This is a genomic window from Sphingomonas yunnanensis (assembly GCF_019898765.1).
In the GTDB taxonomy this organism is placed as follows: Bacteria; Pseudomonadota; Alphaproteobacteria; order Sphingomonadales; family Sphingomonadaceae; genus Sphingomonas; species Sphingomonas yunnanensis.
This window is the reverse complement of record NZ_JAIOKB010000009.1, coordinates 1-165,819: the sequence shown is the minus strand read 5'-3', so window position 1 is coordinate 165,819 and position 165,819 is coordinate 1. Positions and strand designations below refer to the sequence as shown.

Here is a 165,819-nt window from a genome sequence, read left to right as displayed (position 1 = left end):
TTGGAGCAGAGGGCGCGATCACGATCACGCAACGGTTCCAGAAGGGGAGGGCCTCGCCCCCCCCCCCCCCCCGCTACCCCTGCGACAGCGCGTCGCGCAGCCGCGAGTCCTCCAGCGCCAACCCCGCGCCGACGGCGACGCACAGCAGCGGCGAGTCCGCCACCACCACCGGCAGCCCGGTCGCGGCGCTGAGCACCTCGTCGAGCCGGGTCAGCATCGCGCCGCCGCCCGTCATGACGATGCCCTGCTCGACCACGTCGGCGGCGAGCTCGGGCTTGATATGGCCGAGCGTGCGCAGCACCGCCTCGACGATCTGGCCGACCAGATCGGCGAGCGCGTCGGCGATCTCGCCCTCGGTGATGGTGATCTCCTTGGGGATGCCGTTGACCAGGTCGCGCCCCTTGACGCGCATCGGCCGGTCCGCGTCGTCGCCGGGGCGGCTGGCGGAGCCGATCGTCAGCTTGATTCGCTCGGCGGTGGCCTCGCCGATCATCAGATTGTGGCGGCGGCGGACGTGCGAGGCGATCGCGTCGTCCAGCTTGTCGCCGCCGACGCGGACCGAGCTGCTATAGGCCAGCCCGCTCAGCGACAGCACGGCGACCTCGGTGGTGCCCCCGCCGATGTCGACCACCATCGAGCCGGTCGGCGCGGTGATCGGCAGCCCGGCACCGAGCGCGGCGGCGAGCGCCTCCTCGATCAGCCGCACCTCGGAGGCGCCCGCGCTCAGCGCCGCCTGGCGGATCGCGCGGCGCTCGACCTGGGTCGAGCCGGTCGGGATCGAGATCACCATCGCGGGGCGGCGCTGGAGCCGGCCGCGCCCGCCGTGGACCTTGTCGATGAAGTGCTTGATCATCTGCTCGGCGACGTCGAGGTCGGCGATCACGCCGTCCCGCAGCGGGCGGATCGTGCGGATATGCTCGGGCGTCTTGCCCATCATCAGCTTGGCGTCGGAGCCGACCGCGAGCACGCGCGTGACGCCGTCGCGCTCCTCCACCGCGACGACCGAGGGCTCGTCGATGACGATGCCGCGCCCGGCGACATGGACCAACGTGTTGACCGTGCCGAGGTCGACCGCGAGGTCGTGCGAGCGAAGGCCGAGGATGGAAGGTAAGCGCACGGGCACCGTTCTCTCGATGATGTCGGCGGCGCGCTGCCAACAAAGGGGCTCAAGGGTCTGGCGCGGCTCGCGACTTTCACGTCGCCCGTCAATGCGCTTGCGATCAGCGGCGGGTGGCGGGCGGCAGGTGGCGGACGCCCCCCGCCGCGGCGCGTCAGCGGGTGGCGAGCCAGATCGTGTGCGGCGGCGCCTCGCCGTGTCCGTCGGGGTCGACGGTGGCGACGTCGACGGCGAAGCCGGCGGCGCGCAGGCGCGCGGTGAAGTCGGGATCCGCGAAGGCCGACCAGACCGCGAGCACGCCGCCGGTGCGGAGCGCGGTGCGCGCCGTGCGCAGGCCCCAGTCGCAGTAGAGCCGCTCGTTGGCGAGGTGGATCAGGCCCTCCGGGCCGTTGTCGACGTCGAGCAGGATCGCGTCGAAGCGCTCTTCCTGCTTCAGGATCACGTCGTGGACGTCGCCGACGATCAGCGAGACGCGCGGGTCGGCGAGCGACTCGCCGTGGATATGGCGCAGCGGCCCGGTCGCCCAGGCGACCACCTCGGGCACCAGCTCGGCGACGGTGATCGTCGCCCTGTCCGGCAGCGCGGCGCGCGCGGCGGCGAGCGTGAAGCCCATGCCCAGCCCACCGATCAGCACGCGCGGTGCGGCGCCGAGCCCGCGCAGCGCGAGCGTGGCGAGCGCCTGCTCGGAGCGTACCGCCCAGCTGCCCATCAGCTGCTCGTCGCCGAACAGGATCTCGTAATCCTGTTCGTGGCGCCGCAGGTGGAGCTGGCCGCCGTCGGGCAGCTCGGCGGTGTCGACGAGGATGCCCCAGGGGCCGTCCGCGCCGACGTCAGGCGTGCCGAGGGCCGCCTCGGCCACCGCCATCGAGCGGCTCAGGCCGTCTGCAGATTGACGGCCGAGACCTTACCGCGGCGGTCGGTCTCGAGCTCGTAGCTGACGCGCTGGTCCTTATCGAGCGTGCGCATGCCGGCGCGCTCGACCGCGCTGATGTGGACGAAGGCGTCGGTGCCGCCGTCCTCCGGCGCGATGAAGCCATAGCCCTTGTCGGCGTTGAAGAATTTGACGGTGCCGGTGATCATGGGGAGCGTCCTTCATCCCAGGTGACGGGGCTGCCACGGGAGCGGCACCCCGGCTTCGTTTAGCTTGAAAGGGATACGGGAGGCGAAGCGGCCCGAGATCCGTCGCATACGACGTCGCGCTACCGTGATAGGCCGGTGGCGAGGGGAAAGATAGGGACAATCGACGGGCGGCGCGTCAGCGAGCACTTGGCCGCGACGGACCGGCATCCATGCTGCCTCGCGGCTCAGCTCTCCGCCATGTTGCCGTCATCCCGGAATTGGGCCGGGATCTACCGCGCCGCGTACCTTTCAGGCGTTGCTCTCGCGGAGGAGTGGATCCCGGACCAAGTCCGGGATGACGGAAGGTGAGGAGCGTCGCCGACGATCCGGGCAGGAAGCCTGGAAGGCGATCGATGACCTTCCGGCTGATGGTCGATGTTCTCGAAGCCGCCGGGCCGACCCGCGATCGTCACGCCCGCTTCGCGCGCCCCGCCGCCACCGCGGCGTCGCTGGCGAGCCGGTCGGCGCGCTCGTTCCCGGGGTGGCCGGCGTGGCCTTTCACCCACTCCCACTCGACGCGGTGCGGCTCGGCCGCGGCGAGCAGCGCCTGCCACAGCTCGGCGTTCTTCACCGGCTTCTTGTCCGCGGTCTTCCAGCCGTTCTTGCGCCAGCCGTGGATCCATTTGGTCAACCCGTCCATGACGTAGCGGCTGTCGGTCATCAGCTTGACGCGGCACGGGCGGGTCAGCGCGTTGAGCCCCTCGATCGCGGCGGTCAGCTCCATGCGGTTGTTGGTGGTGACCGCGTCGCCGCCGGAGAGCTCCTTCTCGTGCGCGCCGCTGCGGATCACCACGCCCCAGCCCCCGGGCCCGGGATTGCCCTTGCAGGCGCCGTCGGTGAACATCTCGACGAGGGTGAGTTCGGTCATGGGAAACAGTCCGGATGGGCCTCGTACCAGGCGAGGCGGTGGAGATAGGCGAGCGGGTCCTTGCGCGTGACCAGTGCGTCGGCAGGGGTGTGCAGCCAGTCCCACGCGCGGCTGAGCAGGAATCGGACGCAGGCGCCGCGGGCGAGCAGCGGCAGCGCGGCGCGCTCGGCGGCGGAGAGCGGCGCGGCCGCGGCATAGCCGGCGAGCAGCGCTTCACCCACCGCGGTGTCGACCGGCGCTCCGGCGGCGTCGAACGCCCAGGCCGAGTGCATCACCGCCAGGTCATAGGCGCGCAGGTCGGTGCAGGCGAAGTAGAAGTCGATCAGGCCGGTGACCTCATCCCCCAGCATCAGCACGTTGTCGGGGAAGAGGTCGGCGTGGATCGCGCCGCTCGGCAGGTCGCTGGGCCAGTCGCGCTCGATCGCGTCGAGCGCGCGCGCGACGCGGTCGAACAGGCCGGGCTGGATCGTGTCCATGTCGCGCCCGCAGCGATCGAGCAGCGGGCGCCACGTCGCCACGCCCATCGAGTTGGCGCGGGTCGACGCGAAATCGCCGAGCGCTTCGTGCATCTTGCCCAGCGCCCGCGCGGCGGCGCGCGCCTGCGCCGGGCTGGGTTGCGAGACCGAGACGCCGGGAAGGAAGCGGATCAGGCAGGCGGGGCGCTCGGCGAGCCGCTGGATCGCGACGCCCTCGCGGTCGGCGATCGCGGGCGGCACGGGCAGGCCGCGCGCGGCGAGATGGTCGAGCAGCGCCAGGAAGAAGGGCAGGTCGTCGGCGGCGACTCGCTTCTCGTAGAGCGTGAGGATGAAGCGCGCGTCGGTGGTGTCGACGAGATAGTTGGAATTCTCAACGCCCTCGGCGATGCCCTTGGCCGATACCAGCGCGCCGACATCGTAGCGCGCGAGGAAGGCGGCGAGCGCCTCGGCGGATACCTGCGTGTAGACTGCCACCTGTCGCCCCCTCGCGGCGGCCGTCCGGGCGCCCGCGGCCGGTTCGTTCGCGGATGAGAGGAGGCGCGGTCAAGCCCGGGATGCGATTTAGAAGGCAATGCGCGCCACTCTCGTGCCGTCGTCCCGGCCCTGAGCCGGGATCCATCGTGCCGCACGTGCGGCAATCGGTGTGGCCGGGAAGGGGGCGACGAGCGCGCGCGCCGCGCCCGCTATGCGCCGTCACCCCGGACTTGTTCCGGGGCCCGCCCCCCCCGCGTCCTCATTGGCCGATGGAAGTGCGGCACGGTGGATCCCGGGACCAGGTCCGGGATGACGAACGGTGGGTGAGGTGCCGGGCGGAAGAAAGCCCAGCGCCTCCCTTACGCCGCCGCCGACTCCAGCCCGCGCGGCAGCTTGAAGGCGATCGTCTCGCGCGTGGTCTCTTCCTCGCGCTCGGTCACGTCGAAGCGGGTCGAGAGCCGGTCGACCAGCTCGCGCACCAGCAGCTCGGGCGCGGAGGCGCCGGCGGTGAGGCCCAGCGTGCCGACGCCGTCGAGGAACGCCCAGTCGAGGTCCGCGGCGCGCTGGATCAGCGCCGCGCGGATGCCCTGGCGCTCCGCCACCTCGACCAGCCGCAGCGAGTTGGACGAGTTGGGCGCGCCGATCACCAGCAGCGCGTCGCACGCCGCCGCGATCGCCTTCACCGCGGCCTGGCGGTTCGACGTGGCATAGCAGATGTCCTCGCCGTGCGGCGCCTGCACCAGCGGGAAGCGCGCGTGCAGCGCCGCTACCACCGCGGCGGTGTCGTCGACCGACAGCGTCGTCTGGGTGAGGAAGGCGAGGTTGGCGGGATCGGCGGGGGCGAGCGCGGCGACGTCCTCCACCGTCTCGATCAGCGTCATCGCCCCGGGGGGGACCTGGCCAAAGGTGCCGATCACCTCGGGGTGGCCGGCGTGGCCGATGAACAGGATGTGCCGCCCCGCCGCGACCAGCCGCTCGGCCTGGCGGTGGACCTTGGAGACGAGCGGGCAGGTGGCGTCGAGATAGTCCAGCCCGCGGTCCTGCGCCGCCGCGGGGACCGACTTGGGCACGCCGTGCGCGGAGAAGACCACCGGCGCGCCGTCGGGCACCTCGTCCAGCTCCTCGACGAAGATCGCGCCCTTGGCCTTGAGCGAGTCGACCACGAACTTGTTGTGGACGATCTCGTGGCGGACGTAGACGGGCGCGCCGTTCTTCTCGATCGCGAGCTCGACGATGCGGATCGCGCGGTCGACGCCGGCGCAGAAGCCGCGCGGCGCGGCGATCAGCAGCTCGAGCGGGCGGCGGGCGGGAGCGGGTTCGGCCATGCCCCCGCGTCTACGCCAATGCTTGCTCCGGCGATAGTCGGTTCCTATGCTGCGGGCGTGACCGGGGCCGTTCGCGCGGCCCCGTTGTCGCACGTGCTGATTGTCGGGATACCCCAGTGAATTCTCCCCCCGTGACTCCTCCCGGCGTGACTCTCCACCGCCCGCTCGCCGCATCGCTCGTCCTCCTGCTCGTGGCGGGCTGCGCGCGCACCGGCGAGATCGACGTCTCGCGCGGCGGCGCGGGCATCACCGCGGTGCGCTCGGTCTGCCCGACCGTGGCGGTCCCCGCGGGCACCGGCGACGTCACCTTGTTCGACCCGCCTGCCAGCCGCACCGCCAGCGCGATCGACACCGTGGCGACGATCAGCAACGTCCGCTCGACCTGCGACGACCAGGGCAGCGACGTGATCACGCGCGTCACCTTCGACGTGCGCGCGCGCCGCGTCCGCGCCGACTCGCCGCGCGACGTGACGCTGCCCTATTTCATCGCGATCACGCGCGGCGGCAGCTCGGTGGTGGCCAAACGGCTCGGCGAGGTCGCGCTCCACTTCGACGCGGGCCAGCCGGTCGCGACCGCCTCGGCCGAGGCGAGCAGCGCGGTGGCGCGCGCGGCCGCGACGCTCCCGGCCGAGGTGCGCGACCGGCTGACCAAGAAGCGCAAGGCGGGCGACGAGGACGCCGCGCTCGACCCGCTCGCCGACCCGCAGGTGCGCACCGCGGTGGCCTCGGCCAGCTTCGAGGCGCTGGTCGGCTTCCAGCTCACCCCCGACCAGCTGAAATATAACGCAACCCGTTGACGAGACTGCACTTTCGCCCGTTCTGCGACGGGCCGAGTCGGATCGGCGGCGAGCCGGTCACCTTTGAGCAACCATTATCGGCCTAAGTCTTTGGTCGAAGACGCCTTCGGTGGCGCAAGGAGTTGTTCGTGACCGTATTGACCCCGCTGCTGTCCTCCTCGTCGCTGCCGCTCTCGGCAGCGCCGACGACGCGCGCGGCGGTCGCGCCGGCGACCCCGCCGGTCCCGGCGACGGCGGAGGATCGCACCATCGCCGCGCGGGTCGACTCGCAGGTGGCTGGCGGCGCATTGAGCGCGAGCGCGGGCGCGTCGCTCAAGGACTTCTTCGGCGAGACCGGCGGGTCGGGCTCGACCGGCAGCCTGATGCGCCGCGCCGACGCGCAGCTCGACCAATTCGACCGCGTGCTCGACAAATTGCGCGCCAGCCTGGGCGGCGCCACCTACGGCAGCCCCGCGCCGGGGAGCAGCGGGATGGTGGTCGACCGGCTGGCGTGAGCCGGCGGGGGCCGGCCCCCTCTCCCATCATCCCCGCCTTCGCGGGGATGACGATCATGGGGAAACCAGCGCTTTGTCCCTGCCGGCCTCACCTCCCACTTCCCACCGGGGCTTTGCCCGCGCGCCGCCGCGCGCTACGGAACGAAGCGTGACCGACGCCGACCGCCTGATCTCGTCCACGCGCCGCGTCGAGGACGTCGACGCCGCGCTGCGCCCCAAGACGCTCGACGATTTCGTCGGGCAGAAGGCCGCGCGCGAGAATCTGCGCGTCTTCATCGACGCCGCGCGCGGCCGCGGCGACGCGCTCGACCATGTCCTGTTCTTCGGCCCGCCCGGCTTGGGCAAGACGACGCTGGCGCAGATCATCGCGCGCGAGATGGGGGTGGGCTTCCGCGCCACCTCGGGCCCGGTGATCGCCAAGTCGGGCGACCTCGCCGCGCTGCTGACCAACCTCGAGGACGGCGACGTGCTGTTCATCGACGAGATCCACCGGCTCCAGCCCGCGGTCGAGGAGGTGCTCTACCCCGCGATGGAGGACCGCGCGCTCGATCTGATGATCGGCGAGGGGCCGTCGGCGCGCTCGGTGCGGATCGACCTGCCGCGCTTCACGCTGGTGGGCGCGACCACGCGGCAGGGGCTGCTCACCACGCCGCTGCGCGACCGCTTCGGCATCCCGGTGCGGCTGCAATTCTACAGCGTGGAGGAGCTCACCCGCGTGGTGGCGCGCGCGGCGGGGCTGCTCGAGCTCGGCATCGCGCCCGACGGCGCCGCCGAGATCGCGCGGAGGGCGCGCGGCACGCCGCGGATCGCGGGGCGGCTGCTGCGCCGCGTGCGCGACTTCGCCAATGTCGCCGGGGCGGTGACGGTGGACGCGGGCGTGGCCGACCGCGCGCTCGACCGGCTCGAGGTCGACACGCTCGGGCTCGACGCGATGGACCGGCGCTATCTCACGATGATCGCCGACGTGTACCGCGGCGGCCCGGTCGGGGTGGAGACGCTCGCCGCCGGGCTGAGCGAGCCGCGCGACACGATCGAGGAGGTGATCGAGCCCTATCTGATCCAGCTCGGGCTGGTGGCGCGCACCGCGCGCGGGCGCGTGCTCAACGCCGGCGGGTGGAAGCATCTGGGGTTGAACCCGCCCGCCGGGAGCCAGGACGGGCTGTTCGATCAGTGAGTTGTAGATCCTCTTCGCGTGGCGGGGGGGCGCCCATGCGGCACAGCGATGGTCACGCTGTCTCCCCCGGGCGAGAGCCGGAGCGGGGTGTTCGATCCGATCGAGCTAAGATCCTCCCCGCTCGGCGGGGGGATCGGAGAGCGGCAGCGCTGTCCTACGCCCCGCACGCCCGGCTAGAGCGCGCGGGTGACCGCTGCCTCCATCCTTGCCTCACGCCGCTCGCACCCGCGACTCAACATTCGCCACCGAACGCGCCAGCGACTCAACATTCGCAACATTCGCGCCCGCCGCCGCCCCACCCCGAACCCGGTTGAGCCCGCCCCCGCCGCCGCCTACATTGCGCGGGTGACGCCCTCGCCCCCGATCGCCGAGCTGACCGACCGCGCGCGCGACATCTTCCGCCGCGTCGTCGACGGCTATCTCCACAGCGGCCAGCCGGTCGGCTCCAGGGCGCTGGCGCAGGCGGGGCTCAACCTCTCGCCCGCGTCGATCCGCAACGTGCTGGCGCAGCTCGAGGCCGCGGGGCTGCTCGCGGCGCCGCACACCTCGGCGGGGCGGATGCCGACCGAGCGTGGCCTGCGGCTGTTCGTCGACGGCATGATGCAGGCCCGCGCGCCGTCGCCGGAGGAGCGCGCGCAGATCGAGGCGCGCGCGGCCGCCGCCGGACCGGTCGAGGAAGCGCTCGCCGCCACCACCGCGGCGCTGTCGGGCCTGTCCGCCTGCGCCGGGCTGGTGATGGTGCCCAAGCGCGAGGCGGTGCTGCGCTCGATCGGCTTCGTCCCGCTCGGGCCGGCACAGGCGCTGGCGGTGCTGGTCGGCGAGGACGGCGCGGTGGAGAATCGCGTGATCGACCTGTCCGCCACGCTCGACCCGTCGGCGCTGGTCGAGGCGGGCAATTACATGACCGCGACGCTGGGCGGGCTGACGCTGGCGGAGGCGCGCCAGCGGCTCGAGCGCGAACTGGCGGACGGGCGCAGCGCGCTCGACGCCGCCGCGCGCGCCCTGGTCGAGCGCGGGCTGGCGGTGTGGAGCGAGGACGGCGCGCGCCGCCCGGTGCTGATCGTGCGCGGGCAGGGGCGACTGCTCGACGATGCCGTCGCCGCCGACCTGGAGCGCGTGCGCGGGCTGCTCGACGACCTCGAGGGCAAGCAGGAGATCGCCGCCCTGCTCGATTCGGCGCGCGCGGGCGACGCGACGCGGATCTTCATCGGCGCCGAGAACAAGCTGTTCGCCTTATCGGGATCCTCGGTGATCGCCAAACCGTTCCGCGGGCATGACGGTCGCGTGGTCGGCGTGGTCGGGGTGATCGGGCCGACGCGGTTGAACTATGCGCGGGTCGTGCCCATGGTGGATTTCACCGCCGCGACGCTCGCCCGCCTGCTCGGGTGAGGCGCGGGCACTCGTTCGAGACGCTTTAAATAGACAGGGACAGAATGAGCGACCAACCGACTTCCGCCGACGACCTGCGCGAGGCCACCGCCGAGGCCGCGCCCGAGGTGGCCGAGCACGATTCCCAGGCGCAGCGCATCGCCGAGCTGGAGGACCAGCTCGCCGCCGCGCGCCAGGAGACGCTGTACGCGCAGGCCGACGTCCAGAACGTGCGCCGCCGTGCCGAGAAGGACGCCGCCGACGCGCGCGCCTATGCCGCCACCAATTTCGCGCGCGACGTGCTGTCGGTGAACGACAATCTCGAGCGCGCGCTGGCCGCGATCCCGGCCGATCTGCGCGCCGACGACAAGTTCAAGGGGCTCGTCACCGGGCTGGAGGCGACCGGGCGCGAGCTGACCAATGTGTTCGCGCGCCACGGGCTGACCAAGATCGAGGCGTTGGGCCGGCCGCTCGACCCCAACCGCCACCAGGCGATGGTGGAGATGCCGAGCGACGCCGAGCCTGGCACGGTGGTGCAGGAGATGCAGTCGGGCTGGATGATCAAGGACCGGCTGCTGCGCCCCGCGCTGGTCGGGGTGGCGAAGAAGCCGGAGTGAGGTGGCGGGCTCGTCTCCCCCGCTGCGGTGGCGATCCTCCCGTCCTGTGAGCTGGATGCAGGCTCGCGCGGAGGACACGACGAGCCCCTCCACCGGCATCCCGGACTTGGTCCGGGATCCAGCCCTCCACTGGAGCAACGGGGGCAGGATATGCGGCCCGGTGAATCCCGGACCAAGTCCGGGATGACGGAGGGTGAGGGGCGCGACGAAGCGCATCTCGCCGGGCAGGCCGCATCGCGCGGCTCGTTCTCGACGCCCCGCCGCTTCGCCCCATGGACGCCGCCGCACCACCCGCTAAGGCTATTGGCATGAACGACAATCTCATTGCCGAGCGCGCCACCTTCGTGACCCATCTGGAGTGTTCGCTGACCGGCGAGCGCTACGCGGCGGACCAGCTTCACAATCTCTCACGCGCCGGGCGGCCCCTCCTCGTCCGCTACGACCTCGACGCGGTGCGCGCCGCGCTGCCGCGCGAGACGCTGGCGGCGCGCGCGACCGACCTCTGGCGCTGGCGCGAGCTGCTGCCGGTGCGGCACACGGCCAACGTCGTCAGCCTCGGCGAGATCGAGACGCCGCTGATCCCGATCGCGCGGAGCGGCGGCGCCCACGTCTGGGTCAAGGACGAGGGTCGCCTGCCGACCGGCAGCTTCAAGGCGCGCGGGCTGGTGATGGCGGTGGCGATGGCGAAGGAGCTGGGCGTCACCCGCATCGCGATGCCGACCAACGGCAACGCCGGTGCCGCGCTGGCGGCCTATGCCACGCGCGTGGGGATCGAGACGATCGTCTTCTGCCCCGAGGACACGCCCGAGGTGAACGTGCGCGAGATCGCGGCGCAGGGCGCGCGCGTGTGGCGCGTCAACGGGCTGATCGACGATTGCGGCGCGATCGTCGGCAAGGGGGCGGCCGAGGGACGCTGGTTCGATTTCTCGACGCTGAAGGAGCCCTATCGGATCGAGGGCAAGAAGACGATGGGACTGGAGCTCGCCGCGCAGCTCGGCTGGCGGCTGCCCCAGGCGATCTTCTACCCGACCGGCGGCGGCACCGGGCTGATCGGCATGTGGAAGGCGTTCGACGAGCTAGAGCGGCTCGGCTGGATCGGCAGCGAGCGCCCGCGCATGTACGCGGTGCAGGCCGCGGGCTGCGCGCCGATCGTCCGCGCCTTCGAGGCGGGCGAGGAACATGCCGAGCGCTGGGAGGACGCGCACACCGTCGCCGCCGGCATCCGCGTGCCGCGCGCGGTGGGCGATTTCCTCATCCTGCGCGCGGTGCGCGAGAGCGGCGGCAGGGCGCTGGCGGTCGGCGATCCCGCGATCCTCGCCGCGGTCGACGCCTGCGCGCGGCAGGACGGGCTGCTGCTCTGCCCCGAGGGCGGCGCGACGCTGGCGGCGTATCACCAGGCGCTGCGCGACGGCGAGGTCGACGAGGACGAGGAGGTGGTCCTGTTCAACTGCGCGACCGGGCTGAAATACCCGATGCCGCCGGCGGAGCAGCGGCTCGACCGCCACGGCGCGATCGACTTCGATCGGCTGTGAGCGCCGGCGGCGTTCGGGAGTCTGGGCGAAACTGGATCGTCGCGCACGGGTCAGTCAGCCGGTAGCCACGTCGGTCGCAGCGCGTCGCCGAGCGCCTCGACGCGGCGCAGCGCCACCATCAGTCCCAGGTTGGGGTAGAGCGCGCGCGCCTTGGCCTCGTCGGGGGCGAGCGGCGCCACTACCAGCCGGCGGTTGACCTTGCTGCGATGGTGCATCCGCGCGGTATTCTCCTGCCCGACATAGCAGCCCTTGGCGAAGCTCACCCCGCCCAGCTCGCGCGCGTTGGCCTCGAGCCACAAGGTCTCGCCGTCGCCCAGCTCGGCGCGGCCCTCAACCACGCCGAGCGACAGTCGGTGCGCGCGCCACGGTGCCGCCGCGTCCCCGTCGTCGGCGGGGGCGAGCCAGCGCCAGCCGAGCGCCGCCAGCCGCGGGTCGGGCACCGCCTCGGCGTCTGCGGGCCGTTCGGCCGCCCAGTGCACCGCGAGCGAGTCCTCGGGCGCGATCGTGATCGCGCGGCGCAGCCGGTACATCGTCAGCCGCCGCGCCAGCGCCTCGCGCGCGTCGCGCTCGACGTCGAGCAGCACGTCGGCGCCGTCGCTCCAGACGAGGAAGTCGAACAGCGCCTTGCCCTGCGGCGACAGCAGCCCCGCCCAGCACGGCAGCGCGCCCGCCATGTCGTTGGTGACGAGCCCCTGGAGAAAGCCGCGCGGGTCGTCGCCGGAGAGCCGCAGCAGCGCGCGGTCAGCGAGCGTGGTGGGCGGTCTGGTATCGCTCATGCCGGCAAGGTAGGGAGGCGGCGCACACGGTGAAAGACCCGGAAAGGACGGACGATGGCGAGCTACGATCTCCTGCTGAGCGGTGGGACCGTCCATACCCCGGGCGGACCGGTCAGGGCCGACGTCGGCGTGAACGAGGGCCGGATCGTCGCGATCGGCGCCAGCGGTGACGCGGGACGGCGGATCGACTGTACCGGGCTCGACATCCTGCCCGGCGTGATCGACAGCCAGGTGCATTTCCGCGAGCCGGGCCTGGAGCATAAGGAGGATCTCGCGAGCGGCAGCGAGGCCGCGGTGCGCGGCGGCGTGGTGGCGGTGTTCGAGATGCCCAACACCAAGCCCAACACCGACTCGGCCGAGGCGATCGCGGACAAACTGGCGCGCGCGCAGGGTCGGATGTGGTGCGACCACGCCTTCTACGTCGGCGCGACCAACCACAATGCGCGCGAGCTCGCCGAGCTGGAGCGACTGCCCGGCACCGCGGGAGTGAAGATCTTCATGGGCGCTTCCACCGGCGACCTGCTCGTCAGCGAGGATTCGCGCCTCGCCGAGGTGCTGGCGCACGGCGTCCGCCGCGTCGCGATCCACGCCGAGGACGAGGACCGCATGAACGCGCGCGCCGGCGAGCGCGTCGCGGGCGACCCATCCTCGCACCCGGTGTGGCGCGACGACGAGAGCGCGATGCTGGCGACGACGCGGATCCTCCGGCTGGCGCGCGCGGCGCGGCGGCGCATCCACGTGCTCCACGTCACGACGCCGGCCGAGCTCGAGCTGCTCGGGCGCAACAAGGACATCGCCAGCTGCGAGGTGACGCCGCAGCATCTCACGCTGGCGGGCGAGGAGGCGTATCCGCGGCTCGGCACGCTGGCGCAGATGAATCCGCCGATCCGATCGGGCGCGCACCGCGACGGGCTGTGGCATTGGCTCAACCAGGGCGTGCCCGACGTGATCGGCTCCGATCACGCGCCGCACACGCTGGAGGAGAAGGGCAAGGACTATCCCGCGAGCCCGAGCGGGATGCCGGGCGTGCAGACCTTGCTGCCGCTGCTGCTCGACCATGCCGCGCATGGTCGCCTCTCGCTGCAGCGCGTGATCGAGCTGACCAGCGCGGGCGCGCAGCGCATCTTCGGGCTGGTCGGCAAGGGCCGGATCGCGCGCGGCTATGACGCCGACTTCACCGTGGTGGACCTGCGCAAGCGCTGGACGATCGAGGACGAGTGGCTGGCGTCGCGGTCGGGCTGGTCGCCCTTCACGGGGATGGAGCTGACCGGCAAGCCGATCGGCACGATCATTCGCGGCGAGGTGGCGATGTGGGAGGACGAGCTCGGCGCCGCGCCGCAGGGTCAGCCGCTGCGCTTCGAGGCGACACAGTTCCCAGGGGCGCGGTGAGGCGCTGAGCCGCCGCGCGAGCGAGACGTCCGGCGGCGCGGCGCGCCGCCCCCGCCTTCCTGACCGGCGAAGATAGCGGTCTCTTTCCGCCCGACCCTCTTACGGCGATGCTATGATAATGCGTCGCACTGGAGAGAAGTCGGATGAGGCGAGGGCGGTCGGTGCTGCTGTCAGCGGCGGGGACGATGATGGTCGCGGCGCCGGCGCTGGCCCAGCAGGAGCAGGCGTCGGCGGACGCGTCGGTCGAGCGTGACATCGTCGTCTCGGGAGAGCGTGGCGCCGCCGCGGCGACCCATCTCGACGCGCCGATCGAGGACCTGCCGGTCGCGATCCAGACCGTGCCGGCCAAGCTCATCCAGGACCAGGGCTTCCTGCGGCTGAGCGAGGCGACCCGCAACATCTCGGGGGTGGTCCGCAAGGAAGCCTATCTGGGCGTGACCGACTCGTTCGGCATCCGCGGCTTCGACGCCGCGACCGGTCTCTTCAACGGCTTCCGCCACGATTTCTACGACACCACGGTCGATCTGGTGCACGTCGAGCGGATCGAGGTAATCAAGGGCCCCGCGTCGGTGTCGACCGGCTATCTCGAGCCAGGCGGCATCGTCAACGTGGTGACCAAGGCACCCGCGGCGCGCGCCGGCGGCGAGCTCGCGGTGAGCGGCGGCAGTTTCGGTAAGTCGCGGGTGCAGGCCGACATCAATCGGCCCATGTCGGACTCGGTCGGGCTGCGCCTCACCGGCGCCTACGAGCGCGGTGGCAATTTTCGCGACTGGGTCGACCCGCGGCGATGGACCGTCGGCGGCGCGCTCGCGTGGCGGCCCGCGCCGGGTACGCGGCTCGACCTGCGCGCTTATTACCAGCATATCGTCACCATGCCCGACCGCGGCTTCGACCCGGACTCGCTGGGCGAGATCCTGTTCCGGCTGCCGCGCGCGCGCTTCCTCGGCGAGCCGAGCGACCGCTACGGCGTGCGCGACAGCGACCTGTCGGCGCTGCTCGACCAGGATCTCGGTGGCGGCTGGTCGATGCGGACCGGGGTCGAGCGTCACGGCAACGCCGACCGCCGGGCGGCGACGCAGACGACGCGGCTTGAGGTCGATGGTCGCACCGTCGATCGCGAGTTCACGCTGGTGCGCTCGCCGGGCACTGATCTGAACGCCTTCGCCGAGATCCACGGCGACGTCGACCTCGCCGGACTGGAGCATCGTCTCGTCGTCGGCGTGGACGGCACACGGACAGCGGGATCGAACGACTTTCGCCGCTATGACGCGGTCGCGCCGATCGACATTCTCGCGCCCGTCTACGCCGGCGCCGCGGCGGGGCTGCCGCCGCGCCTGCGGCTGCGGCGCATGGTGACGAGCGATCGCGGCGGCTATGCCCAGGACCTCGTCTCGCTGACACCGCGATGGCAGACCTTGCTGAGCCTGCGCTACGACCGCTTCGCCGAGTGGCGCAACGACCGCCTGGCACGCGACGTGAAGCGTTTCCACCAGGGCCAGCTCACCCCGCGCCTGGGCGTGATCCACTCATTCTCGGATCGGCTGCGCGCCTATGCCAATTGCGCGCGAAGCTTCAACCCGCAGACCTCGACGCGCCTGCGCACCGGCGGCACGCCCGCGCCCGAGCAGGGCGAGCAATATGAGCTCGGCGTCCGTTACGCCGCACGCGACGACCGGCTCACCGCCTCGGCGGCGCTCTACCAGATCCGCAAGCGGAACGTCGCCACGCCCGATCCCGCCGACCCCGACTTCTCGATCCTCGCCGGCCAGGAGCGATCGCGCGGGATCGAAGGGGATCTGAGCGCGCGACCGCTGCGCCCGCTCCAGCTCGTCGCCAGCTACGCGCACACCGACGCGGTCGTCACGCGTGACCAGGCGATCCCGGTCGGCGACCATCTCCTCAACGTGCCGCGCGACCAGGCCAGCCTGTGGGCCCGCCTCGATCCGCCGTCGCTGCCCGTCGCGCTCGGCGGCGGAATCTTCTACGTCGGCGCGCGTGAGGCCTATCTGCCCAACACCTTCCGCGTCCCCGGCTATGCCAGGTTCGACGCCGCGCTCTACTATACGCTGAGCGAGCGGGTCGAGCTCACCGCCAACCTCCAGAACCTGGCCGACCGGCGCTATTATGACTCGCAGGACAGCTATATCTATCCGGGCGCGCCGCGGACGCTGCTGGCGACGCTGCGCTACCGTCACTGAAGCGCGTGGGGCGATCCGCTGCCGCGTCCTCGGTCATCGCGGCGCCGGCGTGCCGATCGTCGCCGTCCTGATCGTGGCCGGTGCGCCTGGGCGGTGCTCGCCTGTCCGACCGGCTGTACCCCCTGATCGCGCCGACCTTGACCATGGCGCTCACCGCTCACTCCACGGCGAAGCGGGGCTCGACCCGTTCATGTCGCCCGACCGCGCCGCCGCGGCCTGCCCGGACGCTGGTCACGTAGGCGCCGCTCGACGCCATAATGGGCCAACGGCGGGGTTCCTCATCGCGCCGCGCGCCGGCCGTCGAGCCAGGGCCGCGGACGCACTCTTGGCCGATATTCTCACGGCGCATCGGTGAGCAGCGCTGGAGCGACATCAGGCAGGGACCGCGTCGTCTGCCGCCGGTGCTGGGCCGGCCTCAGACCGGGGGCGCGCTGGGCCATCCCGGAGACATGATCGTCGCGGAACCCAGCACTTCCCTCGATGGCGCCGCGTCGGCGATCCGACGGGCGACATCGACCCGCGCCTCAGCTCAGCGTTGGATCAGAACGGCAGCCATTTCGCGGTCTCGCTGAACTTCATGTAGCCGACGTTGACGCCGGCGCGCCAGCCGACCCCGAGCCGCACCGGGATCAGTACGACATTGCCCCGGCGGAGATAGGTCGCCGCGAAGCCGCCGATGAAGTACAGCCGCCCCTCGGCGCCGGGAAACCGATTGAACAGGTCGTGCGTGTCGTAGAGGTTGTAGACGAGCACGAAGACCTTGTTGGCGTCGCCGCCGACGTCGAAGCCGACCGACGGACCGGTCCAATAGACGGGGCGCTGTCCCTCGACCTTGTGCGTCATGATCCCAGATCCATAGCGCAGCCCGACGACGAAGGCGCCAGAGGCCTCGCGGCCCGCGATATAGGCGTTCGGCTCGCCCTGGTCCTTGAGGATCTTCTCGATGATCTGCGCGAAGCCCTCGGCGCCCTTGCCGAACACGCCCTCGCCCGCGGCGATCAGGTCGTCGCGCTTGTAGGTCTCCGCCGCGTTGGTGGTGGCGTTGGCGCGCGCGTCGCCCTGCGGCGTCGGCGGGGTGGACGTCGCGGGCGGCGTCTCGGCCGGAGGCAGCGGTTCATCGTCGCGCTGGACCGGCTCGACCGGCTGCGGCGCGCGCGGCGTGCGCACCGCTGGCTGGCCGCCGACGTCCTGGTCGATCGCGGCGTTGGGATCGATCGTGCGCACCTGCGCGCCCGCCGCTTCGGGCGCCGCCAGCGCGAGCCCCGCCACCATCATCGCGCCCCGCACACCGCGCCCTATCGTCCGCATCGTCACTGTCCCCACACCGGTGCGCCAGCATAGCGACAGCGCTGCTGTCCGGGCAATGAACACCGCGACGACCCGACTCCGTGACGCGGCGCACCGAATTGCCGCAGGCCCATTGATCAGGTCGATGACGCTCGCTATAGCCGCGCCTCACGCCGGCCCGGAGACGTGGGTGAGTGGCTGAAACCAACGCTTTGCTAAAGCGTCATACGGGAAACCGTATCGAGGGTTCGAATCCCTCCGTCTCCGCCAAGGCTGCTGTGAAAATCGGCCGGAAAGCTGGTGTTTCGACTGCGGCTGTCGCTTCGTTCCCACGTTTGTTCCCACACTCCGATGCGGTTGCGGGCGATCAGCGATGAACCGCCACGAACGCTGAACTGAGGGGCCGAGCCTCCGATGTCGCAAGCCCTTTGTGTGCGTCATGGACGCTTTTGTATCCGATCTCGCCCACGTGCTTCGGTAATATCTTCATCAATGACGCGCTACGCGCTTCACTGACAAGACTGCCAAAAGGCTACTCCCCCCCCCCGGGGGGCGGGACGTGGTGAGGCGGAAGCCGCCGTCGCTTAGAGCGGTTCCATCCTGATGTAGTCGCGCCCCCCGGGTCAAATATGAGAGTACCCGTCCCACACGGATTGAGGGTGTCATCTACGAAGGTGATCCGCGGCCATCGAACTCGGCCCAAATCACGCCGGTACGCCGGTGTCCCGCGCAACGGCCGCGAAAGCTGCCCGGCTGTTTCGGTCCGCGGTTCGGCCTTTATGGCCGTTTGTGGGGGGGGGCGGGAATTAAGGCCTGGACCGCTGAGTTACCGCCTAATCGTTTCCGACTGGCGGCGGCGAGAATCGGATTTCTCCGCCGCGCAGGAATAGTGTTCAATCGCGGGCTTGGGGCGGCGAGCTGCCCGCCTGCTCCGAGCAGACGGTAGTAGAAGATCGGCTGTTCGTTCAGCGGGCAGGGAAGGGGGGCTCGATTGCCGGCGGGGTGGATAGCTGCCTGTCCGCTTTCGGGCGGACGGCCGGGGGAGCCGGCCGTTCGTTCATCGGGCAGGGGAGGGGGCTCGCGCGCCTGCCGGGGGTGATAGCTGCATATCCGCTTTCAGGCGCAGGCCCGTACAAACCGGGTGTTCGTTTAGGTGGCAGGGATGAGGGCTTGATCGTTTACCTCGGATGGAAACCGGGAACCTGACCGTTTTCGGCTGTTACGAAGCCTTAGCGGACGCTCGTCCAGCTTGAGCGCACCGCCAGCTTCGAACCCTAATTTCGGTCGTCCGCCCGACAGACGGTTGATCCTAAAAGCCGTCGTCCGCTCAGCAGTGCTAGGCGAGCCGCTGACGGAAAAACGCCTCTGTTTGCTTCAGGAGAATCCGTCATAGTCGGCGAGCGACGGCATCGAACCGTTCGATTGCGGCGCGCAGATCAAGGGCGATTGAGTTGGCGATCTCGGCCGGGGCCGCGAGCGATGCCTCGTTGGCGCTCGCGACCTGCTCGCGTAGCCATGAGAGATCGAGGTTAGTTTTATCTCGTTCGAGCAGGTTTTGATGCGAATAGGCGCGCCAGCGGTCGGACGTGCCCTCGGTCGCCCGGCGGCGTCGCGCCGCTTCGCTCCCGTCGGCGTAATGGTCGACGAACTCGTCGAAGTCGCTGCGCTGGATCGGCCGCTGGCGAAGCGTAAAATGCTTTGCTGTACGCAGGTCGTAGACCCAAAGCGCCTCATCGGGCGTCGAGGGACGCTTGTCGAAGAACAGCACGTTGGCCTTGACGCCCTGAGCGTAGAAGATCCCGGGCGGAAGGCGAAGGAGAGTGTGCACGTGGCAAGTCTTTAGGAGTCGGCGACGCACGGCCTCGCCCGCCCCGGCTTCAAAGAGTACATTGTCCGGCACCACGATCGCGCAGCGCCCGCCGTCCTCAAGCATCGCGACGGCATGCTGCAGGAAGTTCAGCTGCTTGTTTGATGTCGCGACGGCCAAGTCCGGGCGATTTTGTACGCCGGCGGGGGCAGATGAGTCCTCCTCTTCGCTTCCACGCGCCGTCCCCTTGGTGCCAAAAGGCGGGTTGGTGAGGATGACGCTGAAGCGTCGGCCCGGAGCCTCAGCGAGTGCATCGACGCCGACGCGGATGGGTGGCGGATCTGCGTCAACTCCGTGGAGGAAAAGGTTCATGATGCATAGCCGTGCGGTGTTGGGAACCAACTCCGAGCCGTGCGCGAAGTCCGTTCGGAGATGCGCGAGCGCTGTCTCGTCGAGTGCTCGCGCCTGTGCTTTCGCAACTTCGAGTGCGGCTAAAAGGAAGCCGCCAGTTCCTGCGGCCGGATCGCAGACGGTGTCCTTAACGGTGGGCCGTATGCAGTCGACGATCGCCGAGATCAGCCCGCGCGGCGTGAAATATTGTCCCGCCCCTTTGGGCGACTCCGAGGCTGTACGCGCGAGCAGCCCCTCGTAGATGTCGCCCTTTACATCGGCTGCAAGCGCACTCCAGTTTTCGCTGCCGATCAAGTCGACGATCAGCCGTCGCAAGGTGCGCGGATTTTCAATTTCCGGGCGCGGCTTGCGAAAGATGGCGCCAAGCATTCCGGGTTGCTGGCTCAACCGCTCAAGAACGCGCTCGTAATGCTCGATGAGGTCGGGACCGGTCCGCTCGATGAGGCTGGCCCAGCCCCACTGATGCGGGATTAGGGGCGCGCGCATGGGGTCCGCGGCGGCGATCTCGTCGACCATCTTTAGGAACAGGAGGAAGGTGATCTGCTCAATGTAGGCGAGGTAAGAGATTCCTTCGTCGCGCAAAACATGCGCATAGGACCAGGCGCGATCGACGATCTGTTTTGTATCGGACATGATTCAGCTGCCAGAGGCGTCTAATTGAGAGGGTAGAGTGGACGGGATCGGTGCATAGATATCGTTAAGCAAGCCTTTCTCCCCAACCATCTGCTTCGCGGCCGCCGAAAATTCAGCGGCGTCATCCACAAACTCCATGATCTCTCCGATATATTTCTGGAACTTCGCCCCGTCACCCGTCATCCTCGCTTCCATCGCCCGGTCGCACGCGATGCCGACATCACGCATCAAGTCGGCTCGTTTGGCATTCCAGGTTCCTTCGTTCAGATGATAAAAATTGATCGTCTGCTCGGCGCGCTCGTGCAACCAGGCATTTGCCTGATCGGCTTTGGGGTAACGCGGGACAGGACGGCCGCTGTTGGTATCAAAGCATATGAGCCTGAAATCCGAGGAGCTCGCTGGGTCGAGGAGCACCGGCTCCTCGTCGCCTTCCGCCGGTTCCGAGGTGGCGCGCGTCGCCTCGATGCGAAGCGGGAAGTAGCAGCCCTTTCCGGCCACGTGCTCGGTTGAATAATCCCTACGTCGGCGATTGACCAACGGGTGAGCAAGACGAAAGTTCGTCCAGTCGAAGGCGCGCCACCAGTAGCCGCCATGAGGTGGCTCGGATTTCCAAACCTTCTTCTTGGGTCGGAAGTGCTCAACCTCGCCGACGTCCGCCTCAATGATAACCTCCGAATACCAGCACTTCTGGCTGCCGACCTTCCAGAGGTCATGGCGAAGCGCAGTCCACAGATCATCATTAGCAGAAATGTAATCGGCACGCTCCTGCTCGGTCATGCCGGCCAGCGCTGTTTTCGCGGCTTGCAGCGAGTCTAGCTTGCTCTGCAGAGTAATCCGTCGCAACTCGCTTTTCCTGATCGGTCTCATGCGATTTTATTCGCTTCGAGGATCTTCTTCGATATCTCCTTGGCGATCTCGGCGCGCATCTCCCAGGTAGCTGGTGTCGGCGCCGGCTTGGCCAACTCGGGATTGTCGATTTGCGCCTGGGTCATGGCGCGGATATACTCTAGGTAGAGCGGATCGCGCGCGGCCTTCGAGAAGTCCAGCCGACCGAGCTCCTCGTCGAGCGCAGCCAACTCGTTGTTCTCGGCTGGAGTCCGGTCAGACATAAAGCCGAGTTCGCGCTTCCTGTCGATCTTGACAAGCGTTTCGCGATCGATGCCGGAGCGAAGTCCGAAGAACTCGCTTGTCAGGATTGCTTGAAAGCCCATGCCCCTCGGCGGCGACAAGGGATGCTGGCTAATAACTGCGCCATCTGCCCCTCGGCTAAGAATCACCACCTCATCTTCCTCGAGCCCAGCGAACGTCAGCGGGCTGTGCGTCGTCATGAGGATCTGGCTTTGCGGCGGCTCGACCCCGTATCGACGTAGGTTCTCGAGATAGTCGAGGCACCATGCTGGATTGAGGTGGGTGTCCGGCTCGTCGAGCAGGAATAGACTCTCATTTTGTGCGGTGAAGCGCATCAGCCCGATAATCGTTAGCAGCTGCTGCTCGCCCTCGCTCAGCTCGCGGAAGGTGATGCTGCCGTCACAGCCCTCCACCTTGACTCTGATCCGGACATCGCCCCCATCGGGTGCGATCACATCGCTAAAGATGGTGCTCTCGAGGCGGGCGAAAAACTCCTTGGGCTCAAGCCCATCCGCGAGGCTGCGCAGCGCCGCCTCGCTCGGTACATAGCAGTAGCGCATATCGAAGTTCCGCTCTTGCCCAATCGAGACGCGACGCTTTGATTTGCCGGTCATCGGCGCGAGCGAATGCGTGAACAGCGCGGTAAGGAACGGTGCGACCTTGCCGCCCGCACCCCAGAAGCGCTCGTCGTCGCCCGCATTGGCACTCGGCGCCTTCTTCCCGCGCCGCCAGTAGGGCTCGTGGAGCGAAAAAAGCACCGATTCTAAGCCGGTAATCTGAAATTCTTCGCGCAGAAACTTCTTGGCCGGCTCGTCGTTTGCCGCAAAGAACGACAGCAGCGCGAACTGGCTGTGATGTGGCCGGGCGAGGAATAGCGGGCGAAGCGGCGCCTCCTCACCCGTTATCTGTTCTCGGTAGTAAATCTCCTCGTGGCGACCGAACAGTTCGGCAAATCGCGACGACGTACCGGAGTAATAACCAAACACGTAGAGCGGGATGACACGATCAGGATTTGACCCAGCGCCTTGCGCGCGATTACGCCCATAGAAGTCATTTTGCTTTATGGACTTGTAAGGCCTGTTCTTGGCCGCGATTTCAGGACTGACTGCGGGAGTCAGATAATAGAACCGCCTGTATCTGACGTGCGCCTCGCTGGCTTCCTCAGCAGCCGCCTCTGACCTGATTTTAACGTAAAAACCGTTGCAATGGTACTCGATCTCGTAGCCAAAGGTGGCCTCCTCCTCAAGGTCGAGCTGCCGAAAGATCCGCGCCAAGGCTTCAAGAAGATTGGATTTGCCAACACCGTTCCGGCCAACGACGACCTGTCGTGAGCTGGTTGCGTCAAAGTCCACCTCGAACCTCTGGAGGTTTTTGAAGGACTCGACGTATAGCCTGTCAACGCGCATCGAACTTAAACCTCTTTTAAGCGTACCAATATTTCGCTTACTCGCGGCCACTGCAGCACTGCCGCATCATCTGGCCGGACTTCCTCGATTTGGCCGACGAGCATGTTGAGCTTGGTGTAGAATTCATCAACTTGCTCGGCTCCATAGCCTGCAATCGCAAACAGCCGCTCGGGCGTCAGGCCATCCGGATAATCCCTTAGGATATTTTCAAGTGCGATCGGCATGTTTGCGTCCTTGCTTCGCCGTGAAGTTGCGGGTAGAGCTGCGAGCTCCTTCGTCGCCTCGGCCGCAAGCTTCAGCTGAATAGCCTGAAGCTCAGCCTCAATCGCGCTCGATTTGTCCGTTGATGGTACTAGCCTGCCCGAAAAGGCCTGCTTCCATACCGAACGCCGTAGCTGTTCGGCGCGGTCGAATACTCGTTCGATGGTTGAGCGCGATTGCGAGATCGCTGCGAGCTGATCGGCAACCTCGCTCGCAATCATCTTCTGTTCGTCGGCGGGCGGCACCGGGATCTCGATGGCGCTCAGACGCGATGCTCCCAAGTGATTGATTCCGACGCCGGCTGACAGCTCAGCGAAAATTCCGTTAAAGTAGCAGTGCTGGAGCGCCGCAAGCGCGAACTCTGGGTCAATGGCGGTCGGCCGAAGCCGGATAATTGTGTTTTGGAAGCAGCACAGGGGGAGCTGATTTCGCCAGATAGCCGGCTTACCGACCTGCGCTGCGCTGCCCGATGCCTCGGCGATGATGATGTCGCCGGCCTGTAGGCGGTAGAGCTCCCGCTGTCGGGTTGGAAAATCCATCGTGAGGACGTCCTCCAGCTGAAGGCCATCCTCGGTGATGTTGGCGGCGCGCAGATAGGGAGTTGCAAATCTGCCTGCCCGGTTGGACGGACCCTTTGACTGGCCTAAACGCACATCGCAGAGCTCATCGATGCGGCTCCGCCGCCACGCGTCGGGAAGGCGGGGCGTTGGAACAACCTCGCTGGGTTCTTGAGCCTCGAAGAGCGAAGCCTGAGCGCTGGCCTCTGACGCTGACGAACGAGGGGCAAATCTGTCGCTCAAGTTGGCGCTTGCCGTTGATCGCCGGTAACCTGCCGTCAGCTCGCCCGTCATTGCGGTTCGCAGAACTGCGGCGCGCAGTTGGGGCAGGTCGGCTCGGGCCTTGCGGAGGCGTTCGATACCTGTATCGAGGTTAAACATGGCTACCTTGAGTGCCGAGACGATCCGTGTCTGCTCTTCAAGCGGGGGCAGCGGGACGGCGAGGGCGCGCAGCTGCGCGGCCGATATGCTCGGAAACGTCGACCCGCTAGCGGCCCCGAGCAAGGCAGCGCTTCGCGACCAAATGAAATGGTTGATATAGGGCTGGAGGTCGAACGCTCTGATGCTTGCGACGCCTCGGCCGATCGCGGCGGCAAAACACGCCAGATTGGTTCGCCCGGTCGTCGATCCGCGAACGCAAATCAGCAGGTCGCCGGGTTGGCAGACGCGTGTGTACTCTTCGGTGAATTGACGCGTGGTCGGCGCATCTAGCGGCCCGGGCCCAAATTCGGTCGGTCCGTTGATAAGGGGCAGGCCACGGCCGCGGCTGTTGTACGCGGTCCCAGGCGGGCTGTTGCCCATCGTGATTTCGGCGATGCTGCCAAGGTCAGCCCACACCCAGCCCGCAGGAAGCGAATAGAGGTCGGCCGATCGGCTCTCGTCATGGTCAGGAGCACGTTCCGCTATCATCCTGCGCTATATCCAGATTCCGCTCGATTTTCGACGTGCTTACACGGCTGCCTGTATGCGTGATACGGCCCCAGCGCGAGGGCTGTTTTAGATTCGGCAAGAGACGGCAATGTCGTCGCTATTCGCCTTGTCCAGAGGCGTTGGCGAATGAGGGCCGATCGGCAGCAATCGATACCACTATGCCCGCTTTTGCGGTTGTATGTCCGCAAGCTGCCAGTCGGCCCACGGCTCCACCTCCCGCCGCGCGTGAACCGCCGACCCGTTTCGTGCAACGCTCAAGCTGCAGTCGTTGTCCGCGGTGAGGTTTATACTCGTCGCGACGGCGACGAAGCAAGGCGACGCTGACGATAAATCCGCGGGACGCTATCGCATCCTGATGTCCACATACAGGTTCCTCAATGCCGAGCGCTATGCCGTGTTCACGGTCCATACCGAGCGGTGCTGGCTTCGCGTGGGGGGGGCGGGCTCATGGGCTGGCCTATCCGCTGTGCGGCCGGCTGCTGGGCCAAGGCGTCGGTGCGATCCGGCTGCGCGAGTACTCGACGGGCGTCGCGCGCGAGCGGGCGACCGGCCGCCGCCCGGCTTTGCCGTGTCGAGCCCGCACTGTCGTGGGAGACCCTCGCGCGCTTCGCCATTCGCCTCAACGTGGCGAGCGTGCTTGGCGACGTGCGGCGGAAGGCTGGGCAGGACCAAGGCTCGCGCATTTCGCTTCGGCAATGACAGGCAGCTAATAGCATTGCCGGTCCGCCGAAGGCTGCCTGAACCGACGACCAATATCCGGAAGAGAATGAGTTACCGGGAACGTCCGCGAATCGGTCGCACTAGATGCTCCGCGTCAGGCCTAGGGAGAGATCGACTTATCATCTGGTTGGGAGGCCGCTAGCGACGACCGAACATCCCAGACATCGAGTGCTATGTCGGCGAACCATAGCTGTCGCCGGTCGATCGCCTCTGAGTTCCAGACCGGCGCCGGGTCAAGCCGCTTCATCGCGCGGGTGATGCGGTCGTTCGCTCCGACCTTCAAGCGCGTCGCTTGGCACCGTGACAGCAGGAATTTTGAGGACGGGTATACACCACACTTCTGTGAATACGGCGCATTGCTCGCGACGACGTTGACGCTTTTCTCTAGTAGCATCAGGTTGCCTAGGCACTGAATGTAATTCTGATCTCGGGCATTCTTCCCGAATTCCGCGGCTGCGGCCGGCGTCGAGCCCTGTGCTAGGATGTGTTCGACCTCGTTGCTCGATAAAAGGTATGTGGAAAGCGCCTCGTGAGCCGCTCGGCCGTATGCCTGGATGTCAACGTACTGGACGATCTTGGCCAAGAGATATTTCATCCGAAACTGCCGTACGTCGGAGGTCGTCAACTCCTGCAGCGCTTCAACGAAGTCGTCACCGTGCGCGCGCTTCTCTGCGACTACAAAAGCCTGTTCGAAGGCTGAAAAGTCGGCTTCGGTCCTGACGCTACGCAGCACCCGCGCGGCAGCCGTGACCGAGCGTTCGTAGTCTTTGGCCGGCACGCCAGCGAATAGCCACACGCACATCACTTGCTCAATGCCATCGCACAGCCTGGTGAAGAGCGGCGCCGATAGGTGGCGGCCGGCGAGCAGCAAAACGTAGTGTTGCTTGATCGCGCTGCCACCGAGCGCACGAGTATTTAGCAGTCCATGTTCGTTAGTGCCGCGGGGACTCTCACCCTTCGAGAAGCGTGCATAGGCCTGAGCGCCCGCCTTCAGCGTGGCCACAAAGCCGAGCGGATCCGCCGAATGGTTGGTCTGCGCAGCAGACTTCGTTAGCCAGTCGTAGATGTCCTCCTCGCGCAGTTTGGCGTCTTTAACCTCATAGTTCGCGAGGATGAAGTAGCGGAGGAAGCGCAGTGGCTTTTCCGACGCATCAAACAACTCCTGAGTGAGATCTTTCCAATCGGTCTTCAGTTTGGCAAAATCACCGGGCTGAGCTTTCATAAAAAGCAGGTTTTTAAGCAAGTCCATGCCATCAAGCCCCGACCCGCGATCATTGATAGTCTCGAAGATTTTTAGCGCGCGGCTAACGCTCGGTGTTTGAATCCTGATAAGCTTTACCTTGGTGGCGAAGTAGCCGTAGAATCGCTGAAGCAGCGCAACGTCGCTACCGAACCTATTGCGCAAGAAGTCGCGAATTGTATCGTAGGCGTTGGCCAGATTTCGGGTTGATCGCGTTGCAATCATGCTGCTTGGCTGCCGGGCTTCGCCGTAATCACTCAGGGCATCGCAAGCGTCCTCGTATTGCAGATCGAGGCGCATCATGTGCTTAATTTCCCCGCGCCAGTCCATGCTGCTTGAGGAGATCTGGTCCTTTAACGTCGGAGGGACGGCTGCCCCGGCCGTCACAAAAGCATCACGCAGCGCGCAGAGCGTCAGGAAGCTAGTTGTGGTGCGCTGTTGCCCGTCGATCAGATCAAAATAACCGTCCTTTGGCTCCCACACAACGATCGTGCCGATGAAATACTCTTCAGCATGCTCAGAGGTGGCGGCTTCGAACTCGCTGTATATGTCCTGCAGGAATTGATCGACCTGCTCCCCGCCTTCTCCGTTTGGACCTTTCTCACCCCAAACATACTCTCGCTGGTAATCGGGGACGCGATAGAACGATTGGAAGACCTTCGCTAAGCTAAGGTCTTCTGAATCAATCGTCTTTGACATGGCGTGGGCCTCCCGGGTGTTGGTGCAGTGTCTAAACGAATAATCAATCAGAGGCTAGCCGACGCGACAAGGCTCGCATTTCACCTCGGCCGCTCGCCTGGCCACAGCTACAGGATGCCTAAAGCCTTCCTTCGACCACGCTAGCGTCATGATCAAGTGACATGAACTAGATCGCTGAGCCTACTCTGCGACCGGCGGGGTCTGTCGCCTGGCACTCCTGACAGCGAACCATGAATGAACAGCGAAGTTGGGTACCCGAGAACAATTGGCGAACGTCGGGGAAGGGGCCGCCTGGGCAAAGGGGCGGGTCAGCTGCCGACCAAAGCTGGCCGTTCAGATCAGCCGCCATAGATATCCGCGGTGCGGCCGAACCTGCCGGAGGGAACCCGGAAGCAGGCCGTTAGCAAGGTAACCGTTCGGTGAAGATCTGCTGTTCGAGTGCTCGATGACGCTGACCGGCGCTAATCCGTTCAGCACCCGCGCCGCATGGATGTGAAGCTTTCGGTCGTGAGAAGGGCGGCGGAATTCTATACAGCTACTGCGGCTGAACGATGGACGTGCCCGGAGCGCAGGAGGACTAATCCTCATCGACCTGCGGCGAAGGGGCGGGCTCCCGCTTCATTAGCTCAAGGCGGCCGATCCGAAGGATGGGTGCCTTTGAGTCGCTGAGCGGCTTTTGTCGGGTGCGCCAACGAATAGGCCAGCGTCCCGGCTTTCCAAGTTCCTTGGGCGGATCGAGCGTCAGGCTCGCGCGCGCGCGTCGAACGACCTCCTTCTCCTCCGCGCGACGGCGTTTCCGGTACCAGGCTGCAAACCAACTGAACGGACGTCCCCAAGGTGTCGCGTGCATTTCACGCTTCGTAACTTCCCATTCGCGCTTCAAGATTCGCTGCGACACGTGGAGGAAGTTGGCGATTGCAGCGTTGGTCACTGCAAAATTTTTCGCTTTAGCGCTCTCTTCGGCCACCTTTCCCATCAATGTCGTGAGTTCGTCATAATCCGGATCGTCCTTGTCCATGCGGAGAACGATCACGGACAGACTTTCTTTCAGCGCACCATCCGTCGCCGGCGTTCCGTCATTTTCAGCTGCCAACCGAGTGAACCTAGCAAGCTCTTCCCTCAGCTTGTCGATCCACGCCTGACGATAGTCAGCATGCTTGATTTGCTGAGTCGTCCGCGTCGTGAGCCAACCGTTGCGCCACGCCACGAACCCGCCGAACACAGCTCCCACGAGTGCCAAGCATGCGGCAACGAAGGCGTAGTGAGCAGAGGTCTCAGCTGCTCGCCTCGTGGCAGCAGCGGTCTGCTCGGACGCCTTGATGGCGCCCTGCTGCGTGACCAGCGCGGCACGGAGCGCAGCGTCCGACACCGGCGGCGGCGCGGAAGCCTGCGTAACCCTCACGGCCGGATTGACGCCCGGCGTGATCGTGACCTTCTTCTCAATGGCAGGCGCGGGCGCGACGACGGCAGGCGGCTGCGGTGGTATGTTAGCTGGCAATGATATTTCCCCCAACGGCACGCTGCGTTCGGGTAATCGTCACGTCAAGGCTTAGCCGCCTCGCTCGTGACGGGCGGAGGCGCACCCGTCGCAGGGTGACGCGCACCGTGGTCGTAGTCGTGACCTGCGCCACCGGGCCGCCCTCCCGAGGCGCAACCGCGTCGAACGAAGCAAACTCGAGCGAGCCGTGCAGCCGGCCGAACGGCTCGCCGATGGCGACCGAGATGATCAATCCTCCTGGTAGCCCAGTCTCTGCAGCAGTGCGACTAATTCACCGCGTTGAGGGTCCACGTTCTGAAAAGCAGCTTCTCGGGGCCTTTCCCCCCGCATCGGATCGAAATTTTCTGAGAAGCATGTGCCGCGGTAGGGGGCGCGTCACTAGTCGACACTTGAGCGGACGCGCCAGGCCGGTGCATAGCGGAACGATGGCAGACCATTCGATTAAAATTTTCGATCTTCCCGAAGAAGAGCCAACGCCGAAGACTGTATTTGGCTGGGAGCGCTGGATCGCGGAGCGCCTGGATGACACCGAGAACGGCTATCGTTCGAAGCCTGACCTGCTTAAGCACGATGCCAATGCGGAGAAGTCGATTGCACGCGACTATGCCAATCGCGAGCTCCTCGAAATGGTGCAGAACGCCGCGGATGCCGCAGCGGAGCAGGGCGGCAAAGGTCGCGTCCGAATCGAGATCCGTCCGGAGGGTTTCTGCGTCGCCAATACCGGCATGCCATTTCGAGCAGGCGGTGTGCGTTCTTTAATGACGGCGCATGTGAGCGATAAACCCGAGCGCGGCGCGGCATTAATCGGAGCCAAGGGCCTGGGTTTCCGGGCACTACTCAACTGGTCCTCGGAGCCCTTCGTCACGAGCGGGGCGCTGGAGATCGGCTTCTCGCGCGCCCATGCAGCAGCCCAGGTCGCCAAGCTGGCACAGGCAGACGCGCGCATCCAGAAGCTGATCGAGCGCAGCCGTCGCACGCCGGTTCCCATTCTGCCGTTTCCCGCAAGCGGCAGCATGCTCGAGGCGATCGCGGATCCGGCGCTTCAGCAGCTGGTGGCGCGCGCCCGTGCCTTGCGCGCGTATGGCTATGACACCGTTGTCGCTGCACCATTTGAAGACGAGAAGGCGCATCAGCGAGCACTCAAGCAGCTCGCCGAGTTTGCGCCCGACTTCTTACTCTTCGTCGAAGCGATTGAAGAAATCATCCTCGACGATGGCGAGGGAGCACCTCGTTGCTGGGGCAAGCAGCCTAAGGGAGGCGATCGCTTTACGTTGAAGGTTGCGAGAGGCGAGACCGCAAGCGAGCAGGATTGGCGCGCCCTGCGGGCGACGGGAACCTTGCCGGATGCCGAAGAGCCTGGCGGACTGCGCCGGTACGAGCTGGCCATCGCCGTCCGTTGTAGCGAACCGACTCCGCCAGGCACTCTGCATTGCTATTTCCCGACGGATATTCCGTTGCCCTTCCCGGCGCTGTTCCATGCCACGCTCGAGCTAGACTCGAGCCGCAAGACGCTGAACGCGACTTCCGACGTGAATGCGGGCGTGTTGGCGGCGCTATCGGCCTTCTATGCGGATACGCTCGTAGCATTTCGCGACGATCCCGAGGTTCCGCGCTCGCTTACGTTGCTTGCCCGTGCGGGCCTGTTCCCTGATTCCCTCAAACCGTTCGAGACGCAAGTCTATGCCACCGCCCGCGCCCGCCCACTAATACCGACCAACGCGGGTATTTTTGCGACCGCGGAAGAAACCAAGGTCGAGCCTTTTGCCTATTCAACCTATCTGCCGAAGCGCTTCTTCCCTGCGCTGGCGCGCAGCAGAAGTGAGGCGGATCGCGACGTGATCGAGCGCCTTTCGGTCGAGCTCCTGAAGCCGGATGACATGCTCGCGGTACTCCGCGGCGCTGAAATGACTATCGACGAGCGTGCCAGCGCGATCGTGGGCATCGCCAAGGCCGTCAGCGGAGACCTTCACGATCGCTCACTACTGTTGGACACCGAAGGCAAGCCGCTCACGCAGAACAACACGTCGTTCCCGCCGCCGGCGTCGGGAACGCCGCCGGTCCTCCCTTGGTGGGCAAAAGCGAAGTTCCTCCATCCCGAGTTGTGGAACAAGATTAGCGTCGGTTTGGGCGGCGTCATGCGCGACCGCTTTGACAAGCTTCAAGGTTTCGGGGTCAACGAATTTAGCGCTTCCGGCGTAATCGCATCGCTGCGGCGCGAGGCCAACAAGGTAATCCGGCAGCAGCCTGAGCGCGCTGATGCTGTGAAACGCGAACTGCTCGAAGCGTTGTTCGGTCTTCGCCAGACCGCCGTTGCACGCGAGGCGGTATTTCCGGCGGGTGTGACCGAGGTAATTAGTGCCGACGGCGCCTGGCGCGACGCAAGTGATGTCCATCTCTCGGCACCGTACGGCGATACGGGATTCATTGTTTCGGGGCTTTATCAGGCACAGTCAAACTACCTCGTAGCTGGACCGGAATCTTACTCCTTCTCGTCGGATGTAACGGCGCTCCGCGAGTTTTTCCGGTGGATCGGGGTCCATGGCTGGCCTAAGGGCGTCGAGGAGCCGGTCCCGTCGATGTATCGCCCGCTACTAATCGAAGCGCTGCCTGACGTTTTCGATGTCGCCGACGGCAATCACCGAAGTGTGCTGACCAAGGCCGAACTCGTTTGGGGATCGACCTATTTGGCCAAGTTCGACACGGTCGCTGGGCTGACAGGGATTCTGGCCAACGCGCCGAGCGCGGCAATCCTAACTTGGCTCGCCTACGACCCACGTTTTGACATGCTCACTTCGAAGCCTTTCGCGACCCGGCTCACCGGGCGAACGGGCCGGGCGTTCTGGAAGCCTTATGCGGGCCAGCTGCCGGACCTAGTCCGGCACATGATCGCGACGCAACCGTGGCTTACGGTGGCGGACGGCAAGAAGGCTGCACCTTGCGAAGCAATGATTTCGCCTGGGCCACTCGCCACGTTATTCGAAACTCCGGCTAGACCCAGCGCCGCCGAAGAGACGCAGTTCGGATTGTCAAAGGTCATTTGGGCCCGCGGCCTTATTCATGCACAGGTCCCGGACAAATTATCGGATCTTGCCGAACCGCGAATTTATGGGCTTCTTTCAGGCCTCGAGAAGCGTCAGGCAAGCTCCGATGTCGTCCGGCGGTTGTACGGCCAGATCCTGCAGATTGACGATTTCGATTCGTCACGTGGCGGCGACGCGGGGGTTCGCTTCCGCGCCAACGGGACGGTGCAGGCCCGCAAGGGTGGTGCGATCGCTTGGGAGAAGGTCGGGGATGTTCTCTATCTCGACCGCGATAATTTCCCCGCGGCAGCGCGCGAGCATCTTGCGCTGCTCGACCTCCCGACCCGCAGGGGTGCGGTCGAGATCGCAGCGCGCTTTGGGGTGCGGCCGTTAAGCAAGCAGAACTTTAGCCTAACGGTTACGCGCGTAGTGCCGGAAGAAGGTGGCATCGCCGGCCATCTCCATACCCGCCTCCAAGACAGCTTGCGGTTCATCAAGACTCTGCGCCTGGCGAATTCCACTGACACCGGCAAGCTCGCGCGCTTGGACGGGTTAAAACTAGAGATCGTCAAGGAAGCGGTATTGGCATTCAGCCTGGGCGACGCTGTCTATGACGGGGAACTCGAGCCAGGCAAACATCTGCTCGATAGCGATCGCCTGCTGATCCGTATCGATCCGCAAGAGCATGAGGACGAAATCGTCATGCGGGCGCTGACTGCCATCAGCGACGGGCTGGCGGAATTTTTCGAGCTGCAGAATGGCGATGATTTCGAAAAGCTACTGCTGGCGACTAACAACAGCCTGCGGATGCTGCAGTTGCGCCGACTGCTAGCCAACCAGACCTCCGACGAGATCGACGCGCTACTGGCTGCGATCGAAACCGAGATCGCGGTTGCCGAGAAGCCCTATACGGTGGACGCGGCCACCCTGGCTCTGGCATTAAGGCCACCGGCACCGTTGGCGCTGCCTACTTTAGCGCCATCGCCCGCCCCACCGTTGCACGTCGTACCGGCGGTCCGGGTGCAAGCCGGGACGTCAGCACCGGCGCAACAAGCGGCGCCTGTGATCCCGCCAAGTTCACCCACTGCACCTCCCGCGCCGCCGCCAAAGGCCACTGCGGTCACGGTAGTCGATCTCGAGCCGGGAGTCGGCCCGGGGGGCGGAGGCGGCGGCGGCGGGAGTTTACGGATTGGCGGCTTCCCGGCGGCGGCCTCGGGCCGGCAGGATGTCGCCGCGCCGAACGATGCCGAAGAATGGGCAATGCTCTTCGAAGTGAGCCAAGGCCGCTTTCCCCTTCGCATTTCTCGGTTGCAAGGAGAAGGCGGCTATGGCTGCGATTGCCTGAGCTTTGAGAGCGACGCCGATCGCTCGGCCTTCAAAGGCGCGCCTGAGGCGTATGTCGACAAAATTCTGCGCTTTATCGAGGTGAAGTCGGGTGCGGTACGATTGACGCGCACTGAGCATATCTCGGCGCGGCGCAATCGCGACCGCTACTTCATCTACCAGATACAATTCGACGCGCAAGGACGCCTCACAGCGCATCTCGACATCGTCGCGGATCCACTCAGCCATCGGGCTGCCCTGGTGCGCGAATGCGAGATTCGGATCGAACAGATTGCAACCCGCCGACGACACAAACTCAGTGCGGTTGCTTCGTGACAAACCTGAAGTGCGCTGAACGAGAACAAAGGCGGATCGCGGGCGCGATCATATCGATCCAGCGCGAGCACCTTCCAAGATACATTAACGAACGTTCGAGGCTCGGGAGTGGTCGGAGCTGGCTGAACGTCCGGAATGTGATCACTCGGCAGGGGGGGCAGAGGCCCTACGGGCCGCTGCGACGCCGCGATTAGGGCCGGCTAGCCTAAGCCTAATAATCAACAGGTGGAGTGCAGGAGCGCGCCGACCGCCTTGTTGCCCGCGAGCGTGTTGTAGAGGTCTACGGCGGCTCGCGTCTCAAGGACGTGCACTGCGATGGCAACGTCCGCGAGCAGGCCGAGCGTCTTAGGCATCGTCTGAAGTCGCAGGTGCATGCCTCTGCTGAGGATCACGACCTCACAGCCGATGTCGATGAGCTCTCTCACGTCGATTGGCTGGATTCCGGGTTCATGCCGTGTGCCGGTCTCGCTCCAGTCCCATTCGCGTCCGCCGCCTGGGTAGAGCTTGAGGTCGCGTGCGGGAGGAAGCCCCTCGGCCTCTATAACTCCCCACGCCAAGCGATTTACCTTAGGAGACGGTTCACGAGACATGGCACCCCTTAACACTAGAAGCGATGAGAGCGGGTCTGCCTTTTGTACCAGCATCATAGAGCGTAGGCACGTCCAGCGATCCGCCTTGACCGCGGTAAGACGCGATATGGCAGGTACTGCTCGATGAAGCGTGGCCCGCCGCAACCTGCAGTTGACGACTTGTGGTTCAGAGGAGCGAGGGTCAAACAGCCGCTGCAATCGACATTCAGCCTGCGGATCACGTGAACGAAGGGCAGGTAATTGGGCGTGGTTAGGGCCCTCTAAGCGAATGCTTTTGGGTCAAAACCGGAATGGTCGTGTCGAAGCGACAAACCGGCGTAAGTGTGCTGTCCATCGAGCTCTGCTCATCTGCAGCTAGGGTTCGCAGAGATCGTGGATCAGTTCGACGAGGTAGCGCACGTCTTCGGGTATCTCCTCAGCCCGCATGGCCTTGGCGATGTCGATCGGACGAATACCGAGTTTCGCTTTGACGGAGTTAGCGTGCTCTTGAGTGATTTCCTTGCCGCGAGCGTCGACCATTGCATCGGCTACTTCCTGCGAAGCGAAGTCGGCAGGCACCGCAAGGGCGTGGTCGGCCATCAATTGGACGACCTCGGCCTCGGGTCGGCCGCTCGCCCGCGCAATCGCGGGCGGCCACAGCAGGTAATTCTCAATGTGGCGCCGCCGCCAAATTTTGAGGTGCAGGTTCGGATCGACGTTGTTCTGCGACCGATCAGATAGGGTGGCCTTGTCTATCTGGCCGATCGCCATGTCGTCGCGGTCGCGCAGGCTAACCGCGACCAGGTCTGGTATCTCCGCCTTCAGCTGGAGGAAGAGGTGCTTGCGCTCGGTCGCGCCACCGGTCCACGGCCAGACCACTATCCTCTTCGGCCATTCGACGCCAAGCTGCTTCGCCCAGGCTTGCAGCATCCTAGCGTCGCTCAATGCCTCCACGACCAGCATGCGCTTCGACTTACGCAGGGGATCTAGCTTGGGCGCGTATTCGCTGCCGAGGCCGATGAAGAGGCTGACCTTCCGCTCGTCCTGCTCGAGGTATTTGGCCGATGTGCCTTTAAACTCCATGATCTGCGTGTGCTCGGCGGCGCGCAGAATCTCGGTGCTGTGGGTAGCGAGCAGCACCTGTTTGCCGGACGCAGCTACGATCTCGTCGAGCGCCTCGATGAGCTGGGCCTGAAGCGACGGGTGCAGGTGCGAGTCCGGCTCATCGAGGAGCAGGGTGCAGGTGCTCGGGCTTAGCGCGAGCGCGTAAACACTAAGCCACTGGAGGAACCCGCTGCCCTCCGCCATGAGGTCGCGCGCATTGAAGTTGGCAAAGCGCTTGAAGGTGGTGCCGTCGAGCTTCCCCTTGGCGCAGTTGACCCTGATGTAGCTGTGGAACAGGTCGTTAAAGGGTTCGACGGTGAGCTGCATGCCGAAGATGCGGCCCATCGTTGCCTGGAGAATCTCCCACGGATCCTCCTCGCGCAGCCGCCTCAGGTCGGAAGACTTGATCTTGGTGCGGCCTTCCTTGAGCCGAGCGCGGGCCGCGAGGTTGGCCTCGTTCATGTCGAGCAACAGGTTTCGGATGACGCCACCGGCGAGGCCTCGGCCGATCAGTCCGCGCCGCTCGGCGCCCGACATCTTGTTCTCGCGTTGCGCGATGCCGGCAAATGGCGGCAGGTAGGCGACTGCCGGCAGGGTGTCGTCGTCCGCTAGGTTCGAATCCGCCGCTTTTAAGAATAGGCGGTCATTTGTGAGCGCGAGCGACAAGCGCAGGTGCTTCGCGACGCCACCGCTCCTCCAGCCGCACTCGATGGAGAGCGAGTAGCCGTCCTGCCCTGGAATCTGGCTCTTTAAGTTGTTCCACAGGTGCTTGAGGCTGGCGACCGCGATTGGCGAGAACTCGTCGTCCGAGAGGCCCAGACCCTGTCCGCCGTACCCGGCGTTGAGGCTCTCGCGGCCGCGCTCGTTCTCAAGCACGAGGCGACAAAACTCCCAAACGGCAATCGCCTGCAGCAGTGTGGACTTGCCGGAGTTATTGCCCCCTGCGAGGAATGAGATCCCGTCTGGGTGCAATGCGAACGAAGAATTTGTGAACCGTTTGAAACGGGTGAGCTTGACGCTCTCAATCATCCCTCCGCGCCCCCTGCGACCTTCGACCAACCGTCGGCGCCGGTGTGTCGCGCGTCAACACGAATTACCATCCCGATCGGTGCGTTCCGGCAATGTCGGTCACGGCGCCGGATTTCGTTACCGACGCCGGACAATCGTAATCATCATCTAATTTTCGCGTCTCGATGCCCCAGGCGGCCAGTCAGCTAATGGCCCACTCCTAGTCGCCTTGCAGAAGCTGAACCCACGTCCGGTTTAGGGCCGCGGTCAAGCCGCAGTGTATGTCGCATTGTGGGTCACGCACCAAGCGAGGAAGGAGCCGCAAAGACCTAATGGCGGTTCTCCGTTGGTATGTTTTGGGATTGCCCTAAGTCTATCTTGAAAGGCAGACGTGTTAATACTCTTGCTTTGTCGTTGCCACAGCAGCTAGAGGTGTCGCACCTCGTTGCCCATGAGCGATGATATTATTTCCAATTCGGCTTACGGCGTAACGAGTCCATCGACTAAGCTGACGCCGTGTGTCAGCATTGGTCGAACTCGAAGTAGGCTGTCGGCTCACGACGTCATAGCCGCGTCGACATGTAGCGGGGGCTGCATATGGATCGTGGTGATTTCCTCATGTCAGCGTCCGTGACGGCACTGCCGCGACTCTCGCATGGTGCGTCCGGGCAGGCGGCTAAGCCACCTGCAGCGAAGCGAGTGGACGCCGTAGACACGCGCTTGGGTTACACGCTGCGCGATCCCCATCGATGGATGGAGGACTGGAAGGGGTTCGGACTGGGATCCTTGGATGCGCACCCAGCGCGCACACGCCGGCGCGCGCTCGATGAAATGCCCGGACACGACGCTCTGCTGCGTCGCATCGGCGTGCTGACCGGCGAACTGCCGATCGCCTTGCGGATCCACCGTGCGGGCACCGCCACAATCGTGGTATTTCGACCGAGCGGCGCCAGTGTTCCCAGACTCTACGTCGTCGATCGTGCTCGCGCCGAGAAGAGACTCTTCGTCGATCCTGAGACGGCAGCGGTGGTCGGCGACGCGCAGTGGGCGGACTTCTTGGTTTTCACCCTAGCACAACGGCAACTTTGGCCCATTCACAAGAGCCGCCGAACTCAAGCGCTAATGTGCAGGATGCATTAAGTATCGCTGAAATGTTCTCGGGGAGGTGAGGATGGGGTACAATCAGTACAATATACGCAAGCCCTTTCATGCCATATCTTTAACCAGTGATAATATAATAAAGTCTATACACCCAGGCGGCGGGCTTGACTGCAGCGATCCTTTAGACGCAGTTCCCTCGCAGCTAGACCCATTTTACGACGAGGCGGCGCAAAATTCTCTGAATCTCGAAGGAGAGCTAATAGGTAACGTTGATATACTGAAGTCCTCAACATCCTTTATTGAAACTAAAGATTATCGCTCGATGGCCGATGCCCTTCGAGTAAACATGCGCTTAAGCTATGGCTTTGCTAGTGCGAGTGCCGCTTATAGTCAAACGAAGGAAAAGGTAGAGCAAGGAAAGATTGTGCTGGCTGTTATCAGTAGCACGGTGACCGGACCTGGTCTGCCCGAAAAGGATCTGCATTGGAAAGGGCTCGAGCTTTCAGAGCTCGAGAAGATTGACAAAATTCCTGATCGCCTGGCTAGGCAGGATAACTTCGTGCAGCAATTTGGTTCGCACTATGTGTCTGCCGTAGAGCTTGGATACCGCCTGGCGATTTCCGGAGAGTATCAGTCGCTTGATGAGACCGCCAGGATGAAATTCTCGGCGGCCTTCAAGGCGAGCTTCACTGGAGGAGGTGGCGCAGCAAGCATTAGTGCTGAACACGAGGAAATCCTAAGGTCTGAAAGAACGTCGATAAGAAGTGAGCTCATGTGCGGGGATGTAATCCCCGATCGGCCACTGCTCACGACGACATATGACGAGGTTATGAGCTTGCTTCGCGCTCTACGAGAAGGAGAGATTGTTCTGAAGCGGGGCCCGGTCCGGGCGTTGGTTCGCAGCTATTATGCTAGCCTTATTGAGCATCCAGCGTCCCGAGACAGCCTAGCCCCAAGTCAACAAGCTACGTTGCTTGCGCCCTACGGTGTCCCAAGCGGAACGGTAATTGCATGGTTCCCGCCCCCCGAGGCAATTGTCGACGAAGACGGCGTTCGGCGCCTCCTGATACCTGATGGATGGGCTTTAGCGGACGGAAGCAACGGCACGCCAAATCTTTCGGATCGCTTCATTCGAGGAACAATCGATTTCACCGCTATAGGAGCGCATGGCGGCGCGACATCGCACAGCCACAAGGGATGGACGCAGGCTCCCGAAGGGGCTCAACTGCGAGCGGGTGGTGGAGACCAGCCGTTTGCTCGCCGGGATACAGTCTACCAGCTACAGATTGAGGAGGCCGATCACGCCCCGCCTTTCGTCTTGATGATATACCTAGTGAAAACCTGACATGGTTTTATATAAAAGACAATGAGGCCTCTGAAGCTGCGATCGGTAAAAGGCGCTCCAAAATCGCTTATTCTTAAAGAGCATCCGAACAAAGAGCCCTCAATCCTGTTCTTATAACCGGATCTATCCCTGCGGTCGCTCGTTTTTTCGGGCTGAAGAAGTCGTTTTAGCAAACGTAGCGGATCTTCGTTGTTCCTACTAAGGAGAGTTTGCATGCCCGCTTATCTTTATAGAGTGCCGGGCCCCATCATTGCCTTTGATCAAGGCAGGGCGAGTCTCTGTTGGCTGGCCGCTTCAGCAGTGATGTTTTCTTGGAAATCGACTGGGCCCGTCCGCTTGGCGGAAGCCGCGGACAGGCTGGGCCCGGAATTTATTGCTAAGTACGGTACGGGATCCGCGCTCGGCTATGCTGATCTGGCTTTATGGGCGAGTCGTGGAGGGTTTGTGCGTGAGCCACAGCAATGCCTTGACGCAGGTGGGTGGAACCAACTCCTACGCAGCCATGGTCCTCTAATTACAATAATAGACGGCAACAACTCGGGATCAATCAACCATGCTGTCGTAGTTGTTGGAATTGAAGGCGATGGCGGAGCTGATACAACGATAATTAGCATAGTCAATGGCCAGGGTGGCCTGATAGAATCTCGTTCATTAAGCGGCTTCGTAGAGGTCTTCGAGTTAGACGCCGGACAAAACGAGCTGTTTAGTGTTCTGCATCTTTAGTGATCAAGCCGCTATCAGCAGACATTCCTCCTCAACACCGTGACGTAAAAAGCCTTACATCTAACCACCTTGAGCGTTAAAGCTAGCGCGTCTCGCAAAATCTCAGCTTTCGTATCCGACTTAGGGGCAACGCTTATGGAAGACGCGGGCAAGTTGCTTGAGGGCATTGCCAGTTTGGGCTGGATTGGGCTAATCGCAGTGATTGTCTATGTTTGGCGCAGCGAACTCCGTACGGTGCTTGCTGCGGCGGCTGACCGAGCTAGGGCAGGGACCGGGTTCGAGCTCGGACCATTTAAGTTCGCTTCATTGGACGTGGTTGGTTTCGTCGGACAGCCTGTCGAGGAGAGGCAAGCTGGAAAAACTACGATCACGAGTGATCCAGAGCGGCAGAAGGAAATTCTTCAACAGCAGAAGGACTGCCACTTCGCGTTCCTAACCCACTACGTTTATCCGAGACGGTCAGCGCTGGATTCGTATGGGGTGGCATTATACCTCACGGGGCACTTCAACGCGCTTGAGCACGTCGATCGCGTCGAACACTTCCTCGGCGTAGGTTGGGATGACGCAGTCTTCGAGTCGACGGATCGATCAAAGCAGTTTGCCGTAAAGGTCGGTGCGGTTGGCTCCTTTTTAGCCATGGCGAGGATACATTTCTACGACGGCCGGCAAACCACCTTAAGTCGCTTCATCGAGCTCAAACCTCTGCAATAAGAAAGTTCCCGCTGGATCGAATCAGGGTGCGGTGAGGATGGTACGACAGGTCGGTTAAGCCGAGATGAGCGCCGATGCTCCTTCCGAGGGCCGTCTATTAGCAATCGGATAGCTTGCGCCACTCTCGAGCGCTTTCAAGCAGACGGCGTTCTTACAGCCTCGTTGAGCGAGATCAGTCAATTAGTGTTCAGCGAGGTTCGACTCGACCTCCCGTCCTGGCTGCTATATAAACAGGACGGCGTCGTTGCCATTCCAAAGCACGACGGCGCATGACAGCAAATAGGAAGCTGCCGCTTACAAACGGAGCTCCTCATGTTCGTCGACCAGCGCTCCAGCACATCGCCGTACGCTCAATCGCCGGTGACCGTGGCGCAGGCGTTTGTCGAAGGCCGCGAATGCGGTGAGCGTTCGTCGGGCGTAACGCCGCGGTGCCCGTACGCCAGTGGCTCTCATGAACATGACGCCTGGCACAGAGGCTATCGGCTCGGCCGCGACCTGGTCTGACGCCTGTTAAGAGCGATCCGGCACCTTGGGTGGTGGCAGCTTTACAGCCTCGATGCCGTCCAATTGAGCGAGTAGGTCCTTGAAGCCATCCGTATCGTGCACGCGATAGCTCTGCCGAAAGCCTTGCCCCAGCACATTCAGATCATGCTGGGTCAGCAGCGCTACCGCCACAATACGCTCATCACTCACAGCGCACTAACGAGGTGGTCGCTTGTGAGTGCCGCCACGAACATGCCGATCGCTGACCCAAAATCGATCAGGATGGTAGTTCGGCTGGAATCCAACATCGACTAACGACTTGATATAGCCTGGTTTTGTCGCCGGAGGCAGGAGAGCCGGCGAGCGCCGATCGTTTTGACCGGACCTAACGAGAGGATCGATCATGCGTTGGACAACGATAGTAGCCGTCGCGGTAGCGGCGGGTCTTGCAACGAGCGCCACAGCACAGACGAGCGGAGATTCCGGCACTACTGGCGGCTCCGCCGGAACGACGACAGGCGGCACCGCCAGCGGCTCTAACACCGGCCAGGGCGGTAGCGGAGCTGGCGGTACCTCCGCTGGCATGTCGACGGGCAGCCAGGGGGGATGAGCGCTTCGTCGGGCTCACGTCGCTCTGGTCAGGGCTCCACCAGCTCGCGCGAAAAGAACCGGTCGAGCCGCACCGGCGCCGCCAATCAGCAGGGCAGTTCAACCAGCTCGCCACAACCGCGGTAGCGAGCGATCGGGCAAACGCCGGAGCGGCCGACTAGCCGCTTCGGCGATCGCCTTTGATCCCTTCTGCGGCCGCGTCGAGCTTCTCGCGGTCATTACCCACCCTGGCGATCAGCTCGCGGGCCTGCTCCTGGCTCAGCCCGTGCTTGGACGCGAAGTACTCGACCTCATACGGCTCGCTACCCGAAACCCGAGAGCGGTCCGGCTCACCGCGGTTCGTCTTGTCGTCAGCCATGGTACGCTCCTGATCGTTCGCCCCTGAAAACGATCAAAGCCTCGGCCGGGTTCAGCCGTCTCGAACGAGCCAGCTTGCTAAGCGGCTGCGTTGAAACGAGATTGCCGGTCGCATCCATGATCTCCAGCTTGCGTTTGTAACGCGGGAGGAACAATCATGAACGAAGATCCGAAGTTCTGCCGGCAACGCGCCGAGGTCGAGCGGCGCGCGGCTGCCGCCACTGATCTGGCACGGGTTCAGGAGCGCCACCTGCAATCGGCCGCGACGTGGGACCGAATGGCGGAGCGCGGCGAAGCCTTCCTGCGCTCGCGCGCGCAAAAGGCTGCGCTCGCAGAGTAAGTTGCTCGAGACGGCGGGGTGAGTGGCGCCCCGCCGATCTTGGGGGGGGGGAAGAGCAGCGAGGCGCCAATCGAACCGCGGCTATTGGGGTCGGCTACGGTCACTCGCACAACCGAGCGAGATCGGGCCGGTTCCCTAAGTTACTGTGATCAATCCTTTTCGACGAAGGTTGCGTGTGGAAGAAGCGCTGCTCGTTGGCGATCGGCTGATCGTGTCTGAGGAGGCCAGGATCCTCACTCTCGCTCTCTCCCCACAGGATCGAGATCCTCTCTGGAAAAGTGAGGAAAAGCGCGCGGTCCGATGTCGAAGGCACCCCCTTTCTCCCCAATCCCGCGTAAGGTGCGTGAGGTAGAAAAGGGCGGGTGGTACCCCAATCGGACCCCCAGGCGGCGGGGTGGGCAGCGACCATTGTTTCGGTCACTGCCCCGCCTTTCAGTGGATAGTCTGCTTCAGCGCCTTTGGATTGGGCGTGTACAGCACCTTCGGCATGCCTCCGGTCAGCTGCCGATCGGCAGACAGCCAGTCGTAGTCCGTCAGCATCTTGAGTGCGTGTTCGACGCCCTCCCGGTCCTTCAGCCCGGACCAGCAGTTGCGATACACGTCGCGTGCCGTGAACTGAGCGGGCAAATCGCCCTTTGTCACCCTGCGCATGATCCGAGCCGCTGTGTCAGTCTTGTCAGTGTCGATCGCACCATATGCACGCTCTGCATGAGAGGTGAGATACGTCATCCAAAGCTGCGCCATCTCCCAAGCCGCCCTTGTCACAGGGCCATAGCCCTCGCTTGCCAGGTGCCAGATCAACGCTAGGCGCGGTGCCAGCCCCCGGTACTTGGCAAAGTGCGATTGGAGGGCTGGAGAGAGGTCCGGATCACGGACCTTGGCCTCGAGCTTCTCACGCCATGCCTTGAAGGCAGCCTGAGCGTCCGCATCGAAGCGCAGGTACGGCACGACATCGAACGGATCTATCTGGCACTCGCGAGCTTCTGGTTCGAGACACTGAAGCGACTGGTAGCAGCGCATTGCCGCCTCACGAGCCTCTTGATCCCGCCTGCGATCGCAATCGACGAACTTCGATCCGCAGTCCGGCCAGGCTAGCAGCTGTAGGCGCTGGCACATGCCATCGTCGAAGCTCCTGATCGAGTTCTGTAGATAGGCGGCGAGCTTCGTGGGCTGCGTGGTCCCAAACACCGACAGGTTGACGCTCTCGATCCGAATGGTCCCGCGACCGATGCGGTCGAAGGTGTAAGCCTCCTGTCCACTCCACGCGGTCATCATGAACGCGCGACCAGTCGCCTTCTCATCCTGCTCGAGATCCTTGAACAGGGAGAGCAGCTCGTCCCGGTGATACATGAGCCCCATCGGGTTGGCGCGACACAGCTCACCCAGCTTCTCCGGCGTGGCATCATTGACGATGAAGCGCTTCTGCGCCGGCGGCTCAGGCGGGCCCAGCTCCCTACGCAGGTTCAGCGCGTCGAACTGAACCGCGCCGTCCTCAGGGTCCTTGAGCCGGGCCATGATCGATCCACGTGCCTGCTTCTCCTGTGCATCGAAGAACCATTGTGCGTTGTCATACTCCTCCTTCTCGCGTTCATAGTCCTTTGCTGCTGCAGCCTCGAAATGACGGAGCGGCGCGAACGCCTCCGCCACCGCAGGCGACTTCATGGCGCCGGGCGGCCCGACGATGGCTCCCCAAAGGTTGGCCACCTCCGTCCAGTCGGTGTTGACCTCCGGACGGATGCCGACGCGTTTGCCGATGAGGGAGCCAGCTGCGATCATCGCTGGAATACCGACGAAATCGAGCGGCACGTTCATGCGCGAGGCGATGTCCTCTCCCCACCGGCGCAAACCGGTGGGGAGCATCTCAGGATAGAAGGGTTCAACAGGCAGCAGTCGCGACGGCAGCGGCGCTGGGTCCGGCCACAGCGAAGCGATGTCCACTCTGACCGGCTCCGGTGGTGCGATAAGCGTGGTCATCACAATGGTGCCTTGAAGTTGGCCGCTGTGCGCAGCTCAGGCGGGAACGACAGGCCTAGGCAGGCACCTTCCTCATCAAAGGCGTCGCCATCATACCAGTAGCGCCAAGGTAGCTTATTGCCCTCTCCGTCTTCCTCCTCGAATTCCCAATGCATGAGGAACTCGTTCCAGTCTTTGAAATCTGCTGGAGGGAAATTCGTCTTCACCTCGTATCCTTCATTGCCATAGCGACGCACCGCCAGCTCCGAAGCCTTGCGTCCACTCTCGTCATTGTCTCCGGCAATAGTGACTTCGCTACAGCTGCTCGGTAGCGTGATGTTGGGCAGATTGCCTGCCCCGAGGGTGGCCCACACGGTTGCCTCTTCGTATAGCCTCGCAAGCGAAAGGCCGTCCTCCAGGCCCTCACACAGCCACACATCGGACGGCTCGCTGGTAGCGCCAGCGACCGACTGGAGCCTGATCGCACTACCAGCGATCACACCATAGCTGCGACGGCTACTCTCCTGCAGCTTGGCGCCTTCTTCGGTGAGGAAGGTGCACTGAACCGCGGTAATCTCACCGTCCACGCTGCGAGCAGCCGCCATCAGCACGGGATGCTTTTTGGCGGAGCCATCAATGGACAGATTGGAGGATCGAAGGTTCTCCTGGTCGGCGATGAAGGGAGAGGGGAAGCCGCGGCTCTCGAGATATTTCATCGCTGGAGTGTCCTCAATGGGGCGGGCGGCCGCCCACATCTCGCGCGCGATCCTGATGCGATCGTCGTCGCGTGGTTCGAATGTCAGAGGAGGCCGTGGGACATAGGTGCCCATCTCGAGCTTTCGCATAGCTTCGAAGAAGGTCAGGTTCTCGCTCCTCTGAACGAAGTTGATCACGTCCCCGGCGGCCTCGCAGCCGAAGCACCTAAACCAGCCCCAGTCTTCGCGGACTGAGAGGCTCGGCGTCTTGTCGTCATGGAAAGGGCAACGACCCTTGAACTCCTTGCCAACCTTCTTCAGTCGAACCGTCTCGCCGATCACCGCCACGATGGAGAAGCGCGCTTTGATCGCCGCAGCATACTCGTGAGCGTCCCAGTCGCTCTCGTACGTTCCATAGGACATCACGCGACACTCCGTTCAATGAAACTAATAATGCTGCTCGTGAGAACGAGCGTCTTCCCGCCCAGCCGAACTCTGGTGAGCGAATTGTCTTTGAGAAGCTGGAAAAGCTTGGTCCGTTTGATGCCGATAAAGCGGCAGGCATCATCCACGGACATGCTGATTGCATGCATGGTAATTTCCTGTTAACTAGTGTTTACTGTCAGGTAACTAGCCGCAATTGGCGTTGCTGCTGACGGGGACGCTTCTGCATCGCTCGGAGCGGAAGAAAAAGCCCCTAATTTTTCAAATAATTTTAAAAAAATGGGGGGTTTTTGGCGTGCGGGATCGCGCGGGTTGGGACCGCACGGTACCGGCTGCCGCCAAGTCGTATTCGAAGTAAGCGCTTCAGGCGATTGCCGCTCTCGCATGACTCGCGGTGACGTAGTGGCGGCTACTGAGGTAACCGCCTGCATCGATCGGAGTTGGCAGGCGCAAAGCCCTGTCGGGGAGCATGGGCCTGTCGCGTTGCTACAACGGGATCTATGTCATCACGGGACGTGGATGACTGAATGCTTTTCAGTCAGTCTGATTCGCCGCCAGAGTCGTGAGCAAGTGATTCGACCAGGCGAGCATCAGCCCACGACGCTTCTCGAGATAGTTGGTGCGGCGGTAAGCCGCCTCCACCTTGTTCTGAACAGCGTGAGCCAACGCCGCCTCCACGACGTCGCCGGCCACGTCCGTCTGCTCGGCCGCCCAATCGCGAAACGTGGAGCGGAAGCCATGCACGGTGATGTCACCAACAAAGCCGTCACGTAGCACCTTCGTCAGTGTCATGTCAGAGAGCTGCTTGTTGCTCCTGCCAGGGAACACGGTTTGATCAGGCGCGGTACCGTACATGCGCGCCATCGTGTCGAGAATCTCGATCGCTGCTGGCTGCAACGGCACGATGTGCGTCTTGCCAGCCTTCATCCGATCACCCGGGATTGTCCACAGCTGCTGCTCGAGGTCGATCTCTCGCCAGCATGTGCCGCGGACCTCACCTGAGCGAGCGGCAGTGAGGATCAAGAAGCGCAACGCGAGGCGACCAATCGACTCGGCTGAGCTGAGCTGCGCATACACAGCTGGCGCCTGCTCGTAAGGCAGCGCTGCGAAGTGGCTGTCCTTCTTCGGCTGCTTGGGGAGGCCCTTCGTGACCGAGCGGGTTGGCGCCTCCGCTTGCCGGTAGCCCTTGGCATACGCCCAATCCAACACAGTACCTATCCGTTGGCGCACCCGTCGGGCGGTCTCTGGCTTCGACAACCAGATCTTCGCAAGCAGGTCTCGTATCGCGGGGCCGTCGACCTCGTGGACGGGCACGTCGCCGATGAGGGGAAAGGCATACGCCTCAAGCGACGAGAGCCACTGCGCCTTGTGCTTGGCGTTCTTCCAACCTCCCTTATGCTCGCCATGAGCGATCGAAGCAGCCTCGCGGAAGGTCGGGATGGTGGGCGCCGCCGTGATGACGGCCCGCTTGGCCGCCACCGGGTCGATGCCGTTGCGAAACTGCTTGCGAATGTCGTCAGCCTTCTCGCGCGCCTCCGCCAGCGAGACGGTGTCGAAGGAGCCAAGGCCGATGTCGCGGCGCTTGCCGTTGACCTGGATGCGCAGCACCCACGACTTGGCACCGCTGTCCTTGATGAAGAGCGTCAGCCCGTTGCCGTCGCTGTGACGGCCGGGCGCACGCAGCGCCTTCGCCTTCAGCGCCGTCAGCTTCCCCATCACCCATCCATTCCCACATCCGTTCCCACTTTATGGCTCGGCTGTGCGCGATCGTCAACAGACGGCTATGAACGACATCAGGAAGAAAATGGCGGAAAAGCGTAGGTGTGCGCACGGTGGCGAGCTTTGGTGAACTCGAGTTATAAAGACTCCGTCTCCGCCAAATCGCCATTTTATCGTGCTTTAGCTCTAAAGCAGGCTATTTTGCCCACTTCGATGCCCACTTCTGGTTTGGTCGTTGGCGACCGATGCCGGACGTACGCGAACGGTGCGGCTCACGGGGGGCAGATACATCGGGGTCTGCCTGCGTTGTCGGAGCGCTACCTTGCGGAACAGTCTTGCAGATCGACGGGTCAGCGCGCGCGCGGTCATCGGGTGGGTGCGACAAGCCTCGCAAGCGGATGATGATCGGTAGGCGCAGGCGAGGGCACCCGCCGATACCTAGCTTGCCATTTCAGCGCCCGGCTCGGCTCTGACCAGCCGGCGATCGCGAGCGATCTTCGCCAGTAAGGTGCGGCTACACCCGCTCGCGTTCTATGATTTTCAGCCTGCTACGGCCGTCGCTCAGAGGTGGGAGATTGCGGCGCTGCAGCGTTATTCGCTGAACGGCCTCTATAAGGCACGGTTGCCTTCGCCTTGGCAGTGCCCTGGGCCTGGCGACGACGCAGATCCTCATAGCCCTTGCAAGGGATTGCGGGTGGACATCGAGCATCATGGCGTTGACCGCCGCGAACATGCGGGCAGTGAACTCTTCGGCTGGCGCCGTCAGGCTCCACGATGTCGGGAGGTCCAGTGCAACGATGCGGACCTGCTTGGCGTCGATCAAACCGCGCAGCCGCTGCCAGTCCGAGGAGGTGAGGCGAGACAGCCGGTCGACCTGCTCCACCAACAGCACGTCAACAGGCTCACAGTCGGCCAGCAGGCGGAACAGCTCAGGCCAATACAGCTTCGCCCCACTCTCATTTTCAACGTAGCGCGCCGCGATCTTGAAGCCTTGCTCCGCAGCGAAGGAATTCAGCGGACCGCGTGTGCGTGACGCGTCCCATTCAGAGGTGGAGGCGCGGAGGTAGGCTCGGATGAACGTGCTGCGATCTATAATACGTGGTGCTTATTGGTCCGGTCCTTTTTGCGTGGCCGGACGGCCTATAAAGCACCAGCCGTTTGCCGGTCTTCATAAGGTACACCTAAAAGGTACCTGCTGTCGTGGCACATCCGCCATCAGCATGGCGGCGTGTCATGCTGGCTCGTCAGTGGCACGTGGGCAAGCCGATGCCGCGTCTACCTGGCCGTTGCTGCACGCGGTCATGCTGCCTATGTTGCGGGTGCGTGATCCACGAGGCCGGCGGTATCAGTATGACCCTTCAAATCAACATAACGCCTAATGGGCGCATGAGCCTGCCGGCCGACGTTCGGAAGCGACTTGGTCTGAGTGGCGGTGGTGCGGTCTACCTCGATGAAACCGAATATGGTGTGGTTCTGCGGACGGCGAGCCAGGCCGTGGCACGTGCTCAGGCGCTGGCCAAGCAGTACACCGGCGGCAACCCCGACGCGTCCGTTGAGGCATTTCTTGCCCGCCGTCGGGAGGACAGTGGCGAATGAGCGTGGTGCTGGACGCGTCTGCGATCATTGCGATGCTGAAAGGTGAACGTGGAGCGGCGAAGGTGGCGGCGGAGATCGGCGGGGCGCGGGTGAGCAGCGTCAACTATGCCGAGGTGATCAGCCATTTCGTCCATGCCGGTATGCCCGAGCGCGAGGTGGATGCCATGCTTGATCCACTACCGCTGACGGTGGTGCCGGCCGAAAAGGCGCTAGCGCAGATCGCTGGTCGGCTGCGGGTGGCGACAGCCGAAGCGGGGCTCAGCCTTGGCGATCGCTTCTGCCTGGCACTCGCACGGCGCGACGGCTTGCCCGCGTGGACGAGTGACCAGAGCTGGAAGAAGATTGCCGATGCCGTCGGGGTGAAGGTTGTTGGGATCCGCTGATCGCGCGCGGTCGCGGGGTAGGGGAGCTGGCAGGACGCCTCGCTCGACACCCATGGTCCACAACGCCAGAAAGCTTCCATGCTACGCCTGGTCCACACAGCCGACTGGCAACTCGGCAAGCCTTACGGCCGCTTCGACAGCGACGTACGCGCTGCTCTCAGCGAGGCGCGGTTCGATGCGATCGACGCGATCGGTAAGGCGGCAGCCGAGCATGACGTTGCGCACGTACTGGTCGCCGGCGATGTGTTCGATACCGAGGGACCGGAAGACCGCGTGATCGTGCAGGCGGTGTCGCGAATGCAGCGCTACGCCTGTACCTGGTGGTTGCTGCCCGGCAATCACGACTTCGCTCGCAACAGCGGCTTGTGGGATCGCGTGCGCGCCAAAGGCGCCACCAATATCCGCATCCTCACCGAGCCGGTGCCGTGCGAGCTGGCGCCCGGGCAGTGGCTGCTACCGGCGCCGCTGACCCACCGGCATAATCTCGACGATCCGACCGGGTTGTTCGACACGATGGAGACGCCGGGCGCGAGCTTGCGCGTCGGCCTGGCGCACGGCTCGATCCGGGACTTCTCGTCCCGCGGGGAGGCGCAGAACCAGATCGCGCCCGACCGCGCCCAGCGCTCGAGCCTCGACTATCTTGCGCTTGGAGACTGGCACGGGACCCTCCGGGTCGACGTGCGCACCTGGTACTCGGGCACGCCGGAAACTGATCGCTTCCAGCGTGATGAGCCGGGCTATGCGCTGCTCGTGACGCTTGAGGGAACGGTAGAGCCGTCGGTGTCACCGATCCGCACTGGCAGGTTCCAGTGGCTGACGCGGTCGTGGACGGTCGTCGACGCGGAAGGCTTCGCCGCCGAATGCGACCGGCTGCTTGCACAAGTAGAGCCATCGGCGACCCTGTTGCAGCTCTACCTTTCCGGCATCGTCAGCCTTTCCGACAAGATCGCGATCCTGTCCCGCCTCGACAATGATCTTCGCCATCGCCTCCGCCATCTGGCGGTCACCGCCGACGATCTCGTCGGTCGACCCAGCGAACAGGATCTGGCGGACCTGCGGGTAGAAGGCATGATCGGCACGGCCGCGGCAAAGCTGATGACCTTGATTGAGGCGGGTGGCAGCGGCGGCGACACCGCCAGGCGGGCGCTCGAGCGCTTGTTCGTGGAACATCAGCGTGGGCAGGACGCGGCATGAGCCTCCGGATTCGACGCATCGCGCTTTCCATTTTCCGCAAATACCGCGATCCTTTCGTGCTCGACGGCCTGACCGATGGGCTCAACGTCATCATCGAGCCTAACGAGACCGGCAAGTCGACGCTGCTGGAAGCGATGCGTGCCGCTTTCTTCATCCGGCACAACACCGCCAACCGGCTCGCTCGTAGCTATGCGCCTTACGGTGAGGCCGTCGCCCCTCAGATTGACATCGGCTTCGAGGCAAAGGGTGAGGAGTGGGCGGTCAGCAAGCGCTTCCTGAAGAGTGCTTCGGTCGAGGTGCGCGGACCGAAGGGGCGCGCGCAGGGCGAGGACGCCGAGGCGCAGCTGCAAGCGCTGCTCGGTGCGCGTCGCGACACCAGCCAAGGCGGCGATGTGGCCGCGCACGGGGCGCTCGGCCTGCTTTGGGTTGGGCAGGGGCAGGCTCTCGAGGTGACAGCGCCGGGTGAGATCGTGCGCGACAGTGTGCGCGCGACCCTGGAAGCCGAGGTGGGCACGATCATGGGCGGGGCCGCCTACCAGCGTGTTCGCCCCCGCATCGACAGCCAGTTCGCGGAATACTGGACTAACAGCGGCCGCCCGACCGGTCGCCAGCTCGCCGCCCGCGACGAGCATGACGCCACGCAGCGCACCTCGAGCGAGGCGATGAGCCGGCTTGCCGCACTCGAGCAAGGCTTCTCCGAGCTCGAGGCCGCGCGAGCAAGGCTGAAGGTGCTCAACCGCGATCTTGCTGACACGACCGATGCCGACCAGCGTCGGGCGCTGGCAGGCCAGCTCGACGTGGCGCGGTCTGCAGCTCAGCTGCTCGAAACACGGCGCGCCGAGCAGCGCCGCCTTATCGACCGCGTCGGGGCCCTCGAGGACCTCGCGTCCCGCCTCGCAACCGTCCGTAAAGCTGTCGGCGACACGGCTACGGCGCTCAACAAGGCACGGGAAAGCCGATCCAGTCTGGTTGGGGAGTTGGCTGCCGCCCAGGAGCGGGCGGCGACAGCCCGTGACCTTCTGGTTAGTGCTCGTGACAATCGGCGAAACGCGCATGCTGCGCTTGGCGCTGCCCGGACACGCGCTGCCGAGCGCGAGCGCTGGGTTGCGATCGGCGAGGCACAACGGCGACATGCTGAGCTGGTTGTGCTGGAGGCCGAATACGACGCAACGCGGCAGCTCGCGACCGCAGTGATCCCGACCACCGTCATCAAGGCCCTCGAAGAACGCCAACGTGCCGTCGACAAGGCGCGGGCGGCCGTCGATGCCGGTGCCACGCGGCTCGAGATTGCCGGCGATGTCAGCGGTCTGACGATCGACGGAGCTGCGGCGGAGCGTGGAGACCAGATGCTGTCTCGCGAGACGCGCATCCGACTTGGCAATGCCGAACTGATCATCCGCCCTCCGCTCGGATTGCAAGGCGCCGAGACGGTACTCGCCAACGCGATCGATGATCTGAACGCGGGGCTGGCTGAGCACGGGGTGGAGAGTGTTGCTGCGGCTCGCGTTCGCAACGAGGCCGTGCGAGATGCGGTTGCCAACCTTCGTACGCTCGAGGCGCGCATCGGTGGGATTACGCCTGCCGTGCCGCTGCTCGCGATAGAGGCGGGTGCATCGGCCCTGAAGCTCTTCCTAGCCGGATTGCAGGGAGGCGCGGAAGGGGAGGTGAGTGACGAGAGTACAGACGTTGAGGCATTGACGGTCGCAGCGGGCGGGGCGGATACGGCGCTCGCAAGGGCGGAAGGTGTCGATGCGGTGGCCTCCGAGCAGTTGCGCGAGATGGACGCGCGAAATGCTCCGCTGATGGTGCAGGAGGCTGGCGCTGAGCGGGATGCGCTCAACGCTGCGGCACAGCTTGCCACCTTGGAAGCAAAGCCTGAACTGGCCTCGCTCGAAGACACTCTGCGCGCCGCACGCCAGCAGGAGGCGGCAGCGATGGTCAACCTGCAGGATGCTGAGCGCGCGGCGACCGCGCTCGACGTCGTAACGATCGAGCGGCAGATCGGACTGCTGGACAAGCGGGTCGAGGTCGCCCGGACGCAGCGTGCCGACCTCGAGAAGGCGATCGCCGGGCTCGAGGCGCGGATCGAGGCTGAAGGCGGCAAGGGGCTGGCCGACCGCGCCGCAGTCGCGCGTGAAGAGGCGGAGGCCGCAGCTGCCAACTTGGCACGTGTGACGCAGGCAGCCGAGACGCTGAAGCTGCTTCGCGACACGCTGGAGAGCGCATGCGCCGAGACATCACGGACGTTCGTCGGGCCGGTAGCGCGGCGTGCACGTCGGCACATCGAGCGGCTGTTGCCCGGCTCCGAGCCAAGCTTCGGTGACGATCTCGGCTTGGCGGCCATCGCGCGCGGCGGCCTTGGCGAGAATTGTGCAGATCTGTCTAAGGGTACTCAGGAGCAGCTGGCGGTCCTCACCCGGCTTGCTTTTGCCGACATGCTGCTCGAGCAGGGAGTGCCGGTGTCGCTGATCCTGGACGACCCGCTGGTCTACTCGGACGATTCGCGCCTCGATCTCATGACCGAGATCCTGACAGAGGCGGCCACGAGGATGCAGGTCATTTTGCTCACCTGCCGCGATCGCGCCTTCCGGCATCTTGGCAATCGGGTCAGCCTGACGAACGACTTGTAATGAAACGGACGACAGGGATCTTTTCGCGTCCGGGCAGCCGCCGCAACAACCGTATGTCGTCCCGCGATCGGCGGAGGAGGCGGGAGCCTACGTCGGGTGGATAGCAAGCCTGTCCGCGTTTGACCTCCCGCGCGGCAACCGCCTTGTGAGATCGAGGTCACGAATATCGATCGGCGCTTATAATGAAGGCGCCTAGGTCGTACGATCATCGCAAGATTGGTCGCATTGGGTTGTTACGCAGCCGAGGTGCGTCGATGCTGCGGTATGATCCAAGGAGGACGCTCCATGAAGTCGCTGCTCGCCCTGTCTATTGCGATTGCGCCACAGTCTGGGCTTGTGCAAGCGCCGGCGGAGCGAACGATCCAGGTGACTGGCACTGCCGCGGTACGGACGCCGCCCGACCTTGCGACGTTAGTAGCCTATCTGCGAGGCGAAGGGCCAACTCCCGACGCAGCGACGCGCGACATTGCGGTGAAGCAACGCGCAGTGACGGAGGGCGTCGCTGGCTATCTGGGCTTGGGGAGCGAGATTACCACTAGTGAGGTGGTTTTAATCGAGGCGCGTGGCCCGACATGCAGCGGCCAGAACAATTATGGTGCGCAGCCGCGGCTGAGCAGCGGGGACTGCGCAGTAGTAGGCTATATTGCTACGATGCAGATGCGCGTACGCACGCCCGCCGTGGAAAAGGCGGCGACTGCGGCTGCGCTCGCAGCACGCCTCGGTGCAAGCGACGCGCGCGTGCAAGGCTTCCTTCTGTCAGACCCTCAGGCAGCGCAGGCGCGCGCCAACGCAGCAGCCTTTGAAGATGCGCGCCGCCGAGCCGCAGCGCTCGCCAGCGGTGCCCGGGTGCGCCTGGGCGAAATCACAGCTGTACGCGACCAGGCCAGCTACGAACAGAATACAGCCGGTTCTTTGCAACGCGTAGGCGCTCCTCCGCCGCCTCCGCCCCCGCCCCCACCCGCGATGTCGCCTGTGACGCTTGACACACGGCCCGCTCCAATTGAAACCCGTGCACAGGTATACGTCACCTACGCAATTGCAGGTTGAGCCGCATTCACAACTACCCGGTTGATCAGCTCGCCCGCTCGCCCGCTCGCCCGCTCGCCCGCTCGCCCGCTCGCCCGCTCGCCCGCTCGCCCTGTGGCTGTAACTCTCGCGGGAGGATATCCATAGGATATCGATATCCTTCCGTCTTTTGCTTTTTGCAACGTTGTCAGAGGGCGGCTAGTCGCGCGGCGGAAGACGCTGCTGTTCTGAAAGGGTCGGGTGGATAGCTGCCCGTCCGCTATCGGGCGGTCGGCCGGAAAACCAGCCATTCGTTCAGGAGGCAGGGGAGGGGCCCGAGCGCCTGCCGAGGGTGGAAACCGGAATGGCCGCTTTGGAGAACGGCGGAGGCTTAACTGCCGCTCGTTCAGGTTGGGTGTCGCACGACTCCTGAGTTTCGAGCATCGCGTATGTCGCTGCTTTTGCGACATCGCCATGGCTGAAGGTAATGGCTAGCAGACGTCGGGCTTTGTGGAGCGAAACGTATAGACGGGCTCGTGCAACAGGCGCTGCGCTTCGGTGTGGGCGCCGTTTGAGTCTTAAGCTCCTCCTTCGGCAGTCCGATCGCGCGGCCCCGTCGCGAGAATCAGCGTGCCGGAAGGAAGCGGGCTCTCTCGGTGGGGCGGCGTGTACACGCTACGCTTGCGATGTGCGGGGACCGCTCGTCAGCGGTGCGGCGTGCCCCGTCTGGCCTCTTTAACGGCATGCCGCAGGAAGGCCCGGGCGTGATCGAGCGCTTCCTCGTTGCTCTTCACCGCTTCGACCTCGCCGTCGCTCCGCGGCGGCTTGAACGTCTTGTGTGTCGGCACAAGCGATCCGAACTCCTCCGCAGCGGCACCGTAGATATCGCGCGCCGCGTCGGTACACAGGAACGACGTTAGGCTGTCCGGTCGCTTCTTCTTCGCACCATCGGGCGACACCCAGAACATCGCCTGCGGTTCATCCTGACCCGACTTGAGGAAAGCGGAATATGCTGTGTCGAGTTGTGCCTTGTATTCAAAACCAAATAGATCGGCGCCGAGCGGTTCGGGAGCCCAGTATTTGGCCGTGGGCTTGGGCCGTAGCGCCTCGGCGGTTGAGAAGAACGCTGGCGCGGGTTGCGGCCGGCTTAGATTGTAAAGGAGGTTGCCGACGAGATACTGTCCGGGATCACTCTGCAGGTAGACGACTCGCAGGCAGCTCGCGAGCGTCATGACGCCGGAGCACTGAGCGCAGGACTCGAGACTTGTGTAGATCGTCACGCCGTTGAAGACGTTCGAATATGCGATGTCGGCAAGATCACCTTCCGCGAGCGTCTGCCAATGGTTGTAGGCTTGGTTGAGCGTGAAAATGCGGCGAATGAGTCGCGACTCAGCGTGTTCGGCCGAGCTGTTGTACAGCTCGTTGTGGTTGAACTCGAAGTCGATGATCTCGCCGTTCTCGTCGACCGCGATGCACGCGATATTGTGCCCGATGTACCGTTCGCTGGCGCGATCTCCGATGCGCTCTCCTTCATAGGAACCGTTTCTCTTTTTTTGCGAAGGGCGCGTGGGATAATCGCCTTCCGCCCCGAACTTGTTGCCGTTCCAATATGCCCTGACGAGCGCCATCGTCAGGAGAGAGTAGATGCGGTGCCGCTCGGCCTGATCTGTGGCCACGGCCGCGGTGTCGACCTTCGCCAGATCGCTTAGCGGCTTCGCCCAGTAATGGGCGAGGCCGTCGGTGGGCTTGATTCCTGGCGGAAGAGCGTCGGCCATGGTCGATCTCCTGATGTGTCGTCAGACGACGATAACCTTATAACTGGGCCGGCGATAGATGAAGCGCGCTTGGTCCAATTTGCGAATTGAACAAGCACCAGCTCGTATAAAGTCTAAAGTTGCATTGAATACGTAATTGACGGAAGTTTTTCCCGCGATGAGTCGCTTGAAGAGAGCGACCAGGGCGAACAGATGGGGAAGCGGCATGGGACTCAAGGCCGTCGGAATCTGTTTACCGCTTCTGCTTGCGACAGCGACAGCCGGTGCCTAGCAGACTGGCACTCCGGTCGTGCCGGCAGCGCTAGCGCCGACGATGCAGCGCGATGCGCACGAGCGGCTTACCGGTGTCCTCTGGTTTAAGACGGCTGCCGAGTACCGCGTGGATACAATCAGTAAATATGCGCAGGCGCAACGCATGCTTGATCGCGCGCGCGCGAGCTTTGGCCAACCCGCCCTGGATAAGTGCCGTTCGGGCCCTTCTTGTTCCCGTTGAACGCGTCCGCGACGATCGCGAACACTAGACGGCTGTAGATGCAGTGGCGCTCGGCCTGTTCGGCGGAGACGTCGTTGTTCTCGATTCGGGTAAGCTCCTCGACGGTCCTGCTCGTATAGTACGAAAGAGGATCCTGACCAGTGCTACTCGTCGGTTTCGGCATGCTCCATTCCAAATCTTCGCCTCTGCGAAGGAGTCGGCCAACAGGACGCAACGGGCTGTAATTGTAAATAATAAAATACGACGGCACCCGATTTACTTGCGATCATCGCTTGTGCATCCTCCAATCGCTGCAATAACAGTGGCAGCACGAAGGGGAGCGCTGCCTTGGGCGAGAATCGACCGAAGTGGATGGAAGCTGATCTTCGTCGCGCCAAAATCACTGGCGAAAAGGTTTTCGCGAGCGACTACCGCTCGGACGATCTCGGATGGGGCGAGGACTGCGCTCACGCCCTCGTCGTGCGCGCGACCTGCGTCACCAAGAAGTTCAAGCGCTTGGACCTGACGAAGCTAAGCGTGGAGAACCAGCCTTCAAAGGTGATCACCGAGGAAACGATCCGCCTCGCCAACTACGACACCTCGATCGGCGTCATGCCGCCCCCGAGGGGCGCGACTTGGACAGTAACCCGCCAGATCTGCCTCGCCGACACTGTCCCCGAATTCCTTAGCCAACCTCTCGCCATCCTGATCTACGACAACTTCCTGACCTTCCGACGGGCCGCGCAGGAGATCCGAGAGGACCGTGGCATCGTCGTGTACGAGGACGTGCGGCCCCAGACGCTTCCGGCGAACCCGACGCTGGACGAGATCCTCGACGATTGGCGCACGCTCGAGGTCGACACGTCCTTGGCGAGGCAGCATTACCTCTGGTCGGCGGCACCCTACCCGGCCTCCAGCCAGTATTCGAACGGGCCGCTCACGTTCAACGCCGGAGCCTGGTCACGGGCCGATCCGACGGACCCCGTCAAGGAGAGCGCGACGGCGACCGCGATCTACGCGGACCTCGCCCTGCTCAAACCGGATCAGCTCTGCGTGGAGACTACGACCTACACCCAGCAGGTGGATCCCGCGTTCCTCGAACCCGAGAGCGGGTTGGCGCGCTTCAAGGACGGCACGCTGACGATCTTGGCCGGAACGCAATCGGCGTCCGGCGAACGCCGCGCGCTCTCGGCGTTCGTGAAGCCTGGCTCGGACATAAAGAAGGTCGAGCTCTGGGGTGCCGACTTGGGTGGCGGCTTCGGCGGCCGCGACATGGCGCCGCACCTCTTCCAGCTGGCCTTCGCCGCCATCTTCGCCGGCAAGCCGGTACGATTAGCATACGACCGCTTCGAGCAGTTCCAGGCGGGACTGAAGCGACACGGCTCCGCCGTCCACAGCCTCGTCTCCGCCACCAAGGACGGTCTCCTCGACCGCGCGCTCATGCACATCGTGTTCGAAGGCGGGGCGGAGATCAACTTGAGCAATCCCGTCATGTCCCTGGGGTCGCTTCACGCGACCAGCTTCTACAAGTTCCGGCAGGCCAGCGTGAACGGGGTTGTGACGAGGCGCGCGGTCCCGGTCGTCGGGTCGATGCGCGGCTTCGGCATCCCCCAGGTGAACTTCAACATCGAAACGGCCGTCGACAAACTCGCCGTGCTCGGACTGAAGGACGATCCCGTCGCATTCAGACGCCGCAACATCCTCCGGCACGATCCCCTGCCCACCAGCGCAGACAACGTCTTGGCCGGAACACCACTCAAGTTCCATGTCGCAAACGCCGAGGTCTGCGATCTCGCCGCCCGGCATCCGCTGTGGACCGGTCGTGATGCGGCCCGCGCCAACGCCGCCAAAGGCGGCATCTACCGGGGAGTCGGGTTCGCAGGCTGCATGCAGGCCTACGGCACCTCCGCAGATCCGCAATACGCAGCGGTCCAACTCGAATTCGACGGCACCGTTACCGTGTGGAGCGAGACTGTCGACATGGGCCAGGGCGCGAGGCAGTCGCTGGCGTTCGTGATCGAAGCGGCCTTCCATACCCGGGCGCAGGTCCAGCTTGGCACCGCCGAACCGTTCGCTGCATTCTCGGCGCTGATGCTGCAGAACGTCCAGAACGTCCAGAACGTCCCGAAGAAATGGGGCGACCGGTCGTCGGCGAGCGCGTCCAAGACGGCCTTCTTCCACGTCCACGTGGTGCGCGAGGCGTTGGCCGCCCTGCTCAGGTTCCGCATACTCCCGGCACTGCGCTTGATCACTGGCTCGATGCTCGACGACGACGCGATCACCGCCGGCTGGGGCGAGAAAGGCTTCGTAGTCGGCGCGCGCACGGTCGCGCTCTCTGAGATCGCCCAGCATCTGGAGGCCTCGGGCCGCGAGAGGATGGTAATCGCCCACGGCTACTTCGCGAATGGCTGGTCGCAGGCGCGGTTCGTCGAGGGCACCGTCGAGCACCGGAGCTTCGCTGACGCGATCGGCTTCGCGCGCGACTTCCTCGCGACGCCAACGCTCGTCGATGTTTTCGATCGCGTCTTCCCCGATCCCGCCGGGCCTGGAAAGACGCCCGTGCCGCGATCCGGATACGCGGCCGGCGCCCATCTGATCGCGGTCGAGATCGATCCGACGGCCGGCGCCATCAGGGTGACCGACGCCGTCGCCTTCCTCGACGCCGGTGAGCCCATCATCGAGAACGTGCTGGACGGGCAGGTCGAAGGCGGCCTGCAGATGGGCATTGCGCATGCCTTGTTCGAAGATCTGCCGAGAGAGTCTGGACAGGACCGGTACGTCAACTTCGATCGGTACATCATGCCACGGGCCTCTGACGTCAGCGGGATCCGGCTCGAGCAGACGCGCATTCCCCTGCCGCCCGGCGGTGCGCTCAACGCCAACGACGCCTTCATCCGCCACAAGGGTGCGGGCGAAGTGACCATGACCACCGTTGCCGCCGCAATCTCCAACGCGGTCGCTCACGCGCTGGGGCACCATTCGGCGGATGCCTGGCCGAACCGCCTGCCGATCCGATATTCAGACCTCAAGATCGCGAGAGCGCCCGGTGCTTAGGAAGACTTCTGACATCAGCTTCACTGTCAACGGCAAGTCCGAGGTCGTCGCTGACGTTCCTGAGGACATGCACCTCGGCCACTATCTGCGAGAGGTCCTCGGCAAGACCGGCACCCGGATCGGCTGCAGTATTGGCGAATGCCGAGCCTGCACCGTCATGGTCCGGCACCGTCCCGGCGAGCCGCCCGTCACGAAGCAGTCCTGCATGATTGCCATGCGCCACGTGAACGGCTGGGAGGTAACGACGATCGAGGGCATCGCGCAAGAGACGCTCCTCCATCCGGTCCAGCAGGCGATCCTCGACGAGGACGCGATGCAGTGCGGCTACTGCGCCGCCGGCTTCGCCGTGGCGGGGGTGGTGGCCTACGAGCAGATGGCGGCGCTCCCCAACCAAGATCCCGAGACGGTGATCGAGGCCGTGGCGGGCCACAACCTCTGCCGGTGCACCGGCTACACCAGGTATCTTAAGGCCATCCGGCGCGCGATCGACGAGCGGGCGCCGGCTCCGGCGCTCGCCAACCTCGCGCTGAAGCTGACGGAGAAGCAGGCGGTCGAACAGTTCGACCTGCTGGGACTGCTCGAACCGAACGTTGAGAAGGGCGCGGTCCACAACCTGCGCGCCGACTTCAGCCTCGACGCGATCGAGACGCCGCTCGCCTTCAGCCTGGCGGCCAGCCCGGCGCCGGCGCGCGGCTACGTCCCGCTCTTCGCGAACCCGCTTCTTGAACTCACAAGGCTTCTGCGGGACGCGGCGGAGATCGAGCATTCGCTGCTCGTCCAATACCTCTACGCCGCCTTCTCGGTGAAGTGCCCGGAATATCTGTCCCTGGCCGGCTGGGCGAGCCACCGGTACGGCGGCCGCCCCCTGCACGTGCTAGGAGTCGCAATCGAGGAGATGACCCACCTCGACGTCGTGAACGGTCTCCTAGTGGAGCTGGGCGCCGCTCCCCATCTCGGACGGCAGCAGTTCCCGTACGAGCAGGACATCTACCCCTTCGCCTTCTCGCTTGAGGCCTTGAGCCTCGAGACGCTCGCCAAGTACGTCTACGTGGAAGCGCCGGCCGACCGGATCGCGCCCCAGCAGCAGGACCCGGCCGACCAAGCCTTCGTGGACCAGCTCTACGGCGTCCTGGGTACGGCGCGACCCAACCAAGTCGGCTCGCTCTACAGGAAGATCGAGGCGGTCATGGGAGAGCTCCGCAACCGCGAGCCCGACCTCATCGACTTCAACCTCTGGCTGAAAAAGCTGGAGGAGGTGAGGATCGAAGGTGAGGCCGAGCACTTCGAGCTCTTCAAGTCGATCTTCCTGGGAACGCATTCGGCGCTGCCGGGCTCGCAGGTCTGGGCACCGGGCAGCCCCCAATATCCGAGCTACGCGCTCCACGTCGAAACGGGTTTGCCGCCAGCCGGCGAGGACGTTAAAGACGAACTGCTGCCCGCGCTGCGCCACATCGGTAACCTCAACTACTGGGCCGTCTGCATGCTGCTCGACCAGTCCTACCGCCGACGAGGCCGCTACCATAACGCCTCGCGCCGGCACATGACGGGACCGCTGCGCAGCGTGGCGAGCGCCCTGGCGCTTCACGGAGAGGGAGTCCCGTTCGACGCCCTGCCGCAAGGCTATGCTCCGGGCCTGGACGACAGGCAGAACCTCGCGCTGACGTTGACGATGGTGCGCGAGATTACGCAGGCTGAGATCCGCTTCAGCCGCTTCCTGCCCCCAGACTATTCGAAACGCTGCGCACTTGAGACGGTCGCGGAGCTGCTCGTTACGCTGTAGCCCGAAACGCCGACGCGCACGTGGACGTGAACGTGGACGTGAACGTTTGCCTTTGAACCATCAAAAGGATGGCCCGATGCACGGGACCCAGCCCTACCCCGGACACATGGCGACGATCTCGCAGATACAGGCTCTGGCCGCCGAGTACCGGGGCGGGAATGATCGACAATCCAACGATTGACACGCTGCCCGAAGGGGAGATTCAGGACCGCGCCGACGCGTTCGCGCGGTGCTACACTCGGCTGCTTACCTTGCTCGACAAGTGTCAACACCGAGCCAGGCAGGCTGATCGAAAGCGGCGTCCAATGTTCGATCTGCGCCGACTCGCTCTCGAGTTGCCCGCCAACCCGATCGACATTGACCGCACCGCGAATACAAGACCATGCTTCGGATACCGGTCATGAGCGCTGCCGGCCCATTGATGCAAACACTCCAGCGTTGGTTCAACCACAGAATCTAGTTGAAATAGGGTTAACCTTGTATGAAGATGGCGGTGCTCAACGACTCGGGGATATATGACTATGTCGTCGGAAAACTCAGATACCCGCAAGGTTGATTTTGAGCTTAGCCCGGAGGAATTGCGGGCGATTGCGGCGGGTAAAAGCGTCGAAATTCCCAGCTCGGTGTTCTTCGGCAAAACCGCGTTCACGATCGAGAATGCGCCTATTCCGAAGAGTATCCATGACAAGGTTACCGTCAAGCTCGAGAAAAAACACGGCGACTAATCCCGGCGCGGGGGCGACCATGACGATAAGCACAACATCCACTGTTATCGGCGGAGCTTTGACCGACATAGGATGGGATGGCGGCGCCTATCTTGACGTGCTCAACGTAGCGCTCCGTGATGTCCGCCCAAGGTTTGAAACTGACCGGTTCCGCAGCACGTTCCGCGATCAAGCGATCGACCGTGACTGGTTCGCTTCGTTGTTGGCGTCGAACCTCTACATGGAGGGATATAGCGCGGGGCGGCTCAAACAGTATGCTGGCATTGTCGGCGACGGGCTATTGCAGCGAGATATCGCGCGTCATGCCCAAGACGAAGCGCGCCATTCCCGACAGTTTTACGATCTCATTTTCCTGGTGTTCCCGCATCTTGACGATCCGACGTTGCGCGCGGAAGCTGAGGCGAACGTCGTCGATCTCAACAAGATCACTGATTGTCCCGCCGGCTATCCGCCCCCTGAGGAGGAGGAATTGGTCAATTCTCTGATTCTTATGAATCTGTTCGAGATAAAGGCGCTCTACCTCGGGAATTACCTGAAGCCGTTCATTGCGGCTCATTCGCCTGTCGCTCAGGCGCCCGCGGCGCTCGCGATGATCGAGCGTATCGCCGGAGACGAATGCCACCATATCGCCTACACAGCCCGCCACCTCGATAGGTTTATTCACCAACGCGGGCCGACCGAGATTGCGTCACTGATGTCCGGCTTTCTCGATCAAATGAACCAGTTAGAGGAATACCACCTCTGAATTGAACATTAGCAAAGGACAGGATGAGAGATGGTCGGACTCTACTTTCGTCAATCATCCGGCCTAAATGACGGATACGGGCGCGACCTCACATCGGCTATTGTCGGATCGCAGCATTTCGGGCCGAGCGTGCTCGGCCGAGAATTCAGCAACACGTTAGGAATGTCGTTGGTTTTTCAGCGTAAGCACCTTTCAACGGTTCTTTTGAATTTCCCGTACCTCGCGCCGTTGCTCGAAATCGTCTTGTTCAACGCGTCTAATGCTTTTTATGTGAATCCGCTCGTCCTGAACAAGAAATCGAGCGTCAGCGAACATGTGGACTGCCGCTATGTTCCGGGCAACGGTGCCCGCATTCTACCCACCATCGTTAGCGTTTTTTACGCGGAGATCAACGCAGCTATGCGTGGTGGCGACCTTGTCTTCGTCACCGAGGACGGGGAGCTTTTTGTGCGCCCCAACGCCAACGAAATCCTCCACTTTGTCGGCAGCGCTCGGCATTATGTATCGAAAATCGCGAATGATTGTCGTCGTGTCAGTGTCGTGATCGAACAGTATAATCTTGACGACGCAACGCTGGCGGCATTCCCGGAATGCCATCTGGTGCAAGAGCAATCAAACGGCGCTGCTCCTACGAGAAACTAACCTGCACAGCCGACATATGAGGCGGCACCTCGGCCGCTTATACTTAGTGATTGTGGCTACTGAGCCGTCACGGCGGAATTGGCGCGAGCGCTCAGCAGTCCTGCGGCTGCTGAATGGCGTACTTTAGTTGTAAGTTGCCGAACTCAGCTTCCTGGAAATGAACCTCTGCCGAAATCGTACAAGCGAGGTGAGGGCGCATTGCCTCACCAACGGCGTCAATTTTCAGAACCGTCCCCGGCCGTGCTTCCCAAAACCGACACATAGCGACGGAGTTATGAGAGAGCGGCTGTGTCGCGTATGTTCTTAGTTTCGGACGTCGCGTATATCAGCTCTTCTGCGACAGCAAACGACGAAAGGTAGTAGATAGCGATCGCCTTTCCTGCTGCTTATAGGCGATCAATCACGCGGGCAGAGCGGGACTTCACATTTCATCTACAATGCGAAGCTGACGCCGATTTTCGCGAGAAGCTCATCAGCTAGGCCCGGCGCTGGTCTCACCACCCCGCGATCACCGCCTACTCCATGCCGACCTGTACGGCCAGGGCTCCCCGCGCCTCCGCCATCGCGCGAAGCCGGCCAACAGTCACCGCCATCGCCGCCATGGCCTCCATCAGCACCAGCTCCAGGAGCCCCTCCACGGCCGCCTCTGGCTTCATAAACATGATCGGCAGGCGGAGCCCCGATTGGAGAACCGTTCAAAAAGTACCAATCGAATAGAATTGAGCCGCCGTTCCCGCCGTTGCCGCCATCGCCACCATCGCCACCATTCCCGCCGCTTTGACCGTCGCAAAATCGTCCGCAGTTAGCGTGACCGCCGCGTCCGCCCTGCTGACCTACGGAGCCCCCTCCACCGTCGCCCCCATTCGCGCTGATCGTCAACTGCCCGAATTGGCGGAGACCTGCTTTGATAGTGACGTGTAGGGCTCGAAGGCCGTCACCACCATCGACCCCTCTCGCACCAGCGTTTCCGCGGTCGCAATCTGAAGCGGGGGCAGCCTGAGCTGGTTTCGGAAGATGACTATTATCACGTCCATTCTTTCCGGAGCAATCGATCAAACCGCCTTCGAAGATACCTTCGCCTGCTTGGATCACCATGTCGTGAGCGCACCGCAACGTAGAGCCTTTACCAAGCCTAAGCCGGTTGAAAAGAAAGTACGGATTAGCCGGGTTATTGAGTTCGTGTATCTGCCCAGGTGCCAGGATAAGGTCTGGATTAGGCATCCGTCGTCTCCCCTTAGCAGCTACTTGCGCCGGTTTTTTACAACCGAGGCAAACAAGCTCCGGCGCCGATATTAGTTATGCCTTTAGGATAGGAGCATTGCAAGTCGTGTTAAGTTATCTGCTAAATACTACATTGTGCCGTACGGTCGCGTGCTTCAATGCAATGGCCGATCAAAAAAGCATTGGCCGCCCTGCTTAGCTGTCGCATGCCGAGCCCCTGCAGATCGGCGGCTTTCTAAGTGCTCGCACGCCATTTCACGAAAATGTCAGATTCGGATTGCGCATATGTCGTCGCCGTGAGCGATCAATACCAGACCTGTCGCCAAAATGCTAAGATTTACGACAGCAGTTTGGGTGCGCGCTTTGCCTCGCAAGCGGGGTGTCGCAAAAGTTAATTGCACAATGCTAGCTTTATGATACAGTTTTGCGACATGCTGATCGGCTACGCCCGTGTGTCCACCGACGACCAGGACCTCCGGCTGCAACGCGCCGCGTTGAAGGAGGCTGGGTGCAGGCGGACGTTCAAGGAGAAGGTGTCGGGTGCGAAACGTGACCGGCCCGAATTAGCCAAAATGATCGAGCAGCTGCGCGACGATGACACGGTGGTGGTGACGCGGCTGGACCGCCTGGCACGGTCCACCCGTGATCTTCTCGACATCGCCGAGAGGCTGAAGGAGGCCGGCGCCGGCCTGCGCTCGCTGGCCGAACCCTGGGCGGATACGACTTCGCCAGCTGGTCGCATGGTGCTGACCGTGTTCGCCGGCATCGCCGAGTTCGAGCGCGAGCTGATCCACCAGCGCACCAGCAGCGGACGGGTCGCGGCTAAGGCGAGAGGGGTCCGCCTCGGCCGTCCACCCAAGCTCACCTCCGATCAGATCGCGCTCGGCGAACGGTTGGTGAGCGAGGGCACGTCGGTGCGCGAAGCCGCCAAGCTGCTCAAATGCCACCATGCCACGCTATATCGGGCGCTGACCGCTGCGGCATTAACTTCGTGATGCCGGTCACTCCCCAGCCGGACGTATCGCAGGGGGAGGCCTGATGCCGATCCGCACCGAGCACGTGTTCCTGTACCCGATCGACTGGCCCCAGCTCTCGCACCATGTCCGCTTCGTGCGGGCAGGGGGCGCTTGCGAGCATTGCGGGCGGCCTCATGGGCAGAGAGTATTCCATCTCCCGGACGGGATATGGTGGGACCGCAAGCGGCAGTGCTGGCGCAACGACCAAGGTCGACGCGTGCGACGGCCGACAGAGAACGTCCTGTTGCAAGGTGCCTGGACCCCGGTGGTGCTGGCCTGTGGGCACCTTAACCATAATCCCAGCGACAGCGCGCTTCACCAGCTGGCGGCACTGTGCCAGCGCTGCCACATGTTCAACGACGGCCCGGAGCATCGGCGCCGGCGCTGGATGAACGCGCACTATCGGCGGGCCCTCGGCGATCTGTTCTACGGTCCCCATCCCGTGCTGGGGGCCGGCTGGATCACGCCCACCCCGCTCAGCATGCTCGACGATCACCGCATCGAAACGCTCTCCCGTTGACGACCGTTTCACTTATTGCGTTTGCACGGCGGACTCACTAAATGGCTGTCGCCTTGAGGAGACGAAATATGGCTGCCGTGGCCTTCAACATCGACGAGGCCTACGAGCCCACCGCGCCCGAGATCGAGGCGGCCGGTAATGCTGCACGTGCGCTATCGCGGGTGGATTCCAGCCGCCCGATCCACCTAACTGTGGAAGGCGCGGGCGAGGAAGTCATCAGCCTGCCGTCCGGTGTCTTCAACAGCATCGTCAAGATGTTGGTCGAGATCGGCAACGGCCATGCCGTCACCGTCGTGCCGGTACAGGCAGAGCTCACCACCAGCCAAGCGGCCGACTTGCTCAACATGTCGCGTCCGCATCTCATCAAGCTCCTGGAGCGTGGCGATTTGCCATTCCGGATGGTAGGTACGCATCGTAAGCTGCTCGGCCGCGATGTACTGACCTACCGGAGCCGCATGGATGCAGCCCGGCATGATGCCTTGCAGGGGATGGCGGACCTGGATCAAGAAGCCGGCCTCTTTGACGATCACGCGACCCTCGATCGTCCCTGATGCTGGTCGGCCGCTACACCGTCCTACTCGATGCCAATGTCATGCACCCCGCCATCGTGCGGGGTGCGCTCTTGTGGTTCGCCGCCAGCCGGCTGTTCAGGCCGCTCTGGAGCGAGGCGATCCTGGCCGAGTGGGAGGAAAGCCTGCGGCGGCGCTTTCCCGATCTGGCAGCTGACCATTTTCAACGGCAGCGGGCCTACATGGACAGCTTTGGGGAGGCGTTGGTCGTAGGCTACGAGCCGCTGATGCCTGCCTTGGCGCTACCTGATCCCAAGGACGTCCATGTTCTGGCGGCAGCGATCCACGGCAGGGCCGACGCGATCGTCACCTACAACCTCAAGGATTTTCCGGTCGACGTAGCCGCTCGCCATGGGATCGAGGTGAAGCATCCTGATGACTTCATTGTCAACGTCATCGATCTCGATGCGGCCAAAGCGTTGACGGCGCTCGGCAACCAGCGCCGGCAGTTCCGCAACCCTGCCGTCACCGCCGAAGATTACCTCGATCGCTTTCGGAAGAGCGGCCTGGTCCAGGCTAGCCATCGTTTGGAACCGCTCGCAGAGCTGTTCTGATCGACGCGGTGGTATCTCGCCTATCTCTTCCGCAATCTGCACTTAGATCGCCTTAGAAGGAGCTTGTCATGTCACTCTCCGCAGATCGATCGAGCTTATCCCGGCTGAACAAAGAGATTGCCGACTTGCGCACAAAAGAGGCTGCGGAAGTCAGGAAGGCAGCTGAAGCGTCGAAAAAGGTAAATGCCGCAATGGACTCGGCTCGCCGCGCTAGCTCCATCAACATGGCTAAAACCTACACCAGCACTGCTGAGCGCGAAGCGCGACACGCGCAAACCGCGCAGGTCAATCAGAGTCGATATGCCGAGCAAGCTGCCTCAAAGATCAAGAGTGCAACCAGTCTTCAAGAGAGGATTTCTAAGGAAGAAGAACGTGAGCGCAAGAAGGCGCAAGACGCCGACGACAAACGGCGGCGTGATGAAGACGCTCGGCGCAGGTCTGACGAGCAGCGACAGCGACGGGTTGACCAAGCGACTGCTGCGGCAGGGCGTGCAATGCAAAGTCGTATTGCCGAGCTGGAGGAACAGGTAGCTGCCCAGCTTGAAGCCGCCGCATCGGCCACCCCCGCCTTCCGGCCGATTCTTCCGAAGGGATCGAGCGAGATTCACGATGTCTTCGTCTCTCATGCTTGGGAGGACAAGGCTGGCTTTGTTGACAACCTGGTTATCAAGATGAAGGCTGCTGGTCTTAAGGTTTGGTACGACACGGACGCTATTGAGTGGGGCGGTAGTATTCGCCAGGCAATCGATGCAGGTTTAGCTGGTTCCTACTTTGGCATCGCGGTGTTCTCCCCCGATTTCTTTGCCAAGCCTTGGACGAACTATGAACTAGATGGGCTGTTGGAACGAGCGGCCAGCGGGGAGGGTCGCCTACTTCCTATTTGGCACCGCCTTTCCAAAGATGATGTCTTGCGGCACGCTCCATCCCTAGCGAACCGCGCTGCGCTCAACACGAGCTTGTCATCTGCTGATGATATTGTGGCCGAGTTGGTCAAACTGCGAGACCGCTATCGAGCCGCCGCTGAGGAACACGAGAGCAGCGAGGGTCCGCTCAGCCAGTCGGAGTAGAAACTCTACTGGTCAGAACCGACCAGCTGCCACGCCTGTGGAACGGGCGAGCACGCGACACCATTGATCGATCGTAGGAGAAAGTGACGTGAAGCGGTTGGCCATCTTCCTCGACGGGACGTGGAATACCCTCGAAAATAATACCAACGTATGGCGCCTGAAGTCGCTATGCGACCCCAAGGCAACCGACCAGCTCGTATACTACGGCAAGGGAGTTGGGACGACGATGGGCGAGCGGGTGCGCGGCGGCGCAATCGGCTACGGCATCGATCGCGAGATTCTCGAAGCTTACGTGTGGCTGATTCAGGTCTTCGAGCCGGGCGACAGTATATTTATTTTCGGCTTCAGCCGTGGCGCCTACGCGGCTCGCAGCCTCTCCGGGCTGATCGCCAAGTGTGGCGTGCTCTCTCCCGGGGCACCGCTCTCGATTGAACAGCTGTTTGATCGTTACCGCCGCTCCTCAGAGAGGACGCTCGCCAAGTTGCTAGGTGCGTCCGCCGACGACCGCACGCTCGAGGAGCGCTGGATGACGCGCTACTGCGTCCCAACGCCGATCCGGTTTGTCGGCGTGTGGGACACGGTTGGATCGGTGGGCAACCCGCTGTCGCCGCTGGCGCGGCGCGTTCGGGCGTATCGCTACCTCGACACGCACCTACGCAAGCAGAACGAGTTTGCCTTTCACGCGCTGGCGCTCGACGAGCGCCGCCGCGCGTTTGAGCCGACGCTGTTTACCCGCACCGTCGATAACGATGCGGCGGCGACGCCAACACGTCCGCTCAACCAAGTTGAGCAGCGCTGGTTTGTCGGCGCTCACGCGAACGTCGGAGGGGGCTACGCAAGCGACGCGCTGGCGCAGGGGCCGCTAGTTTGGATTATGGAGAAGGCGCAAGCCGCGGGGCTCACAGTGCGACCTGGCTTCAAGCCCGAAATCGTCGAGCCAACGGCGCCGATTACGAACTCTTACGCTAATTTCGGCACGCGCTTAACGCGCGCATTCTTGAGGCCGTTCGACCGGATGGTAGGCGCCAATCCCCAGGTTGGCACGGAAAAGACGACTTCGCGCATCAATGAGACGATCGACGCGTCGGTGTTCGAACGATGGCGGGCGGACTCCACTTACAGGCCGGCCAGCCTGATGGAATGGGCGGCGCGACGTCGGGTCGACCCGGCAGCGATCAGCGGCAGCATCAGCGCCGGAAACGGAACGGAGAGGGTCTCCTGAAGGTGATCCTCCTGCCAGAACTGCGGCTGCCCTTACCTGCTCAAAAACTCCTACACCGTCCCCTCCCAGCCGGAGCACCGCAGCACCTTTGTAGGAGGTGGCCGGCTCCGGGCCGGACGCCTTTGGCTCAACTTGGAAGAGATAATAGAGCACAACCGCGCCTGACGGCTCGCGCGCCCATCGCGCGAGGAGCGTATGCGAGTTCGAATGCGGCGCTTCGACCGTCATATCGATCCCATCCGCGCCCTCGAATACGCGGGCGGTTGCAACCAGCCGCCCGTCGTCGCCGTCCCGCCACCAATCCACGATCATCGTCCAGCGGCCCGCAATCGATGGGAAGCCAACCTGGCTCTCGGAAATCACGCCACTTCCAGGGCGACGGCTCCGATCGTTGCTCTTAGTCACAGGTCCGGTTCCATCTCGGCACCCGACTGGAAGACTGCAACGCCATAAGTCGATGTTGCGACGCCTGTAGCAAGCACGCCCGGAACTGCGGAGCCGAGCAGGGCGGCAGCGTATCGCGCGCCCCCACCACGGACCCCTCCAAGAACAGCACTTTGCAGGATCGGGGCCGCAAGATACTGCGACAGCAATACAATGTGCAGGTCGGGCGAGAGGACGTGAAAGCCGTCATGGTAACGGCTGCCGGCACGAGATACCGCTGCCAACATGTCCAGCGCCGAGCCGTCGTCGCTCCGCGCACAATCGGTCCGCAATGACGCTATCGGAAGGACGCCGAGATCGGATGCGACAATGACTCCTACCCCAGCGAAGTCGGCGCCTCCGAGCTCACGGACACTCACGAGGAGAGCGCGCAGTCGAGCGATTAGCATCCCTCCACAGTCAAACCCTCTATAGCCCTATCCCCTTGATTCATGCCCTAGCCAGCAGAAACGCTGGCGGCCAAGCAGTGGGCGCACGAAGAATCGCGATAGCACCTAGGTATGCTACCCGGCACACTCCGATAAGGCTCTACCACTCCTGCCAAAATTTCCGAGCGGCATCGAGGTAGGTTTGAAGTTGCCCGGCGCGCCAGGTGACGGGTGAGGTCGCATGACAGAGGTAGTAAAGCTCGTTCGCACAAACTAGCTTTGTGCGGTCGCAGTTGATGATCCAGTTTAGCGCGTCAGCGACGGTGCTGTTGTAGCTGGTCCCGAAATTAGCGTTTGGCACATTGTAGAGCATCCCCTCCAAGAAATAGGATGGCGCCACCCCGGACTTGATATACCCCTTGTCGATCATGCTATTGCGCATGTTTTTCAGGATACGGACAACCGGCTTGAACCACTGGTTGGTGTTCTGGTGCTTCGTCGTAGCGTTCGCTGAGTGCTGCTTGGGAAAGTTGATGATCCTGGTGCCGTCTGGCGTCCAGAAACATATGCCGGTATGGAAGTTCTGATCAGCGAAGCTCTTAAATCGCATGTACCGACGCAGCTCCACGCATGGTAACACATCGCAGTCGCGCCGGTCGCCCGACCCTGGGATGAAGACGGCCTTCTTGCCAGGCGTCACTCCGGAGCCAAAGCGGTTGGTGAGGTGCTGAACCACCTCCTTCTTAAATTGGTCAAAGGTATAGGATGCAGGACTACGTGCGGCGTTGTAGGCCGCCTTTTCAGCCTCGTTCAGGTAGTCCAAGTCGGTGTAGAAGATCGAGTCCAGCATCATCACAACATCAACATCGCTGTCGGCGTAGATATTGGTATCGTTGCCGTATGAGCCTTGTAGGGAGATATCGAACGAGCGGGAGCTGTAGGGAGCGCCACTCTCCCGAAGCACGTTGCGTACCGTCTCATAAGTTGTCTTCGATTGCGTGATCGACCCCTGCTTTGCCCAGGTGTCGAGCTGTGCCTCCGGTATGCTCATGTCGTCAGTCCATAAGAAGAGTGCGGAGTTGGTCTTCGACAGCGGCAAATGACTCAACGCCACGCTGCCGGAGGCCGTTGAGCTTATTTAGATCGTGCTCGAACAGATCGGTTGCCATTTCCGGCTTCGTATATTCATTTGAAATGCGAACCGTAGGCACCTGGCGGTAGAGAATGGTCCGAAGCTGATCCATTGAGTTCGTATTAATCTCAAGCGTTTTCTGAAGGAGCTGGACGCTGAGTAGGTATTTCGCCCAATACATCTTGCTCCAGAACGCCGGCTTTGGTTCAGGGTAGACGCCTACGCCGATGCTCACGACGCGCAAGCACTCCAGCGGCAGTTTAAGTGCCTGGGTTGCGTCGGCGATGGCGTAGAGCGTGGGGTTGTTAGCGCAGTAGCCACCATCCACCAGCTCGATACTGTCCCCCGCCGCGGTTTCAACGAACTTGCGATCGAAGAATGGGAACGCCGAGCAGGACGCCTGCACCGCCTCTCGTATGGGAACCCCGAACCCGGGAACGAACGTGCCGATCCTTCCATACGCTTGGGCCACACTACCCTTGAAGATCATCGGGCGCTCGATCACCCATTTGGTCGTGACGATGCCCACTCCCGTCTTGACATCGGTGAACATGGCATCGCGAAACACCGTCTCCGCCAGCTCGGCAAGCGCCTTCGATTTATCTGACGGTGATTTGCGGCGCATGATGCGGGGGACATGCTCTTTGTAGAGCGCGTGGATCTCCTCCACCGAATAGCCGAGCGCGATCAACGCAGCGATGATGGCCCCGGTGCTGGTCCCAAATACCAAGTTGAAAGCTTCGTGGAGGGGCTTTCCCAACATCGCTTCTATTTCGCGGAGCACGCCCAGCGTATAAAAGCCTTTTGCTCCACCACCGTCGAGGGTCAGGATACGGTACTTTGCCGGTCTCTCTTCTTCTCCCTCGTCCATAATCCTGTCCGTCGGTTGCGGTCCTAGCGTACGCTAGCACAACCTCAACCGGACGGAAGAGTGGCACTCAAGAAATGATGCGATGCAATCTCGTCGGCCGCGTTCATGCGGAAGTCTGAAGTTTTTGAAAAACGGCTAAAAATTGCCGCCATTTCGCAGGTGCTACAACCGTTTGACACCCGCTAAGCAGCCGGCTTCCGCGACCCACGTAGAGGCTGTCGGGCGGCAACCGGCCCATTCGCTGCTTCGTCGTGCGCCCTGAATGGACGTCCGCTTTCGGGAAGCGATAGGTGGCCGTGAATGACCGATATTGGGTCCTCGGTACGAGAGGGAAGGGGGCTTCAACCGCCCACACTTGGACGGTAAGGCGAGCAATCTGTCTTGTCAAAAGCGGCGATTCGTTTAGCCGGACCATTCCCGTTTTCCCATTCGCAACGGCAATTTCGGGAAAGAGCAATCGGGAATAGATTTTGGGAAAGCCGATGCTCCGAAATGCCGTTCGGTGCGATCAGCAGTGTCGCCTTTCCACTACGGGTTCCCACTCGGGAATGAAGGGATGCGCTTGACCCTGTAGCAGCTACAGACCTTATGGGCCTTTCTCGCACAGCGTCGCGACGACCGCGCCGCGCATGTCGAGGATGGTGATTTGCGACACTGGAAGGGCGGCATCGGCTTGATGGCGGCGTCGCTTGGGTTCGCGAGCCTGACCCTGACGGCGACCGCCGCAGCATCGCAGGATCGACCTGCGACACCAGCGCAGCAAGCACCCACAGATGAAGCCGATGAAGGCGACGAGATCGTCGTTCAGGCAACGCGGACCGGGCGGCGCGTGCAGGACGAGCCAATCCGCGTCGAGGTGCTGAACCGCGAGGAGATCGAAGAGAAGATCGCGATGGTACCCGGCAACATCGCCATGCTGGTCAACGAGACGCCTGGCCTTCGCGTCCAGGTCACCTCACCGGCGCTGGGCGCAGCGAATGTCCGGGTGCAGGGATTGAAGGGCCGTTACACCCAAATCCTCGCCGACGGCCTCCCGCTCTACGGCGGGCAGACTCCTTCCATCGGCCTCCTACAGATACCGCCGACCGACCTGGGCCAGGTCGAGATCATCAAGGGCGCGGCGTCGGCGCTCTACGGCCCGTCCGCGCTGGGCGGCGTCGTCAACCTCGTGTCACGACGGCCATCGCCGGTGCAGCAAGGCGAGCTCCTTCTAAACGCGACGAGTCGGGGCGGCCAGGACGTGGCCGCCTATAACTCTGGTCCGCTGACCGACGCGCTCAGCTACTCGCTGATCGGCGGGTTCAACCGGCAGGACCGGCAGGACATAGATGGCGACGGTTGGGGCAACATACCCGGTTATGATCGCTGGACGATCCGGCCGCGGTTGTTCTGGGAGGGCGCGAGCGGCGCGAAGGCCTATCTAACTGCTGGCGCGCTCGCCGAGCAGCGTCGCGGCGGCACGCTGCCCGGGCGCGTGGTGCCGGACGGTTCGCCCTTCGTCCAGGATCAGCGCAGCCGGCGGTTCGACGCCGGCCTCAACGCGCAGGCACCGATCGAGGGCGTCGGTACGCTCTATCTGCGCGCGTCGGGCGTAACCCAGGCCCACCGGCACACCTTCGGAAAAGTGATCGAGAATGACCGCCACAACACCGTCCTGACCGAGGCATCGCTGGGCGGCGGCACCGGCGACACGACCTGGCTTGTCGGTGCCGCCTACCAGGTGGACAGCTATCGCTCGCGCACCTTCCCGGCTTTCGACTACACCTATCGAGTGCCGGCGCTGTTCGTGCAGGCCGAGCAGAAGCTGTCGGCCAACCTGACGCTTGCGGGCAGCGCGCGCCTCGACGACCATAGCGAATACGGCACGCGCGTCAGTCCGCGCGTGTCGGCGCTGTTCAGACCCGGCCCTTTCACCGTGCGCGCGTCGCTGGGTCGCGGCTTCTACGCGCCGACCCCGTTCATCGAGGAGGTGGAGGCGGCAGGGTTGTCGCGGATCGAGCCGCTACGGGGCTTGCGCGCCGAAACGGCTGACACCGCCTCGATTGACTTCGGCTACGCACGAGGGCCGATCGAGGCGAGCCTGACGCTGTTCGGGTCGAACATCGACCATGCCGTCCAGCTCCGCGATGTGAGCGCCACCCGTGCCGAGCTGGTCAACGCCGATGGCGTGACGCGCACGCGCGGGGCCGAGCTGCTGCTGCGCTATCGTTTGAACGCCGTCACCTTCACCGGAAGCTATGTCCGCACCGACGCGCGCGAACCGAACCCGGACGGCATCGGCCAGCGAGCCGTTCCCCTCACCCCGCGCAAAACCGCCGGGCTGACAGCGGTGTGGGAGAAGCACGATCGCGGCCGGGTCGGGCTGGAGGCCTATTACACCGGCCGCCAGAGCCTTGAGGACAACCCCTATCGAAGCCGGAGCCGTCCCTATGTCGAGCTGGGCGCGATGGGCGAACTGAAGCTGGGCAAGGTCAGCCTGTTCCTCAATGCCGAAAACCTGCTGAACTTCCGCCAGACCCGCTACGACCCGCTGCTGTTGCCCCGGCGCGCCCCGGATGGGGCGTGGACCGTCGATGCCTGGGGGCCGCTGGACGGCCGCACCATCAACGGCGGCGTCCGCTTTCGATTCGGCGCGGATTGAGCCAGCTCGACACGCGCCTTGCGGATGATCTGCCAGCCCCCGGAGACGCCGAGGCCGGCGAGGATCGCGGCGACCGTGATGTCCGGCCAAGCCGTGCCGGTGCCGAACACACCAAGCGCCGCAGCGACGACGGCGACGTTGCCGATCGCGTCGTTGCGCGAGCATATCCAGACCGACTGCTTGTTGGCGTCGCCGCCTCGATGCCTCCAAAGCAGCGTGGCGCAGACCATGTTGGCGATCAGCGCCGCCACGCCCACGACCCCCATCGTCTCCGCGACCGGCAGCGTGCCCGACGCCGCCATCCAGACGGTGTAGCCCAGCACCCATAAGCCGAGCAGGAGCAGGGAGACACCCTTCGCGAGCGCGGCACGCGCGCGCCAGCGCAGCGCCATCCCCGCGACGCCGAGGCTGATCGCGTAGTTCGCGGCGTCGCCAAGGAAGTCGAGCGCGTCCGCCTTGAGCGAGGCGGAATGCGCGGTCACGCCGGCGACAATCTCGACCCCGAACATGCCGGCGTTGATGGCAAGCGCGATCCACAGCACGCGCCGCCATGCGCGATCGTCGTCCCTGTCGGTTGAAGCGGCACAGCCGCCGCAGCATCCTTCTGCCATGTCGTCACCTCTTGAAGCCGAGCGCGACACCCCATCTAGTGTCTGTAGCAGCTACAGGGTCAAGGGCATGCCGCTGACGATCGGCGATCTGGGGAAAGCGACCAACACCAAGGTCGAAACGGTCCGCTATTATGAGCGCATTGGCCTGTTGCCGAAGCCCTCCCGCAGCACGGGCAACTACCGCACCTATGGCGCGACCGAACTGGGCCGTCTGTCCTTCATCCGGCGCGCGCGCGATCTTGGCTTCTCCCTCGATCAGGTGCGCGCGCTGCTGGGGCTGTCGGACGACGGGACGTGCGACTGCGCCGGCATCGACCGGATCGCAAACGAGCATCTACGCGAAGTGGATCGCAAGCTCGCCGACCTGACCGCGCTTCGCCGCGAGTTGAAGGCGGTGATCGATTCCTGCGATGGCGGCACCGTTGCCGAATGCCGGATCATCGAGGCGCTTGGGCCGACCATCGACGGCTGAACCTTCCCAGATTCGGGTTTTTGGGAACGGTTGGCCTTTCTCTTTTCTTGATCGTTTGCGGGAAGGCGGCAGCGCCACCCAGCGTCGGCTATTGCCCTCCTCATCCCGAAAGCTGCCGATCGGCAATCCGCCAATCCGGCCAGCCGAAGCGCTGAGCCAGGCGCTCGGGAGGCTTGAGCGGCGTGATGAACGAGCGGCCGAAGTTGAGAAGCGCGGAGGGGCGTCTGAGTGACCGATTGTGGGTTTCCGTGAGTACAGCGGCCTGGCGTGCTCACCTGGGGGATCGCGTCATCGATCACGTACGACCGGCAGCGCGAAAAAAGCGTCAGCTATATGCCAGCTATACGGTCTTTCCCGGAATCGATCTCGAATTGCTACGATCGATGCGCCTAATCGGCGACCCTTGAAGGCATCGTCACGTGATGGTGCCCCTTCAAGGGGTAACAAGAATGAAGTTCGTCTTCGCGGCCTCGCTCGCTGCCGTTCTCGGCATGCCGCTCGCCGCGCATGCGCAGTCGACGGTTGAAGACAAGACCGAGCCGACCGAGACTGCAGCTCCTGCGTCACCGATCACGGTCAGCGGCTCCGCCTCGATCGCGTCAGACTACCGTTTCCGCGGCGTGTCACAGTCCGATCAGGAAATGGCGGTGCAGGGCGGGATCACCGTCGCGCACGAGAGCGGCCTGTATGTCGGCACCTGGGCGTCGAACCTAGCGGGCTGGGGCACGTTCGGCGGTGCCAACATGGAGCTCGACCTGATCGGCGGCTACAAGGCGAAGCTGGCGGACAACGCCACGCTCGATGTCGGGCTGACTTGGTACATGTACCCCGGTGGGGCGGACAAGACTGACTTCGCCGAGCCCTATGTCAAGCTGAGCGGCACCGCCGGCCCGGCGACGCTGACCGCTGGCGCGGCCTATGCGCCGAAGCAGCAGGCGATCGGGCGCTGGTACCGCACCGGCGCCGACGCCGCGGCGGGCGTCTACACCGACCCCGGCGCCAAGGACGACAACCTTTACTTGTGGGGCGACGGTGCGCTGGCGCTCGCGGGCACGCCGCTCACCGCCAAGGCGCATGTCGGCCATAGCTGGGGGCAGGATGGCCTCGGCCCCAACGCCACCGCGGTAGCGCCGACCGGGGCGTACTGGGACTGGTCGCTCGGCGCGGACGCCACGTACAAGAACCTCACCTTCAACGTGAGCTACATCGACACCGATATTTCGGATCGAGAAGCGAGCTACCTTCGGCCGAGCTTCAGCAAGGGCCAGGACGGCACCGGCAATATTGCCGGCAGCACCGTCGTGGTCTCGCTGACGGCTGCCTTCTGACGCGGAGATGATGTGATGCAGGACCTGCTCTGGGTCGCGATCATGGTCGGGCTGGTGGCGCTGACGCTCGCCTATGTCCGCCTGTGCGACAACGCCTGAGGAGACGCGACATGACGCTCGACCTCTGGCTCGCCGCGCTCACTGCGCTTGGCCTCCTCGTCTACCTGGTGGCGGTGTTGATCCGCCCCGAACGCTTCTGAAGGAGGCGGTGAGATGACACTCCAGGGCTGGTTCCTGATCCTCTTGTTCGTCGGCATCCTGCTGGCGCTTACGAAGCCTGTAGGGCTATGGCTCCATGCGCTTTACGAGGGCCGCCGTACGCCGCTTCACCTAGTGCTTGGACCGGTCGAGCGTGGCTTCTACGCACTTTCCGGCATCGACCCCAACGAGGAGCAGGGTTGGCGCCGCTACGCCGTGCACATGCTGCTCTTCAACGTCGCGCTGATGCTGTTCACCTATGCCGTGCTGCGGCTGCAGGCGGTACTGCCGCTCAACCCGCAGGGGCTGGGGGCGGTGAGCGAGCATCTGGCGTTCAACACCGCAATCAGCTTCACCGCCAACACCAATTGGCAGAGCTACGGCGGTGAGAGCACCATGTCGAACCTCAGCCAGATGCTGGGGCTGACGATCCACAACTTTCTGTCGGCGGCGACGGGCATCGCGCTAGCCTTTGCCTTGTTCCGCGGCTTCGCCCGGCGCGAGACCAAGACGATCGGCAATTTCTGGGCCGACATGACGCGGATCACACTCTACCTGCTGCTGCCTATCTGCGTCATATATACAATCTTCTTGGTTGCCTCGGGTGTGCCGCAGACGCTCGCCGGAGTGGTCAACGTGCAGACGCTAGAGGGTGCGCGCCAGTCGATCCTGCTCGGGCCGGTGGCCAGCCAGGAAGCGATCAAGATGCTCGGCACCAATGGCGGCGGCTTCTTCAACGCCAATTCGGCGCATCCATTTGAGAACCCGACCGCGCTGACCAACCTGGTGCAGATGCTCTCGATCTTCCTGCTCGGCTTCGGTCTCACCTGGACCTTCGGCAAGGCGGTGGGCAACACGCGCCAGGGCTGGGCGATCCTGGCGGCGATGCTCGTTGTGTTTACCGCCGGAGTGACGGTTACCTACTGGCAGGAGGCCGCGGGCAACCCGGTGCTGCACCAGCTCGGTGTCGCGGGCGGCAACATGGAGGGCAAGGAGGTGCGCTTCGGCATCGCCGCCTCGGCGCTGTTCGCGGTCGTCACCACCGCGGCCTCGTGCGGGGCGGTCAACGCCATGCACGACAGCTTCACCGCGCTGGGCGGGATGATCCCGCTGTTCAACATGCAGCTCGGCGAGGTCGTCATCGGCGGGGTGGGCGCGGGGATCTACGGCTTCCTGCTGTTCGCGATCCTCGCGGTGTTCGTCGCCGGGCTGATGGTCGGGCGCACGCCCGAATATGTCGGCAAGAAGATCGAGAGCCGCGAGGTGAAGCTCACGGTGCTGGCGATCGCGGTGCTGCCGCTCGTTATCCTCGGCTTCACCGCGCTGTCGTCGGTACTGCAGCAGGGGCTGGCGGGGCCGCTCAACAAGGGGCCGCACGGCTTCTCGGAGATCCTCTACGCCTTCACCAGCGCGGTGGCGAACAACGGTTCCGCCTTCGCCGGGCTCACCGCGAACACGCCCTACTACAATGGGCTGCTCGGCGTCGCGATGTGGGTCGGCCGCTTCTTTATCATCGTGCCGATGCTCGCCATCGCGGGCAGCCTCGCCGCCAAGAAGTACACGCCGGAGAGCGCGGGCTCGTTCCCGACCACCGGCGGCCTGTGGGTCGGCCTGCTCGTCGGGATCATCCTGATCCTGGGCGGTCTCACCTTCCTGCCGAGCCTCGCGCTCGGTCCGATCGCCGATCATCTCGCGATGATCCGCGGCCAGCTGTTCTAACGGGGGCCAATATGGCGAAGACCCAGACCAAGAGCCTGTTCACGGCCGACCTCGTCGTGCCCGCAATCACGGCAAGCTTCCTCAAGCTCAATCCGAGAGAGCTGGTCCGCAACCCGGTCATGTTCGTGACCGCGTGCGTGGCGACGCTGCTGACGGTCACGATCAACATCGGCGGCGACGGGCTCACGCTCGCCTTCAAGGCGCAGCTGGTCGTGTGGCTGTGGCTGACGGTGCTGTTCGGCACCTTCGCCGAGGCGCTGGCGGAGGGGCGCGGCAAGGCGCAGGCGGCGAGCCTGCGTGCGACCAAAGCCGAGCTCAGCGCCAAGCGGCTGAGGGGCGACGGGCGAGCGTTCGACGAGGTGGCGGCGAGCCAGCTCCGCGTCGGCGATATCGTCCTGGTCGAGACGGGCGACCTGATCCCGTCCGACGGCGACGTCGTCGCGGGCGTCGCCTCGGTCAACGAGGCCGCGATCACGGGCGAGAGCGCGCCGGTGATCCGCGAGGCGGGCGGCGACCGCTCGGCGGTGACCGCGGGCACCCGCGTCATCTCCGACGAGATCCGCGTGAAGGTGACGGTGGAGCCGGGCAAGGGCTTCCTCGACCGCATGATCGCGCTGGTCGAGGGCGCCGAGCGGCAGAAGACCCCCAATGAGGTGGCGCTGACCGTGCTGCTCGTCGGGCTGACGATCATCTTCCTGATCGCGGTCGCGACGATCCCGGGCTTCGCCGCCTACACCGGCGGCAGCATCCCGGTGGCGATCCTCGCCGCGCTGCTGATCACGCTGATCCCGACCACGATCGCGGCGCTGCTCTCCGCGATCGGCATCGCGGGCATGGACCGGCTGGTGCGCTTCAACGTGCTCGCCAAGTCGGGCCGCGCGGTCGAGGCGGCGGGCGACATCGACGTGCTGCTGCTCGACAAGACCGGCACGATCACCATCGGCGATCGCCAGGCAAGCGAGTTCCGCTCGGTCGGCGGCGTGAGTGATGCCGAGCTCGCGGAAGCAGCGCTGCTCGCCAGCCTCGCCGACGAGACCCCCGAGGGCCGCTCGATCGTGGTGCTCGCGCGCGACAGGTTCGACTTGCAGCGGCCGATGCCGCAGGGTGCCGAGATCATCCCCTTCACCGCGCAGACGCGTGTCTCTGGCATCAAGACCGGTGACACGTTGATCCAGAAGGGTGCGGTCGACTCGATCCTCAAGGCGAATGCCGGAGCAGGCGAGACCGCCGCGGCGACCGAGCTGCGCCGCATCACCGATGAGATCTCGCGGGCGGGCGGTACACCGCTCGCCGTCGCCAAGAACGGTCGCCTGCTCGGTGCGATCTTCCTCAAGGACGTGGTCAAGGCCGGGATCCGTGAGCGCTTCGGCGAGCTGCGCACCATGGGCATCCGCACGGTGATGATCACCGGCGACAACCCGCTCACCGCCGCGGCGATCGCGGCCGAGGCCGGCGTCGACGACTTCCTCGCCCAGGCCACGCCCGAGGACAAGCTGGCGCTGATCCGCCAGGAGCAGACCGGCGGCAAGCTCGTGGCGATGTGCGGGGACGGCACCAACGACGCGCCCGCGCTGGCGCAGGCCGACGTCGGCGTGGCGATGAACACCGGCACGCAGGCGGCGCGCGAGGCGGGCAACATGGTCGACCTCGACAGCGATCCGACTAAGCTGATCGAGGTGGTCGGGCTCGGCAAGCAGCTGCTGATGACGCGCGGCGCGCTCACCACCTTCTCGGTGGCGAACGACGTGGCCAAATATTTCGCGATCATCCCGGCGATGTTCGTCGCGCTCTATCCCGGCCTCGGCGTGCTCAACGTGATGGGGCTGGCGACGCCGCAGTCGGCGATCCTCAGCGCGATCATCTTCAACGCGCTGATCATCCCGCTGCTGGTGCCGCTCGCGCTCAAGGGCGTGAAGTACAAGCCGATGGCGGCCGGGCCGCTGCTCGCGCGCAACCTCGCGGTCTATGGCCTCGGCGGCCTGCTCGCCCCGTTCGTCGGCATCAAGCTCATCGACCTGGTCGTCGGTGGCCTCGGCCTCGCCTAAGGAGATAGAAGATGGGCAAGGATTTCTCTTCCGCACTGCGCCCCGCAATCGTAATGACCGTCCTGTTCGCAGCCCTCCTTGGTATCGCCTATCCGCTCGCCATGACGGGCATCGGACAAGCGATCTTCCCGAGCCAGGCTAACGGCAGCCTGGTGCGTGACGCGCGCGGAACGGTGATTGGCTCGACGGTCGTTGGCCAGGCGTTTACGGGCGAGCGCTACTTCCAGACCCGGCCGTCGGCCGCCGGCAAGGGCTATGACGGCCTGTCCTCCTCTGGCTCCAACCTTGGCCCTGCTAGCCAAGCGCTCGTCGATCGCGTGAAGCCCGACGTCACAAAGCGGCGGGAGGAGGGCGTGTCAGGCCCGCTGCCGGCCGATCTGGTCACAGCAAGCGGTTCAGGCCTCGACCCTGATCTCTCGCCCGCCAACGCGCTTGCACAGGCGGCGCGTATCGCGCGGGTCCGCGGTCTGTCGGTCGAGCAGGTGCGAAACATCATCGCCAAGCAGACCGAAGCCTCGCCTCTCGGTGAGGAGCACGTGAACGTGCTCGCGCTCAACCAGGCGCTCGACAGACTGCCGCGTGCTGCGGCGCCGGACACGCCGACGCGCTGATGCCAGCCGGATCGGGCGAGCGACCGGATCCTGAAGCCCTTCTGCGCCAGGCGGCGCAGGAGGGCAGGGGACGCCTCAAGATCTTCCTCGGGGCCGCGCCCGGTGTCGGCAAGACATACGAGATGCTCTCGGAGGGAGCGGCGCGACGCCGCGACGGCGTGGACGTGGTCGTCGGCGTGGTCGAGACGCACGGTCGCGCCGAAACGGAAGCGCTCACGCGCGGACACGAGATCGTGGCGCGCCGCGATATCCCGTACGAGGGGCGAACGCTGCGCGAGATGGACCTCGATGCCATCCTCGCGCGCGCGCCGCGGCTAGTGCTCGTGGATGAGCTGGCGCACACGAACGCTCCGGGCAGTCGGCACCCAAAACGCTATCAGGACGTCCAGGAGCTGCTTGCCGCCGGCGTCGACGTCTATTCCACGATCAACATCCAGCACGTCGAGAGCCTCAACGACGTTGTCGCCAGCTTCACGCGCGTGCGCGTGCGCGAGACGGTTCCCGACAGTGTGCTCGAGATTGCAGAGATCGAAGTCGTCGACATTCCGCCGGACGAGCTGATCGAGCGGCTGAAGGCGGGCAAGGTCTACCTGCCGCAGGAAGCCACGCGGGCGCTGGGTCACTTCTTCTCCAAGTCCAATCTCTCCGCGCTGCGTGAGCTCGCACTGCGCCGCGCTGCGCAGGCGGTCGATGCCCGCATGCTCGAGGACGTGCGCGCGCTTGGCCTCGGCGGCACCTGGGCCGGCAGCGACCGCATCGTGGTCGCCATCAACGAACTGCCTGGCGCAGATCTGCTGGTCCGCGCTGCCAAGCGAGTCGCCGATGGTCTGCGCGGACCATGGACGGCAGTGTTCATCGAGACCCCGCGCGCAGCCCACTTCACCGACGATCAGCACCAGCGTGTCGCCGCCACCATGACGCTGGCAACACAGCTGGGGGGTGCTGTCGCGACCGTTCCTGCAAGCAACGTCGTGGAGGGCATTCAGAGCTTCCTCGTCGATGCGCGCGCCACGCAGCTTGTCATGGGCAAGTCACGGCGATCGAGATGGTTCGAGCTTAGACACGGCTCGGTAGTGGACCGCCTGATCCGCGACACCCCCGACGTTACCGTTCACGTCCTACCCGTGCCCGCGGGCGAACGGCCGCGTGAGCGCGGCCGGCGCCGACCGGCCAACTGGGGCACACCAACCGGCTACATCGTCACGTCCGCCATGGTCGCAGCGGTGACAGCGGCGGCCGGCGGTCTGAAGCACATCTTGGACCTCGGCAACGTCGCGCTGCTCTACCTTCTGCCGGTCATGGCCGCCGCCAGCCTCTTCGGGCTCCGCACCGGGCTCTTTGCCGGCGTGGCATCGACGCTCGCCTACAACTTCTTCTTCCTGCCGCCGGTTGGCACCTTGAGCATCAACAACCCCGAGAACCTCATCTCGGTGTTCGTGCTGCTCGGGATCGCGATCGCGACCAGCCAGCTGACCTCTCGGGTGCGCGCACAGGCGGATCTCGCCTCGGCCAGCGCACGGACGAACGCCACCCTTGCCGGCTTCCTGCGCCAGATCAGCAGCGTAAATGACCTCGACCTCGCCGCGCAGATGATCTGCGACGACGTTCATCGGCTACTATCGGTGCAGGTGGTCCTGCTCGTACCCTCGTCGCAGGGGCGCAACCTCGACGTCCTGGCTGCCAGCGACGCGAGCTACAGCTTGGAGACGATGGACCATGCCGCCGCGACCTGGGCGTTCGACAACGGTGCGCCGACGGGCAAGGGATCGGGTACGCTGGCAGCGTCGGAATGGCTGTTCCAGCCGCTTCGCGCCGGCGATCGCATCCTTGGCGTGATGGGGGTGAGCAGTGAACGTGCCGGCACGCCAGTTCGCGCCGACCAGCTACCACTGCTCAGCAGCCTCATCGATCAATCCGCCCTCGTGCTCGAGCGGCTGCGGCTTCAGGTGGAGATGCGCGATGTCGATGCAGTGCGCACGCGCGACCGGCTCCGCGCCGCTCTACTCTCTTCCGTGAGTCACGATCTGCGCACCCCGCTGACTGCGGTGATTGCCGCGGCAGCCCAGCTCCACCACGGCGCCACGCCCGAGCTCATCGGCACGATCGAGGCCGAGGCTGCGCGGCTGAACCGCTTCGTGGCCAACCTGCTCGACATGGCCCGCGTGGAGGCAGGGGCGCTGCGCCTGAAGGTCGAAGCGGTCGATCTGAGCGACGCGGTCACCAGCGCCGCGCATGACGCCCGCCGGGCGCTCGAGGGGCATCCGGTGCGGCTCGACGTGCCGCCCGACCTGCCGCTGGTGCGAGCGGACCCGCAGCTGCTGCACCACTGCCTGCTCAACCTGCTCGACAATGCCGGTCGCTACGGAGATCCCGGGAGCGAGATCGTGATCGTCGGCAAGAACCGATATGGCGAGATCCGCCTCGCCGTGCTCGACCACGGCCCCGGTCTACCGCCGGGCCGCGAGAGCGAGGTGTTCGAGACCTTTCGGCGGCTTGAGGGCTCGGACCGGGTCATTGGCGGGACGGGGCTCGGCCTCGCTATCGTGAAGGCGTTCGCCGAGGCGATGGGCATGATCGTCGAAGCCACCAATCGCGAGGACGGCGCCGGTGCTTCGTTCGCGCTCATCTTCCCACCCGCGCTGATCGTGCGCGACCTTCCCACCGAGGACCTGACCTGAGATGCCCGCCAAAGTGCTCGTCGTCGATGACGAGGTCGCGATCCGACGCCTGCTGCGGAGTACCTTGATCCGCGCCGGCTATGCTGTGGTCGAAGCGGAAGACGCACGCGGAGCGCTTCGCCAGGCAGCAGCCGAGCAGCCGAGCGCGGTACTCCTCGACCTCGGTCTGCCCGATCGTGATGGGCTTACCATCATCCCTCTCCTGCGAGCGCAGGGGGACGCCGTCGTGCTGGTCGTGTCGGCCCGCGATGCGACAGACGAGAAGGTCACGGCACTCGACCTCGGAGCCGACGATTACGTGACCAAGCCGTTCGATACGGACGAGCTGCTAGCGCGCCTAAGGGTTGCGCTGCGTCATCAGGGTCTCTCCGACGCCTCACCCAAGATCGTGCGTCGAGGGGATCTCTCGATCGATCTCGACCGAAGGATCGTCGAACGAGCGGGCGAGGAGGTTCACCTTACCCGCAAGGAGCATGACGTGCTCGGCGTCCTTACCCGCCATATCGGCCGTGTGGTCACGCACGAGCGACTGCTTGCGGCGTGCTGGGGCTCGGAGGAGGAGCCGCGTGTCGAATACCTCCGCATCGTCATTCGCAATCTGCGTCAGAAGCTCGAAGTGCCAGGAGCAGTGGGTAGCGTCATCTCGAACGAGCTCGGTGTCGGCTACCGCCTCAAGGGAGAAGCGTAGCGGGTCGGCCGCGCCACGGTTCGTCGCATCACTATGCCGCAGCTACGGTGATTCCGCTTTTCGATCTCGAATTGCTACGTCGTGCGGAATAGCTGGATCGCCACCTCAACGAGGATGGTGGCATGGTTCGGTGGCATCGATCGAGATCAGGTGACCTCGCGCTTCGCGCCGGTGGTCTGTCGCTATGTGCGCTCGCGTACATGGCGGTGGCGCGTCTGGCATCCATGCATGTGCCCCCGATGAAGGCAGGCCTGACCTCCTTCGTCCTCGCCGCTCTTGGCTTCGTGGCGGCGAGCGCAGGCGGCCTGCTGCTGACGCTGGGTCGGCGCCTGTTCGACGAGGTGGAGGTGAGCGCGCGGTGGCGACACCGCTCGCGCGTGAGCGTCTCTTCTCTGATGGAGCAACTCTCGATGAACAACATCAAGGAGCCCGCGCTTCTCGTCGTCGGACGTGATGCCGATGGCAGCTGGACCGTGCGCGAGAGCGCGGGCATGCTGCTCGGCCGCTTCGCCTCGGCTGAAGCGGCGCGGCGTTTCGCGCAGGCGGAGAGAGCTGGGCAGCCACAGGTTGCGATCGCATCGTCTGCGGGCGCAGTGCCCAGAATCGATGGCCGGCTTAGCCTGCGCATCGTCGACGCGAAGGCGGTGGCAGGTGCGTAAGTTTCCCGCTCGCCTGCTCGGCGTCCTGCTGCTTGCCGCCGCGACCGGCACGTCTCTACTCCACCGCGCCGTGTACGAGACGGTCGCGACGGGACCGGCACACCCGGCAGAATTCGCTCTGGGACTGGTCAGCTTCCTCCTGGCGACCGGCGGTATCCTGCTGCTGGTTCACGGGCGAAAGTTGCTCGAGCCCTCACCGCAAGCTCGCCCGGAACGAGCGACCTCGCTGCAGGAGCGTTTCACGCGCCCGATCTCGCCTGCCAGTCGTGCGTTCGACACGCGGCGCTCCGCTTCGCTGATGCAGGCTCGTCACGTCCTCGCGGTTGCCCGTGCCCGATCGGCGAAGGTGCGCCAGACGGCGACCCTCACTCACCGACACCGCTGAAGCGCTTCAGCTCGTGCCGGTCATCGCCGCGTATCTGTATCGCCATGGCCGGCGTGTTCGCGAGATCGCAATCGAGGAGCAGGTCAGCTGTCCGAGCGACCGCTCCGAGTTCGTCTGGATCGGGCTCAGCGACCCGTGTTCCGACGAGATCGAGACGTTGCAGCGGCTCTACGGCCTGCATCCGCTCGCGGTCGAGGACTCGCTCAAGGACGGCCAGCTGCCCAAAGTCGACGTCTATGGCGACCAGCTGTTCGTGATCGGTCGCACGGCCTACCTGTGTGACGGTCGCATCGTCTACGGCCAGACTGCCGCCTTCCTCGGGCACAGCCACATCATCACCGTTCGACAGGGCTCGACCCGCTCGCACCGGCCGCTGCGTGAGCACCTCGAGGCCGCGCCCGACCTGCTCGGCAAGGGCGGCGATTATGTCCTCCATGCGGTACTCGACTTCATCGTCGACGGCTATCTGCCACTAGTCACGGCGCTTGAGGAGGAGGTTGCGGCGATGGAGCAGCGTATGCTCGACACCTTCCTCGATCGCGCCGAGATCGCGCGCATCTTCGCGCTGCGCCGTGACCTCATGCGCTTTGATCGCATTCTGGTTCCGATGGAGGAGGTGGCACGCAAGCTCGCGAAGAACGAGCTGCCGTGCGTCGACACGGAGGCGCGGCACTATTTCCGCGACGTGCTCGACCACGTCCGCCGCGTCGAGGCGATGACGAGTGGGCTGCGCGAGCTGCTCACCTCGGTGTTTGAGTTCAGCAACCTGATCGAGCAGCAGCGCACCGGCGCGATTGCGCGCCAGCTTGCCGCCTGGGCCGCGATTTTGGCAGTGCCGACCGCCATCGCGGGGATCTACGGCATGAACTTCGAGCACATGCCCGAGCTACACAGCCGTTACGGCTACCCCGCCACCCTCGTGGTCATCCTCGCGATCTGCGCGGCGCTGTATTGGCGGTTCCGTCGCGCTCGCTGGTTGTGAGCCGCCCCAAAATGCGACGAGCCGTTGGCGTGATTATGCGGCCACTATGCCGATGCCGGGAATCGATCTCGAAAGACTATGGGAGGGCTCGTAGCTGAGATGGGCGGGCACGCGATGCTCGTTCATCGAAGGCATCAGTAGCGATCATGTCGTCTGAACCTCTTCCGGAGCCCGACGAACGCGGCCCGGTCATCTACGTCGGTCAGGACCATGCGGGCCACTGGCTCGTCCAGGACGGCGCAGGCAAGCTCGAGGGCCGCTTCACTTCGCGCGGTGCCGCACTGAGCTTCGCTCACGCCGAGCGCGAGATTTACCACGCCAGCCTCGAGATGGCGGTCAAGCCGCTGAAGCCCCTCATCCCGATCGGTCCGGTCCCTGCCAGCGAGCGCGCGCTCGTGCGCGCGGCCTGAAGGAGGTCATCATGACAGCGACAATGAAGAAGGCCGCTATGTCGGCCGACAATGGTGTGCGCGCAGCACGCGACTTCGCGGTACCGGGCTCGCGCACGGTGCACGCCGATCCGCGCTGGCTGCCGCTCGTCGCGGCGCTGGCGGACCTGCGGCAGCGGCACCGCTGCTCGGTCCGGATCGTCGATGCCGACTGCGGCAACGGCGCGCTGCTGATCGAGGCGGCGCGTGAGGCACGTGCGCTCGGCTTCACCGCCATCGAGGCGCGCGGCATCGACGGTTCGCCGGCGATGATCGCCCGTGCCCGCTCGGCCGCGGGCATGATGCGTGACGGTGCGATCGGCCTCACCTTCGACCAGGTCGACATGGCGCAGGCGCTCGCTCAGGAGGCGGTTTTCCCGGCCGACATCGTGCTGTGGCACGGCACCGCGCGCGACGATCATCGGGCCGGTCTCAGCGAGCTGCTGGCAGCCGCGGGTGACCGCGTCGTCGGCGATCCAGCCGCCGCGACGATCGGGGGTATGCTCGGGTGACCCATCGCGACCTCGCCTGGAAAGCCACCGGCTTCGCCCTGTTTGCCGGCGCCTGCGCCGCCTGCCTCATGCTGGACCGATCGCCGCTAATGGTGCCGCTTTTCATTGTCGCCCTGCTCGGGCTGCCGCTGATGGTGCACGGCAAGCGCGTGGCCCAGGTATTCCGCGCCGAGCGGCGCGGCCATTACCATACCGCAACCGCGGTCCATGCCGCACGCGTGCGTCGGCGTGGGCAGAACAGCGACGGCTTCGGGCTGTGAGCGACGGATCGACGATGAGCTTCTTTGCGTACAAGCAAGGTACCCTCCACGCCGAGGACGTGCCGCTGGCCGAGATTGCGGAAGCGGTCGGCACGCCGGTACACGTCTACTCGGCCGCCGCCCTCCGCCACGCAGCGGACGCGTTCCGAACGGCGCTGCGGCGGCTGCCTGCAGCCCGCTTCGCTTTCGCGGTCAAGGCTAATCCGAACAGCGCGGTGCTGCGCCTGCTCGCCGGGCGCGGCTTCGGTGCCGACATCGTCTCGGGTGGCGAGCTTCGCCGTGCGCTCGACGCAGGCATGGCGCCGGCCGGGATCGTCTTCTCGGGCGTCGGCAAGACCGACCGCGAGCTCAGCGACGCGCTCGACGCCAACATCGGCCAGTTTAACCTCGAGCTGGAGGAAGAGGGGCGGGTGCTCTCCCGCCTTGCGTACGGTCGCGGCCGGCGGGCGCCGGCCGTGCTGCGCGTCAACCCCGACGTCGACGCGGGCACCCATACAAAGATCTCGACCGGCCGCCGCGAGAACAAGTTCGGCGTGGGCATCGCGGATGCCGCCGACATCTACGATCGGCTGGGCCGGCTCGACGGGCTGCACCTGCATGGGTTGGCATTGCACATCGGCAGCCAGCTCAGCGATCTTGCTCCGCTCGAGGCGGCGTACAGTCGCATCGGCGAGCTCATCATTGAGCTTCGTGCACGTGGCCATGTCATTACCCGCGTCGACCTGGGTGGAGGGCTTGGCATCCCGTATCGCGAGGAGGATCATATCCCTTCGCTGGCCGACTATGCCGCCATGGTCGCCCGCGTTTCCGCGCAGTGGAACGTCGGGCTGACCTTCGAGCCTGGGAGGATTATCGCAGGGCTCGCCGGTGTGCTGATGACCCAAGTCATATGGGTGAAGCCGGGTACTGCGGCTCCGTTCGTGATCGTCGACGCAGCGATGAACGATCTGGCGCGGCCGGCTATGTACGGCGCCTACCACCGCTTCGCCGCCGTTCAGCCCTCCGGCGAGACAATGGTCGCCAACCTCGCTGGCCCCGTCTGCGAGACCGGCGACACCTTCGGCACAAACCAGGAGATCGACCGGGTTGCCCGCGGCGACCTGGCGGTCTTCCATGCCACCGGGGCCTATGGTGCCTCGATGGCCTCCAGCTACAACTGTCGCCCGCTGAGTGCGCAGGTGCTCGTTGACGGGGGCGCTTTCGAGGTTGTCGGAGAACGCGCCATGCCCGCCGAGCGTGCAGCCTGACCCGGTGTCAGCTCGCGGGAAGCATTGTCCCGCGCTTAGGGGCGAGTCCGGTATGAACAACTCGCCATGGGCGCGGAGCACCACCTGATCTGTGTTGAGACCGAAGCAAGCTCCTCGGCGTTGCGTGGGCCAAGGCGGGCGATCCGCGGATGAGGGGGAATGATGGACGTTCATCGACCGGATCAGCATGGCATCAAGCATCGGACGGGGATCGCTGCTGGGCTGACAGCGCTCGGCGTCGTCTACGGTGACATCGGAACCAGCCCGCTTTACGCCTTCAAGGTCGCAGTCACCGCCGCAGGCGGCGCTCCAGGCGTTGCAGCGATCGGCGTTGCCTCGCTCATCATCTGGTCGCTCGTGGTCGTGGTATCGATCAAGTATGCGATCCTGATCCTTCGTGCCGATAACGACGGCGAAGGGGGCGTTGTCGCCATGCTCGCGCTGCTCGGCGCTCGGCACGCCGAGCCGCGGACGAGGCAGGCGGCCCTTCTTGTACTCGGCCTTGTCGGCGCCGCGCTCCTCTACGGCGACGGTGTCATCACACCGGCCATCTCGGTGCTGAGCGCGGTGGAGGGACTGCAGGTGGATGCGCCGATGCTAGCCCCGGCCATCCTCCCCATCACGATCGTCATCCTCATCGGCTTGTTCCTGGTGCAGGCCCGAGGCACCGGGTTCATCGGACGTATTTTCGGGCCAGTCATGCTCGTCTGGTTTCTCGCGATCGCCCTCCTCGGCGTCGCGGCAGTGATCCGTCATCCGGCAGCGCTGCAGGCGCTCAATCCGGCGGAAGCGATCGGCTTCCTGCTACGATCGCCCATCCCGGTCAGCTTCGCAGTGCTCGGGGCGGTTTTCCTGGCCGTCACCGGAGGCGAGGCGATGTACGCGGACATGGGGCACTTTGGACGCTTCCCGATCCGCCTTGCCTGGTTCGCGGTCGCACTGCCCGCACTGGTCCTTAACTACCTGGGTCAGGCGGCGCTGATCGAGACCAACCCCGCCGCGCTCGTCAGCCCCTTCTACGAGCTGGCACCCGGCTGGGCGCATTATCCGCTGATCGTGTTCGCCACTGCGGCGACCGTGATCGCCAGCCAGGCGATCATCTCAGGGGTCTTCTCGCTGACGCAGCAGGCGATCCAGCTTGGCTTCCTGCCCCGGTTGGACATCCGTCATACTGCGGCGGATCAGGAGGGACAGGTATACCTGCCGCTTGCGAATTGGCTGCTCGCGGCAGGGACGCTCGCGGCGGTGCTCATCTTCCGCTCGTCGGAAGGCCTGGCTGGCGCCTACGGCATCGCCGTGTCGGGATTGATGGCGATCTCGACCTTCCTGGCGGCACTGGTGGCGCTGCGGTGGGGCTACAATCCGCTGCTGGTGGTGCTCGTCAACGGTGCCTTTTTCGCCTTGGATTTGGTGTTTTTCGCGGCGAACGGCGTGAAGCTGCTTGAAGGCGGCTGGTTCCCGCTCGTCATCGCGGTTGTCGTCGCCTTCCTCATGCTAACGTGGCGCTCCGGCGTTCGGCTGGTGGAGCAGTCGCGTGCACACCAGCGCGATGGAGAAGACACGTTCGTTCGTCGGCTTGACCAGGCAGTTGATTGCCGCACCAAAGGGGTCGGAGCTTTTCTCAGCGCTGCTACAAGCGGCATACCTTTGGCGCTGACGCAGCACGTTCGGCACAACAGGGCGCTTCAGGAGCGCCTCATCCTCGTCTCGGTACAGGTGGCGGAAACGCCGTACGTACGGGTTAACGATCGGGCTGAGACGTCGCTCATCTGCACGAACGTGCATCGAGTCATCCTGAGCTTTGGCTTCATGGAGAACATCAACATTCCTGGCGGCTTGGCCGCAACTGAGCTCTTTGACGCTGATCAGCTCGAGGAGGTTAGCTACTACATCGGGCAGGAGACGATCATCGCCGACGCCGGGATCGCTGGGATGGCGCCTTGGCGAGAAGAGATTTTCGTATCCATGCAGCGTAACACCGCGCCGACAGGCGACTCCTTCTGCATCCCGTCGCACCAGCTCGTAGTCGTTGGGACTGAGGTGCGCATCTAGTTCTCGGAGCGACCTTATCATTGGGCTTGGTTTGGTTCCCAAGATCACAAGAAGAAGCGCAACCTCGTTCAAGCCAGCACAATCGCACGACGCGACGAACATGAATGAACGTCCGGTTTCGGTGGGCCGATCTTTGCTCACGAATGACCGCAATTCGGTCCTCTGCACGGGAGGGAAGGGGGGCTGCCAGCGCCCAATCGCGGTCGTTCGAAGATTGCACGATCTCCCGAAGTCATTCGTTTGTCGAGTGCGAGCTTTTTCATTTCCCGTCACGGCTTATCGATGGCCCATGCCACGGTTGATGTGCGCCTAAATCACTCAGCTGGACCGGCGAAAGCCAGTGCCTAATCGAATCAGATCTCGACACGAAGTGACGCCCGCACCGTCCGAGGCGCGCCGGGGTAGATCCACAAGGCGCTGTACGAGCTGGCGGCATAGCGTTGAGCGAGCAGATTGTCCGCCTCAAGACGGAAGCGGACTCCCTCAATTAGCGGTGCTTCGATAGCCGTCTTCACCTTCACATATCCGGGTAGCACCACCGGATCAGCGGTGAGTGATCCCGCCCGATCGCCGACATAGGCGGCGCCTCCGCTCAACTGCCAGTCGCCATGGGTGGTCGGGATACTATGGACCACCAGCAACGTGCCTGAGTGCTCCGGCACGTTCAGCACCTCCGGTGTCGGAAAGGCGGTGTCATCTGCCTTTGCATCAAGCCACGCATAATTGGCGACGACCTGCCAGCGATTGCCGAGCTGCGCTGAGGCGTCGAGTTCAATCCCACGGCTGACGATGCTACCCACGGGTGCCAGGAAGTTCGCATCTACCGGATCGGTCGTCAGGATGTCCTGTTTGTGGATATCGAACCAGGTTGCCGCCAAATCAATACTAGGCAGCTTGGCCGCGACACCCACCTCGTAACCACGACCTTTTTCCGGGCCGAAGCCCGCCCCGTTGCGATCGGTGCCGGTGTTAAGCGAGAAGTTTTCACCCCAGTTGGTGTGCACCGCGATCACATCCGTAATGCGGTAGCGCGCACCGAAGCGGAAGCTAACAGGCTCATCGATGTTGCGGCCGACACCGCCCGTGTTGTTGTTGACGATTTTCTGGCGGTAGGGATCGATCCGTGCGCCTCCGACCAGCGTCAGCCGGTCGGTAACGTCCCACATGTCCTGCACGTAGAAGGTGCCTGCCCAGCGACTCTCATCATTGTTCGTAAAGGGACGTAGGGAAGCTGCATCCGATCCATAGACCGGGTTGTACAGGTCGATCGCGTAAGGCGCAGAGGCTGAGGGGTTGATACGCAGCCAGCGCTCGCCGTAGGAAAAGCGATAACCTTTGATGCCTGCGCTGACGCGGTGTTGCCCGATCTGCCCGGCGAGCTCCAGGCGCGCTGACAGGTCATCGACACTGAAGTCACGCGATCGGCGCTGTCGCCACAAGGCGTTCCCGACGATGCGCGACTGGTCGGCGGACAAGCCCTGCAGCGTTCCTGTTCGCCAGACCACACCGCCGTTCAGCGTCCAGCTCCCGCCGAAGTCCGCCAGAGCGGTCACCTGGTGCTGGTCCTGCCGTGATTTGGTGATGCCGTTTGATGGTTCGCCGTAGAAGTTTGAGAGCGGCAACGCGTTGGCCTTGCCGTCGATCGCCGGAATGCCGCGGTCGAATGGCGTGTCGTATTGGCTGAACTCGCCAGTGTAGGTGAGGCGCAGCGCACCGCTTGGCTGCCAGGTCAGCGACGGCGAAACGACGCGTCGGCGCAGGGTGACGGTATCGCGCCACCCATCACTGTCTTCACCTGCGACCACGATCCGGGCGGCCAGGGTCCGAGACAAGGGGCCTGTAGCGTCGAGTTCGACACGCCGCGTGTTGAACGAGCCATAACTGACCATCGCGTTCGCGTGCGGCGTAAAGCGCGGCACCTTGTTCACGATATTGACCCGGCCGGCGGGATCAACGTCACCGAATAGCGCGCCTGTTGGGCCTTTGAGCACCTCAATCCGTTCGGTTGTCGCGGGATCGCGTGGTGGAGCCATGCCGCGATTGGCCAAAAAGCCGTTCAGATAGTACTCCGCGCCTCCGTCCGGGGTGCCAAGAAATCCGCGAACCGCAAAATTGTCGATAACTCCGCCACGGTTGTTCTGCTGGCTGAAGCCGCTGACGAGCTCGAGAGCGTCGCTTAGCCGGTATGTTCCCGTTGCATCGAGAATGTCGCGTTCGATCGAACGGCTCGATTGCGACATGCGTTCGGTGACCCGGTCCGACGATAGCGTGCGGTCGACGGCGTTGCGGGTGCCCAGAACGACGATCTCGTCTTCGTCGTCACGCTCGGATAGTTCCTGTGCCTCTACGTTGAATGGCGTCAAACCGAGCGCAAACGTGAAGGCGACTGTGGACCTCCGCAGCCGCGAACCAAGGGGCGTTAAGGACATTGCTACTCCGAGAACGGCTTCGACGAACCGTGAGAGCCACGGTATGTTGCAACATATCATACGGCTGTTTTGCTGCCATGCAACAGGCTGTAGGTATCTGCCTCCGCCTCCGGAGGTACGGTGTTGACGGACATGGCCGCATCATGATCAGCGAAGGCCGTGAGGCTGGATGTAGCGGATCACCGTCTCTGTAGAAGCGTTTGCTCGCCGAAGCCGCGATGCCGCCTTCTCCTAAAACCATGCGTGCGACATTCGCGTTGAAGGTTGCATTTGGATGTCTGCCTTCCTCCCAGAGTGAGCCAACCAGACAGCTGCGCGGAATGGTCGACTGCCTCGGACGCCGACATGAACGAGTGACCGGAGTTGAGAGGCGGGGAGGGCGCCGGGAGCGACTGCTTTTGGGTCTTCAATCGGTTCAGCCATTATAGCGGCATAGGCGCCGCGCTCGCCTCGATAATCTCGCCGCCCTCGGGCAATGTGACTCGGAGCAGCCGCACCTCCCGCGCGACGGCGATCGTCACCGGCGATCCGGTCACCGCGCGCACCGGCGCGATCGGCCGCCACGTCACGCCGTCGTCGGAAGCCTCGGCCGCGAGCCGCGTCGGCACCGTCGGCGCGCCGAGCCGCAGGACGAGCCGTGCGACGCGGCGGCGTCGCCCGAGGTCGAGCGTGAGCGTGCCGGCGCCCGTGCTGCGCCAGCTCGTCGCGTAATTGTCGTCGCCGGCGAGCGCGGCGGCGTGCGCTGGGTCGGCGCGCGAGGCGGTGATCGCCGCGGGCGCGATGGCCGTGCGCGCGCGCCGCGTCGCGGTGCCGGGCACGTCGACGCCCCGATTGCTCGGCGTGACCGGCTCGATCCGGTCGCCGCGCACGACCAGCCGGTCCAGCGCCACCTGGCGCCGCACGTCGCCGCCCGGCGCATAGGGCAGCGACTGGCGGTGGTAGAGGATGAAGTCCTCGCCGCCGGCGCGGAACACCGCGTGATGCCCGGGGCTGACGATGCCGCGCGCGCGGTCGGTGGCGAGGATCGGCCGGTCCGCGGGCTCGTGGAACGGGCCGAGCGGCGAGGTGCCGACCGCATAGCGGACCTGATAGCTGTCGGTGGTGGTGTTGCCCCAGCTGTACGTCAAGAAATAGACGCCGCCGCGCTTGAACATGAAAGGCGCCTCGAAATAATGCGCCGGGGTGACGTCGACCGGCGCGCCGTCGAAGCTCACCATGTCGGGCTTGAGCCGAACCGCGAAACAATGGCCATTGACCCAGTCGAGCCCCGACCCCCAGTAGAGATAGGCCTGGCCGTCGTCGTCGACGAAGGCCTCGGCGTCGATCATGTGATAGCCCGGACGGTAGTTGCCGGGGATCAGCGGGCGCCCGTCGTTGGCGTCGCGCCACGGCCCCGCGGGATGGGGAGCGCTGCCGACCCACACCTCGCTGCCGACCGAGACGTACATCCAGTAGCGCCCGTGCGCGTGCACCACCGAGGGCGCCCAGACGCGGCTGTCGTTCGAGGTCGGGCTCGTCGCGGCGCGCTTGGTCGGCCAGTCCGGGGTGGAGAGCGTCCAGTCGCGCAGGTCGCGCGAGCGCCACAGCGCCAGCGTGTCGCCGCCCCAGGAATCGACCGTGGCGTAGACGAACCACTCGCCCTCGGCGTGGACGATCGAGGGGTCAGCGAAATACCCCGGCAGGATCGGGTTGCGCGCGCCGGGCGCGAGCGCGGGCGTGTCGGCGGCGACCGTTGCCGCCGCGAGCACCGGCAGCGCGAGCATCAGGGAGCGCGATCGTCGCATGGCTCTAATCAGTCTCCTCGCCGTTCGGCGGCGCCTAGCCGAACAGTGCCGCTCGACCACCAATGGACAATGCCCGAGCGTCATTCGCGCTCGTGAAGCATGCTCAGGTAGCACTGCCCGCGTCTTCCTTTAACTCCTGTCGGAGCACGCGCCGCTTAGCTGGCGATACCGCTGCCCGACATGATCAGCGCCAGCCCGATTGGATGCCTTGCGGCCAAGGGGAGGGTAACTTCCAATGCCTCTGGTGTTCGACGAAATGGGAGTAGTGTGGCATCTCCCGGGAACGTGATGCGGCTCACGTTCCCCTGCATCGTAGGATTGTCACGTCCCAAAAGGGTCATGCGAACAACATTGTCTTCGGGCCAGCCCAAAACCAGCGCGTGAAGGTCATTCCCGCGTTTCACATACCGGATATCGCGTGCATTGTATGGCGAGACCGGACCGCCTTCGGAAAAAAGGCCGCTGCTAGCGCGCGTCGGACCCTCACCGTTCAATCTCCACGGCCTACTCGCGTAAATGGCCTCACCGAACCGACCCATCCACTCAGCGATATTCGCGACGATACGCTCCTCCTTGTCGTCGATCGTGCCGTCCCCGCGCATCGGCACTGACAGCATCAGGTTGCCGTTCTTGGACACAACGTCGCACAAAGTGTGGATCACAGTGGCGGCAGATTTATAGCCGTCGCGGGCGTACAAATCTGCGTCGTAGTGCCAAGCGCCCAGGCACGTGTCGGTCTGCCACGGGAACCGCTCGATATACGATTTACCGCCACGCTCCACATCGTCGACGATACCCATACGTCGCTGCGGCGGCGTCATCTTGCTCGTGACCACCGCTTCGAGCCGGCCATCGTTCCAAGCCATCGACTGGTTGTAATACCAGGCCGTGAAGTCGAGGCCGTACTGCTCCAGCGGCAGGTCGAAATTGTCGAAATAGATCATGTCTGGCTTGTACCGCTGAGCCAGATCCTGGCAGCGAAGGAGCCAGTTGCGCGCGAAATCGCCTGTCGGCACGCCTTCTGACCACAATCTATCGGTTGCTTCGTGCCAATTTTGTGCCTCGGCGTCGCTCTTGATGCCATCCGGCATTGGCATGAAGCGGCCGCCGTAGAGCTGCTGAGGGTCTAACCCGTCCCACCATTTGCCGCGACCACTAGCCTTGGTCAGCTTGTAGGCATCGTAGCGTTGCCCGGCGCGGGGACCCTCCGTGTCATACCCGTAGGCCGGCTGGTTCCAGTGCCAAGCATGCGCCGAGTGGTTGGACACAGCAAAGCGTAAGCCGCGCTCGCGTGCGAGCTTCTCCCACGTGCCAATGATGTCCCTGCGCGGTCCGATCCGAGTTGTATTCCAGGCGTGGTGCCGTGAGGCGTAGGTGTCGACGTTGTCGTGGTGATTGGCCAAAGCCATGAAATATTTCGCGCCAGCGCGCTTATAGAGGTCAAGTAGGCGAGCCGGATCCCAGCGGTCTGCCTTCCACAAATTCTGTACCTCTATGAAGCCGCGATCCGCCGGATGGCCGTAATGCTCCAGATGATGTTTGTACGCGCGAGATCCTGGCAGGTACATGTCTCGGGCATACCAGTCGCCCGCCTCCGGCACACATTGCGCGCTCCAATGCGCCCACATCCCGAATTTGGCGTCTCGGAACCAGTCGGGCACGCTGTAGCCACTGGTGAGCGATGCCCAGTCCGGCGTGAAGCGCGCTGGTGCGGGCACCTTGAGTGCGCGACCGGCCCCAGGCGCGATCGGCATCGTGGGGAGGGCGTGTGCCGCCGTCGGCGCGACTGCTGCCGCGCTCAGGCTTCCGCCGATCATCTGCCGTCTTGTCGTCTTCATCGTCATCTCTCCGAATGGCGCGCTTAAGCATGGGTGAGCCGATGGTGCGGTCGAACTGGCCCGCAAAGGCTAGAAGCGGATCCGCAAACCGCCGGTGAAGCGCCGGCCGGTGAACCCCTCGAAGGAGAGGAGGCCAAACGAATTCAACTGCCTGCCGTGGGCATCGAGGAGATTGGTAACATCGACGCTTAAATCGGCGTTTTGAGTAAGCTTGTAGCTGATGGATCCATCGAGCTGTCCGTAGGGCTCGTTGAAGTTGCCATCACCAAAGGTGCCACCGCCATTCGAGTAGCGGCCGCGGTAGGAGTACGAACCACGCACGCCGAGCCCGTACTTCTCAAAATAGCCACCGACGTTGTAGTTGTGCTTCGCCACACCATCCAGTGGGAAGGCCTCACCGCCCTGGGTTCGCGGGATCTGCGGCGCGTCGATGTAGGTGTAGTTGCCGAAAAGACCGAAACCATCAAGTGCGGGCGTCAAGTAGGACAATGGCAGCTGTGCTGCGACCTCGACCCCCTTGACGTCGCCGCTGAGTAGGTTGAGCGGCTGGTTGCGCCGGAACTCGAGCGTGGACGTGCCTCCGGTTCGTAGGGTCACGGTCCGTACGTCGGTGGTCTGGCCGGAGACGATATAATCCGTCAGGTGCTTGTAGAAGCCCGCGAGTGACAGCAGCCCGCCGCGGGCGAAATAGTACTCGAGCGAAAGGTCGAGCTGGTCAGACTTGAACGGCGCCAGCCCGGGGTTGCCCGACGAGATCGAACGGACGTTCGCGTCGACGGAAGTGCCCGCCGCCAGTTGACCAAGATCGGGGCGGCCGATCACCCGCGCCGCCGCGGCTCTGACCAACAGGGCAGGCGAGATGCTGTACTTGACGTTGAGGCTCGGCAGCAATGCGCTATACTTGGCCCTGACCTCCGTTGACCCGGCCGTCGGCACTGTCACGTTAACCCGGTCAGGCTCGACGATCAAATTGTCCAGATCAGGAATGAGTCCGATCGAGCTGGTACGCGTCTGAACCCAGCGCAGCCCAACGTTGCCGGCCAGCTTCTCGTCCGAGTTCATGAAGTTGACGCGGTAATAGGCGGCCAGGTTGCGCTCACCGATGTCGAAGCCTTGACCCGCCTGAGGCGGTACGTCCTGATCGTCGAAGTAGGATTGCCGCGGAACGATCGCGTCGAACTTCGACGTGTCGATCACCAGCAGGCCGGGGTCCCCGGGCAGACCGCGGAAGTCGCCTTTGGTCAAGAAGCCGCCCGCGGCGATGCCGCCTGTGCCCTCAACCCCAGGCGTCACGGTCAAGCTGCCGCCTGAGAGCGCAGCGATCTGCTGCGCGTTGAGAACCGCAAATCCGGCCGTGTTACGAAACCGACGGTCGCTGGCGAAGACGCCCACCTTGATCGATCGGAAGAAGCCCTCGTCGCCGAGCTGATAGGTGGCGTCCAGCCGTCCCTCCCAGTTGCGGTCACGGCTGGTGAAGGCGGCAAGGTCCGCCACGGTCAGATAGAAGTTGTCAGGATCAAGCTGATCGTAGCCACGGTTGAAGTTGATCGCGGGACCTTGGCTAATTCCGTCGGGATAGGAAATGGCCGCGGAGGCGCGGCCCTGCGCCTGCAGGCCGAAATTGCGATTGTCGTTCTTCGAGCGGAAGTACGAGCCCTCCGCTTCCAGGGTCAGTGCGCCCGACGTCCAGCGAACGCCCTGCGCAAAGGAGAGGACGTCGATCGTCGCGATCGTGCCGCGTGCGGTCGCCTGATTGCTGATGCCGTCGGCATCCAGCGCCGTCACAAAGCCCTGTGACCCGCCGAGAAGCTGGTCACGGAAACTCGTATCGATCGTGCTTGCCCGTACGCCATAATCCGTACCGCCGGTCAGCCGCGGCGCGATATCGGTGATGCGGAGCTGGGCGCGCCGGGTCTCGGTGTCATTGTTGAAGCGGCTGTAGAACGCGTCGCCGTAAAGCTCGAGCGTATCGGACGGCTTGAACTGGTAGCCGAAGATCGCCGTCAACCGCTTACGGCTGCCAGCGTTGTTCCAGGCGTCGTAGCCGTGCTCGAAGCTGTACGTGTCGTTGAAGTCGCCGTCCACGTTATAGTCGATCGGCGGGGTCTTGCCTCCCTGAATGGCGCGACCCGCGGCGTCCAACAAGGGTGACTCACGACTGGTCTCCGCGCCGTACGTGTTGAGAAAGCGCTCGCGGTACTCGCGGCGCTCGTAGGCCACGCCCGCACTGACGCCGAAGGTGCCTGCCGCGTTGACCCAATTGCCCAGCACCGCGACACGTGGGGTCAACTTATCACGCTGTTCCTCATAGACGCCCTCGACGGACGCGCTGAGGGTCGTCTTCCCGATTGCGAGAGGTCGCGCCGTCTGGACGTTCACCGTTCCAGACAATCCCCCCTCGATCAGGTCGCTCGTGGGCGATTTTATCACCTCGACGGCGCTGGTGAACAGCGCGGAGAACGCGGTGAAGTCGAAGGACCGGGTGCCCCCGCTTCCCAAGGTACGCCCGTTGTACTGCACGCGAGTGAATTCCTGCGGCAGTCCGCGGATGGAGACACCGGAGCCTTCTCCCGCTGAGCGCGTGATCTGAACGCCGGTGATGCGCTGCAGCGACTCGGCCAGGTTCAGATCAGGGAATTGCCCGATGTCTTCTGCCGAAATCACGTCGCTGACGACATCGGCACGGCGCTTCGTCTCATTCGCCAGGTCGAGTGAACGGCGAAAGCCGGTGACGACGATGTCATCGGCGGGTGCAGCTATGCTGTTCTCGGTCGCCTCCGTCGTGGCTTGTGTCTGCGGGATCTGCGCCGACGCTACCTGCCCGACTGACACGATCGTAGCGGCTGCACCGCCGACGATAAGCTTCTTCATACAACCCCTCCTAAGATTTAGCGGCGAGTCTGTTGGAGCCGTGCCGGCCCATGCTCGCATTTCTCATACAAATACTTTCACACGACAAGCGAGTTTTCAAGCATGAAAATGTGTTTTACACACATGCGACGGCCAAGCTGCGGCGCGACGTTGCCACGGCGACAGCGACCGACATCGTTGAGGATGCGGACGCCGCGAGAGGGGGAGTGACATTCTCGTGAGCGACGCCGGGATTTGCCCCTTCCACGACCTTCTCGACATGCAGACAGACGTGCTCGAGCGGACCATGTGCGTGAACCTGCACAATGCCTATCTGCTGGTGCAGGCGGATCGGATGGTGCACCAGGCCTGGCGCGGCGCGATCGTCGCGATCTCGTCGATCTCGGCACTAGTCGGCGGCGAGTTCCCTCATTACACGCCGACCAACGCGGGCGATCACTCGCTAATGCAGTCAGTCGCTATCGCGATCGGCCGCTATCGCAACCGCTGCAACTCGGTGCTGCCGGGCACGATCTTGACCGACATCAACGCCGACGATCTCGCCGACGCGGTGAAGTGCGAGCGCATGATCACGCGCACTCCACTCGGACACCTCGGCCAGCCGGACGACGTCGCCGCACCGATCATCTTTCTCGCCTCCCACATGGCGCGCCACGTCACCGGAGCGGCGCTGCTCGTCGACGGCGTCGCCTATGTGAATCTACAATGAGGCGAGACATGCCGCTCGTCACCGCGACGATCCTCTCGCCCCCGCTCTCCCAACTATGGACATCGCTTATGCGCCACTTGCTCACCTCGCTCGTTCTCGCGACCGCCGCGCTGACTGCGGCCCCCGTGGCGGCGCAGCCCGCCGCGCCGCACCGCTTCGAGGTCAGCGGCACGGGCTTCCTGATGGACGGCAAACCGTATCAGGTGATCTCGGGCGAGTTGCATTATGTCCGCATCCCACGTGCCTATTGGCGCGACCGGTTGCGCAAGGCGAAGGCGATGGGGCTCAATACCATCACCACTTACGCCTTCTGGAACGTCCACGAGCCGCGCCCCGGCCAGTATGACTTCGGCGGCCAGAACGACCTCGCCGCCTTCATCCGTGCGGCGCAGCAGGAGGGACTCAACGTCATCCTGCGGCCTGGCCCCTATGTCTGCGCCGAGTGGGAGCTGGGCGGCTATCCCTCCTGGCTGCTTAAGGACCGGCGGCTGGCCCTGCGCTCGACCGATCGCGCCTATACCGCGGCGGTGGAGCGCTGGATGCTGCGCCTCGGCCAGGAGGTGAGGCCGCTCCTGCTGCGCAACGGAGGCCCGATCGTCGCGGTGCAGCTCGAGAACGAATATGGCGCATTCGGCGATGATCACGCCTATCTGGAAGGGCTGGAAGCCACCTATCGCCGCGCGGGGCTGGCGGACGGTGTCCTCTTCACCTCCAACCAGGCCGGGGACCTCGCCAAGGGGTCGCTGCCGCACCTGCCCTCGGTGGTCAATTTCGGCTCCGGCGGCGCCGCCAACGCCGTCGCCAAGCTGGAGGCGTTTCGTCCTCAGGGCCTGCGCATGGTCGGCGAGTACTGGGCCGGCTGGTTCGACAAATGGGGCGAAGACCACCACGAGACGGACGGGCGCAAGGAGGCCGAGGAGATGCGCTACATGCTCCAGCGCGGCTATTCGATCTCGCTGTACATGGTCCATGGCGGCACCAGCTTTGGGTGGAAGAACGGCGCCGACTCGCACACCGGCACCGACTATCACCCGGACACCACCAGCTACGACTATGACGCGCCGATCGACGAGGCGGGGAACCCGCGCTACAAGTTCGCGCTGATCGCCGATGCGATCGCGGCGGTGACGGGCAAGCCCGCGACGCCCACCCCGACCGCGACGGTCGCTGCGAACTTCCCAATGTCGGCAGTGCGGCGCAGCGCCTCGCTCTGGGACAATCTACCCGTCCCGGTCAGCGCGGACCGCCCGCTGACCTTCGAGGAACTCGATCAGGACCACGGCTACGTGCTCTACCGCGCCGCGCTGACGAGGGGGAGAGGCGGGACGCTGGAGCTCAAGGGCATGCACAGCTATGCGCAGGTGTATGTCGACCGGCGGCTGATCGGGACACTCGACCGGCGGCTCGGGCAGGAACGGATCGAACTGCCGCCCCAGCCGCGCGAAGCGACGCTCGAGATCCTGGTCGAGAACACGGGCAGGGTGAACTACTCGCATGCGATACGCACCGAACAGGCCGGGCTGACGGGCGAGGTGACGCTCGCGGGCGTGCCGCTGCTTGACTGGCAGATGTTCCGGCTGCCGATGGACGATCTCGCACAGGTGACCATGTCGGCAGCACCGTGCAGCGGGCCGTGCTTCTATGAGGCGGAGATGCAGGTGGACCGACCGGCCGACACGTACCTCGACACGCGCGGCCTGCATAAAGGGCAGCTGTGGATCGGCGGTCACAATCTCGGGCGTTACTGGTCGATCGGTCCGGTGCATACGCTCTACACTCCCGCCCCGTGGTTGCGGCCCGGCGCCAACCGCGTCGTCTTCTTCGATCTTTTTGGCGACGCGCGCGCTCGACTAACGACCGTCGCCAAACCGATCTACGACAAGGTGACGTCGGTCCGGGAGGCGCAATAGGAGCTGCTCGAGCCGAGTTCGTTCTGGCGTCACCGAGAGCGCGCCGGCGACTTTCGTCTGCCACGTTCGCTCGGGCACCTTCTGGCAATGTTCCTCCCTTTCGCTCTCACATTAGTTCCGGTCGGCAGCGAGGAAGCGGATGGTAGACGCAGTCGCGTCAAGGAAGGCCTGCCACTCTGCCTAAGAGCGGACAGGCTGCCTACCTGCCAATCAGATCAGCCGGACTTCTTTGCGGAGCGCCCGGACGGCTCAAGCGGCGAGATGAACAAAGGGCAAGCTAAGAAGCGGGGTTGGTCGTCTGATTTATCAATTGTGGGACCCGCCGCAGGAAGGAAGAGGCGCCGTGGGCGCCGGATACCGTAATTGGCCTTGCGGAAGTAGCCAGGTATCGCTGCAGCCGCTGCCGAACAAGGCCCAGTCAGGTGTGCATCGGGAAGGCTACGCTCTTACAGGGCTCGCCAGATTTGGCGACCGGCGGCGGTGTCATAGTGCCGTCGAAACAGCCGCTACGCTCAAGCCCGCATTGACGATGTGCCGTCCAGCCTTCTCAGAAGACGCTTACCCCTGACGCCTGGCTTACGCATTATTTTACGCAGGTAACCTGTGGGAGAAAGTGACCCGCAGAAATCTGGCGAGATGCAAGGGTCTCTAGCGTACGATGAAAGTAGCAGGTTCGGTTTGCTCCTCTGGCACTTTGGTTGCAACCGTTTATCCAGCAGAGTTTCGAGTTGGCCGGCTCTCGGACCATCAAAGGAGGGTTGCATTGTCGTTTGCTAGCGTGGTTTTTGATGACAGGTGGCAACCTGACCAGAAGCTCTGGGGTTGTTTTCCTGGCGTATGACAAAGCTGCACCAACTTGGCGAACGCTTTTCCCGAAACGGTTTGCGATCTGTGAGTAGGTTAGCCCCTCATTATAAGCGTGAATGATTCCGCATCGAAGTTGTTTTGCAGCGTAACGACCTGGGTCCTGCTCGCTCGAACTCATACGCTCCTACTATCATTGCTATTGTTTAGACGGAAAACCTCGACTCAGATTTGGTGAAATAAAACGAATATTGGCCAATAGTAACAGGCTTTGAAGCGCTGTGACCGTAGTGCAAGGAGACCCTAAGCCCTGCTCTACGATCCACCAGCCACATAACATTAAAGCATTGGACCGCGATTAGAAGCGGAAACGAACTCCGGCGGAAAATAGGCTTGCTTCCCATCGAACATCACGTGGGTAGCGAGGATCCTTAACGTAGCTGTGATACGGCGTCCGCAGCAGATTAGTTGCATCGACCGTCAGCGTCACGTTCTCATTGACATTGTAGCTGGCTGAAAGGTCTAGGCGACCGACTGCGTCCGAGTAGACTGTGGTGAACACGCCCGGTGCGCCGAAGCCGTCGACATTGGCGCTACGATAGTTGTAGGCAAGCCGTACGCTTGCCGGCCCAAGCTCATACAGTCCGATCACGTTAAAGCTGTACTTGGAAACACCGGGCAGGGTGTTGCGACCTCCAGCGAAATTAGCCGCTGCTGGTACGATCTGCTCGCCGTCGATATAGGTGAAGTTGGCCTGAGCGCCCAAGCCGCGGAGCGCGCCTGGCAGGAAGTCGAAGAAGGTCGTCGCCGCCGCCTCAATCCCTTTGATTGTTCCCGAGCTGGAGTTGGACGGGCGATAGACGAGGATGTCGCCGAACGGCTGGACGGTGACGACCTGCGGAAGCGAGTTGATGAATCCCTGGATCTCGCGGTAGAAGCCGGCGACCGACACCGAGCCGGTCCGCGAAAAATAATATTCTAGCGACGCGTCGTAGTTGTTCGAGCGGATCGGCTGCAGATCGGGATTTCCACCGTTGCCCGTGTAGGAGATATTGCCCCCGATCGTGCCCTGCTGGATCGTCAGCGTTGGATTGATCTGGTTGAAACCCGGCCGGGTGAGCGCCTCGGTTCGCGACAGGCGGAGCTTGAGGCGATCGGTGAAGTGCAGCTGCGCACTGATGTTGGGGAGCACGTCGACATATTGCGTCGAGGAGGCGATGGGCACCAGCTGCGTTCCGCCGCCAGCAACCGGCAGCGAATTGGTGCCATCCAGTCGGTTCCGCGTGATCACCATGCGCGTGCCGACCACGCCGTCCACCGGTATTCCGATGTCGAAGGCATAATCGAGCTGGGCGTAGCCTGAGAAGACCTGCTCGCGTGCGCGAAACGCGCTCAGCGGGTTGAGCGCCGGCCGCTCAGGCGCCCAGGCCGACTGTGCCCCGGCGTCGCCTGCGCGCACGAGGGCATCACGCACATAGGCGCGCACGTCACTGATCCGGTCGTTGAAGGCGAAGGCGTCCGGCGCGTACCAGGATCGGAACTGCTGAACATCGTCCCCGTGGAAACCCGCCTCAATGATGCCGCCGTCAGCTACGCTGGGCACCTTGGTGATCGGGTCGCGCAACGCGGCAAGTGAGGCGTAGCGATCGCCAAACGTCGAGTTAGCATTGCGGTTGGCGTAGCGAAGCCCGAAGCGGAACTTGGGGAAGAGCGACGATCCCGTGTCCAACAGCAGGTTGCCCTGCCACTGCCACTGGTCTCCGGTCGAGCGCTGGCGGTTCTCCAGCAGACCTCGCACGTAGTAACTGGCCGGGTCGTTGAAGTCGACGCCGCTCGGTACGAAGTTGACGCTGCGCTGATCGTTCAGGCGCACCGACAGCGTAAGGGGCGCCGCGAGCTGGGTTTGGAATTGACCGAACGTGTTGTCGACGATCGACTTGGTGTAGGCGAGATCAGTCGTGAAGACGGCATTGCCCGCTTCCCAGCGCGCTCCTAGCGCACCCTGGAAGGTGTCGGTCTTGTTGCGGCCGAACTCCTTGGTCGGCCCATTGACGATCCCCAGATCAATGTCGAACGACTCGAGCGTCGTTCCATCCGGTGTCAGCACCGCGTTGCGGATCGTCGGTGGAGTACCGCCGGTGGTGCTCGACTGGATCGGAATCCCGAAGAAGTCGTTCGCGGTCTTGTTGCGGTACGCCTGCCACAGGCCGTCTGCGTAGATCATGAGCCGATCGGTCGGCTGCCATTGCAAGGAGCCGTTTACCGATGGTCGCTGGCGCGTGCCACGTCCGTAGAACAAGCCGATGTCCTGCGGAAAGGTGAAGTCGCGGCCCACCGAGGTTGGAAGCACCTGCTGCGCGGCCGGCACATTGTCCTGAAAGCCCTGGTAGCGCACCGAATTAAGGAACCGAGTTTGCGTGAATGAGACGTTGAGCAGCGCTCCGATCTCACCGATGCCGGTCTGCCAACGATCGCTGATCAACAAGCTGCCGATCGGATCGAGCTTGCGGCTCTCGGTGTTGTAGACGCCTCGCGCCGCCCCTGCGAGCTGGAAGCCTTTGAAGTCGAACGGGCGGCGGAGCCCGACGTCGATCAGGCCGGCGATCCCGCCCTCGAGGTTCTCCGCCGTCACGGCCTTGAAGACGTCGACGCGCGCTACTGCCTGAGCCGGAAAGTCCTGGATCGCGACAGATCGGCCGTCGGCGGTGAAGATCTCGCGACCGTTGACGGTCGTCTGCACGTTTGGCAGGCCGCGGATCAGCACGCCGTTGGCTTCGTCGGCGTAGCGGGTGACCTGCACACCGGTGATGCGCGCGATAGCCTCTGAAGCATTGTTGTCGGGGAATTTGCCGATGTCCTCAGCGACGAGTGCATCTACGATCGCATCGGAATTGCGCTTGATGTTCTGCGCACTGCTAAGGCTCTGACGAATGCCGGTGACGACGATGTCCTGAGAGGCCGTGTCGGGCGAGACGGCGGTGTCGGCGGACGGCGGGGTATTCCCCGGCTCTGGGATAGTCTGAGCCGTCACGGGTGACGCGGCTACGGTGATGGCCAGTGCAGCGCTCGATGCGAGCAGGCGTGCGGTCGTCATCTTAGGCATTAAATCCTCCCTCGTTATCGTTTCTGCTTGTCGTTTGGTTGAGCCAGTCAAGGCATCGGCGTCACGATGATCCGGTCGATGTTGGGCGCCATGCGCGAACGCAGCAGCACGTCGGGCCAGTCCTGTGAGGCGTAGGTCTTGCCGTCCCAATTCGGCTGTTCCTCGCCCGCAATTCGCACCGTGTTGCGGCCGGCACGCAGCTCAACCGGGATGGTCATTTCCCACCAATTGTTGCGGTGAAAGCTGTTGGGGAAAGTCGCCAGCATCGGCGCGGCGCCGTTCACCGAAATCCGCGCCACTCGTGCGAGCGGATCAGGATTGTAATGCGTCGCCTTCGACTGTTCGTCGTTCGAGAAGCGAACCGTCAGCGCATATGTCCCGGCGCGCGCGACGCGGATGTCCGGGAAAGTGAGGGTGTTGACGTTGCCAGGCGCCCCTCCGATGTCGAATACTGCCTTGCCACCAATCGCCAGCGATGCTGCTGCGATCCGCGCCGTACCGGCGACCTGCGCCCCCTCGGCCTCATAGCTCTGCGCGCCAACCGTTTCGAGCGGTGTCACCCGCAGCGATGTGCCGTCGGCCACCTCCACCTTGTTGACGCCGCCAAGCAGGAACGCGGTATCGCCACGTACGGACCGTCCGTTGACGCGAAGCGCTCTCCCGCCAGACACGTCGAGACGAGCCGGCCCGTCCTTTGCTGCATAGACCCACCACGTCGCCGCCCTGCCGACGCGTTTGGCATCCCGGGCATCATAGACCTGCGCGGCGTCTTTCGCCGTTTGCGTCAGCGTGATCCGATCCACCAGCGCATTGCCCTGCGTCCGCCCGCGCCCGTCTCGGCTGCGCGTCGCGAGCGTCACGACATGCCGGCCCGCGCTCAACGTCAGAGTGGTATCGGCATGGTCGAGTACCGCGGGCTTGTAGCCCAGCGGCAGGTAGATCTCTCCCACCTCGTTTCCGTCGACGCGCAGGAAGACGTTGGTAGCTCCCTGCGCCTCGGCCAGCGGGTCCTTGTTGAAGGTGCTGGCGAGCACGCGCAGCGCATAGCGGCCCGCACGGGGCACCTGCACCGCGAAGTCGAGCGCGGCGTCATTGCCGCCTGCAAACCCCTCGACCGAATAGCCGCCAGAGGTGTGGAAGCGCGACACCTCCTTTGGAGACCCCTCCGGACCGCGCACCTTCAGCCCACTGCCGCGACGTGTCGCCGCCTCCGCCTCATAGTCGGTCCGCCACGGCGCGGGGGGCGCGGGCAGGGCAGTAGTGGCGGGAGTAACGACCAACTCATAGGCCGACTCTTCACGGAGCGCCGGTAGATCTCCTTTGCCGAACGTCAGCGCGATGGCGCCGTCCAACACCGGCATGCGCCGATCGACGATCGTGACCGGAGGCGTGGCGTCGCCCAATTGCCCGGTCCAGGCGATCTCGCGCACGCGCACTTGCGCCGCCGCGCCGAACAGCGCGGGCAGCCTCGTCAGCATCACTGTCGCCGCACCGCTCTTGCCCCCGAGCAGCACGCGCGCCTGCCGCCGCGCCGGATCGAGCGTCGCGACGCCCTGTAGCGTGTAGCTCTGGTCGCGATGCGGCGGCGTAACCGCCAATGTGTGCCCGGTCATCGTCGCATAGGCGTTGAGCAGCCACCATTGCCCGTTGCCGCGGTTCGCCTGCACCGCACTGTCGCTCAGATTGCCGTCAATGTTCCAGTAAGCGATGTCGGCATCGACCTTCGCATCTTCGATCGCAGCGACCCACTGGATCATCTGCCCGGGCACCGACGTGTGATAATTATAAGCGTATTCGTTGATGTTGACGGGCAGGTGCCGCCCCTGCCACTTGGTTCCCGCGAACAGCCGGTCCTCCCACGCACGATATTTGCGCACGCTGGTGCGGACGGTCGCGGGGTCGCTCAGCTCGTGCCACGTCACCACGTCGGGCATCGTGTCGGAGGCGATCGCGTGCTGCAGGAAGCCCTCGACCTGGTCAAAGAGGATGCTGGTGTTCGGCCCCGCTATCCGCGTCCGCGGCGCCGCCTGCCGCAACGCGCGCACCGCACGATCCCACGCGTCAAGGAAGACCGCCGGCTCCTTCAGCCAACTCACCCCGGTGCAGCTCTTGGCGTCGGCGCTGAACATGTTGCCGTCGGGCTCATTGAACGGCACGAACACGATCCGGTTACGATAGCGCTCGGGCAGAGCACCTACCTGGGCGGCCTGCCGTCTGAGGACCTCGATATAGTTCGTCACCGACTGTGCGCAGTCGCCGCTCTTCCACTTGTACGGGAACTCGCGAAAAATGTCGGTCATGTAGATGTAGGTGTCGCCGCCCGACGCATCGGTCAGCAGCGTCGCGACCTCCAGCGCGTCGGCGCCGGGGTGTTGCGGCCCATCCTGCGCCTTGGTCGACACCGTGCGCAGATTGATGCCTTCCAGCAGATTGGGGTGCGGCAGCCGCGCATCGTACAGGCCGTACAGCGTCCCGGACGCGCCGCCGTGGAACGCGCCGGTGTCGCTGCCCATATCGACGGTCATCCGTTCGGACGCGTCCTGCGCCAGCGCGGGGGTAGCGGTGGTGGCGAGCAAACCGGCAACGACGAGGGCACGCATCAGCGAAACTCCGGGTGAGAGCGGGTGGCGGTCATGCCGCTCGCGCCACGTTCATGTGCGCGATCGTCGCGCGGTTAAGGATCAGGCGGCTAATCGTGAAGGCAAGTAGCGCGTGCATCGCGGCCGGCACCAAAGTCGAGAGCGCACGAATCCCGGTCAGCGAGAGCGCAGTCTGGTTGCCCGCTCCAGCCTTGTAGGAGACGAGCACCAGCACCCCGCTGATCAGCACGCCGGCGACCGCCCAGGCCAGTTTCACGAAAAACTGGTTAAATGCGAAGCTCATCCCCGACGAGCGCATCCCAAGCTTCCACTCGCCATATTGGTCGGCGAGCTGGATCAGCGTGAAGTGCAGCGGGAGCGTGCAGCCCAGCACGATGCAGCACAGTCCGACCAGCACCAGCCACAAGGTCGGATAATCGCCCGGCACGAAGAAAGCGGCGACATGCCCGGCAACGAGGATCAGATTGACCCAGATGTAGATAGTCCGGACATCATAGCGGCGTGTGAAGAAGGTGACGACGATCGAACCAATGAACCCGCCGATCGTCGCGATGCCGAAGAAGAAGGCCTGATAGGTCGTCCCCCCGTTCAGCACATAGGTGATGAAATACAGCGCCGCGCCGCCCTTCGTGTTGAAGATTGCGATCAGCAGCAGCGTCATCGCGAAGGTGATGCGCAGCTGGTCGTTCTTCAGCGTATTGGCGATCGCGACACGCAGCGGCGGTTCCTCGGCGGCCGCGAAGGTGACGCGCTCGCGCACGAACAGGAAGCAGATCAGGAACATCGCCACGGCGGCGAGGCTCAGGATCGCCACGCCATCGCGATAGCCGCGCGCGACGTCGCCCGCGCCAAGCGTGCGCACCATGATCGGCAGCCCGACCGAGACGGTAAACGAGGCGATCGCCACCAGTGCGAACCGCACCGACTGGCACGCGACGCCCTCTTCGGCGCTGTCGGTCATTCGCGTGACCAGCGCGCAATAAGGGACGTTGTTGAGCGAATAGGAGAAGGCGAGCAGGAAATAGGTGATCGCGGCATAGGCGACCTTGCCGTCCTGCCCTAGATCGGGAGACTGGAAGGTCAGGAAGCAACTCAGCCCGACCGGAACTGCGGTCCACAGCAGATACGGGCGGAACTGCCCCCAGCGAGTCTTGGTGCGGTCGGCCATAATCCCGATCAGCGGATCGGAGATTGCGTCGAAGATGCGCAGCGACAGGAACAGGATGCCGACCACGCCCGGTGCGATCCCGAAGACGTCGGTGTAGTAGAAGGTCAGGAAGTTGGCGATCAGGCCGGTGATGATCGTGCCCCCGGCATCACCAAAGCCGTAAGCGACCTTTTCACCAAGCGGCACGCGCCCGACCTTGACGGCGTCGGCGTGGATGGGGGCAGCATCGCCCTGTTGCGTGATCGTCGTCACGCCGCTGGTTCCACGAGCGCATCCGCAAACGCATCGGCAACGCGCGCGCCGGCACGCACGAACACCGGAAGCCGATCGCGCGGCGCAGCGCAGCGGATCGTCGCGTCGCCTGCCACTTCCGCCCCGGTCCACGCGTCGATCCACGCGCCCGCTGGCAGCCACACGTCTCGCGACTCGACGCTCGCCGCGGTCACCGGCGCGACCAGCACGTCGGGGCCGAACATGTATTGATCGTCGACTGTCCAGCTGTGCGCCTGCTCGGGATAGTCGTAGAACATCGGCCGCATCAGCGGGTCGCCGGCTTCGTGCGCGGCACGCATCAGTCCGGCGATGTAGGGCCGCAAGGTCTCGCGGAGGCGGGCGAAGCGACGCAGGATCGCGAACACGTCGCCGCCAAAGCTCCACAATTCATTGCCAGCGCCGGTGTCGCATTGCGCGACCCCGTCCCGGAACGGCTCGGCGGGCGGGGTGATCGGGTCGCGATGCCCGTGCATCCGCAGCACCGGGGTGAACACGGCCCATTGAAACCAGCGGATCATCAGCTCGTGAAATGCGGGATCGTCGACGTTCCCCCCGTGGAAGCCGCCGATGTCGGTCGTCCACCAGGGTATGCCGGCCATCGCCATGTTTAGCCCAGCACTCAGCTGGTTGCGCATCGCGGTGAAGGAGCTGTGGATGTCGCCCGACCAGACCAAGGCGCCGTAGCGTTGGCTACCCGCCCAGGCGCACCGCACCAGGCTGACAACCTCGGCCTCACCTTCGGCGGCCAGCCCCTCGTGCAGCGCCTGCGCGTAGTGGAGCGGGTAGGCATTGCCGACCGCCAGCACCTCGCCGGCGTGGTAGCGATAGTTGTCGAAGTCATAGGCGCCGTACTCGGGCTCGGCTTCGTCGAGCCAGAACAGCCGGACACCTTGGTCGCGGTAATTACGCTTTACCGTCTGCCATAGGAAGTCACGTGCGCCAGGATGGGTGACGTCGATGAAGCGCGTGTTACCGAGGAACTCCTGCTGCACGTCAACGCCGCGATTGGCCCGGACAAGGTAGCCTCGCTCGACCAGGGCGGCGTAATTCTCTGATCGAGGGTCGACGGTGGGCCATACCGACACCATCAGCTCGGTCCCCATCTCCTTCAACTCGGCGCACATCGCCGCGGGATCGGGCCACTCACGCGGATCGAACCGCCAGTCGCCCTGGATCGGCCAGTGGAAGAAGTCGGCCACAATCACGGCAAGCGGCATGCCGCGGTCACGGTAGCCGCGCGCTACCTCCAGCAGTTCTTCCTGCGTACGGTAGCGCAGTTTGCTCTGCCATAGACCTAAGGCGAAGTCGGGCATCATCGGAGCAGTGCCAGTGACGCGCGCATAATTGCGCACGATCTGTGCCGGCGTGTCCGCGGCCGTGATCCAGTAATCGATCTCGTGCGCTGCGCGTGAGGTCCAGATCATACCGTTGGTAGCGAAGCACGCTTCGCCAATCGCAGGGCTGTTCCACAACAGACCGTACCCATGGCTGGACACAACAAATGGCACGCTTGCCTGGGAGTTACGCTGCGCGAGCTCCAGCACGCATCCCGCCAGATTGAGGTTCGGTTGCTGGTACTGGCCCATGCCATAAAGGCGTTCACCGGACTTCGCCTCAAAGCGCACCGTTATATGGGCAACGTCGCCTGGCAGCGCCTTGAATTCACGTCCTGCAAGGCCAAGCGCGCTGATCGTGTCAACCGAGTCCCTGCCAACCGTCCAAAACTTGGTGACCGTGTCGCGCTGCCGCCACTTCTCTTCGAGCAGCAGTGCTCCCTGGCCGTCAAGGAAGCGCACACGCCCTTGCAGATCGAGCTCACCGATAATGCGTCCATTGCGGATGCGAGCGACTGGCCCGTCGCGCTCGATCTTCGCTTCCGTCGGATCGATGTCGAGCAAGGCGTTCGGAGCGGCAGGACGAGCCGCATAGGCCGAGGCGCGAAGCCGCAGTCCGTCGGGACCATGTGCCTCGATCCGGACCCAATTGCCGTCATATGTCCAGGCGATCGCCCGCTCTTCCAGCGTCAGCGTTTCCACGCTTTCTCTTCCTCTCCTGCGGCCAACGATCGCGACCGTAAACGTTTCCGGTCTTCTGCGATCTTATCCGATGTTCTGTCAAGGGCCTTGCGCACGCGCAGCGTCGCGGCGATCAGACGCGAATGGACATCAGGGCTCTCGCTAGTCACTTAGGCCTGTCGATCGGCACGGTGTCACGCGCGCTCAACGATCGAAAGGACGTGAGCCCTGTAACCAGGCAACGCGTTCTGGAGGCGGCGGCAACCTTCGGCTACACACCCAATCAATTCGGCAGAACGCTACGAAGCGGGCGCACCGCGACGATCGGTTTCATGCTGACGCTCGAACATGACAGCGCGGTGCACGGCGACCCCTTCTTCATGGCACTACTTGAGGGCGTGCAGGCGGAGCTGGTCGTGCATGATCTCGACCTTGTTATACTTTTGGCACGCAAGGGGGAGGATGGAGAGACGTTTTTGCGTCGTCACATTGCTCGAGGAACGGTCGACGGCTGGCTACTTTCCGGCACGCAATATCAAGACCCTCGTATCGCCTTGCTGTCGGAGCGCGGCATACCGTTTGTGACTTTGGGTCGCACCGGGGAAGTCAGCGACCATGCCTGGATCGACCTGGACTTTGAGGGACTCGTCTCCGAGGCAATGTCTCTGTTGCTTGCTGAAGGTCATCGTCGGATCGGATTGGTGAGCCCTCCCGCCACGATCAACTACAGCCATGTCGTGGCGGCGACATACCAGAAGGCGCTCATCGAGGCCGGACTGCAGGTGGATGGAGCTCTGATCCACTACGGCGAAACCGACGAGCATGACGGTGAGGCGGCAACACGCGAGCTCCTGGCGTTGGAGCAACCTCCCTCCGCCCTTTTGCTGATGGGGGAGACCGCTCCCGTAGGGGCATATCGCGCCCTTCGCGGGCTTGGACGCGAGCCGGGGCGAGACATCGCGGTCGTCGGCCTCCGTGACAATCCGACGTGCCAGGCGCTCTCGCCGGACCTGACGTGCTTCAATCTCGATCTAAACGCCTTAGGCTCGGCGCTCGCCCGCGGTTTAGTTGACGTCATAGCAAGTAAAGAACGAGGCAGTTCGGCGCGGGTGCAAATGCGCTGGCCCCTCGCGCTGCGATTACGAGAAAGCCATAAAATCAAATCGGTCGAGCAAGCACCGCTGCGCGTTGCCGAAGATTATAACAAAGGGCAGCGAGTGAAAGTGAGATGAAATATACAGGAAGGAGCTGAGGTGTTTCTATTCTCCTTCCTTAAAGGTTTGCTTGATGCATCCATTGGTTTCGCAGAAGGTTACGTCCGATCGACCAGCTGCCAGTAGGTCGCGTAACGCTCGTGGGCGATGCGGTGATAGGGGATGAGACGGATGTTGCGACGATCGGCCGAGGCGATAGTGAACTCTAAAGGCGTACGCGTTGGCCGAACCGCTTGCGGGAGCGATGTGGCGTCGCCCGCAAGCGTCGGGGCATTGAACGGCGCATCGTTGTAGCCCCCGTAGCGGCGCTCGTTGACGACGGTGTCGGCGCCCGACGCGAGACCGTCACGCCCTAACGCACCCGCCAGAACCAGCGGCCCGTACAGTATCGCAGCTATGCCAGGCGCCGCCGGTGCCTCTTGCACCGTCACGTCCATCGACAGGCGAAGCTCAACCCGGTCGCCGTTGCGCCAAATTCGGGTCAGCGCTAGATAGCCTCCAGGTGCGCGCGAGCGCATGACCTCGCGGCCATTCACCAGCACTATCGCCTCGCGGCTCCAGCGCGGATGGCGCAGCTGGAGCGTCAGCTCGGCCGGCGCGTCGAGCGTCCACCGTAGCTTGGTGCCGGGCTCTTCCGGGAAGCTGGTGGTCTGGGTCAGCGTGGCGCGCCGCTCGGTCCAGCGCACGGCGGAGGGGATGAAGAGGTTCACGTACAGCGAGCGATCGTCGTGAAAGTAGATCGAGTCGCGGTATTTGACGTGGTTCTCCATGCCCGTGCCCGTGCAGCACCAGAAGGAGTCCTCGGGCGTGTGGTACAATTTCATGTAACCGGGACGGGCGCCTTGGAAATAGGTCGCCATGCCGCTGTCGGGGTCCTGCGAGGCGAGAATGCCATTGTACAAGACGCGCTCGTAGAAGTCGGCATAATCAGCGTTGGGGTCCTGCAGGAACAGCGCGCGCGTCAGCCGCAGCATGTTGTGCTGGCAGCACGTCTCCGATCCCTTGGCGGAGAAGACGTGCTCGGCAAAGGCGGCCATAGGGAAGAAATGCTCATTGTCGCCGTGCCCCCCGGTCGCAAACGAGCGCGTGTGGGCAACCGTGCGCCAGAAGAACGCGGCGGCGTCACGGTAGCGTGTCTCGCCGGTGGCCGCGTAGACGCGCTCGAAGCCGATGATCTTGGGGATCTGCGTGTTAGCGTGGAGCCCGTCGAGGTGATCCTGCTGATGCGCGAGCGGTTCCAGGATCGCCTTGTGGGAGAAGCGCTGTGCGAGCGTCCGATATTGAGGGTCGCCGGTCATCAGGAAGAGATCGGCGAAGACTTCGTTCATACCGCCATGTTCGGTCTCGAGCATGGCCTCGAACTGCTGATCCGACAGCGGGCGGGTCGCCACCACGGCCCAATCGGCGAGGCGAACCAGCACCTCGCGGGCGCGCTGGCTCTCAGTCAGCAGCGTTGCGTCGCGCAGTCCGGCGAAGATCTTATGAAGCGTGTACCACGGTACGCCCGTGATTGGCTCGCCGCGGAGGTGCGCCGCGACCAGCGCGGGCCCCTTGGGGAAGGCGCAGACCAGGCCGGTACCTGAGGCTTGCTGGCAGGCGGCGAGCTCGTCCGCGATGTAGTCGACCCGCTGGCGGAAGCGCGCGTCGCCGGTCGAGCGCCACGCCAGCGCGCAGGCGGTGAGATAATGACCGAGCGTGTGGCCGTGGCAGTTGATGTCGGCCCAGGTCGGCTCCGACTCCCACCCGCCATAGACCGGCGCCTTCGCCTTCAGCCCCGCGTTCACGCGAAAATTGTGCAGCAGCCGGTCGGGTTCGAGCCGCAGCAGATAGGCCTCGGTCATCCGCTGCGCGTGGAGGAAGGGACTGTCGGTAAGGTCGACGTCTCGGAGGTCGAAGGGGCTGAGCCGGTTGGCCACGATCGCCGTGATCGGCGCCGCGCCTGCGTCTAGAGCCTTCACCGCGAATGGCAGCACTGCCGTGCTGGTGAGAAAGCGACGACGCGAGAGGGCAAGCGCCCCGCTTACTTTGCTCATCCTAGCGCACTCTCCTGCCAAACATCCGCGAGTACCGCATCACCTTTATCGACACCCTCTCGCACGATGGCACCGGCGTCGTCTATCCGCTCCGCCAAACTCGGGCAGCTCGGATTTCGAGCCTGTCGCCGTCTGGCTGGGCCTCTATGCGGTAGCGATTGTGCGCACTTGCCACCTGAACACCGGTGCGTGTGTCGAGAGTGCTGCCGGAATTTGACAGGTGGCCAAGTTTCCTTCGAGGTCCAGGCGATTACGTGCCACGGCCCAAATGCCACCTCTGCCAAAATGAACGAGTGGCCGAAGTTGGGCAGCGGGTTACAGCGCCCGGATGTCCGCAGTTGGGTCTCAGCACGGTGCAAGAGGGTACAGCGTGCCCTCCATTGACGCCATTCCGCAGTCAGGGAGTCTTGCGGTGCGAGTAGCTGAATACGCGCGTCAGGCGCCAGCCGTCTGGCGCGCGCTGCCATAGCTGGACGAAATGCGCCGTTCCGACCTTCCGCTTTGGGCCGTCCCCCTTTCCTTCGTAGAAGTCGTGGTCGCCTTCCTCGATGGCTCCAAAACCTGGCACGGCCTCGACGCGCAGGGAGGGTTCAACCAGCTCACGCCGATGACGCCAGCCATCTGGCTTGGCAGCTGCGGTACAGGATTTCATGTAATCGTCCAGGAACACCGCTGCCCCTCCGGCCAGCTTTCCACCTTTATCGTGGTAGATCTCGAAGTCGGGCGTGAGATAGGCGGCTACGACCTGACGATCGCAGCGCTCGAAGAATGCGGAGAAGAAGGCAGCATCCCGCGTCCTGATCTCGGCAGTGAGGAAAGGACCGGTCGCCGGAACGACGACCGCGGCCGCGGCTTGCGCAAGGGCATGCAGTACGAACACGGCTTGGCTCCTCTTGTGTGTTGCTACACTAACACACGAGCGGCCCTGCTGCTATGGCACACGTAAAGAGAGCGACACAGCGGTGGAAAGCTGATAATAGTTGATAACAACGTGATGGAGGGTGCCAGGTGATCAGTGCGGAGCTTGGGCAGCAGCTAGAGGCGTTCGTGACCAGCCTCGTGGAGACCGGCCGTTACAACTCGAAGAGTGAGGTACTGCGCGAAGGCGTCCGGCTCGTGCAGGACCGCGAGGCGCGTCTGGCGACACTCGATGCCGCGATCAATCGGGGGCTCAGAGACGCGGATCGTGGCCAGACACAGGATGCCGCGGCGGTATTCGACCGGCTGGAGGAGCGGTTCGCAAAGGCGGTTGACGGACAGCGATGAAGGTCCGGCTGACGAGTGAGGCGGAGAGGGCGCTCGAGGGCATTGGCGTGAGCATCGCCGAGCACAATCCAACGCGCGCGCTCAGCTTCGTCCGCGAGATCCGAGATCGGTGCATGAGCCTAGCCTCCTTCCCGAACCGCTTTCCGCTCGTACAGCGCTTTGAGAGCATGGGCGTCCGCCACCTTGTTCATGGCAACTACCTCGTTTTCTACCGGGTCGAGCCGGACGCTGTGGTCATTCTGACGATCCTCCACGGCGCGATGGATTACGCCGAGCATCTGGATCTGCTGTGACTGACAAGGTGCGCTGTGGTCCGCGTTGATGCGGCGACAAGCACGACATCCAGGCGCAGAGAGCTCACCCCCGGTTACGGTACCAGAGCTGTACCAGGCCAGCAAAGTTGGTACTTTTGCCTGAGGCTTTACCATGGCCCGCATGACGATGAACAAGATTGACGACAGCATGCGGGCCGCGATCCTACGCCTGACGCCAAGTCAAGATGCTAAATCTCGGTCCGTTCTGAAAGCTCTAACGCGTCTTCAACATCAACGCCAAGGTACCGGACTGTACTTTCGATTTTGGCGTGGCCAAGCAAGATCTGTACGGCGCGTAGATTGCCCGTTGCTTTGTAGATAATGGACGCCTTTGTACGCCTAAGTGAGTGCGTTCCATACTCCTCCGCCTGAAGCCCGATGCCCACGATCCACTCACGCACGAGTCTGGCATATTGCCTGGTACTCATGTGGTCCATGTAGTCGTTTCGGCTTGGGAATACAAAGTCGTTCAGGGTACCGCCGCGATGCTGCAGCCAGTCATGGAGTGTCCGGCGCGCGGGCTCAACAAGCTCAAATTGTACCGGTCTCTTGGTCTTTTGTTGTACGACAATCGCGCGATCACGTATACGGCCACCGACAACAATGTCGCCGATGCGGACCTTCACCACGTCACAACCGCGCAATTTGCTATCAATGGCGAAATCGAACAGGGCGCGATCTCGAAGCCGTCGATGCTGATCGAGAAAGAAGCGGATGGCCCAGACCTGCTGCGGTTTGAGGGCACGCTTGGGGCCGCTAACACGACCGTCATTCCACGGCCGCAGTTCATGAAAGGCAGGGTCAATCGACGAGTGACCCATCGCTCATCTCCAAAGGTCCGAGTCGGCCTTGATGCTACGCTTTATGACGATCCACGTGAAGTGTCTTCGAGCGCGCCCGACGCGTTTCACTGGTCTTTTGAGGGGCGACCAGGGTTTGCCAGTCGAGTCGCCCTGGCCGAGCCGCTCGAGCATCTGGTTGACGACGTCGTTCGGAGTTGAGGCGTCCGCCGGCTTCTCCAGTAGAGGGCTGTTCAACCTCGTGTAGGTGAAAGCCGGAAGCAGATTAGCGGTGACGCGCTCGCCTGTGCGTTCGCGCAAGCTGTGCAACAGCTCCTCCGTACGCGCCTTTACGCCTGCCTGGGCAGCCGGGCAGGGTGCTCGGAACGACAGCTGCATAAAACCTTGCGCCTTTTGATAGTCGAACCAAATTCAACGCACGTTAGAGGCGCTCGCTACAGCTATGTTTTCGTGGATGGGCCTGACGGACGTAGGGTGTTTGTGTCCGAGGATGACACTGCGCGCGGCGTTCCTGAGCACCTCAGGCGAGCCCGGCAACAATGGCAACCGAGACGCTCGCGGGTGGAGATTGAACGGCGAGGGTTGGAGATCTGATCGAATGAAAGGCTGTGCCGGTACAAGGGTTCAAAAACCGGCGCAGCCTGTCGGGTTTTGGCCCCGACCATTGATGTCTGCCGATCATAGGTAAAGGAGCGAATGGCAGTTTTGGCGACTAGGCTTGTGATCTAATATCGACCGAGCCAGCCTCTCCACACAGGAGGGTACATGCGCCTGTTCGCAGATCCACGGAGCCATGGCTGAACATGCGACGCAAAGCAGCATTGGCGTTCACCCGCTCACGTGAGGTCGAGAGGCCGGTCTCGCCGGCGGCCAGTAAGGTCGAGCAATCGTTCAACAGGTAACGACGCCCACTTGATGTGTCCATGTAATCTGCCAGGCTCGGTGCTTCCCCGTATCTGCCGGGGAATCGTTGAGCTATGTCGCTGCTCAGTCGATCATGGTGCCAGGAGAGCGCCTCGTTGCCTAGGAGCCGATAAGGGGCGCCGCGAGAATTTCGACATCCGCGGGGATCAGCACTTCTGATCCAATCAATGCCCTCGGCGGACCAAGGGCCCAGGTGGGCCAGCATCGCGCTCTCCAAGGCAGCATACGAGTACTCAGGAGCGCTACACCGGTGCGCGATGCTAGCCCCTGCGCAGACGAGAACACCTTGTCCTTCCTCGCCAATCGGCTTGTGTCGGACGTCCGCACCGCAGTCTGCGCATCGCAGCAGATTTGCGAACACGTTGCGTTTCGCGGCGCTCCCCCCACGACGACGGTTGCTGCAAATAGACCAGACCCGAAGAAACGTCTCGGGCTCGATGATCCTTGGGAAGTAACCTCCGACTACGCCAATGGGCAGCCGGTGCTGCACATTCCGCTTGTAGACGAACTCGTGGAGCGGCAGCGCACCGGTCACGCGGCGATTGTTGATCAAAGCGGCGATCGTGGTGCGTTCCCATGGTCCGTCGATCCTCCAGCGTGGCACCTGCTCCTTGTTGAGCGTCTCAGCGATCTGCTGTGGAGGCTGACCCTCCTCTGCGTTCGCGAAGATGCGTTTTAACAACTCGGCTCGCGCGGCGATCGGAATAATGCGTCCGTTCTCGAAAGTTAGCCAATCAGGGAGATTGCTGCTTAGAACCTTGGAGGGGGCGGCTGCACGTTTGCGTGTCCATGCCTGGCGCGCACGCATGGACTTGGTCGCGCTTTCCTCATTTGCCCTTATAAAGACGATGAGCGCGTAAATGAGGCCTAGTGGATCGTCCGATAGACTCTCCTCGGAGTAGAGGCGGTTGTCCGCCAACGAAACCACGTTGACGCCCGACACGACGAGGTTCGTGAGGATGGCTTGCGCTCGGAGTATGTTGTCGCGGCTGAGCCGATCCAGGCTTTCGATAAGGAGAAAGCTACCCTCGGGAATCTTTCCCGTTCGAACGGCCTCCAGGAAGCAGGCCAGTTCGCCATGAGCGGCGTTTTTTCCGCGAAAGCCGGAGACTCCCAAGTCGCGGTAAGTCAGCTCATCGTCGAGGTGCAGGCCGTGCTGCTCGGCGTACGCCTTTGCCAACGCTGTCTGTCGAGCAAGGCTGTCACCGTTCGCTTGCGAGGGACTGCTAAATCGTTGGTACGAGTATGCCTTGACCGTTGCTTGTGCGACCTGACTCCCCAACCTCATTCTCCACAGCTGATAGCCGCTTAGATGCAGGTTAACCGCCCTCGTTTGGCAATCCCCTTTATGCCGCCTTCGCTCCTAGCGGCTAGAACGCGCCGGCTAATAATGACTGGGGTGCCCATGCTGATTGATGATCCCCTTTGTCTCCGTCGCGAGGCTGAACGCTGCCGCCGGATCGCGAGTATGATCGGGCGCGGCCCGGACGCAGATCGGCTGAGGCTTGAGGCGCTAGAGCACGAAATGCGAGCTGACGGGATCGTACGGCATCGGAGCAACGCGAAGGTTGCCACGCAGCGCCTGTGCGCGACCCACGGCGTTCGACCTGTAGTCGCTTATCCTCGTTGAAAGCTCAGGGCCGAACCCGCAGCGGCCTTCGCTTTGCAGAAGGGCCTGTTCCTGGTGCCCTGTTCCCAAAGCCGTAGGGCTGCTGTGTGACGTGCGCCATAACGCTGAATAGATGGCCGGAGTTGGGCGGCGGACTCGTAGCCTTAGGCGACCGCTTGTGGGTCTTGTCCGAGGTGAGCGGGGACTTAAGCGATCAATTACGGCACGTAAGCTTCCGGCGACGTACCTCGGCGGATAGCGTGTCGTATTCGCGACTCCCTGGCTCCGCCGGGATGGTAGCCAACGCGAGCAACAGGCAGTGGTCATCCTCAGGTACGAACGCCATGCCGCCAACAGAAGCGGTAACCAGTACATACCCGTATCGCGCCCCTTGCGGGTGACTTCGGTCGACCTTGCTGAAGGTCGTTTCGCCACCCATGACTTTCGCGAGAGCGCCGCCGTGCGGGCCGCCATAAACGTAGAAGTGCTTAGGTCCACGTGGGCTTGTCCCCCTCACAGCTATACTCCTGCCATCTTAGTCCAGGCGCTTGATGCGATCTGCTGAAGCTCCATTACTGCCCCTTCGCGCCTGGTGAACCTAGCTCGTCGACGTGCTCCGCGATCGCGTCCAACTCAGCCGCAAACGACTCAAATGCTTCCGATATCGAATTGTGCGAGGCATGAGAAGCGTCGCTTTTTGTCACTATAGATGCTTTAAGGCGAGCAAGGCGCGCGGCCGTACGGATGCCTTCTGCAGCTGAGTGCACGCTCACAGCGGATTGCGAATTGCTCATTCGAACAGCGTAGCTTCACGCCCCGGCTAAATCATCTTGATCCCGATCAGGTGGCAGGCATGGCTGGTAAAGTTGATGGCACGCCGACGCCGACCGTTCGCAAGAAGCGCCCAGCGCAATCCGCTGCCCCGCCAGTGTTGATCCGCTGTCGTTTCCGCTCACCATTCGCCCTCTCCCGCACGGGCGTTGAGCCGCACCGGCGATCACTGCCACAGCATAGAAGCCACGGGCGGCTTCAGGCTAGGTACGATTCGGCCTGATTCAACTCGCTCAAGGCGCTCGCTCTTGATCTATGCTCAGATCGGCTATGGCAATCTTCCGAATCACGGTTGCTGAAAACGGAATGATCAGTGATGGCGAGGAGCGTCATACGACCTACGAGCGCGCCCGGATTTCAGCAGTTCGTTCGGCAGTCGCTATCCTGATGGATCGCAAGGGAAGCCGATCGACACTGTCGGCAACGTGCGAAATCACAAATGAAAGTAGTGGCTTACGTCGTCAGTTTGACGTTGCGATCTCAATTGGACCTGACCGGCGCGGGACAACGTTGCGCAAGCCGCTTGCTGCACCCTCACTATGAACGATGGTAATTCGCTTGATTACTACCGTCGGCGTGAAGCCACACATCGTGCGCGCGCTGCCGAGGCGCGCGATCCAAGCATTGCCAGGATGCATGCGGAACTCGCCGAGCGGTACGCGCTGGTGGTCGAAGCTCAGGAAGCAGTGGAACGTCGCAGGGGTGTGACCTCGGTGCGCGTGCCGCCTGCGGAAGGCGACCCGAAGAAGGCGGGCACCTAGCGGCCGCTCAGATTGTCAAACAGCGGAGCTTCGCCGCCGGACCAGCCCCACCTCGTCAACAGGTTGCTGGTGTGCATTGAAGCCCTTTGAGTCAGCGGCAAGCAGAGCCTCTGCCGCTTCCGCGGGCATAGGACGGCCAAATAGATAACCCTGTGCTTGGCCACAATTCTGTGCGCGCAGATAGGCCGCCTGCTCAGGTGTCTCCACGCCCTCGGCCACCACGGCAATCCCGAGCTGGTTTGCCAGTCCAAGCACCGCGTTGACGATGGCAGCGTCGCCTGGATCGGTCAGGAGATCCGCGACGAAGCTGCGATCGATCTTGATGACGTCGACAGGAAATTCTCGCAGGTGCTTGAGGGAGGCGTAGCCAGTGCCGAAGTCGTCAAGCGCTACGGTGACGCCGGCGTCGTGGAACGCGGCCAGCGTGTCGCCGACGCTGTCTGCTCCCCGGCCAAGAAACACGGTCTCAGTGACCTCGAGCTCGAGGAGCTCGGCGGGCAAGTCGTAGCGCCTCAGCTGTCGCATGATGCGGTCAAACAGATCGTCGCGGCGGAACTCGGCAGGGGACAGGTTGACCGCCACGCGCGTGAGCGCCAGTCCGGTGTCGCGCCAGCCCGCGAGATCGGCGCAGACCCGCTCGAGCATCCGCTCACCCAGCGAGATCGCCGCGGCGAGATCGTCGAAGGCGGCCGCGATCGTATCAGGACCCTGGATGCCCATGGTGTCGTGTCGCCAACGTAGAAGCGCTTCGAAACCCGACAGCGTGCCATCGCTTAAGCTGACTTTGGGTTGGTAGAATGGCATGACGCGATCGTCGCGAGCGACCATCCGCGCCACCGAGAGCATCGACGTACGCCGCTGCATGCTAGCGCGCATGTCCGGGCGGAAGCGTGAAAGTTCGCCTCGTGCGCTCGCTTTGCCGGAGTAAAGCGCGAGGTCAGCCGTCTTGAGCAGATCACGCGCGCCGCGTCCATCCTGCGGATAGAAGGCCATGCCAGCCGTCGCTTGGCAGTCGAGGGTGAGAGCATTGGTCGTAACGGGCGCGCGAAGTGAGCGGAGGGCGGCGCGAATGCGGCCCTCAGCAGCCTCTTGTGAGGGCGTCTCGAAGATCGTCGCGAATTCGTCCCCGCCCAGGCGGGAAACCACGACGTCGTCACCTAAGGCCACAACAAGCCGCTCCGCGACGGTCCTCAGCAGCAGGTCGCCGGCGTCGTGCCCAACCGTGTCGTTGGTCTCCTTCAAATGGTCGATGTCGAACAGCGCGAGCGTGAGCACGGGGTCCGCCGACCGGTCTGCGCGTGCAATGGCTTCGTCAAGAAGGCTGTTGAATGCGGCTCGGTTGATAAGCCCGGTCAGTGGATCGTGCTCGGCTGCCCACCTCACACGCTGCTCGGCGGTGAGCTGCTTGGTGACATCACGGATGGTGACGAGAACGCGTTCGATCCGCCCATTCGCAGACTTCACCCGCCATCCACTGGTCTGCATCCAGCGCAGGGCACGATCATTGGCACGGTGAATTCGGACGGTCAGCTCAAAGCGAGGGTGCGCGTCACCTTGGCTGATCGAGTCGACGAGCTGCTGGAGAATGGGTCGGTCTTCGGGAACGACCAAGGCGAGGGCGATAGCAGGCTCCGCCGGCACATCGGGCGCGAGCCCGAGCATGGCGCGAAAGACGTCTGACCATAGCCGCTTGCCGAGCAGAACGTCATAGTCCCAAATGCCGATCGCTGCCGCTTCCGCGGCCAAGCGGAAGCGCTCTTCGCTCGCCTGCAGCGCCGTTTCAGCCCGTTTGCGATCGTCGATGTCCTCCAGCGTGCCGAACCAGCCGAGAACCGCTCCGAAGCGATTAAGTCTTGGCGACGCACATGCGCGGAACCAGCGGTAGCCAGCAGGAGTGCGCAACCGATAATCGACATCCACTGACGACTTGCTCACGAGCGCCGTGTGCCATGCCTGCTTAGTCGAATCGATGTCGTCTGGATGAAGTGCGTCGAGCCAGCCGCTGTCTAGAGCACTGGCGACATCGATACCGGTTACCTCCGACCATCGAGCGCTGATTGTGCAAATGGCACCGCTTGCGTCTGCGCTCCAGCTGATATGCCGGGCCATGTCTACGCTGGCACGATAATGGTCAGCTTCGTGCTGCGCGGCGGCAAGCGCGCTCAGCAAAGGTCGAGAGATCGAATTCGCCTGTGAAGCGCTATGGTGTTTGACAGTTCTCCGCTGCATCGAACCAGATCCAAGCCCGCCTTATAGCTCCTCAGCGATCGCTGCGAAGCGCTGAGAGGAACCATGCACAGCAACAATTTAGACTGGGTTAGCGCAACCCTCATAAGCTAGAGAGACTACGGCGATTTATTAGACATAGGTCTGACGTGTGTCGGCCTGCCAACGCCGACGGGTCTCATGCAGCAAACCACGTATCACTCAAAGCATCGTCTGCAGACCGCTGCGATGTGTTGATTGCCAAGACGGATGGGCAGACGAAGGTAGGGCGGCCAGGGCGCGCGGCTGACCGTTTCTGGTTCAGGTCAATGGAAGCGTTCACCGCGCGCGAGCTGCTCGAGGATCTGTTGCATCCTGCGAGCTCGAGTCTCCGGCCGCTTGGCTGTCTGGAGGCGGTAGTAGATCGGGTAGAGGTTCTTCCGATCGAGAGTTCGGAAGAGCGCCTCTGCCTTGGGCAGGGCTGCCCGCGCTTCAAGAAAAGCGGCGGGATGACCATCGTGGCCGACCCCTCATAGGCGGTGTCCCAACGTCCCTCTGTGCGTGCCGCCTCGACATGGGCGAGCCCAGCCGGTGTCAAACGACCTTCAGCTACCAACCGCTCGGCACATCGCGGTTCTTGGGGGACCAGTTGGATCCTGGTAGGCGGGGCGTCAGGCGCTGCAGTTATGAGCGCTCGTCGCCAGCCGTCTTGAGGCCGTCGATCCAGCCAAAGCGGATCGCTTCCACGACGCACTCGGTCCACGTAACAGAGCGCTGTCCAGAACCATCCTTGTAGATGCGTAGCCATAGCTCGCCGTTGGTGGCGTGGTGCTCAGCAAGCCAGTCGGCGAGATCCTCAGCGGTCTGGAATGCAAGGAGCGCGGTTTGAGGGAGCGTCATCATCTGAAGCTAACCAAGGACGATTGTGCTGAGAAGCGGTCGGTCGCGGCCTCCTGCCAAGCGGCCTCTTCACGAGGGGGATGGGCCGTACGCACCCACGCCTCGCCTATCCCGTTTGCCGGGTCTCTCGCGTCAAAGCTGAGGTTTAAACTTGACTGAAGAAGGGGTTTAGCATAGTGAAAGCAATACCGCAGTAAGGAGCCGGATATGACCAACCCTGCCGCCGTGCATGGCAATTTCACAATCGAGCGGCGCTACCCGGTAGCGCCCGCCAAGGTGTTCGCCGCGTGCGCCGATCCCGCGATCAAGAAGAGCTGGTATGCGGAGAGTCACACCCACGAGCTCGAGGCGTTCGAGAGTGACTTCAGGGTCGGTGGCGCCGAGCGGCTCGCCTATCGGTTCGGCCCAGACACACCCTTTCCCGGCGTCGAGCTGACGAACGAGGGCGTCTTCCAGGACATTGTGGAAGGGCGGCGCATCATCATATCGTCTCGTATGGCGATCGCGGGCCGGCCGATCTCGGTCGCCTTGGAGACAATCGAGATCGCGGAGGCGGACGGCGGCACAGCCCTCACGTGCACCTTCCAGGGGGTGTTCTTCGAGGGCTCCGACGGTCCCGTGATGCGTGAGCAGGGCTGGAGCGACCTGCTGGATCGGCTCGGTCGCTTTCTGGCAGACTGACGTGGCGCGCCCACGACGGAAGGTCGACGCCGAGCCGATTGATCTGCTGCTCCAGGCGCTGGGGGATCCGACACGACGTCGCATGATCGAACGGTTGGGCGAGCGCCCGCATGCTGTCTCGGCGTTGGCTGACCTGGCCGGGATCACGCTCACAGCTGTCGGCCAGCACATCCGGCTTCTCGAGGAAGCGGGGCTTGTCACCAGTAGCAAGCTCGGCCGGGTCCGGTCCTGCCAGCTCCGCCATGAAGGCTTGAAGATCGTTGAGCAGTGGCTGGAAGCGCGGCGATCAGTTTGGGACAGGCGGCTCGATGCGCTAGGTGCGGTCCTATCGAGCCAGGGGGAAGGCGAGGGGTAAGGCTTGCGAGCTGCTCGCGTCGAACGAACCCATCCTTGGACGTGACTCTCCCGCTCTGGAGTCACAATGGCTGTCGGCTACGGCGAGCGCTGGGCGTGTGGCACGGCCTCCTTGGGGCTTCTGAGCCGCCCTGACGCGATCAGCCCGAGAACCAGCTGACTTGCACTCGCCCGCGAACAGCTTGAGGATGCGGAGCCTCATACGATTGAAGGATGACGTCGATGGCAAGTGAGCCGGTGAAGGGGCCCGCGTCCTACTTGCCGTCGATCGAGAGGAAGTACGGCAGGCCGATCGCTGAATGGCTGCAGATCATCCGAGACCGTCACCCTTCCAAGCAGATGGAGTTGGTGGCCATGCTGAAGGACGAGCACGGCATGGGACACGGGCATGCCAATGCGGTGGTGGCACACACGCTGGTGGAAAAGGGCTAGCTTGTTCCGCGCTCGCTTAAACGCGCAGCTACTCGGCCGTTGGCAGAACGAGCGGCTTCATTGAGAAAGGCAGAAACCACGCCTGAATGACGGCCTTTGAGTCGTAGGCACGATCGGGTAGGCAGCGGCAACGACCAATCGCAGCTCACGCGTCATTCGTCGCGGTAAGGCCTATGGATGGGAACAGCACGGTGAGCCGATCTTTCGGACGAGCGAATCGGGTGTTGAACGATCCTATCTAAGCAGCGCCATAACGCCATCCTGCGTCTGATTGGCCTGAGCCAGCATCGCTGTCGCAGTTCTGGTGACAATCTGAAATCTAGCGAGCGCGGTGGTCTCGGTCGAGAAGTCGTCGTCCTCGATGCGGCTGCGCGCGTCGGTGAGATTCGTCACGTTGGCCGTGGCATTGTTCACCGCCGACTCAAGCCGGTTCTGCGACGAACCCAGCGAGGCGCGCGCGCCCGAGACCTCGGCGATCGCCGCGTCATAGTTGGCCAGCGTGGCGCTGGTGCCGGCGGCGTCGAACGCCAGCGCGGTGACGACCGCGAGCTTCGAGCTGCCGCCCGCCGAGAAGTCGACCGACTTGAGCGTGACGGTGTCGCCGCTGTTGGCGCCGGTCTGGATCGAGAAGCCCGTCGCCGCGGTGGCGTCGAACAGCTTCTTGCCGTTGAACGAGGTGCTGGTGACGATCGAGCTGATCTGGTCCTTCAGCGCGGCCTGCTCGGCGCGGATCGAGTCGGTGTCCGTCGACGCATAGGTGCCGTTGGCGGCCTGCACGGTCAGCTCGCGCATGCGCTGCAGCATGTTCGAGACCTCGCCGAGCGCGCCTTCCGCGGTCTGCGCCATCGAGATGCCGTCGTTCGAGTTGCGGATGCCCTGGCTCATGCCGCGGATCTGCGAGGTCATCGAGTTGCTGATCGCGAGGCCGGCGGCGTCGTCCTTCGCCGAGTTGATGCGCTTGCCGGTGGAGAGGCGCTCCATCGAGACCGACAGCGCCTTGTTGGCGCTGTTCGAGGCGGTGGTGGCGCGCAGGGCCGAGGTGTTCGAGTTGATCACGGTCACCAGCCTACCTCCTGATCTGGTTGCAGCTACATTAGGCATCTTGCCTAAGCTATCCAAACGACCGCTGACCCAGCTCATTTACGTTATCAAGCACTCCTTAGACTAACGTCGTACGCCGAGATGGCGGTAAGATCAGAGGCCATCTCTTTGCTACTATGGTAGGCTTCGCGGGGGGCATTCGTCCACGCACAAACGCTCAGGGGCGCAATCCAAGCCATAAATCAATTTGACAGTCCGTGAGCCCGCCAATCAGACCAGCCGGACCGCTGCGAGGAGCGCCCGGATGGCTCGAGCGGCGAGATGAACGAGCGGCCGAAGTTGGTAAGTGGGGAGGGGCGCCTGAGTGACCGGTAATGGGTCCTCGATACGAGAGGGCGAGGGGCCGCAAGCGCCCCGAAGCGGACTTAAACGCATCAATTAAGTCACGATTATGTATTGCTCCACAGCAATGGAGGTGATTGCGCTCGGGACGAGCGCAGACTCTGGCGCTCGCCCCTTGATGGTCAGTTTGGTTGATGATGCGAGGTCTACGACGTAGCACAAGCTACCCGCCTCGGACGAGCAAGCCTCCACACTGTCGATTTTTGTGATGCTGCCACCTGCAAGTATGGCCTCCTCGCAAGTCGACTTGGCGTCGGAAATGTTCGGGCACGGCTCGGGCCTCAGCGTGCCTGAACGCACGGCCTCGACTGCGGCCTCCATCATCAACGCACCTTGAACGGCGATCCGCGCATTCTTCGCGGCGAACCACTCCGTTTCCTCGTTGGTGCCCAGTGAGGCGCATTGTGATCTCCAGATGCCCTCATCAGTTCGAGTCCTGGTCGAAGCTTTCCGGGGTAGGTGGATCACGTGGAACCACGCCTGAGCTTCTAGACTGTAGGGATGGAGCGGCGCGTCCTCCGGCTTCGCCGCTGCTTGCGTCGCGGCATACCACAGGGTCACAGCGTCACGGCGACAAACCCCGTCGAATTCTGTTCCGAACGCCTTCGTGGTTAAACCGACGCCGCGCAACTGCCTGAGCATTCCCGAGTCGATCTTCGTGATCGGTTTCAAAACCGACAAGAGATCGTGTTGGACGGTACGGTTCGCCTCGCGCGGTGAGAGTGCTTCACGCTGGCGGGTTGTCATTGCCTCCTGAGCAGCCGCAGGAGAAAGGGCAACTACGGCTATCACTCCGCCACCCAGCATCCTCGCCCAAGCTGATCGCACTGCGCTCTCTCCCACCGAACAAGCGTCGAAGGTGCCCGAGGCTGCCTCGATTGCCAACGTCCGCTCTCCTGCCATTGGCGGACACCGCGGTGGAGGTAGCCTCCGCCGCGGTCGACCGGCGGGGCATCCGAAAGCGCCGACACGCAGCCGGCTCGTCACCGCGCCGAGATCGACCGACTCGACCGCGCCGAGCTGAAGGAGGTTGCCGATCAGGCGGCGCGGGTCGGAGAGCGCGGTCATGTCGGGCGTCACTGTGGCAGCGCCGACGGCGCGGCGCGCTGGCGCGTGCCTGTGCCAGGCGGGTGCGACAGGTGCTCAGGGGCAGGCGGGACGTTCCTGGAAGTGATGAGCGGCGAGCGGCACCGTCTAGAGGCGGGCAAACTCTGGAGTTCGAACCGGATCAGCGCTCGTCCGGCTGCGGACACCCGCCGATACTGCGTTCATGGACTTCCAACGCAGTACGCTCGACGCCGCTCACCGCCATTCAATCAATCATCGAGCGGAGTTGGGACATAGCGATGTTTGCGGCTGCTTCTACTGTGAAAAAACATTCTTGGTCAGTGATGTAGCGGAATGGGTTGAGGACACGAGCGGCACTGCCCTTTGCCCTTATTGCTGCATCGACTCGGTCATCGGCTCCGCATCTGGCTTTCCCGTCACCAACGGCAATTTCCTCCGTGCGATGCATAAAAGATGATTCGGCTAACTCTCCGATTTCCTTCCAACAGTGGGAGTTAAAGTTTCTTCAGATCAAGGTACTGCTGTTCGCGCCTGACCGGCGATCGCTGGTCCTGAGCAAGTATGTTGCCAATCCAACTGATCAACGCGGGCAGGATCTCGGTTTCGATCCGATGCCGCGCGGTCTTCGCTTGTTCATTCGGTACCGAGCTCACTCGGACATACAACCGTTCATGAGGCACGTTCGGGTTCGCCGGCCAGAAATGAGCGTCAAACAGCTTGCCGGAGCTGCGGATCAGATGCGTGGCTATGGTCACGTCCGCGTCCGCAAGCGCCGCCTCCAAGGTCGACGGCTTGAGCGGGTAGCTTTGCCCCTTTGGCAGCTTCGCGGTCTCCGAGATCATCGGCCTACTCTGCTGGGTGTGCTTCGCCCGCGCAATGTCCGCCTCCCTGCCAATCAAGCCGGCCGGACAGCTACGCGGATCGCTCGGAAGGCTCCACCCGCGAGATGAACGAGTGACCGGGCTTGGGAGGCGGGCAGGGGCTCCTGAGTGACCGGTCCTGGGTCCTCGGCACATTAGGAGAGCGGCTACGCATTGGATTGCCAGCAGCCCGAAGAGCTAGGTCGAGGCGGCTTGGTCTCGAATGGCCGCGGCGATCGGCTGAAGCCCCGTCGTCGCGCTCGGCGCGACCACACTGTAGCCGATCCCACGGTCTGCCCAACTCACCTGCTGCACGTCATCGTAGCGTGTCGAGACCATGCTCGCGTCCTTGTCGATGTCCATCGGGCGGCTGAGCACGGCGAGGCGGGCACGACCGGCGCGATCGTAGAGCAGCAGGAGTGCCGGCCCATGGGGCGTCGCAACGATGCGGCCGCCCGTGAAGCGGTAGCCGGCCGCCGCGAGATCCGGCACCGCTACCCTGCTGCCGATCCGGCGCGACGCCCAGCTGACGAGCTGCCGCTGCTCACCTGCACCCATCTCGGCCGGGCGCTGCTCATCGAAGGCGTAGACGCGGTAGCTATAGCCGGCCTCCCGAGCGAGCGCGCCAATCCCGGCCTGCGGCGGCATCGTTCGCGTGCGCACGCCCCAGCCACTGCCGAAGCCGACCGCGAGGAGGAGCGCCGCGGCCACCGCCTGGAACCATGCGGGGCGTGCACGACGTCGGCTTTCCGCGATCGCCTCAACCCGCATCGTGGCGGGGACCGGCTCCGCCGCGATCGGGGCGAAGAGGCTCCGGAGCGCGCTACGCTGGTCCTGTTGCTGCCGCAGACGCGCCGCGATCTCCGGATGATCGGTGAGGTAACGCTCCACCACGGAACGGCGCTCGGCGGCGAGCCGGTCGTCGACCCAGGCGGTCAGATCGTCCTCACCGACGGGAGCCGTCACTTCACCCTCCTCAACCTGGCGCGCGCGCCAGCGCCGATCAGCTCGGCCAACCTGTCCCGCGCGCGCGACAGACGCGACATCAGTGTCCCGACCGGGATGCCGAGCACCGTCGCCGCCTCGGCGTAGGACAGATCCTCGATCGACACGAGCAGGATAACCGCCTTCTGGTCCGGCGGCAGAGCATCGAGGCTGCGCAGCAGGTCGCCGTGCTCGATCGCGTCGGTCTGCTCCGCGCGGACAGCGAGCGCCACTACGTCCGCTGTGTCGATCGAGACGACCGTAGGACGTCGCGGTGCGCGCCGGCCATGATCGACCAAGAGGTTATGCAGGATGGCATACAGCCACGGACGTACCGCGTCGCCACGCCGCTGGCGCCACGACGAGACGGCGCGCTCCAGGCAGTCCTGCACGATGTCGTCGGCCAGCGCAGTGTCGCGCAGCCACCCTCGAGCATAGCGCCGCAGGCCTGGGATGAGCGGCTCGATCAAGGCGGCGCGATCGTCCATCTCAGTCGCGCTGAACCTGCACGACGGTGCCCGATCCGCTGTCGCCCTTCTCCGCGACGATGAGCCAGCGCCGCCCCGACGTCGCCGCGCCTGCCACGATCTGGCGGATCGGCCCCGAGGTGTTGACGATGGCGGATCCCGCGGGATTGGTCATGAAGGTGGCGAGCGGCTCCAACGGACCCGTACCGTCCGGGCGTCCGCTGAGGGCGACGACATAGGCGTGCTTGGGCATCAAACCGGTGACTGAAGCCTGCAGCACCTGCACGACTCCCTGATCGAAGAGCGTAACGCTTGTCGCCGCCGATGCCGTGTCGCCGCGCGGCGCTAGGGTGAGATGCGTCGCGTTCCCGGCGGTGCCGAGCGGTTGCAGGTTAACGGTGCCCGCGCCGTTCGGGACCGCGCCGGGCACATAGGCGATCGCCTGCGGCGCCTGCCCGATCGGCACCATGGCGGTAACCTTGTTCCTCGCGGTGTCGATCACGGCCAGCTTGTCGTCGTTCTCGAGACCGACATAGATGCGCGAGCCGTCGCCGGATGGCCAGACCCCGTGTGGCAACTTGCCGACGGGGATGGTCGCAACCTGGCGGAAGTCACGGGTGCTGAACACCTTCACCTGGTTGAAACCGCCGACCGTCACATAGGCGAACTGACCCTTGGCGGAGTTGGCGAAGTTGACGTGGTTGGTGATCGGCCCTGTGTCGATGACCTGGCGTATGGCGAACGGCGGACGGGCGTCGAACGCGACCGTCTTGCCCACGTCCTTCAGCGTGAACCAGACCTGCTTGCCGTCGGGGCTCGCCGCGATGTTCGGGCAGAAGGGGCTGGGTTGCTGTACCCGCCCGGCCTCGCGGTGCGTCGCCACGTCGAACACGACCAGCTCAGGGTTGAAGGACGAACAGACGTAGCCGTAGCGACCGTCCGGCGAGAAGATCGTCATGCCCGGTCCTCCAGGCGTTTTGATGCGCCCCGTCTCCTCGTACGTCTTGGGGTCGAGCACAGCGATATAATCCTCTCCGCGCACGGTGACCCACACTTCCTTGCCGTCCGGCGTAAAGAAGGCCTCGTGCGGGCTGCGGCCGACATAGGTGGTGTGCTTGACGGCGTTCGTTGCCGTGTCGATCCAGGTAACTGAGTTGGAGCCGATCGACACCACCGCGAGGGTACGACCATCGGGCGAGAAGCCCAGCCCGTGGACGAGCACCTGGCCCTTGTAGAGCGGGCTGAAGTTGGCCGGCTGCGGGTCGCCGAGCTTGATTACGCCAAGAAGCGTGTTGGTGGAAGGATCGGTGACCGAGAGGGTGTTGGAGAACTGCTCGGCAGCATAGACCCGGTCGTGGCTGCTGACCGCGATGTCGCGGTGGTCCCATGGTGCCTGCACCTTGGCCGCGCCGGCCGTCACCGGTGCCGCCGGCCGGTCGTCGACCAGCGGGAGCTCGATCGCGGCCGGAGCGGCCCAAGGCGCGGACTGCGCACCAGCCGAGCTGGCGAGCAGGACGGCCGAAAGGAAGATGCGATTCATGTCAGTGCTCCATGGAAGGCCGAGAGGCGGGCTGAGGTGTCGTCGGCACGGCGCGGGATGGCGGCAGCGGCCGCCCGGTCGCCAGCTGCATCGCCGCGATCTCCTGCTGCTGATCGACGATGATCTCCTGAGCGATACGCTTAAGCTGCTCATTCTTGCCGTGGCGCAGCTCGGCCACCGCCATGTCGATCGCGCCCTGATGGTGCGGCAGCATCATCGTCACGAAGTCCGCGTCCACATCTCCGCTGGGCGCCACCATCATCGCCCTCATCATGCGATCCATGGCGGCCTTCACCTCGGTGACGTACGGGCTCTCGGGTGCGGCAGACGCCGCCAACCCTGCACTCGCGCAGAGGGTCAGCAGCAGCGCGGCACATGCGCGCGGTAACGAGCGAGGGGCGGGCACAAGTCATCTCCGATCAGACGGCTGTGACCTGAGACGTCGGTTCACCCGGCTTTATTCCGCGCCGATTTAGACTTTTTTCTTCTGGTGAGTTTGAGATCGGGCGGGCTTGCACGAAGACCGGTTCTGGCTCGCTCAATCACGGCCCGCGTGAGGCCGCTTCAGCGGGTCACGTCGCTCGCTGCGCGACTAACTAGTCCCGTCCGCTCGAGCTTCGCGTGATCGCGGTTTGTTCAGTTGACCCCGTCAATCAAACTTCGCCGAACAGCTCGCGCTGGCTCTTCTCCAGCTCCTCGCCGTAGCGGCGCCGCACGTGCGCCTCGGTGAGGAGGCCGAGCACCTTGCCGCCCTCGTCCACCACCGCCAGTTCCTCACGCTGCGCCGCGTCGAAGCACGCCATCACCGCGCGGATGTCCATCTCCGGCCGCAGCATCTCGCCGCGTCCCTGCGCCAACGCGAGCACCGGTGTGCCGTCGTCGACCGAGCCGTCATGCGCTGCGACGGGGTCGACGATCCCGGCGTAACGGCCGCCCTCGTCGAGCACGATCACGCGCTTGGTCGAGCCGAGCGGGAAGCGGCGGCGGAACTCGGCGGCGCCGGTGCTGCCCGCGACCATGTTGGGCTGCCGCCGCATCATGCGCCCAGCGGTGAGCGCCTTGACCCAGCCGACATCGCGCGCGCTGCGGATCGTCTCGCCGCGCAGGTGGAGGCGCCAGGTCGAGAAGGAATATCCGAAGAACTGGCGCACGATCGTCGACGACACCAGGCTGGCCGCCAGCACCGCTCCGGTGAGGCTGAAATTACCCGTCGCCTCGAGCACCAGCATCGTCATCGTGAACGGCGCGCCGATCACCGCCACCGCGAGCGCCGCCATGCCCACCATCGCGGCATTTCCTGGGTTGAGAATCGACTCTCCTGCCACCCAGCCGAGCGCGCCGGCGTACAGATGGCCGACCAGCGTGCCGAGGAACAGCGAGGCGAAGAACAACCCGCCGCGGAAGCCGAACCCGAGCGAGACGATCGATGCCAGCGACTTGGTCAGCAGGATCGTCGCCACGAAGGCGAGCGGCACCGCCGCGGTGATGTCGAGGTGGAGCGCGCTATGCCCCGCGGACAGAACCTGGGGCGACACCGCCGCCAGCCCTGCCAGCAGCGCGCCGCCGATCACCGGACGGCTCCACGCGGGCAGGCGCGCACGCGTCTGCGCCTCGACCGCGCCTACCGAGCGCATGATCGCGATGCCGACCAGCGCGCACAGCACGCCGAGCACGCCGTAGACGAGATAGCCGAAGCTATGGATCGCCGGCCCGCGCTCGACCGCGACTATGTAGGGGGTGGTGCCGAGCCGCTGTGACACCTGCGATCCCGCCAGTGCAGCGGCGACCACCGGCGCGATCGCCGCCGGGGTATAGGCGCCGATCACCACCTCGAAGGCGTAGAAGGCGCCGGCCAGGGGGGCGCCGAACGCCGCCGCGATCGCTGCCCCCGCACCCGCGCCCACCAGGGTGCGGACGTCCACGCGACGCAGCGCCAGCCAGCGCCCGCTCGCCGAGGCGATCAGCCCGCCGAGCTGCGCATAGGCCGCCTCGAGCCCGACCGAGGCGCCGAAGCCGTTGGACAGGATCGTCTGGCCCGAGACGATGGCGCTGTCGCGTGCGGAGAGCTGCCCGCCGTGCAGCGCATTGGCCTCCACCGCGTCGACCAGCGAGCGCCTCCGCGCGCCGACCAGCCGGTTGAACGCCACAAGTACCGCGCCGCCGAGCGGCAGCACGAGCAGCTGCCAGCCGTCGAGCGCGGGCGCGCCGCTGAGCCGCAGGTCGTCGGGCAGGCGGTAGAGGAGGTGCTGCAGCGCCCGCGCCACCGCGCCTTGCAAAACCGTGAGCAGCCCCGCGCCCATTCCGACCACCACCGCGACCAGCACGAACAGCAACTCGACCGAGCGCACGCGCGCGCCAAGCCAGCGCGACCAGGCGGGCCAGCGGCGTAGACCGCGCGCGATCACGTGCGCTTAAGAGCCGGGCGAGACATGGCACCGCAGTGCCCGCCCGCGCCTCAGCTGTCACCTCCTCGCACGACGCTCACGTCAGAATGAATGGAGGGTGTCAGTCAGATGGCTTGAGCACGATGACGCACTGAGGACGAACTGCGTGGTCCGTCGCCGGCGCCCGACAGCATGTCTCGTCTCTGCCAATCAGGCAGTCGGGCAGCTGCGCGGGACGCCGAAAGACCCGAATGTCGAGATGAACGAGACCGCGACGGCGAAGGGGCGGCAGGTGGCCCAGCGTGATCGCTGTTGCGTCGACGATCTAGACCGTCACTCCGCCGCAGCCCCAACTCTTGCTTGGTGTGCGCCGATGCCGGCTAAGACGCCGGCTGCCGATGCCAGCGTGGCATTATGCATGGGGGTGGCGGCGTCTCCGGCAGCCCATACACCTTCCACGGAGGTGGCCCCCCACTGATCGACCTTGATGTAGGGGCCGGTCGGTCCGTCCTCATGGTCGCACCCGAGAATGGCGGCGAGCGGGGTCGTCGGTGTTGTTCGCGGCGCTGTGAAGATTGCTGCGACGGTCAGTACGCGCCCGTCTTCCAGGCGGACACCATCGAGTGCGGGTGCCTCGCCGAGCAGCTCCACGACGGGCGTGCGCTCGACTGCCACGCCCCGCGCGGCGAACGCCTGGAGCTCGGCCGGCTCAGGTTCGAACTCCCCCTGCGTGAAGTAGGTGGTCGGTCCCCAATCTGAAATCAGCAATGCCTGGTGCGGCGACATGGGATGGGCGGCCAGCACGGCGAGCGGCAGGTCTCGCACTTCGTAGCCGTGGCAATAGGGGCAATGGAGCACGCTCTCACCCCAGCGCTCACGCAAGCCTGGTATGGACGGCAGCGTGTCCGTCACCCCTGTGGCCAGCACGAGACGTCGGGCGTGCTCCTCGGCGCCAGACGAGAGGTTGACGGCGAAGCCGTCATCGATCGGCTTGGCCGCGGAGGCCTCGCCGGTCCGGATATCCACCGTCGGATAGCGTAGAAGCTGAGATCGAGCGTCACGTAGGATCGAGGCCGGCGGCCGGCCGTCCTGACCCAGGAAGCCGTGAGCCTCGTCAGCGAACCGGTTCCGTGGCAGCCCGGCATCGACCACCAGAACCTTCTGTCTCGCCCGGGCAAGCTGCAGCGCAGCAGACAAGCCCGCGAAGCTACCGCCAATCACGATGACATCGTACATCTCGCACCTTTCAGAGCACTGTCGCTGTTACCTGACGAGCGTTGCCCGCTTTTGCAACAACGAAAGTGGCATGATATGCGGCTGCGAGGAGGACCGATGTTGTGGACGCCCGTCTGTCGAGAATGCTGCACCTGCTGATCCATATGGGGCGCATGGCCAAACCGCTGACCTCGGAGGCAGCGGCCACGATGTTGGGCACGAACCCTGTGGTCGTCCGCCGAACAATGGCGGGGCTGCGCGACGCGGGCTACGTTCGGTCGGTGAAGGGGCATGGCGGCGGATGGTCGCTGACCAGGGACCTGGAAGACATCACCATGCTCGACGTTCATCGAGCGCTGGGAGAGAACCGCATCTTCGCGCTGGGCCCCGCTGACCCGACGGCAACCTGCTTGGTCGAGCAAGCCGTCAATGCGTCGTTGGAGGGTGCGCTGCGTGAAGCAGAAGCTCTGCTACTTCGGCGCTTGAGAGACGTGACCCTCGCGAGCATCGCGGCGGATTTCGATGATCGCCTCGCCGAGTTGCCAGACAATGGCGGCAAGAAAGGGACGTAATAAGAAGATGAACGAATGACCGGAGTTAGCTAGCGGAGATGGGCGGCTGAAGGTCTGCTTATGGGTCCTCGCCACGAGAGGGAAGGGTGGGCCGGCAGCGCCGGAACTCAGACATCGACTAGCGCAGCTCGCTGACCCGGTAGCGGCCGCTCCCGATCCCGCCTATGCTTAAGCATGCGCTGGAACCCTTGGCTCATAGTTTTGCTCGCGGTCGCGGCTTGCAAAGCAAACCCATATTCGTCCGTTCCCGACGAGAAGCTTCATGCACGAGCAACATCGCTGGCGTTGCCGGAGAGATACGACCTCTACGTCGCGGTGCTGTACTCTCGAATACCGAACCGCCCCATCATCGCGGACGACATAGCCGCGCTCGGCGCTCCTGCTTGGCAGTATGTCATGGCCCGTGCCTTAGCCGGCGGCTCGGCCGAACTTTCCCAAGCGTTGCCCGTGCTGTACGCGTTCGAACGACGCTGCTCGCCAGATGAACTTGAGCGACTACTGAAACACGCTGATCGTGTATCCAGCGATGGCACGTCGCAGGCATTCAAAAACTCGATTGACAGTCTCTGCGGCACTTCGTTGCCTGCTGCCGGTTGATGCTCCCTTGCGAAGAGCACGTTCGCAAGAGCGGCCCTTTCGTTTCCTGCCTAAGCGACTGCGCTGCAAGCGCCCTTGCGGACGGTGCCGTGGTGGTGCAGCTTACACAGAGATGTATGTCAACGAGAACGTTAATTGCCCTACTGGTAGCTGCTGCGACCACGGTATGCGGCCAGCCGGGATTGCAACGTCAGGATCAATGGATCTGGGCGGTCGGAGAGGGGCAAACCACCGCTCCTGCGGTCATACGCGTGCGCCTTATCAGGTCGTACAATGACGTAGGCACCGTCACGTGCATGGAAAGCGGAACACTCATCTACGCCGTTATGGTCGAGCGCGGCGTCGCTATGACCATGGAAAACTGGGCGTGGGCGGAGGCGTATATCCTGTCCTCGCGCGATCACGTGTTTAGGCTAAGCCGGGCGGAGGTGTGGAAATACATCGACGCGAGACAAAATCCGGAGAACGACGGTGAAATGGCCAAGGCGTGCCGCCTCATTGAACGGGGCCTTTCCGCCTTCATCGGGGACATGAACCCGCGGGCCTATGAGGGGCCTAAATTCCCGCTCTCGACGGCGCCAGGCCGAAAATAGCGATCGCCACACCAACCTCGATTAAGCAAGTGCTAGTGGGAAGCGAGTTGGGTCCCTCCGCACGGGAAGCAAGAGGTCACAAGCGCCCATTCTCCGCCGCGTGAGGCACGCGGCCATGCTGATTGCCGCTTATCGCTCAGGTGCTAGAATGCGTTGAGTAAGGGAGAGTAGTGGCGATGATAGGCGTCCTTTTAGCCGCGGCAGCGTCAGCAGCTTCCTGTCCCGTCGAGCGAGCGAAGTATGTGTTCCGGAACGACCCAAGCGTGACTGCCTACTTTCGCCCGGTCGAGAGCGGGCCGGATTGGCCGAGCCGCATCGCTCTGGCAGTGCATTACGAGAAGACGGGCCGAACATATTGGTGGCTCCCGTGGAATGGTGGATCGGACAGCCTGCAAAACGTAGCGTCGACGGAGGATGTTACGGCAAGGGGTTGGAAGGCTCCTAGCCCTGACGGCGGTCCTCGCCCGTTTGGCAACAGGCAGTACATCGCAACCGATGCCTTCTATAACATTGCGGATCACGTGCCTCTGCGAGGAGATCCTGCACCAGGCCATATGCTTTTTCCAAATTCGGCGGGATCCGGTGATACGGCCTTCTTGAATAGGCAGTTCTTTGATTTTGTCGGGTGCCGTAAAGCCGGCGAGTAATAGCTCCGGTTTGAAGCCGGTTGCCGGAAACTTTGCAGTATGTCCTCCCCTCTACAAGGCGGCCTCACGGCTTCCCCCCCCCCCAATCTGGCCAGCCAGACAGCTGCCGGATTCGCTGGGAAGGCTGGAGCGGCGAGATGAACAAGCGGCCGGAGTTGGGAGGCGGCTAGGAGCCCCCGAGTGACTGGTTCTGGGTCTCGGCGCGAGAGGGCAAGGGGGTTGCAAGCGCCCATTAGGCGACATTCCCTGACGTGTTGCCCGCACTCGAGGGCTGCTTTGAGACGTTCCTGCGGTGGGTGGATCACTTCCTTGCAAGAAGCACCAAGAACTTACATTCTAACCGTTTCCAGCGTCTGCGCTAGCCCCCGTCGACCTATTAGGAACTTCGGCCATGCAAGATCCAGAATATCAAGGTGATAAGAAGGAGCTTTGGAAGCGTGTGGCTCCCGCGCTCGTCGGAGGGCTAGCACTACTCGCCATTCCAAGAGCCGCAATGACGGCGCTCCTGACACCGATGCTGTTTGACGCACCTGGCTCAACCTCGAAACTTAGCCCTTATATCATGTTGATCATTCTTCTCGCGAGGCCCGTAATGCTGCTTAGCACCGTGATATTGTCCTTTATCGTTTTTAGACGCTTCTCCCACGGACGGTTCGCAGCGCTGCTCGTCTTGCCCGCACTCTGGTGGACAAGTTACCGGGCGTTCATCGCAGCGGCGGCGTGACGTAAGTCGCAAGCTTCGGCGTTGCCTGCTGCGGGAACGTCCGCTCTCCTGCCAGAAGCGGACACCGCAACGGAGATGCCCTCCGCCGCGTCACGTTTGTACGCCTTTCAGATCTCCTAGGCCGCACGCAGGCGGTCGCACCCGCTCTGTATCCTCAGGTCGTGGCTCACTGTCCGTCTGTGCTGCGTGCTGTCTTCGCTTGCAGCGCCTCCAATTCGGAAGCTAGCGCCTCCAGCGAAAGCATTGACTGATTAAGCGCCTCGATCATCGACTCTCCGAGGGTTTCCGACGCAAGAGCTTGGTAGGCGGCAGCTTCGGCGCGGAGGTGTGCTGGATCATTCATCGCGCGTCGGACCTAGTGCGAACTTCTCTGGTCCACGTTAACGCTGATCAACCCGGTGATCCTCAGAGCGCTCATCGAGGCTGAGGTTACCTCCGCGCGGTCACCAGCCGGCATGTTCGCTATCGCTCGTATCCTCCGGAGAGCCGCCCATCCGCTTTCCCTGCCAAATCAGGCCAGCCGGACAGCTGCGCGGAACGCCCGAACGGCTCGAGCGGCGAGGTGAACGAGCGGCCGGAGTTGGGAAGCGGGGAGGGGCACCTGAGTGACCGATCATGGGTTCTCGCTCAAGAGAGACGGGGGTAGCAAGCGCACACTGGCAGACGCTCGTTTTCAAAGGCATCCTGACGGTATGAAAACCTACGTTCTAACGGCGTTGGGGTGCGCGTTTTGGCCCGTGTCCTTGATCTCCGCTATAGCGTTTTTCTGGCACTCCGGCCTCTACGATGATCGTGGCACCTACAATCATGACACCATACCTCTTCTAGGTATCCCCCTGCTGATGATCGTGCTCACGTTGACCCTCGCTCGGCTTGCGAGGCGTGATCCTCTTCCTGGCGCGTTGATAGTCGGGGTCTCATCGCTAGCGTTCAAAGCAGCTTACGTTTGGCTGGGTTTCGCATTCCAAGCCGTCTAGACTTTTAGCAGGCACACTGCGGCGAAGTCGTCCTCCGCCGCGATGCCGTTTGTGCCCCCCTGCGGACGCCCCGAGCGCGCTCCTGTACCCGCGCGAAACCCGCTTGCGACGACCGTTAGCGCCCAAACCTTGCCCGCAATCCAGCCGCCTTAAAGCGGTCGTTCGTTCACAAACGCACCTTAAGCGGCATGTCACAGCTGACTGCACTTCAGGTCAATAGCGGCTGCAGCGAGATCGGAAACGTGCCCCCCCAGCATGCGCCGCTCTTTGTCCAAGCAGCGCTGCCTCGGAGTCCGCTCATCCTTTGGCCGCAGAGCTTGACGAAGCACAAGCAAATCGGCCTGCGTGAGCGGATAGGTCGAGGGCCGTGCCGGTAAACCGGACGCCTCGCCCTGCTGCGTCGCAATTGGGGTGACTGATTGCGCGACTGAAGCATCAGCGAGGATGGCTGTGCAAACCAGAAAAGCAGCTTGGATTATAGCCACGCCACACCTCACCAAATCGACGTGCCGGTATTCGCGGTTTTTACCACGGCATGCAGACCTTTAAGGTCCCGAACGGATCTTCCTCGGAGATGGAACGTCGACTGCCGCAGCAGCTATCGGCGTTCGCCTTGCCGAAACCCGACCAGCCGCTTTCCTGTCGTCAGGCCAGCCGGACAGCTGTGCGGGGAGGCCCGGGAGGCTGGAACGCCGACATGAACGAGCGTCCAAAGTATGGAGTACCGGCAGCCGGCTCTGAGTGAGCGCGAATGGGTCGTCACTCCGCACCGATGATGGTGCCGACGTGGACCCCTTCACGGTGCGATTGATGAAGAGCCGGGTCGGGCGGTCACAGCTTAGGCGATTTTCTCAGCACGAACGCTCGGCTTCGCCTGCGATCCTCGTGTCGAGACGGCTTTCGGCTGGAGGATCTACTTGCTAGCCTTGTCACAAATCGGAGGGCGCAATGCGGCAATGGTGGGTCATGGGCGTGGCGATATGGCCCGCGGCGGCGCTGGCGCAAACGGGGCAGGGCGCGCAGAGTGGACAGACCGCGCAGGGTGACGTGCAGGTTACCATCTACAACAATGGCGTGTCGCTGGTTCAAGACGCCCGTACGCTTACGCTGGCTCAAGGGCGCAGCCGCCAGGAATTTCCGGACGTTTCCGCACAGATCCGTCCGGAAACGGTGACGTTGAGCGGCTCGGGTGTGGGCATCGTCGAGCAGAACTTCGATTACGACCTGCTGTCCCCGGACAAGCTGATGGAGAAGGCGGTCGGCCGGGTCGTCACCATCGTTCGCACCAACCCTGCGACCGGCGCGGAAACCCGCGAGCAGGCGCGCGTGCTCGCGGCGAACGGCGGCATCGTGTTGCAGATCGGCAATCGAATCGAGGTGCTGCGTGACGACGGGCTGCCAGTGCGGGTCGTCTTCGATGAGGTGCCCGAGAACCTGCGCGCTCGCCCGACCCTGTCGGTGACAGTCGAGGCGGCGCAGGCCGGGCCGGTGCAGACCCGGCTGTCCTATTTGACACCGGGGCTGGGCTGGACGAGCGATTATGTCGCGCTGTTCGACGAGAAGGCGGGGGCGATCGATGTTCAGGGCTGGGTGACGCTGACCAACAACACCGGCACGACCTTCGCCCGCGCCGAAACGCTGCTGGTGGCCGGCAACGTCGGTGGCGCTGCTAATCGCTTCGCCGCGCTGGGCGACGAGGCCGCGATCGAGCAGGCGGGCACCGAGACGGGCACCCGCCAGCGGCTTGGCGATTTCTACCTCTATCCGCTCGCCGAGCGGACGACGCTCGCCAACGCGCAGCAGAAGCAGGTCAGCTTCCTCGACGTGAAGGCGACCGCCGCGCGGAAGGCGTACGAGTTCAGCAACGGCTGGCTGGGCGGCAACGACGTCCCGCGCAGCGCGGCCACCGCGATCAAGTTCTCGACCTCGCGCGCGGGCGGGCTGGGCGATCAGCTGCCTGCGGGCACCGTTCGCGTCTACATGCGCGACGCGCGCGGCGATCCGCAGTTCATCGGCGAGAACCGCATCCCGCACACGCCGATGGGGTCGTCGATGTCGATCCGGACAGGCGAGGCGTTCGACGTCAAGGTCAAGGTCTTGGTCGCCGAGCGGACCCGCCTCGCGAGGGGGCGTTGGCGAACCAGGATGGCCTACACGCTGACCAATGCGCGCGACGCGCCGGTCACCGTCGACCTGGCGCAGGACGGGCTATGGGGCGACGTCAAGGTCGTCGATCAGAGCTTGTCGGGCGAGCGCGTGTCGGCCGACCGCATCGAGTGGAAGGTGCCAGTGCAGGCAAACGGCGCGACCGACCTCACAGCGACGTTCGACACGCGGTACTGAGCGGTGCTGCGGCGGGCCTTACTGCTGTTGCTGCTGGCGCTCGCGGCGCCCGCCGCGGCCGAGCCGCAGGTCGTGGTGTCGCGCGACGTGTCCGACGTAGCGGTGACGGTGTACCGCGATCCGTATCGCACGGGCGCGATGCAGGGGAACTGGCCGGGCGGCTACGCCCTCATCACCGAGACTCGCACGATCACAGTGCCGCGCGGCGACAGCCAGATCCGCTTCGAGGACGTCGCGGAGGGGCTGCTACCGGAAACCGCGATCGTCACGGGTCTGCCGAGCGGCGTGCGCGAGAAGAACCGCGACGCCCGGCTGATCTCTCCGGCCGGGCTGGTCGACGCCTATCTGAAGAGGCGAGTGCGGCTGCGACGCACTGACCCCGCCACCGGCAAGGTCCGCGAGGAGACGGCGATTGTCCGGGCCGGGCCTGACGGCGGCGTTGTGCTGCAGACTGAGATCGGGGTGGAAGCGCTGCGCTGTTCGGGGCTGCCTGAGCGGATACTCTACGACCGGCTGCCCGACACCCTCACAGCACGGCCGACGCTGTCGATCCTGACGCGCGCGGCGCAGGCGACGACCGCGACCGTCCAGCTGACGTACATGGCGCAGGGCTTTGATTGGTCGGCTAATTACGTCGGGCGATTGGCGCCCGACGGTAACAAGGTGGCTCTGTTCGCGTGGCTCACGGTCGCCAATGGTGGGCAGCAGAGCTTTCGCGACGCGCGGCTGCAGGTGATCGCCGGCAAGCCTAACAAGCGCGGGAACGCGCCTCCGCCACCTCCGCCAAGCGCGTGGCTGGACCTGCAATGCTGGCCCATCGACGTGACGAGCACACACCCAAAGCGGGTGTTCACGCCGCTACCGCTGCCGTCGGGCAATGACCTGTCGGCGTTCAACGCTGTCGGCACCAATGCCGCGGGTAGCTTTGAGACGCGCAAGCAGCGGCGGGCGAGGGAAAAGCGATTGCAGGCCGAGGCGTTCTTTGCGGACGGTGCGGACATCGTCGTGACGGGCGCGCGGCGTTCCGTCTCGCAGCGTCGAGAGCTTTTGCAGATGGCGGCCATGGCCGCTCCCCCGCCACCGCCACCGCCGCCTCCACCCCCGCCTCCGCCGCCGCCCGCGCCGGCAGTTGCGGTGGCGAAGGGCGCGCAGGCGCAAGTCGAGGCGCTGGGCGACTTGAAGCTGTACCGGGTGCCGATGCGGGTTACCGTCGCGGCCCAGGCGCAGAAGCAGGTCGCGATGCTCGTGCAGCCTTCGGCCAGCTTCGAGCGCGTGTACCTGATCGACGCCGCAGGAGGTTACGTGTCGGGGCGCGCGGTGCAACCCACGCCATTCGAGCTGCGCGGCCGCAATGTCGGAACGGAGGGGCTGGGGGTGCCGCTGCCGGCCGGATCAGTGTCGCTGTTCGCCCGCCGCGGAGGGCGCGAGCTGTTTGCGGGCGAGGCTTCGATCGACGATCTGGCGGTCGGCGAGAAGGTCTCGCTCCCATTCGGCGAGACGCTTGACATGGCATGGACGCGCACTCTGCTCACGCGAAGCGCCAGGCGCGAGCAGTGGCGGATCGATGTCAGCAATGCGCGGAACACGATGATCAAAGTCGAGATGACGCTACCGTTCGGGATCAAGGGGCAGCCGGCGGATGCCAAAAGGGGCGAACGAGGTTGGATCCTTCCGTTTGACCTCGCAGCCAATGAGATGCGCAGCTTTAGCTATTTTATCGAAAGGTAACCGACCGCCGGCGTCGAAAAGCGTTGCCAACACACATGGATGACGTTGAGCCAATGTTTGCTTCAGGGCCGCTTCTTGAGGTCCGTATATCGTGCGCTCGAGCCGTGAGGTTTGGAAATCTCCGGACGACAATGGCCTAAGTTTTGAGAGTTGCACCTACGGGCTAGGGTGGCAACCTACGCCTCCTTAGCTAAGATGGGCAATCAACGTCAGGAGCTCGCCGGATGAAGGTCGTCCCCATACTCGCCTTGTCGACAATCGCCCTTGCGGGCTGTTCCAATTCCAAGGAGGCGAACAAGAGCAACTTCGAGCATGCGATCAACGAATGGATCGAGAAGGGACCACCATGTCTCGACGTCCCCGACGGGACAGTCACCGCACCGGGGCAGAAGTATAACGCGCTTCCTGCCTATGTCGAGGCTACGCCGAAGGCGCAGCCCTTCGCGGAGGAGTCCCGACAGAGGCGGCTTGCGCCACTTGAGGCCCTTGTCGATGCGGGTCTCATGAAGAAGACGACGACTGTAATCGAGCAGGAGAATATGTTCGGTGGTGCCGAGCGCAAGGTGGCCGTTCTCGCCTATGACTTTACCAGCGAAGGTAAGGCAGCCTTTGAAGACGATGCTAGGCCCTCGGTGATGGGCGGTAAGCGGTCCGGCCTATGCTACGGTAAGCCGCACGTCGACGAAATCACTAACTTCACACAGCCAGCCGACATGATGGGTATGACGCTCTCGCAGGTGAGCTATAAGTACCATCTGGCGGACCTTCCCGGATGGGCAAAAAACCAAAAGATGAAGGCCGCTTTCCCTAATCTGGCACGTAATACCGCAGAGAGCCTTGATGCCAAAGCAGCCGTCATACTGACGAACGACGGATGGAAGCACGAAAAGGCGATCTAATTGTCAGCGTGGTATACCAGCCCGCCCCTCTAATTGCCACCAGATGGCCAGCTTGCCGGATGATCGACGGTCATCCGGCAACCTGAATGAATGTCTGGTTGCGGGACCCTGTGAGTCGCGGCCGGAAGACTGCTTTTGGGTCCTCGGCACGAGAGGGCAGGGGCCGCGAGCGCCCAGATATGGACGTTCTGACGCAGCGGGAGCAAACTCCGAATCCGACGCTCAGGGGGGGCTAATGAATCGGATCGTATCGATTCTGTTCGCGATCGTGTGGGCAACGTCCGCCGGGTCGCTGGTAGCTCGAAGCTCGCGACTGAAAGACGCGCAGCTAATAGCGGCCGAAGAGAAGGCATGGTTTGAGCGACAGCCGCCTGCATTGAAAAGAAGGATAATGGTAGATCTGCGAAGCGCAAAAGTTTGTATCACGAACTTCAAAAAGCGCGATGGGGGAAAGGACGCTCGGTCGGCCGCCGGCAAGCCAAGGCTGAGGTTTCTTACTGGCGTCTCCAACGGCGTTGAGGTCTATCATACTTTGCCAGGCTTTGGTGATTGTCGCCCCCCTTTTTCTAATTACGGCGAAGATGATCCCTTTGAGGAACTGCCGGAGGGTTGGTCTGGCCCGCCGCGAACAATGAAAATACAGAGATTGTGCGAAGCGTCGGCTTCGAAGTATGCGGCTGCTTTCAATCACACCCTTGCTATAATGAAGCCTGAAACGTTCAAAGCGGCCTGTCCCAGTTTGCAGCGAGACGTTAAATAGAACGGTCACGTTTGCAGATCGCCACCTGAAAGCTGCCCGTCCGCAAACCTGCCAGAAACGGCCGGGCCGCAAGCGCCCGGGAAGCTGACGTGCGCGGCTTCCTAAGCGCCCCCGAAATCAGGCGCTGGTTCATCAATCGCGTGCCGTTCCAGTGAGACCAACTGAATAGCTGACGACCCGCTGGTCGGACCGGTCGCGTTCAATCGGGCGGCAAATCGCACCAAATAGAAGCCAATTCAGGGCTGATAAGCTCACCGGGAAACATCTTATTGGATCGGGCGCATGAGGGCTTGGATCTAGATCAACGACAAAGGCAGGTCAGTAAGGTAGATCAAGCGCGCACTCATGACATGATCGGGGTTGCGCGCTAATGAACCATGATTCTCGCTCCAACCCTTACCGGCGTATCGCGGACAAGCGCAGCGGCTTGCGCGTTGTTGGATCAGGAGATGCACCGCTCTTAGCGGTGTCCAGAACCCCTTCGGATCATCGTTTCAACCCTGAGCTGAGTTTGCTGCCGTATCGACAGTCGGCTGCGGCATAGTGGAAGAGCGGAGCCTCGGGGGTCGCGTCCTCGTGATCGACGACCATCCGCTCACGCGGGAGGGGCTTTCGCTTGCTGCTCGTGCGGCGATGCCCGGAGTGTCTTTGGTCGGCGTTGGCTCAACGAAGGAAGCAATCGGCGCCGTGCAGCGAGGCGCATGGCGCATGATCCTGCTCGATCTCCAACTGCCCGATGCGCACGGCCTCTCGGCACTGCTGTCCTTGCAGGCACATGCGCCAACGACCAGGATCGTGATCGTCAGTGCCACCGAGAAGCCGAGCTCGATCGAGGCTGCTCGTGCGCTTGGCGCCGCAGGATACCTCTTCAAGAGCTTGCCGCTAGACACGATCGCGGCACAACTGCGGGCGATCGATGGGGGACAATCGATATTTCCGCCGGCTGATGCAGCACTCGCGACCAGCGACCTTAAAGCCAGGCTCGACACTCTTTCGCCCGCGCAACTCACCGTCCTGATGGCGCTGGCGGATGGACGGTCGAACAAAGAGATCGCGCGCGAGCTCGACGTCACCGAAGCCACCATCAAGGCACACCTGACCGCTGCTTTTCGGAAGCTCGGGGTGAGCAATCGCACGCAGGCGCTACTGACCATTCAGCCGGTCATCGGTCGATGAGACGCACAGAACTCTTGGCGGGAGAAGGCTAATGAATACAGCTAGCTAGCTTGATATGGTTGGGGAGCCAGGAGACTTATCATAGTGTGTTAGTAACGTAGGGTAAAAGCGTGGACCCATACGACTGCCCCAAGGTGATCATGCTGATCGAGGACGATCCTGATATCAGCGCTATCGCCGTCCTTTCCCTGCAGCTTGATCCCAAGCTTGTGGTCATCACGGCCAATAGCGGGCGAGCGGCGCTCGATCGGCTGAGGCGGGCGCCGACTCCCGACCTGATACTGCTGGACAACCACCTGCCCGACATCGAGGGGGTCGCGCTGACCAGAGCCATTAACGCTGGTCGCTCCCAGCCAATAGCAATCGCCTTCCTGACCGCTTCGGTGCGCGCCTGTGACCGCGAGCGATACGAGAATGCAGGTGCGATCGGCGTCCTCGCAAAACCCTTCGAACCCACCGCGCTAGCCCTTGAGGTACGCCGCTTACTCGCAACGTCATAACGGCTCATCGACAGACCCTTGCAACTTCTACAGTCCGACAGAAAGTTGCCCGAAGCGCGCTCGGCGAAGGGTCGGCGGTTCCGGAGTGACCAAGTTGGAGCCTGCTACTCCTATTGTCGTCTTCGTTCGAAAACTCGAAGCGACCTTCGGTGAACGGGCGCTCGCGGTAGCCGAAGCTCAGCTCAACGAAGCGGTAGACGGGGCCCGCGTCGAGTGGGCGCGGGTCGTTGACATGCTGAAAGAAGATCAGGGAGCACAGAGGGAAAGCGGCTAGGCGCAACGCGATGCATCGTTCCGGCTGCGGATCAAGCCGTTAACAATCGAGCTGAACGAGGGTCCGCCTTTGCCACCGCGCCACCCGAATGCGGACTGGCGGCTTTACCTGCCAATTAGGCCAGCCGGAGCGCTACGTGGAGCGCTCGGAAGGCTCGAGCGGCGAGATGAACGAGCGACCGGAGTTGGGAAGCGGGGAAGGGCATCTGGATGACCGGTTGTGGGTCCTCCGTACGAGAGGGGGAGGGGGCCGCAAGCGCCCAATTGCAGGCGATCACTTTTCGGTCCACCCTGGCGACCCTCATCGAACGAGAGCGAGAACAAAGGTGTGGCGGACGGTTTGGCTGTGGATCGTTGATGACTTCAACGATACTCGGCCGTGGTCGATGCTCATTTTTGGGCTAGTGATCTGCGCCGCGGCCGGCATACCGCAGGTAATGGGTCCTCGGCACGAGACGGCAGGGGGGCTGCAAGCGCCCAAAAATGACCGTCGTAGCCTTGCGTCGATCACGCCGATTGCGGACGTTGATTAAGCTTGTCAGGCTGCGACCGTGGTGGACGCACGCAACAAACGCAAATGGCGAAATAGCTGTTTCGCCAACGCCACGCGCTGGGGCACGATCACCGCGACGACGTTGCTGATTATAGCAGGCGCGGTCTTATGGCACGCCGCCGCGACAAGCTTCGACTTGTGAGCGCGATCGCCCACATTCAGGCCTGTAAGCTAGACCAAAAAGCCTCTTCTAATCGGCCTCTTTGTTAAGTGAGAACTTCTCAGCTCAATGTGGGCAGTGTCAATGGGAGCACCATGGTTACGTACTACATGGCTATGTCGTTCCTGCGCATGCCCGCCTGAGACACAGCCGCCCGCCGCCGCCGAAGCGGCCGCGCCAGCGAGGTGGCGCGGCCGGCGTCGTCACGCCATGTGGAGCGCGCCCTGGACCTGCCAGCTGATCGGGACGGTCGAGAAGGCGTTGCCGTCGTTCGCCATGAAGCTACCGTCCGCCTGACCCAGCCAATCGCTCAGCGCGCCGTCCTGGTTGCGCCACAGGATGTCATCGCGTCCGTCGCCGTTGTAATCGCCGGTGTCGACGATCGACCAGCTGGTCGAGACGCGCCCGACGAAGGCCGCCGCATCGTTGCCCTTGAAGCCGCCGTCGGTTCGCCCCAGCCAGTCCGACAGGCTGCCGTCGGCGTTCCGCCAGATCAGGTCATCGCGGCCGTCGCCGTTGACGTCACCGATCCCGACGACGGCCCAGTCATTGCTCACCTGGGTGCGGGCAGCGGCGTCGTTGGCGCTGAAGCCACCATCGGGTCGACCGAGCCAATCGGACAGGCTTCCGTCAGCGTGGCGCCACAGGATGTCGCTGCGACCATCGCCGTTGAAGTCCCCGACGCCGATGACGCGCCACTGCGGATCGACCCGGCTCAGCGCCGCGCCGTCGTTTGGCGTGAAGCCGCCGTCCGCTCGACCCAGCCAATTCGAGAGCGTACCGTCGGCGTTGCGCCACAGGACGTCGCCGCGGCCGTCGCCGTTGAAGTCGCCGGCCCCGGCGATCTGCCAACTGCGCGCGACGTTCGTCAGGGCAGCGGCGTCGTTCGCGACGAAGCCGCCGGACGCGGTGGCGAGCCACGTGCTGAAGCCACCCGAGTCGCTGCGCCAGACGAGATCGACCCGCCCGTCGCCGTTGACGTCGGTGGAAGCGGCGACCTGCCAATCACCCCCTACGCGCGTGAGAGCGGCGGAATCGTTGGCAGCGAAGCCGCCGTTCGCTCGACCCAGCCAGTTCGATAGCGTACCGTCGGCGTTGCGCCAGAGGATGTCCGATCGGCCGTCACCGTCGAAGTCGTGCCGCGCCGGTGCGGCGGCGATCGACAGTTCGACCCCACCATCCGCGGCGGCGTGCGCCACCAGCTTGCCGTCGCGGCCCCCGGCGAGCGTCACGCTGCCGCCGCTGTAGGTGAGTCGGTCGCCGTCGACGGAGAAGCTGAAGGACTCGATCCACGCGTCGCTGATGACGATCCGGTCGCCGCGTTCGATCCGGCTCCCGATCGTGTCGCCGCTCAGACCCGCGGCGGTGTCGCGATAGGTGTCGTGACCGTCGCCGCCGTAGAGCAGATCGACCCCGTCGCCGCCGGTCAGCGTGTCGTCGCCGCCCTCGCCGTAGAGCGTATTGTCCCGGCTGTTGCCGATCAGCACGTTGTCGAGCGCGTTCCCTCGTCCGAGGGTGGCATAGCGATTGGTATAAGGGTTCGAGTAGAAACTGAGCGTCAGGTTCTCGACATTGTCGGGCAGAACATAGTCGACCGCGGCGTAGACGAGATCGGTGCCCTGGCCGACCGTCTCGATCACGCGATCGTCGACATCGTCGACGTCATAGGTGTCGTCGCCCGCGCCACCGCTCATCCGATCCGCGCCGGCGCCGCCGATCAGCGTGTCGTTGCCGTCGTTGCCGACGAGCACGTCGTTGCCGCCCCGCCCGTCGAGCACGTTATCGGCGTTGTTGCCGATGATCTCCTGCGCGAAGTCGTCGCCGCTGGCGTATCGGGCCGTCCCGCCGGTGAGGACGATACGCTCGACATTGGCGAGATAGCCGCCGACGTCGACGCTGGCATAGACCGTGTCGAATCCCTCGCCCGCATATTCGTTCACCGAGGCATAGGTATCGAGATAGTAGGTGTCGTCGCCGGCGCCGCCGAAGAGCGCGATGTTGGTCGTCCCGCCGCTGTAGAGCGTGTCGTTGCCGTCAAAACCGAACAGCCGCATCATCGTGCCGTCGCCGACGATCGTGTCGCTCCCGGTCGTTCCGCCCACCGACACCACGGAGGTGAGATCGATGACCTGCACCGAGCCGCTGCCGAGCACGGTCAGGTAATGGCCATCGGCGCTGGCCAGGAGGGTGCCACCGAGTCGCTCGTTGTAGATATCCTTCACCGTCGCGCCGATCGGGTAGACACCCTTCACGTCACCGCTGTTGCTGTCGAAGGCGAACACGGCACGGCTCTCGGGATCGGCCGCGTAGAAGGTCCCCCCGTCGGGGCTGAAGGCGACGCCCGTCGCGCCCGAGAGAGCGAGATAGCGTGACTGCAGGTTGGCGGTCTGGTGGAGACTGGAGTCGAACAGCCGCAGCAGGCTGCTCGTGGCGACCTTCGATCCGTCCGCGGAGATCGCCTGCGCTATGCCCGGATAGCTGTCGCTGCTCGCGGACACGACCGCACCGGAGGTGGCGTTGTACAGCGAATAGAAGCCGTAGCCGGACGTCGTGCTGACGAGCACGCGATCGTGGCGAGCATTGGTCGAGAGCGTCTCGCCGTAGCTGATCGCCGGGCCGTTCGCGAACGTACCGTTGCGCGGATCGAGTGCGGTCAGCGTCGCGCTATAGGTGTAATAGCCCTCCGAGAGCAGCACCGTGCCATCCGCCAGCGCGACGACGTCACGGTAGGCCGAGCCACCCGGCGTGGCGCGGGTAAAGGTCGTGGCGATGCCGCTCGCCAAGTCGAGCTTGTAGACCGATTGATCGACGGTATAGGCGCTCGTGCCAGCGCCGGTGACCGCGCCGGACGTGCGTTCCACCACCACCAGCGCAGTGCCGTCGGCGGTCACGTCCAGCGCCCCCAGATTGCTGCCGATCGTCCAGCGCCCCGTCTGCGCGCCCGTCGTCAGCGAATAGGCCAGGACATCCTTTCCGGCCGTCACGTAGATCGTCTTGCTGTCCGGAGACAGGACCGCGTCGGTCACTTGGCCAGACTCGAGCCGCCGGATCGCGCCGCTCGGTTGCGTTATCGCCATCTTTGTCGTTCCCCCTTCCCCCTCCTTCGGGGGTCGAACAAGCTGAGAAGACAAAGCAATTCACTTCAAGAGGAATCGTCGCCGAGGCGGTCTGAAGTTGGCACATCTCGCCTGGCCCGACCGCTGGCGGGGCGAAAGCGCGCCTGAGGAGCATGTGGGAGACCCCTCGGCTCGCTTGCTGATTTACGTTACTCGAGGCTGTTCGACTCGGTGCGACCAACGTCGAATATGAGCCCGCACGACCTGGCCTTGCCGCCGGCCGTTCTACCGAGAGCTGGACCGGGGACTGCCCGTACGGGTTTGATCAACTCGCCAAGCGCATGGAGTGGCTCGCCGGCTTTGGTTTCGGTCGGAAGCAATGCGAGCCGTTTCCCACCGCTCGACCCAAATCGGAGTATCGAGCACCGCATCAGGGACCTGAAGGGCTAGGCCGAGGAGTGATGCTTGTGGCAGACGAACATCAGGGTGTTAGTGAGACGTTCCCGTTGGCGTAAGCACCGCTCGTAAGCAGCCATTTAACAGTTCCGCGCTTCAGTGCACACGCTGCATCGCGCACAGAACTGAACGAGCGGCAAGGTCGCTTCCATGGCGCTCCAAAGCGGTCGGACCGGTTTCCTGCCATATCAGGCCAGCTCAACAGCTGCTCGCAACGCCCCGAAGGCTCAACCGGCGACATGAACCAGCGTCCGGAGTTGGGAGGCCGTGAGGGGCGTCTGAGTGACCGATTGTGGGTCCTCGACACGACAGGGCAGGGGCGGCACTCGCCCACTTAGCGGACATCGATGGATCGTGTAGACTGCCACGATGGGCGACAGCCGCTACAGGGGTGGAGGCACTCGCGGGGTAGATGGGGTTGCGCTCTCGCCGCGCTCTTCGGCATTCCCGTCTTCATGTTCGCTACGCTGGTTGCCAGCTTGGGCGATTGCATGCCCGATGTGGAATGCCACCCCTGCTTCTGGCTTGGAGTGGGCCTTCCTACGGTCTTGGTTGCAGCGCCGATTGGATTGAGCGTGCGCTGGCTAGTCAATCGTCGTCGCTCGGACGACCCTTAGCGCTAAATTTCCGACCTTCACCAATGCCGTTCGATGGCGAAGGCCAAACCAATCACGGCGACGACCATAACTGGTCAAGTGACCCAGATAGGGCTGCCTACCCAGTGACCTCGTCACGAATAACCGGAGTAAACGCATGCCTGGCTCGATGCTAATTGCCTTCGCGATACTAGGTCAGAGCCACTCTATATACGACAGAGTGCCCGAGGTGGTCCTCGGGAGAACGCACGTCATCGGCTGGCCCGAGGACAGAGTGGGAGGAGATTGGCTGACGTGGGATCAAGAGCGTAGTCTGGAGTCTTTGAGCAAGGTTGTTATCGATCCAAATCACGCGAACGTTGAGTCGCGTTGCCTTGTTGAAGAGATGAAGCTGGTGCCCTGTCGACAAACGGCAAGAAGCAAAGCAGGCGCAATGAGACCTTACCGTAACATATTAGCAAATCTGCGCCTTTCTACCTCGAGTAGCACTGGAAACGGCGGGTACGCAATCGTTCAGATCTCTTTCGCGTCGCTAGGCTGCGATCCTCTATCTGGCCGCGAAGCCACACCCCCGCCGCCACCTGTTCCTCCGCCTCAAACGCCGGATAATCGGTAGTTACCGCTTCGTTGCAGTCGCTTGCCGCCGTTGACCAACGCCGGAGCGATCCTCGGCCACAGCTGAACGGCAACTAAGCCGTCTTCCTTTCCAGAATGCGCCGGGCAGCTTCCCTGCCAACAGCCGACCGGACCAGCGGCTTCACGGTGCGTACGCGTGTCGGTCGCGGTGATGAATGGGCGTCCGAACTTGGGAGCCCGGCAGGGCGGCATGAGCGACCGAAAATGGGTCACGATGGAGATATCACGGAGGTCCAACGTAGAGGTCACCACCGTTCCCTCCTGACTTTTCAATCGGTGGCGTTCGGCGCACCACTACGTCGCCGCTATGGAGATCCCAACTTTCGATCTCGAACTGCTACGCCGCGCGCGATAGTTCGATCGCCACCTCAACGAGGATGGTGGCATGGTTCGGTGGCATCGATCGAGATCCGGTGACCTCGCGCTTCGCGCCGGCGGTCTGTCGCTGTGTGCGCTCGCGTACATGGCCACCGCTCGGCTGGCATCCATGCATGTGCCCCCGATGAAGGCAGGCCTGACCTCCTTCGTCCTCGCCGCTCTCGGCTTCGTGGCGGCGAGCGCAGGCGGCCTGCTGCTTACGCTCGGTCGGCGCCTGTTCGACGAGGTGGAGGTGAGCGCTCGGTGGCGACACCACTCGCGTGTGAACGTCTCTTCTTCAATGGAGCAACTCTCGGTGGACTACATCAAGGAGCCCGCGCTTCTCGTCGTTGGACGTGATGCCGATGGCAGCTGGACCGTGCGCGAGAGCGCGGGGATGCTGCTCGGTCGCTTCGCCTCGGCCGAAGCGGCGCGGCGTTTCGCGCGGCCGGAGAGAGCTGGGCAGCCACAGGTCGCTATTGCATCGTCTGCAGGCGCGGTGCCTAGAATCGATGGCCGGCTTAGCCTGCGCATCGTCGAAGCAGAGGCGGTGGCAGGTGTTTAAGATTTCTGCTCGCTTTTCCGGCGCCCTGCTGCTTGGCGCCGCGACCGGCACGTCTCTGCTCCACCGTGCCGTGTACGAGACGGTTGCCATGGGACCGGCGCATCCCGCAGAGTTCGCTCTGGGACTGGTCAGCTTCCTACTGGCGACCGGCGGTATCCTGCTGCTGGTGCACGGGCGAAAGTTGCTCGAGCCCTTGCCGCAAGCTCGCCCGGAACGAGCGACCTCGCTGCAGGAGCGGTTCACGAGCCCGATCTCCCCTGCCAGTCGGGCGTACGACACGCGTCGCTCCGCTTCGCTGATGCAGGCCCGTCACGTCATCGCGGTTGCTCGTGCACGATCGGCGAAGGTGCGGCAGTCCGCGAGCCTCGCTCACCGGCACCGCTGAAGCGCTCTAGCTCGTGCCGGTCATCGCCGCGTATCTCTACCGCCACGGCCGGCGTGTTCGCGAGATCGCGATCGAGGAACAGGTCAGCTGTCCGAGCGACCGTTCCGAGTTCGTCTGGATCGGACTCAGCGACCCGTGTTCCGAAGAGATCGAGACGTTGCAGCGGCTCTACGGCCTGCATCCGCTCGCAGTCGAGGACTCGCTCAAGGACGGTCAGCTGCCCAAGGCTGACGTCTAGGGCGACCAGCTGTTCAAGTTAGGCCGCACCGCCTATCTGTGCGACGGCCGCATCGTCTACGGCCAGACTGCCGCCTTCCTTGGCCACAGTCACATCATCACCGTGCGCCGGGGCTCGACCCGCTCGCACAGGCCGCTGCGTGGGCACCTCGAGGCCGCGCCCGACCTGCTCGGTAAGGGCGGCGATTACGTCCTCCATGCGGTGCTTGATTTCATCGTCGACGGCTATCTGCCGCTGGTGACTGCGCTGGAGGAGGAGGTGGCGGCGATGGAGCAGCGCATGCTCGACACCTTCCTTGATCGGGCCGAGATCGCGCGCATTTTCGCGCTGCGCCGTGACCTCATGCGCTTCGACCGGATCCTGGTGCCGATGGAAGAGGTGGCGCGCAAGCTGGCCAAGAACGAGCTGCCGTGCGTCGATGCCGAGGCGCGGCACTATTTTCGCGATGTCCTCGATCACGTCCGCCGCGTCGAGGCGATGACGAGTGCGCTGCGCGAGCTGCTCACCTCGGTGTTCGAGTTCAGCAATCTGATCGAGCAGCAGCGCACCGGCGCGATCGCGCGCCAGCTCGCCGCCTGGGCGGCGATCCTGGCGGTGCCGACGGCGATTGCGGGCATCTACGGCATGAACTTCGAGCATATGCCCGAGCTGCACAGCCGCTACGGCTATCCCGCCACGCTGGCGGTCATCCTCTCAGTCTGCTCGGCACTGTACTGGCGGTTCAGACGCGCTCGCTGGCTGTGAACCAGCGGCTAAATGCGACGAGCCGTTGACGCACTATGCCGCCACTATGCCGATCCCGGGTATCGATCTCGAAAGGCTATGAGAGGGCTCGTAGCTCAGCCGGGCGGGCACGCGATGCCCGTTCATCGAAGGCATCAGCAGCGATCATGTCGTCTGAACCCGTCCCAGATCCTGACGAACGCGGCCCCGTCATCTACGTCGGTCAGGATCATGCGGGTCACTGGCTTGTCCAGGACGGCGCACGCAAGCTCGAGGGACGCTTCACGTCGCGCGGCGCCGCACTGAGCTTCGCCTACGCGGAGCGCGAGATCTATCACGCCAGCCTCGAGATGGCGGTCACGCCGCTCAAGCCCCTCGTCCCGTTTGGTCCGGTCCCCGCCGGCGAGCGCGCGCTCGTGCGCGCGGCCTGAAGGAGGTTATCATGACAGCGACAACGAAGAAGGCCAGCCTGTCAACGGCCAACGCTCCCCGCGCAGCGCGCGACTTCGCGGTGCCGGGCTCGCGCACGGTGCACTCTGATCCGCGCTGGCTGCCGCTCGTCGCGGCGCTGGCGGACCTGCGGCAGCGGCACCGTTGCTCCGTTCGGATCGTCGACGCCGACTGCGGCAATGGTGCGCTGCTGATCGAGGCGGCGCGAGAGGCACGGGCGCTTGGCTTCACGGCCATCGAGGCGCGCGGCATCGACGGCTCGCCGGCGATGATCGCGCGTGCGCGCTCGGCCGCGGGCATGATGCGTGACGGTGCGATCGGCCTAGTCTTCGATCAGGTCGACATGGCGCAGGCGCTCGCTCAGGAGGCGGTTTTCCCGGCCGACATCGTGCTTTGGCACGGCACCGCGCGCGACGATCATCGTGCCGGTCTCAGCGAGCTGCTGGCAGCTGCGGGTGACCACGTCGTCGGCGATCCAGCGGCCCTGACGATCGAAGGTATGCTCGGGTGACCCATCGCGACCTCGCCTGGAAAGCCACCGGCTTTGCCCTGTTTGCCGGCGCCTGCGCCGCCTGCCTGATGCTGGACCGCTCGCCGCTGATGGTGCCGCTCTTCATCGTCGCCCTGCTCGGGCTGCCGCTGATGGTGCACGGCAAGCGCGTGGCGCAGGTATTCCGCGCCGAGCGGCGCGGCCACTACCATACCGCAACCGCGGTCCATGCCGCGCGCGTGCGTCGGCGTGGGCAGAACAGCGACGGTTTCGGCCTGTGAGCGACGGATCGACGATGAGCTTCTTTGCGTACAAGCAAGGTGCCCTCCACGCCGAAGACGTACCGCTCGCCGCGATCGCGGAGGCGGTCGGCACGCCGGTGCATGTCTACTCGGCCGCCGCCCTGCGCCACGCAGCAGACGCGTTTCGAACCGCGTTGCGGACGCTGCCTGCGGCACGCTTCGCCTTCGCGGTAAAGGCTAATCCGAACAGCGCGGTGCTGCGCCTGCTCGCGGGGCGCGGCTTCGGTGCCGACATCGTCTCGGGTGGCGAGCTTCGCCGTGCGCTCGGCGCCGGCATGGCGCCGGCCGGCATCGTCTTCTCGGGGGTCGGCAAGACCGACCGCGAGCTCAGCGATGCGCTCGATGCCAACATCGGCCAGTTCAACCTCGAGCTGGAGGAGGAGGGGCGGGTGCTCTCGCGCCTCGCGTACGTTCGAGGTCGGCGCGCGCCGGCGGTGCTGCGCGTCAACCCCGACGTCGACGCGGGCACCCACGCCAAGATCTCGACCGGTCGCCGCGAGAACAAGTTCGGCGTGGGCATCGCCGATGCCGCCGACATCTATGATCGGCTGAGCCGGCTAGACGGTTTGCACCTGCAGGGGCTGGCATTGCACATCGGCAGTCAGCTGAGCGATCTTGCCCCACTTGAGGCGGCGTATCGCCGCGTCGGCGAGCTCATCCTCGAGCTTCGTGCACGCGGCCATGTCATCACTCGCGTCGACCTGGGTGGAGGGCTCGGCATCCCGTACCGCAAGGAGGATCATAGCCCTTCGCTGACCGACTATGCCGCCATGGTCGCGCGCGTCTCCGCGCAGTGGAATGTCGGTCTGACCTTCGAGCCCGGAAGGATCATCGCCGGGCTCGCCGGCTTGCTGATGACGCGCGTGATATGGGTGAAGCCAGGTACCGCGGCACCGTTCGTGATCGTCGACGCGGCCATGAACGATCTGGCGCGGCCCGCGATGTACGGCGCCTACCACCGCTTTGCCGCCGTCCAGCCATCCGGCGAGACGATGGTCGCCAACCTCGCTGGACCCGTCTGCGAGACCGGCGACACCTTTGGCATGAACCAGGAGTTCGACCTGGTTGCCCGCGGCGATCTCGCGGTCTTCCATGCGACCGGTGCTTATGGCGCCTCGATGGCGTCCAGCTACAACTGCCGCCCGCTAAGTGCGCAGGTGCTCGTCGACGGGGAAGCCTTCGAGGTTGTCGGAGAACGCGCTATGCCCGCCGAGCGGGCAGCCTGATCCGGCGTCAGCACGCGGAAAGCGTCGTCCAGCGCTTAGAGGCGCGCCCGGCATGAACAAGCCCCCGCGACGCGGTGCGTCACTTAATCTGTGTTGAGACCGGAGTAAGCTCCTCGGCGTTGCGTGAACCAGGGCGGGTGGTCCGCGGATGAGGGGAAACGATGGACGTTCATCGGCCGGATCAGCATGGCATCAAGCATCGTACGAGGATCGCTGCGGGGCTGACGGCGCTCGGCGTCGTCTACGGTGACATTGGAACCAGCCCTCTCTACGCCTTCAAGGTCGCAGTCACCGCCGCGGGCGGCGCTCCAGGCGTTGCAGCGATCGGCGTTGCCTCGCTCATCATCTGGTCGCTGGTGGTGGTGGTATCGATCAAATATGCCATCCTGATCCTTCGCGCTGACAACGACGGTGAAGGCGGCGTTGTCGCCATGCTCGCGCTGCTCGGCGCCCGGCACGCCGAGCCGCGGACGAGGCAGGCGGCTCTCCTTGTGCTCGGCCTCGTCGGCGCCGCGCTCCTATACGGCGACGGCGTCATCACACCGGCCATCTCGGTGCTGAGCGCGGTGGAGGGACTGCAGGTGGATGCGCCGGTGCTAGCCCCGGCGATCCTTCCCATCACGATCGTCATCCTCATCGGTCTGTTCCTCGTGCAGGCAAGAGGCACAGGGTTCATCGGTCGCATCTTCGGACCAATCATGCTCGTCTGGTTTCTCGCGATCGCCCTGCTCGGCGTCACGGCAATGATCCGTCATCCGGCAGCACTGCAGGCGCTCAATCCGGTGGAAGCGATTGGCTTCCTGCTACGGTCGCCCGTCCCCGTCAGCTTCGCAGTGCTCGGAGCGGATTTCCTGGCCGTTACCGGAGGGCAGGCGATGTACGCCGACATGGGGCATTTCGGACGTTTTCCGATCCGCCTCGCCTGGTTCGCGATCGCACTGCCCGCGCTGGTGCTGAACTACCTGGGACAGGCGGCGCTGATCGAGACCAACCCCGCCGCGCTCGTCAGCCCCTTCTACGAGCTGGCACCTGGGTGGGCGCACTATCCGCTGATCGTGTTTGCCACTGCCGCGACCGTGATCGCCAGCCAGGCGATCATCTCAGGGGTCTTCTCGCTTACGCAGCAGGCGATACAGCTTGGCTTCCTGCCCCGCTTAGACATCCGTCATACCGCGGCCGACCAGGAAGGGCAGGTCTACCTGCCGCTTGCCAACTGGCTGCTCGCCGCAGGGACGCTCGCGGCGGTGCTCATCTTCCGCTCGTCGGAGGGTCTGGCTGGCGCATACGGTATTGCCGTGTCGGGATTGATGGCGATCTCGACCTTTTTGGCTGCCCTGGTGGCGCTGCGATGGGGCTACAATCCGCTGCTGGTCGTGCTCGTCAACGGTGCTTTCTTCGCCCTGGATATGGTGTTCTTCGCCGCAAACGGCGTGAAGCTGCTGGAGGGTGGCTGGTTCCCGCTCGTCATTGCGGTCGTGGTCGCCTTCCTCATGCTGACTTGGCGCTCCGGCGTACGGCTGGTGGAGTTGTCGCGTGCACACCAGCGCGAAGGCGAGGACACGTTCGTTCATCGCCTTGATCAGGCAGTCGATTGCCGCACGAAGGGCGTCGGCGCTTTCCTGAGCGCTGCCACCAGCGGCATACCGTTGGCACTAACGCAGCACGTCCGGCACAACAGGGCGCTCCAGGAGCGCGTCGTCCTTGTCTCGGTTCAGGTAGCGGAGACGCCATTCGTGCCTGGCCACGAACGAGCCAAGATCTCCCTCATCTGCGCGAACGTGCACCGCGTCATCCTGAACTTCGGCTTCATGGAGAACATCAACATTCCTGGCGGCTTGGCCGCAACTGAGCTCTTTGACGCTGATCAGCTCGAGGAGGTTAGCTTCTACATCGGACAGGAGACGATCATCGCCGACGCCGGGATCGCTGGGATGGCGCCTTGGCGAGAAGAGATCTTCGTATCCATGCAGCGTAACACCGCGCCGACGGGCGACTCCTTCTGCATCCCGTCGCACCAGCTCGTAGTCGTTGGGACTGAGGTGCGCATCTAGTTGTCGGGGCGGCCTTATCATTGGGCTCGGCCTGGTTCCCCAGATCACAAGAAGAAGCGCAACCTCGTTCGAGCCAGCACAACCGCCCGACGCGACGAGCATGAATGAACGTCCGGTTTCGGTGGGCCGATCTTTTCTCACGAATGACCGCAATTGATAACGTGGACGGCTCTCCAACCCTCCCGCAGGATGACCTGCGGAGAGCCGGAAGGAGAACCACGATGGGCAGCGTCACGACGATAGGTCTCGATCTCGCAAAGAACATGTTCCAGGTACATGGCGTCGATGCGGAGGGTGCGGCGGTGATCCGGCAGCGGCTGACGCGAGGGCGGATGCTGAAGTTCTTCGCCAAGCTGCCCCGGTGTCTGGTCGGCATCGAAGCATGCGCGACATCGCACTACTGGGCGCGCGAGCTGGTGGCACTCGGCCACGACGTGAAGCTCATGCCGGCGCAGTATGTGAAGCCCTACGTCAAGCGGGGCAAGAACGACGCGGCCGATGCCGAGGCGATCTGCGAGGCAGTGACCCGGCCGACGATGCGCTTCGTCGGCATCAAGTCGCCGGAGCAACAGAGCGCCATGATGCTGCACCGTGTCCGCCTGATCCTCAACCGTCAGCGCACGCAGCTGTCCAACGCGATGCGCGCTCACCTGGCTGAGTTCGGCATCGCGGCGCCGATCGGCAGGAACGGCATCGAGCAGCTCCTCGACGTGATCGCCGATCCTACCGACGAGCGTGTGCCGGCCGATGCCAGATCATGTCTGGAGATGCTGGCCGCTCAATTGCGTATGGTGAAAGAGCAGATCCTCGAGAATGACCGCCGCATTCTGGCGAGCGCGCGAGAGACCGAACTCGGTCGCCGCCTGATGGAGATACCCGGTGTCGGTCCGCTGCTCGCCAGCGCAATAGTCGCCACCGTACCAGAACCAACGATCTTCCGCTCAGGCCGCGACCTCGCAGCGTGGATCGGGCTGGTGCCGCGGCAGAACTCGAGCGGCGGCAAGGAGCGGCTTGGTGGGATCACCAAGGCTGGGCATCAGTACCTGCGCCAGATGCTGATCGTCGGTGCGATGGCGGTGGTGCGCTACGCCGAGCGGAACGGAGCGAAGCGACCATGGCTCATGGAGTTGCTCGCACGTCGCACGGCCAAGGTCGCAGCTGTTGCGCTCGCCAACAGAAACGCCCGCACTATCTGGGCAATGATGGCCAGCGGCGAGCGTTACCGCGAGCCGCAGGTCGCGTAAGGAACACGACGCGGGCAACTGCGCCTGACGAGGTTGGAAAGGGCGAACAGGAGCTAATGCGACAAGCCGGTTGAACCGCCGGATCGGGAAAACCCACGATGACCCAGGCACCTCGAGTGCGTGCAATTGATCGGGACCCGAGACGCGCGAATGGCATTATGGCCAGCGGCTACGTGCCGCACCAACAGGTCGGACACATGGCCGCACCAACCAGCAACGCTAGGCGAATGCTCGTACTTGCCAACGGAGGGCCGTCCACACATGGGTCTCCGCATGCAACCGGAGCCAAAGCGCCCAAGATCAGTCACTCAGGTCCGGAGAGGGGAGGCAAGCAGCGTAACCTCGAGCGCACCCATGATCCATCGCTGAGGTTGTGATCACCGGCCTGGGAGCAAGAACAGGACGGATTGCTGCTGCCCCGAGCAGGCGAGCGCGCCTTCCGGACGAAAGGTGCTGCTGAAACGCGCGTCGCGTATGATGCCGTTCGCGGCTTCGTCGAAGATGAAGGGCGGGTAGGCGATCACGGCTCGCGGCGCGATCGTACGTCCATCCGGAGTGATGTCGAAGGAGGTGCGTACCCAGCCCTCAAAGCCAAGCCGCTGAGCCTCCTGAGGAAAGTCGCTGGCGCTGCCACTCATGCGCTGTACCGCGGGCTGCAGACCTACGGTCGCACATTGCTCGGCAGTGAGCCCGGTACGATCGAACACGGCACGCGCACCAGCGACATCGCCCTTGGCGGCAAGGACGTTGGCCTCCTCGAGCAAGGCGGCGATCTTCAATGGATGGCGTGGCGGTAGCGCCGGGTCGCCGCTCACTGCTGCTACGAGGACGGCCGCATCGGCAGGCGGCCCCTTGCGATATGCGGGTTGAGCGATCAGCAAGCGCAGCGTTGCTGCCGACGGCGGATCGCCCGATACACCGGGCCGGGCCAGAAGGTCGCGCATCCGAGCCTTCCAGGCCTCGCTATCCTCGTCGACTTTCTCGGGCGCGGCCATCTCAACATAGGTGCGCACCGCAACCGGCGGCGAGAGCGATGCCACAGCCGTCCGCACGGTGGCATGAAGGGCTGGTCGCTCCTGTCCGTCGAGCACCGGATTGTCGCTCAGAGCCAGCGCGGCCTGCGCCTGGGCTACGGCATCGTTCTTGGTGTTAGCCGCGGCGAGCGCGGCGCGTTGCGTGGCAAGCGCCAACGCTGCGGGTTGGTCGGCCCACGGCGGGGTCGGCGCACCTTTCTCGGCCAGCCATGCCTCGAACGCTTCCTTGAGGGGCCGTGTCACTCCAGGCGCACCGTCTGCCTTGACGCAGCGCAACTCGACGCGAGTGGTGTAGCGGAACAGCGCGGGGATCTTCGCGACGTCCTCCGCTCGCCACGACCAGTCCGTTACCGCGCGAGCGAAGGCCAGTGCCTTCGCGCGATTGCCGTTGGTGTAGACCGGGGCGACACCGGCTACGTGCCCGTCGCGCTCCAGCGAGAACTCGACGATCGCCTCGTCCTCCGGGACTAGCCCACCTTCGCCGCACGCCGGCGGATCCATCGAGGCTGCTCTGGTGAACGGCGTGTCTCGCATCCGCCCGGCGCCGGTATAAGCGAGGTAGAGTCGCGCGTTGTCACGATCGTTGTTCTTCAGTGCCGCGATCGCCAGGTCCGAGCGTGTCGAGATATCGTCGGCGCCGACACGGCTGGTCAGCCCACCCTGTTTGCTCAGGCTGTTTTTCAGCTCGGTATACGCCTCCTTGGCACGCCCCTCGTTCAGCAGGACGCGCGCGTGCACCGTCTGCACCGCCGCGAGGTCCTTCTTGCTGAGCGTCGGCTCGGCGAGCACCAGTGTGCGCGCCTCCTCGGCCGCGGCCAAGGCTCGGCCGTCGTGATCGAACATCGTCACCAACGCCAGGCGCAGCAATGCCGGAACTCGCGACCCACCTTTCAACGGATCGGCCGCGGCGCGATATTCCTTCGCTGCCTCATCATAGTCGAAGGTGCGCTCGGCCAGGCGTGCGAGCGTCATGTGCGCCTCGTAGACGTCGCCGGAAAACTCGACACCCTTGCCGGCAAGCACAGGCAATCCGCGCGCGATCGCTACTTTGCCCTCGTCCACCTGCCCGAGATCAACCAAGCAGCGCCCGTTGCGCACGTCGATCGTGGCGGCGAGTAGAGGATTGCGGCTCTTCGTCATCGTGGCGAAGACCTTCACGGCCTCGGCGCATTGGCCCTCCGCCACAGCCTGGCTCGCTGCATCGAAGCGCGCTTGTGCGCTCTGAGGCGCAGCTGCGGGCGCTTGCGCGGCCGCTGCCGCTTGACCCGCCAACGCCAGCGCGAGCAATGATATGGACATGACCCCTCCCTTGTTTGCGTCAGAGACATCACGGCACGACGGCGCTGTCGAGGGAGGAAGCGCACGCTGGCGTGCCTTGGGACGCGGAGTCGTCACCATTCTGGTATGCTTTGGCGGGCCGGCATACGCGGCCGAACAGCCTGTCCGCTACCCGGAGAGCAGCGTGCTATTGCTCGTCGCTCCCTGGTGCGCTCCTTGTCACGCTGAGATCTCGCGGCTTGATGCGATCGCACAGGCGGCAAAACCGCGGGCGGTGCGTGTGCTCATGATAGAAGACGGACCACGTGCCCGGGCGATGTGGCGCGATGTTCCCGTGGTCTACCGCTGGTCGCCGCCAGCAGGTGAAGAGCGTCGTTACCGTGCCGATGCCATGTCACGGGCGGTGGGACTGCCGTTCGGGCTCGTGACTGACCAGAGTGGCCGGGTCTGTGCTGCGAAAGGTGGCGGCATGGATGCCGAGCGGGTCGGCCTTCTGATTGCCGATTGTGGGAAGCCCTAGCTGATTGATCTAGCAGATCGTCGGAGGGCGTCAGGTGACCCTGGATGACCGTGTGTGGACGCCCCTTCGGATGCAAGAGGGTGTTGAAGAGATTCTTAGCGCGGGTTCAGGTGCTTCCGTGTGTCCGGCCTGTCGATGCAGCCTTCATCACGGCTGCTGGCCTGAATGGAGATCGCGGATCGGGTCCAGATCGGTTCTGCGCGCTCAGGGCGCCTGGTCACTTCACTGGTTTTCCCGACCCCGTCTTCTGACCGTTGCGCCATTCCTCTCTGCTGACCTTCCCTGCGTCCCTGACGCCTCAAGCCTTGGCGGTTACGCCGCGGCAGGAGCTCTGTAGGTGGCGTCGTGCGCCATCAGCGCCCAGACGATCCGTGCCATCTTGTTCGCGAACGCGACGGTGACCAGCATGCGCGGCTTGCGCGCGAGCATGCCTGCCAACCACGCGCTGGCCTTGTCGGGCTCGCGCGCCGCGACCTTCGTTGCCGAGCTTGCCCCCAGGATCAGCAGGCGTCGCAAGCTGCGCTCGCCCATCCTGGTCGTGCGCCCAAGCCGTTCCTTGCCGCCGCTCGAATGTTGTCGAGGAACGAGACCGAGCCAGGCGGCGAAGTCGCGCCCGCGACGGAAGGTGCTTGCGGCCGGCGCCAGCGCCAGCAGCGCGGTCGCTGTCACGGGCCCGACACCGGGGATCGTCATCAGTCGCTTCGCGACCGCGTCCGCCTTTGCCCGGCTAGCGATCTCACGGTCGAGAAGGGCGATCTGCCCCTGTAGCGCCTGCAAGCCCTGCGCGATGACGGCCAGTACTGGCCGCGCCATGGCCGGCAGATCGGAAGCCGGGTCGGCGACGATCTCGACGAGCTTGCCGACGTGGCCGACACCCTGACGGACAATGTAGCCGAACTCGTTGAGGTGCCCGCGCAGGGCATTGATCAGCTGGGTTCGCTGGCGCACGAGCAGGCCACGCGTGCGGAACACGACCGCCGAAGCCTGCGCTTCAGCGCTCTTACCTTGAACAAACCGCATCGTCGGTCGCTGCGCTGCCTCGCAGATCGCCCCCGCGTCGGCCATGTCGTTCTTCTGCCGCTTGACGAACGGCTTGACGTACGCCGGCGGGATCAGCCTGGTGTCGTGCCCAACTTCCGCGCGCTCACGCGCCTAGGGTCAGGACCCATTGATGTGAGGTCCGCGGTCTGATTCAGGTTCCGCGAGGAGACCGAGGATGAGCGACCTTTTTTGGCTGACGGACGAGCAGGTTGAGCGCTTGCGGCCGTTCTTTCCCAAG

At 64.0% G+C, this 165,819-nt stretch carries 129 protein-coding genes, 1 tRNA gene and 4 pseudogenes; 78 read left to right on the top strand and 56 right to left on the bottom strand.

The features are described from left to right. Positions 1 to 73: 73 nt before the first annotated feature. From K7957_RS18830 to ispH, 6 genes are all read right to left on the bottom strand, one after another. Positions 74 to 1,117, bottom strand: coding sequence for a rod shape-determining protein (locus tag K7957_RS18830; protein WP_343228470.1), 1,044 nt, complete (start codon positions 1,115 to 1,117; stop codon positions 74 to 76). A gap of 154 nt (positions 1,118 to 1,271) precedes the next feature. Beyond that, a complete protein-coding gene (locus K7957_RS18825) occupies positions 1,272 to 1,982 on the bottom strand; it encodes a spermidine synthase family protein (RefSeq protein WP_246617277.1) in 711 nt (236 codons plus the stop codon). An 8-nt stretch (positions 1,983 to 1,990) separates the two neighbouring features. Next, entirely contained in the window at positions 1,991 to 2,197 is a 207-nt protein-coding gene (locus K7957_RS18820) for a cold-shock protein (RefSeq protein ID WP_223014208.1), read from the bottom strand. A gap of 448 nt (positions 2,198 to 2,645) precedes the next feature. Next, positions 2,646 to 3,104: a ribonuclease HI gene (gene rnhA / locus K7957_RS18815; RefSeq protein ID WP_223014206.1), complete on the bottom strand. Its 459-nt coding sequence runs from the start codon at positions 3,102 to 3,104 to the stop codon at positions 2,646 to 2,648. Continuing rightward, positions 3,101 to 4,054, bottom strand: a complete 954-nt coding sequence (gene thrB, locus K7957_RS18810) for a homoserine kinase (RefSeq protein ID WP_223014204.1) — start codon at positions 4,052 to 4,054, stop codon at positions 3,101 to 3,103. Before thrB ends, rnhA begins: the two co-directional genes overlap by 4 nt. Before the next feature lie 359 nt (positions 4,055 to 4,413). Beyond that, positions 4,414 to 5,379 (bottom strand): 4-hydroxy-3-methylbut-2-enyl diphosphate reductase, encoded by a 966-nt coding sequence (gene ispH, locus K7957_RS18805; RefSeq protein WP_223014202.1) that lies wholly within the window; start codon positions 5,377 to 5,379, stop codon positions 4,414 to 4,416. Between the two features lie 185 nt (positions 5,380 to 5,564). Here ispH and K7957_RS18800 point away from each other — a divergent pair, with 185 nt between their 5' ends. The 6 genes from K7957_RS18800 (at position 5,565) to K7957_RS18775 (ending at position 11,361) form a co-directional block, all read left to right on the top strand. After that, positions 5,565 to 6,176 carry a hypothetical protein gene (locus tag K7957_RS18800; protein WP_223014226.1) on the top strand — a complete coding sequence of 204 codons (612 nt, stop codon included), beginning with the start codon at positions 5,565 to 5,567 and terminating at the stop codon, positions 6,174 to 6,176. 128 nt (positions 6,177 to 6,304) lie between these two features. Beyond that, on the top strand, positions 6,305 to 6,670 hold the full coding sequence (locus K7957_RS18795) for a hypothetical protein (protein ID WP_223014201.1): 366 nt from the start codon (positions 6,305 to 6,307) through the stop codon (positions 6,668 to 6,670). Between the two features lie 148 nt (positions 6,671 to 6,818). Beyond that, positions 6,819 to 7,844, top strand: coding sequence for a Holliday junction branch migration DNA helicase RuvB (gene ruvB / locus K7957_RS18790; protein WP_223014200.1), 1,026 nt, complete (start codon positions 6,819 to 6,821; stop codon positions 7,842 to 7,844). Between the two features lie 345 nt (positions 7,845 to 8,189). Continuing rightward, on the top strand, positions 8,190 to 9,233 hold the full coding sequence (gene hrcA / locus K7957_RS18785; protein ID WP_223014199.1) for a heat-inducible transcriptional repressor HrcA: 1,044 nt from the start codon (positions 8,190 to 8,192) through the stop codon (positions 9,231 to 9,233). A 44-nt stretch (positions 9,234 to 9,277) separates the two neighbouring features. Continuing rightward, positions 9,278 to 9,829 (top strand): nucleotide exchange factor GrpE, encoded by a 552-nt coding sequence (grpE, locus tag K7957_RS18780; RefSeq protein ID WP_223014198.1) that lies wholly within the window; start codon positions 9,278 to 9,280, stop codon positions 9,827 to 9,829. A 308-nt stretch (positions 9,830 to 10,137) separates the two neighbouring features. Continuing rightward, positions 10,138 to 11,361: a threonine synthase gene (locus K7957_RS18775; RefSeq protein WP_223014197.1), complete on the top strand. Its 1,224-nt coding sequence runs from the start codon at positions 10,138 to 10,140 to the stop codon at positions 11,359 to 11,361. Positions 11,362 to 11,411: 50 nt separating this feature from the next. Here the strand turns inward: K7957_RS18775 and ygfZ are convergent, their stop codons facing one another. After that, positions 11,412 to 12,137: a CAF17-like 4Fe-4S cluster assembly/insertion protein YgfZ gene (gene ygfZ / locus K7957_RS18770; RefSeq protein WP_223014196.1), complete on the bottom strand. Its 726-nt coding sequence runs from the start codon at positions 12,135 to 12,137 to the stop codon at positions 11,412 to 11,414. A 54-nt stretch (positions 12,138 to 12,191) separates the two neighbouring features. Between ygfZ and K7957_RS18765 the strand changes: the two genes are divergently transcribed. Both K7957_RS18765 and K7957_RS18760 read left to right on the top strand, forming a co-directional pair. Further along, positions 12,192 to 13,526: a dihydroorotase gene (locus tag K7957_RS18765; RefSeq protein ID WP_223014194.1), complete on the top strand. Its 1,335-nt coding sequence runs from the start codon at positions 12,192 to 12,194 to the stop codon at positions 13,524 to 13,526. 143 nt (positions 13,527 to 13,669) lie between these two features. After that, entirely contained in the window at positions 13,670 to 15,724 is a 2,055-nt protein-coding gene (locus tag K7957_RS18760; protein ID WP_223014192.1) for a TonB-dependent siderophore receptor, read from the top strand. A 540-nt stretch (positions 15,725 to 16,264) separates the two neighbouring features. Here the strand turns inward: K7957_RS18760 and K7957_RS18755 are convergent. Further along, the gene (locus tag K7957_RS18755) at positions 16,265 to 17,032 is read right to left on the bottom strand and encodes a DUF1134 domain-containing protein (RefSeq protein ID WP_223014190.1); all 768 of its coding nucleotides are present in this window, start codon (positions 17,030 to 17,032) and stop codon (positions 16,265 to 16,267) included. Positions 17,033 to 17,191: 159 nt separating this feature from the next. Between K7957_RS18755 and K7957_RS18750 the strand changes: the two genes are divergently transcribed. Beyond that, positions 17,192 to 17,281 (top strand) — tRNA-Ser (locus K7957_RS18750). Between the two features lie 1,117 nt (positions 17,282 to 18,398). On the opposite strand, the gene K7957_RS18745 is transcribed toward K7957_RS18750, so the two are convergent. The 6 genes from K7957_RS18745 to K7957_RS18720 form a co-directional block, all read right to left on the bottom strand. Further along, positions 18,399 to 19,862, bottom strand: a complete 1,464-nt coding sequence (locus tag K7957_RS18745) for a class I SAM-dependent DNA methyltransferase (RefSeq protein WP_223014188.1) — start codon at positions 19,860 to 19,862, stop codon at positions 18,399 to 18,401. Positions 19,863 to 19,865: 3 nt separating this feature from the next. Further along, entirely contained in the window at positions 19,866 to 20,729 is an 864-nt protein-coding gene (locus tag K7957_RS18740; RefSeq protein ID WP_223014186.1) for a hypothetical protein, read from the bottom strand. Next, complete coding sequence (locus K7957_RS18735) at positions 20,726 to 22,396, bottom strand: AAA family ATPase (RefSeq protein ID WP_246617276.1); 1,671 nt, start codon at positions 22,394 to 22,396, stop codon at positions 20,726 to 20,728. Before K7957_RS18735 ends, K7957_RS18740 begins: the two co-directional genes overlap by 4 nt. Positions 22,397 to 22,401: 5 nt before the next feature. Next, positions 22,402 to 24,123, bottom strand: a complete 1,722-nt coding sequence (locus K7957_RS18730) for a restriction endonuclease subunit S (protein WP_223014182.1) — start codon at positions 24,121 to 24,123, stop codon at positions 22,402 to 22,404. Between the two features lie 841 nt (positions 24,124 to 24,964). Beyond that, positions 24,965 to 26,803: a DUF262 domain-containing protein gene (locus K7957_RS18725; RefSeq protein ID WP_223014180.1), complete on the bottom strand. Its 1,839-nt coding sequence runs from the start codon at positions 26,801 to 26,803 to the stop codon at positions 24,965 to 24,967. Positions 26,804 to 27,380: 577 nt separating this feature from the next. After that, the gene (locus tag K7957_RS18720) at positions 27,381 to 28,301 is read right to left on the bottom strand and encodes a hypothetical protein (protein WP_223014178.1); all 921 of its coding nucleotides are present in this window, start codon (positions 28,299 to 28,301) and stop codon (positions 27,381 to 27,383) included. Positions 28,302 to 28,726: 425 nt separating this feature from the next. On the opposite strand from K7957_RS18720, the gene K7957_RS18715 reads away from it, so the two are divergent. Then, on the top strand, positions 28,727 to 32,980 hold the full coding sequence (locus K7957_RS18715; protein WP_223014176.1) for a DUF3883 domain-containing protein: 4,254 nt from the start codon (positions 28,727 to 28,729) through the stop codon (positions 32,978 to 32,980). Positions 32,981 to 33,198: 218 nt separating this feature from the next. On the opposite strand, the gene K7957_RS18710 is transcribed toward K7957_RS18715, so the two are convergent. Together K7957_RS18710 and K7957_RS18705 are read right to left on the bottom strand one after the other, a co-directional pair. After that, a complete protein-coding gene (locus K7957_RS18710; RefSeq protein ID WP_223014174.1) occupies positions 33,199 to 33,537 on the bottom strand; it encodes an MTH938/NDUFAF3 family protein in 339 nt (112 codons plus the stop codon). A 387-nt stretch (positions 33,538 to 33,924) separates the two neighbouring features. Further along, positions 33,925 to 35,682, bottom strand: coding sequence for an ATP-dependent nuclease (locus K7957_RS18705; RefSeq protein ID WP_223014172.1), 1,758 nt, complete (start codon positions 35,680 to 35,682; stop codon positions 33,925 to 33,927). Positions 35,683 to 36,381: 699 nt separating this feature from the next. Between K7957_RS18705 and K7957_RS18700 the strand changes: the two genes are divergently transcribed. From K7957_RS18700 to K7957_RS18680, 5 genes are all read left to right on the top strand, one after another. Next, positions 36,382 to 36,801, top strand: a complete 420-nt coding sequence (locus K7957_RS18700) for a hypothetical protein (RefSeq protein WP_223014170.1) — start codon at positions 36,382 to 36,384, stop codon at positions 36,799 to 36,801. Between the two features lie 31 nt (positions 36,802 to 36,832). Then, a complete protein-coding gene (locus tag K7957_RS18695) occupies positions 36,833 to 38,107 on the top strand; it encodes a hypothetical protein (RefSeq protein ID WP_223014168.1) in 1,275 nt (424 codons plus the stop codon). 213 nt (positions 38,108 to 38,320) lie between these two features. Continuing rightward, positions 38,321 to 38,830, top strand: coding sequence for a papain-like cysteine protease family protein (locus tag K7957_RS18690; RefSeq protein ID WP_223014166.1), 510 nt, complete (start codon positions 38,321 to 38,323; stop codon positions 38,828 to 38,830). 135 nt (positions 38,831 to 38,965) lie between these two features. Beyond that, positions 38,966 to 39,541 carry a pYEATS domain-containing protein gene (locus K7957_RS18685; RefSeq protein WP_223014164.1) on the top strand — a complete coding sequence of 192 codons (576 nt, stop codon included), beginning with the start codon at positions 38,966 to 38,968 and terminating at the stop codon, positions 39,539 to 39,541. 312 nt (positions 39,542 to 39,853) lie between these two features. Further along, entirely contained in the window at positions 39,854 to 40,045 is a 192-nt protein-coding gene (locus K7957_RS18680; RefSeq protein WP_223014162.1) for a ribosome modulation factor, read from the top strand. 6 nt (positions 40,046 to 40,051) lie between these two features. Here K7957_RS18680 and K7957_RS18675 read toward each other — a convergent pair whose 3' ends face one another. Together K7957_RS18675 and K7957_RS18670 are read right to left on the bottom strand one after the other, a co-directional pair. Further along, the gene (locus K7957_RS18675; RefSeq protein WP_223014160.1) at positions 40,052 to 40,216 is read right to left on the bottom strand and encodes a hypothetical protein; all 165 of its coding nucleotides are present in this window, start codon (positions 40,214 to 40,216) and stop codon (positions 40,052 to 40,054) included. A gap of 574 nt (positions 40,217 to 40,790) precedes the next feature. Then, complete coding sequence (locus K7957_RS18670) at positions 40,791 to 40,991, bottom strand: DUF3606 domain-containing protein (RefSeq protein WP_223014158.1); 201 nt, start codon at positions 40,989 to 40,991, stop codon at positions 40,791 to 40,793. A 156-nt stretch (positions 40,992 to 41,147) separates the two neighbouring features. Between K7957_RS18670 and K7957_RS18665 the strand changes: the two genes are divergently transcribed. Next, positions 41,148 to 41,330 (top strand): hypothetical protein, encoded by a 183-nt coding sequence (locus K7957_RS18665; protein ID WP_219750330.1) that lies wholly within the window; start codon positions 41,148 to 41,150, stop codon positions 41,328 to 41,330. Between the two features lie 432 nt (positions 41,331 to 41,762). On the opposite strand, the gene K7957_RS18660 is transcribed toward K7957_RS18665, so the two are convergent. The 5 genes from K7957_RS18660 to K7957_RS18640 all read right to left on the bottom strand — a co-directional run bounded on the left by K7957_RS18660 (position 41,763) and on the right by K7957_RS18640 (position 47,156). After that, a complete protein-coding gene (locus K7957_RS18660; protein WP_223014156.1) occupies positions 41,763 to 43,304 on the bottom strand; it encodes a YfjI family protein in 1,542 nt (513 codons plus the stop codon). Beyond that, positions 43,304 to 44,401 carry a CHC2 zinc finger domain-containing protein gene (locus tag K7957_RS18655; protein WP_223014155.1) on the bottom strand — a complete coding sequence of 366 codons (1,098 nt, stop codon included), beginning with the start codon at positions 44,399 to 44,401 and terminating at the stop codon, positions 43,304 to 43,306. Before K7957_RS18655 ends, K7957_RS18660 begins: the two co-directional genes overlap by 1 nt. Then, positions 44,401 to 44,571 (bottom strand): MerR family transcriptional regulator, encoded by a 171-nt coding sequence (locus K7957_RS18650; RefSeq protein WP_223014154.1) that lies wholly within the window; start codon positions 44,569 to 44,571, stop codon positions 44,401 to 44,403. The genes K7957_RS18655 and K7957_RS18650 overlap by 1 nt, the downstream gene beginning before the upstream one ends. 385 nt (positions 44,572 to 44,956) lie before the next feature. After that, positions 44,957 to 46,138, bottom strand: a complete 1,182-nt coding sequence (locus tag K7957_RS18645; RefSeq protein ID WP_223014152.1) for a tyrosine-type recombinase/integrase — start codon at positions 46,136 to 46,138, stop codon at positions 44,957 to 44,959. Positions 46,139 to 46,655: 517 nt separating this feature from the next. Next, a complete protein-coding gene (locus K7957_RS18640; protein ID WP_246617291.1) occupies positions 46,656 to 47,156 on the bottom strand; it encodes a recombinase family protein in 501 nt (166 codons plus the stop codon). 335 nt (positions 47,157 to 47,491) lie between these two features. Here K7957_RS18640 and K7957_RS18635 point away from each other — a divergent pair, with 335 nt between their 5' ends. From K7957_RS18635 to K7957_RS20825, 5 genes are all read left to right on the top strand, one after another. Next, positions 47,492 to 47,737, top strand: a complete 246-nt coding sequence (locus K7957_RS18635; RefSeq protein ID WP_223014224.1) for an AbrB/MazE/SpoVT family DNA-binding domain-containing protein — start codon at positions 47,492 to 47,494, stop codon at positions 47,735 to 47,737. Continuing rightward, the gene (locus K7957_RS18630) at positions 47,734 to 48,120 is read left to right on the top strand and encodes a type II toxin-antitoxin system VapC family toxin (RefSeq protein ID WP_223014150.1); all 387 of its coding nucleotides are present in this window, start codon (positions 47,734 to 47,736) and stop codon (positions 48,118 to 48,120) included. Before K7957_RS18635 ends, K7957_RS18630 begins: the two co-directional genes overlap by 4 nt. A gap of 78 nt (positions 48,121 to 48,198) precedes the next feature. Then, complete coding sequence (locus K7957_RS18625) at positions 48,199 to 49,314, top strand: metallophosphoesterase family protein (protein ID WP_223014148.1); 1,116 nt, start codon at positions 48,199 to 48,201, stop codon at positions 49,312 to 49,314. Beyond that, the gene (locus K7957_RS18620; RefSeq protein ID WP_223014146.1) at positions 49,311 to 51,944 is read left to right on the top strand and encodes an AAA family ATPase; all 2,634 of its coding nucleotides are present in this window, start codon (positions 49,311 to 49,313) and stop codon (positions 51,942 to 51,944) included. Before K7957_RS18625 ends, K7957_RS18620 begins: the two co-directional genes overlap by 4 nt. Positions 51,945 to 52,208: 264 nt before the next feature. Then, positions 52,209 to 52,991 carry an SIMPL domain-containing protein gene (locus K7957_RS20825; RefSeq protein WP_425517219.1) on the top strand — a complete coding sequence of 261 codons (783 nt, stop codon included), beginning with the start codon at positions 52,209 to 52,211 and terminating at the stop codon, positions 52,989 to 52,991. A gap of 662 nt (positions 52,992 to 53,653) precedes the next feature. On the opposite strand, the gene K7957_RS18610 is transcribed toward K7957_RS20825, so the two are convergent. After that, positions 53,654 to 54,724: a cytidine/deoxycytidylate deaminase family protein gene (locus K7957_RS18610; RefSeq protein ID WP_223014142.1), complete on the bottom strand. Its 1,071-nt coding sequence runs from the start codon at positions 54,722 to 54,724 to the stop codon at positions 53,654 to 53,656. A 389-nt stretch (positions 54,725 to 55,113) separates the two neighbouring features. After that, positions 55,114 to 55,380: a hypothetical protein gene (locus K7957_RS18605; protein WP_223014140.1), complete on the bottom strand. Its 267-nt coding sequence runs from the start codon at positions 55,378 to 55,380 to the stop codon at positions 55,114 to 55,116. A 164-nt stretch (positions 55,381 to 55,544) separates the two neighbouring features. Between K7957_RS18605 and K7957_RS18600 the strand changes: the two genes are divergently transcribed. From K7957_RS18600 to K7957_RS18580, 5 genes are all read left to right on the top strand, one after another. Further along, positions 55,545 to 58,250, top strand: a complete 2,706-nt coding sequence (locus tag K7957_RS18600; RefSeq protein ID WP_223014138.1) for a xanthine dehydrogenase family protein molybdopterin-binding subunit — start codon at positions 55,545 to 55,547, stop codon at positions 58,248 to 58,250. Further along, the gene (locus K7957_RS18595; RefSeq protein WP_223014136.1) at positions 58,243 to 60,030 is read left to right on the top strand and encodes a ferritin-like domain-containing protein; all 1,788 of its coding nucleotides are present in this window, start codon (positions 58,243 to 58,245) and stop codon (positions 60,028 to 60,030) included. The genes K7957_RS18600 and K7957_RS18595 overlap by 8 nt, the downstream gene beginning before the upstream one ends. A 521-nt stretch (positions 60,031 to 60,551) precedes the next feature. Further along, positions 60,552 to 60,755, top strand: coding sequence for a hypothetical protein (locus K7957_RS18590; RefSeq protein ID WP_223014134.1), 204 nt, complete (start codon positions 60,552 to 60,554; stop codon positions 60,753 to 60,755). Between the two features lie 19 nt (positions 60,756 to 60,774). Then, on the top strand, positions 60,775 to 61,500 hold the full coding sequence (locus K7957_RS18585; protein WP_223014132.1) for a hypothetical protein: 726 nt from the start codon (positions 60,775 to 60,777) through the stop codon (positions 61,498 to 61,500). A 30-nt stretch (positions 61,501 to 61,530) separates the two neighbouring features. Then, on the top strand, positions 61,531 to 62,142 hold the full coding sequence (locus K7957_RS18580; protein ID WP_223014130.1) for a hypothetical protein: 612 nt from the start codon (positions 61,531 to 61,533) through the stop codon (positions 62,140 to 62,142). 515 nt (positions 62,143 to 62,657) lie between these two features. On the opposite strand, the gene K7957_RS18575 is transcribed toward K7957_RS18580, so the two are convergent. Then, positions 62,658 to 62,798: a hypothetical protein gene (locus K7957_RS18575; protein ID WP_223014128.1), complete on the bottom strand. Its 141-nt coding sequence runs from the start codon at positions 62,796 to 62,798 to the stop codon at positions 62,658 to 62,660. A 996-nt stretch (positions 62,799 to 63,794) separates the two neighbouring features. Between K7957_RS18575 and K7957_RS18570 the strand changes: the two genes are divergently transcribed. The 6 genes from K7957_RS18570 (at position 63,795) to K7957_RS18545 (ending at position 68,311) form a co-directional block, all read left to right on the top strand. Further along, positions 63,795 to 64,358 (top strand): recombinase family protein, encoded by a 564-nt coding sequence (locus K7957_RS18570; RefSeq protein ID WP_223014126.1) that lies wholly within the window; start codon positions 63,795 to 63,797, stop codon positions 64,356 to 64,358. A gap of 43 nt (positions 64,359 to 64,401) precedes the next feature. Next, positions 64,402 to 64,899, top strand: a complete 498-nt coding sequence (locus tag K7957_RS18565; protein WP_246617275.1) for a hypothetical protein — start codon at positions 64,402 to 64,404, stop codon at positions 64,897 to 64,899. A gap of 68 nt (positions 64,900 to 64,967) precedes the next feature. Then, a complete protein-coding gene (locus K7957_RS20490; RefSeq protein ID WP_246617274.1) occupies positions 64,968 to 65,450 on the top strand; it encodes a helix-turn-helix domain-containing protein in 483 nt (160 codons plus the stop codon). After that, the gene (locus tag K7957_RS18555; RefSeq protein ID WP_223014124.1) at positions 65,450 to 66,022 is read left to right on the top strand and encodes a PIN domain-containing protein; all 573 of its coding nucleotides are present in this window, start codon (positions 65,450 to 65,452) and stop codon (positions 66,020 to 66,022) included. The genes K7957_RS20490 and K7957_RS18555 overlap by 1 nt, the downstream gene beginning before the upstream one ends. A gap of 68 nt (positions 66,023 to 66,090) precedes the next feature. Further along, a complete protein-coding gene (locus K7957_RS18550; RefSeq protein WP_223014122.1) occupies positions 66,091 to 67,089 on the top strand; it encodes a toll/interleukin-1 receptor domain-containing protein in 999 nt (332 codons plus the stop codon). Positions 67,090 to 67,177: 88 nt separating this feature from the next. After that, positions 67,178 to 68,311 (top strand): DUF2235 domain-containing protein, encoded by a 1,134-nt coding sequence (locus K7957_RS18545; RefSeq protein WP_223014120.1) that lies wholly within the window; start codon positions 67,178 to 67,180, stop codon positions 68,309 to 68,311. Between the two features lie 972 nt (positions 68,312 to 69,283). Here K7957_RS18545 and K7957_RS18540 read toward each other — a convergent pair. Together K7957_RS18540 and K7957_RS18535 are read right to left on the bottom strand one after the other, a co-directional pair. Further along, on the bottom strand, positions 69,284 to 70,174 hold the full coding sequence (locus K7957_RS18540) for an anti-phage nucleotidyltransferase (protein ID WP_223014118.1): 891 nt from the start codon (positions 70,172 to 70,174) through the stop codon (positions 69,284 to 69,286). Between the two features lie 4 nt (positions 70,175 to 70,178). Next, positions 70,179 to 71,126 (bottom strand): anti-phage phospholipase, encoded by a 948-nt coding sequence (locus K7957_RS18535; RefSeq protein ID WP_223014116.1) that lies wholly within the window; start codon positions 71,124 to 71,126, stop codon positions 70,179 to 70,181. Between the two features lie 676 nt (positions 71,127 to 71,802). On the opposite strand from K7957_RS18535, the pseudogene K7957_RS18530 reads away from it, so the two are divergent. Further along, positions 71,803 to 73,614 (top strand): annotated as a pseudogene (locus tag K7957_RS18530) (TonB-dependent receptor plug domain-containing protein); the annotation flags it as partial. 32 nt (positions 73,615 to 73,646) lie between these two features. Here the strand turns inward: K7957_RS18530 and K7957_RS20485 are convergent. Beyond that, entirely contained in the window at positions 73,647 to 74,378 is a 732-nt protein-coding gene (locus K7957_RS20485; protein ID WP_343228469.1) for a cation efflux transmembrane domain-containing protein, read from the bottom strand. 67 nt (positions 74,379 to 74,445) lie between these two features. Between K7957_RS20485 and K7957_RS18525 the strand changes: the two genes are divergently transcribed. From K7957_RS18525 to K7957_RS18450, 16 genes are all read left to right on the top strand, one after another. Beyond that, on the top strand, positions 74,446 to 74,850 hold the full coding sequence (locus tag K7957_RS18525) for a MerR family transcriptional regulator (protein ID WP_223014114.1): 405 nt from the start codon (positions 74,446 to 74,448) through the stop codon (positions 74,848 to 74,850). A 449-nt stretch (positions 74,851 to 75,299) separates the two neighbouring features. Beyond that, positions 75,300 to 76,178, top strand: a complete 879-nt coding sequence (locus K7957_RS18520; RefSeq protein WP_223014112.1) for a TorF family putative porin — start codon at positions 75,300 to 75,302, stop codon at positions 76,176 to 76,178. 110 nt (positions 76,179 to 76,288) lie between these two features. Then, on the top strand, positions 76,289 to 76,378 hold the full coding sequence (gene kdpF, locus K7957_RS18515) for a K(+)-transporting ATPase subunit F (protein ID WP_037531783.1): 90 nt from the start codon (positions 76,289 to 76,291) through the stop codon (positions 76,376 to 76,378). A gap of 13 nt (positions 76,379 to 76,391) precedes the next feature. Continuing rightward, positions 76,392 to 78,095, top strand: a complete 1,704-nt coding sequence (kdpA, locus tag K7957_RS18510; protein WP_223014109.1) for a potassium-transporting ATPase subunit KdpA — start codon at positions 76,392 to 76,394, stop codon at positions 78,093 to 78,095. 11 nt (positions 78,096 to 78,106) lie between these two features. Further along, on the top strand, positions 78,107 to 80,140 hold the full coding sequence (gene kdpB / locus K7957_RS18505; RefSeq protein ID WP_223014107.1) for a potassium-transporting ATPase subunit KdpB: 2,034 nt from the start codon (positions 78,107 to 78,109) through the stop codon (positions 80,138 to 80,140). An 11-nt stretch (positions 80,141 to 80,151) separates the two neighbouring features. After that, positions 80,152 to 80,751, top strand: a complete 600-nt coding sequence (gene kdpC, locus K7957_RS18500) for a potassium-transporting ATPase subunit KdpC (protein WP_223014105.1) — start codon at positions 80,152 to 80,154, stop codon at positions 80,749 to 80,751. Next, a complete protein-coding gene (locus K7957_RS18495; protein WP_223014104.1) occupies positions 80,751 to 83,429 on the top strand; it encodes a sensor histidine kinase in 2,679 nt (892 codons plus the stop codon). Before kdpC ends, K7957_RS18495 begins: the two co-directional genes overlap by 1 nt. Position 83,430: 1 nt before the next feature. Then, complete coding sequence (locus tag K7957_RS18490) at positions 83,431 to 84,117, top strand: response regulator transcription factor (protein ID WP_223014102.1); 687 nt, start codon at positions 83,431 to 83,433, stop codon at positions 84,115 to 84,117. Positions 84,118 to 84,239: 122 nt separating this feature from the next. Then, a complete protein-coding gene (locus K7957_RS18485; RefSeq protein WP_223014100.1) occupies positions 84,240 to 84,776 on the top strand; it encodes a hypothetical protein in 537 nt (178 codons plus the stop codon). Beyond that, positions 84,769 to 85,161: a hypothetical protein gene (locus tag K7957_RS18480; RefSeq protein WP_223014098.1), complete on the top strand. Its 393-nt coding sequence runs from the start codon at positions 84,769 to 84,771 to the stop codon at positions 85,159 to 85,161. Before K7957_RS18485 ends, K7957_RS18480 begins: the two co-directional genes overlap by 8 nt. A gap of 13 nt (positions 85,162 to 85,174) precedes the next feature. Beyond that, positions 85,175 to 86,143: a magnesium and cobalt transport protein CorA gene (locus K7957_RS18475; protein ID WP_223014218.1), complete on the top strand. Its 969-nt coding sequence runs from the start codon at positions 85,175 to 85,177 to the stop codon at positions 86,141 to 86,143. Positions 86,144 to 86,289: 146 nt separating this feature from the next. Further along, the gene (locus tag K7957_RS18470) at positions 86,290 to 86,553 is read left to right on the top strand and encodes a hypothetical protein (RefSeq protein WP_223014096.1); all 264 of its coding nucleotides are present in this window, start codon (positions 86,290 to 86,292) and stop codon (positions 86,551 to 86,553) included. 11 nt (positions 86,554 to 86,564) lie between these two features. Further along, on the top strand, positions 86,565 to 87,083 hold the full coding sequence (locus K7957_RS18465) for a methyltransferase domain-containing protein (RefSeq protein ID WP_223014094.1): 519 nt from the start codon (positions 86,565 to 86,567) through the stop codon (positions 87,081 to 87,083). Then, the gene (locus tag K7957_RS18460) at positions 87,080 to 87,343 is read left to right on the top strand and encodes a hypothetical protein (protein ID WP_183926590.1); all 264 of its coding nucleotides are present in this window, start codon (positions 87,080 to 87,082) and stop codon (positions 87,341 to 87,343) included. The genes K7957_RS18465 and K7957_RS18460 overlap by 4 nt, the downstream gene beginning before the upstream one ends. 14 nt (positions 87,344 to 87,357) lie before the next feature. Next, positions 87,358 to 88,590: a diaminopimelate decarboxylase gene (gene lysA, locus K7957_RS18455; RefSeq protein WP_223014092.1), complete on the top strand. Its 1,233-nt coding sequence runs from the start codon at positions 87,358 to 87,360 to the stop codon at positions 88,588 to 88,590. 162 nt (positions 88,591 to 88,752) lie between these two features. Next, positions 88,753 to 90,642: a potassium transporter Kup gene (locus K7957_RS18450; RefSeq protein WP_223014089.1), complete on the top strand. Its 1,890-nt coding sequence runs from the start codon at positions 88,753 to 88,755 to the stop codon at positions 90,640 to 90,642. A 353-nt stretch (positions 90,643 to 90,995) separates the two neighbouring features. On the opposite strand, the gene K7957_RS18445 is transcribed toward K7957_RS18450, so the two are convergent. The 4 genes from K7957_RS18445 to K7957_RS18430 form a co-directional block, all read right to left on the bottom strand. Then, the gene (locus tag K7957_RS18445) at positions 90,996 to 93,005 is read right to left on the bottom strand and encodes a TonB-dependent receptor (RefSeq protein ID WP_246617272.1); all 2,010 of its coding nucleotides are present in this window, start codon (positions 93,003 to 93,005) and stop codon (positions 90,996 to 90,998) included. A gap of 488 nt (positions 93,006 to 93,493) precedes the next feature. Beyond that, positions 93,494 to 94,855, bottom strand: coding sequence for a family 43 glycosylhydrolase (locus K7957_RS18440; RefSeq protein WP_223014085.1), 1,362 nt, complete (start codon positions 94,853 to 94,855; stop codon positions 93,494 to 93,496). A gap of 155 nt (positions 94,856 to 95,010) precedes the next feature. Beyond that, positions 95,011 to 96,693 carry an alpha-L-fucosidase gene (locus K7957_RS18435; protein ID WP_223014083.1) on the bottom strand — a complete coding sequence of 561 codons (1,683 nt, stop codon included), beginning with the start codon at positions 96,691 to 96,693 and terminating at the stop codon, positions 95,011 to 95,013. Positions 96,694 to 96,762: 69 nt separating this feature from the next. Further along, positions 96,763 to 99,564 (bottom strand): TonB-dependent receptor, encoded by a 2,802-nt coding sequence (locus tag K7957_RS18430; protein ID WP_223014082.1) that lies wholly within the window; start codon positions 99,562 to 99,564, stop codon positions 96,763 to 96,765. Positions 99,565 to 99,772: 208 nt separating this feature from the next. Between K7957_RS18430 and K7957_RS18425 the strand changes: the two are divergent. Together K7957_RS18425 and K7957_RS18420 are read left to right on the top strand one after the other, a co-directional pair. Then, positions 99,773 to 100,273: pseudogene (locus K7957_RS18425) on the top strand (SDR family NAD(P)-dependent oxidoreductase); the annotation flags it as partial. Positions 100,274 to 100,281: 8 nt separating this feature from the next. After that, positions 100,282 to 102,183 carry a glycoside hydrolase family 35 protein gene (locus tag K7957_RS18420; protein ID WP_246617271.1) on the top strand — a complete coding sequence of 634 codons (1,902 nt, stop codon included), beginning with the start codon at positions 100,282 to 100,284 and terminating at the stop codon, positions 102,181 to 102,183. 1,162 nt (positions 102,184 to 103,345) lie between these two features. Here the strand turns inward: K7957_RS18420 and K7957_RS18415 are convergent. The 4 genes from K7957_RS18415 to K7957_RS18400 are packed head-to-tail and all read right to left on the bottom strand — an operon-like array spanning position 103,346 to position 112,167. Beyond that, positions 103,346 to 106,090 (bottom strand): TonB-dependent receptor, encoded by a 2,745-nt coding sequence (locus K7957_RS18415; protein WP_223014079.1) that lies wholly within the window; start codon positions 106,088 to 106,090, stop codon positions 103,346 to 103,348. Positions 106,091 to 106,137: 47 nt separating this feature from the next. After that, complete coding sequence (locus tag K7957_RS18410) at positions 106,138 to 108,690, bottom strand: carbohydrate-binding protein (RefSeq protein WP_223014078.1); 2,553 nt, start codon at positions 108,688 to 108,690, stop codon at positions 106,138 to 106,140. A 31-nt stretch (positions 108,691 to 108,721) separates the two neighbouring features. Next, positions 108,722 to 110,110 carry an MFS transporter gene (locus K7957_RS18405; RefSeq protein WP_223014077.1) on the bottom strand — a complete coding sequence of 463 codons (1,389 nt, stop codon included), beginning with the start codon at positions 110,108 to 110,110 and terminating at the stop codon, positions 108,722 to 108,724. Then, complete coding sequence (locus K7957_RS18400) at positions 110,107 to 112,167, bottom strand: glycoside hydrolase family 31 protein (protein WP_223014076.1); 2,061 nt, start codon at positions 112,165 to 112,167, stop codon at positions 110,107 to 110,109. Before K7957_RS18400 ends, K7957_RS18405 begins: the two co-directional genes overlap by 4 nt. A 122-nt stretch (positions 112,168 to 112,289) precedes the next feature. Here K7957_RS18400 and K7957_RS18395 point away from each other — a divergent pair, with 122 nt between their 5' ends. Continuing rightward, the gene (locus tag K7957_RS18395; protein ID WP_223014074.1) at positions 112,290 to 113,378 is read left to right on the top strand and encodes a substrate-binding domain-containing protein; all 1,089 of its coding nucleotides are present in this window, start codon (positions 112,290 to 112,292) and stop codon (positions 113,376 to 113,378) included. 80 nt (positions 113,379 to 113,458) lie between these two features. On the opposite strand, the gene K7957_RS18390 is transcribed toward K7957_RS18395, so the two are convergent. Beyond that, the gene (locus K7957_RS18390) at positions 113,459 to 115,393 is read right to left on the bottom strand and encodes a glycoside hydrolase family 127 protein (protein ID WP_223014072.1); all 1,935 of its coding nucleotides are present in this window, start codon (positions 115,391 to 115,393) and stop codon (positions 113,459 to 113,461) included. 397 nt (positions 115,394 to 115,790) lie between these two features. Continuing rightward, a complete protein-coding gene (locus tag K7957_RS18385; RefSeq protein WP_223014070.1) occupies positions 115,791 to 116,273 on the bottom strand; it encodes a nuclear transport factor 2 family protein in 483 nt (160 codons plus the stop codon). A 128-nt stretch (positions 116,274 to 116,401) separates the two neighbouring features. Between K7957_RS18385 and K7957_RS18380 the strand changes: the two genes are divergently transcribed. Both K7957_RS18380 and K7957_RS18375 read left to right on the top strand, forming a co-directional pair. Continuing rightward, a complete protein-coding gene (locus K7957_RS18380; protein ID WP_223014068.1) occupies positions 116,402 to 116,659 on the top strand; it encodes a type II toxin-antitoxin system ParD family antitoxin in 258 nt (85 codons plus the stop codon). Next, positions 116,656 to 116,952, top strand: a complete 297-nt coding sequence (locus K7957_RS18375; protein ID WP_223014066.1) for a type II toxin-antitoxin system RelE/ParE family toxin — start codon at positions 116,656 to 116,658, stop codon at positions 116,950 to 116,952. Before K7957_RS18380 ends, K7957_RS18375 begins: the two co-directional genes overlap by 4 nt. A 209-nt stretch (positions 116,953 to 117,161) precedes the next feature. Here the strand turns inward: K7957_RS18375 and K7957_RS18370 are convergent, their stop codons facing one another. Both K7957_RS18370 and K7957_RS18365 read right to left on the bottom strand, forming a co-directional pair. Then, complete coding sequence (locus tag K7957_RS18370; RefSeq protein WP_132911411.1) at positions 117,162 to 117,794, bottom strand: tyrosine-type recombinase/integrase; 633 nt, start codon at positions 117,792 to 117,794, stop codon at positions 117,162 to 117,164. Positions 117,795 to 118,485: 691 nt separating this feature from the next. Next, a complete protein-coding gene (locus tag K7957_RS18365) occupies positions 118,486 to 119,985 on the bottom strand; it encodes a recombinase family protein (RefSeq protein ID WP_246617270.1) in 1,500 nt (499 codons plus the stop codon). Positions 119,986 to 121,407: 1,422 nt separating this feature from the next. Here K7957_RS18365 and K7957_RS18360 point away from each other — a divergent pair. Together K7957_RS18360 and K7957_RS20625 are read left to right on the top strand one after the other, a co-directional pair. Then, positions 121,408 to 121,680, top strand: coding sequence for a hypothetical protein (locus K7957_RS18360; protein WP_223014062.1), 273 nt, complete (start codon positions 121,408 to 121,410; stop codon positions 121,678 to 121,680). A gap of 89 nt (positions 121,681 to 121,769) precedes the next feature. After that, positions 121,770 to 121,898 carry a hypothetical protein gene (locus K7957_RS20625; protein ID WP_281422892.1) on the top strand — a complete coding sequence of 43 codons (129 nt, stop codon included), beginning with the start codon at positions 121,770 to 121,772 and terminating at the stop codon, positions 121,896 to 121,898. A gap of 15 nt (positions 121,899 to 121,913) precedes the next feature. Here the strand turns inward: K7957_RS20625 and K7957_RS18355 are convergent, their stop codons facing one another. The 3 genes and pseudogenes from K7957_RS18355 to K7957_RS18345 all read right to left on the bottom strand — a co-directional run bounded on the left by K7957_RS18355 (position 121,914) and on the right by K7957_RS18345 (position 125,006). After that, entirely contained in the window at positions 121,914 to 124,067 is a 2,154-nt protein-coding gene (locus K7957_RS18355) for a putative bifunctional diguanylate cyclase/phosphodiesterase (protein WP_223014061.1), read from the bottom strand. A gap of 362 nt (positions 124,068 to 124,429) precedes the next feature. Then, a pseudogene (locus K7957_RS20820) lies at positions 124,430 to 124,600 on the bottom strand (YdeI/OmpD-associated family protein); the annotation flags it as partial. Positions 124,601 to 124,787: 187 nt separating this feature from the next. Further along, positions 124,788 to 125,006: a YdeI/OmpD-associated family protein gene (locus tag K7957_RS18345; RefSeq protein WP_223014059.1), complete on the bottom strand. Its 219-nt coding sequence runs from the start codon at positions 125,004 to 125,006 to the stop codon at positions 124,788 to 124,790. Positions 125,007 to 125,210: 204 nt separating this feature from the next. On the opposite strand from K7957_RS18345, the gene K7957_RS18340 reads away from it, so the two are divergent. The 3 genes from K7957_RS18340 to K7957_RS18330 all read left to right on the top strand — a co-directional run bounded on the left by K7957_RS18340 (position 125,211) and on the right by K7957_RS18330 (position 126,470). Next, positions 125,211 to 125,684 (top strand): SRPBCC domain-containing protein, encoded by a 474-nt coding sequence (locus K7957_RS18340; RefSeq protein WP_223014056.1) that lies wholly within the window; start codon positions 125,211 to 125,213, stop codon positions 125,682 to 125,684. 1 nt (position 125,685) lies between these two features. Further along, positions 125,686 to 126,039, top strand: coding sequence for an ArsR/SmtB family transcription factor (locus K7957_RS18335; protein ID WP_223014054.1), 354 nt, complete (start codon positions 125,686 to 125,688; stop codon positions 126,037 to 126,039). 221 nt (positions 126,040 to 126,260) lie between these two features. Continuing rightward, on the top strand, positions 126,261 to 126,470 hold the full coding sequence (locus K7957_RS18330) for a DUF4287 domain-containing protein (RefSeq protein WP_223014053.1): 210 nt from the start codon (positions 126,261 to 126,263) through the stop codon (positions 126,468 to 126,470). Positions 126,471 to 126,704: 234 nt separating this feature from the next. Here the strand turns inward: K7957_RS18330 and K7957_RS18325 are convergent, their stop codons facing one another. From K7957_RS18325 to K7957_RS18285, 9 genes are all read right to left on the bottom strand, one after another. Then, positions 126,705 to 127,532 carry a flagellin N-terminal helical domain-containing protein gene (locus K7957_RS18325; RefSeq protein ID WP_223014051.1) on the bottom strand — a complete coding sequence of 276 codons (828 nt, stop codon included), beginning with the start codon at positions 127,530 to 127,532 and terminating at the stop codon, positions 126,705 to 126,707. A gap of 417 nt (positions 127,533 to 127,949) precedes the next feature. Then, positions 127,950 to 128,981, bottom strand: a complete 1,032-nt coding sequence (locus K7957_RS18320; protein ID WP_223014048.1) for a hypothetical protein — start codon at positions 128,979 to 128,981, stop codon at positions 127,950 to 127,952. Positions 128,982 to 129,475: 494 nt separating this feature from the next. Then, positions 129,476 to 129,823, bottom strand: a complete 348-nt coding sequence (locus K7957_RS18315; protein ID WP_223014044.1) for a hypothetical protein — start codon at positions 129,821 to 129,823, stop codon at positions 129,476 to 129,478. A 216-nt stretch (positions 129,824 to 130,039) separates the two neighbouring features. Continuing rightward, entirely contained in the window at positions 130,040 to 130,807 is a 768-nt protein-coding gene (locus tag K7957_RS18310; RefSeq protein ID WP_223014043.1) for an anti-sigma factor family protein, read from the bottom strand. Further along, positions 130,804 to 131,313 carry an RNA polymerase sigma factor gene (locus K7957_RS18305; RefSeq protein ID WP_223014040.1) on the bottom strand — a complete coding sequence of 170 codons (510 nt, stop codon included), beginning with the start codon at positions 131,311 to 131,313 and terminating at the stop codon, positions 130,804 to 130,806. Before K7957_RS18305 ends, K7957_RS18310 begins: the two co-directional genes overlap by 4 nt. Before the next feature lies 1 nt (position 131,314). Then, entirely contained in the window at positions 131,315 to 132,832 is a 1,518-nt protein-coding gene (locus tag K7957_RS18300; RefSeq protein ID WP_223014038.1) for a YncE family protein, read from the bottom strand. Position 132,833: 1 nt separating this feature from the next. Then, positions 132,834 to 133,115 carry a DUF305 domain-containing protein gene (locus K7957_RS18295; RefSeq protein ID WP_223014037.1) on the bottom strand — a complete coding sequence of 94 codons (282 nt, stop codon included), beginning with the start codon at positions 133,113 to 133,115 and terminating at the stop codon, positions 132,834 to 132,836. A 370-nt stretch (positions 133,116 to 133,485) separates the two neighbouring features. After that, complete coding sequence (locus K7957_RS18290; protein WP_223014028.1) at positions 133,486 to 135,237, bottom strand: chloride channel protein; 1,752 nt, start codon at positions 135,235 to 135,237, stop codon at positions 133,486 to 133,488. A gap of 312 nt (positions 135,238 to 135,549) precedes the next feature. Beyond that, positions 135,550 to 136,452 (bottom strand): NAD(P)/FAD-dependent oxidoreductase, encoded by a 903-nt coding sequence (locus tag K7957_RS18285; RefSeq protein WP_223014026.1) that lies wholly within the window; start codon positions 136,450 to 136,452, stop codon positions 135,550 to 135,552. 101 nt (positions 136,453 to 136,553) lie between these two features. Between K7957_RS18285 and K7957_RS18280 the strand changes: the two genes are divergently transcribed. From K7957_RS18280 to K7957_RS18240, 9 genes are all read left to right on the top strand, one after another. Continuing rightward, complete coding sequence (locus tag K7957_RS18280) at positions 136,554 to 137,003, top strand: Rrf2 family transcriptional regulator (protein WP_343228467.1); 450 nt, start codon at positions 136,554 to 136,556, stop codon at positions 137,001 to 137,003. Between the two features lie 174 nt (positions 137,004 to 137,177). Further along, on the top strand, positions 137,178 to 137,600 hold the full coding sequence (locus K7957_RS18275) for a hypothetical protein (protein WP_223014025.1): 423 nt from the start codon (positions 137,178 to 137,180) through the stop codon (positions 137,598 to 137,600). 116 nt (positions 137,601 to 137,716) lie between these two features. Beyond that, on the top strand, positions 137,717 to 138,193 hold the full coding sequence (locus tag K7957_RS18270) for a hypothetical protein (RefSeq protein WP_223014023.1): 477 nt from the start codon (positions 137,717 to 137,719) through the stop codon (positions 138,191 to 138,193). 1,038 nt (positions 138,194 to 139,231) lie between these two features. Next, positions 139,232 to 139,564 (top strand): hypothetical protein, encoded by a 333-nt coding sequence (locus tag K7957_RS18265; RefSeq protein ID WP_223014021.1) that lies wholly within the window; start codon positions 139,232 to 139,234, stop codon positions 139,562 to 139,564. Positions 139,565 to 141,489: 1,925 nt separating this feature from the next. Next, positions 141,490 to 142,884, top strand: a complete 1,395-nt coding sequence (locus K7957_RS18260; RefSeq protein ID WP_223014019.1) for a DUF4139 domain-containing protein — start codon at positions 141,490 to 141,492, stop codon at positions 142,882 to 142,884. A 3-nt stretch (positions 142,885 to 142,887) separates the two neighbouring features. Continuing rightward, the gene (locus K7957_RS18255; protein ID WP_223014017.1) at positions 142,888 to 144,612 is read left to right on the top strand and encodes a DUF4139 domain-containing protein; all 1,725 of its coding nucleotides are present in this window, start codon (positions 142,888 to 142,890) and stop codon (positions 144,610 to 144,612) included. A gap of 224 nt (positions 144,613 to 144,836) precedes the next feature. Continuing rightward, on the top strand, positions 144,837 to 145,511 hold the full coding sequence (locus K7957_RS18250) for a hypothetical protein (RefSeq protein ID WP_223014015.1): 675 nt from the start codon (positions 144,837 to 144,839) through the stop codon (positions 145,509 to 145,511). 1,336 nt (positions 145,512 to 146,847) lie between these two features. Further along, positions 146,848 to 147,447 (top strand): response regulator, encoded by a 600-nt coding sequence (locus K7957_RS20710; protein WP_343228466.1) that lies wholly within the window; start codon positions 146,848 to 146,850, stop codon positions 147,445 to 147,447. 110 nt (positions 147,448 to 147,557) lie between these two features. Further along, positions 147,558 to 147,947 carry a response regulator gene (locus K7957_RS18240; RefSeq protein ID WP_223014013.1) on the top strand — a complete coding sequence of 130 codons (390 nt, stop codon included), beginning with the start codon at positions 147,558 to 147,560 and terminating at the stop codon, positions 147,945 to 147,947. Between the two features lie 1,189 nt (positions 147,948 to 149,136). Here K7957_RS18240 and K7957_RS18235 read toward each other — a convergent pair. Then, a complete protein-coding gene (locus tag K7957_RS18235; protein ID WP_223014011.1) occupies positions 149,137 to 151,959 on the bottom strand; it encodes a beta strand repeat-containing protein in 2,823 nt (940 codons plus the stop codon). Between the two features lie 2,103 nt (positions 151,960 to 154,062). Between K7957_RS18235 and K7957_RS18230 the strand changes: the two genes are divergently transcribed. The 10 genes from K7957_RS18230 to K7957_RS18190 all read left to right on the top strand — a co-directional run bounded on the left by K7957_RS18230 (position 154,063) and on the right by K7957_RS18190 (position 161,708). Continuing rightward, positions 154,063 to 154,599, top strand: coding sequence for a hypothetical protein (locus tag K7957_RS18230; RefSeq protein WP_223014009.1), 537 nt, complete (start codon positions 154,063 to 154,065; stop codon positions 154,597 to 154,599). Next, complete coding sequence (locus K7957_RS18225; RefSeq protein ID WP_223014007.1) at positions 154,592 to 154,984, top strand: hypothetical protein; 393 nt, start codon at positions 154,592 to 154,594, stop codon at positions 154,982 to 154,984. The genes K7957_RS18230 and K7957_RS18225 overlap by 8 nt, the downstream gene beginning before the upstream one ends. A 13-nt stretch (positions 154,985 to 154,997) precedes the next feature. After that, complete coding sequence (locus K7957_RS20470) at positions 154,998 to 155,222, top strand: hypothetical protein (RefSeq protein WP_246617267.1); 225 nt, start codon at positions 154,998 to 155,000, stop codon at positions 155,220 to 155,222. A 9-nt stretch (positions 155,223 to 155,231) separates the two neighbouring features. After that, positions 155,232 to 155,966 (top strand): magnesium and cobalt transport protein CorA, encoded by a 735-nt coding sequence (locus K7957_RS18220; protein ID WP_246617278.1) that lies wholly within the window; start codon positions 155,232 to 155,234, stop codon positions 155,964 to 155,966. A gap of 146 nt (positions 155,967 to 156,112) precedes the next feature. Next, positions 156,113 to 156,376, top strand: coding sequence for a hypothetical protein (locus K7957_RS18215; protein ID WP_223014004.1), 264 nt, complete (start codon positions 156,113 to 156,115; stop codon positions 156,374 to 156,376). A gap of 11 nt (positions 156,377 to 156,387) precedes the next feature. Beyond that, positions 156,388 to 156,906, top strand: coding sequence for a methyltransferase domain-containing protein (locus tag K7957_RS18210; RefSeq protein WP_246617266.1), 519 nt, complete (start codon positions 156,388 to 156,390; stop codon positions 156,904 to 156,906). Beyond that, a complete protein-coding gene (locus K7957_RS18205; RefSeq protein ID WP_183926590.1) occupies positions 156,903 to 157,166 on the top strand; it encodes a hypothetical protein in 264 nt (87 codons plus the stop codon). Before K7957_RS18210 ends, K7957_RS18205 begins: the two co-directional genes overlap by 4 nt. Before the next feature lie 14 nt (positions 157,167 to 157,180). Then, positions 157,181 to 158,413 (top strand): diaminopimelate decarboxylase, encoded by a 1,233-nt coding sequence (gene lysA / locus K7957_RS18200; RefSeq protein ID WP_223014210.1) that lies wholly within the window; start codon positions 157,181 to 157,183, stop codon positions 158,411 to 158,413. 161 nt (positions 158,414 to 158,574) lie between these two features. Then, positions 158,575 to 160,464 carry a potassium transporter Kup gene (locus K7957_RS18195; RefSeq protein ID WP_223014002.1) on the top strand — a complete coding sequence of 630 codons (1,890 nt, stop codon included), beginning with the start codon at positions 158,575 to 158,577 and terminating at the stop codon, positions 160,462 to 160,464. A gap of 221 nt (positions 160,465 to 160,685) precedes the next feature. Further along, positions 160,686 to 161,708, top strand: a complete 1,023-nt coding sequence (locus K7957_RS18190) for an IS110 family RNA-guided transposase (protein ID WP_223014000.1) — start codon at positions 160,686 to 160,688, stop codon at positions 161,706 to 161,708. A 377-nt stretch (positions 161,709 to 162,085) separates the two neighbouring features. Here K7957_RS18190 and K7957_RS18185 read toward each other — a convergent pair whose 3' ends face one another. Further along, entirely contained in the window at positions 162,086 to 164,041 is a 1,956-nt protein-coding gene (locus tag K7957_RS18185) for an energy transducer TonB (protein WP_223013998.1), read from the bottom strand. Between the two features lie 811 nt (positions 164,042 to 164,852). Further along, positions 164,853 to 165,692 (bottom strand): annotated as a pseudogene (locus K7957_RS18180) (IS110 family RNA-guided transposase); the annotation flags it as partial. Positions 165,693 to 165,819 lie beyond the last annotated feature (127 nt).

Bases quoted from the DNA above. Each gene is read 5' to 3' on its own strand.
- K7957_RS18670 (WP_223014158.1), bottom strand. From the start codon at position 40,991: ATGGCTGACGACAAGACGAACCGCGGTGAGCCGGACCGCTCTCGGGTT.
- lysA (WP_223014210.1), top strand. From the start codon at position 157,181: ATGAGCTTCTTTGCGTACAAGCAAGGTGCCCTCCACGCCGAAGACGTA.
- K7957_RS20485 (WP_343228469.1), bottom strand. From the start codon at position 74,378: ATGGCAGAAGGATGCTGCGGCGGCTGTGCCGCTTCAACCGACAGGGAC.
- K7957_RS18390 (WP_223014072.1), bottom strand. From the start codon at position 115,393: ATGAGCAAAGTAAGCGGGGCGCTTGCCCTCTCGCGTCGTCGCTTTCTC.
- K7957_RS18680 (WP_223014162.1), top strand. From the start codon at position 39,854: ATGTTCGTCGACCAGCGCTCCAGCACATCGCCGTACGCTCAATCGCCG.
- K7957_RS18275 (WP_223014025.1), top strand. From the start codon at position 137,178: ATGCGCTGGAACCCTTGGCTCATAGTTTTGCTCGCGGTCGCGGCTTGC.
- K7957_RS18735 (WP_246617276.1), bottom strand. From the start codon at position 22,396: ATGCGCGTTGACAGGCTATACGTCGAGTCCTTCAAAAACCTCCAGAGG.
- K7957_RS18185 (WP_223013998.1), bottom strand. From the start codon at position 164,041: ATGTCCATATCATTGCTCGCGCTGGCGTTGGCGGGTCAAGCGGCAGCG.
- K7957_RS18295 (WP_223014037.1), bottom strand. From the start codon at position 133,115: ATGGATCGCATGATGAGGGCGATGATGGTGGCGCCCAGCGGAGATGTG.
- K7957_RS18190 (WP_223014000.1), top strand. From the start codon at position 160,686: ATGGGCAGCGTCACGACGATAGGTCTCGATCTCGCAAAGAACATGTTC.
- K7957_RS18555 (WP_223014124.1), top strand. From the start codon at position 65,450: ATGCTGGTCGGCCGCTACACCGTCCTACTCGATGCCAATGTCATGCAC.
- K7957_RS18430 (WP_223014082.1), bottom strand. From the start codon at position 99,564: ATGAAGAAGCTTATCGTCGGCGGTGCAGCCGCTACGATCGTGTCAGTC.
- K7957_RS18495 (WP_223014104.1), top strand. From the start codon at position 80,751: ATGCCAGCCGGATCGGGCGAGCGACCGGATCCTGAAGCCCTTCTGCGC.
- K7957_RS18340 (WP_223014056.1), top strand. From the start codon at position 125,211: ATGACCAACCCTGCCGCCGTGCATGGCAATTTCACAATCGAGCGGCGC.
- K7957_RS18195 (WP_223014002.1), top strand. From the start codon at position 158,575: ATGGACGTTCATCGGCCGGATCAGCATGGCATCAAGCATCGTACGAGG.
- K7957_RS20625 (WP_281422892.1), top strand. From the start codon at position 121,770: ATGCATGCGGAACTCGCCGAGCGGTACGCGCTGGTGGTCGAAGCTCAG.
- ygfZ (WP_223014196.1), bottom strand. From the start codon at position 12,137: ATGAGCGATACCAGACCGCCCACCACGCTCGCTGACCGCGCGCTGCTG.
- K7957_RS18300 (WP_223014038.1), bottom strand. From the start codon at position 132,832: ATGAATCGCATCTTCCTTTCGGCCGTCCTGCTCGCCAGCTCGGCTGGT.
- kdpA (WP_223014109.1), top strand. From the start codon at position 76,392: ATGACACTCCAGGGCTGGTTCCTGATCCTCTTGTTCGTCGGCATCCTG.
- K7957_RS18725 (WP_223014180.1), bottom strand. From the start codon at position 26,803: ATGTCAAAGACGATTGATTCAGAAGACCTTAGCTTAGCGAAGGTCTTC.
- K7957_RS18650 (WP_223014154.1), bottom strand. From the start codon at position 44,571: ATGCATGCAATCAGCATGTCCGTGGATGATGCCTGCCGCTTTATCGGC.
- K7957_RS18730 (WP_223014182.1), bottom strand. From the start codon at position 24,123: ATGATAGCGGAACGTGCTCCTGACCATGACGAGAGCCGATCGGCCGAC.
- K7957_RS18635 (WP_223014224.1), top strand. From the start codon at position 47,492: ATGACCCTTCAAATCAACATAACGCCTAATGGGCGCATGAGCCTGCCG.
- K7957_RS20825 (WP_425517219.1), top strand. From the start codon at position 52,209: ATGATCCAAGGAGGACGCTCCATGAAGTCGCTGCTCGCCCTGTCTATT.
- K7957_RS18690 (WP_223014166.1), top strand. From the start codon at position 38,321: ATGCCCGCTTATCTTTATAGAGTGCCGGGCCCCATCATTGCCTTTGAT.
- K7957_RS18540 (WP_223014118.1), bottom strand. From the start codon at position 70,174: ATGAGCATACCGGAGGCACAGCTCGACACCTGGGCAAAGCAGGGGTCG.
- K7957_RS18440 (WP_223014085.1), bottom strand. From the start codon at position 94,855: ATGCGACGATCGCGCTCCCTGATGCTCGCGCTGCCGGTGCTCGCGGCG.
- K7957_RS18370 (WP_132911411.1), bottom strand. From the start codon at position 117,794: ATGGGTCACTCGTCGATTGACCCTGCCTTTCATGAACTGCGGCCGTGG.
- K7957_RS18410 (WP_223014078.1), bottom strand. From the start codon at position 108,690: ATGCGTGCCCTCGTCGTTGCCGGTTTGCTCGCCACCACCGCTACCCCC.
- kdpB (WP_223014107.1), top strand. From the start codon at position 78,107: ATGGCGAAGACCCAGACCAAGAGCCTGTTCACGGCCGACCTCGTCGTG.
- K7957_RS18570 (WP_223014126.1), top strand. From the start codon at position 63,795: ATGCTGATCGGCTACGCCCGTGTGTCCACCGACGACCAGGACCTCCGG.
- grpE (WP_223014198.1), top strand. From the start codon at position 9,278: ATGAGCGACCAACCGACTTCCGCCGACGACCTGCGCGAGGCCACCGCC.
- K7957_RS18525 (WP_223014114.1), top strand. From the start codon at position 74,446: ATGCCGCTGACGATCGGCGATCTGGGGAAAGCGACCAACACCAAGGTC.
- K7957_RS18740 (WP_223014186.1), bottom strand. From the start codon at position 20,729: ATGAGACCGATCAGGAAAAGCGAGTTGCGACGGATTACTCTGCAGAGC.
- K7957_RS18330 (WP_223014053.1), top strand. From the start codon at position 126,261: ATGGCAAGTGAGCCGGTGAAGGGGCCCGCGTCCTACTTGCCGTCGATC.
- K7957_RS18415 (WP_223014079.1), bottom strand. From the start codon at position 106,090: ATGCCTAAGATGACGACCGCACGCCTGCTCGCATCGAGCGCTGCACTG.
- K7957_RS18450 (WP_223014089.1), top strand. From the start codon at position 88,753: ATGGACGTTCATCGACCGGATCAGCATGGCATCAAGCATCGGACGGGG.
- K7957_RS18265 (WP_223014021.1), top strand. From the start codon at position 139,232: ATGCAAGATCCAGAATATCAAGGTGATAAGAAGGAGCTTTGGAAGCGT.
- K7957_RS18565 (WP_246617275.1), top strand. From the start codon at position 64,402: ATGCCGATCCGCACCGAGCACGTGTTCCTGTACCCGATCGACTGGCCC.
- K7957_RS18575 (WP_223014128.1), bottom strand. From the start codon at position 62,798: ATGAAGCCAGAGGCGGCCGTGGAGGGGCTCCTGGAGCTGGTGCTGATG.
- K7957_RS18375 (WP_223014066.1), top strand. From the start codon at position 116,656: ATGAAGGTCCGGCTGACGAGTGAGGCGGAGAGGGCGCTCGAGGGCATT.
- K7957_RS18660 (WP_223014156.1), bottom strand. From the start codon at position 43,304: ATGACCACGCTTATCGCACCACCGGAGCCGGTCAGAGTGGACATCGCT.
- rnhA (WP_223014206.1), bottom strand. From the start codon at position 3,104: ATGACCGAACTCACCCTCGTCGAGATGTTCACCGACGGCGCCTGCAAG.
- K7957_RS18485 (WP_223014100.1), top strand. From the start codon at position 84,240: ATGGTTCGGTGGCATCGATCGAGATCAGGTGACCTCGCGCTTCGCGCC.
- K7957_RS18590 (WP_223014134.1), top strand. From the start codon at position 60,552: ATGTCGTCGGAAAACTCAGATACCCGCAAGGTTGATTTTGAGCTTAGC.
- K7957_RS18420 (WP_246617271.1), top strand. From the start codon at position 100,282: ATGCCGCTCGTCACCGCGACGATCCTCTCGCCCCCGCTCTCCCAACTA.
- K7957_RS18760 (WP_223014192.1), top strand. From the start codon at position 13,670: ATGAGGCGAGGGCGGTCGGTGCTGCTGTCAGCGGCGGGGACGATGATG.
- K7957_RS18345 (WP_223014059.1), bottom strand. From the start codon at position 125,006: ATGATGACGCTCCCTCAAACCGCGCTCCTTGCATTCCAGACCGCTGAG.
- K7957_RS18665 (WP_219750330.1), top strand. From the start codon at position 41,148: ATGAACGAAGATCCGAAGTTCTGCCGGCAACGCGCCGAGGTCGAGCGG.
- K7957_RS18535 (WP_223014116.1), bottom strand. From the start codon at position 71,126: ATGGACGAGGGAGAAGAAGAGAGACCGGCAAAGTACCGTATCCTGACC.
- K7957_RS18695 (WP_223014168.1), top strand. From the start codon at position 36,833: ATGGGGTACAATCAGTACAATATACGCAAGCCCTTTCATGCCATATCT.
- K7957_RS18520 (WP_223014112.1), top strand. From the start codon at position 75,300: ATGAAGTTCGTCTTCGCGGCCTCGCTCGCTGCCGTTCTCGGCATGCCG.
- K7957_RS18580 (WP_223014130.1), top strand. From the start codon at position 61,531: ATGGTCGGACTCTACTTTCGTCAATCATCCGGCCTAAATGACGGATAC.
- K7957_RS18270 (WP_223014023.1), top strand. From the start codon at position 137,717: ATGTCAACGAGAACGTTAATTGCCCTACTGGTAGCTGCTGCGACCACG.
- K7957_RS18745 (WP_223014188.1), bottom strand. From the start codon at position 19,862: ATGTCCGATACAAAACAGATCGTCGATCGCGCCTGGTCCTATGCGCAT.
- K7957_RS18825 (WP_246617277.1), bottom strand. From the start codon at position 1,982: ATGGCGGTGGCCGAGGCGGCCCTCGGCACGCCTGACGTCGGCGCGGAC.
- kdpF (WP_037531783.1), top strand. From the start codon at position 76,289: ATGACGCTCGACCTCTGGCTCGCCGCGCTCACTGCGCTTGGCCTCCTC.
- K7957_RS18435 (WP_223014083.1), bottom strand. From the start codon at position 96,693: ATGAAGACGACAAGACGGCAGATGATCGGCGGAAGCCTGAGCGCGGCA.
- K7957_RS18250 (WP_223014015.1), top strand. From the start codon at position 144,837: ATGAAGGTCGTCCCCATACTCGCCTTGTCGACAATCGCCCTTGCGGGC.
- K7957_RS18625 (WP_223014148.1), top strand. From the start codon at position 48,199: ATGCTACGCCTGGTCCACACAGCCGACTGGCAACTCGGCAAGCCTTAC.
- K7957_RS18765 (WP_223014194.1), top strand. From the start codon at position 12,192: ATGGCGAGCTACGATCTCCTGCTGAGCGGTGGGACCGTCCATACCCCG.
- K7957_RS18490 (WP_223014102.1), top strand. From the start codon at position 83,431: ATGCCCGCCAAAGTGCTCGTCGTCGATGACGAGGTCGCGATCCGACGC.
- K7957_RS18820 (WP_223014208.1), bottom strand. From the start codon at position 2,197: ATGATCACCGGCACCGTCAAATTCTTCAACGCCGACAAGGGCTATGGC.
- ispH (WP_223014202.1), bottom strand. From the start codon at position 5,379: ATGGCCGAACCCGCTCCCGCCCGCCGCCCGCTCGAGCTGCTGATCGCC.
- K7957_RS18465 (WP_223014094.1), top strand. From the start codon at position 86,565: ATGACAGCGACAATGAAGAAGGCCGCTATGTCGGCCGACAATGGTGTG.
- K7957_RS18395 (WP_223014074.1), top strand. From the start codon at position 112,290: ATGGACATCAGGGCTCTCGCTAGTCACTTAGGCCTGTCGATCGGCACG.
- K7957_RS18230 (WP_223014009.1), top strand. From the start codon at position 154,063: ATGGTTCGGTGGCATCGATCGAGATCCGGTGACCTCGCGCTTCGCGCC.
- K7957_RS18320 (WP_223014048.1), bottom strand. From the start codon at position 128,981: ATGACCGCGCTCTCCGACCCGCGCCGCCTGATCGGCAACCTCCTTCAG.
- K7957_RS18550 (WP_223014122.1), top strand. From the start codon at position 66,091: ATGTCACTCTCCGCAGATCGATCGAGCTTATCCCGGCTGAACAAAGAG.
- K7957_RS18755 (WP_223014190.1), bottom strand. From the start codon at position 17,032: ATGCGGACGATAGGGCGCGGTGTGCGGGGCGCGATGATGGTGGCGGGG.
- K7957_RS18585 (WP_223014132.1), top strand. From the start codon at position 60,775: ATGACGATAAGCACAACATCCACTGTTATCGGCGGAGCTTTGACCGAC.
- K7957_RS18685 (WP_223014164.1), top strand. From the start codon at position 38,966: ATGGAAGACGCGGGCAAGTTGCTTGAGGGCATTGCCAGTTTGGGCTGG.
- K7957_RS18260 (WP_223014019.1), top strand. From the start codon at position 141,490: ATGCGGCAATGGTGGGTCATGGGCGTGGCGATATGGCCCGCGGCGGCG.
- K7957_RS20490 (WP_246617274.1), top strand. From the start codon at position 64,968: ATGGCTGCCGTGGCCTTCAACATCGACGAGGCCTACGAGCCCACCGCG.
- K7957_RS18655 (WP_223014155.1), bottom strand. From the start codon at position 44,401: ATGTCCTATGGAACGTACGAGAGCGACTGGGACGCTCACGAGTATGCT.
- kdpC (WP_223014105.1), top strand. From the start codon at position 80,152: ATGGGCAAGGATTTCTCTTCCGCACTGCGCCCCGCAATCGTAATGACC.
- K7957_RS18610 (WP_223014142.1), bottom strand. From the start codon at position 54,724: ATGGCCGACGCTCTTCCGCCAGGAATCAAGCCCACCGACGGCCTCGCC.
- K7957_RS18605 (WP_223014140.1), bottom strand. From the start codon at position 55,380: ATGCCGAAACCGACGAGTAGCACTGGTCAGGATCCTCTTTCGTACTAT.
- K7957_RS18715 (WP_223014176.1), top strand. From the start codon at position 28,727: ATGGCAGACCATTCGATTAAAATTTTCGATCTTCCCGAAGAAGAGCCA.
- K7957_RS18775 (WP_223014197.1), top strand. From the start codon at position 10,138: ATGAACGACAATCTCATTGCCGAGCGCGCCACCTTCGTGACCCATCTG.
- K7957_RS18705 (WP_223014172.1), bottom strand. From the start codon at position 35,682: ATGATTGAGAGCGTCAAGCTCACCCGTTTCAAACGGTTCACAAATTCT.
- lysA (WP_223014092.1), top strand. From the start codon at position 87,358: ATGAGCTTCTTTGCGTACAAGCAAGGTACCCTCCACGCCGAGGACGTG.
- K7957_RS18365 (WP_246617270.1), bottom strand. From the start codon at position 119,985: ATGAGGTTGGGGAGTCAGGTCGCACAAGCAACGGTCAAGGCATACTCG.
- K7957_RS18360 (WP_223014062.1), top strand. From the start codon at position 121,408: ATGGCAATCTTCCGAATCACGGTTGCTGAAAACGGAATGATCAGTGAT.
- K7957_RS18285 (WP_223014026.1), bottom strand. From the start codon at position 136,452: ATGTACGATGTCATCGTGATTGGCGGTAGCTTCGCGGGCTTGTCTGCT.
- K7957_RS18215 (WP_223014004.1), top strand. From the start codon at position 156,113: ATGTCGTCTGAACCCGTCCCAGATCCTGACGAACGCGGCCCCGTCATC.
- K7957_RS18620 (WP_223014146.1), top strand. From the start codon at position 49,311: ATGAGCCTCCGGATTCGACGCATCGCGCTTTCCATTTTCCGCAAATAC.
- K7957_RS18305 (WP_223014040.1), bottom strand. From the start codon at position 131,313: ATGGACGATCGCGCCGCCTTGATCGAGCCGCTCATCCCAGGCCTGCGG.
- K7957_RS18210 (WP_246617266.1), top strand. From the start codon at position 156,388: ATGACAGCGACAACGAAGAAGGCCAGCCTGTCAACGGCCAACGCTCCC.
- K7957_RS18315 (WP_223014044.1), bottom strand. From the start codon at position 129,823: ATGATCTCGGAGACCGCGAAGCTGCCAAAGGGGCAAAGCTACCCGCTC.
- K7957_RS18630 (WP_223014150.1), top strand. From the start codon at position 47,734: ATGAGCGTGGTGCTGGACGCGTCTGCGATCATTGCGATGCTGAAAGGT.
- K7957_RS18645 (WP_223014152.1), bottom strand. From the start codon at position 46,138: ATGGGGAAGCTGACGGCGCTGAAGGCGAAGGCGCTGCGTGCGCCCGGC.
- K7957_RS18470 (WP_223014096.1), top strand. From the start codon at position 86,290: ATGTCGTCTGAACCTCTTCCGGAGCCCGACGAACGCGGCCCGGTCATC.